The 230686-nt window shown below is 69.4% G+C and carries 202 protein-coding genes and 1 tRNA gene (2 of these 203 only partly in view); 65 read left to right on the forward strand and 138 right to left on the reverse strand.

From position 1 onward, the window contains the following. The 8 genes from DW307_RS10030 to DW307_RS10065 form a co-directional block, all read right to left on the reverse strand. Positions 1–692 carry the 5' portion of a carbohydrate ABC transporter permease gene (locus DW307_RS10030; RefSeq protein ID WP_021201703.1) on the reverse strand. Its footprint begins 196 nt before the window's first position, so only the first 692 of its 888 coding nucleotides appear in the window; its start codon is at positions 690–692; the stop codon falls past the left edge of the window. Next, positions 689–1579, reverse strand: coding sequence for a carbohydrate ABC transporter permease (locus DW307_RS10035; RefSeq protein WP_168441020.1), 891 nt, complete (start codon positions 1577–1579; stop codon positions 689–691). The genes DW307_RS10030 and DW307_RS10035 overlap by 4 nt, the downstream gene beginning before the upstream one ends. A gap of 79 nt (positions 1580–1658) precedes the next feature. Continuing rightward, positions 1659–2975, reverse strand: a complete 1317-nt coding sequence (locus DW307_RS10040; RefSeq protein WP_136024642.1) for an ABC transporter substrate-binding protein — start codon at positions 2973–2975, stop codon at positions 1659–1661. A 280-nt stretch (positions 2976–3255) separates the two neighbouring features. Continuing rightward, positions 3256–3696, reverse strand: a complete 441-nt coding sequence (locus DW307_RS10045) for a DoxX family protein (protein ID WP_136024643.1) — start codon at positions 3694–3696, stop codon at positions 3256–3258. Between the two features lie 119 nt (positions 3697–3815). Then, entirely contained in the window at positions 3816–4685 is an 870-nt protein-coding gene (locus DW307_RS10050) for a dihydrodipicolinate synthase family protein (protein WP_136024644.1), read from the reverse strand. After that, positions 4682–6337: a tripartite tricarboxylate transporter permease gene (locus tag DW307_RS10055; protein WP_136024645.1), complete on the reverse strand. Its 1656-nt coding sequence runs from the start codon at positions 6335–6337 to the stop codon at positions 4682–4684. Before DW307_RS10055 ends, DW307_RS10050 begins: the two co-directional genes overlap by 4 nt. After that, on the reverse strand, positions 6334–6891 hold the full coding sequence (locus tag DW307_RS10060; protein WP_029264776.1) for a tripartite tricarboxylate transporter TctB family protein: 558 nt from the start codon (positions 6889–6891) through the stop codon (positions 6334–6336). Before DW307_RS10060 ends, DW307_RS10055 begins: the two co-directional genes overlap by 4 nt. An 88-nt stretch (positions 6892–6979) precedes the next feature. Next, positions 6980–7948: a tripartite tricarboxylate transporter substrate binding protein gene (locus DW307_RS10065; RefSeq protein WP_021201696.1), complete on the reverse strand. Its 969-nt coding sequence runs from the start codon at positions 7946–7948 to the stop codon at positions 6980–6982. Positions 7949–8104: 156 nt separating this feature from the next. Between DW307_RS10065 and DW307_RS10070 the strand changes: the two genes are divergently transcribed. Genes DW307_RS10070 through DW307_RS10085 form a run of 4 tightly spaced genes read left to right on the forward strand, consistent with a single transcriptional unit; the run spans position 8105 to position 11960 of the window. Further along, positions 8105–9259, forward strand: a complete 1155-nt coding sequence (locus tag DW307_RS10070) for a PP2C family protein-serine/threonine phosphatase (RefSeq protein WP_168441021.1) — start codon at positions 8105–8107, stop codon at positions 9257–9259. After that, positions 9256–11220, forward strand: coding sequence for a glycosyltransferase family 2 protein (locus tag DW307_RS10075; RefSeq protein ID WP_029259350.1), 1965 nt, complete (start codon positions 9256–9258; stop codon positions 11218–11220). Before DW307_RS10070 ends, DW307_RS10075 begins: the two co-directional genes overlap by 4 nt. Next, positions 11204–11536: an STAS domain-containing protein gene (locus DW307_RS10080; protein WP_021201693.1), complete on the forward strand. Its 333-nt coding sequence runs from the start codon at positions 11204–11206 to the stop codon at positions 11534–11536. The genes DW307_RS10075 and DW307_RS10080 overlap by 17 nt, the downstream gene beginning before the upstream one ends. After that, positions 11526–11960 carry an ATP-binding protein gene (locus tag DW307_RS10085; protein WP_136024647.1) on the forward strand — a complete coding sequence of 145 codons (435 nt, stop codon included), beginning with the start codon at positions 11526–11528 and terminating at the stop codon, positions 11958–11960. Before DW307_RS10080 ends, DW307_RS10085 begins: the two co-directional genes overlap by 11 nt. Before the next feature lie 3 nt (positions 11961–11963). Here the strand turns inward: DW307_RS10085 and DW307_RS10090 are convergent, their stop codons facing one another. The 6 genes from DW307_RS10090 to DW307_RS10115 all read right to left on the reverse strand — a co-directional run bounded on the left by DW307_RS10090 (position 11964) and on the right by DW307_RS10115 (position 18126). Continuing rightward, the gene (locus DW307_RS10090) at positions 11964–12623 is read right to left on the reverse strand and encodes a GntR family transcriptional regulator (RefSeq protein WP_021201691.1); all 660 of its coding nucleotides are present in this window, start codon (positions 12621–12623) and stop codon (positions 11964–11966) included. A gap of 52 nt (positions 12624–12675) precedes the next feature. Beyond that, complete coding sequence (locus DW307_RS10095; protein ID WP_167256169.1) at positions 12676–13089, reverse strand: heat shock protein transcriptional repressor HspR; 414 nt, start codon at positions 13087–13089, stop codon at positions 12676–12678. Positions 13090–13129: 40 nt separating this feature from the next. Then, a complete protein-coding gene (locus DW307_RS10100; protein WP_021201689.1) occupies positions 13130–14113 on the reverse strand; it encodes a DnaJ C-terminal domain-containing protein in 984 nt (327 codons plus the stop codon). Between the two features lie 7 nt (positions 14114–14120). Further along, a complete protein-coding gene (locus DW307_RS10105) occupies positions 14121–14777 on the reverse strand; it encodes a nucleotide exchange factor GrpE (protein WP_021201688.1) in 657 nt (218 codons plus the stop codon). A gap of 2 nt (positions 14778–14779) precedes the next feature. After that, positions 14780–16645, reverse strand: a complete 1866-nt coding sequence (dnaK, locus tag DW307_RS10110; protein ID WP_021201687.1) for a molecular chaperone DnaK — start codon at positions 16643–16645, stop codon at positions 14780–14782. A gap of 182 nt (positions 16646–16827) precedes the next feature. After that, a complete protein-coding gene (locus tag DW307_RS10115) occupies positions 16828–18126 on the reverse strand; it encodes an HNH endonuclease signature motif containing protein (protein WP_136024648.1) in 1299 nt (432 codons plus the stop codon). 178 nt (positions 18127–18304) lie between these two features. Here DW307_RS10115 and DW307_RS10120 point away from each other — a divergent pair, with 178 nt between their 5' ends. The 3 genes from DW307_RS10120 (at position 18305) to DW307_RS10130 (ending at position 20925) form a co-directional block, all read left to right on the forward strand. Next, on the forward strand, positions 18305–19105 hold the full coding sequence (locus DW307_RS10120) for a MerR family transcriptional regulator (RefSeq protein WP_029259354.1): 801 nt from the start codon (positions 18305–18307) through the stop codon (positions 19103–19105). A 138-nt stretch (positions 19106–19243) separates the two neighbouring features. Beyond that, positions 19244–20194 (forward strand): NAD(P)/FAD-dependent oxidoreductase, encoded by a 951-nt coding sequence (locus DW307_RS10125; protein WP_136024649.1) that lies wholly within the window; start codon positions 19244–19246, stop codon positions 20192–20194. A gap of 71 nt (positions 20195–20265) precedes the next feature. Then, positions 20266–20925, forward strand: a complete 660-nt coding sequence (locus tag DW307_RS10130) for a hypothetical protein (protein ID WP_029259356.1) — start codon at positions 20266–20268, stop codon at positions 20923–20925. 27 nt (positions 20926–20952) lie between these two features. On the opposite strand, the gene DW307_RS10135 is transcribed toward DW307_RS10130, so the two are convergent. Further along, positions 20953–21414 (reverse strand): DUF3817 domain-containing protein, encoded by a 462-nt coding sequence (locus DW307_RS10135; RefSeq protein ID WP_021201682.1) that lies wholly within the window; start codon positions 21412–21414, stop codon positions 20953–20955. Positions 21415–21531: 117 nt separating this feature from the next. On the opposite strand from DW307_RS10135, the gene DW307_RS10140 reads away from it, so the two are divergent. Next, positions 21532–22449 carry a helix-turn-helix domain-containing protein gene (locus tag DW307_RS10140; RefSeq protein WP_136024650.1) on the forward strand — a complete coding sequence of 306 codons (918 nt, stop codon included), beginning with the start codon at positions 21532–21534 and terminating at the stop codon, positions 22447–22449. Positions 22450–22479: 30 nt separating this feature from the next. Here DW307_RS10140 and DW307_RS10145 read toward each other — a convergent pair whose 3' ends face one another. Continuing rightward, positions 22480–23676 (reverse strand): MFS transporter, encoded by a 1197-nt coding sequence (locus tag DW307_RS10145; RefSeq protein ID WP_136024651.1) that lies wholly within the window; start codon positions 23674–23676, stop codon positions 22480–22482. A gap of 304 nt (positions 23677–23980) precedes the next feature. Between DW307_RS10145 and DW307_RS10150 the strand changes: the two genes are divergently transcribed. Then, the gene (locus DW307_RS10150; protein ID WP_136024652.1) at positions 23981–24916 is read left to right on the forward strand and encodes a serine protein kinase RIO; all 936 of its coding nucleotides are present in this window, start codon (positions 23981–23983) and stop codon (positions 24914–24916) included. Positions 24917–25090: 174 nt separating this feature from the next. Here the strand turns inward: DW307_RS10150 and speB are convergent, their stop codons facing one another. From speB to DW307_RS10170, 4 genes are read right to left on the reverse strand one after another with little or no spacing between them, the layout of a single operon-like run. Then, entirely contained in the window at positions 25091–26038 is a 948-nt protein-coding gene (gene speB, locus DW307_RS10155) for an agmatinase (RefSeq protein ID WP_021201678.1), read from the reverse strand. A gap of 44 nt (positions 26039–26082) precedes the next feature. Then, on the reverse strand, positions 26083–27699 hold the full coding sequence (locus tag DW307_RS10160) for a thiamine pyrophosphate-binding protein (RefSeq protein WP_136024653.1): 1617 nt from the start codon (positions 27697–27699) through the stop codon (positions 26083–26085). A 10-nt stretch (positions 27700–27709) separates the two neighbouring features. After that, positions 27710–29377, reverse strand: a complete 1668-nt coding sequence (locus DW307_RS10165; RefSeq protein WP_136024654.1) for an amidohydrolase — start codon at positions 29375–29377, stop codon at positions 27710–27712. A gap of 59 nt (positions 29378–29436) precedes the next feature. Next, on the reverse strand, positions 29437–30774 hold the full coding sequence (locus DW307_RS10170) for an MFS transporter (RefSeq protein WP_113681436.1): 1338 nt from the start codon (positions 30772–30774) through the stop codon (positions 29437–29439). 210 nt (positions 30775–30984) lie between these two features. Here DW307_RS10170 and DW307_RS10175 point away from each other — a divergent pair, with 210 nt between their 5' ends. The 3 genes from DW307_RS10175 (at position 30985) to DW307_RS10185 (ending at position 34407) form a co-directional block, all read left to right on the forward strand. After that, a complete protein-coding gene (locus DW307_RS10175) occupies positions 30985–31893 on the forward strand; it encodes an Lrp/AsnC family transcriptional regulator (protein ID WP_231479798.1) in 909 nt (302 codons plus the stop codon). Between the two features lie 154 nt (positions 31894–32047). Further along, a complete protein-coding gene (locus DW307_RS10180) occupies positions 32048–33454 on the forward strand; it encodes an MFS transporter (protein ID WP_136024655.1) in 1407 nt (468 codons plus the stop codon). 35 nt (positions 33455–33489) lie between these two features. Next, positions 33490–34407 carry a cation diffusion facilitator family transporter gene (locus tag DW307_RS10185; RefSeq protein ID WP_136024656.1) on the forward strand — a complete coding sequence of 306 codons (918 nt, stop codon included), beginning with the start codon at positions 33490–33492 and terminating at the stop codon, positions 34405–34407. Positions 34408–34439: 32 nt separating this feature from the next. On the opposite strand, the gene DW307_RS18285 is transcribed toward DW307_RS10185, so the two are convergent. After that, positions 34440–35066: a MarR family winged helix-turn-helix transcriptional regulator gene (locus tag DW307_RS18285; RefSeq protein WP_231479799.1), complete on the reverse strand. Its 627-nt coding sequence runs from the start codon at positions 35064–35066 to the stop codon at positions 34440–34442. A gap of 119 nt (positions 35067–35185) precedes the next feature. On the opposite strand from DW307_RS18285, the gene DW307_RS10195 reads away from it, so the two are divergent. Beyond that, entirely contained in the window at positions 35186–35920 is a 735-nt protein-coding gene (locus tag DW307_RS10195; RefSeq protein WP_136024657.1) for a helix-turn-helix domain-containing protein, read from the forward strand. Between the two features lie 61 nt (positions 35921–35981). Here DW307_RS10195 and DW307_RS10200 read toward each other — a convergent pair whose 3' ends face one another. Continuing rightward, entirely contained in the window at positions 35982–36626 is a 645-nt protein-coding gene (locus tag DW307_RS10200) for a TetR/AcrR family transcriptional regulator (protein WP_136024658.1), read from the reverse strand. Positions 36627–36699: 73 nt separating this feature from the next. On the opposite strand from DW307_RS10200, the gene DW307_RS10205 reads away from it, so the two are divergent. Both DW307_RS10205 and DW307_RS10210 read left to right on the forward strand, forming a co-directional pair. Further along, positions 36700–37656, forward strand: a complete 957-nt coding sequence (locus DW307_RS10205) for an alpha/beta fold hydrolase (RefSeq protein ID WP_136024659.1) — start codon at positions 36700–36702, stop codon at positions 37654–37656. Beyond that, a complete protein-coding gene (locus DW307_RS10210) occupies positions 37595–38626 on the forward strand; it encodes an FUSC family protein (RefSeq protein WP_240750601.1) in 1032 nt (343 codons plus the stop codon). The genes DW307_RS10205 and DW307_RS10210 overlap by 62 nt, the downstream gene beginning before the upstream one ends. A gap of 46 nt (positions 38627–38672) precedes the next feature. Here the strand turns inward: DW307_RS10210 and DW307_RS10215 are convergent, their stop codons facing one another. Both DW307_RS10215 and dcd read right to left on the reverse strand, forming a co-directional pair. Further along, complete coding sequence (locus DW307_RS10215; protein WP_136024660.1) at positions 38673–39176, reverse strand: hypothetical protein; 504 nt, start codon at positions 39174–39176, stop codon at positions 38673–38675. 1 nt (position 39177) lies between these two features. Further along, on the reverse strand, positions 39178–39783 hold the full coding sequence (gene dcd, locus DW307_RS10220; protein WP_029264795.1) for a dCTP deaminase: 606 nt from the start codon (positions 39781–39783) through the stop codon (positions 39178–39180). A gap of 102 nt (positions 39784–39885) precedes the next feature. Between dcd and DW307_RS10225 the strand changes: the two genes are divergently transcribed. The 3 genes from DW307_RS10225 (at position 39886) to DW307_RS10230 (ending at position 40561) form a co-directional block, all read left to right on the forward strand. Then, positions 39886–39959 (forward strand) — tRNA-Gly (locus tag DW307_RS10225). Between the two features lie 55 nt (positions 39960–40014). Beyond that, entirely contained in the window at positions 40015–40140 is a 126-nt protein-coding gene (locus DW307_RS18345; RefSeq protein ID WP_275090562.1) for a hypothetical protein, read from the forward strand. Next, complete coding sequence (locus tag DW307_RS10230) at positions 40130–40561, forward strand: RHS repeat-associated core domain-containing protein (RefSeq protein WP_081859626.1); 432 nt, start codon at positions 40130–40132, stop codon at positions 40559–40561. The genes DW307_RS18345 and DW307_RS10230 overlap by 11 nt, the downstream gene beginning before the upstream one ends. An 802-nt stretch (positions 40562–41363) precedes the next feature. Here the strand turns inward: DW307_RS10230 and DW307_RS10235 are convergent. Beyond that, positions 41364–41603: a DUF2283 domain-containing protein gene (locus DW307_RS10235; protein WP_029264797.1), complete on the reverse strand. Its 240-nt coding sequence runs from the start codon at positions 41601–41603 to the stop codon at positions 41364–41366. A gap of 166 nt (positions 41604–41769) precedes the next feature. Between DW307_RS10235 and DW307_RS10240 the strand changes: the two genes are divergently transcribed. Then, positions 41770–43596, forward strand: a complete 1827-nt coding sequence (locus tag DW307_RS10240) for an AMP-dependent synthetase/ligase (protein WP_136024661.1) — start codon at positions 41770–41772, stop codon at positions 43594–43596. Positions 43597–43613: 17 nt separating this feature from the next. After that, a complete protein-coding gene (locus tag DW307_RS10245) occupies positions 43614–44537 on the forward strand; it encodes a DUF1295 domain-containing protein (RefSeq protein ID WP_029264799.1) in 924 nt (307 codons plus the stop codon). Positions 44538–44641: 104 nt separating this feature from the next. Here the strand turns inward: DW307_RS10245 and DW307_RS10250 are convergent, their stop codons facing one another. Next, positions 44642–46162 (reverse strand): FG-GAP-like repeat-containing protein, encoded by a 1521-nt coding sequence (locus DW307_RS10250; RefSeq protein WP_136024662.1) that lies wholly within the window; start codon positions 46160–46162, stop codon positions 44642–44644. 313 nt (positions 46163–46475) lie between these two features. On the opposite strand from DW307_RS10250, the gene DW307_RS10255 reads away from it, so the two are divergent. Beyond that, positions 46476–48032, forward strand: coding sequence for a serine hydrolase domain-containing protein (locus DW307_RS10255; RefSeq protein ID WP_136024663.1), 1557 nt, complete (start codon positions 46476–46478; stop codon positions 48030–48032). Positions 48033–48058: 26 nt separating this feature from the next. Here DW307_RS10255 and DW307_RS10260 read toward each other — a convergent pair whose 3' ends face one another. The 8 genes from DW307_RS10260 to DW307_RS10295 are packed head-to-tail and all read right to left on the reverse strand — an operon-like array spanning position 48059 to position 57802. Then, on the reverse strand, positions 48059–49468 hold the full coding sequence (locus DW307_RS10260) for a rhamnulokinase (protein ID WP_136024664.1): 1410 nt from the start codon (positions 49466–49468) through the stop codon (positions 48059–48061). Continuing rightward, the gene (locus DW307_RS10265; protein WP_136024665.1) at positions 49465–51501 is read right to left on the reverse strand and encodes a bifunctional aldolase/short-chain dehydrogenase; all 2037 of its coding nucleotides are present in this window, start codon (positions 51499–51501) and stop codon (positions 49465–49467) included. Before DW307_RS10265 ends, DW307_RS10260 begins: the two co-directional genes overlap by 4 nt. A 48-nt stretch (positions 51502–51549) precedes the next feature. Continuing rightward, the gene (gene rhaI, locus DW307_RS10270; RefSeq protein WP_021201643.1) at positions 51550–52716 is read right to left on the reverse strand and encodes an L-rhamnose isomerase; all 1167 of its coding nucleotides are present in this window, start codon (positions 52714–52716) and stop codon (positions 51550–51552) included. Then, positions 52713–53075, reverse strand: coding sequence for an L-rhamnose mutarotase (locus tag DW307_RS10275; RefSeq protein ID WP_021201642.1), 363 nt, complete (start codon positions 53073–53075; stop codon positions 52713–52715). The genes rhaI and DW307_RS10275 overlap by 4 nt, the downstream gene beginning before the upstream one ends. Positions 53076–53133: 58 nt before the next feature. Beyond that, positions 53134–54165 (reverse strand): rhamnose ABC transporter substrate-binding protein, encoded by a 1032-nt coding sequence (rhaS, locus tag DW307_RS10280; protein ID WP_029259382.1) that lies wholly within the window; start codon positions 54163–54165, stop codon positions 53134–53136. 45 nt (positions 54166–54210) lie between these two features. Beyond that, complete coding sequence (locus DW307_RS10285) at positions 54211–55263, reverse strand: ABC transporter permease (protein WP_021201640.1); 1053 nt, start codon at positions 55261–55263, stop codon at positions 54211–54213. Beyond that, complete coding sequence (locus tag DW307_RS10290; protein WP_136024779.1) at positions 55260–56252, reverse strand: ABC transporter permease; 993 nt, start codon at positions 56250–56252, stop codon at positions 55260–55262. The genes DW307_RS10285 and DW307_RS10290 overlap by 4 nt, the downstream gene beginning before the upstream one ends. A 23-nt stretch (positions 56253–56275) precedes the next feature. Then, entirely contained in the window at positions 56276–57802 is a 1527-nt protein-coding gene (locus DW307_RS10295) for a sugar ABC transporter ATP-binding protein (protein WP_021201638.1), read from the reverse strand. A 161-nt stretch (positions 57803–57963) separates the two neighbouring features. On the opposite strand from DW307_RS10295, the gene DW307_RS10300 reads away from it, so the two are divergent. Further along, the gene (locus tag DW307_RS10300; protein WP_029259386.1) at positions 57964–58968 is read left to right on the forward strand and encodes a LacI family DNA-binding transcriptional regulator; all 1005 of its coding nucleotides are present in this window, start codon (positions 57964–57966) and stop codon (positions 58966–58968) included. A gap of 21 nt (positions 58969–58989) precedes the next feature. On the opposite strand, the gene DW307_RS10305 is transcribed toward DW307_RS10300, so the two are convergent. From DW307_RS10305 to DW307_RS10345, 9 genes are all read right to left on the reverse strand, one after another. Continuing rightward, the gene (locus DW307_RS10305) at positions 58990–59193 is read right to left on the reverse strand and encodes a hypothetical protein (RefSeq protein WP_136024666.1); all 204 of its coding nucleotides are present in this window, start codon (positions 59191–59193) and stop codon (positions 58990–58992) included. A gap of 13 nt (positions 59194–59206) precedes the next feature. Then, on the reverse strand, positions 59207–59821 hold the full coding sequence (locus tag DW307_RS10310; protein WP_029259388.1) for a hypothetical protein: 615 nt from the start codon (positions 59819–59821) through the stop codon (positions 59207–59209). Beyond that, the gene (locus DW307_RS10315; protein ID WP_136024667.1) at positions 59818–60402 is read right to left on the reverse strand and encodes a DUF6286 domain-containing protein; all 585 of its coding nucleotides are present in this window, start codon (positions 60400–60402) and stop codon (positions 59818–59820) included. The genes DW307_RS10310 and DW307_RS10315 overlap by 4 nt, the downstream gene beginning before the upstream one ends. Beyond that, positions 60399–60791, reverse strand: coding sequence for a hypothetical protein (locus DW307_RS10320; protein ID WP_021201633.1), 393 nt, complete (start codon positions 60789–60791; stop codon positions 60399–60401). The genes DW307_RS10315 and DW307_RS10320 overlap by 4 nt, the downstream gene beginning before the upstream one ends. Further along, a complete protein-coding gene (locus DW307_RS10325) occupies positions 60791–60979 on the reverse strand; it encodes a DUF2273 domain-containing protein (protein WP_017829702.1) in 189 nt (62 codons plus the stop codon). Before DW307_RS10325 ends, DW307_RS10320 begins: the two co-directional genes overlap by 1 nt. Continuing rightward, a complete protein-coding gene (locus DW307_RS10330) occupies positions 60976–61491 on the reverse strand; it encodes an Asp23/Gls24 family envelope stress response protein (RefSeq protein WP_029264815.1) in 516 nt (171 codons plus the stop codon). Before DW307_RS10330 ends, DW307_RS10325 begins: the two co-directional genes overlap by 4 nt. A 152-nt stretch (positions 61492–61643) precedes the next feature. Further along, the gene (locus tag DW307_RS10335) at positions 61644–62279 is read right to left on the reverse strand and encodes a DUF1684 domain-containing protein (RefSeq protein ID WP_029259390.1); all 636 of its coding nucleotides are present in this window, start codon (positions 62277–62279) and stop codon (positions 61644–61646) included. 9 nt (positions 62280–62288) lie between these two features. Next, complete coding sequence (locus tag DW307_RS10340; protein WP_136024668.1) at positions 62289–63107, reverse strand: sugar nucleotide-binding protein; 819 nt, start codon at positions 63105–63107, stop codon at positions 62289–62291. Between the two features lie 9 nt (positions 63108–63116). Then, on the reverse strand, positions 63117–63578 hold the full coding sequence (locus tag DW307_RS10345) for a MarR family winged helix-turn-helix transcriptional regulator (RefSeq protein ID WP_136024669.1): 462 nt from the start codon (positions 63576–63578) through the stop codon (positions 63117–63119). Between the two features lie 115 nt (positions 63579–63693). On the opposite strand from DW307_RS10345, the gene DW307_RS10350 reads away from it, so the two are divergent. Beyond that, positions 63694–64935, forward strand: coding sequence for an MFS transporter (locus tag DW307_RS10350; protein WP_168441022.1), 1242 nt, complete (start codon positions 63694–63696; stop codon positions 64933–64935). Between the two features lie 166 nt (positions 64936–65101). Here the strand turns inward: DW307_RS10350 and DW307_RS10355 are convergent, their stop codons facing one another. Continuing rightward, entirely contained in the window at positions 65102–65752 is a 651-nt protein-coding gene (locus tag DW307_RS10355; protein WP_021201627.1) for an MIP/aquaporin family protein, read from the reverse strand. Positions 65753–65900: 148 nt separating this feature from the next. Then, positions 65901–67514: an acyl-CoA dehydrogenase family protein gene (locus DW307_RS10360; RefSeq protein ID WP_136024670.1), complete on the reverse strand. Its 1614-nt coding sequence runs from the start codon at positions 67512–67514 to the stop codon at positions 65901–65903. A gap of 101 nt (positions 67515–67615) precedes the next feature. Between DW307_RS10360 and DW307_RS10365 the strand changes: the two genes are divergently transcribed. Then, positions 67616–69001, forward strand: coding sequence for an APC family permease (locus DW307_RS10365; protein WP_136024671.1), 1386 nt, complete (start codon positions 67616–67618; stop codon positions 68999–69001). Between the two features lie 229 nt (positions 69002–69230). Here the strand turns inward: DW307_RS10365 and corA are convergent, their stop codons facing one another. Beyond that, a complete protein-coding gene (corA, locus tag DW307_RS10375; protein ID WP_021201623.1) occupies positions 69231–70247 on the reverse strand; it encodes a magnesium/cobalt transporter CorA in 1017 nt (338 codons plus the stop codon). 36 nt (positions 70248–70283) lie between these two features. Next, a complete protein-coding gene (locus tag DW307_RS10380) occupies positions 70284–71576 on the reverse strand; it encodes a serine hydrolase domain-containing protein (protein WP_136024672.1) in 1293 nt (430 codons plus the stop codon). Positions 71577–71672: 96 nt separating this feature from the next. Between DW307_RS10380 and DW307_RS10385 the strand changes: the two genes are divergently transcribed. Together DW307_RS10385 and DW307_RS10390 are read left to right on the forward strand one after the other, a co-directional pair. Continuing rightward, positions 71673–71987: a DUF2470 domain-containing protein gene (locus tag DW307_RS10385; protein ID WP_029264823.1), complete on the forward strand. Its 315-nt coding sequence runs from the start codon at positions 71673–71675 to the stop codon at positions 71985–71987. Positions 71988–72033: 46 nt separating this feature from the next. After that, complete coding sequence (locus DW307_RS10390; RefSeq protein WP_021201620.1) at positions 72034–72681, forward strand: biliverdin-producing heme oxygenase; 648 nt, start codon at positions 72034–72036, stop codon at positions 72679–72681. Positions 72682–72732: 51 nt separating this feature from the next. Here DW307_RS10390 and DW307_RS10395 read toward each other — a convergent pair whose 3' ends face one another. Further along, the gene (locus DW307_RS10395; RefSeq protein ID WP_029264824.1) at positions 72733–74127 is read right to left on the reverse strand and encodes an ATP-dependent DNA helicase; all 1395 of its coding nucleotides are present in this window, start codon (positions 74125–74127) and stop codon (positions 72733–72735) included. A gap of 113 nt (positions 74128–74240) precedes the next feature. Between DW307_RS10395 and DW307_RS10400 the strand changes: the two genes are divergently transcribed. Then, positions 74241–75311 carry a hypothetical protein gene (locus DW307_RS10400; protein ID WP_021201618.1) on the forward strand — a complete coding sequence of 357 codons (1071 nt, stop codon included), beginning with the start codon at positions 74241–74243 and terminating at the stop codon, positions 75309–75311. A gap of 18 nt (positions 75312–75329) precedes the next feature. On the opposite strand, the gene DW307_RS10405 is transcribed toward DW307_RS10400, so the two are convergent. The 18 genes from DW307_RS10405 to DW307_RS10490 form a co-directional block, all read right to left on the reverse strand. Beyond that, the gene (locus tag DW307_RS10405) at positions 75330–77261 is read right to left on the reverse strand and encodes a cytochrome c oxidase assembly protein (protein WP_136024780.1); all 1932 of its coding nucleotides are present in this window, start codon (positions 77259–77261) and stop codon (positions 75330–75332) included. Positions 77262–77427: 166 nt separating this feature from the next. Further along, on the reverse strand, positions 77428–77715 hold the full coding sequence (locus DW307_RS10410; RefSeq protein ID WP_017203554.1) for an HU family DNA-binding protein: 288 nt from the start codon (positions 77713–77715) through the stop codon (positions 77428–77430). 390 nt (positions 77716–78105) lie between these two features. Next, on the reverse strand, positions 78106–78930 hold the full coding sequence (locus DW307_RS10415; protein WP_136024674.1) for an endonuclease domain-containing protein: 825 nt from the start codon (positions 78928–78930) through the stop codon (positions 78106–78108). A gap of 318 nt (positions 78931–79248) precedes the next feature. Then, complete coding sequence (gene rpsN, locus DW307_RS10420; protein ID WP_017829734.1) at positions 79249–79554, reverse strand: 30S ribosomal protein S14; 306 nt, start codon at positions 79552–79554, stop codon at positions 79249–79251. Positions 79555–79557: 3 nt separating this feature from the next. Next, entirely contained in the window at positions 79558–79728 is a 171-nt protein-coding gene (rpmG, locus tag DW307_RS10425; protein ID WP_017203558.1) for a 50S ribosomal protein L33, read from the reverse strand. Then, positions 79728–79964, reverse strand: coding sequence for a 50S ribosomal protein L28 (gene rpmB / locus DW307_RS10430; RefSeq protein ID WP_017203559.1), 237 nt, complete (start codon positions 79962–79964; stop codon positions 79728–79730). Before rpmB ends, rpmG begins: the two co-directional genes overlap by 1 nt. A 139-nt stretch (positions 79965–80103) precedes the next feature. Continuing rightward, entirely contained in the window at positions 80104–80892 is a 789-nt protein-coding gene (locus tag DW307_RS10435) for a DNA-3-methyladenine glycosylase (RefSeq protein WP_136024675.1), read from the reverse strand. Between the two features lies 1 nt (position 80893). Next, on the reverse strand, positions 80894–82798 hold the full coding sequence (locus tag DW307_RS10440; RefSeq protein ID WP_240750603.1) for a hypothetical protein: 1905 nt from the start codon (positions 82796–82798) through the stop codon (positions 80894–80896). Beyond that, a complete protein-coding gene (locus tag DW307_RS10445) occupies positions 82788–83669 on the reverse strand; it encodes a TIGR03943 family putative permease subunit (RefSeq protein ID WP_231924893.1) in 882 nt (293 codons plus the stop codon). Before DW307_RS10445 ends, DW307_RS10440 begins: the two co-directional genes overlap by 11 nt. Then, a complete protein-coding gene (locus tag DW307_RS10450; protein WP_021201612.1) occupies positions 83662–84702 on the reverse strand; it encodes a permease in 1041 nt (346 codons plus the stop codon). The genes DW307_RS10445 and DW307_RS10450 overlap by 8 nt, the downstream gene beginning before the upstream one ends. After that, positions 84699–85115, reverse strand: a complete 417-nt coding sequence (locus DW307_RS10455; protein WP_021201611.1) for a Fur family transcriptional regulator — start codon at positions 85113–85115, stop codon at positions 84699–84701. Before DW307_RS10455 ends, DW307_RS10450 begins: the two co-directional genes overlap by 4 nt. 46 nt (positions 85116–85161) lie before the next feature. After that, on the reverse strand, positions 85162–86040 hold the full coding sequence (locus DW307_RS10460) for a metal ABC transporter permease (RefSeq protein WP_240750605.1): 879 nt from the start codon (positions 86038–86040) through the stop codon (positions 85162–85164). Then, on the reverse strand, positions 86037–86885 hold the full coding sequence (locus tag DW307_RS10465) for a metal ABC transporter ATP-binding protein (protein WP_136024676.1): 849 nt from the start codon (positions 86883–86885) through the stop codon (positions 86037–86039). Before DW307_RS10465 ends, DW307_RS10460 begins: the two co-directional genes overlap by 4 nt. After that, positions 86882–87913 carry a metal ABC transporter solute-binding protein, Zn/Mn family gene (locus tag DW307_RS10470; RefSeq protein WP_136024677.1) on the reverse strand — a complete coding sequence of 344 codons (1032 nt, stop codon included), beginning with the start codon at positions 87911–87913 and terminating at the stop codon, positions 86882–86884. The genes DW307_RS10465 and DW307_RS10470 overlap by 4 nt, the downstream gene beginning before the upstream one ends. A 179-nt stretch (positions 87914–88092) precedes the next feature. Next, a complete protein-coding gene (locus tag DW307_RS10475; RefSeq protein WP_136024678.1) occupies positions 88093–89781 on the reverse strand; it encodes a glycoside hydrolase family 13 protein in 1689 nt (562 codons plus the stop codon). Positions 89782–89874: 93 nt separating this feature from the next. Next, complete coding sequence (locus DW307_RS10480; RefSeq protein ID WP_021201606.1) at positions 89875–90753, reverse strand: carbohydrate ABC transporter permease; 879 nt, start codon at positions 90751–90753, stop codon at positions 89875–89877. Further along, complete coding sequence (locus tag DW307_RS10485; RefSeq protein ID WP_172889164.1) at positions 90753–91700, reverse strand: carbohydrate ABC transporter permease; 948 nt, start codon at positions 91698–91700, stop codon at positions 90753–90755. Before DW307_RS10485 ends, DW307_RS10480 begins: the two co-directional genes overlap by 1 nt. Next, on the reverse strand, positions 91697–93046 hold the full coding sequence (locus tag DW307_RS10490) for an ABC transporter substrate-binding protein (protein WP_136024679.1): 1350 nt from the start codon (positions 93044–93046) through the stop codon (positions 91697–91699). Before DW307_RS10490 ends, DW307_RS10485 begins: the two co-directional genes overlap by 4 nt. 100 nt (positions 93047–93146) lie before the next feature. Here DW307_RS10490 and DW307_RS10495 point away from each other — a divergent pair, with 100 nt between their 5' ends. Then, positions 93147–94367, forward strand: coding sequence for an ROK family protein (locus DW307_RS10495; protein WP_029264834.1), 1221 nt, complete (start codon positions 93147–93149; stop codon positions 94365–94367). A 127-nt stretch (positions 94368–94494) separates the two neighbouring features. On the opposite strand, the gene DW307_RS10500 is transcribed toward DW307_RS10495, so the two are convergent. From DW307_RS10500 to DW307_RS10515, 4 genes are all read right to left on the reverse strand, one after another. Next, the gene (locus DW307_RS10500; protein WP_029260643.1) at positions 94495–95841 is read right to left on the reverse strand and encodes a dihydrolipoamide acetyltransferase family protein; all 1347 of its coding nucleotides are present in this window, start codon (positions 95839–95841) and stop codon (positions 94495–94497) included. Positions 95842–95869: 28 nt separating this feature from the next. After that, complete coding sequence (locus tag DW307_RS10505) at positions 95870–96835, reverse strand: alpha-ketoacid dehydrogenase subunit beta (protein ID WP_029264836.1); 966 nt, start codon at positions 96833–96835, stop codon at positions 95870–95872. Positions 96836–96846: 11 nt separating this feature from the next. After that, a complete protein-coding gene (locus DW307_RS10510) occupies positions 96847–97989 on the reverse strand; it encodes a thiamine pyrophosphate-dependent dehydrogenase E1 component subunit alpha (protein ID WP_136024680.1) in 1143 nt (380 codons plus the stop codon). A gap of 115 nt (positions 97990–98104) precedes the next feature. Continuing rightward, positions 98105–99172 carry a histidinol-phosphate transaminase gene (locus DW307_RS10515; protein WP_136024681.1) on the reverse strand — a complete coding sequence of 356 codons (1068 nt, stop codon included), beginning with the start codon at positions 99170–99172 and terminating at the stop codon, positions 98105–98107. Positions 99173–99256: 84 nt separating this feature from the next. Between DW307_RS10515 and DW307_RS10520 the strand changes: the two genes are divergently transcribed. Genes DW307_RS10520 through DW307_RS10530 form a run of 3 tightly spaced genes read left to right on the forward strand, consistent with a single transcriptional unit; the run spans position 99257 to position 100284 of the window. Further along, the gene (locus DW307_RS10520) at positions 99257–99463 is read left to right on the forward strand and encodes a ribbon-helix-helix protein, CopG family (RefSeq protein ID WP_021201597.1); all 207 of its coding nucleotides are present in this window, start codon (positions 99257–99259) and stop codon (positions 99461–99463) included. Positions 99464–99466: 3 nt separating this feature from the next. Further along, positions 99467–99847, forward strand: coding sequence for a type II toxin-antitoxin system death-on-curing family toxin (locus DW307_RS10525; protein WP_136024682.1), 381 nt, complete (start codon positions 99467–99469; stop codon positions 99845–99847). Between the two features lie 35 nt (positions 99848–99882). Next, positions 99883–100284, forward strand: coding sequence for a phage holin family protein (locus DW307_RS10530; protein ID WP_021201595.1), 402 nt, complete (start codon positions 99883–99885; stop codon positions 100282–100284). Between the two features lie 56 nt (positions 100285–100340). On the opposite strand, the gene DW307_RS10535 is transcribed toward DW307_RS10530, so the two are convergent. Both DW307_RS10535 and DW307_RS10540 read right to left on the reverse strand, forming a co-directional pair. Next, positions 100341–101657, reverse strand: a complete 1317-nt coding sequence (locus DW307_RS10535; protein ID WP_136024683.1) for a hypothetical protein — start codon at positions 101655–101657, stop codon at positions 100341–100343. Between the two features lie 22 nt (positions 101658–101679). Beyond that, positions 101680–101937, reverse strand: a complete 258-nt coding sequence (locus DW307_RS10540) for a hypothetical protein (RefSeq protein WP_168441023.1) — start codon at positions 101935–101937, stop codon at positions 101680–101682. A 208-nt stretch (positions 101938–102145) separates the two neighbouring features. Here DW307_RS10540 and DW307_RS10545 point away from each other — a divergent pair, with 208 nt between their 5' ends. Further along, a complete protein-coding gene (locus tag DW307_RS10545) occupies positions 102146–102595 on the forward strand; it encodes a low molecular weight protein-tyrosine-phosphatase (RefSeq protein WP_231479804.1) in 450 nt (149 codons plus the stop codon). A 23-nt stretch (positions 102596–102618) separates the two neighbouring features. After that, positions 102619–104001, forward strand: a complete 1383-nt coding sequence (purB, locus tag DW307_RS10550; protein ID WP_046399053.1) for an adenylosuccinate lyase — start codon at positions 102619–102621, stop codon at positions 103999–104001. 76 nt (positions 104002–104077) lie between these two features. On the opposite strand, the gene DW307_RS10555 is transcribed toward purB, so the two are convergent. The 4 genes from DW307_RS10555 to DW307_RS10570 form a co-directional block, all read right to left on the reverse strand. Further along, positions 104078–105511, reverse strand: coding sequence for an MFS transporter (locus DW307_RS10555; protein WP_029264843.1), 1434 nt, complete (start codon positions 105509–105511; stop codon positions 104078–104080). Positions 105512–105602: 91 nt separating this feature from the next. Beyond that, positions 105603–108806: a glycosyl hydrolase family 95 catalytic domain-containing protein gene (locus tag DW307_RS10560; RefSeq protein ID WP_205810455.1), complete on the reverse strand. Its 3204-nt coding sequence runs from the start codon at positions 108804–108806 to the stop codon at positions 105603–105605. A gap of 241 nt (positions 108807–109047) precedes the next feature. Next, positions 109048–109404, reverse strand: coding sequence for a hypothetical protein (locus tag DW307_RS10565; protein ID WP_021201588.1), 357 nt, complete (start codon positions 109402–109404; stop codon positions 109048–109050). Next, positions 109401–110051: a hypothetical protein gene (locus DW307_RS10570; RefSeq protein ID WP_021201587.1), complete on the reverse strand. Its 651-nt coding sequence runs from the start codon at positions 110049–110051 to the stop codon at positions 109401–109403. The genes DW307_RS10565 and DW307_RS10570 overlap by 4 nt, the downstream gene beginning before the upstream one ends. A gap of 305 nt (positions 110052–110356) precedes the next feature. Here DW307_RS10570 and DW307_RS10575 point away from each other — a divergent pair, with 305 nt between their 5' ends. After that, positions 110357–111280 carry a hypothetical protein gene (locus DW307_RS10575; protein WP_029260654.1) on the forward strand — a complete coding sequence of 308 codons (924 nt, stop codon included), beginning with the start codon at positions 110357–110359 and terminating at the stop codon, positions 111278–111280. Here the strand turns inward: DW307_RS10575 and DW307_RS10580 are convergent. Further along, complete coding sequence (locus DW307_RS10580; RefSeq protein WP_021201585.1) at positions 111268–112107, reverse strand: sulfurtransferase; 840 nt, start codon at positions 112105–112107, stop codon at positions 111268–111270. The two genes, DW307_RS10575 and DW307_RS10580, sit on opposite strands and share 13 nt — an antisense overlap. A 119-nt stretch (positions 112108–112226) precedes the next feature. On the opposite strand from DW307_RS10580, the gene DW307_RS10585 reads away from it, so the two are divergent. Next, complete coding sequence (locus DW307_RS10585; protein WP_240750607.1) at positions 112227–113219, forward strand: DMT family transporter; 993 nt, start codon at positions 112227–112229, stop codon at positions 113217–113219. Here the strand turns inward: DW307_RS10585 and DW307_RS10590 are convergent. After that, complete coding sequence (locus DW307_RS10590) at positions 113209–114228, reverse strand: zinc-dependent alcohol dehydrogenase family protein (protein ID WP_136024685.1); 1020 nt, start codon at positions 114226–114228, stop codon at positions 113209–113211. The genes DW307_RS10585 and DW307_RS10590 overlap by 11 nt on opposite strands. Before the next feature lie 129 nt (positions 114229–114357). Here DW307_RS10590 and DW307_RS10595 point away from each other — a divergent pair, with 129 nt between their 5' ends. The 4 genes from DW307_RS10595 (at position 114358) to DW307_RS10610 (ending at position 116920) form a co-directional block, all read left to right on the forward strand. After that, positions 114358–115017, forward strand: a complete 660-nt coding sequence (locus tag DW307_RS10595; protein WP_031208311.1) for a GTP cyclohydrolase II — start codon at positions 114358–114360, stop codon at positions 115015–115017. Positions 115018–115055: 38 nt separating this feature from the next. Continuing rightward, complete coding sequence (locus tag DW307_RS10600) at positions 115056–115529, forward strand: MarR family winged helix-turn-helix transcriptional regulator (RefSeq protein WP_136024686.1); 474 nt, start codon at positions 115056–115058, stop codon at positions 115527–115529. Between the two features lie 71 nt (positions 115530–115600). After that, positions 115601–116527, forward strand: a complete 927-nt coding sequence (locus DW307_RS10605; RefSeq protein WP_136024687.1) for a helix-turn-helix transcriptional regulator — start codon at positions 115601–115603, stop codon at positions 116525–116527. Between the two features lie 63 nt (positions 116528–116590). Next, positions 116591–116920: a helix-turn-helix domain-containing protein gene (locus DW307_RS10610; RefSeq protein ID WP_021201579.1), complete on the forward strand. Its 330-nt coding sequence runs from the start codon at positions 116591–116593 to the stop codon at positions 116918–116920. A gap of 111 nt (positions 116921–117031) precedes the next feature. Here the strand turns inward: DW307_RS10610 and DW307_RS10615 are convergent, their stop codons facing one another. The 3 genes from DW307_RS10615 to DW307_RS10625 all read right to left on the reverse strand — a co-directional run bounded on the left by DW307_RS10615 (position 117032) and on the right by DW307_RS10625 (position 119848). After that, positions 117032–117622: a ClpP family protease gene (locus tag DW307_RS10615; protein WP_029260660.1), complete on the reverse strand. Its 591-nt coding sequence runs from the start codon at positions 117620–117622 to the stop codon at positions 117032–117034. Beyond that, a complete protein-coding gene (locus DW307_RS10620; RefSeq protein WP_021201577.1) occupies positions 117619–118233 on the reverse strand; it encodes a ClpP family protease in 615 nt (204 codons plus the stop codon). The genes DW307_RS10615 and DW307_RS10620 overlap by 4 nt, the downstream gene beginning before the upstream one ends. A gap of 187 nt (positions 118234–118420) precedes the next feature. Further along, complete coding sequence (locus tag DW307_RS10625) at positions 118421–119848, reverse strand: hypothetical protein (protein WP_136024688.1); 1428 nt, start codon at positions 119846–119848, stop codon at positions 118421–118423. A 214-nt stretch (positions 119849–120062) separates the two neighbouring features. Between DW307_RS10625 and DW307_RS10630 the strand changes: the two genes are divergently transcribed. Next, the gene (locus tag DW307_RS10630) at positions 120063–120536 is read left to right on the forward strand and encodes an acyl-CoA thioesterase (protein WP_051667797.1); all 474 of its coding nucleotides are present in this window, start codon (positions 120063–120065) and stop codon (positions 120534–120536) included. Between the two features lie 28 nt (positions 120537–120564). On the opposite strand, the gene DW307_RS10635 is transcribed toward DW307_RS10630, so the two are convergent. Next, on the reverse strand, positions 120565–121815 hold the full coding sequence (locus DW307_RS10635) for a trans-sulfuration enzyme family protein (RefSeq protein ID WP_029264856.1): 1251 nt from the start codon (positions 121813–121815) through the stop codon (positions 120565–120567). 113 nt (positions 121816–121928) lie between these two features. Between DW307_RS10635 and DW307_RS10640 the strand changes: the two genes are divergently transcribed. Together DW307_RS10640 and DW307_RS10645 are read left to right on the forward strand one after the other, a co-directional pair. Next, positions 121929–122396 carry an Lrp/AsnC family transcriptional regulator gene (locus DW307_RS10640; protein ID WP_036330917.1) on the forward strand — a complete coding sequence of 156 codons (468 nt, stop codon included), beginning with the start codon at positions 121929–121931 and terminating at the stop codon, positions 122394–122396. 125 nt (positions 122397–122521) lie between these two features. Next, complete coding sequence (locus DW307_RS10645) at positions 122522–124237, forward strand: AMP-binding protein (RefSeq protein ID WP_136024689.1); 1716 nt, start codon at positions 122522–122524, stop codon at positions 124235–124237. Positions 124238–124239: 2 nt separating this feature from the next. On the opposite strand, the gene DW307_RS10650 is transcribed toward DW307_RS10645, so the two are convergent. The 5 genes from DW307_RS10650 to DW307_RS10670 all read right to left on the reverse strand — a co-directional run bounded on the left by DW307_RS10650 (position 124240) and on the right by DW307_RS10670 (position 129368). After that, on the reverse strand, positions 124240–124683 hold the full coding sequence (locus DW307_RS10650) for a hypothetical protein (protein ID WP_136024690.1): 444 nt from the start codon (positions 124681–124683) through the stop codon (positions 124240–124242). Between the two features lie 145 nt (positions 124684–124828). Next, on the reverse strand, positions 124829–126301 hold the full coding sequence (locus tag DW307_RS10655) for an MATE family efflux transporter (protein ID WP_029260665.1): 1473 nt from the start codon (positions 126299–126301) through the stop codon (positions 124829–124831). Positions 126302–126400: 99 nt separating this feature from the next. Further along, on the reverse strand, positions 126401–127291 hold the full coding sequence (locus DW307_RS10660) for an ATP-binding cassette domain-containing protein (protein WP_136024691.1): 891 nt from the start codon (positions 127289–127291) through the stop codon (positions 126401–126403). Continuing rightward, positions 127288–128331 carry an ABC transporter permease gene (locus DW307_RS10665; RefSeq protein WP_136024784.1) on the reverse strand — a complete coding sequence of 348 codons (1044 nt, stop codon included), beginning with the start codon at positions 128329–128331 and terminating at the stop codon, positions 127288–127290. The genes DW307_RS10660 and DW307_RS10665 overlap by 4 nt, the downstream gene beginning before the upstream one ends. 53 nt (positions 128332–128384) lie before the next feature. After that, positions 128385–129368 carry a substrate-binding domain-containing protein gene (locus tag DW307_RS10670; RefSeq protein ID WP_136024692.1) on the reverse strand — a complete coding sequence of 328 codons (984 nt, stop codon included), beginning with the start codon at positions 129366–129368 and terminating at the stop codon, positions 128385–128387. Positions 129369–129526: 158 nt separating this feature from the next. On the opposite strand from DW307_RS10670, the gene DW307_RS10675 reads away from it, so the two are divergent. After that, on the forward strand, positions 129527–130711 hold the full coding sequence (locus tag DW307_RS10675) for a Gfo/Idh/MocA family protein (RefSeq protein ID WP_136024693.1): 1185 nt from the start codon (positions 129527–129529) through the stop codon (positions 130709–130711). A gap of 63 nt (positions 130712–130774) precedes the next feature. On the opposite strand, the gene DW307_RS10680 is transcribed toward DW307_RS10675, so the two are convergent. The 8 genes from DW307_RS10680 to iolC form a co-directional block, all read right to left on the reverse strand. Continuing rightward, positions 130775–131572 (reverse strand): TIM barrel protein, encoded by a 798-nt coding sequence (locus DW307_RS10680; protein WP_136024694.1) that lies wholly within the window; start codon positions 131570–131572, stop codon positions 130775–130777. Continuing rightward, a complete protein-coding gene (gene iolG / locus DW307_RS10685) occupies positions 131569–132579 on the reverse strand; it encodes an inositol 2-dehydrogenase (protein ID WP_136024695.1) in 1011 nt (336 codons plus the stop codon). Before iolG ends, DW307_RS10680 begins: the two co-directional genes overlap by 4 nt. A gap of 61 nt (positions 132580–132640) precedes the next feature. Further along, a complete protein-coding gene (locus DW307_RS10690; protein WP_136024696.1) occupies positions 132641–133558 on the reverse strand; it encodes a sugar phosphate isomerase/epimerase family protein in 918 nt (305 codons plus the stop codon). Then, a complete protein-coding gene (gene iolD / locus DW307_RS10695; RefSeq protein ID WP_136024785.1) occupies positions 133555–135531 on the reverse strand; it encodes a 3D-(3,5/4)-trihydroxycyclohexane-1,2-dione acylhydrolase (decyclizing) in 1977 nt (658 codons plus the stop codon). Before iolD ends, DW307_RS10690 begins: the two co-directional genes overlap by 4 nt. Before the next feature lie 14 nt (positions 135532–135545). Beyond that, positions 135546–136526: a 5-deoxy-glucuronate isomerase gene (gene iolB / locus DW307_RS10700; protein WP_136024697.1), complete on the reverse strand. Its 981-nt coding sequence runs from the start codon at positions 136524–136526 to the stop codon at positions 135546–135548. A gap of 7 nt (positions 136527–136533) precedes the next feature. Then, positions 136534–138087: a CoA-acylating methylmalonate-semialdehyde dehydrogenase gene (locus DW307_RS10705; protein ID WP_136024698.1), complete on the reverse strand. Its 1554-nt coding sequence runs from the start codon at positions 138085–138087 to the stop codon at positions 136534–136536. A gap of 9 nt (positions 138088–138096) precedes the next feature. Continuing rightward, positions 138097–138996, reverse strand: a complete 900-nt coding sequence (locus tag DW307_RS10710) for a Cgl0159 family (beta/alpha)8-fold protein (RefSeq protein ID WP_136024699.1) — start codon at positions 138994–138996, stop codon at positions 138097–138099. Between the two features lies 1 nt (position 138997). Beyond that, on the reverse strand, positions 138998–139954 hold the full coding sequence (gene iolC, locus DW307_RS10715) for a 5-dehydro-2-deoxygluconokinase (protein WP_136024700.1): 957 nt from the start codon (positions 139952–139954) through the stop codon (positions 138998–139000). Positions 139955–140124: 170 nt separating this feature from the next. Between iolC and DW307_RS10720 the strand changes: the two genes are divergently transcribed. Together DW307_RS10720 and cycA are read left to right on the forward strand one after the other, a co-directional pair. Continuing rightward, complete coding sequence (locus DW307_RS10720) at positions 140125–140886, forward strand: GntR family transcriptional regulator (RefSeq protein WP_136024701.1); 762 nt, start codon at positions 140125–140127, stop codon at positions 140884–140886. Positions 140887–141020: 134 nt separating this feature from the next. Beyond that, positions 141021–142490: a D-serine/D-alanine/glycine transporter gene (gene cycA, locus DW307_RS10725; RefSeq protein WP_136024702.1), complete on the forward strand. Its 1470-nt coding sequence runs from the start codon at positions 141021–141023 to the stop codon at positions 142488–142490. 111 nt (positions 142491–142601) lie between these two features. Here the strand turns inward: cycA and DW307_RS10730 are convergent, their stop codons facing one another. The 4 genes from DW307_RS10730 to DW307_RS10745 all read right to left on the reverse strand — a co-directional run bounded on the left by DW307_RS10730 (position 142602) and on the right by DW307_RS10745 (position 147241). Beyond that, positions 142602–143054 carry a DUF2871 domain-containing protein gene (locus tag DW307_RS10730; protein ID WP_136024703.1) on the reverse strand — a complete coding sequence of 151 codons (453 nt, stop codon included), beginning with the start codon at positions 143052–143054 and terminating at the stop codon, positions 142602–142604. Positions 143055–143212: 158 nt separating this feature from the next. Beyond that, positions 143213–143836: a response regulator gene (locus tag DW307_RS10735; protein ID WP_136024704.1), complete on the reverse strand. Its 624-nt coding sequence runs from the start codon at positions 143834–143836 to the stop codon at positions 143213–143215. Next, positions 143833–145140 (reverse strand): sensor histidine kinase, encoded by a 1308-nt coding sequence (locus tag DW307_RS10740; RefSeq protein WP_029260669.1) that lies wholly within the window; start codon positions 145138–145140, stop codon positions 143833–143835. The genes DW307_RS10735 and DW307_RS10740 overlap by 4 nt, the downstream gene beginning before the upstream one ends. Next, complete coding sequence (locus DW307_RS10745; protein ID WP_136024705.1) at positions 145106–147241, reverse strand: MMPL family transporter; 2136 nt, start codon at positions 147239–147241, stop codon at positions 145106–145108. The genes DW307_RS10740 and DW307_RS10745 overlap by 35 nt, the downstream gene beginning before the upstream one ends. Positions 147242–147471: 230 nt before the next feature. Between DW307_RS10745 and DW307_RS10750 the strand changes: the two genes are divergently transcribed. The 9 genes from DW307_RS10750 to DW307_RS10790 all read left to right on the forward strand — a co-directional run bounded on the left by DW307_RS10750 (position 147472) and on the right by DW307_RS10790 (position 157407). Continuing rightward, positions 147472–148458, forward strand: a complete 987-nt coding sequence (locus DW307_RS10750) for an aldo/keto reductase (RefSeq protein WP_136024706.1) — start codon at positions 147472–147474, stop codon at positions 148456–148458. Between the two features lie 30 nt (positions 148459–148488). Beyond that, positions 148489–149142, forward strand: a complete 654-nt coding sequence (locus DW307_RS10755) for an IMPACT family protein (protein WP_136024707.1) — start codon at positions 148489–148491, stop codon at positions 149140–149142. Between the two features lie 70 nt (positions 149143–149212). Next, positions 149213–150145, forward strand: coding sequence for a DnaJ domain-containing protein (locus DW307_RS10760; protein WP_136024708.1), 933 nt, complete (start codon positions 149213–149215; stop codon positions 150143–150145). Between the two features lie 128 nt (positions 150146–150273). Next, positions 150274–151263, forward strand: a complete 990-nt coding sequence (locus DW307_RS10765) for a LacI family DNA-binding transcriptional regulator (RefSeq protein WP_136024709.1) — start codon at positions 150274–150276, stop codon at positions 151261–151263. A gap of 81 nt (positions 151264–151344) precedes the next feature. Next, positions 151345–152610 carry an extracellular solute-binding protein gene (locus DW307_RS10770; protein ID WP_105526080.1) on the forward strand — a complete coding sequence of 422 codons (1266 nt, stop codon included), beginning with the start codon at positions 151345–151347 and terminating at the stop codon, positions 152608–152610. Between the two features lie 16 nt (positions 152611–152626). Further along, positions 152627–153511, forward strand: a complete 885-nt coding sequence (locus tag DW307_RS10775; RefSeq protein WP_029260676.1) for a carbohydrate ABC transporter permease — start codon at positions 152627–152629, stop codon at positions 153509–153511. Beyond that, positions 153508–154350, forward strand: coding sequence for a carbohydrate ABC transporter permease (locus tag DW307_RS10780; RefSeq protein WP_081859796.1), 843 nt, complete (start codon positions 153508–153510; stop codon positions 154348–154350). Before DW307_RS10775 ends, DW307_RS10780 begins: the two co-directional genes overlap by 4 nt. Positions 154351–154379: 29 nt before the next feature. Beyond that, positions 154380–155363 carry a glycoside hydrolase family 130 protein gene (locus DW307_RS10785; RefSeq protein ID WP_029260678.1) on the forward strand — a complete coding sequence of 328 codons (984 nt, stop codon included), beginning with the start codon at positions 154380–154382 and terminating at the stop codon, positions 155361–155363. A 4-nt stretch (positions 155364–155367) separates the two neighbouring features. Further along, positions 155368–157407 (forward strand): hypothetical protein, encoded by a 2040-nt coding sequence (locus tag DW307_RS10790; RefSeq protein ID WP_051671232.1) that lies wholly within the window; start codon positions 155368–155370, stop codon positions 157405–157407. Positions 157408–157487: 80 nt separating this feature from the next. Here the strand turns inward: DW307_RS10790 and DW307_RS10795 are convergent, their stop codons facing one another. Then, a complete protein-coding gene (locus DW307_RS10795; protein WP_136024710.1) occupies positions 157488–161000 on the reverse strand; it encodes a DUF7507 domain-containing protein in 3513 nt (1170 codons plus the stop codon). A gap of 193 nt (positions 161001–161193) precedes the next feature. Between DW307_RS10795 and DW307_RS10800 the strand changes: the two genes are divergently transcribed. Together DW307_RS10800 and DW307_RS10805 are read left to right on the forward strand one after the other, a co-directional pair. Next, positions 161194–161616, forward strand: coding sequence for a Fur family transcriptional regulator (locus tag DW307_RS10800; protein ID WP_029260681.1), 423 nt, complete (start codon positions 161194–161196; stop codon positions 161614–161616). Positions 161617–161682: 66 nt separating this feature from the next. After that, positions 161683–163134 (forward strand): catalase, encoded by a 1452-nt coding sequence (locus tag DW307_RS10805; RefSeq protein WP_029260682.1) that lies wholly within the window; start codon positions 161683–161685, stop codon positions 163132–163134. 87 nt (positions 163135–163221) lie between these two features. Here the strand turns inward: DW307_RS10805 and DW307_RS10810 are convergent, their stop codons facing one another. Next, positions 163222–163881 (reverse strand): TetR/AcrR family transcriptional regulator, encoded by a 660-nt coding sequence (locus DW307_RS10810; protein WP_051668199.1) that lies wholly within the window; start codon positions 163879–163881, stop codon positions 163222–163224. Positions 163882–164007: 126 nt separating this feature from the next. Between DW307_RS10810 and DW307_RS10815 the strand changes: the two genes are divergently transcribed. Genes DW307_RS10815 through DW307_RS10825 form a run of 3 tightly spaced genes read left to right on the forward strand, consistent with a single transcriptional unit; the run spans position 164008 to position 168230 of the window. Beyond that, positions 164008–166029 carry a glycoside hydrolase family 3 N-terminal domain-containing protein gene (locus DW307_RS10815; RefSeq protein WP_240750611.1) on the forward strand — a complete coding sequence of 674 codons (2022 nt, stop codon included), beginning with the start codon at positions 164008–164010 and terminating at the stop codon, positions 166027–166029. 37 nt (positions 166030–166066) lie between these two features. Next, complete coding sequence (locus tag DW307_RS10820; RefSeq protein WP_029267926.1) at positions 166067–167383, forward strand: MFS transporter; 1317 nt, start codon at positions 166067–166069, stop codon at positions 167381–167383. A 46-nt stretch (positions 167384–167429) separates the two neighbouring features. After that, on the forward strand, positions 167430–168230 hold the full coding sequence (locus DW307_RS10825) for an alpha/beta fold hydrolase (RefSeq protein ID WP_136024711.1): 801 nt from the start codon (positions 167430–167432) through the stop codon (positions 168228–168230). Positions 168231–168286: 56 nt separating this feature from the next. Here the strand turns inward: DW307_RS10825 and msrA are convergent, their stop codons facing one another. From msrA to DW307_RS10880, 11 genes are all read right to left on the reverse strand, one after another. Next, complete coding sequence (gene msrA / locus DW307_RS10830; protein WP_136024712.1) at positions 168287–168835, reverse strand: peptide-methionine (S)-S-oxide reductase MsrA; 549 nt, start codon at positions 168833–168835, stop codon at positions 168287–168289. Then, positions 168832–169326 carry a peptide-methionine (R)-S-oxide reductase MsrB gene (gene msrB, locus DW307_RS10835; RefSeq protein WP_029260688.1) on the reverse strand — a complete coding sequence of 165 codons (495 nt, stop codon included), beginning with the start codon at positions 169324–169326 and terminating at the stop codon, positions 168832–168834. Before msrB ends, msrA begins: the two co-directional genes overlap by 4 nt. A 141-nt stretch (positions 169327–169467) precedes the next feature. Beyond that, entirely contained in the window at positions 169468–172407 is a 2940-nt protein-coding gene (locus DW307_RS10840) for an exo-alpha-sialidase (RefSeq protein WP_136024713.1), read from the reverse strand. Between the two features lie 183 nt (positions 172408–172590). Continuing rightward, a complete protein-coding gene (locus DW307_RS10845; protein ID WP_136024714.1) occupies positions 172591–173511 on the reverse strand; it encodes a DUF4862 family protein in 921 nt (306 codons plus the stop codon). Then, entirely contained in the window at positions 173508–174194 is a 687-nt protein-coding gene (locus DW307_RS10850) for an N-acetylmannosamine-6-phosphate 2-epimerase (protein WP_136024715.1), read from the reverse strand. The genes DW307_RS10845 and DW307_RS10850 overlap by 4 nt, the downstream gene beginning before the upstream one ends. Further along, complete coding sequence (locus tag DW307_RS10855; RefSeq protein WP_136024716.1) at positions 174191–175126, reverse strand: ROK family protein; 936 nt, start codon at positions 175124–175126, stop codon at positions 174191–174193. The genes DW307_RS10850 and DW307_RS10855 overlap by 4 nt, the downstream gene beginning before the upstream one ends. Next, positions 175126–176073: a dihydrodipicolinate synthase family protein gene (locus DW307_RS10860; protein ID WP_136024717.1), complete on the reverse strand. Its 948-nt coding sequence runs from the start codon at positions 176071–176073 to the stop codon at positions 175126–175128. Before DW307_RS10860 ends, DW307_RS10855 begins: the two co-directional genes overlap by 1 nt. A gap of 16 nt (positions 176074–176089) precedes the next feature. Continuing rightward, positions 176090–176890: an ABC transporter ATP-binding protein gene (locus DW307_RS10865; RefSeq protein ID WP_021199493.1), complete on the reverse strand. Its 801-nt coding sequence runs from the start codon at positions 176888–176890 to the stop codon at positions 176090–176092. Then, positions 176887–178938 carry a dipeptide/oligopeptide/nickel ABC transporter permease/ATP-binding protein gene (locus tag DW307_RS10870; protein WP_136024718.1) on the reverse strand — a complete coding sequence of 684 codons (2052 nt, stop codon included), beginning with the start codon at positions 178936–178938 and terminating at the stop codon, positions 176887–176889. The genes DW307_RS10865 and DW307_RS10870 overlap by 4 nt, the downstream gene beginning before the upstream one ends. A gap of 1 nt (position 178939) precedes the next feature. Next, positions 178940–179896, reverse strand: a complete 957-nt coding sequence (locus DW307_RS10875; RefSeq protein ID WP_021199491.1) for an ABC transporter permease — start codon at positions 179894–179896, stop codon at positions 178940–178942. A gap of 72 nt (positions 179897–179968) precedes the next feature. Further along, a complete protein-coding gene (locus DW307_RS10880) occupies positions 179969–181567 on the reverse strand; it encodes an ABC transporter substrate-binding protein (protein ID WP_021199490.1) in 1599 nt (532 codons plus the stop codon). Between the two features lie 159 nt (positions 181568–181726). Here DW307_RS10880 and DW307_RS10885 point away from each other — a divergent pair, with 159 nt between their 5' ends. Next, positions 181727–182422 carry a FadR/GntR family transcriptional regulator gene (locus DW307_RS10885; protein WP_021199489.1) on the forward strand — a complete coding sequence of 232 codons (696 nt, stop codon included), beginning with the start codon at positions 181727–181729 and terminating at the stop codon, positions 182420–182422. A gap of 10 nt (positions 182423–182432) precedes the next feature. On the opposite strand, the gene DW307_RS10890 is transcribed toward DW307_RS10885, so the two are convergent. From DW307_RS10890 to DW307_RS10970, 17 genes are all read right to left on the reverse strand, one after another. Next, complete coding sequence (locus DW307_RS10890) at positions 182433–183155, reverse strand: 4'-phosphopantetheinyl transferase family protein (RefSeq protein WP_136024719.1); 723 nt, start codon at positions 183153–183155, stop codon at positions 182433–182435. After that, a complete protein-coding gene (locus DW307_RS10895; protein WP_136024720.1) occupies positions 183155–184918 on the reverse strand; it encodes an ABC transporter ATP-binding protein in 1764 nt (587 codons plus the stop codon). The genes DW307_RS10890 and DW307_RS10895 overlap by 1 nt, the downstream gene beginning before the upstream one ends. Continuing rightward, positions 184915–186522, reverse strand: coding sequence for an ATP-binding cassette domain-containing protein (locus DW307_RS10900; protein WP_136024721.1), 1608 nt, complete (start codon positions 186520–186522; stop codon positions 184915–184917). The genes DW307_RS10895 and DW307_RS10900 overlap by 4 nt, the downstream gene beginning before the upstream one ends. After that, entirely contained in the window at positions 186519–193844 is a 7326-nt protein-coding gene (locus DW307_RS10905; protein WP_136024722.1) for a non-ribosomal peptide synthetase, read from the reverse strand. Before DW307_RS10905 ends, DW307_RS10900 begins: the two co-directional genes overlap by 4 nt. Then, positions 193841–204745, reverse strand: a complete 10905-nt coding sequence (locus tag DW307_RS10910) for a non-ribosomal peptide synthetase (RefSeq protein ID WP_136024723.1) — start codon at positions 204743–204745, stop codon at positions 193841–193843. Before DW307_RS10910 ends, DW307_RS10905 begins: the two co-directional genes overlap by 4 nt. 72 nt (positions 204746–204817) lie before the next feature. Continuing rightward, complete coding sequence (locus tag DW307_RS10915; RefSeq protein WP_136024724.1) at positions 204818–205657, reverse strand: siderophore-interacting protein; 840 nt, start codon at positions 205655–205657, stop codon at positions 204818–204820. Then, the gene (locus DW307_RS10920; RefSeq protein ID WP_136024725.1) at positions 205654–205878 is read right to left on the reverse strand and encodes an MbtH family protein; all 225 of its coding nucleotides are present in this window, start codon (positions 205876–205878) and stop codon (positions 205654–205656) included. Before DW307_RS10920 ends, DW307_RS10915 begins: the two co-directional genes overlap by 4 nt. Next, positions 205878–206141, reverse strand: a complete 264-nt coding sequence (locus DW307_RS10925) for a phosphopantetheine-binding protein (RefSeq protein WP_168441024.1) — start codon at positions 206139–206141, stop codon at positions 205878–205880. Before DW307_RS10925 ends, DW307_RS10920 begins: the two co-directional genes overlap by 1 nt. Continuing rightward, positions 206128–207492 (reverse strand): lysine N(6)-hydroxylase/L-ornithine N(5)-oxygenase family protein, encoded by a 1365-nt coding sequence (locus tag DW307_RS10930; RefSeq protein WP_136024727.1) that lies wholly within the window; start codon positions 207490–207492, stop codon positions 206128–206130. The genes DW307_RS10925 and DW307_RS10930 overlap by 14 nt, the downstream gene beginning before the upstream one ends. After that, the gene (locus DW307_RS10935; RefSeq protein ID WP_136024728.1) at positions 207489–209141 is read right to left on the reverse strand and encodes a (2,3-dihydroxybenzoyl)adenylate synthase; all 1653 of its coding nucleotides are present in this window, start codon (positions 209139–209141) and stop codon (positions 207489–207491) included. The genes DW307_RS10930 and DW307_RS10935 overlap by 4 nt, the downstream gene beginning before the upstream one ends. After that, entirely contained in the window at positions 209138–210307 is a 1170-nt protein-coding gene (locus DW307_RS10940; RefSeq protein WP_136024729.1) for an isochorismate synthase, read from the reverse strand. Before DW307_RS10940 ends, DW307_RS10935 begins: the two co-directional genes overlap by 4 nt. A gap of 61 nt (positions 210308–210368) precedes the next feature. Continuing rightward, positions 210369–211151, reverse strand: coding sequence for an SDR family oxidoreductase (locus DW307_RS10945; RefSeq protein WP_136024730.1), 783 nt, complete (start codon positions 211149–211151; stop codon positions 210369–210371). After that, positions 211148–211804: an isochorismatase family protein gene (locus DW307_RS10950; RefSeq protein ID WP_136024731.1), complete on the reverse strand. Its 657-nt coding sequence runs from the start codon at positions 211802–211804 to the stop codon at positions 211148–211150. The genes DW307_RS10945 and DW307_RS10950 overlap by 4 nt, the downstream gene beginning before the upstream one ends. 1 nt (position 211805) lies before the next feature. Continuing rightward, the gene (locus DW307_RS10955; RefSeq protein WP_136024732.1) at positions 211806–212825 is read right to left on the reverse strand and encodes an ABC transporter substrate-binding protein; all 1020 of its coding nucleotides are present in this window, start codon (positions 212823–212825) and stop codon (positions 211806–211808) included. 70 nt (positions 212826–212895) lie between these two features. Next, positions 212896–213732, reverse strand: coding sequence for an ABC transporter ATP-binding protein (locus DW307_RS10960; protein ID WP_136024733.1), 837 nt, complete (start codon positions 213730–213732; stop codon positions 212896–212898). Continuing rightward, entirely contained in the window at positions 213732–214817 is a 1086-nt protein-coding gene (locus DW307_RS10965; RefSeq protein WP_205810457.1) for a FecCD family ABC transporter permease, read from the reverse strand. The genes DW307_RS10960 and DW307_RS10965 overlap by 1 nt, the downstream gene beginning before the upstream one ends. Further along, on the reverse strand, positions 214814–215920 hold the full coding sequence (locus DW307_RS10970; protein ID WP_205810459.1) for a FecCD family ABC transporter permease: 1107 nt from the start codon (positions 215918–215920) through the stop codon (positions 214814–214816). The genes DW307_RS10965 and DW307_RS10970 overlap by 4 nt, the downstream gene beginning before the upstream one ends. A gap of 96 nt (positions 215921–216016) precedes the next feature. On the opposite strand from DW307_RS10970, the gene DW307_RS10975 reads away from it, so the two are divergent. Together DW307_RS10975 and DW307_RS10980 are read left to right on the forward strand one after the other, a co-directional pair. After that, the gene (locus DW307_RS10975) at positions 216017–216976 is read left to right on the forward strand and encodes an AraC family transcriptional regulator (RefSeq protein ID WP_136024735.1); all 960 of its coding nucleotides are present in this window, start codon (positions 216017–216019) and stop codon (positions 216974–216976) included. A 34-nt stretch (positions 216977–217010) separates the two neighbouring features. Beyond that, positions 217011–217928: a DUF808 domain-containing protein gene (locus DW307_RS10980; protein ID WP_029260696.1), complete on the forward strand. Its 918-nt coding sequence runs from the start codon at positions 217011–217013 to the stop codon at positions 217926–217928. A 54-nt stretch (positions 217929–217982) separates the two neighbouring features. Here DW307_RS10980 and DW307_RS10985 read toward each other — a convergent pair whose 3' ends face one another. Continuing rightward, positions 217983–219332: an HNH endonuclease gene (locus DW307_RS10985; protein ID WP_240750614.1), complete on the reverse strand. Its 1350-nt coding sequence runs from the start codon at positions 219330–219332 to the stop codon at positions 217983–217985. 83 nt (positions 219333–219415) lie between these two features. On the opposite strand from DW307_RS10985, the gene DW307_RS18115 reads away from it, so the two are divergent. Beyond that, the gene (locus tag DW307_RS18115) at positions 219416–220615 is read left to right on the forward strand and encodes a hypothetical protein (protein WP_168441025.1); all 1200 of its coding nucleotides are present in this window, start codon (positions 219416–219418) and stop codon (positions 220613–220615) included. Between the two features lie 51 nt (positions 220616–220666). Here DW307_RS18115 and DW307_RS10995 read toward each other — a convergent pair whose 3' ends face one another. The 4 genes from DW307_RS10995 to DW307_RS11010 form a co-directional block, all read right to left on the reverse strand. Further along, on the reverse strand, positions 220667–222610 hold the full coding sequence (locus DW307_RS10995) for an ABC transporter ATP-binding protein/permease (protein WP_136024736.1): 1944 nt from the start codon (positions 222608–222610) through the stop codon (positions 220667–220669). 1 nt (position 222611) lies between these two features. Further along, positions 222612–223832 carry a peptidoglycan-binding domain-containing protein gene (locus DW307_RS11000; RefSeq protein ID WP_136024737.1) on the reverse strand — a complete coding sequence of 407 codons (1221 nt, stop codon included), beginning with the start codon at positions 223830–223832 and terminating at the stop codon, positions 222612–222614. 63 nt (positions 223833–223895) lie between these two features. After that, positions 223896–224768, reverse strand: coding sequence for a hypothetical protein (locus tag DW307_RS11005; protein WP_136024738.1), 873 nt, complete (start codon positions 224766–224768; stop codon positions 223896–223898). Positions 224769–224797: 29 nt separating this feature from the next. After that, positions 224798–225247 (reverse strand): peptidase inhibitor family I36 protein, encoded by a 450-nt coding sequence (locus DW307_RS11010; protein ID WP_136024739.1) that lies wholly within the window; start codon positions 225245–225247, stop codon positions 224798–224800. Between the two features lie 235 nt (positions 225248–225482). On the opposite strand from DW307_RS11010, the gene DW307_RS11015 reads away from it, so the two are divergent. Then, complete coding sequence (locus DW307_RS11015) at positions 225483–226016, forward strand: GNAT family N-acetyltransferase (RefSeq protein ID WP_029267951.1); 534 nt, start codon at positions 225483–225485, stop codon at positions 226014–226016. Continuing rightward, positions 226013–226726 (forward strand): nicotinamide riboside transporter PnuC, encoded by a 714-nt coding sequence (gene pnuC / locus DW307_RS11020; RefSeq protein WP_029260705.1) that lies wholly within the window; start codon positions 226013–226015, stop codon positions 226724–226726. The genes DW307_RS11015 and pnuC overlap by 4 nt, the downstream gene beginning before the upstream one ends. 64 nt (positions 226727–226790) lie before the next feature. Here pnuC and DW307_RS11025 read toward each other — a convergent pair whose 3' ends face one another. From DW307_RS11025 to DW307_RS11040, 4 genes are all read right to left on the reverse strand, one after another. Further along, entirely contained in the window at positions 226791–228158 is a 1368-nt protein-coding gene (locus DW307_RS11025) for a heparan-alpha-glucosaminide N-acetyltransferase domain-containing protein (protein WP_136024740.1), read from the reverse strand. A gap of 130 nt (positions 228159–228288) precedes the next feature. Then, a complete protein-coding gene (locus tag DW307_RS11030; protein WP_021199478.1) occupies positions 228289–229026 on the reverse strand; it encodes an amino acid ABC transporter ATP-binding protein in 738 nt (245 codons plus the stop codon). Beyond that, the gene (locus tag DW307_RS11035) at positions 229023–229889 is read right to left on the reverse strand and encodes an amino acid ABC transporter permease (RefSeq protein ID WP_029260707.1); all 867 of its coding nucleotides are present in this window, start codon (positions 229887–229889) and stop codon (positions 229023–229025) included. Before DW307_RS11035 ends, DW307_RS11030 begins: the two co-directional genes overlap by 4 nt. Beyond that, a protein-coding gene (locus tag DW307_RS11040; RefSeq protein WP_136024741.1) for an ABC transporter substrate-binding protein crosses the window boundary here: on the reverse strand, positions 229886–230686 show its 3' portion. 51 nt of this gene lie beyond the right edge of the window; only the last 801 of its 852 coding nucleotides appear in the window; its start codon lies off the right edge, out of view — the gene reads right to left on this strand; its stop codon occupies positions 229886–229888. The genes DW307_RS11035 and DW307_RS11040 overlap by 4 nt, the downstream gene beginning before the upstream one ends.

Here is a 230686-nt window from a genome sequence, read left to right on the forward strand (position 1 = left end):
AAGTCGTTCCAGCTCATCATCGTCTGCCACACCGCGACCACGGCGAGGGCGGGCTTGCCGAGCGGCAGGTAGATGCGCCAGAAGATCTGCCAGCTGTTCGCCCCGTCGAGTCGTGCGGCCTCGTAGGTCTCGAGCGGGATCGCGAGGTAGGAGGTGCGGATGATGATGACCGCGAACGGCAGGCCGAGTGCGCTGTACACCAGGACGAGCCCGAGGAGGTTGTTGTACAGCTGCATCGACTGCAGGATGCGGAACGTCGCGACCACGATGCTCGACATCGGCAGGATCAGCGCGAGGATCAGCACCCCGAAGATCAGGGCCTTCAGCGGAACCCGCAGCCGGGCCAGGGCGAAGGCGGTCATCGATCCGAGCAGACAGACCAGCAGCACCGAAGGCACCGTGATGAGGAGGCTGTTGAGCAGGTGCAACAGGATCGGGTTCTGGTCCCAGATCGTGAGGTAGTTCTTGACGCTGAATTCCGCGGGGAACAGCCCGAAGAACTGCGTGCCGGGGTTGTTCGGCGGCATCATCGAGAGCCCGACGACCATGATGATCGGTACGAGCCAGAGCACGGCGAGCGGCACGAGCACGAAGTGCAGCCAGCCGACGCGGCGTCCGGGAGCACCGTGGCGGTGACGGCCGACGGTGTCCTTCGGGACGATCAGGGTGCGGGTCTCGCTCGTCGCGGTCATTTCTCGTCTCCTGTGATGAATCCGGCGCCGAACACCCGCACCATCGAGAGCGAGCTCACGACGGCGACGACGAGCAGCACGACGCTGATGGCCGAGGCGTACCCGACGTTCTGCAGCTGGAACGCCTCCAGGAACGCGAAGGTGGGCAGCATCTCCGACGCGTGGTTGGGTCCGCCCTGCGTGAGCACGTAGACGAGCTCGAAGGTCTTGAGCGAACCGATGATCCCGAGGAGCACGAGCGACAGTGTGGTGGTCTTCAGCAGGGGGAACGTGATCCGCACCATGGTCTGGAAACCGTTGGCGCCGTCGATGCGCGCCGCCTCCACGAGGCTGGGATCGATCAGCTGCAGCCCCGCGAGGTAGAACAGCATCGAGAACCCGGTCCACATCCAGACGTTCACGAAGATCACCGCGAAGATCGCCGTCTGCGGATCGGCCAGGTAGTTGCCGCCGAGGAAGGTGAGCCCTGTGGCCTTGCCGATGGCGGTGAGCACGCCGTTGAAAGGGTCGAGGATGCGCTGCCACACGATCCCGACCACGACCGGCGAGAGGATCGCGGGGATGAAGAAGATCGCCCGGTAGATCGTGCTGCCGCGGAGCCCCTGGTTGAGGGCGACGGCGAGGAGGAAGCCGATCACGCCCTGGGGCACGATCGTCAGCACGATCCAGAACGCCGAGTTGCGCAGCGTGATGAGGAACGTCGGATCCTGGAACAGCTCCAGGTAGTTGCCGATGCCGACTGCCGTGCCGACGTTGACACCGTCCCAGTCGAGCGTGCTCGCCTGCACGTTGTACACGATCGGGTACACGACGAATACGGCGAACAGGATGAGGGTCGGTGCCAGGAAGACGAGGCCGACCAGCCGCTCTCTCGTCAGGATCTTCATGCGCGCTCCTCTCGGCGCAGGGTCCGGGGAAGAGGTCCCGGACCCTGCACGAACTCCACTGCTGCCACAGGTTCCCGAGCTACAGGGTGTCCTGGACGGCCTGGACGGATTCCGCTGCCTCCTGCGGAGTGGCGTCACCGGTCGCGATGGCGGCGAGCGCATCGGCCACGGCCTGGTCGAGCTTGGGCGACTCGAAGTAGCGCGAGTACTTCACCTGCGGGAGCCACTCGTCGACGAACAGGTTCCAGATCTGCTCCTGCTTCTCGCTCGTGAACTTCTCCGGAGCGAGACCGGTGACGGCGGGGACATCGTTCATGGTGTTGACGAGCTTCTGCGCGGCGGAGCCGGCGATGAAGTCGGTGAGCACCTTGCAGGCGAGGTCGGGGTTGGCCGTGTTCTTCGAGATGCCCAGGCTCACGTCGATGCCGCCGACGAACTGCGGCTCGGCGGCACCGCCGGGGATGGTCGGGAACAGGAACGGCTCGTACCCGGACATGCCCTCCGACAGCGGCGGGATGTCGGACTTGGTCGGGTCGGACTGCTGGATCCACCAGGCACCGAGGGGGATCATGGCGGCGTTGCCCGCCTCGAACTGGTTCACCGCCGACGGGTAGGCGTCGAGGCCGATCGCACCGTCCTGGGCGATGCCGTCGGAGAACAGCTTGCCCCAGTACTCGAACGCCTTCACGATGGCCGGGTCTGTCCATTGCACGGAACCGGCCTCTGCCTCATAGACGGTTCCGGGCGAGACGTTGTTGGCGATCTGCAGGAAGACGACGTTGCGCAGCCAGGAGTCCTTCGCGGGCAGGAGGAACGGGGCGGCGTCGCCACCGCTCAGGTCCTTCGTGGTCTGCACGAGCTCGTCCCAGGTCTTCGGCACACTCAGACCGGCGTCGTCGAAGATCTCGGAGTTGGCCCAGAGGTTGACCGTCTGGGTGAGGATGGGGAGCGAGTAGAAGTTGTCGTCGCCCTCGGGGTTGCCCATTCGGGCCTGTTCGATGCCGATCGGGTAGAACTTGCTCTGCCAGTCGTCACCCCAGGTCTCGGCGGCGCAGTCCTGCAGAGGCATCAGGTTCTCGCGGTACTGCTGGGTGAGCGCTCCGGGCTGCAGGCCGAGCACGTCGGGCATCGTGTTCGAGCTGGCACGGCTCTGCAGGTCGACGAGGTACTCCGGGTAGTTGAAGATCGTCGCGTCGATCTTCGATCCGTCGTTCTCCGCTTGGAAGGCCTCGATCATCTGACGGGTCGTCTGCTCGATCGGGCTCCACGAGCGGAACGTGATGGTGTCGCTGGAGGCGTTTCCCGACGCGTCCGGCGCTGCGCCGCCGGCGCAGGCGGTGAATCCGAGGGCGGTGATGACCGTGGCCACTCCCGCCAGGCTCCTCTTGAGCTTCATCTGCAATCCCCTTACTTCGCTGTAAAAGTCCTCGGCGAGATGCCGAATGCGCTCAGTTTAGGTTTATTTGCGTATTTGGCGCCAGGAATACGGGGAACCTCAGTGAAAGTCTTTTCTTTTTTGTGTTTTCGCATACCTTTGTCGTCGAAAACGAAAGCGGAGGTGCGCGTGGAGGCCGCAACGACGCGGAATGCGGGTTTCCCTTCCGCAACACACCCCGCACAGACGACGGATGCCGCGACCCCTCGGGCCGCGGCATCCGTCGTGATGCGGAGGTTCTTCAGCTCAGCCAGGCCGGTGCGCGTCCCCGCAGGAACGCACCGTCCAGGGAGAAACGCCCGGCGCCTGTGAGCGCGAGGGCGAGAGCTGCCGCACCGAGGACGGCGACGAACTCGTAGCCGCCCTCGCCGACCCAGAGGCCCGCGGGAAGGTGCACGGCGATGAGCGCGACGATCATGTCGATGGCCAGCAGGAGACCGACAGGACGGGTGAAGAGGCCGAGGATCAACAGGATGCCGCCGATGAGCTCGACGAAGGCGACGACAGGGCCGGCGATCTCCGGGAGCGGAATCCCCATGCCTGCGAAGCTGCCGATCGTTCCGGGGAGCGTGAACTCGAAGATCTTCTGCGCGCCGTGTGCGGCGAAGATCGCGCCGACGACCACGCGGAGGACCAGGAGTCCCAGCGAGGGTGCGGCGGAGGGGGCTGTGGTGTTCGTCATGAGGAGTTCTTCCTTCGTGGCAGGACACCCGCGCGCCAGGCGCGGAGCAGGGTCGTTCCCTGGTTCCACGCTAGGAAGACGACATTTCCATCTCCTGTGACCGTGTCACCTGTGACGTGTCACCGGTGCGCGGCCACCACCTCGGCGACGGCGGTGCGCTCGGCGGCACTCGGCTCGGCGATCGCCATGCGGCAGTGCGTGTCGACCACGTCGAGCACGCGGTACGCCTCCTTCATGCGGGCCATGTCGCCACCGATGAGCCCGACCACATCGTCGACCGCGGCCTGCGCAGCGACGATGGCCGCCGCGTCCCCGGACCTCCCGGCGTCGGCGAGGGCGCGGAACGGCTTCGGCGTGACGGACGACACCCCGGACACGACGCCCTGCGCCCCCACCTCGACGGCCGCGATCAGGTCGCGGTCGGCGCCGGTGTAGAGGTCGAAGTCGGCGGGCACGACGGCACGGTAGGCGGCGATGTCGTCGAGGGAGAGTTCGCTGATCTTGGCGCCCACGACGTTGGGCAGTCGTGCGAGACGCGCGAGGAGCTCCGGCGACACCGGGTTGCCGCTGCGGGCCGGGTAGATGTACACGTACAGCCGCCCGTCCCCGACGGCCTCCGACACCGCGCGGTAGTACTCGAAGATCGCGTCGTCCGTGGCCTGCAGGTAGTACGGCGTCAGCGCGGCGAACTCGGTCGCGCCCAGTCGGCGGGCGATACGGGTCAGCCGCACGGCCTCGAAGGTGCTGGGGCGACCGACGTGCACGACCACGCGCATGCGCTCCTGCAGCTCGGCCAACGCCGCTTCCACGATGGCCGCGAACTCGTCGGCGTCCACGGCGGGGAACTCCCCCGTAGTGCCGAGCACGAACGCTCCCTCGTTCCCCGAGTCGGCGACGAACCGGAAGATCGCACGCGAGCCCTCGATGTCGAGGGTGCCGTCGCGGTGGAACGCGGTGGGCACGGCGGTCAGGATGTCATAGCGGGTCACTTCTCGGTCTCCTCGGAGTTCTTGCGGGTCTTGCGGGCACGACGCCCTGAGGTGTCGGCGTTGCGGACGGTGGAGGTGAGCAGATCGGGCTGGGCGGCGAGCTCGTCGTGTGCCTTCTCGATCTGCTGGATGCTGTCGTCGTGCAGGATCGAGTCCGCGAGCGAGGCGCGCTCGGCACGGGGCCTCCGGGCGGCGCGGATGGCCGGCATCACGATCGAGAGCACGGCCAGGGCGAGCAGCACGAGCGCGATGGGGCTGACCACCTCGAAGAACGGACGCGTGGGGAGGATCGCCAGCGTGCGGGCGAGGTTCTCCTCGGCGAGCGGTCCGAGCAGGAGGCCGAGCACGACCGGACCGGCCGGCACCTGCATGCGCTTGAGCAGCACGCCGATCACACCGAAGACGAGCATCGTCACGACCGTCGACAGGCTGTTCGAGGTGGCGTAGGTGCCGATGATGCAGAAGATCAGGATGCCGCTCCACAGATACGGCTGTGGCACGTCGAGCAGCTTCACCATGCCCTTCATGCGCACCAGGCTGAGCGCGAGAGAGAGGATCGTCGCGATCAGCATGATGCCCACGATCGAGACGACCAGGTCGGGGCGGTTGGTGAAGAGTGTGGGACCGGGGGTGATGCCCCAGACGATCATCGAGCCGATCATCACGGCCATCACCGAGTCACCGGGGATGCCGAGGGCCATGGTCGTTGTGAGGGAGCCGCCGAGGGTGGCGCTGGAGGCGGTGTCGGAGGCGGCGACACCCTCGATCGATCCCTTGCCGAACATCTCGGGGTGCTTCGACGCCTTGCGTGCCCGCTCCCACCCGATGAGTCCGGCGATGTCCCCACCGGCCGCGGGGATGAGCCCGACACCGAGTCCGACGGCGCCGCCGACCGCGGTCGCGCGCCCGCTCTGCTTCAGTTCGGCGCGGTTCGGCCACCAGCGGCCGAGACTCGAGATCGGGCGCACGGCCGACTTCCGATGCGTGAGCAGCTGGTCGAACAGCTCGGCGATGCCGAAGAGTCCGATGATCACGGCGATGAAGTTGACACCCTCGACGAGTTCGAGCACCCCGAAGGTGAAGCGCTGGTCGGCGGTGGCCGCGTACGTGCCGACGCTGCCGAGCATGAGGCCGAAGAGTCCGGCGAGAATGCCCTTGAGCATCGACTTCGACGAGATGCCGATCATGATCGCGATGCCGAAGACCACGAGCGCGAACAGCTCGGGCGACTTGAAGTAGTCGCGGGCGAAGCTGGCGATCGGCACGGCGGCGACCGCGAAGAGCACGAGTGAGGCGAGGATGCCGACCGCCGAGACGATCGCCGAGACGGTGAGCGCGAGCCCCGCCCTTCCCTGCTTCGCCATCGGATACCCGTCGAGGGTGGTGGCGATGGACGCGGGCGTGCCCGGGGTGTTGATCAGGATGGACGGCACCCGGTCGCCGAAGTTCGCCGCGACGTAGATCGTCAGCAGCACGGCGAGACCCTGCACGGGCTCGAGGGTCATCGTGAAGCCGGCGGCGAGGGCGACGGCCATGGTCGCGGTGATGCCGGGGAACGCTCCGACCATGAACCCGAGCACGAGGCCGACGAGCATGTAGAGCAGGATCGAGATGTCGAGGAGCGAGTTCAGCCCCTCCATGAGCGCGTTCACAGGGGGATCCTCAGGAGCATCCCGAACACGACGTAGACGAACGCCGTGACGGAGGCGGAGTAGATGACGAGGCTCAGCCAGCGGCGGTGGCCGTAGAGAAGCATGAGGGCGGCCATCAGCAGAGCGGCGGCGATCGGGAAGACCTCGATGCGGTAGCCGAACAGGATGACCGAACCCAGCGACCACAGCGCGATGAAGGTGCCGGTGATCGCGAGGGTGGCGATCACGCGCAGGTAGCCTCCTGGCTGGATGCGCTCGAGGTCTTCACGGGTGGGGGCCGGACGGGTGATCGCGACCGCGAGCAGCGCGATGGCGATGACGACGCCGGTGACCCCGATGACGAGGGGCCAGAAGCGGGCGTCGATCTGCCCGGGGGCGGCCTCGCGGCGCAGCGGGATCTGCGTTGCGAGGAAGAGGTAGCCGGCGGTGAACCCGAGGGCGACGACCGCGAACACGATCTCGAGGGGACGCGAGGCGGAGGCGCCCTGGTACCCGTCGTCCGTGGCGGCGACGGAGACGTGCGTTGCAGACCCGTCCGATGCGGAGGTCGACATGGTGCTCCTTTCCTGATCCGAGAAGTGAGGGTGGGTGCTGCGGAGCCGGTGATGAGCCCGGCCCCGCAGCATCGGCGACCCGGTCTTCTCAGCCCAGGAGGTCCTTGAAGAGGTCGAACTGCTCGTCGACGAAGGTGGTCCACTCGGCGGAGTCGCGGTACACGACCAGGTTTCCGGCATCGGCCTGGAACTTCTGGTAGCTGTCGGACTCGACGGCTTCCTTCACGGCGGCTTCGAGCGTGGTCTTGACGTCGTCAGGGAGACCCTTGGGTGCGTAGATGCCGCCCCAGCCACCGAAGATCACGTCTTCGCCGATGGCCTCTTCGACCGTCTCGACGTCTTCCGCGTCGGGGTGGCGCACGTCGTTCATGACAGCCAGGATGCGCACGGCCTCACCCTGCGCCAGGGCTTCGCCGAGGCCGGAGACGGCGGCGACGGTCTCACCCGATGCCGCTGCTGCGACGGCTGTCGCTCCTCCGTCGTACGGCACCGGGGTGAAGTCGGCGTCCGTCGCGTCGCCGAGCCCGATGGTGGCGGCCTCCCAGATGGAGCCGGCGCCGGAGTTGGCGACCGTCACGGCACCCGCCTTCGCCTGAGAGACGAGGTCTTCCAGCGTCTCGATACCGCTGTTCGCGCCGACCGTGACCACGCCGGGAGCGAGCATGATCTGGCCGAGCAGGTCGAAGTCGTCCGGCAGCACGTTCGCACTCTGCGTGGTGTTGAGCATCGCGATCTCGACCGGCGCGAATCCGATGACATACCCGTCGGGATCCTGCGCGCCCACGTACTCCATGGCCAGCGCTCCGGCGGCACCGGGCATGTTCTCCGGGATGACGCTGACGCCGAGGATCTTCTCCAGCTCGGTGGCCAGCGCGCGCGACGAGAGGTCGGACCCTCCGCCGGGGTTGGCCTGGATGATGAGTCGGATGTCGTTCTCGGGGAACGCCGATCCGGCTTCCTCGCCCTCCTCGACCTTGGTGCAGGCCGAGACGATGAGAGCGGTGGCTGCGAGGGCGGCGATCGCGGCGGCCGCCCGGGTGATGCGCTTGCGGGGCATCTTTGCTCCTCTACGTGGGTCGACCCTGTTGTCGACTCCCCGACCGTAGCAGTGTTGACTGTTAACAGTCAACACTGGCAGATGCGCGAATGGCGTCCCGCCGGCGATGCGTTCCTTCTAGGATGGCCGAAGGCGACCGTAGGAGGGGCGGAGCACATGTTCGACGAGCGACGGCGACAGGCAGCGCTCGAGGAACTGGGGATCCTTGACACACCACCGGACGAGCGCGTGGACCGGGTGGCACGGCTGGCGAAGGAGATGTTCGGCGTGCCGATGGTCAGCGTCTCGCTGATCGACCGTGATCGGCAATGGCGCAAGGCGCAGATCGGGCTGGGCGGGAACGAAGCCCCCCGGCAGGACTCCTTCTGCGACTACACGGTGTCGCAGGACGCGACCGTGGTGGTCGAAGATGCCCTCATCACCGATGTCTTCGCCGACAACCCGTTCGTCACCGGGGACCCGCACCTGCGTTTCTATGCCGGCCACCCGCTGCACGCGCCCGGCGGCGAGCCCGTCGGCACCCTGTGCGTGCTCGACACCGAGCCCCACACCTTCACCGAAGCGCAGCGCGACCTGCTGCGCGACCTGGCGTTCTGGGTGCAGACCGAGCTCGCCCAGGACCAGGACATCGACCACGCGGCTGTTCTCCAGCGCGCGCTGCGACCACGCTCGAACCCCGAGCTCGATGGTTACACGATCGCTGCGGGTGCCGCCCCGCGCGGCATGCTCGCGGGCGACTACTACGACTTCTCGACGCACGGAGGGGCGCTGCGCATCACGGTGGCCGACGCGATGGGCAAGGGCACCGGCCCCGCACTCGTCGCCGCGACCGTGCGAGCGTCGTTGCGGACGGCGCCCGAGCGCTCGCTCTCCGTCTCCGTGGCCGACGTCGATCGTCTGCTCGAAGAGGACCTCGCCGACACGGCGATGTTCGTCACCGCCATGGTCGCCGAGCTGCGACCCGAGAGCGGGGATCTGGACGTGATCGACGCCGGGCACAACCTCGCCTTCGTGATCCGGGCCGACGGTTCCTGGACGCACCTGCGCTCCAAGAACCTCCCGCTCGGGATGGGCATGGGCGTCGTCGATGCCCGCGTCCCGATGACCACGAGGCTCGAACCCGGCGACACGTTCATCTGCTGCAGCGACGGACTGCTGGATGTGCTCGACGCCGACGATCCCTTCGCCCATGTGCAGCGCGTGCTCCGAGCGCTCGGCCCGGAGGGTGCGGTGCGCGAGGCGCTGCGACTCGCCGCCGACGATCGTGCGACGGACGACATCACCGTCGTGGTGGTGCGGAGGGACGCATGACCGCCCGGTTCGCGGCGATCCGCATCCTCGCCCTGCTCTCCGTGCTGCTGGGTGTCAACTACGTGGCATGGCGCTGGCTCGAATCGGTCAACTGGTCGGCGTGGTGGATCGCCGTGCCCCTCGTGATCGCCGAGACCTACAGCCTGATCGACACGTTCCTGTTCTGCCTCACGATGTGGCGCGCACGCGAGCGGCCGGCCCCCGTCTCGCCGCCGCAGGGGACAGTCGACGTGTTCATAACGACGTACGACGAACCGGTGGCTCTGGTGATGACCACCGCCCGCGCGGCGAAGAACATCGCCTACCCCCACTCGACCTGGATCCTCGACGACGGCTCGCGCCCCGAGTTGGAGGCCGAAGCCCGAGCGGCGGGGGTCGGCTACCTCACGCGCTCGGAGGAGTGGACGGGAAAGCCGCGGCATGCCAAGGCCGGCAACCTGAACAGCGCACTGTTCCAGACCGACGGCGAGTTCCTCCTCATCCTCGACGCCGATCAGGTTCCCGATCCACTGATCCTCCATCGCACGCTCGGATACTTCGCGGACGACGAGGAGGTCGCCCTCGTGCAGACGCCGCAGTGGTTCGTGAACGTCGATGACGCCGATCCGCTGGGCAGCCAGGCGCCGCTGTTCTACGGTCCGATCCAGCAGGGCAAGGACGGATGGAACGCCGCCTTCTTCTGCGGCTCGAACGCCGTGCTGCGACGCGAAGCCCTGATGCGACTCGGGATCGTGGGGTATGTGCGCGACGTCACCGACTCGGCCTCCCGGGCACTCAAGGCCGCCGAGACCCTGATCGCGCGGGAGGCGCAGACCGCAGCGGATTCCGCCCTGGCGACGGAGCTGTCGGCGCTGCGCATCGCGATCAGCCGCGGACGGAAGGAACTCGCGGCCGGAGAATCGGTCGCCGATGTCGCCGCGCGGGTGCGCGAGTCGGTCGACCATGCCTCACGCATCCTCATCGCGCACGATATGGACGGCATCAGGGCTGACCTGGCGGAGATAGGCGCCCTTCCGCTGCAGCAGGACGCCGAGCTGGGCGCGGTGATCGTCGACGAGGCCGGCCTCGATGCCCTCGCCGCCTCCGACCTCTCCCCGGTCACCGCCGTCGCCGCTGTGCGGGGTCTGCTGGACGCGTTGCGGTTGGACCGTGGCGACGAGGCACAGCCCATCCTCCCCCTCGCGACGATCTCGGTCACCGAGGACATGGCCACGGCCATGCAGCTGCACGCCCTCGGCTGGAAGAGCGTGTACCACCACGAGATCCTGGCGCACGGTCTCGCTCCCGAAGACCTCCGCACGATGCTGACGCAGCGACTGCGCTGGGCGCAGGGCACTCTGCAGGTGATGCTGCGGGACAACCCGCTCGTCAAACGGGGCCTCTCGGCCGGACAGCGGCTGATGTACTTCTCCACGATGTGGACGTACCTGTCGGGATTCGCCGCGATCGTCTATCTCGTGGCCCCGGTCGTCTACCTGGTGTGGGGTGTGCTTCCGGTCACCGCCTGGTCGTTGGATTTCTTCGCCCGCTTCCTGCCGTACTTCCTCGTGAATCAGGCGCTGTTCCTCGTGGTCGCGAAGGGCGTGCGCACCTGGAGGGGGCAGCAGTACTCGCTCGCACTGTTCCCGGTATGGATCCGTGCCTGCTGGACGGCATTCGCCAACGTCGCACTCGGCCGCCCGCTTTCCTTCGCCGTCACGCGGAAGGACGGCCGCGACCCCCGCGGCATCCCCTGGGGGCAGATCTGGCCCCAGCTCACCGCGATGGCGATGCTCGCGCTCGCCCTCATCATCGGCATCACCCGCGTGATCATCGGAACCGCCGACGGCACCGGCACGATCGTGAACACGGCTTGGGTGCTGTACGACCTGGTCGTGCTCAGCGTCATCATCCAGGCCGCCCGCTACCGCGGACCGGCCGCCCGCGCCCTCGAGAAGGAGTCGAATGAACGTCAGCACTGAGAACAGGGATGGCTATGCCGTGATCGCGATCACGGGGCGGCTGACCGCTTCGGGCGCGCCGCTGCTGCGAAACGCGGTGAGCGACCTCGTCACCGCAGGACAGCCCCGCATCGCGATCGATCTGCGTGGCACGGAATTCGTCGATTCCTCCGGACTCGGCGCCCTCGTCGGAGGCCTCAAGAGCGCCCGGGTCGCAGGCGGAGACCTGCGGATCGCCGCCGTGCCCGACGCGGTGAAGACGGTCCTGCACCTCACCAACCTCGATCGCGTGCTTCGCGACTACCCCACGCCGGAATCGGCGTTCGATGGCAGCTGAACCGCCGGGCTTTCACATCGACGGGCGGGCAGAACTCGCCCTCGTCGACCGCGTCCTGGATGAGCTCGACCGGCTCTGGATACGCGCGCCCGGCGTCCCCGCCGAAGACCGCACCCTCTTCACGCTCGCGCTCAGCGAAGTCGCGACCAACATCGCACAGCACAGCCGGGGCATCGACGTGACGATGAGCGTGGATGTGCGCGCTTCCGACGGTGCGCTGCACGCTGAGGTCGTCGACTCGGCGGAACCGGCGACGATCGACTGGGACGGCGTCGTGATGCCCGAGCAGGCGAGCGAGAACGGACGCGGTCTTGCTCTGGCGCAGGCCGCTCTCGACGAGTTCAGCCATTCGGCGACAGCCCGCGGCAACACCTGGGGGCTGGTGCGTCGGCTGCAGGTGCATCCGAACGATCCGTCGATCTGACGGTCAGCGTCCGCCCACCTCGTGCAGCATGCGCTCGCGTGCACCGTCGAGGTGGGCGCTCAACACCTCGGCAGCAGCTTCCTGGGTACCGGTGCGCATGACCTCGAGCAGCTTCACATGATCGTCTGACGACTCATGGAGATCCTCGTCATGATTGATCGTGACCTCGAGCAGCGCCGTGAACGTCGGCAGGTACTGGTTCCACGCCCCCTCGAGGCGCGGGTGATCGGCGAGCGCGTAGATCTGCGAGTGGAACTCGAGGTCGGCGGTGACGAACGCCGCGTGGTCTCCGGCATCGGCGGCTTCGGCCATCCGCGCGACGGCGGCGGATATGGCCTCCCAGCGCTCGTCGTCGTCGACGCGCATCGCTCGAGAGAGGGCGAGCTGTTCGAGAGCGCCCCGCAGGCTGTACAGCTGATCGACGTCGTCGCGGGTGAGTCCGACGATGTAGACCCCACGCGGACGTTGCACCTCGACGAGCTTCTCGAAGCTCAGCTGCGTCAGGGCATCGCGCACCGGTCCCCGACTGACCGAGAACTCCTCGGCGAGCGCTTCTTCGGTGATGCGTGCGCCCGGGGCGAGTTCGCCGCGCACGATGCGCTGGCGGAGCACCCGCGCCACCTGGGCGCCGAGGGATTCTCCGCGCGTGACGGTCTGCGTCATGGTGACCTCCTGTTAACTGTTGACAGGATACACACCGCCCATCGCGAGTGACCTAGGCGCTCCCGCGCGGGTCCCAGAGCACGACCTCGGTCGAGCGCCGAAGGCGGCGACCGGTCGGCATGGGCACGACGCCCGCGGACCCGGCGGCGAACACGCGCACGCCCGGACGGCTCTCGCGCTCGGTGCGCAGCGCGCTCTCGAGCACGGTGATTCGATTACGCAGCGCCCTGTTCTCGTCTTCCAGGTCGAGCAGACGAGCGATCGCGGGAAGGCTCACCCCTTCGGAGGAGAGCTGAGCGACCTCGCGCAACTGCTCGATGTTGCGTGTCGAGTAGCGGCGCGAGCCCCCTGAGGTGCGCCCGGGGACGACGAGGCCGATGCGGTCGTACTGCCGCAGGGTCTGCGGATGGAGGCCGGAGAGTTCGGCGGCGGCGGCGATCGCGAACACCGGGGTGTCGGCATTCATCATGAACGCCTCCGCCCCCGGTGTCCGCTTCGACGACCGGTCATCGCCGCGCCTTCGCCATCAGCTCGGCCCGCGGGTTCTCCGTGGGCTCGAGTTCCTGGAACTTCTCCAGCGCTTCGCGTGCGGCCTCATCGAGGTGCGTGGGCACCGCGACCTGAAGCTCGGCGAGCAGGTCGCCCGTGCCCTTCGAGGTGGTGACACCGCGGCCCTTGACCCGCAGCACCCGCCCGGAGGGGGTGCCGGGTGCGACGCGGAGTTTCACCACGTCGCCGCCGAGGGTGGGCACCTCGATGGTCGCCCCGAGAGTGGCCTCGGTGAACGTCACCGGGACGACGACTCGCAGGTTGAGACCGTCGCGGGTGAAGACCGGATGCGGGCGCACCGCGATCTGCACCACGATGTCGCCGCTCTCTCCGCCATCGGGCGAGGGACGACCGCGCCCGCGCAGACGGATCTTCTGGCCGTCGGCGACACCCGCAGGGATCTTCACCTTGAACGGCTTGCCGTCTTCGCCCTGCAGCGAGATGGTCTCGCCCTGCACGGCGGTGATGAAGTCGAGCGTGGTGCGGGCCGTGACGTCGGCACCGCGCTGCGGACCACCGAAGCCGCGGTAACCGCCACTCGGCTGACCGAAGCGACCGTTGCCGAAGCTCGCGCCCTGCCCCTGGTTGAACATCGCGAAGATGTCCTCGAAGTCGGCGGTCTGCCCGCGGCCCTGCTGTCCGAAACGGCTGAACACGTCTTCGAAGCCGCCTGCGCCCTGGCCGCCCGCCGTGAAGCGAGCGCCGGAGCCCATGGCGCGGATCTCGTCGTATTCCTTGCGCTGTTCGGCGTCGGAGAGCACCGAGTAGGCCTCGCTGATCTCCTTGAACTTCGCCTCGGCCTTGGCATCACCCTGATTGGAGTCCGGGTGATACTTGCGCGCGAGCTTGCGATACGTCTTCTTCAGGTCCGCATCGCTGACGTCCTTGGAGACCCCGAGGGTCTTGTAGAAGTCCTTGTCGAACCAATCCTGGCTGGCCATCGATCACCTACCCTTCCGGGACGGCGACGACGACCTTCGCGGGGCGCAGCTCGACATCACCGAGGCGGTAGCCCACCTCGACGACCTCCAGCACGGTGGTCTTCTCGGCGCCGGGAGTCGGCTGCTGGAAGATGGCCTCGTGACGCTGGGGGTCGAATTCCTCGCCCTTCTCGCCGTACGCGACCACTCCGAGACGCTCCACGACCAGCCGCACCTTGTCGGCGATCACGGCGAAGGGAGTCCCCTCCACGAGATCGCCGTGCTGGGCGGCGCGGTCGAGGTCGTCGAGCACGGGGATGAGACCCTTGGCGGCCTCGCCCTTCGCGCGCTCGCTCTCGACCTGGCGCTGCTCCTCGGTGCGGCGACGATAGTTGGCGTACTCGGCCTGGAGGCGCTTGAGGTCGTTCAGCAGTGTGGATTCGAGGTCGGCGAGCACGGCGTCTTCCGCCGCGGCCTCGCCGGTCTGCGTGGCGCCGAGGATGTCGTCGACCGTGAGGTCGTCCGGCGCACCGTCGACGGGGGTCTCGTCCGACCCCTCGGCGGCTGCCGCTTCACGGGAGTCCTGGTGGTGCGGCGCGGGGCCGGATGCCTGAGCATCCGACCCCTCGCTGCGACCTTCGGCGGACTCAGGAAACTGGTTCTCGTCGAAGTTCTTGTCCGTCATGATTACTTCTTCTCGTCCTCGTCGTCGACGACCTCGGCATCGATGACGTCCTCATCGGAGGAGGGAGCGTCACCGGTCGGGGCCTCGCCGTCAGCCGAAGCGCCGGCAGCGGCATCCGCCTGCGAGGAGGCGTAGATGGCCTCGCCGAGCTTGGACTGCGACTGGTTGAGCTTGTCGAACGCGGTCTTCACAGCCTCGTCGTCTTCGCCGGCCAGCGCCGTCTTGAGCGCGTCGACGTCGGCCTTGACCTCGGTCTTCACGTCTTCGGGCAGCTTGTCGTCGTTCTCGGTGATCAGCTTGTCGATCGAGTACGCGAGGGTCTCGGCCTGGTTGCGGACCTCGGCGGCCTCACGGCGCGCCTTGTCCTCCGCTGCGTGCTCCTCAGCCTCGCGCACCATGCGCTCGATGTCTTCCTTCGACAGCGACGAGCCGCCGGAGATGACGATCGACTTCTCGGTACCGGTGCCCTTGTCCTTGGCGGACACGTGCACGATGCCGTTGGCGTCGATGTCGAAGGTGACCTCGATCTGCGGGATGCCACGGGGCGCCGGTGCGATACCCGTCAGCTCGAACGTGCCGAGCGGCTTGTTGTCGCGCGTGAAGTCACGCTCGCCCTGGAAGACCTGGATCGCGACGGACGGCTGGTTGTCGTCTGCCGTGGTGAAGGTCTCGCTGCGCTTGGTCGGAATGGCCGTGTTGCGCTCGATGAGCTTGGTCATCATGCCGCCCTTGGTCTCGATGCCGAGGCTCAGCGGGGTGACGTCGATGAGGAGAACGTCCTTGCGCTCACCCTTGAGGACACCGGCCTGGAGAGCCGCGCCGACGGCGACGACCTCGTCCGGGTTGACGCCCTTGTTCGCGTCCTTGCCGGTCTCGCGCTTGACGAGCTCGGCGACCGCAGGCATACGCGTCGATCCACCCACGAGCACGATGTGGTCGATCTCGGACACCTTGATGCCGGCTTCGCGGATGACGTCCTCGAACGGCTTCTTGGTGCGGTCGAGCAGGTCCTTCGTGAGGTCCTCGAACTTCGCGCGGGTGATGGTCTCGGACAGCGACACCGGGCCGGAGTCGGTCAGCGACAGGTACGGCAGGTTGATGCTGGTCGACGTGGAGGAGGAGAGTTCCTTCTTCGCCTGCTCCGCGGCCTCCTTGAGGCGCTGCAGGGCGATCTTGTCACCCGAGACGTCGACGCCCGTGGTCTCCTTGAACTGCTTGATCAGGTAGTCGACGAGACGCTGGTCCCAGTCGTCTCCACCGAGGCGGTTGTCGCCGGCGGTGGCGCGCACCTGGATCGTGGAGAAGTCGTCGTCCTTGCCCACTTCGAGCAGCGAGACGTCGAACGTTCCACCACCCAGGTCGAAGACCAGGATGAGCTCGTCTTCCTTGCCCTTGTCGAGGCCGTAGGCCAGCGCGGCCGCGGTCGGCTCGTTGATGATGCGCAGGACGTTGAGGCCCGAGATCTCGCCGGCCTCCTTGGTGGCCTGACGCTCGGCGTCGTTGAAGTACGCGGGGACGGTGATGACCGCGTCGGTCACCGTGTCGCCCAGGTACGCCTCGGCGTCGCGCTTGAGCTTCATGAGGATGCGCGCGGAGATCTCCTGCGGCGTCCACTTCTTGCCGTCGACGTCGAAGCTCCAGTCGGTGCCCATGTGGCGCTTGACGGAAGCGATCGTCCGGTCGACGTTGGTGACGGCCTGGCGCTTCGCGGTCTCACCGACGAGCACCTCCCCGTCCTTGGTGAAGGCCACGACCGAGGGGGTCGTGCGGAAGCCCTCGGCGTTGGCGATGACCTTGGGCTCGCCACCCTCGAGGACGCTGACGACGGAGTTGGTGGTTCCGAGGTCGATACCGACAGCACGTGCCATGTGTTCTCTCCTTTGTTGGAAGTTCGTTGTGGTTCGGAAATCTGCGGCGATCAGGAAAACCTGAGTCGCGATGACTCAAGTGTAACGAGAGGTCGCTCGAGTGTCAAATGAACTTGATATGAACGGGCTCAACTTTTAACCGAGGCCCTCCCGTGCACGTTCCCGCCGGTGGCACCCCTCGCTCAGAACGGCGGCACGACCGGGTCGTCGACGAAGGTGACCGTGTTCTGCGGCGGTGGCCGGTCGATGTAGACCTTGCCGGTCGGGCTCGTCCACGCATAGAGCCCCGCCCCCAGAGACTCGACCGCCCACGGCGAGTGATGTTTGAGCACGTGGTGGCGTCGGCACAGGTGGCCGAGGTTCGACTCGTCAGTGGAGCCCCCGAGCGCGGCATCCTGATGGTGATCGATGTCGCAGTCGACGGCCGCGTACCCACACGCGGGGAATCGACAGCGCTGATCCCTGGCGCTCAGATGCCGTTTCAGGTCGGAACTCGGACGATAACGGTCGACCGCGAGGAGCGCTCCGGAGATCGGGTGCGTGAGGATCCGGTCCCACCCGGATGCCGCACCGGCGAGACGGCGGGCGGTCGCGGGATCGATCGGGGTGCGGCCGTTCAGCTCAGCCGGCGTCGCATCGTCTCCGATCAGCGTCGTGACGGGAACGGTGACCGACACCGATCCGCGGATCGCCGCGAGAAGCCCCTCGTGCGCGTCGTGGCCGGCCGGAGCGCCTGTCAGGAGCAGGTCGAGGGCGAGATCGGCGCGGCGTTGCGCGATAGAGCGCCGGTCCGGCTCCGGAGATTCGGACTCGTGAGCGTCGACCCCCGGGGATTCGAGCTCGCGAACGGCCGTGTCCATCTGCGTCAGCCGCTCGAAGACACCGTGGACCAGCGCGGAGGGACCGAGCAGCCCGAGCTGCGTCATCCCATCCCCGACGTCTTTCACCCACACGGCCCTCTTCTCCCTCGCGTCGAGGTGCCGCTCCGCCATCGATCGCGCCTGGAACCGCTCGGCCACCCGCCGTGCCATCCGGCCCACTCGCGCCGGAGCCTCGGTCTCGGCGAAGGCGATCATCTGCGTCGCGTAGGCATCGCGACTCATCGGGTCGTCGAGGTGCTCGCCGGCCTCGCACACGACCCGGGCGTGCGCAGCACTGATGCGACCGACGCCCTGCGCTTCCCAGACCATCGGGAAGCGCTCCACGACCCACGCCGCATCCGCCATCCGGCGCTGGACGGTCCGATCGCTCACACGCAGCGCCGCGGCGAACTCCGCGGCCACGGTGCGCGCCGTCATCTCCCCATGATCGGGATGCTCCGCCTGCGCGGCGACGTCGAGCGCGAGCCGCGAGCCCACTGCGAGGATGCCGTCGCGCGCGGCCTGCAGACTGCTGATCGTGCGCTCGACCTCGACGAGCATCTCGGTGAGCGCGGCGAGCGCCCCCACCTGCTCGAGAGTCGCATCCGCCAGTGCCGTCATGCCTTCACTGAACCAGGGACCACCGACATTCAAAGGCCCCGATCAGCGCCTGAAAACGATATATCGGAATGCGGTCCGGAGCCGGAGAATGCGGCGTCAGGAGAGACCGCATCCGCGCCCGCCCCTCCCCTGACGTGATACTTGACCCTGACACAGTGGCAGACGGGAGAACTGAGACATGTTGTCCATCGGAGCGTTCGCGCAGGTCGGCCAGGTGACCCATCGGATGCTCCGGCATTGGGACACCGCCGGCCTGCTCGTGCCCGCCCATGTGGACGAGTTCAGCGGCTACCGCTCCTACGATCCCTCGCAGCTGGAACGGCTGCATCGGATCGTCGCCCTGCGCCAGCTGGGTTTCGGGCTCGACGACATCTCGACGATCCTCGAACGGGGTGTCGATGCCGAGCGCATCGCCGCCCTGCTGCGGATCCGTCGCGCAGAGGTCGAGCAGGAGCATCGGATCGCCGCGGAGAGACTCGTCGACGTGGAGAGGCGCCTCCACCTCATCGAAAGAGAGAATCACATGTCTCAGATCGAGATCGTCGACAAGCCCCTCCCCGCCGTCCGCCTCGCGGCCATCCGCACGATCGTCGCCGATCAGCCGGCGGTCGCGAGGGTGGTCGGACCCGCGTTCGACGCGGTGGCGGAGATCATCGGAGACCAGCACTCCCTGTCCACCCCGATCGCCGAGTACGAGACGCTCGACGACGGCCTGCAGGTCATCGCCGGATACGCCTACACCGGCCCCGCACAGGATGGGTTCGAGATCATCGAGCTCCCGGCGGCGGCGGGCGCCGTGTGCGGCATCCACCTCGGCTCGATGGATCGCATCGCCGAGAGCTGGCAGGCGATCCACACCGAGATCTTCGCCCGCGGTCTGGTCCACGACGGCCCCTGCCGCGAGCTGTACGTGCGCGCCGTCTCGGAAGACCAGTCCGACTGGGTCACCGAACTGCAGCAGCCCGTGCGGCGCGGGTAGGTCGGGCCGGAAGGCACCGACCCGGTCAGCCGAACAGTGGCAGGATGAAAGTAAGGCGCGCCTTACCGGCCGCCCGGCGGCGTCGCCTCGGCAGACGCCGAGCGATGGATCCGCCCCTTTCTCGGAAGGACCACGCGGATGACATCACTCACACCGAGAGCGGACGAGCCCGCCGACTACGACGTGCTCGTCGTGGGGGGCGGACCCGCCGGCCTCTCCGCTGCGCTCAACCTCGGCCGCGCCCTCGCGCGCGTGCTCGTGATCGACGCCGATCGTCCCCGCAACGCGGCCACGCTGCGATCGCACGGATTCCTGACCCGCGACGGCATCCCGCCTCAAGAACTGCGTCGCCTCGCCAGGGCAGAGCTCGCGGCCTACCCGAACGTCGAGGTGAGATCACGGACCCGCGTGGCCGCTCTCCGCCCCGCGGCCGGCGGGTTCGCGGCGGACATCGGACGGCGCGAGACCGAGGCGACCGTGACCGCCCGCACGACGCTGCTGGCCACCGGTCTGCGCGAGACGCTCCCGGATGTCCCGAACCTGCGCGGCTACTACGGCATGAGTCTGTTCAGCTGCGCCGCCTGCGATGCGTGGGAGCTGCAGGGACGCCGACTCGCCCTCATCGGCGAGACCGCGGACCTCGCGAATCGCGCGCGACTCATCGGCCGTTGGACCGAGAACCTCGCCGTCTTCACCCACGGCGCAGACTCCGTGACACCGGACGAGGAGGCTGCCCTCGCAGCCGTCGGGATCTCCGTGCATCGGGCTCCCATCGCCGAGCTCGTGGGCGACCGAGGCCAGCTCGAAGCCATCCGCCTCGCCGACGGCACCGCGGTCGGCGTCGACGGCGGTTTCGTGCGCCCCGAGTGGGACACCACGCTGGCTTTCCTCGACGGGATCACCCCGGCGACGGACGATGCCGGGCACCTGCTCACCGACCGCTCCGGTCGCACCGACGTGCCGGGACTCTATGCCGCAGGGGATGCCGCGGCACCGGGTCCGCAGCAGCTCATCGTGGCGGCAGGGGCCGGCGCTCGGGTCGCCGCGGTGATCGTGCACGACTCGATCGGCATCGCCACCGCCCACTGAGCGGGAGTCGAGGACGGCACGGGAGTCGAGGACGGGCGCGGGGCGCGGGGCGCGGGGCTAGGCTGGCCCGCATGACGCGCACCTCCTCCATCCCCCTGCGCCTGGCCGCCACCGCGATCGCTGTCACGGGAGTGCTCTCGCTGAGCGGATGCCTGTACGCGCAGATCCCCGCGACATCGCCGTCCGACGCCACCTCGCCGAGCACGGAGACCGATGCACCCGTCGACGAGGCGCCCGGTTCGACCCTGACCTTCGCCGAAGGCCTCGATCTCGCCGACGACACCTACATCGAATGGGGCGACGGGCTCATGGCCGACGACGGGTGGAAGACGGTCTCACCCGACGACGGCAACGGCGGCTGGACCTACGGCACGGTCGACGGCACCTGCACAGCACGGTTCTGGCAGGGGTACACGACCGACGTGCCCGTGGTCGCCGGGGACGACAGCGCGTCATCCGATGCGATCCTCGGTGTGCTGCTGCAGACTCCGACCAGCGAGGTCACCGCGCTCGCGACCACCGGCGAGTTCAGCTATATGGCCGGCGGGAGCGGGGGCGTCGAGATGCGCCAGGTGGTGGGCGTGGACGGCAGCCGCACCTGGCTCATGGCCGCGCGCGCATTCACTCAGACCGGAGTGGGCTTGTCGGTGATCGTGGACTGCACCGCCGCGGATGCGGAGGCGACGATGGCCGCGATCAACGAGGAGAACGCGGTCGTCGTCACTCCCTGAGCGCAGCGGCGGCGCGACCGCACGGACTCACTTGCCGCCCGGAGGGCCGATCAGCAACAGGATGACGTACAGCGCGACGATGCCGACGACCAGCAACAGCGCGAGCACCCATGGCCGCTGCAGGAACCAGCGCATCAGTCGGTCGTACCAGCGGCGATCCCGCGGGTCGTCCGTCGCATCGAGGCGCCAGTCGCCGGTGAGTCGACCGGTGCGATGCAGCCAGATCTCCATCGGGATCGTCGCGTAGGGGACGATGGCACTGGCCACGGCGAGCACGCCGACGCCGACGTGCCAGCGCTGGTTCAATGCGACCAGGATCGCCGTCGCCGCGTACGACAGGAACACGAACCCGTGGATGCCACCGCCCACGGTCACCACGATCCCCGGAGCGCCGACGGCGCGGGCGATGATCGCGGCGATCAGTATCGTCCAGGTGATCGCCTCCGCGATCGCGAGAACTCGGAACAGACGGTCGGGTGTGCGGAACACGGTACTCCTCGGGTGGGGTCCCTCCACCGTATCCGCCGGACATCTCGTTCGAATCAATCGAACGGTTGACCCCGCCGGCAGTGGAATAGCTCACCGCCTCGCGATGTTGCCGAAGGCATGGTGACAGTGGATGCGGACGCGCTCTCGAACGTGCTCGGCGCCGTCGACCTCCGCGTCGGCATCGGCCGGCGCACCTCTCTCGCTGCGGGAGCGCTGCTGCCGATCCCTACCGGTGCCATCACGCTGGTCTACGTCGTGGAGGGCGGAGTCCTGGGGCACCCTCCGCTCGGCGACGGCTGCCGACTCGACGTCGACCCGGACTCGAAGACGCGCCCCTCCACCCCGGAGAACCGGCATGACGTGCTGGTCGCGGGCGACGCCTTCCTGACCATCGGCCGCTCAGCGTTCGTCCTCGAGGCCGCGAGCACCACGAGCCTCATGATCGCCGATATCGAACTCGCGGATGCGGCGTCGCCGCTGCCCGCACTGCTGCCGCCCTTCCTCACCGTCACCGGGTTCGACACCGTGGAGCCGGCCGCCGCGGCCCTCGCCCTGAACATGGGCGTGATCGACCACACCCTGAAGCCCGCCCGCCAGGGCGATCCCATCATCTGCCGCATGATGGCGACGACGGTGCTGCTGTCGGTCATCCGCGCCTGGGCTGCGAACGGCTGCGCTCCCTCGGGCTGGCCGTCGCTGTCGAACGACCCCTTCCTCGACCGGGTCGTCGACGCCATCCGCGAGGAGCCCGGCCGCGACTGGACGGTCGAGCGCCTCGCCGGCATCGGAGCCATGTCGCGCTCCACGTTCGCCGAGCGGTTCCGCAGCGCCGTCGGTCGCTCGCCCGCCGACTACGTGACCGAAGTTCGCGTCGACGCGGCCAAGCGGATGCTCGACGCCGGACGGAGCGTCTCGGATGTCTCCCGCGAACTCGGCTACGCCTCGGATGAAGGGTTCAGTCGGGCGTTCCGACGCCGCACCGGACAGACCCCCTCCGCCTGGCGGCTCGCGAACCGCACTCCTGTCCCCGCCTGAAAGATCCCGCCGGAAAGATTCCGAACCCTCTCAGCCCCTGCTGCTGACGCGGTTCGAGGCGCCGAAGAGCACCGCGCCCGCGAGCAGCGAGATGGCGCCGATCACGTAGACCAGTTCGACGTTCAGCGTGTCGACGAGCAGTCCGCCGATGCCGGCCGCGAGCGTGATCGCCCCCTGGAAGCCCACCACGACGAGGCTGCCGCCGGCTTCGAGCCGATCGGGCATGCGGTGCCCGACCCAGGTGTTGGCGACGATCAGCCAGGACGAGAAGAAGAAGCCCCACACCAGCACGACGATGCCGACGCCGATGATCGACCCCGAGAACAGGATCATCGAGATGACGGACACCGCGATCACCAGCGGCGCGAACACCGCGAAGAAGGCGAACGTGCGGTCGATGACGAGGCCGATCGTGATGTTGCCGAGCAGGCCGCCGACGCCGAACAGCGCGAGCAGCACGACGATGGTCGAGGCGTCGACCTCCGGGATGCGCTCCAGCGCGAGACGCACGTACGTGTAGGCGAGGAAGTGTCCGAGCACGACGAGCACGTGCCCGACCATGCCGAGACCGATGCCGGGACGGCGCAGGGTGTCGACGAGCAGACGCAGGCTCGATGCCCGTTCCGCCGGCACCGACGGCAGCGCGAACCGCAGGACGACCGCGAGCACGACCATCAGCACACCCGCGATGGCGAAGACCATCCGCCAGTCGACGAGCTCGCTCAGCATGACGCCCAGCGGTACGCCGGCCACGGTCGCCAGCGAGACGCCGGCCGAGGTGAACATCACACCGCGGCCGAGGTTCGCCGGTCCCGCGAGACGTGCGGCGACCGTGATCGACATCGCCCAGAACGCGCTGATCGCCGCCCCGAGCAGGAAGCGCGCCAGCAGCACGATGATCAGATTCGGCGCGATCGCCACGATGAGGTTCGACACCGCGGCGGCGAGCGCCATCCACACCAGCAGCGACCGGCGGTCGAGGCGCGGGAAGATGAGTCCGACCGTCGGTGCGACCACGAGTCCGACCAGCGCGGTCACGGTCACGGTCTGTCCGGCTTGACCCGGGGTGACCCCGAGCCCGTCGGCCATCTCGGTGAGCACGCCGTTGGGCAGGAACTCGGCGGTGACCAGCAGGAAGCCCATCAGCATCAGCACGATGAGCCCGCCGTAGCGGATGCGGGGCGCTGCGGAGGACGGCAGGGTGGGAACGGGGGCGGTCGTGGTCATGGTTCCACGTTCGCAGGATCGGGACGGCGTCGCCCGACCGGTCGTCCGCGGCACCCGACCATTCGTCCGGGCGCGTCGGGCCGAACCCTCGACGGAACTACCGACGGGGCGAACGTCCGCGGGTCTGGACAAGCCCGCCGCGAACGCCCTAGGCTCGACGACGCACCGGGACGAGCCCGGGAAGCCCGAGCGGAAGGAGCCGAGGACATGAACACCGTCGTTGTCGCGCTCTCCGCCGACCATCTTCCCTTCGAGGCCGCCCGCTCCTGATCGTGGTGTGGCCTCCTGCTCCCGGAGCCACATCGTGTCTGATCTCTTCGCTTCCTCGGAAGCCGCGTCCTTCCACGCATCCCCGCTCGATTCCACCGCGTTCGATCCCGCCACGTTCGATCCCACCACGTTCGATCCCGCCGCCTTCGATTCCCTCGAAACCGAGCTCTCCTTCGCCGACGTCGATCCTGGCGAGGGCCAGCGCTGGTCCACGTGGCCGGCGATCACCCCCTCCGAACGCGGCCCCGAGCCGTGGCCCGCGTGGGTCGTGACCTCGGCGGGCGCACTCGACACCGAGCGCGGCATCCTCAAGACCGGCAAGGAGGCCGACGTGTTCCTGCTCGAACGTGCGGTGCCGGGCGATCCCTCGCAGCACACGCTGCTCGCGGCGAAGCGCTACCGCAGCGCAGAACACCGCAGCTTCCACCGGTCATCCGTCTACACCGAGGGTCGCGGCACCCGGAACACGCGCGATGCACGGGCCCTCGCCAAGAAGTCCGACCACGGTCGCGAGGTGGCCGCCGCGCAGTGGTCCTTCGCCGAGTTCGAGGCCCTCTGCCGCATGTGGGAGCTCGGCGCCCCGGTGCCGTACCCCGTGCAGGTGAACGGCACCGAGGTTCTGATGGAGTTCCTCGGCGACGCCGACGGGACCGCCGCGCCCCGCCTGGCCCAGGTGCGCGCCGACCGCGCCGAGCTGCAGGGCTACTACGCGCAGGTCGTCGACCTGATGCGGATCTTCGCCGCAGCCGGCTTCGCCCACGGCGACCTCTCGGCCTACAACCTGCTCGTGCACGACGGGCGGGTGCGCGTGATCGACCTGCCGCAGATCGTCGACATCATCGCGAACCCGCAGGGGCTCGACCTGCTGCACCGCGACTGCGTGAACATCTGCGACTGGTTCACCCGCCGCCGGGTGGAGTGCGACCCCGAGGAGCTGTTCGCCGAGATGCTCGCCGCGTCGTACACGTGAGGTTCCGCATCCGGGAGGTTCCGCATCCGGGAGGTTCCGCATCCGGGAGGTTCCGGTCGCAGTTGTTGCCGCCCGGCGGCGTGCGGCGCGGTAGGAACTGCGACCGGAACCGGCGGGACGCGTGCGGCGCGGCAGGAACCGGCGGGACGGATGCGAGCGGCAGAAGCTGCGACGTCAGGCGGCGAGGCGGGCGGCCAGCAGCGTCACGAGCTCGTAGACGACGTGGCTCGCGGCGATGCCGGTCATCTGCGCATGGTCGTAGGCGGGCGAGACCTCGACCACGTCCGCCCCGACGATGTTCTGCGATTTCAGGGCGCGCAGGATCCGCAGCAGCTCGCGACTGGTGAGCCCACCGGCCTCGGGGGTGCCGGTACCGGGTGCGTGAGCGGGATCGAGCACGTCGATGTCGATCGACACGTACAGCGGCTTGTCGCCGATGCGCTGCAGGATGCGGGCGATGCCGGCCTCGACCCCGTGCTCCTCGATGTACTCGCTCGACACGATCGAGAAGCCCAGGCGCTCGTCGTCCTCGAGGTCCTGCTTCGAGTACAGGGGGCCGCGGGTACCCACGTGGCAGCTCGCGGTGAGGTCGATCAGACCCTCCTCGCTCGCCCGACGGAAGGGGGTGCCGTGCGTGATGGGAGCCCCGAAGTAGGTGTCCCACGTATCGAGGTGGGCATCGAAATGCAGGACCGCGACCGGACCGTGCTTCGCGGCGACCGCCCTCAGCAGCGGCAGCGCCACCGTGTGATCGCCGCCGATCGTGACGATGCGCTGCACCTGCTCGCCGAGGGCCAGCGCCGCACGCTCGACCTCGGTCACGGCCTCGGTCAGATCGAACGGGTTGACCGGGATGTCACCGGCATCCACGACCTGCGCGATGGCGAACGGCGACACATCCTGCGCGGGGTTGTACGGCCGCAGCAGGCGCGACGACTCGCGCACGTGAGACGGACCGAACCGCGTGCCCGGCCGGTAGCTGACGCCGGAGTCGAAGGGGATGCCGACGACCGCGATGTCGGCACGGGGCACGTCTTCGATGCGCGGCAGGCGCGCGAAGGTCGCGATGCCGGAGTAGCGGGGGTTCACGGACGCGTCGATGGGGCCCACGTTCTCGGTCATTGCTCGTTCCTGTTCGTCGGGGTGATCTGGAGGGTCAGTGGGGCTCAGAGGGCGTGCTGCGGGATGTGCACCAGCTGCACGCCCCCGGCGGTGATCGCGGCGCGGATGCTCGACGCGATGTCGTCGCGCCGTTCCACGCGGCGGCCGGTCGCCCCGAAGGCCGTCGCGAGCGCCGCCCAGTCGGGCTGCATCAGGTCGACGCCGATCGGGGCCATGCCGCGATCGACCTCGTTCTGCCGGATCTCGGCATACCCGCCGTTGTCGACGCACACGACCGTGACATCGAGGCGCTGCTCGACCGCGGTGACCAGCTCGTTCACGCAGAACATCAGGGCGCCGTCGCCGATCACGGTCACGACCGGGTGCTCGGTCTGCGCGACCCGTGCGCCGATCGCCGCGGGCAGGCCGTAGCCGAGGGTCGCGTAGGTGGGGGTGTAGAGCAGAGAGTGGGGATGGGCCGCCCGCAGCACGCTGCCCAGCGCCATGTAGACGATCTGGGACGAGTCGCCCGCGACGACCGCGTCGTCGGGCAGGGCGTCGGCGATGATCTCGGCGAGGGCGACCGTCTCGGGTGCGGTCTCCCGCATCTCGACGTCGATCGCCGCACGTTCGGCCGTGAGGTCGCGCGGCGGGCGGGTCTCGGCGGAGAGGGACGGCAGCAGCGCCTCCAGAACGGCTGCCGCATCGCCCGTGATCCCGACGGTCGCGGCGAGGTTCTTGTCGCGCTGCGCCGGCGAGATGTCGACGCGGATCACGGTTCCACGGGCTTCGAGTCGCGGCGCCCACAGCTCGGCCTCGCCGAGCTTCGAGCCGACCACGAGCAGCACGTCGGCGTCTTCCGCGACCGCACGGGCCGCGGCGAGACGCAGGTTCGAACCGAGCGAGAGCGCGTGCCGTTCATCGACCACACCCTTGCCGTTCAGCGTGGTCAGCACCGGGGCACCGAGTCGCTCGGCGAAGGTCGTGACCTCGTGCGCGGCATCCACCGCTCCCCCACCGGCGACGATCACCGGGGTCTTCGCGTCGACGAGCAGACGGGCCGCCTCGGCGAGCGCAGTCGGCTCCCCGGAGACCCGGGTCGGCACCGGGCGCGGTCGCCGCGCCTCGGCGGAGACATCGGCCGGAGCCTCCAGCACGTCGAGCGGGATCTCGATGTGCACGGGACGAGGACGACCGGTGCGGAACAGCGTGAAGGCGTCGTGCACGGCCTCGACGGCCTCGGCCGCGCTCGTCACGCGACGAGACCACTCGGCGATCGCGCCGACCATGGCCGTGGCGTCCTTCGTCTCGTGCAGGGTGCCCACGTCGGCGAACTCCGCCCCGAGGGGCACCCCCGGTGAGAGGACGATGAGCGGCCGTGATTCGCAGAACGCCGTGCCGATCGCACTCATGGCGTTCTGCAGGCCGGGGCCCGAGGTCGTGATGACGACGCCGGGGAGGCCGGTCTGCTGCGCCCAACCGTCGGCCCCGTAGCCCGACCCCTGCTCGTGGCGGTTCGTGACCGCGCGGATGCCGAGGTCGGCGAGCGGCCGGTAGAGCTCGAGGTTGTGGGTGCCGGGGATGCCGAAGATCGCGGTCACGCCGTAGGCGCGGATCGTCTCCAGCACGGCTCGCCCTGCGGTGTCGGCGTACTGCTCCGCCGTCGTGGTGTCGGTGCTCATCGTGTCATCCTCACACCTGGTGACGGCGCGTGCCGTCGACCCAGGTCTCGCGCACCGTGATCGCCGAGATCTCCTCGGCCGGCACGACCAGCGGGTCGCCGGAGAGCACCACGAAGTCGGCGTACTTGCCGACTTCGAGCGAACCCAGGTCGTCTTCGCGGCCGATCGATACGGCACCCTCGATCGTGTGGGCGCGGAGGGCTGCGAGCGCGGAGACGCGCAGGTCGTCCGGCCCGAGCTTGTGTCCGCGGCGGGTGACGCGGGTGACGGCGGTCTGGATGGCTTCGAGCGGGATCGGCTCGGCGACCGGAGCATCCGACGAGATGGTGAACGGCACACCCGCCCGCTCGAACTCTCCGAGCGGGTTGAAGCGCTCGCCCGGGGTGCCGATGGCCTCTTCCACGCCCTCACCCCAGTTGAAGTAGTGCTGGGTCTGGTTGACCGGACGGATTCCGGAGACGGCCATCCGCTCGATCTGCTCGGGCGTGGGCAGGCCGCAGTGCTCGATGCGGTGGCGGGCGTCGGCATCCGGATGCTCGGCGAGCGCGGCCTCGATCGCCGACACGACCATCTCGATCGCGGTAGGCGACTGGGCGTGCGTGGCGGTCTGCAGCCCCGCGGCGTGCGCTCTGCTGATGAGCCCCGCGTACTCGGCGGGCTCGTGGTAGAGCTGCCCGGTACGGCACGGGTCGCCGACGTAACCATCGGGGAAGTACGCGGTCCACCCACCGAGCGTGCCGTCGGCGTAGAACTTGATGCCGGCGAAGCTCAGATGTGCGTTGCCGAACTGCCCGACGAGCCCCATCTCGAGCGCCTCGTCGAGCAGGTGCGAGAGCAGGTACATCGACACCCGCAGCTCCAGGCGCCCGGCCTCGGCGAGGCGCAGGTACATGTCGAACTCGCGGCGCGTGACCTGCGCGTCGCCGATCGAGGTGACCCCGCCGGCGAGGAACCGCTGGGTCGCGGCGTCCAGCTGGCGCAGGTGCTCCTCGGGCTCGTCGGCGAGGTGGAAGTTCGGACCGTGGTGGCCGATCTTCACGCCATGCACTCCGGTGAGGATGTTGCACGCGGCATCCGACAGCTCGCCGGTCAGCTCGCCCTCGGCATCGCGGAAGAACTCACCGCCGTCGGGGTTCGGGGTGTCGCGGTCGACGCCGTTGATCGTGAGGGTGTGCGAGTTCACGACCCCACCGTGGCCGGAGGCGTTCATGAGGTACACCTCGCGGTCGGCGGCGACCTCGTCGAGCTCGAAGCGGGTGGGATGCCGCTTCTCGGCGAGGTTGCGCTGCTCGTAGCCGTAGCCGCGCACCGGGCGCCCCGCGGGCAGGTCGGCAGCCGCGGCCTTCAGCAGGGCCACGATCTCGGGGATGCTGCCGGCCTTCTCGGGCCCGCAGTCGACCCAGCTCATCATCTGCCCGAACATGAGCGGATGCGCGTGGGCGTCGACGAAGCCGGGGACCACGACCCCGTCACCGAGGTCGATGCGCTCCGGAGAGAGCCCACCCCGCTCGGCCGCGGCCTCGCAGTCGGCGAGGGTGCCGATCGCGAGGATCCGCCCGCGATCGGTCAGCATCGCCGTGGCGGTGGTGGCCGCGGCATCCGCCGTGTGGATCGCGTGCGCGGTCAGCAGGACGGGTGCCGTCTGGGCCGAGCGGTCGAAGGGGGTGAGCTTTCTCATGGGGAACCTGTTCGCGGTCGTGGCGTGCGGGAGGGGACGTCGTCGGGGTCGGTACGCCGTCAGGGCAGGCGGTTCGCCGTCGTGTCCGTGCGTGCGGTGAAGGACGCCGTCACGGGTGCCTCGTCGGAGTGCTGCGGCGCGAGCCGCGTGCAGATCCCGGCGATGAGCGCCATGCCGATGAACATCGCGATCACCGACCAGATGCTGCCGGTCCAGGCGATGAGCTGCGTCGCGAACCAGGGCGAGAAGCCAGCCCAGACAGCCGCGCCCACGCCGTACGACAGCGCGATCGAGGTGTAGCGGGCCTGCGGACGGAACATCTGCGAGAGCAGTGCGGCGATCGGCGCATAGGTCGCACTCATCGCGATGCGCACCAACGAGGCGAACAGGAAGATGAGCGGCTCGATGCGTCCGGGCAGGATCAGCAGGAACGGCACGAACGTGAGCACCGAGGTGATCAGGCCGATGTACATGACGTTCTTGCGGCCCCACTTGTCGCCCAGCCAGGCGACGGGGAGGGTAACGACGAACTCCACGAAGGACGCGATCGTCATGGCGTCGAGGATGACCTGCTCACTGATCGCGACCGTGTCGCCGGTGGCGTAGGCCGTGGCGAAGGTGGTGGCCAGGTAGTAGCCGCCGGTCGAGATCGGCAGGATGCCGATGCCGAGCAGGATCGGACGCCAGTTGGTGCGCAGGGCGAAGGCCAGCGGCATCGACTGCTTGCGTCCCTCGACCTTCGCCTCGAAGACCGGCGTCTCCTCGACGCGGTAGCGCACCCAGAAGCCGACGCCGACCAGCACGATCGACAGCAGGAACGGGATGCGCCAGCCTCCGTTGATGATGAAGTCGTCGCCCATGCGGGTCATGATCGCGAAGATGCCCGAGGCGAGAAGGGCACCGGCCGGGTTGCCGAGCTGCGTGAAGCCGCCGTAGAAGGTCTTGGACTTCTCGGGGGCGTGCTCGACGCTCATGAGCACCGCGCCGCCCCACTCGCCGCCGACGGCGAGGCCCTGCACCGCACGGAGCAGGATGAGGAGGATCGGGGCGAGGATGCCGATGTTCTCGTACGTGGGCAGGCAGCCCACGAGCACCGTGGCCGCGCCCATCATCAGCAGCGTGATCACGAGCGACGTGCGCCGGCCGAGCTTGTCGCCGATGTGCCCGAAGATGATGCCACCGAGCGGGCGGACGAGGAAGGCGACAGCGAAGGTCGCGAAGGCTGCTGCGGTCTCGGCCAGTCGGTCGCCGCTCGGGAAGAACAGCGGACCGAAGACGAGCGCCGCGGCGGTCGCGTAGACGTAGAAGTCGTACCACTCGATGGTGGTACCGACGAAGGCGGCGATGCCGGCGCGGCGCGCCCGGCTGTGGGTGCCGCTGGTGGGGGTAGTGGTCATGGGGGTGCCCGCTCCTTTGCGGAAGATGTCGGATAGCGAAGGATGCTACGGACGTGCAGCGCTGCCAGCAAGGGCAGAACTCCAGCGATAACGGGGATTCACTGGATATATGATCGCGCATCCGCACAATGCACGCCTTCCCGATGGCAAGCCTGCCTCCTACACTGAACTTGCGCACGACGAAGCGTGCGATCGCGGGAAACTGACGAAATGAGCGGAACCATGGATTTCGACGCCGAACTCATCCGCGCACTGCAGGAAGACGGCCGCGCCAGCATCCTCTCGCTCGCGCAACGGCTCGGGCAGTCCCGGGCCGCGGTCGCCGCCCGGCTGCGCACGATGCTCGCCGACCGCACCGTGCGGGTCGTGGCCGCCGTCGACCCGGTCTTCCTCGGCCAGCACGTGCTCGCCCACGTGTCGATTCGCACCGACGGGTCGGTCGAACTCGTGGCCGAGCACCTGCGCGACATGAGCGAGACCGTGCTGGTGTCGGCGGTGGGCGGGGCGCACGACGTGGTCACCGAGGTTCGCGTCGGCTCGATGTCGGAGCTGCACGACCTGTTGGCCCTGATCCGCGCGATCGACGGCGTCCTCGACATCAGCACGATCATCTACTCGACCGTGATCAAGGGCTTCTTCGTCTCGGAGTACCACGGCGGGGTCACGCTCGACACGATCGACGAGGCGCTGATCGAGCAGCTGCAGGCCGATGGGCGCAAGAGCTTCCGCGCGCTGGGTGAGGAGGTGCGCCTCTCCCCCTCGGCCGTCGCGACGAGGGTGCAGCGGATGATCGACGCCGGGGTGATCAAGATCAGCGCGGTGGAGGCTCGCGGGCTCGCGCACCGGCAGCTGTCGATGGGCGTCGGCATGACGCTCGGCGACGACGACGAAGCCGTGATCGACGAGCTGCGACGCGGGCGCGGTGTGGATTTCGCCGCGCGCACCCTCGGCCGGTTCGACGCCGTGGCCACGCTCGTCGAGCCATCGGCCGGAGCCCTGTACGCCAGTCTGGAGCGTCTGCGCGCGCTGCCGGGAGTCACGCGCATCGAGGCCTGGCTGCACCTCGCCGTACTCAAGGAGGACTACGCCCGCACGTTGCGCCCTCTCCGCACGGACTGAGTCGCATCCCCCACCGTCCCTCCGTTCCGGTCGCAGTTGCTGCCGCCTCCGGCGCGTTCGCGCGGCGGGAGCTGCGACCGGAACGAGCGTGACCCCGAATATCAGTGCGGCGCGCCGTCACCGGGCGTTCACCGGGGGCCGCCAGACTTCGAGAATGAGCGAAACCGAGGGGCACGGCGCCGTGCCCGAACCCGTGGCGACCGCGAACAGCGGCGCCGTGGCCGTCGTCGGCCTCGACCTGCGCGGCGAGACGCCGGCACCGAAGAAGCAGGTCTACTCCTGGGCGCTGTGGGATTGGGCGACGCAGCCCTTCAACACCGTCATCCTGACGTTCATCTTCACAGCGCTGTACCTGACGACCGACGCATTCCTCCCCGCCGACGTCGCCGCCCTCGACCCGAACAGCCGGGCGCACGAGGCGGCCATCGCCGATCTCACCTCAGGCCTGGGACTCGGCTCCACCATCGCGGCCTTCGCGATCCTGCTCCTCGCACCGGTGCTCGGTCAGCGCGCCGACGCGGCGGGACGGCAGAAGCTCTGGCTCGGCATCGGCACGGGCGCGCTCATCCTCTGCATGTTCGGGCTCTGGTTCGTCGAGCCCACCCCCACGCTCTTCTGGCTCGGCGTGGCGCTGATCTCGGCCGGCTCGGTGTTCGGCGAGATCGCGGCGGTCAACTCGAATGCCATGCTGATCGGCATCGCGAACCCCAAGACCGTGGGGCGCATCTCGGGACTCGGGTGGGGGTTCGGCTACCTCGGCGGCATCATCGCCCTGGTCATCGTGATCGTCTTCTACATGATGGACTGGTTCGGCCTCCCCTCGGACGGCGGGCTGCCGTTCCGCATCATCGCGGTCGGCTGCGCGGTCTGGGCGATCGTGTTCAGCATCCCGATCTTCTTGAACGTGCCGGAGCCCTCGCTCGGCCGCCCCGAGCGCAAGGTCGGCTTCTTCGCCTCCTACGGCCTGCTGGTCAAGGACGTCATCGGCCTCTACCGCTCCCCCGAGACGCGGCCGACGTTCTGGTTCCTGCTCGCGAGCGCCGTGTTCCGCGATGGGTTGGGCGGCGTCTTCGCGTTCGGCGCCGTGATCGGGTCGACGGTCTTCCACTTCGCCTTCCTCGACATCGTGATCTTCGGCATCGCCGCCAACCTCATCGCGGGCATCTCCACGATCATCGCCGGACGCTTCGACGACCGGTTCGGCCCCAAGCGGATCATCCTGCTGTCGCTCGGCTCGATGGTGGTCGCCGGTCTCGGCGTGTTCTTCCTGCGCGACGGCGGGACCATCGTCTTCTGGATCGGCGGACTCATCCTCTGCGCCTTCGTCGGTCCCGCACAGGCCTCCGCCCGCTCCTTCCTCGCGAGGGTCACCCCGGCCGGACGCGAGGGTGAGATCTTCGGGCTGTACGCCACGACCGGTCGGGCCGCGAGCTGGATGGCCTCCGGCGCCTGGACGCTCCTGATCGTGCTCACCGCCCAGACGGCGTTCGGCATCCTGGGCATCGTGATCGTCCTGATCGCGGGCTTCCTGCTCCTGCTGCCGGTGAAGGCGCCGCGCTGACGACCCCTGTCGCGCGGCGGGAGTAGCCTGACCGCGTGACCGTGTTCCTCGCCTTCCTCGCCAACATCCTCGTCGCGGTGGCGAAGACCGTCGCCGCGATCATCACCTCGTCGGCATCGATGGTCGCCGAGGCCGCGCACTCGTGGGCGGATGCCGGGAACGAGGTGTTCCTCCTCATCGCCGACCGCCGTGGGGCGAAGGCGAAGGATGCGCGGCATCCGCTCGGCTACGGGCGCAACGCTTTCGTATGGTCGTTGATCGCCGCGTTCGGGATCTTCACGGCCGGGTCGATCGTGTCGATCATGCACGGCATCCAGGAGCTCTCCGACACCGGTCCGGTGGAGAGCCCGATGGTGGCCTACATCGTGCTGGGGATCTCGTTCGTGCTCGAGGGTGCGTCGTTCACCCAGGCGATGGTGAAGTCCCGCCGACTCGCGAAGGAGCGCGGTTCGTCGACCTGGGACTTCGTGTTGGAGACGAGCGACACCACGCTGCGAGCCGTGTTCTTCGAGGATTCGGCGGCGCTCATCGGCCTGGTCCTGGCAGGAGGCGCCATCCTCCTGCACCAGATCACCGGCGTCGCCGCCTGGGATGCCATCGGCTCGATCCTGGTCGGTGTGCTCCTCGGCGTGGTGGCGATCATCCTCATCCGCCGGAACATCGCGTTCCTCGTGGGCGCGACGGCCGCACCCGAGCTGAGGGCGCGTGTGGGGAAGGCGCTGCTCGGCCTGCCGCAGATCGAGCGGGTGACCTACCTGCACATCGAATACGTGGGGCCGAACCGACTCTTCATCGTCGCCGAGGTCGACCTGGCCGGCGATGCGCGTGAGCACGATGTGGCGCGGCGACTGCGTGATCTGGAACAGCGGATCGAGGAGCACGAAGCCGTCGAGACCGCTGTGCTGTCGCTGTCGGTCGACGACGAGCCGTCGGCGGAGTTCGCTTCGGCTTAGGCAGACCCCGCAGCGCAGGCCGAGCCCTGTGCTCAGCGCTGCCAGTTGTCGGCGAGCTTGTTCAGCAGTCGGGCGAGCTCGATGCGCTCGTCGTCGGTGAACGAGGTGAGCGCGGTCGTCAGCATCTCGCGACGCTCCCCCCGCATGCCGCGAGCGAGGCGTCGGCCCTCGTCGGTCAGGGCGATGCGCGTGCGACGTGCGTCGTCGGGGTCGGCCTCGCGGCGCACGAACCCTCGCTCCACGCCCTGCTGCACCAGGCGGGAAGCGCGCGGCTGGTCGACGCCGATCGCCGCACCGAGGTCGCTCACGCTCAGCGGGGCGGATGCCGCGGCCAGCGCCTCCAGCATGCGCATGCGGGCCGGGCCGCCGAGCCGACCGGACGGGTCGGCCATCCACGGAGGCATCCCCGGGTGGCCGCGGTGATGCGCGAAGTGGTCGTGGGGATCGTCGCCGTCGTGCCCACCGTCACGGTCACCGTGCGGGCCGCCGTGCCAGCCGTGGGGGCCGCCGTGACCGCGACCGCGGCCGTCCACTCCTCTTCCCCCGGGGCCCCGCTCGCCGGGTCGCCGACCACGCAGGCGGGACAACGCCTGCGCGATGGCTTCGGCGGGATCCGGTGCGGCGTCGTTCGATTCGGCGTCGTTCGATTCGGTGGTCACCGTTCGATTTTACATGCGACTTGACATGCATTGAGAGTTCATGTCACACTACATGTACATGCACTGTGACATACACATGCACACTGACATCAAATCGACACCGACAAAAGGGACTTCCCATGAACACCTCTGAATCACAAAACGGGCCCGCACAGGGCCCCGAGAACACCGACCGCCCCTTCGGCTACTGGCTGAAGGCCGCCGACCGCCTCATGGCGGCCGAGTTCGCCACCGCCTTCGACAGCGAGCATGCGAGTCGTCGCGACTGGCGCCTCCTCAACATCGTCGACGGCACCGTCGCATCCGACCGTCCGCTGAGCGGCCACAAGATGCACCGACTCGTCGAGCGCGGCTGGGTCTCCCCCGAGGGAGACGGCTGGACGCTCACCGACGACGGCCGCGCAGCGAAGGAACGCCTCGGCGCCATCGTCGACGAGATCCGCGCGAAGGTCAGCGATGCCGTTTCCCCCGAGGAGATGGCCACCACGCTGGCGTCGCTCGAGAAGATCGCCCGCGCATTCGGATGGGACGAGGAGACCCCTCTCCCCCGCGGACGCCGACACGGCTTCCGCGGCCCGCGCCACGGACGCGGTTTCCCGCGCGGATTCGGACGCCCGTTCGGGCGCGGATTCGGCCCCGGACACGGCTTCGGCGCGGATGCGGATGCCGAGCACGGATGCCGCCACGGCGAGCCCGGCGCCGGTCACCGCGGTCGCGGACACGGACACCCGGGTCACGGCGACCACGGCGACCACGGACACCGCGGACACGGTCCGCACCGTGCGGAGCGCATCGCTCAGCACGCGTTCGAGCGCGGTTTCGACGCGGGCTTCACCCGCGGGCGCGACGCCTGACCGCGAGAAGAACGTCCGCGAAACGCCTCACCCGACCCATCGGGTGGGGCGTTTCGCGTCTTCAGAGCTCGAGCAGAGCGATGGCCGACTCGTCGGCACCCGCTGCGCGCAGCCGGGCACGCATCGCCGCGGCGGCGAGCGCATACGGTCGCGCGTCGTCCAACAGCAGTGAGCGCGAGTTGGCCTCTTCGTTCAGGGCGACCAGCTCGAACGCGAGCACCTCGGGGTCGGCGTCGACCTCTCCCGCGTCCGCCGCGTGACGCAGCTGCGCCTCGACATAGCCGTACCAGTCGACCAGCGCCGCGCGTACGGCATCGCTCACCGGTCCGGATTTCGAGTCGACGTCGGCGGCGGTCGCGGCGAAGAAGCACCCGCCGGTGAAGACACGGTCCTTCGAGTACGTCAGCGAGTTGCGCAGCAGCGCGGCGAGACGGTGCACCCCACGGGGGTATGCGCGCGCCGGCTCGACGATCCGGGCCGTGAAGATTTCGCGGGCAGCGGCGACCGTCGCCAGTTGCAGTCCCTCTTTGCTCTGGAAGAGCGTGGCGATACTGCTCTTGCTCGACCCCGAGGCCTCGGCGAGACGGCCGATCGTCAGCCCGTCGAGGCCCTCGACCGACGCGAGGTCGGTCGCGCTCTGCAACACGATGCGTCGCGACGCATCGCCGCGGGCTCTCCGCCCGTCCACGACCGCACTCTCCACCATCTGCCTAGTATACGAACGATCGTTCGCCTAATATACGTATGATCGTTCGTATTGTTCTGGCGAAGGAGCTCTCATGCCGTCCGTTCCCGCGCTGCTCGCCCGCAGCATCCATATCGCCGCCGCGGTCTCGCCCCGGATCGCGGGCGACATCGCCTACCGCCTGTTCTTCACGACGACTCCGCGGATGGCGGTGCGCGAGGCGGATGCCCCCACCCACGCCGACGCGCGCCGCGGAGGAATCACAGTGCGCGGCGTCGACGTCGCCACGTACGAATGGGGCGCCGGGCCACGAACCCTCCTGCTCCTGCACGGATGGCGCGGGCGGGCCTCGCAGTTCGCACCGCTCGTGCGAGAGCTCGTCGCCGAAGGGTTTCGTGTCATCGCGTTCGACGCCCCGGCCCACGGCGCCTCGCCCGGGCGGGGCACCGACATCCGGGACTGGATCGATGCCGCCGAGCAGCTGCAGACCGACCACGGACCGTTCGACGCGATCATCGGACACTCCTTCGGCGCATTGGCCGCACTGACCATCGCGCGGTCGACCGTTCCCACTCCGGCGGTCGTCGCGATCGCCGGAGCCGCGAGTCCCGACGCCTTCGTCGCCCGGTTCGCCGACGACCTCCGCCTCGACGACGCCACGACGGCACGCCTCTCGGAGCGGTTCCGTCGGAGGCTCGGCATGGATCGGTCCGAGGTGTCAGCGCGCTATGACGCCGCCCGTCATCCGCTCCCTGCCGGCACCGCACTCCTCGTCGTGCACGACCGTGACGACCGGCGCATGCCCGACCACGATTCCCTCCGGTTGCACGATGTCCACGGCGACCGCTCGCGCCTCGTCCGCACCGAGGGTCTCGGCCACACGCGGGTGCTGTCGGCGGATGCCACGCTCGATGCGGTCGTCGCCTTTGTCACGGGCGCATACCCCCTGACCGCGTCGAAGGATTCCGAGGGCGACGTAGGCTGGATCGGTGGCGGATTCCCGGGGAAGAGTGTGGACCGGCGTTCTGCGCGTCGAACCGCACCGCGGTGACCACCGGGTGGCGCTGCGCGCCGCGGTCAGTGTGGCGGTGCCGCTGCTCGTGCTGTGGATGCTGGGACGCCTCGACCTGAGCATCTACGCGAGCTTCGGGGCCTTCGCCGCGCTCTACGGGCGCCACGACGTGTTCCGTGATCGCATCCGGATGCAGGCCAGCGCGGGCGGTGTGATCCTCGCCTCGATGCTCATCGGCACCGCGCTGTCGGTGCTCGCCGCTCCCGCCGCGGTCAGCATCCTCGTCGTCGCGGTCATCGCCTCCGCCGTCACCCTGCTCGCCTACACGATGCGGTGGCATCCGCCGGGGCCGCTGTTCCCGGTGTTCGCGGTCGGGGCGTGCGCCACGATCCCAGCCACCGCCGCCTCGTTCGGCGACGTGCTCGTGGTCGGCGGACCGAGCGTGCTGTTCGGGCTGGCCATCACCGCGCTGGTCGGCATCTTCACGCGCAGCACCGGGGATGTGGCGCCGAAAGTCCGGCAGCCTGTCGGTCCCATCGCCGGGGAGATGGCGGTGTCGGTCGGCATCGCGATCGTGGGTGCGGGCTTCGCCGGTCTGCTGATCATGGATTCGCACTGGTACTGGGCGGCCGTCGGCGCGGTCGCCGCGGTCAGCGGGCCGCAGCTGAATGCCCGGGTGATCCGCGGCATCCAGCGCCTCGTCGGCACCCTGCTCGGCGTCCTAGTCGCAGCAGGCATCCTCGCCATCGACCTGCCGCCGCTCGCCGTCATCGCCCTCGTGGTCGTGCTGCAGGCCGCCGCCGAACTGTTCGTCGGCCGCAACTACGGCATCGCGATGGTGTTCATCACCCCGCTCGCACTGCTCATGGTGCACCTCGCCGCGCCGACACCGGTCGACATGCTGCTGCAGGACCGCGCGATCGAGACCGTGATCGGCGTGGCTGTGGGCACTCTGGTCGCCGTGGCGTCGGCGGCTCTCCGGCGCCGGCAGCTGCCGAGGCGGGCCTGAGCCTCAGCAATCCTGAGACTCAGCCGTCCAGACCCGCAGGCGACGCCTACGTGATCGACGCGAACGAGATCGATGCCGCGAGATCGACACCGGCGACGTCTGCGCCCGCGAACGGGAAGGTCGTGGTGTTCAGCAGGTATACGCCCACGATGATCGCGGCGACGAAGAGCAGGAACAGGAAGGCGAAGATCACGACGGTGAGCACGCGGTAGCCGCCCGATGTCGGAACCTCTGGCGCGACGGAGGGCAGCGCCCAGTCGTCGGCGACCGCGGCGGGCGGCTCCCCCTCGAGGATGGCGGGAGTCGGACGCGGACGGTCGGAACCACGACGCGTCGCGGGCGGAGGCGGCGGGATCACCGCGTCGGACGCGGATACGTCGGAGGGGATGTCCGCGGGTGGCGGGGTCAGCAGACCCTCCGGGATCGGGATCTCGGGTGGGGGCGGCGGGATGACGACGTCGGCGGGCGGGATCAGCGGCTCGTCCGGGAGGGCGCCCGGCTCGTCCGGGACGACCGGCTCTTCGGGCCGCGCGCCGCTGACATCGCTCATCTCAGCCTCCGACTGCTCCGACGTCGGTGGTGCCGACATCCGTCCGATGGAAGTTCTGGAACGACCGGGAGGCCGTCGGTCCGCGCTGACCCTGGTAGCGGTTGCCGTAGGGGCCGGATCCGTAGGGGTTCTCGGCGGGAGAGGTGAGCCGGAAGAAGCACAGCTGACCGATCTTCATGCCCGGCCACAGCTTGATCGGCAGAGTCGCGACGTTCGCGAGTTCGAGCGTGACGTGCCCTGTGAAGCCGGGATCGATGAAACCCGCGGTCGAGTGCGTGATGAGTCCGAGGCGTCCGAGCGACGACTTGCCCTCGAGACGTGCCGCGATGTCGTCGGGCAGCGTGACCTGCTCGAACGTCGCCCCGAGCGCGAACTCGCCGGGGTGCAGGATGAACGGCTCGTCGGGGTCGACCTCGATCAGGCGCGTGAGCTCCGGCTGGTCGACCGACGGATCGATGAACGGATACTTGTGGTTGTCGAACAGCCGGAAGTACCGGTCCAAGCGCACGTCGATGCTCGACGGCTGGATCATCCCGTCTTCGCGCGGTTCGAGGCCGATGCGGCCGGATGCGAGTTCTGCCTTGATGTCGCGGTCGCTGAGAAGCACGGGTTCAGCCTAGTTGCCGGGAGCTTCCGTCGTCGCGCCTGCTTTGGCCAACGGGCACCTGCCAGGTAGGCTGGCGTTCGCCCGCTCCTCGGATGCGGGTACGGGGCTGTAGTTCAATGGTAGAACTTCTGCTTCCCAAGCAGACAGCGCGGGTTCGATTCCCGTCAGCCCCTCCACCTGCCAGTTCGTCGTCGTGTGGTGGCCGGACTACGGCAACCTCCCCTGCCGGACATGCCGGAACTCATCGGGCCTTTCCGCAGCAACATGGCGGCCCTCGCCGTCCGCAACGGTATCCGCCAACAGCAGCGCCGCTCGGAGAAGAAGGCCCACGTCACCGTCATAAGTCCTGGACCGTGAGCAACATCGACGACATCGAACCGGAGGTCTTTCCAGAGGTCGCGCCCGATTCACCTCGACAAACGCTGCAGTCGCAGCGAACAACCTCCGCTACATCGGTGAGCACCAAGACAGCACCGGGGTCTACAAGCTCGGGGCGCGGTTCTATGACCCGGGCCAGGGCCGGTTCACCCAGATGGATCCCAGTGGCCAGGAACGAAGCCCGTACAGCTATGCCGCGTGCGACCCGGTGAACCTGTCCGACAGCACTGGCCTGGACGTCTCTGCAGACTGCTGGCGCCAAGCCGGAGCCCTCATCGGCCCGTGGATCGAGGCAATCGCGAACCCGCTTCCGTGGATGAAGGTGTACCACGTGGTCGAAGGCATCAACAACTTCAACGACGAGCCCAAGGAGGGTGCCTACTTCGTCTGCGACCAGTGAGCAGACGACAAAGAGAGGGCAGCTACGAGACTGTGGCTTCGGACCTGCACCGCACCGCATGGGCCGATTCGACCGCGGTGCAGGTCCGAAGCCCGGGATAGGGTGAGCGAATGACGGACCGTCCGGAGAATCAGCGACAACGACCCGCCGGGGACGAGGCGCAGGATCCTCGCGCCCGGTTGAACGAAGTGACTGCTGAACTCGAGGACATCTCTCGGCGACGGCTGCGGCGTCTACCGAACTCGTGGACTCCCGCTATAGAACGGCGATCCGAGCAGCTTGAAGAAGAGGCTGACCAGCTCCGGAACAGCCTTGGCGAGCCGCCAGCCACTGGACGCCCGCCGAAGAGAGCCTGGGTCGGGTGGGTGATTCTCGTCGGGGCGGTCATCCTCATAGCCGCCGCCGTCGCTGCATTCAACGGACTCTTCTAGGCCGCCGGGCGGACAGTCGCCCATTCAGCCGCTGACCGTGCGCCCGCACCGCGCACAGCCGCCATATGGCAGCCATCGTTACCCATTCCACCGATAGCCCGGGCGACTGTGCACTCAGTCCCAGGCAGCTAAGCAGGACGCGCGGCTCCGTTCTCGAGCAGGGGCGAGATCCAGATCTCCGATCTGATCTGATATTTTCTCTTGAGTTTGTCCGAAGTGGCTATGGAATGCGCACCTCACCAACTCCTCGAGTTCGGCGGAAACATCAGTCCGGAGAACACGTCGAAAGAGCCCCAGTAGTCCGAAATAGCTTTAGAAGTGACATCCATGAAACCCCCGGACTCCCCGGGGGTTTTCTCGTTCCCAGCCGGCTACGGCTCCGTCGTCTCGGTGCGGGTGGAACGATCGAGGTCTTGAGCCCGGAGGATTCTCGATGCGCGAAGGACTTCGATACCGAGGAGATGACCCTTCGCGTCGAAATCGAGGATGATCTCGCCCTCTCCGCGAGGGTCACGGATGCCGGCGACCTGGGCGGCGGCTTCGCCTGGGAGGAGTTCGCGCCCGATCGAGATGTAGGCGGCGTCCGCCTCCGGGTCGTACCTGACGCTCATCAACCGCCTCCTGCCGTTCCGACGACATGCCGTCTTCCACCACCGCGCTGTCCTCCGACGCGAGCCTTCAGATCATCCCATCCGAATCACCATCGGTTCCGAACAACGGTCGATGGGCGATATTCGTGCGCCCTCCGCACCGTATGCACGACCGAGAGAAGGCCCGATGATCGAATCGACGACACCGCCACTCGCCGCGCTCGACGGCTACCGCAACGTCACCGACCTGCTCGTGGCGCGCGCCGCTTCGGCTCCGGATCACGTCGCCTTCGAGGTCGAGGACGCGCGCTCCGGGTCGTGGCGGCCGATCACGACGCGCGCCTTCGAAGCCGAGGTGCGCGCGCTGGCGAAGGGCTTCATGGCCCAGGGCATCCGGGCGGGCGACCCGATCGCGATCATGGCGCCGACGCGCTACGAATGGGCCGTCGCCGACCTCGCCGCCTGGTTCGCCGGCGCCGTCGTCGTGCCGATCTACGACACGTCGTCGCCATCGCAGGTGGATGCCATCGTCGCCGATGCCGGTGTGCGCCTGGCGATCGGCGGTACCGCCGAGCACGCGGCACTCCTGCAGGACGCACTGGCGGTGTCGGACTCCGACACGATCGGGGCCTGGACGATGGATGCCGGGACATCCGCCGCCCTCGCCGCGCTGGTCGCGAGCGGCAGCGGCGTCACCGATGAGGAGCTCGAGGCCCGCAGGACGACCGCCACTCAGGACGACCCCGCGACGATCGTCTACACCTCGGGCACCACGGGCGAGCCCAAGGGCGTGGTCCTCACCCATCGGAACTTCCTCGGTCAGGTGCTGAACATCGCCGCGGCGTACAGCGAGATCGTGAACGAAGACGGCAACACCGTCATCTTCCTCCCGCTCGCCCACGTGCTGGCACGCGGCCTCCAGCTGATCTGCCTGGCCAGCGGCATGCGCATCGCGCACCTCTCCGACCCCTCGACGGTCGTCGCCACCCTCGACACGCTGCGCCCGACGTTCCTGGTCGTCGTGCCGCGAGTGCTGCAGAAGATCCAGGCGGCCGCCGCGGGCAAGGCCGCCGACAAAGGACTGGCGGGAGTCTGGGCGAAGGCCGAGTCGACGTCGATCGCCTGGGGTCGCCGCGCCGAGCGGGTCGATGCCGGCAGACGCGTCGCGAGGGACCGCGGCCTCCACGTGCGTCACCGCCTCTTCGACGCCCTCTTCTATCGGCGTCTGCGTGCCGTGATGGGCGGGCGCGTCGGCTACATCCTCTCGGGCGGAGCAGCCCTCGACACCGACCTCTCGCTCTTCTTCCGCGGCATCGGGGTCCCCGTAATCGAGGGCTACGGGCTCACCGAGACCACTGCACCGCTCACCGGCAACCTGCCGGGGCGTATCGCCTCGGGCAGCGTCGGCGCGCCCCTCCCCGGACTCACGGTGCGCATCAGCGACGAGGGCGAGGTGCTCGCTCGCGGCATCGGCGTGTTCGACGGCTACCGCAACCCGGCTCACGACGACGGCGCCTTCGTCGACGGCTTCTTCCGCACCGGCGACCTCGGTCGTCTCGATGCGCAGGGCCGGCTGATCCTCGAAGGGCGACTCAAAGACGTGATCGTGACCTCGAACGGCAAGACGATCGTGCCGACCCGCTGGGAGAGCGCGGTGGAGGCTCATCCACTCGTCTCGCATGCGGTGATGGTCGGCGAGGGGAAGCCGTACCTCTCGGCGCTGCTCGTGCTCGACCCGGAACAGGCCGCGGAATGGGCCGATTCCGAGGGGGTCAGCGTCAGCTCGAGGACGCCATCCGACATCCGCACGGTGGACGACCCGACGCTGCGCGCTCACCTGCAGCGCGCCGTCGACGCCGCCAACGCACTCGTGGCGCGCAGCGAGCAGGTCCGCCGGTTCAGCGTGGTCTTCGCCGACCTCGACGACCGCGGGCTCGTCACACCCACCATGAAGCTCAAGCGGAGCGTCGTGCTGGATCGCGCGGCCGTCACCGTCGAAGACCTGTACCTCTGAGAAACAGAAAGCACACCATGTCCTCCCCCACGCCCTCCGACGCCAAGTCATCCCGCTCCTCGGTCATCGCGATCCTCGCGGCCCTCGTGATCGGCGCGCTCGTCGCGGTCGCCGGCAGCCAGAACGGCGCGACGATCGGCGGCATCCCGCTGTTCGCCCTGGCCGTCGCGGCCGCGTTCGCGATCCAGGTCATCGCGTTCATCCCGGCGATGCTCCTGCAGACCGAGCGATTCTTCGACCTCACCGGCAGCCTCACCTTCTTCGCGATCTCTGCGGCGCTGGTCCTGCTGACGCCACAGCCCGACGCGCGCAGCTGGATCCTCGCGGGGATGGTGATGCTGTGGGCGGTGCGCCTCGGATCCTTCCTGGCCCTGCGCGTGCACAAGGCCGGCTCGGACGGACGCTTCGACCAGATCAAGGGCTCCCCATTGCGGTTCCTGCAGGTGTGGATCATCCAGGGCGCGTGGGTGTCGCTGACCGCGGCCGCGGCATGGATCGCGATCAGTGCGGACTCCGCCACCCGCGCACCCATCGGATGGCTGACCGTCGTCGGGATCGTCGTGTGGGTTCTCGGCATGGTGGTCGAGATCGTCGCCGACGCGCAGAAGTCGGCATTCCGTGCAGACCCGCGCAACCGGGACGAGTTCATCCGCACGGGACTGTGGTCGCGGTCGCGCCACCCGAACTACTTCGGCGAGATCGTGATCTGGGTGGGTGTGTTCGTCACCGCCGCCCCCGTGCTCGTCGGATGGCAGTGGATCGCGTTGCTCTCGCCGCTGTTCGTGATCCTGCTGCTCACCCGGGTCAGCGGCATCCCGCTGCTGGAAGCGCGCGCCGAGAAGAAGTGGGGCGATCGCGCCGACTACATCGCCTACCGCGAGAACACGCCGGTGTTGATCCCGAAGCTCACGCGGGGCGCGGTGCAGGAGACGGCGGCGTAGGAGCTACGGACGGGCGGGCGGAGGACGCAAGCGACTTGACGTGGGAGCCGAGCGCAGCACGCGAGCCCCTGACCGCAATCCGCGCGGTCAGGGGCTCGCCTGGGTCAGCGAACCACGAGCAGGTTATGGTCAACCGAGGCAGAGTTGATTGCTTGCCACGACGACGCTGCGCCGCTCGACATCCACCACTGTCCGACACCAATGTTGGGCCAGAAGACATCTGCCTTTCCATCACCCGTGAGGTCGGCAAGCTGAAGCTGTTCGCCCGGGACGTTGGCGCTCGTCAGGAGCGACCACGCGGTGGTGCCGCCGTAGGACACCTGCCAGTTTCCGGTGGCCGGATTCGGAAGCAGGACGTCATCCTTACCATCGCCATCGATGTCGCCGAACTTCAGAAGTGCGGCGCTAATGCCGGCAGTGTTGATGATCTGCCAGCTGCTCGCCCCACTCTCGGAGAGCCACCATTGTCCGTTCGGGTGGGCATAGAAGACATCGTCCTTGCCATCGCCGGTGAGATCAGCGATACGCAGGCTCGTTGCCGGAACCGACGTCGCCGTGATCGTCCAGGCGGAGTTTCCCCCGTAGGAGATCCACCATTGGTTCGTTCCCGCGTTCGCCCAGAACACGTCCGCTTTACCGTCGCCGTTGAAGTCACCCAGCTGCAGTTCGTGCCCGGGGATACCGTTTGCGGCCGAGAGGAGCGCCCACGCGGTGGTTCCCCCATAGGAGACATACCAGTTGCCCGTCGCCGGATCCGGCCAGAAGACGTCAGACTTTCCATCACCATCGAAGTCAGCGAACTGCAACACGCCCGGCGCTACCCCTCCCGTATTGATTGCGTTCCACGCGCTCGTTCCGTTCTCCGAGACCCACCACTGTCCGTTCGGGTGCGAGAAGAACACATCGGCGATACCGTCGCCCGTGAAATCGGTGTTGTTCGCAGATCGCGGAATGGGGCAGCCCTCGTAGAAGCTGACCCCCGGCGACGCCGGGCAGACGTCGATCACGTTGGGGATCCCATCGCCATCCGTGTCAACGGGCGGCGCCACCGCACCCCCTAGGCCCGGGAAGGTGCCCGGCATCCAGGTACCTCGCGTGACGTTCGACAGACATGTGAAGCTGTCATTGATCTGACCATAGAGCGCACCGTTCCGATAGACCTCGAAGTGCAGGTGGAGGGCCGGCGAGTTCCCTGTATTTCCCACGACCCCGATCGGAGTTCCTTGAGAGACGGGCGTACCCACCGCGAAGGGCGTCGCGGAAGCCATATGCGCGTAGCGCGTGACATAGCCCCCCGCGTGCTGAACTTCGACGAGGTTGCCGTAACTGCCACCCGAACTCTTGGACTTGATGGTGCCGTCCGCGGCAGCCACGATCGGGGTGCCACCTTGGCCCGAGATATCGATGCCGTCGTGCTTGCGGTAGTTGCCTCGGCAACCATCGCCCACCTTCGACTGAATGTTCCCGGACGCCGGGTAGACCATGGAGTCCGAAGGCGCAGCCGACGCCGCTTCGGGAGCAGCGGCCTGCGGATAGACGAGCGCGACCGCGACGACGAGCGCAACGAATCCGGCGCGCACCTTCCGCCCTCCTGCGATACGAGCCATTGACGATTTTGAGTTCATGCGTAAACCATAGGGAACTCATACCTTGGCCCGCTGTCCCCTCTTCGGCCTACAGACGCGCGCCCGGATGCATCGATAGTGTGAGAGACCCTCCTTTCGTGAGGACGAGCGCCTACTCATCGCGGCCGCTCGGACCCACCTATCGGACCGAAAAGTCGTCCGCGCGTCGACTTCGTCTGCCCGCACACATCGGGCCCCGACACTCGGTGCCCGCGGACATGACTTCGCCCGCCCGGCACGAGAGTGTGGAGACGAACCGGCGTTCTGCTTGAGAGCACCCGCCGCGAGAGCACGCCCGAACAAAGGAGTCTCCATGTCCAGCGAAACCCTGGTCGTGCCGCTCGTCGACCAGCTCGACGCATTCTTCGGTCAGTACACGGCTGCGGGTCAGTCGCCGGGGCTCGTGTACGGACTCGTCGGCACCGACGGACTGGAGCACACCCGGGGGTTCGGGACCGCCGACGACGACGGCACCGCCCCTGACGCCGACACGGTCTTCCCGATCGCCTCGATGACCAAGAGCTTCGTCGCACTCGGCGCCCTGCTCGCCCGAGACCGCGGGCTCCTCGACCTGGAAGCCCCCATCACCGACTTCTATCCGGAGTGGCACGGCACGGTGGGTGACGAACCGGCTGCCGCCCCGACGCTGCGGCAGCTGCTCAGCATGGGCGGCGGACTCACCGAGGACAACTCGTGGGTCGACCCGTTCCTGGGCCTCTCCGAGGCGGAGCTGGTCGAACGGATCAGACCCGGCTTCAACTACAGCACCCATCCGGGAAGCGCCTTCGAGTACTCGAACATCGGCTTCACGATGGCCGGTCTCGCCGTAGGCAAAGCCGTGAGCCGACGCGTGGAGGACTGGGTCACCGACGAGATCCTGCATCCGCTCGGGATGAACAGCACCTGGTTCGACAACCGCGCACCGGAAGAGGGATTCCGCCGAGCGGTCGGCTACTCGCTGAACACCGACGGCGACTGGGTGGGGTTCCCTCCCGCCGTGTCCGATGCCATGGCCGCCGCCGGCGGCATGGAGTCGACGATCAACGACCTCAGCATCTGGGTGCGCTTCCTCGCCGCCGCCACACAGCCCGCGTCGACACCCGCGAGCAGTGACGATGCCGTCGTCAGCCGGGCGTCACGGCGCGAACTGCAGCGCATCCATCAGGTCGACATCCCGTCGCTCCAGGCACGCCCCGAAGGCACCTGGAAGTTCGTCACCGGGGGCTACGCGCTCGGACTCTTCGTGCGCGAAGACCTGCACCGCGGACGCATCGTCACGCACAGCGGCGGCCTTCCGGGATTCATCCTGAACATGGTGTGGCACGCAGGATCCGGGAAGGGCGTCGTCGTGTTCACCAACAGCCACCGGAGCAACCCGGTCGCCCTGTCGGAGGACGCCCTGTTCCGCGCCCTCGCCTTCCACGACACCCCCGCCCGCACCGTGCAGCCGTGGCCGGAGACGCATCGGCTGATGTCCGCCGCCGACGAGCTGATCCGCTCCTGGGACGACGGTACGGCCGCCGCGATCTTCGCCGACAACATCGACTTCGACCGCCCGCTCCCCCAGCGCCGAGCTGCGATCGACGAGCTCATCGCCCAGGTGGGCCCGCTGCTCCGCGACCGCGGCGCGCCCGAGGTCGTCTCCGCGGCGACCCCGGCAGACATCACCTGGTCGATCCCCGCCGAACGCGGCGAGCTGATCTGCATGATCCACCTCACCCCGGTGCGCCCCGCACAGATCCAGGAGTTCGAGGTGATCGCCGTGGAGCGGAGCGTTCCGCGTGCCGCACGACCGACCGACATCTCCGCCCGGCGCCGCGCCTACGCCCGACCGACCGTGAGCTCGCTGCCGAACACGCGCGTGCTCTGAGCCGCGGCCGCGTTCCCGACGTCGCGTCAGCCTCGCGGATCGAATCGGCGCACCGGGTGTGTCGCCGCGACGAGCGCGCGCAGCCCCTCCAGGTCGGCGGCAGCAGCGCCCAGGGCACGCGCCTGCACGAGCACGTTGCCGAGAGCGGTCGCCTCGACGGGACCGGCCAGCACCGGGAGCCCGGAGCGATCGGCGGTGGCCTGGCAGAGGAGCGCGTTGAGCGAGCCGCCCCCGACGAGGTGGATCACGTCGACGTCGCGGCCCGAGAGGGCGGACGCCGTCCGCACGGTCGCGGCGAAGGCCGCCGCGATGCTCTCCACGATGCTGCGCGCGAACGCCGCACGGCTCGTCGGAACAGAGGCCCCGTCCGCCTGGATCAGCGCGGCGATGCGGGCGGGCATGTCGCCGGGCGCGCTGAGCGAAGGATCGTTCGCATCGAACAGCGGCACCCCATCCGAGACCGCGGCTGCCGCAGCGAGCAGCTCCGCCAGATCGATCGACGCGCCGTCCTCCCCCTCCCACGCCCGCACGCTCTCGCTCAGCAGCCACAGACCGGTGACGTTGTGCAGAAAGCGGTATCGACCATCGACGCCGAGCTCATGGGTGAAGTTCGCCTCGCGCGCGGCGTCCGTCAGCACGGGTTCGGTCAGCTCCAGTCCGACGAGACCCCACGTGCCGCACGAGATGTACGCGGCGGAAGGCGACGTCATCGGCACGGCGACCACTGCCGAGGCGGTGTCGTGCGAACCGACTGCGATCACCGGGAGGTCGGCGCCGATCCGGGCGGCGAGATCCGGACGCAGCGACCCGATCACCGCGCCGGGGTCGATGAGCGGAGGGAGGATGCGCGACGGGATGCCGATGCGCGATGCGAGCTCGGTGTCCCACTCCCCGTCGTCCACTCCGAGCAACCCCGTCGTGGAGGCATTCGTCCGCTCCGCCGCGCTGACGCCCGTGAGCAGGAACGCGATCAGGTCGGGGATGAGCAGCGCCACGTCCGCGTCCGCGATCCGCTCGTCGACCCGGTACTGGTACAGGGTGTTGAAAGGCAGGAACTGCAGTCCGTCGCGGGCGTAGAGATCGGCGAACGGAACGATGTCGTGCACCTCTGCGACGCCCCGGGCGGTGCGGGAATCGCGGTAGTGGAACGGCTCGGCGAGAAGAGCGCCGTCCGCGAGCAGCCCGTAGTCGACGGCCCAGGAATCGATCCCGATGCTCTCGATCGCCGGTTCGCGCCGTACCGCCTCAGTCAGACCCGCCACGACGTGCTCGTACAGGGCCGAGAAGTCCCAGTGCAGACCGTCGTCGCGCTCCACAGGGCCATTGGGGAAGCGCGACACGAGCTCGAGCTCGAGCCTCCCCTCCCCGATCCGCCCGATCATCACACGGCCGCTGGTCGCCCCGAGATCGACGGCCGCGACCGCGCGCACGCTCATCGCAGGAACGCCGCGGCGACGCCGGAGTCGACGGGGATGTGCAGACCCGTGGTGCGGCTGAGCTCGGGACCGGTCAGCACGTAGACGGCGTCGGCCACGTTCTCGGGCACGACCTCGCGCTTGAGGATCGTGCGGTTCGCGTAGTACTGACCGAGGTCTTCTTCGGCGACGCCGTAGGTCGCGGCACGGTTCGCGCCCCAGCCCGAGGCGAAGATGCCGGAGCCGCGGACCACGCCGTCGGGGTTGATGCCGTTCACACGGATACCGTACTCGCCGAGCTCGACCGCGAGCAGTCGCACCTGGTGCGCCTGGTCGGCCTTGGTGGCGGAGTAGGCGATGTTGTTGGGGCCGGCGAAGACCGAGTTCTTGGACGAGATGTAGATGATGTCACCCCCGAGCTTCTGGTCGATGAGAACGCGGGCGGCGGCCTTGGACACGAGGAACGATCCCTTGGCCATCACGTCGTGCTGCAGATCCCAGTCCTTCTCGGTGGTCTCGAGCAGCGGCTTCGAGAGCGAGAGCCCGGCGTTGTTGACCACGAGGTCGACACCGCCGAACGCGAGCACCGCCTCGTTCAGGGCGGCCTGCACGGCCTCGGCGTCGGCGACGTTTGCCGCGATGCCGATCGCGACATCGGTGTTGCCGAGCTCGGCGGCCGCGGCCTGCGCCTTCGAGGCGTCGAGGTCGGCGACGACGACACAGGCGCCCTCGGCCGCGAGGCGGGTCGCGATGGCCTTGCCGATGCCGGATGCGGCGCCGGTGACGAAGGCGATACGGCCCTGGTGCGACTTCGGCTTCGGCATGCGCTGCAGCTTGGCCTCCTCCAGCGCCCAGTACTCGATGTCGAACTTCTCGGCGTCGGAGATCGGCGAATAGGTCGACAGGGCCTCGGCGCCACGCATCACGTTGATCGCGTTGACGTAGAACTCGCCGGCGACGCGGGCGGTCTGCTTGTTCGCACCGTAGGAGAACATGCCGACACCGGGGATCAGCACGATGAGCGGGTCGGCACCGCGGATGGCAGGAGACGTGGCCGTCGCGTGCGCGTCGTAGTACGCCTGGTAGTCGGTGCGGTACTGCTCGTGCAGCTCGTGCAGGCGCGCGATCTGCTCCTCGGCGGACGCCGTGGCCGGCAGGTCGAGGATCAGCGGCTTCACCTTGGTGCGCAGGAAGTGGTCGGGGCAGCTGGTGCCGAGCGCGGCGAGGGCGGGCGCCTGTTCCGACGCCAGGAAGTCGAGGACGACGTCGGCGTCGGTGAAGTGTCCGACCATCGGCTTGTCGGTCGAGGCGATGCCCCGGATGGTGCCGGCGAGGGCCGCAGCGCGCTCACGGCGCTCGGGCGCGGGGAGGGCCTCGAAGCCCGAGCGGACGCCGCCGAACGGGTCGGCCTTGCCGTGCTCGGCGATGTAGGCGGCGGCGGTGTCGATGATCCAGAGGGAGTTCGCCTCGGCCTCCTCCGACGTGTCGGCCCAGGCGGTGATGCCGTGCCCGCCGAGGATGCAACCGATCGCCTGAGGGTGCTGCTTCTTGATCTCGGCGATGTCGAGTCCGAGCTGGAAGCCGGGACGACGCCACGGCACCCAGACCACCTTGTCGCCGAAGATCTTCGTCGTCAGCGCTTCGCCGTCGGCCGCGGTGGCGATCGCGATGCCCGAATCGGGATGCAGGTGGTCGACGTGCGCGGCGTCGACCAGACCGTGCATGGCGGTGTCGATCGACGGGGCGGCACCCCCCTTGCCGTGCAGGCAGTAGTCGAAGGCGGCGACCATCTCGTCTTCGCGGTCGAGTCCGGGGTACACGTCGACGAGCGCGCGCATGCGGTCGAGGCGCAGCACGGCGAGACCGCTCTCGGTCAGGGTGCCGAGGTCGCCGCCAGAGCCCTTGACCCACATCAGCTCGACCGGCTGGCCCGTGACGGGATCGGTCTCGGTGCCCTTGGCCGAGGTGTTTCCTCCGGCGTAGTTGGTGTTCTTCGGGTCGGCGCCGAGGCGGTTCGACCGGGCGATCAGAGCGGCGGCGGTGGCGTTGGTCATCTCAATGTCTTTCGAAGGGATCACGGGAGGGGAACAGAGGACCTGCGGTCAGGCACCCCAGCCGGCCTGCACTCCGCCCACCCGCTCGGCGGCGATCCGCTCCTGGTAGCCGGAGGCGAGATAGGCGGCCATCGGATCGGCGGCGAGACCGCGCGACTCCCGCCATTCGGCCAGGGCGGGCCGCACGTCGGTGTAGAAGGCATCCATGAAGAGGGCGTTCGCGGCGAGCACGTCGCCCGACCTCTGGGCAACGGCGAGCGCGTCACGGTCGACGAGCAGCGCACGCGCCGTCATCTCCTGCACGTTGAGCACCGAGCGGATCTGGCCGGGGATCTTGTCCTCGACGTTGTGGCACTGGTCGAGCATGAACGCCACGTCGGGGTTGTTCAGGCCGCCCCCGCGGATCACCTCGAACAGGATGCGGAACAGCTGGAACGGGTCGGCCGCGCCCACGATCAGGTCGTCGTCGGCGTAGAAGCGCGAGTTGAAGTCGAACGAGCCGAGCTTGCCGAGGCGCAGCAGCTGCATCACGATGAACTCGATGTTCGTGCCCGGGGCGTGGTGGCCCGTGTCGAGGCACACCATCGCCTTGTCGCCGAGCGCGCTGACCTGCGCGTACGAAGTGCCCCAGTCCGGGACGTCGGTGTGATAGAACGCCGGCTCGAAGAACTTGTACTCGAGCACGAGGCGCTGGTCGTCGCCGAGGCGGTCGTAAATCTTCTGCAGCGAGTCCTGCAGGCGGTCCTGGCGCCCGCGCATGTCGGCCTGGCCGGGATAGTTCGACCCCTCGGCCAGCCAGATCTTGAGGTCGCGGCTGCCGGTCGCATCCATCACGTCGATGCAGGCCAGGTGGTGGTCGATCGCCTTCCGCCGGATCGCGGCGTCCTCGTGCGTGAGGGCGCCGAACTTGTAGTCATCGTCCTGGAACGTGTTGGAGTTGACCGTGCCGAGGGTGACTCCGTGATCCTCGGCGTGCGTGCGCAGATCGGAGTACGAGTCCACCACGTCCCACGGGATGTGCAGCGCCACCGCGGGAGCGAGTGCCGTGTAGCGGTTGACCTGGGCGGCGTCGGCGATCTTCTCCCACGGATCCCGCGGCGTGCCGGGGGTGCCGAACACCTTGAAACGCGTGCCGGAGTTGCCGAAGGCCCAGCTGGGGAGCTCGATGCCCTGCTTCTCGAGGATGGCGAGGTTCGAGGGGGTGAGGATGCTCACGATGCACTGCTTTCGTTCTGGAGACCGGAGGAGGAGAGCTGGTCTTCGAGGTGGAACACCTCGGGAAGTGTGGGGGCGGCCTGGTCCGGTCGGCCGTCGAGGCCGACGAAGAAGCGACTCATCTCGGCCTCCCAGCGCGCGGCGACGGGCGACGCGGCGAGATACGCCTGGGCCGCGGCGTCGTCATCGGTCTCGTAGTAGCCGATGAGCTCACCGTCGGGAGCGAGGAACAGCGAGTAGTTGCGGCGTCCGGCCGCCGCGATCTCGGCGAGCATCTCCGGCCACACGGGCGCGTGACGCTCGCGGTACTCGTCCAGGAGCTCCGGTCGCACCTGGAGCTTGACGCATACGCGGGTCATGAGGGCCTTTCTGCGAGCGCCCGGCCGACCACTGTGCCGGCCGGGCGCCCGGTGTCCATCAGAAGTCGAACTCGCCGATGTTGTCGGCGTTGAACACGAACGGGTCGCCGAGCAGCACGACGCCGTCGTCTCCGACCGTGTACTCGCCGAGGTCACCGGCGGTGAAGCTGTCGCCCTTCTTGCCCGTGATGTCGCCCTCGATGAGCGCCTGCGCCGCGAAGGCCGCGAGGTAGCCGAGGTCTTCCGGGTTCCACAGCGCGAACGACGTGACGGTGCCGTCCTCGACGTATTCGCGCATCTGGTTCGGGGTGCCGAGACCGGTGAGGGCGACCTTGCCCTTGTAGTCGGAGGTGGACAGGTAGCGGGCGGCTGCCGCGATGCCGACCGTCGTGGGCGAGATGATGCCCTTGAGGTCAGGGTGGGTCTGCAGCAGGGCCGCGGTCTTGTCGAACGACGTCTGGTCGTCGTCGTCGCCGTAGACGGTCTCGACGAGCGTGATGTCGGGGTAATCGCTGGCGAGGTACTCCTTCATCAGGTCGATCCAGGCGTTCTGGTTGGTCGCGTTGGCCGAGGCCGAGAGGATGGCGATCTCTCCGGCGCCGCCGATCTGCTCGGCGATCTGGTCGACCTGGACCTTCGCGATGCCCTCGGAGTCCGCCTGGTTGATGAAGACGTCGCGGCATTCCGGGTTGGTGTCAGAGTCGAAGGTGACGACCTTCACGCCGGCGTCGCGCGCTTCGTTCAGCGCGTCGCAGATCGCCTTCGGATCGTTCGCCGAGACGACGAGTGCTCCGACACCCTGCTGCGTGGCCGTGTTGATGTAGCTGACCTGCGCATCGGGGGTGGCTTCGGCCGGCCCGACCTCGGCGAACGTGCCGCCGAACTCCTCGACGGCCGCCTTGCCGCCCTTGCTCGACGTGTCGAAGTAGGGGTTTCCGAGGTTCTTGGGCAGGAAGGTGATGGCGAGGTTGCCGTCTCCGCCGCCGTCGCCGCCGTCTCCGCTGCCGGTGCTCGCGCATCCGGACAGGGCGACCGCTGCGGCCACCGCGATGGCGGCGAACGCGGTCACACGCTTGCGTGCAAACATCATTGTTCTGTTCCTTTCGTGAGGGGTGCCGCTATTGCGGCGTCGGCGTCATGAAGCTGTGGGTGCGGCGCCGGTGGTCGAACGTCCTGGTCTGCGCCGAGCCTTCTGCAGCCAGGCGAGGAAGCTGGCGGCGACCACCGAGACGATCAGCAGGGCGCCGGTGATGATGTTGATCACGTCGGAGGTCACGTTCATCAGTCGCAGCGCGCTGGCGAGTGAGCCGATGAGCAGGGCCGCGGCGACGACGCCGTAGAGCTTTCCCCGCCCGCCGAACACCGAGACCCCGCCGAGGACGACAGCGGCGATCACCTGCAGCTCGAGGCCGGTGGCGTTGTCACCTCGCGCGCTGCCGTAGCGGAGCGTGTAGAACACCCCGGCGAACGCGGCGACCACTCCGGAGAGCACGAAGAGGATGAACTTCGTCCGCTCCACGTGCACGCCCGAGAACCTGGCGGCGTCCTTCGACAGTCCGATCGCGTACACACCACGCCCGAACGGGGTGTAGTGCAGCAGGAGGATGAAGCCCACCAGCAGGAGTAGGAAGGGGATCATGACCACGGGGATCGTCGTGCCGGCGAGCTTCGCCTTGGCGAGGTCGGTCCAGAACTCGGGGAACTCCGTGACCGCCGCGGTGCCGAGCAGGCCGACCGCGAGGCCGCGGAACAGCGCGAGGGTTCCGATGGTCACCGCGAGCGAGGGCAGGCCGACGACGGTCACGAGGAACCCGTTGAAGGCACCGCCGACCAGACCGACGAGCAGCGCGGCGAGCGCGGCGACCTCGAAGGGGATCCCGCCCTGCACGAGCGCTCCGGTGACGACGCTGGAGAGCCCCACCATGCTGCCGACCGACAGGTCGATCTCGCCGGTGATCATGACGAGCGTCATCGGCAGGGCGATCAGGAGGATCGGGGCGATGTCGAGGAGCAGGTAGGTGAGCGTGATCGGCTGACCGAAGCCGCGCACCGTGCTCGCGGAGGCGATGACGACGAGGACGAGCAGGGCGACGATCGCCATCTCCCTCGTGAGGAGCACACGCCGCCAGAGCGGCTTGTCGAAGTCGCGGATCACCCGGGTGGTCGCGGTCGCGGTCGCGGCGGTCATGACTTGTCCCTCGCTTCGATGAGCCGTCGTTTCTGGCGGACGGCGAGGACACGGTCGAGCACGATCGCGCCGATGATCAGGAGGCCGACGACGGCGCGCTGCCAGAAGTCGGGGATGCCGAGGATGGGAAGGGCCCGGTTGATCGTGAGCAGCAGCACCGCACCGATCGCCGCCCCCCAGACCGAGCCGATGCCGCCGGTGATCGCGACGCCGCCGATCACGGCCGCGCCCACCGCGTCGAGCTCCCACCCGGCTCCGGCCTGCGAGTTGATGGTGCCGTAGCGGGCGGCGTAGAACACCCCGGCGAGACCGGCGAGCGCACCGGAGACGACGAAGGCGGTCAGCACGCGGCGCGTGACGCGGAGGCCGTAGAGCTCCGCGGCCGCGGGATCGGATCCGATCGCGTAGTACTCGCGGCCGCCACGGGTGTTCTTCATGTACCAGGCGGCTGCGGCGAGCACGATGAGTGCGACGATCGTGAGGATCGGGATGCCGATGAGCTGCCCGGTGCCGAGGGCGAGGAAGTCCTTCGGCATGTCGGAGGCGTTCACCCGGTCGCTGCCGGTCCACAGCACGTTGATGCCGCGGTAGGCGTAGAGCGTGCCGAGGGTGATCACCATGGCGGGCACTTTGGCGAAGGCGACCAGCGCCCCGTTGATGAGTCCGAGGAGGGCTCCGAACACGACGGCGGCCACCACCACGATCATGATCGGGATGCCGGGGACGTCGATGAACAGGCGACCGGTGAGGTAGGCGGTGAGCCCCATGACCGAGCCGACCGAGAGGTCGACGTTGCGGGTGATGAGGACGATGGCCTGTCCGACGGCGACGAGCACGAGGATCGAGGGCGTGAGGAGCAGGTCGCGCCAGCCGTCGGGGCTGAACAGGAAGTTGGAGTTGTTCGTCGTGGCGGCGATGATCACGAGCGCCAGGGCGAGGAGGATGCCGAACTCTCGCGCCCTGCCGAGGGCTGCGAACCTCTTCGTCATCGAGGAGACGGGGATGGCGGTGGTCACGAGGAGAGCTCCGATGCGTGCGTCGCGGCGTACATGACGTTCTCGGAAGTGGCCTCCGAGCGGGCGATCTCTGCGGTGATCCGCCCCTCGCGCATGACGAGGACGCGGTCGGCCATGCCGAGCACCTCCGGCAGTTCGGACGAGATCATGAGGATTCCCATGCCCTGCCCGGCGAGCTCGGAGAGCAGGCGGTGCACCTCGGACTTGGTGCCGACGTCGATGCCTCGGGTCGGCTCGTCGATGATGAGGACCTTCGGCTGCGTGGCGAGCCACTTGGCGAGGACGACCTTCTGCTGGTTGCCGCCGGAGAGCGTCGCGGCGACCGTGTCGAGGGCGTGCGTCTTGACCTCGAGCCGGGTGGCCCATTCCCGGGCGGCGCGGTTCTCGATCCCGGTGGTGAGGAAGCCCAGCTTCGCGAGCTGGCGGCGGATCGAGAGGGTGATGTTGCCGCCGACGCCCGATTCGATCACGAGTCCCTGCTTGCGGCGGTCTTCGGGAACGAGCGCGAGACCGGCCCGCATGGCATCGGTGGGGCGGTTGCGCGGGATGCGCGCGCCCTGCATCGTGACGGCGCCCTCGCGATAGGGGTCGACCCCGAACACGGCACGCGCGACTTCGCTGCGGCCGGCTCCGACGAGACCGGCAAGGCCCACGATCTCGCCCGCGCGCACGGTGAACGAGATGTCGTGGAAGACACCGGGGCTGGTGAGGTTCTCCACCTCGAGCAGCGGAGCGCCGACCGTGGTCTCCTGCTTGGGGAACAGCTCGGTCACCTCTCGACCGACCATCTGGTGCACGATCTCCTCGACCGAGGTGTCGGCGATCGCACTGGTGGCGATGTAGGCGCCGTCGCGCATGACGGTGACGGTGTCGCAGAGGGCGAAGACCTCGTCGAAGCGGTGCGAGATGAAGATGAGCGCGCGGCCCTCGTCGCGGAGGCTGCGGGCGATCGTGAACAGGCGCTCGACCTCGACGCCGGACAGAGCGGCGGTGGGCTCGTCCATGACGAGAAGGCTCGCGTCGAGCGAGACGGCCTTCGCGATCTCGATGACCTGCTGATCGGCGATCGAGAGGCCCTCCGCCGGACGGTCGGGGTCGATGGTCACGCCGAGCCGGGTGAACAGGCGCTCGACCTCGTGCCGCATGGCCTTGCGATCGATCCGTCCGAAGCGCCCCGTGGGCTGGCGGCCCATGAAGATGTTCTCGGTGACCGAGAGGTCGGGGAAGAGCGTCGGCTCCTGGTAGATCACGGCGACGCCCGCGCTCTTGGACTGTGCGGTCGAGGTGAAGTCCACGTCTTCGCCGTGGAACCGGAAAATCCCTTCGTCGCGCTGGTACAGGCCGGCGACGATCTTCACGAGGGTCGACTTGCCCGCCCCGTTCTCGCCGACCAGAGCGTGGATGGAACCGCCGTCGACCGACAGCGTCCCGGAACGGAGAGCGACCACCGCACCGAACGACTTTCGGATGTCGCGGAGCTCGAGCGCCGGTGGAGCACCGGGAGCCCCAGAGGGAATCGTCATTGATCGGACCTAAACTGCAGGATCATCCCTGCGGATTGAATCGTTTTAAAGAGTGGAGCATCTGTAAATTACGACCCTGGGTGGGCTGCTGTCAAGTCACGGAATGAGCAGTGGTACGTTTCAGGGAGAGGTTTCGCGGATCCCGCGGAAAGGAATACGTCGTGGTCGTCAGTGTTCGAGATGTCGCTCTCGCCGCATCCGTGTCTGTCGGGACCGTCTCGAACGTCCTGAACCATCCGGACAAGGTCTCTCCCGCCACGGTGGAACGTGTCACGGCCGCCATCGAGAAGCTCGGGTTCGTGCGCAACGATGCGGCCCGGCAGCTCCGGGCCGGCCAGAGCCGCTCGATCGGCCTCGTGGTGCTCGATGTGCGCAACCCGTTCTTCACCGATATCGCCCGCGGCGCGGAGGAACGCGCCGCCGAGGCCCGGATGACGGTGACCCTCGGCAACAGCGACGAGAAGGTCGAACGCGAACGCGCCTACATCGACCTGTTCGAGGAGCAGCGCATCGCCGGGCTGCTCATCTCCCCTCTCGCCGACGACCTCCCGCGTCTCCGCCGTCTCCGCGACCGCGGGACGACCGTGGTGCTCGTCGACCGTGAGGTCGCCGATGAGAGCTTCTCCTCGGTCTCGGTCGACGACGTGGGCGGCGGCTACCTCGCCGTGCAGCACCTCGCTGCCCAGGGGCGGCGCCGCATCGCTTTCGTCGGCGGGCCGATGGGCATCCGTCAGGTGGTCGACCGTCTCGAGGGTGCCAGCAAGGCGGCGAACGAGGCGGAGGTCTCCCTCGAGGTCATCCTGACCGACTCGCTGAGCGTGCTCGCCGGCCGCGCCGCCGGAGAGACCCTCAGCGCGCGGGCCCCGGAGGACCGGCCCGACGCCATCTTCGCCGCGAACGACCTGCTCGCCATGGGGGTTCTGCAGGCGCTCATGATGCGGGGCAGCATCCGGGTGCCGGACGAGATCGCGCTCATCGGCTACGACGACATCGACTTCGCCGCCGCGGCCGTCGTCCCGCTCTCGTCGATCCGTCAGCCCGCGGAACTCATCGGATACACGGCCGTCGATCTGATGCTGCGAGAGGCCGGCGGGCGGTCCGAGCGCGAGCGGGTGGTGTTCCAGCCGGAGCTCGTCGTGCGGGATTCGACGGCCCGCCCGGTCTGAGCGACGCCGACCAGCCGCACGTCAGCGGCGGAGGGCCTTGCGTACCTTCCTCGACGCCTTCTCGGCGGCCTTCTTGCGCCGCTTCCGCGCCCGGGGGTCGTTCCACAACCGCACCAGCTGGTGCCGGACCGACTCGCCCTTGTCGATCTGCACCGTCGCCGCACGACTGCCGAAGATGTAGGCGACGAAGGCGACGCCGACGATGAGGAGGATCTTGTTGCGCATGATGCCTGCTTTCTCAGGAGAGACGGCGCTGGTCGTGCGCGAGCCGGGCCCGGAGGCTCGTGTGGATCGAGACGAACGTCGCGGTGTCGCGTCCGGTGAGGACAGCGAGGTTGGCGAGCAGACGGTCGACATGGTCGACGAGCTCCCGCGGGTCGGTGTTCTGACGCGGCGTCACGGAGACGTGCAGCACCGGGCTGCGACGCACATCGTTGGCCGTCACCTGCGCCGAGAGGACCTCGTCGCGCGTCGTGAGGGAGTTCTTCACCGCGTCCGAGACGAACGACTCGTTGACCGTCACACGCCCCAGCGGGTTCTGCGCTCCCGTCGAGCGGAGCACGGTCTTCGAACGCCGTCCGGCGATGCTCGTGAGCGCGAGGATCAGCAGCACGATCACGACCACGATCGCGACGACCGCGCCGATGCCGATCCACGACAGTGCTCCTCCCGCGATGGCGGTCGCGGCGATCGCCTGGTCCAGCCAGGACCGCGCATCCCTGCCGCCTGCTGTCCAGATGTCGGACAGCGTCGGCCAGCTCATGATGGCGATGCCGAGGGCGCCGAGCGCGAGGAACAGCAGCCCGATGATCAGGAGCAGGGTGCGATTCAGCGCACGGTTGGTGTTGTTCACAGCTCGTCTTCCTTCTCGGTGGGGCGCTCGATGCGCACCCGCGTGCGAACCCTGTCGGTCAGCCGATACGACTGCAGCTCCGCCTCGGCGGCTGCCCGCACGTCGGATGCGTCGAGAGGCACGCCGATTCCCGGGCGCACGGTCACGTCGACGGTGCGGTGTCCGACACCGACGGTGATGCTGTCGCGGGTGAGACCCGTCTCCTCCGCGACATGCTGAGCCAACGCACTGGCGATCACGCCGTTGTCGACGACCACCGCGCGTCCGCCGGCATCCAGCACGTGCTTGGACAGTCGCCCCGGCGTGATGGCCAGCACCACGAAGGTCAGCCCGATGAGGGCGAGCACCACACTGCCGGCGATCACGAGCCCGGCGGGCTGTGCGGTGGGCAACCCGATGAGCCAGCCTCCCGCCGCGGCGGGACCGACCAGGAGTGCGGGCTGCGCGGCGAGGCTCAGCACGATCTCGAGCCCGATGTACGCGAGGGCGAGGATGAGCAGGATGACCGCGACGAACATCGCGACGGTGCGCGGCGAGTGCGTCTCGCGTCGGATGACACGGCGCAGAACCGGGGTGCTCATTGCACTCGTCTCCTTTCCGGGATGGTGGCACCGGTGACGGTGAGATTGATGCGGATGACGTTGCGTCCGAGGATCGTGCTCAGGCTCTGCTGCAGCTGCTCCTGCAGATCCCGCGCACGTTCGAGGACGGGCACGGTCTGCGCGATCGCGGCCGTGTCGTCCAGGCGGGGAACGGGAAGAGGCGTGGCGATCCGCACGCTGATCCCCCGCGGGTGCTCGGCGACATCGACCTTCACGTCGCTGCGAGGCACCCCGATCAACGTCGCAGACGCCTTCTCGGTGACGGTGCGGTAGACGCGATCCTTCACCTCGACGCGTCCGCGGACGGCGGCCCCGCCGGCGGCGGCTCCCGAGGGAGCGCCGCCGGCGATGTGCTGGTCGGCGCGCATCAGGAGGTGCGCCGCCCGGTGAAGACGTCCGCGAGACCGCGGACGTCGAGCTTGCCGGACGCGATCCGACCCACGAGCGCGCCGATGCCCGCGAAGACGGCCATGAGGAGGAATCCCCAGAAGCCGAACAGCAGAGCCGCGAGAGCGAGGAGAGCGCCGATCAGGGCGCCGACCGTTGTGGCACTCATGAGACTCGCGACTCTTCGCTCTCGTCGCTGTCGTCGCCGGGCACGTGCACGTCGTTGACCTCGACGTTGACCTCGACGACCTCGAGGCCGACCAGGCGGCTGATCGCGCCCGCGACAGCGGCACGGACGTTGTTCGCGACGTCCTGGATCGGCGCCGGGTACTCGACCACGATGGTCAGGTCGGCGGCGGCCTGCGTGTCGCCCACCTCGACCTTGACGCCCTGGGCGAGGTCGGTGGCGTTGATCACGTCGCGGATCGCACCGAAGGCACGTGCGCCGCCGCCGCCGAGCGCGTAGACGCCGGCGACCTCACGTGCGGCGATGCCGGCGACCTTGGCGACCACGCCGTCGGCGATGGTGGTCTTGCCCGCGGCATTGGCGTCCGTGGGGACGCGCGATGCGGAGAATCCGCTCGACCGGTCGACGCGCGATGCGCCGGTGGCGGCCTTCGGTGCGGCCTGGGCGAGCTCCTTCTCTGCCGGAGCGGGGGTGGTCTGGTCCTGGTTTGCCATGAGGTGTCCCATCTCGATCTGAAGACCGGTCGCGGGTCCCGTATGAGACTCCCGCCGGGAGCGAAACGCTCGCTCGGAGATAGGACGTGCGGAAGGGCCGAAACGTCACAAAGAAGTGCGGATCCCGCGCAGCGGCCCGCGGAACGGGACGTTCAGGAGGACGGAGTTCCGTACATCTCGCCCACCGGGACCGGCACCGGGAGCACGTTGCCCGGCTGCGCGAGCGGGCAGGCCCACGCCGGGTCGTACGCGCACGAAGGGTTGTAGGCGAAGTTGAAGTCGAGCACGATCGTGCCGCCGTCCGCATCCGACCCCAGGTCGGCACCCTTGATCGTGTCGATCAGGTAGCGCCCGCCGCCGTAGGTTCCGCCGGGACGACCGGCGAGCGCGTCGCGCAGCGGGATGAAGAGACCGCCGCCGTAGGACTTCAGCCGCCAGACGTCGAGCGACCCGGCGTCGGGGATCTCGACCCGACCGACGCGCTCGAACGGAACGATGCCGTCGGTGCCGGTCGCGAACTCGAAGCCTCCCTCATCGGCGGCGAGGACAGGCAGTTCGAATCGCCACTGCGGATCGTACGAGGCGATCGGGAGTCCTTCGAAGAGCGCCCGATCCTCCGACAGCAGCGGGGTGGCGGGATGGCGGAGCATCAGTTCGTCCCGTTCGATCCGCCAGAGCTCGTGCGCCTCCTCCGGGGAGTCGGCGATCCGAACGGCGTCGTACAGGGCGAAGACCCGACGCCGCCAGTCGACGACGTCGATGGCGGTGCGTGCGGCTGTGTTCGTCATGGCCCCAGGCTACGCGGCCGAGCCGGCGATCATCGCGACGTAACCCTCTCGATAGGTGGGGTAGTCGAGGCGGCCGAGCATGGACCGCAGGAGGGTGCCGTCATAGACGAACCCGCCCGGTTCCGCCGAGGCGATATCCGGCGGCACCTCGACCCCCAGCTCGCGTGCGATGAACGTGACGACGTCGCCGAGCGGAGCAGGGCTCTCGTCCACGGCGTGCAGGAGTCGTGGCGGCTCCGGCATCCGCAGCAGCATCTCGAGCGTGCGGACGAGGTCGGTCTCGTGGATGCGGTTGGTACGTCGCGCATGTTCCACCGCCACCCCCGCGCGCACCGTGCGCAGAAGGTACTCGCGTCCGGGTCCGTAGATTCCCGCCGGCCGCACGATCGTCGCGTCGAAGATCTCGACCGCTGCCCGCTCCCCGTCGAGAAGCCCTCGCGAGCGCATGCTCGTGGGCCCGGGCTGATCCCGCTCGGTGATCGGCCGCGCCGACCCCGAACCGTCGAAGACCCCGGTCGACGACACGAACACCGTGCGCGCGGGGATCGCCGGCAGGGCGGCGGCGAGATGCGTCAGCGCGGTGCGATAGGCGGCGGGGGTGTCACCGGGTGGGAGCGTGACGAGCATGCGGTCGACCGTGGGAAGCCGCGCGGCGAGCGGCGCCGCCAGGTCGGCGCGGATCCCGATCGCACCCGCAGGAGGAGGACTGTCGCTTCGACGCAGCGCGTACACCTCGCCGTTTTCGAGGAACTGTGGCGCCAGGCGCGCGGCGATCTTGCCGGAGCCGACGAGGAGGGTGCGGGAGGAGGGCGCAGCGGAGCCGTGCATGCGTCTCGATCAGCCCGCGGCGAGCGCCGGCAGCGCGACGCCGTGCAGCGCGTCGACGACGGGGGCGAGTTCCGGCTGCGCCGCGGCATCTTCGAGCACCTGCGCGAGGGCGGCGTCGTGGATGGGTCGAGCCCGCTCGTAGAGCTCACGCCCTGCGGGGGTGAGCTCGGTGTAGATGCCCCGACGATCGTCGGCGCAGAGGATCCGGGTGAGGAGTCCGCGGTCTTCCAGACGGTTGACCAGGCGTGTCGTGGCGCTGGGACTCAGGGCCGCGGCTCGGGCGAGCTGCTGCATGCGCATATGCCATCCGTCTTGACGGTCGAGCGCATCCAGCACCGTGTACTCGACCACCGAGAGCGAGGCGGCGTCGGCCAGGCTGCGCTCCAGGGCCGTCTCGATCAGGCCGTGCAGGGCGGCGAGCGTCCGCCACCCCTGCGCGCGCACCTCCACCGCGTCGTCACCGATACCCATGGCCATCCTCCGAGATAGTTGCTTGCGCCGGATACTTGCGTGTGCAATCATTGTCCTTCGATGCGCAATATGCCGCGTCTGCAAGTATCCCCACCAATGTACCAGGAGAATCGTCATGCCTCTAGGACTGATCGCCCTCGCCATCGGGGCGTTCGGCATCGGACTCACCGAGTTCGTCATCATGGGCCTGCTGCCCGAGGTCGCGCACGACTTCGGCGTCACCGAGTCCGCCGCCGGCTGGCTCATCTCCGGCTACGCGCTGGCCGTCGTGGTCGGTGCCCTCGTGCTCACCGCCGCGGCGACCCGACTGCCCAAGAAGCCCGTGCTGCTCGGCCTCATCGTGCTGTTCATCATCGGGAACGTTCTCACCGCACTCGCCGACGACTACGGCATCGCCATGCTCGGCCGCATCATCGCCGCCCTCTGCCACGGCGCGTTCTTCGGCATCGGCTCCGTCGTCGCGGCCGGCCTCGTCGCCCCCGAGAAGAAGGCGGGCGCCATCGCCATCATGTTCACCGGCCTCACCGCCGCGAACGTCTTCGGCGTGCCGTTCGGCACCTTCCTCGGCCAGGAGCTGGGCTGGCGCTCGACGTTCTGGGCGATCTCCGGCATCGGCGTGCTGGCCTTCGTCGGCATCGCGCTGCTGGTCCCCCGTCTCCCGCGGCCGACCGCACACGTCAGCCTGCGCAGCGAACTGTCCGCCTTCCGCTCCGGTCAGGTGTGGTTCTCGCTCGTCGTCACGATCCTCGCGTTCGGCGGGATGTTCGGAGCCTTCACCTACATCGCCTACACGCTCACCGAGGTGAGCGGCTTCGCGACCTCGACCGTGCCGTGGCTGCTCGTGCTCTTCGGCGCCGGCCTCGTGCTCGGCAACTGGCTGGGCGGACGACTCGCCGACCGTGCGATCGACCGCACCCTGGTCATCTTCATCGCCGCCCTCGTGATGGTGCTCGCCCTGTTCTCGGTCGCCGCGCAGTCGGGCATCGCCACGATCATCGCCCTGTTCCTGATGGGCGGGTTCGGGTTCGGCACGGTCCCCGGGCTGCAGAGCCGCGTCATGCAGTACGCCGGCGGAGCGCCCACCCTCGCCTCCGGCGCCAACATCGGCGCCTTCAACATCGGCAACGCGCTCGGTGCGTGGGCGGGCGGAATGGGCATCTCGGCAGGGCTCGGCTACACCTCGCCGATCTGGATGGGAGCGATCCTCACCGGCATCGCGCTCGTCGTGATGGTCGTGGCGGCGGCCCGTGCCCGCAGCGCTCTGTCTCGTGATGCACTGTCTCGCGATGCACTATCGCGCGATGCGGTGTCGTCGGGCACGGGTCCGACCGCCGTCGCCTCGGTCCCGGCCGGCTGACCCGACACTCGGTCACCCGTCGGACGGATTCACGGATGCAGGACGATTCGACACTCTTCTTGTCGACCTCCGTGCGTTCTCCCGACATGTGCACCCGGCGACGATCGCCGCACGCAGAAGCGCCGCACCCTCCGACGAGGATGCGGCGCTTCGTTCCCGCTGCGGGTTACTCCGCGGCGGCGATCTTCTTGGCGTCGTCCGTGTTGAGCACGCGGAACAGGATCGCGGCGATCACGGCGCCGACGACAGGGGCGACGATGTACAGCCACAGCGAGCTCCACGCGAAGTGACCGCTGACCGAGAGGCCGAGCGCGACGGCCGGGTTGAAGCCGCCGCCCGAGATCGATCCGACCGTGGCCGCACCGACGAAGACGGTCGCACCGATCGCGAGACCGTAGAAGGAGTTGCCCGCGGTGTCCTTCGAGGTGGCGGTGTTGAGCACGACCCACACCAGGATCAGCGTGAAGAGGGCCTCGACGAGGAACGCCGGCCCGACCTCGATGACCATGGCCTTGTCCCCGGCGGGCCACACGGCGAGCGCGACGAGCGCTGCCACGGCACCACCGACGAACTGGGCGATGAGGTAGGCGATGAAGTCGACGACGCTGAGGCCGCCGCGCAGGAACACACCGACCGAGACGGCCGGGTTCAGGTGTGCACCCGAGATGTGACCCGTCGAGTACACGAGCACCATCAGGGTGAAGCCGATCGCGAGCGGGGTCAGCGGGCTGCCGCTGTTGACCGCCGCGATGATCGCGAGGACGAAGAGGAAGGTGGCGATCGCTTCTGCGAGCGCCTTGCGTGCCGTACCAGTCATGAGAGAGCCCTTTGTCTTGGGGATTCGTGGGAGAGGAGGCTCGTTTGGCCGCTCACTCCGGTCGACGCCCCCCTCTTGCGGCACTGACGCTATCGCTGCGCCGACCGGAATATCGGGAGCCGCGCGGGCTTTCTGTGAATTCGCTGAACTACGCGCGAGCGGCGATCGCGGCGCTGTCCACGCCTCGGGGCAGCGCACCGAACAGGCCGGAACCGCCGTCGATGCGGGTGGCGATGAACCCGTCGGCGACCACGGCGGGCGCCGCGCGCAGCAGCTGTGCCGCCGACAGGGTCAGCGCGAGGGCCTCGACGAGCCTGCGCGCCGAGGCGTCCGGCATCGGATCCGCCGCCGCCTCTGCCACCAGACGCCTCGTGCGGTCCAGATGGGCGTCGAACCGGGAGTCCACACCCCGCACCGCCGACACCTCGGCGTCGAAGGCCTCGAGCGATTCGGGTTCTCGGGCGAGCGCCCGCAGCACGTCGAGCGCGATCACGTTGCCCGAGCCCTCCCAGATCGCCATCACCGGCTGCTCGCGGTACCGCATCTCGAGGGGCCAGTCCGTCGTGATGCCGTTGCCCCCGAGGCACTCCAGCGCCTCGGCGGCGTGGCCGGGCGCGCGCTTGCACACCCAGTACTTCATGACCGCCGTCGCCAGCCGGCGGAACGCCCGATCCTGTGCCGAGGCGTCATCGTCGTACGCACGGGCGAGCCGCATCGCGACCGCCGTCCCCGCCTCGACCTCGAGCTGCAGGTCGGCGATCACGGCCGTCATCGCGGGCTGATCGATGAGGGTGCGCCCGAACGCCGATCGATGCCGCACATGCCAGGCGGCCTCGGCGACCCCCTGGCGCATGCCGGCCAGCGAGCCGAGCATCGAGTCGAGCCGTGTGCGGGTGACCATGTCGATGATGGTGCGCACGCCGCGCCCCTCCTCCCCCACGAGGGTCGCCTCGGCCTGCTCGTACTCCACCTCGCTCGAGGCGTTCGACCGGTTGCCCAGCTTGTCCTTGAGTCTCTGGAAACGCAGCCGATTGCGCGTGCCGTCGTCGAGCAGCCGCGGCAGCAGGAAGCACGACAGCCCACCCGGCGCCTGCGCGAGCACCAGGAAGGCGTCCGACATCGGTGCGGAGCAGAACCACTTGTGGCCGGTCAGCGCATAGCGCCCGTCGCCCTGCGGCACGGCGGACGTGGTGTTCGCCCGCACATCGGACCCGCCCTGCTTCTCGGTCATGGCCATGCCGAACAGGGCGCCGGGCTTTCCGAGGCGCAGTCCGGGCTCGTACGAACGCGACAGCAGCCGGGGCATCCACTCCTCCGCGAGGCGCGGATGCGAGGCGATCACGGGAACGGCCGAATGCGTCATCGACACCGGACACGCATGACCGGGCTCGACCTGCGCGTAGAGCATGAACGTGGCGGCGCGAGCGGCGCCGGCCCCCGGACGGGGATCGGCGAATGCGGCGGTGTGCGCCCCGTCGGCGACGGCTGCGCCGATGACCCGGTGATAGGCGGGGTCGTACTCGACCTCGTCGATGCGCTCGCCCCAGCGGTCGTGCGTGCGCAGCACGGGCTCGTTCCGGTTCGCCCGCCGGGCGTCGTCCTGGAAGCCCGCCGACCCGACGCGACGACCGATGCCCCGCAACGCCTCGTCCGCCCACTCCGCGCCGTGCAGCCGCACCGCCTCGGTCAGCGCGATGTTCGCCGCGTACTCGTCGACATCGACGCGCGGCGGGGCCTGATTGAAGACGCTGTGTGTGCTCACGATGCCCCGATGGAATCACGGATACCGATCTCGGGGCAATGGCGGGGGCGAGCGATGTCAACCCCATGGCCGCTCTTCGCCCTTCCCCGTACCGTTCGAGGATGACCACGGAGACCGCGCCCGCCGCCGAGACCTCGACCCGGCTGCGGAGGGCGATCACCGGCCCCCTCCTGTTCGCGTTCATCCTCGGGGACGTGCTGGGCGCAGGCATCTACGCCCTGATGGGGGTGCTCTCCGAGAAGGTGGGCGGGATGCTGTGGGCGCCCCTGCTCCTGTCACTGCTGCTCGCCATGCTCACCGCGGGTTCCTATGCGGAACTCGTCACGAAGTATCCGCGCGCCGGAGGAGCCGCCGTCTTCGCGGAGCGGGCATTCCACAGTCCGCTGGTGTCGTTCCTGGTGGGATTCAGCATGCTCGCCGCAGGAGTCACGAGTGCGGCCGGCCTCGCCATCGCGTTCGCGGGCGACTACCTGGGCACGTTCCTCGATCTGCCGACGATCCCGGTCGCGATCGCCTTCCTCGCCCTGGTCGGCCTCCTGAACGCCCGCGGCATCCGCGAGTCCATGGGCGCGAACCTCGTGATGACCGCGATCGAGCTGAGCGGCCTGGTCATCGTGATCGCCGTGGTCGCGGTCTTCGTGGGCGGCGGAGGCGGCGACGTCTCCCGTGTCGCGGAGGCGCCGGAAGGGACGAGCGTCGCCGTCGCAGTGCTGTCCGGTGCCGTCATCGCCTACTACTCGTTCGTCGGGTTCGAGACGTCCGCGAACATGATCGAAGAGGTGAAGGATCCGCGCCGGACGTACCCTCGTGCCCTCTTCGGCGCCCTGTTCACGGCCGGAGCGGTCTACGTGCTCGTCGGTCTGGCGAGCTCGATCGCCCTCCCACCTGCCGAACTGCAGGATTCGAGCGGTCCCCTGCTCGCCGTGGTCGAGGCCACCGGCGTCAGCATCCCCTCCTGGCTGTTCAGCCTCATCGCGCTCGTCGCGGTCGCCAACGGCGCACTGCTGACGATGATCATGGTCAGCCGTCTCACCTACGGCATGGCCGAGCAGGGCCTGCTGCCCGCCGCCCTCGGCCGCGTGCTCCCGAAGCGGAAGACCCCCTGGGTCGCGATCCTCACCACCACCCTCGTGGCGATGGGGCTGACGCTCGTCGGCGATCTGGCGACGCTCGCCGAGACGGTGGTCCTGCTCCTCCTCGTCGTCTTCCTCAGCGTCAACGTGTCCGTGCTGGTGCTGCGCCGAGACCGCGTCGACAACGATCACTTCCGCGTGTGGACCTTCGTCCCCGTGCTCGGCGTCGGCTCCTGCATCCTGCTCCTCACCCAGCAGCGACCGGCCGTCTGGCTGTTCGGCGCGATACTGCTCGCCGTCGGAGGCGTGCTGTACGCGCTGGCGCGCTGGGGCAGGAAGCACTCCGAGAAGAAGAACGCCCGCCCCGACGGCGAGCCCGTCCACGACCAGAAGGAGAACCATGAGCACGCCTGAGCACACGTCCGCCGACGAGATGACGAGCGCGGAGAAGCGGCACGATCAGCTGACGTCCGCACCGGACGCCACCGAGGCCGACGCCGCCCCCCCGCGTCGAGGTCAGCGAGCACGAAGGCAACACCCGCATCGACATCGCCCCGGGGGCACCGGTGCGTCCGGGGCCCGGTCCCGGAATGCCCGAGGCCGATTCCGAGGCCGATTCCGAGGACTGACGCGCGGCCCGGCTCTAGAGCCAGCCCTTGCGCTTGAAGGCCGCGTAGAGCCCGAAGCCCAGCGCGATCATCATCCCGACCGCCATCGGGTAACCGAGGAGCCAGTGCAGCTCGGGCATGTGATCGAAGTTCATGCCGTAGATCGTGCCGACGAGCGTCGGGGCGAACAGGATCGCCGCCCATCCCGAGATCTTCTTGACCTCGTCGTTCTGACGGATGCTGAGCTCCGTCATCCGCCGCATCTCCTCGTTCTGGCGACGCGCGACGATCGTCGACTCGACGGTGAGCGCGTTGTCGAGGACGGTGCGGAACGTCGTGGCGCGGTCACTGACGCGCAGGGTGTGATCCAGCACGTCGCGGAGATACCGCTGCAGCTCTTCGGTCACCTGGTACTTGTCCGACCCGCGCAGCAGGGCCTCCAGCATGCCCGACAGCGGCTGCGTGGCCCGCTGGAAGTCGATGACCTCCCGCCCCAGGTCGTAGATGCGCTGGGTGGCGTCGGTGTTCTCCTCGAACAGCTGGCTCTCGATCTCGTCGATGTCGTTCTCGAGCCCGGCGAGGACGGGCGTGTACTCGTCGACGACCTCATCGAGGATCGCGTACATCACGGCCTCGGGACCACGGGCGAGGAGGGCGGGGTCGGCCTCCAGCCGTCGGCGGACGCGCGCGAGGTCCGGTGACTCCGCATGCCTGATCGTCACGACGAAGTCGGGGCCGACGAGCACGTGCACCTCGCCGAACTCGACCTCCTCGACGTCGTCGAGATAACGCGCCGGCCTCAGCACCATGAACAGCACCTCGCCGTAGCGTTCGAGCTTGGCGCGCTGGTGACCGGAGAGGGCGTCCTCCACGACGAGCGCATGGATGCCGAACTCGTCCGCGACCGCGCGGATCTCCTCCTCGCTCGGCCGATAGAGGCCGATCCACCCCATGCCGCCACGCTCCCGCATGCGCTCGAAGGTCTCGCTGAGGGTCACCGGATTCTCGGTGCGGACGCCATCCACGTAGATCGCATTGTCGATGATCGCCATCGTCGCCCCTTCGCGTTCCTGTCGGTCAGAGCGGGATCACTCCGCAGCGGGCGGGGCCACGCAGGGGATCGCGGTATCGGCGATCGCCTGGTGGTACTGCTCGGCCGTGAACGGAAGGCCGAACTCGGGCGCGGTCTGCCCCGCAGCGGCCGGGGCTTTGGAGGCGATGGCGGCGAGTTCCCACGAGAGCTGCTGGGCGAACTGCGCCCCGGCCGTCGAGTCGTTGAGCACGACGGCCACGGTGAACCCGGTGGCAGGGTCGGAGTACGCCGCCGTGGCGTATCCGGGCGTCCAGCCGTGCTGACCGATCATCGATCCCACGAGGTAGGCACCACCCGTGGCCTGGAACCAGGAGTCGGCTCCGTCGGCAGCCGGGAGCGGCTCACCGAAGCGGTCCGGCTTCTCCTTGGTGCGCAGCGCCTGCTGCGCCTCCGCCTGTGCGTAGCGACCCAGGTCGGTGATGGTCGACACGACACCGGAGTCGGTGAAGCCCGAGCTGGAAGACAGCTTCGTGATGTCGACGGGGGCGGCGCAGTCGAACCCGCCTTCGACGGCGTTGAGGAAATGACCGTTCAGTACCGCTCCGGTTCCCGGCGGCGCAGGGGTCGGGCTCGGCAGCGAAGTGTCCGGGAGCCCGAGGGGCTCGGTGACGTATTCGGCGATCAGCTCGGAGGCGGTCATCCCCGAGGCGCGTTCGAGGGCTAGCCCCAGCAGGAGGTAGCCGGCATCCGAGTCGCGGAAGGTGGTGTGCGGGGCGACGCGCTCACGCGCCAGGCCGAAACCGGCCAGCTCCAGAGGAGACCAGACCCGGTCGGGGGTGTTCAGCCACGCCGACTTGACGGTTCCCTCGGAGGATCCCGCCCCACTGGTGCCGTTGCAGAGGTCGAGGAGGGTGATGCCCTCGTCTCGCATGTCGGCGACACCCGAGACGTAGTCCGCGACGTTCGCATCGAGTTCGACCACATCGCGGTCGGCGAGGGCATAGAGCACGTCGCAGGTCATCAGACGGGTCACGTCGGCGATGCGGAAAGACATGTCGGTCGACACCTCGGCTCCGCCCTCGCGGTCCTGCGTGCCGATGCCGGCCACCCAGCTCCCGCTCCACGGCGCCCAGACACCGACGATCGCGCCCGTCGCACCGGACGCGACGAGGGCGTTGTCGACGGCGGCCTGCATCGCGGCGACCGTGTCATCGGGGAGCGCCCCGTCGACCTGAGCGGGGGGCGTGTACGAGAAGGACTCCTCGGAAGAGCATCCGGTGAGAGCGAGAGCGAGCACAGCCGCCGTGGCCGTTGCGGCGCGCCACCGGCGCGACGAGAGAAGCTGCATGGAAAGAACCCCCGAAGACGTGTCTCCCGAGTCTAGAGCGCCGATGCTGAAAGTCGGCCCCGGAGCAGACGTCGAGCCCCGCATAAGGTTGTCGTCATGCCCCACACCTTCGATGCCGACGTGATCACCGCCGTCCTCCGCCACATGAACGGCGACCACACCGATGACAACATCCTCATCGCCCGGGCGTTCGCGGAGCCGTCGGATGCGGAGATCACCGCATCGATCATGACCGGCTTCGACGGGGACGGCGGGCTGTGGGAGATCACACACGACGGCGCCGTCACCGAGTTGCGCGTGCCGTGGCCCGGCGGCCCGATCGACGACCGCCCCTCGGTGCGCCGTGAGGTCGTGGCGCTGTACGACGCCGCCTGCGCCCGGCTCGGCGTCGAACCTCGCCCGCACGCCTGACGGATCCGGCTTCCCTCCGGGGTTAGGTAACCCTTACACTGGCCTCATGCCCGAGATCCTCTCCTTCTCCGCCGCCCTGCGCGAGCGTTCGTCCGGATCGCACTCCCGCAGCGAAACCGCCGGCTTCATGTCCGACCTCCTGAAGGGCGAGGGATCGCGCGAGGACTACATCTCCCTCGTCGCACAGCACTACTTCATCTACGAGGCCCTCGAGGGCGCCGGCGAGCGCATGCGCCAGGATCCGGTCGCCTCGGTCTTCATCACCGACAAACTCACGCGTCTACCCGCGCTCGAAGCCGACCTCGAGTTCCTGCTCGGTGCCGACTGGCGTGAGCGGATCGTCGCGCTGCCCACCACGCAGCGTTACGTCGACCGCATCCGTCAGGTGGGCGCCACGTGGGCCGGCGGTTTCGTCGCCCACCACTACACCCGCTACCTCGGCGACCTCTCCGGAGGCATCTTCATCGGACGCGTGATGGCACGCCGCTTCGGCTTCGAGACCAACGGCATCGGCTTCTACCTGTTCGACGACATCGCGGATCCGGCCGCCTTCAAGGACGTGTACCGCGAGCAGCTCGACGCCGCTCCCTGGGACGATGCCGAGCGCGAGCGCGTGATCGACGAGGTGCTCCTCGCCTACCGTTTCAACACCGAGCTGTTCGAAGACCTCGACCGCGCGCGCGCCGCTGCCTGAACCGCTGCGAGAGCCGGAGCCGCTGCCGGAGCCTGAGCCAGGGTCGGGCCTTCAGCTCTTCGGCAGCTCCGGGGTCGATGCCGCGAGCCAGGCGTCGCGCATGAACCGGCGCACGTCTTCGTCGACCCGGATGTCACGGGGTCGCAGCGCACGCGACAGGTAGAGCCCGTCGAGCGAGGTCAGCCGGCTGAGCGCGACGTAGGTCTGCCCCGGTGCGAACGCCCCGGAGCCGAGGTCGATGATCGCCCGCTCGTAGGTCTTGCCCTGCGACTTGTGGATCGTGACCGCCCACGCCAAGCGCAACGGGAACTGGGTGAACTCCGCGACCACGTCACGGGAGAGCTTCTTGGTGTTCTGGTCGTACGCGTAGCGGAACCGTTCCCACACGGCCGGTTCGACGTCGACCTCCTCGCCGTCGATGTCGACACGCACAGCGCTGCCGAGGATGCGTACGACCGTGCCGATGGTGCCGTTGACCCACCGCGGCGGCTCCCCCGACATCGCGGTGTCGTTGCGCAGGAACATGACCTGCGCTCCGACCTTCAGCTTCAGCTCCGACTCGGCGGGGAGCGCGGCCTCGCCCCGCCCGAAGTCTCCGCTCACCTCGGCACGTGCGGTCTGCTCCTTGCCCGGCAATGCGGCCAGGTGACGACTGTTGATGCTGTTCACGATGTCGTTGCGGGTCGCGAGCGTGATCATCGGCACCTCCCCCGGCTCCGGGTCCGGTGGGGTCCGCGCTCCCTGGGCGTTCAGCACCCCGGCGATCTCGGCGGTGACCCGTCCGTAGCGCACGGCGTTCAGCATGGCCTTGAACCCGTCGTCGGACTGGCGGTGGATCTGCACGAGTTCGCGTACGTGCAGTTCGGCCCGCGAGTCGACCGCGAAGAGTCCGTCCTGATCGGACTCGCCGGTACCGCCGCCGGTCCCTGCCCACACCTTCGCATCGAAGAACCAGAACGAGCGGTAGTGGTCCTGCACGTAGCGGGCCTCATCACCGCGGGGCGGCACGGGCGCCAGCTGGTACGGGTCTCCGAACATGACGACCTGCACGCCGCCGAACGGCTCGCCCCTGCGCCCCCGCGCCTGGCGCAGGGAGCGGTCGATCGCATCCATAAGATCCGCGTTGACCATCGAGATCTCATCGATCACGAGCGTCTCGATGGCGTTCAGGATGCGACGGGTCGCGTCGTTCTGATCGATGTCGGCGTCCCCGATCAGACCGATCGGCAGGCGGAACAGCGAGTGGATCGTCTGCCCCTCGACGTTGAGCGCCGCCACGCCCGTGGGCGCGCAGATGGCGATCTGCTTCTTCGTGTTCCACGCGAAATGCTGCAGGAGGGTCGACTTGCCGGTCCCGGCTCGACCGGTGATGAAGACGTGCTCGCCGGTGTCCTCGATGAGGCGGAACAGCTCTTGCTGCTCCTCGGACAGGGCGGGAAGGGACACGGTTCTCACAGGGGCAGCGGGCGGACAGGGCGCTCGTCCATGCTACGGCCCGGCATCCGCGCACGCCCGCCGACGCTCGGCGTCCCCCCAGGACACCCTCCTAGACTGACGCCATGGACCGGGCACGTGCGAGCGCGCCCCGGCGCGCGCGCCTGGGGGTCGACCTGGCGATGCTCGCTGTCGTCGGCATGATGCTCGTCGCCGCACTCGGAGCCGGCGGCGTCACGCTGTATCAGCAGTTCTACGGACCGTCGGCGTTCGTGGTCCGCTACCTCGACCTGCTCTCCTCCGGTCGCGCCGCTGACGCGCTGCGTGTTCCCGGGGTCGCGATCGACCGCGAGACACTCGATGCCGCGGGCATCGACCCCGCGGCATCCGAGGCGATGCTCCGCCGCGCCGCGCTCGCGCCTCTGACCGACGTGACGGTGACGTCGGAGAAACCCGCAGACGGCGGCACCGCCGTCACCGTCAGCTACCAGGCGAGCGGCCACCCCGGGACCAGTACGTTCCTGATCGAACAGGACGGATGGGCGGGAGTCACCCCCCATTGGCGTTTCACGACGAGCCCCCTGGCCGTCGTGGATCTCACGGTTCGCGGTGCGGACAAGTTCGCCGTGAACGGGTTCGAGGTCGATCGGCGTCAGGTGTCGATCGACGGCGCCGATGCCGTCCCCCTCGACCCGCTGCCGCTGCTGGTGTTCACCCCCGGACTGTATGCGATCACGGTGGACACCCCCATATCGACGGCCTCCGGCCACGGAGTGCTCGCCGACACCCCCCTCGCCGTCACGCCGCTCGATGTGCAGACCGAGCCGACCGACGAGTTCATCGACGTGGTGCAGGAGCGCGTCGAGGCTTTCCTCACCGAGTGCACGACGCAGGAGGTGCTGCAGCCGACGGCCTGCCCGTTCGGCCTGCGGGTCACGAACCGCCTCGCCTCGGCCCCGAAGTGGTCGATCGCGACCCAGCCACGGGTCACGGTCACCCCCGACGGCGGGCAGTGGCAGATCCCGACGACGGATGCGGTCGCTCACGTCGACGTCGACATCAAGTCGCTGTTCGACGGCAAGACCCAGCCGCTGTCGGAAGACGTCCCCTTCCAGCTCACGGGAACGATCGCGATCCTTCCCGACGGCACCGCGTCGATCAGGATCGGCTCCCCCGGAGAGCAGCCCGTCGGCTGACGCCCGAGCGAGCCGGCCTCAGCGGCCTGCGCGCTGCTCCCGCTCGTCGCGCTCGGCGAGGGCAGCCAGCTTGGCGTTGTACTCCTCGAGCTCGGCGTCTCCCGTGCGATCGGCGTGCCGGTCCGCGCGGCGCTGCAGCTTGGTGTCGCTGCGACTCCACTGGATCGCGACCGTGATCGCGAGGATGAGCGTGGGGATCTCGCCGATCGACCAGGCGATGCCGCCACCCACGTACTGATCCTGCAGCGGGTCCACGCCCCAGTCACGGCCCATCGACCCGAACCAGTCGGCCACCATGAGGCCCTCCTGCATCATGATCGCGATGCCGAAGAAGGCGTGCATCGCCATCACCGCGATCAGGGTGATCAGACGACCGGGGTAGGGCAGACGGTAGGGCACCGGGTCGGCGCCGATCAGGCTCATCACGAAGAGGTAGCCCGAGATCAGGAAGTGGATGACCATCCACTCATGGCCGAGGTGCTCGTACATCGACCAGCGCACGAGGTCGGTGAAGTAGAACGCCCAGAGCGACAGGATGAAGATCGCCGCCGCCACGAACGGGTGCGTCACGACGCGGGCGAAGGGCGAGTGCACGGCCCACATGATCCACTCGCGACCGCCTCGGGTGCCGTCGTCGCGTTTGTGGATCGCACGCAGAGCGAGGGTGATGGGGGCACCGGACACCATCAGCAGCGGGATCGCCATCGACAGCATCATGTGGCCCATCATGTGGATGCTGAAGAGGTATTCCTGGTAGGCGTTGAGCGGTCCGCTGGTCACCCAGACGAGCATCAGCATGCCGAGCACCCAGAACACGGTGCGATGGATCGGCCAGCGGTCGCCGCGCAGTCGCAGCCGCCGCACTCCTGCCAGGTAGAGGAACAGTCCGAAGCCGGCGGCGACGAGCCAGAGCACGTCGAAGTCCCAGGCGGTGAACCAGCGCTCGATCGTCAGTTCCGGCGGCAGCGTCGAGCCGGTGAGGATCTGCGCGGGGGTCTGGGCGAACGCGGCGACCTCCCCGGTGGGGGGAGGTGTGCGTGCGAGTGCGGCGGCAGCACCCGAGGCGAGACCCATCAGCGCGACCTCGCACAGCACGAGGAGCCAGAACCAGCCGGCCGCGCGCTGACCGGAGAGCTTGGGGATCAGGCGGGCGCGGTACCAGGCCCCCAGCAGCCCCATTCCTCCCAGAAGTGCGACCTTGGCCAGCACGATCCAGCCGTAGGGCGTCGCCCACAGCGCATCCCAGCTGCCGACGGCGACGATGGACCGGGTGACGCCCGACACGGCGACCACGGCGAAAGCGGCGATCGCGAGCGACGAGTAGCGCCCGACGAGTTGCGCGGTGTCGACATCGGCTCGTCCGCGCAGCAGGACCAGGAGCAGGAGACCGCCGAGCCAGACGGCGGCGCCGATCGTGTGCAACAGGATCGAGTTGACGGCCATGTTGTGCCCGGCGAGGTCGCCGGCATGGCCCTGAGTCGCGAGCGGGAGGAAGGATGCGGCGGCGAGGAGGGCCGTGATCAGTGTGGGTGTCCACGAACGCCACGCGAACGCCAGCACCGTGATGATCGCACCGAAGATGGTGGTGATGAGCCAGGACTGCCCCAGCGGCAGCTCCAGCAGGAATCGACCGAGCTGCGTGCCGAACTCGCGCTCGATGCTGAGCTTCGGGTTGAAGGCGGCCATGAAGGCGAGGAAGCCGGCGAGACCCGCGGAGACCGTGAACACGGCCGCTCCCACCGAGGCGATGTTCAGGGCGGCATCGAATGATCGGTCCCCCGCGCGCAGTCCGAACAGCGCGAGCACGAGCGAGCCGAGCATGACCGCGCCCGAGATGTTCATGACGAGCTTGGCGATCGGCGTGCCCCAGAGCACGAACGGCCCCGGATCCTGCAGGAGCGGCGGCTTGGCGCCTCCGCCGACGAGCAGCGCCAGCACGAGGGCTGCCATCGCGGCGAGCAGGAGGATGACGATTCCCGCGATTCGATACGCCGAAATCCGACTCGTCGACTCGCTGCGGGAACTCACCCCTCCAGCCTAGGCGCGACCGGCGGTGAGAAAGCACGAAGGCCGCTCCCGTCGGAACGGGAGCGGCCTTCGAAGAGGTGCGGTCGAATTACTTGACGGCAGCCTTGAGCTTGGAACCAGCGGTCACCTTGACGCGCTTGCCGGCCGGGATCTTGATCTCGGCGCCGGTCTGCGGGTTGCGGCCCGTGCGAGCAGCGGTGTCGACCTGCTCGAAGGAGATCCAGCCCGGGATGGAGACCTTGCTGCCCTTGGCAACAGCGTCGGAGACCGTGGCGAACAGCGAGTCGAGGACACCGGAGACGGTGGCCTGGCTCTGGCCCGTGGCGCTTGCGATGCTCGCGACGAGCTCGGTCTTGGTGATGGACTTGTCAGCCATGTCATCCTCCAGCGACGAGATCCCGTCGCATCGTTGTGGGTATCGGAGCGGGTGCTCCTGGTCTAGCGACCGCCTCGAATGTACCAACCACCACCCTCATTTCCGCGTCATTTCGCGGGTTTTGGGCAATTACTGGGCGTGTCGCGTCACTTTTGTCACTCCAGTCACAGAAACCAAGGCCCTCAACGGGGCCAGTGCGCCTTGATCACGGCGCTGGACGTGCGCGCGAAAGCCGGCGCGACGCGGTCCTCCCCGTCCCCCACACCCCCACCCCCCACACCTCCACACCCCGTGTGGGGAGGAGTTCTCGCCGATGGGCGGAGGATGTTCCCGAGAGGCTCCGCCCGACGGGGAGTTCTCCGCCCGTCGCGGAGTGCAGAGGTGCGGGGATCAGCGCGCAAGATGGAGGCGCTGAGCGATCGCAGCCAGGATCAGGCTCTGCACGTCCGCCCAGTGGTTCATGAGCTGGTCGTAGCCGATGCGGATCACGTGATAGCCGCGGAGCATCAGCTCGGCGTCGTGCGCGATATCGCTCGTGCGTTGGGTTCCGACATGATGCCCACCGTCGATCTGCACGACGAGTCGTTCGCCGATCAAGAAGTCCACTCGGTGCCCGATGATCCAGACCTGCGGCGTGATCGGCAGGTCCAGCCATGCCATCCGCGTGCGGAAGATGGTCTCCGTCCCCGCGTCGGCGAAGGGACGGGCGTCGCCCAGGAGCCGTCTCGCCGCCGGCGGCGGGGGTGCCCGTTCGAGCACGTCGGGGTCCACGGCCCCTGCCCGCATCGCGGACTCCCAGGTCGCGAGCGCATCTTCATATGGCTGACAGCGCGCCACGAGCACGAGCGCGTTCTCGATCGAGTCCTCGAGCAGATCCGGATCTCGAGGGAAGATCGGCCGGCTCCAGTGCACGACCCCACGAGCATCCTTCGCGTGACCGGACTTCGGGGGTGCCGCCAGGTGCGGTCGCGATACGGCCGTCACCCACAGATCCTTCCGCGCGGCAACGGTGACGCAACTGAGCACGACTCCTCGCTTCGCCGCCGCGACGAGCATCGGGTCCGCACCGGGGAGCCCCACCCACCCCCGGCACACCGAGACCACCGCCCCTGCGCGCACCGCTTGGCGCAGCGCGTGCTCGGTGACCCCCGCTCGGCGCATGGTGACGACCCGCGCGATCCCGTTCCTGGCTGTGAGGGCGCGCACGACATCCATGCCTCGAGCCTGCCGCGCCTCGACGGCCCCGCAGCGCCACAGATCCGCCCTCTGTTCACTCCTTAGCAGTGGCTACTCGCTGTGCAGGGGCAGTCTTCGGGCGGACTTCCTCGTGATGGGCGGCGAACCCCATCACCGAAGTCCGCCTATCAGCGAGAAGTCCGCCCTTCGCGTGGCGCTTCAGGAGACAGAGACAGGAGACAGGAGACAGGAGACAGGAGACAGAGGAGACAGAGGCGCGGAGCGAACGTGAGGGTGGGGACGCGAAAAGGGGCGAGGATCCGAAGATCCTCGCCCCATTCGACTGTCTGCTGAGACTTACCAGCTCGACTTGGTCACGCCGGGCAGCTCGCCACGGTGTGCCATGTCACGGAAGCGGACACGCGAGATGCCGAACTTCGTGAGGACACCGCGGGGGCGGCCGTCGATGACGTCGCGCGAACGCACGCGAGCCGGCGACGCGTTGCGCGGCAGCTTCTGCAGGCCGACGCGAGCGGCCTCGCGGGCCTCGTCGGTGGCGTTCGGGTCGACCAGGGTCTTCTTCAGCTCGGCGCGACGCTCGGCGTAACGCTCGACGATGACCTTGCGCTGCTCGTTGCGAGCGATCTTGCTCTTCTTAGCCATTGATCAACGCTCCTCTCGGAATTCGACGTGCTGACGGATGACCGGGTCGTACTTCTTGAGCACGAGGCGGTCGGGGGTGTTGCGGCGGTTCTTCTTGGTCACGTACGTGTATCCCGTACCTGCCGTCGAACGCAGCTTGATGATCGGACGTACGTCCTGAGCCTTCTTGGCCATTAGAGCTTCACACCCTTCGCCTGGAGGTCCTTGACCACGTTCTCGATGCCACGGACGTCGATCACCTTGATGCCCTTGGCGGACACGTTGAGCGTGATCTTACGACCGAGCGAGGGAACGAAATACGTCTTCTTCTGCACGTTCGGGTCGAAGCGGCGCTTCGTCCGGCGGTGCGAGTGCGAGACATTGTGTCCGAAGCCGGGAACAGCTCCGGTCACCTGGCACACTGCTGCCATGATGTGACTCCTTCTATACCGTGAGGCCGGACGGCCCCACCCAAGATCCCTTGTCTGCACGCAACCACGACCCGCCGATCTCTCGGCCGCAGAAGGGGAAGCACGCGAACTGCGCACAGGAGTGTGCGCAGACAAAGAGTCAGTTTAGCACGGGTGCCGACGCGGTCGATCCCGGCTCCCCCGAAGCGAGTTCGGCAGCAGCCTCGGCCGCGCCCCTGCCCCATCGGAACGGCGACACCGTCGGGTCCGCGTCGATCCAGAAGCGCCACGGGAAAGCCGCGGTCCCGGCGACGCCGGCGACACCGACGCGCGGACCGCTGGCCACGTCGTCCCGCTGCGGACCCAGCCACAGCTCGGCTCGTGCTCCGCGACGCTCCCCACCCGTGATCGCGTCGATCCCGTCGTGCACGGGATGCCGCAATCCCACCGCCTGTCCGAGACGACCCGGCCCGCGGGCGAGGTCCCGCAGCGTCGTGCGCCGAAGGGGAAGCGCGACGCCACGTCGGAGGGCCGCCGCCTCCGTGCCGCTCACGATCTCGCCCGCCCGGAGCAGCACGCCGTCGCCCTGCCCTTCAGGGCCGCACACGACGTTCACGCACGAGTGGATGCCGTGGCTCAGGTACACGTACAGGTGGCCCGGCTCGCCCCACATCGTGGAGTTGCGGGCCGTGCGCCCCATGCGCGCATGAGAACCCGGATCGGGGATCTCGCCCGTGCCCTGCCCGTGGTATGCCTCGACCTCCGTGATGCGCAACCGCACCTCGACGGGAACGGAGTCGTTCCCGATCGTGACGACCGTGCGCAGCTCGCCTCCGAGCAGGCGCGGTGCGACGTCGACCGCAGAGGCGCTCAGGTCTGCACGGACGGCACGGCGCAGGCTTTCGTGCGGCAGGTCGACGCCGCGGAGGAGGTCGGGACCGTCCGTCATCTCAGAAGCGCGGAGCCGTCTGGCACCACGAGGCGTCGAAGCCGGTGAGGGCGACGATCTCCTTGCCGGAAGCCATGTCGATCAGGTGGGTCTCGACGTTCTCGGGCAGCGGCAGCAGCATCCCGTCGTAGGCGTTGTTCGCCAGGTCGGGAGCGACGACGACGGCGGCGTACTGGCCGCTCGGCGACGCGCAGGCCTGCAGGATCGAGTCCGTGGATCCGACCTCGACCAGCGGGGTCGCCGCGCCGTCGTCGTCGACGCGCACGACCACCTGTCCGATCGGCAGCCCCTCGTCGTCGCGAGCGATCACGTGGCGCAACGTGCCACCGGGATACGGCGTGATCGAGCTCGCCGTCCCGTAGTCGGGATCGGATGCCGCGAGCGGCTGCTCCGACCCGTCTGCGAGATTGAGTTCGACCACGGCCCCGTCGAGCCGTTCGACGATCGCCGTGTAGGTGCCGCGGGAGATCCCCTGGATGGTGGCCGCGAGGCCGAGGGACTGCACACCCGTGTCGGTCGAACGGTCGACGAGCGAGAGGGCTCCGTCGAAGTCGATGAACAGCACGGCTGCGCTGTCGGGCACGAACTGCCAGACGAAGACGCTCGCCTCGGCGCCGGCGACCTCGATGATCTGCGGGTCGTCATCGCCGCTCAGCGACTGGGTGACCAGCACGCTCGCACGCCCCTCGGTGTCGCTGAGCTCCTTGTCGGAGTAGCTGTAGCCGACGAGGCCGCCGCGTTCGGAGACCTGGATCGCGCCCACGTATCCCTCACCGGGAAGAGTGAGCTCGCGCTGGTTCTTGCCGTCGCGGTCCATCACGAGCAGGCGGGACCCGTCGTCCTCCTCGACCGACACCACGAGCTGCGTGGAGGTCGCGCGGAAGTCGTTGATCTTGTCGTGCTCGAAGACCGGGACGGCCTTCTCGCCGCTGAGGTCGGTGAGGAAGATCTTGTCCTTGCCCGCGACATCGCGACGCAGCAGGAAGATGTTCGACGGCGGCGTCGTGAAGCTCGTGGTCAGCGTCGTCTTCGGGCCACCGCCGGCACCGACCACATCGGCGACACGGACCGTGTACTCGGTCGAGTCGTCGAGCGGGACCGTGAATCGCACGCCCACGCCGCGCCCCGAGGCATCCACCGTGAAGGGCACCTCCGGCTCGACCGTGACCTGCGCCGGGTCGATGTCGGCGAGTGCCTGGTTCGCAGTGAGGATCACGCGGCTGCCGGACGATTCGATCGCCTGTGCCGCATCGACCTGCACATCGCTGATGCGCGGGCCCTGAAGGAGGCTGGCGATGCCCAACCCCGTCCCGACGACGACGAGCACCCCGAGGACCGCGGCAACCGTGAGCACGAACCGGCGTCGGCTCCCCGGCGGGGGCGGGACCCGGCGCTCGGCGGCGGCGCGGGGGATCGGCGGCGCATACGGGTCCGCTGTCGCGTCCTGTGCCGCCGCACCGGCCGCTGCACCGGCCACCGCGCTCTCGACGACGGGTTCCGGTGCGGCGCCGACGAACACGGGTTCGGTCGCGAGGGGGACGGGCGGAAGAGCGGTCGCCTCCGCATCCTCGCGCGCCGCAGCCTCGAAGGCGGCCATCTTGCGGGCGGCGGCCTCCTGCTCCGCGACCTCACGGTCACCTGCCTCACGGACCGCGGCTTCACGAGCAGCGGCTTCACGCGCAGCCGCCTCGCGCGCAGCCGCTTCGTCTGCACCGGCAGGTTGCTGATCGCCCGGCCGATCGGCCGGGGTGGGCTGGTCGGCGGGCGGTGCGACATGGTCGGCAGACGCCACCGCGCGGTCGATCCGCTCGGCCTCCGCCGCTTCGGCAGCTTCTCGCGCTGCACGCATCTCCGCGCGGGTGCGCGGGACGGCGGGCACCTCTGGGCGCTCATCGTCAGTACTCATAGGGGTCTCCCGGCTCATCGATCGCGACGACATCGGTCGGCTCGATGCGGAGCTTGCCGTCGGCATCCGCGCGCACGGTGCCGGTGATCTCGACCCATTGGCCGGTCGCGTACTCGTCGGGCTTCACATCGACGGGCAGAACGGCGGTCTGCGCATCGATCACGCAATGCGTGATGACCAGACGGGTCAGGTTCACACCGTCGTCTCCCGACGCGCCCGGCGTCACGAAGCCCGTGAGCTTCACCGCGGCGCCGTCGTAGGCGGCCGTGTTCGTCGCCGCCGTGAAGACACTCGCCCAGTCGCCGACGCCGAACGTCGACGTGTCGGCCACGCCGAGAGCGACCGAGTCCGCGCCGGCGAACAATGCGCTCTGCTCTCCCGCGCGCGACATCGCGAGCTCGACCGACAGGGAGGCCGGCGGCAGGACGAGACCCGCCACGACGACACCCGAGGCGATGACTCCGCCGGCGACGGCCGCGACTCCGGCGAGCGCGCGGCGAGAGGAGGCCGGGGCACCATCGTGATCAGCACCGTCGTGATCCGCACCGTCGTGATCCGCACCGTCGTGATCCGCACCGTCGTGATCACCGTGGACTGCGGGAGCGGGCACAGGCCCGTGGTCGTGGCCGTGGTCGCTCTCCTCCCCCAACGGGAGGGTGCACGACCAGATCGCTCCGGCCAGGGTCACGACCGCGGCGGTGCAGGCGAACCACACCGACTCCGGGCTGATGTAGAGGTTGAGACGCCCCGTGAGACCGAGGCCGAGGGTGACGACCGAGATGACGGTCGCGAGCCCCACACCCAGCCAGCGGGTGCCGAGTGCACGTATGCGGGTGGCGGTCTGCTCGGACCGCGCCGTCTGCTCAGACAAGGACGTTCACCCCGATACCGATCGCGAAAGCCGAGGCGAGCACGATGCCGACGATCCCGACGAGCGTGCGCGCGGTGAACGTGGTGCGCATGAGCGCCAGCATCTTGATGTCGACGAGTGGACCGACGAGCAGGAAGGCGACGAGGGCGCCGGACGAGAACGTCGAGGCGAACGAGAGCGCGAAGAACGCATCGACGTTCGAGCAGATGGCCACCGTCATCGCGAGCGCCATCATGGCGACGATCGACAGCACCGGGTTCGACCCGATCGCGAGCAGCCACTCGCGCGGGATCAGTACCTGCACGGCCCCGGCGAGCGCCGAGCCGATCACGAGTGCAGGCATGACGGCGCGCAGCTCGATCAGGAACTGGGTGAGACTGCGGCGCACCGGCGTGCCCGGTTCGTGGGTGACCAGCTCGCAGGTGTCGACGAAGCGCTGGGTGAGCATGCCGTCCGGGTCGGGGTGGCGGCTGTAGATCCAGCCGATGAGGTTCGCGATGAGGTAGCCGCCCACGAGCCGGGCGACGAGGATCCCACCGTCCCAGCCGAAAGCGGCGTGCGTGGTGAGGATCACGATCGGGTTCACGATCGGCGCGGCGATGAGGAACGTCATCGCTTCGGCCGGCGCGAGGCCGCGCATCATGAGGCCACGGGCGAAGGGCACGTTGCCGCACTCGCACACCGGGATCAGCATGCCCAGCAGTGACAGCACCGCACGGCGGGCCCACGCGCGCTTCGGCAGCCAGCGGTGGATCGCATCGGCCGGGAGCCACACCTGCACCACGATCGAGAGCAGCACGCCGAGGATCACGAACGGCAGGGCTTCGATGAGCACACTCAGCGCGAGGGTGAGCCCGTCCTGCGCGCGGGTGGGCAGCGAGGCGGGGAACAGCGTCGGCAGGAAGGCATCGATCAGGAAGAGCGCGGCGATGATGGCAGCGCCCAGGCCGACGCCGATCCATGCCGATCGCGGCGAGGGCGCCGGGCGATGGGAGTGGCCGTGACGGGTCGCCGTTGCTGCCGAGGAGCTCACGCGGACGCGGCCCTCTCGGCGTCGCGCTTGTTCGCACACGGGGTGCACAGCCCGAAGATGTCGACCACGTGGGCGGCCTCGGTGAAGCCGTGCAGTGCCGCGGTGCGGTGCGCCCACTGCTCGACGTCCTTGGCCTCGATCTCGACGGTCAGACCGCAGGATCGGCAGATGAGGTGGTGATGGTGGCCCTGCGTGGTGCAGGCGCGGTACAGCGCCTCGCCCTCGGGACTCTGCAGCGAATCGGCGTCTCCGGAGGCGGCGAGTCCGGCCAGCGCACGGTAGACGGTGGCGAGGCCGATGCCGGTGTTGTCGTCGCGCAGCGCGGCGTGCAGGCTCTGCGCGCTCACGAATCCGCGCGCGTCGGCGAGTGCTTCGCGCACACGTTCGCGCTGCCAGGTGTTCCGCTGAGCCATATGAAGAGTCTAGGCCGCGGGGGTTGGCGAGGGCTGGGAGAGGATCTCAGGCCCGCACACGGCGCACTCGGGCCCGCGCCTTCTGCACGATCCAGCACACCACGTAGATCGTGAACGACAGGGTTGTGATGTACGGGCTCACCGGGAGCGTGCCGGCGAGGGCCAGCAGGATGCCGCCGACCGCGGACACGAAGCCGAACAGCGCGGCCAGCAACGGCACGGCGATGGGGCCTGCGGTGACGCGCATCGCGGCGGCCGCGGGGGTGACCAGCAACGCCATCACCAGGAGCGCACCGATGATGTGCACGCTCACCGCGACGATCAGGCCGAGCAGCACCATGAACAGCAGGCTGACGGCACGGGTCGGCACGCCGCGGGCCGCGGCCGATTCCGGGTCGAGCGAGTCGAACCGCAGCGGGTTCCACATCACCAGCAGCGCGATCAGCACGACCATGCTGATGCCGATGAGCCAGCCGAGGTCGGGGCTCGAGACCGACACGATCTGGCCGGTGAGCAGGCTGAAGCGGTTGGCGCTGCGGCCGTCGTAGAGCGAGAGGAACAGGATGCCGAGGCCCAGGCCGAACGGCATGAGCACACCCACGATGGAGTTGCGGTCCCTGGCCTTGGCCCCGAGGACCCCGATCAGGATGGCGGCGACGAGCGCTCCGCCGAGAGACCCGGCCACCACGCTTCCGCCGAAGAGCAGGGCGGCAGCCGCTCCCGCGAATGACAGCTCGCTCACGCCGTGCACCGCGAAAGCCAGGTCGCGCTGCATCACGAAGACGCCGATGAGTCCGCCGACGATGCCGAGCACCGCGCCGGCGATGATCGAGTTCGCGAGCAGGGTGACGAGCTCGCCGTAGTCCTGGAACGAGAAGACGTCGCTCCAATCGACCAGCGGCACGATGCCCAGCGCGACGCTCATGCCGCTCCTCCGTGCTCGTGGTGTCCGTGCTCGTGGTCGCCGTGGTCGTGGTGGGGCTCGGCGTCCGGCACGCCCACGACCACCAGCCGGTCGCCCGCGCGGAGCACGAACACTGGAGTGCCGTAGAGGTCGGTGAGCACGCGCGTCTGCAGCACCTCGTCGGGAGTTCCGAGCAGGAACCGTCCGCCGGCGATGTAGAGGATGCGGTCGACCCGGCCGAGGATCGGATTGATGTCATGGGTGACGAACAGCACCGCCGCCTCGCGCTCACGGCGCTGACGATCGATGATGTCCGTCACGGCGACCTGGTTCGCGAGGTCGAGATTCGACAGCGGCTCGTCGCACAGCAGCAGGGCCGGCTCATCGGCGAGGGCCTGACCGACCCGCAGTCGCTGCTGCTCGCCGCCGGAGAGCAGTCCGACCCGGCGATCGGCGAAGTGCGAGGCGCCGACCGCCTCGAGCAGGTGGTCGACCTTGGCGCGGTCGCCACGGTGCGGGATCGGGAAGCCGAAGCGGCTCCCCTGCACGCCGAGGGCGACGAGGTCGCGGGCTCGCATGCTCGTGTCGGGGGCGAGCGAGCGCTGCTGCGGGATGTACCCGATACGGGAGTTACCGCGGTGCACGGGCTCACCCGCGACGCGGATCGTGCCCGAAGACAGCGGTTGCAAGCCCAGGATGCTCCGCAGCAGGGTGGTCTTGCCCGACCCGGAGGGGCCGAGCACCGCGATGAACTCCCCCGGCTCGACCGTGAGGTCGAGGCCCGTCCAGAGTTCGCGATCACCGCGCTGCAGCGACGCGTCGGAGATCTCGAGGACCGGATTCCCGCGCTGTGCGGCGCCGCTCACGACTTGACGGCGGCGGCGAGGCTCTGGATCGCGTCACTCATCCACTCAGAGTACGACGATCCGTCCTCGAGCAGCTCCGTGAAGGCGACGACGGGGATGCCGGCGTCCTTCGCCGCGGTTTCGACGCGCTGGGTCTCGGACCCGCCGGTCTGCGCGTTGGTCAGCAGTGCCGTCACCTGACCGCTGCCGATCACGTCGAGCGCCTGCAGCAGCACGGCCGGGGCGACGTCGGTGCCTTCTTCGACCGACTCGGCGAATCCGTCGGGGGTGACATCGGTGAATCCGGCGGCTGCGGCGAGGTAGCCGGGCAGCGGCTCGGTGATGAAGACGTCGACGTCGGGCGCCTCCGTCTTGAGGGTCGCCAGCTCGGTCTCGAAGCCTTCGAGGTCGGCGGTGAGGGTGGCCGCGTTCGCGGCGAACTCCTTCGCACCGTCGGGGTCGAGCTCGGTCAGCTCATCGGCGATGGCCTCGACGACGTGGATCATGGTGTGCGGGTCGAACCAGACGTGCTCGTTGAAGCCCTCGATGTGGTCGTGGCCCTCGTGCCCGGCCTCGTCGTCGGCGTGATCGTGCGCCTCGTCCTCGGGCGCGTCGCTCTCCTCGGGGGCAGCGCTCGCCGACTCGTCGGCGTGGTCGTGGCCCGCCTCGTCGTGACCCTCGTTCCCGGGGAAGTCGTGCGAGTACTCGACGGCTGTGACCACATGCGGGTCCTTCGCGTCCTGCAGCAGCGTGTCGATGAAGGCGTCGTAGCCGCCGCCGTTCTCGATCACGAGGTCGGCCTTCTGCACCGTGAGCCGGTCGCGGGCGCTCGCCTCGTAGGAGTGCGGGTCCTGCGAGGCGGAGGTGATGATCGACTGCACGTCGACGCGATCGCCGCCGATCGTCGCGGCGATGTCGCCGTAGACGTTGGTGCTCGCGACGACCGTGATGGTGCCGTCGTCGCCCTCCCCCGCCGAGGGGGTGGAGCATCCGGCCAGCGTGAGAGCGGCGACGGATGCGAGGGCGAGGGCGACGACGGGCTTCTTCATGCCTTCACTCTAAACGCTAATGAGAACCATTATCAAATCCTTCGCCCTGCCTGCCCGCCCCGCTGCCTGCCTGCCTGCCCGCCCGCCAAAACGGAGACGATTGGACGTTCACGCGGGGTGTCTGTGATCAACACCCCGCGCGTGACGCGGATCGTCTCTTTTTTCGCAGCTGCGGGAGCTCAGGCGCGCAGCTCGGCCGGCGCGATCCAGACCGTGGCCTCGCCGGGAAGCGTCGAGCCCTCGAGCAGAGCACTCGCGAGCACGACGTCGGCGGCATCCGCACCGAGGTCGACGGGCGCGGCGCCGAAGTTCGACACCACCTGCCAGCCGTTCGGGCGGGCGAAGCGCAGCACATCGTCGCGGCCGGTCTCGATCCACTCCAGGGTCTCGCCGGTCTGCAGCAGGTGCCGCAGGCGCAGGGCCTCCCGGTACAGCGAGAGCGTCGACGACGGGTCCGCCGCCTCGACGTCGACCGCATACTGCGCGAACCACTCCGGCTGCGGAAGGTGCGCGCCTGCGGCCCCGAATCCGTACGAGGACCCCGCAGCGGTCCACGGCAGCGGCACGCGGCATCCGTCCCGACCGAGGCCGTCGAACTCGGCACCACGGAAGAAGCCCGGATCCTGACGCTGCTCCGGCGTGATCTGCGCGACCTCGTGGAGACCGAGCTCCTCCCCCTGATAGAGATAGGTGCTGCCAGGCAGGCCGAGCAGCAGCAGGGTAGCCGCGTGCGCCCGGCGGAGCCCGCCCTCACGGTCGAGTGCGTCCGCCGGACCGCCGGCCTTCACCCACTCGGTGCCCTGCTTGACCGGACGGCCGTTCAGTGCCGGGAGCCCATAGCGGGTGGCATGGCGGGTGACGTCATGGTTCGACAGCACCCAGGTGGTCGACGATCCGGTCGCCGCCGCCTGCTGCAGGTTGTCGGCGATGATGCTGCGGAACTGCGCGGCGTCGAAGTCGGCGACCAGCAGATCGAAGTTGAACGCCTGCCCGAGCCCCTCGGCCGACGCATACTTCGCCCGGCGCTCCGGCGTCTCCACCCAGGCCTCGGCGACGGCGGTGCGCGGCGGGTCGTACTCGTCGAACACCGCACGCCAATCGGCGTAGATCTCGTGCACGTCGTCACGGTCGACCATCGGGTGCGTGCCCGAGGTGCGGTCCATCGCGTCGAGCTCGGCACGCGAGGGCAGCGGTTCGCTGAGGTCCTTCGTGAGCATGTGGGCGACGTCGATGCGGAATCCGTCGACACCGCGGTCCGACCAGAAGCGCAGCGTCTTCAGGAAGTCGGCGCGCACCTCGGGGTGGTCCCAGTTCAGGTCGGGCTGCTCCACGGCGAAGTTGTGCAGATACCACTGCCCGTCTTCCACGCGCTCCCAGGCACTGCCGCCGAACACCGAGTCCCAGTCGGTCGGCGGCTCGGAGCCGTCGGGTCCGGTGCCCTCGCGGAAGATGTAGCGGTCGCGCGCCGCCGAGCCGCGCCCCGCAGCGAGCGCCTCCTGGAACCACTCGTGCTGGTCGGACGAGTGGTTCGGGACGATGTCGACGATCACGCGGATGCCACGGGAGTGCAGCGCCTCGACCATGTCGTCGAAGTCGGCGAGGGAGCCCAGCCGCGGGTCGACGTCACGGTAGTCGGCGACGTCGTATCCGCCGTCGGCGAGCGCGGACGGATAGAACGGGCTGAGCCAGACCGCATCGATACCGAGGCCCTGCAGGTAGTCGGCCCGGGAGACGATGCCCGGGATATCACCGATGCCGTCGCCGTTCGCGTCGGCGAAGCTGCGCGGGTAGATCTGGTAGACGGCGGCCTGACGCCACCACGCGGCGTCTTCGGCGGTGCGGGTCTCGGCGAGAAGCGCGTCGGTCATGAGGGGAGGACTCCTTCTGTGTTTCCGGTGATTCGGTGGCTTCGAGTGATTCGGGTTCTTCGGTGGCTTCGAGCGGTTCGAGCGGTGCGGCGGTCAGCCCTTGACGGCGCCCTGGGTGACGCCCTCCATGACCCACCGCTGCGTGAACAGGTAGGCCACGATCGCGGGCGCCATCGCCATGAGGTACGAGGCGAAGGCGACGTTGTAGTTGTTGCTGAACTGGTTCTGGAACAGGTTCTGCCGCACCGGCAGCGTCTGCAGCGCCGGATCGGCGATGATGAGCGACGGCATCATGAAGTCGTTCCAGGCGTAGAGGAAGGCGAAGATGCCGACCGTCGCACTCATCGGGGCGAGCAGCGGGAAGATGAGCTTCCAGAACGTCTGCCAGGTCGTGGCTCCGTCGATGCGCGCGCTCTCCTCGAGCTCGATCGGTATCGAGCGCAGGAACGCGGTGAACAGCAGCACGCTGAAGCTCAGCTGGAACATGGTCGCGAGGATGATCACACCGAACGGGTTGTCGAGCCCGACGCGTCCGGTGAGCTGGATCTGCGGCAGAGCCACGACCGGGAACGGGATGAACATCGCCGCGAGCAGGTAGAAGAACGAGTAGCGGAACAGCCGACGGTCCCAGTTGCGCACGATGGCGTAAGAGGCGAAGGCCGCCAGCACGATCGTCGCGATCACGGTGCCGGCGGTGACCAGCAGCGAGATGCCCGCACCGACGGGGAACTTCGTCAGCGTCCACGCCTCGACGAAACCGTCGACGCTGAACGGGGCCGGCAGCGAGAAGGCATTGCCGTCGACCGCCTGACCCGTGGTCTTGAGCGCCATCGAGATGGTCACGTACAGCGGCAGGAGCACGGTCACGGCGCACAGGATCAGGATGATCGTGCCCGACCAGTTGACGCGCTCCATGCGCACGCGCGGCTTCTTGCCCGAGGTGGGGACAGTGGTGAGTGTCTGCGTCGACATCAGAGTGCGTTCCTTCCGCGCGTCAGCGACAGCTGGAGGAGGGAGATGAGCACGGCGACGATGAAGAAGATGGTCGCGTTGGCCATCTGATAGGCGTAGTCGCCGCCGTTGAAGCCCGCGATGATCGTCATCGCGACGCTGCGGGTGGAGGTTCCGGGGCCTCCGTTGGTGAGGCCGACGATGATGTCGTAGGCGTTCAGGAACCCCTTGAATCCGAGGATCACGTTGATCACCACATAGCCCGCGACGAGCGGGAGCGTGATGCGGGTGAGCTGCTGCGCCTTGCTGGCGCCATCGATGCTCGCCGCCTCGTACACCTCGCCGGGAACCGAGAGAAGGCCGGCGATGTAGATCAGCAGGGTGCCGGGCACGGCCTGCCAGGCGGTGACGATGACGATGGCGATCCAGGCGAGGTCGGGGTTGGCGAGCAGGCTCGTCTCGAGCCACGGGATGCCGGCCGCCGCGCCAGCCGCGGGGATCGAGTTCGAGAACAGGAAGTTGAAGACGTAGGCGATGATGATGCCCGAGATCACCATCGGGATCACGAAGATCGTGCGCAGGCCCGTCTTGAAGCGGATGCGCGAGGTGAGCCCGACCGCCAGCAGGAACGCGACCACGTTGACGACGATCACCGTAGCGATCGAGAACCCGAAGGTGAACAGGTAGCTCTGCAGGATCGACGGATCGCTGAACAGCGCGATGTAGTTCGTCAGTCCGTTGAAGCTCCACTCCCCGATGCCGATCGAGTCGGTGAAGCTGAAGAAGATGCCGATGACTCCCGGAACCGTGATCGCGAGCGTGAAGAGCACCAGCGTCGGCAGCAGGAACAGGTAGTAGATCGGCTCGACGCGACGCGTGTGCCGCCGGAGCTTCCGGTCGCCGCCGGTGACGATGAGGGTCGTGCTGTCACCGGGCGCGGTGGGCGTGGTGGGGGTGGTGGTGCTCATGGCGCGGACTCCTCTGTCTCGCCGGAAGCGGATGGGGCGCCGGAAGCGGACGCGGCGTCCTTCGTCGACGGGATCGGCGCGCGGAAGGCGATGCGGGCCCAGTCCGCGTCCATCGTGCGCAGGATGGAGGTCGGAGAGGCGCCGAGCACCATCGCCTGCGCGTAGTTCATGATCGGAAGCGTCTTGGGCACGAGCACCGACGGGCCCTGGTAGATCTGCCCGTTGTCGTAGTACTCGACCATTCCCTCGATGCGGGGGTCGTCGGGGGCGGGAGCACCCTTCGTCGGGGTGAAGCCGAGCTGCGAGGCGTTGTACTCCTCGATGTTCTGCGGCTCGTAGAGGAACTCGAGGAAGTCGCGGGCGGCCTCCTGATGGCGAGAACCCTCGGGGATCATCGCGGCCAGGTCCATGTTGACGCGCACGCCGAGGTCGGCCGGGTCGTCGGTCATCGGCAGCGGGAAGGTGCCCAGCTGCAGGTCGGGTGCGGTCTTCGCGATCTCGCTGAAGGCCCACGGGCCCTGCAGGTACATCGCGGCCTCGCCCTTGCCGAAAGCGAGGTTGCCGTCGCCGTAGCCGCGGCTCGGCGCATCCGCGTTGGTGTAGTCGTTCGCGAGCTGCATCATCTTGTCCATCGGCTCGGCGAAGTCCTTCGAGAACGAGACCGCGGAGTCGGGACCGACGTCCGCGCCCTCATCGGCGAGGGCATCGAAGAAATCGATCACGTCCACCGAGCCGCCGTCGGTGTAGTCGTACCACCCCTGGCCCACGGTCCAGTCGTCCTTGAACGTGCCGTAGAACGGATCGATGCCGGCGGCCTTGAGCTGGTCGCACACCGCGAGCAGCTCGTCCCAGGTCTGCGGGACCTCGAGGCCCTGCGCCTGGAAGATCTCCTTGTTGTAGATGACGGACGCGGCCATCACCGAGTACGGGAGGGCGCTGGTGCGGCCCTCGCAGGACCCGTACTGGTCCATCAGCGGCTGCAGATCGTCGCGGATGCCCGCGGCGGCGTCGGTGCCTGCGAGATCGGTGAGCGCGCAGCGCTGCACGAACCGGGCGATCTCGTAGTTGTAGTTGGCGAGCATGATGTCGGGCGGGTTGCCCCGCACGAAACTCGCCGAGACGACATCGACGCCCGAGGTGTCGATCTCGACCTTCACGTCGCTCTGCGAGGAGTTGTACTCGGCGACGAGGGCGGTCATGAACTCGATCGCCTCGCGCTTGCTGAAGGTGAAGCGGATGGTCTCCGCTCCCGTGTCGGCGGCGCAACCCGCGAGGGCTGTGCCGACCAGGGTGACCCCCAGGGCCGCGGCCGCCGCTCGCACCGCGCGTGTTCGTCTCTCAGACACCGTCGTCCTTCCGTCATATAAATTCATACACTAAATCTAGTGAGCGAATTTACTCTATCGAACGGTACTCTCTCATTGGAGGACAGGGAGGTCAAGGGCCATGACAGAAGTCTCCGCAGACCTGGGAACCGGACGCGCGAGCGTCGGTGCCGTCCTCGACTTCGCCTGGACCGCCGGCGAGTTCACCGCGACCGAGGCGATGGCCGGCACCTCCCTGACCCGTTCCACCGCGATCGACGCCATCGACACGCTGGTCGGGGCCGAGGTGCTGCGCGAGCTGCCGAACGCCCGCGCCGCGGGCACCTACCGCTCCGGCCGCCCCTCGCGTCGCTTCGTCCTCGCCCCCGATCTCGGGGTCGTGATCGGTGTCGACGCGGGAGACACCCACCTCGCCGTGACCGTGGCCGACCCCCTCGATCGGACCCTCGTGCATCACCGCGTGGAGTTCGAGCCGGGGCAGTCGGCGCCCGAGCGGCGCACGGCGATACTGGAGCGCCTGGACGATGCGCTCGCCGAGGCCGAGGTGACGCGCGACCAGGTGCTCGCGCTGTGCGTCGGCGTCGCGGCGCCCGTGAACCGCGACGGCATCTCCCCACCTCACCCGGACGGCTTCTGGGAACGGACCAACCCTGGACTCGCCGAGGCACTGAGCGACTGGGCCCCGGTCGTGCAGATCAAGAACGACGCGCAACTCGCCGCCATCGCCGAGGGCGCTGAGGGCGCGGCGATCGGATGCCGCGACTACGTGGCGCTGCTCGCGAGCGAACGGTTCGGCGGCGGCGTGGTGGTCGACGGCCATGTGCTGCACGGTGCGCACGGCGGTGTCGGCGAGGGCGTCGTCTTCGACCACATCGTGGGTGTGGGTTCGGCGTTCGGGCTCCGCTACGCCGTGCAGGATCAGGTGCGTGCAGCTGTGGATTCCGGGGAGATCGCCGGCGACAGCACCGTCGGCCGGCTCGTCGAGGCCGACCGCATCGACCCCCGGCTCGTCCTGACCCTCGCGGCCTCAGGCGACCCGGACGCCGTGCTGGTCACCTCGCGCGTCGGGGCCACCGTCGCCCGCATCGTCGGCGTGCTCGGCAGCATGTACGACCCGGCGCGCGTCATCGTGTGCGGAGCGGTCGCCGAGAGCATCGAACCCGTGCTGACCGCCGCCCGTCGCATCCTGCCCGAGGAACTGCACCTGCCGGCACCGGAGATCCTGGCGTCGACGCTGGGGGCCGAGGTCGTGTCACGGGGTGCCGTGGCGACCGCCCGGAAGGCGGCAAGGGAACACGCGGTGCCGCGTCTGGCGGAGGAGCGCCTCCGCGCGAGCGCCTGACGCGGGATCCGGCGCCGCCCTGCGCGCCCCAGCCTCGACATCAGGCCATCTTGCGAGAACCGGCAACTTGCCGCCGGATCGGCATGATCCGGCGCGTTCGCCTGATCTGACGCTGACCGACGCGGGGTCAGTCCACGAGCAGCGCGGGCTCCTCGAGCACGGAGGCGACGTCGGCGATGAAGCGGCTCATGCCGTCGCCGTCGATCACGCGGTGGTCGAAGGAGCCTGCGACCGTGGTCACCCAACGAGGACGCACCTCGCCGTCGACGACCCACGGTTTCTGACTGATGGTGCCCATCGCCACGATGCCCGCCTCGCCGGGGTTGATGATCGGCGTCCCGGCATCCATCCCGAACACACCGATGTTCGTGATCGTGATCGTGCCGCCCTGCTGATCGGCCGGTGGAGTCTTGCCCTCGCGCGCCGTGAGCGTCAGACGGTTCAGAGCCCGCGCCAGGTCCTTCATGCCGAGGTCCTGCGCGTCCTTGATGTTCGGCACCAGCAGGCCGCGCGGGGTGGCGGCGGCGATCCCGAGGTTCACGTAGTGGCGCACGGCGATCTCCGCACCGGCTTCGGTCTCTATCCAGGCCGCGTTCACCATCGGCGTGCGACGGGCGGCCCAGATCACGGCGCGAGCCATGATCAGCAGCGGCGAGACGCGGATATCGGCGTAGTCGGGCGAGGCCTTCAGACGCTTCACGAGCTCCATCGTGCGGCTGGCGTCGATCTCCTTCCACACCGTCACATGCGGGGCCGAGTATGCGCTCTGCACCATCGCCGAAGACGTGGCCTTGCGCACACCCTTGACCGGGATCGACTCGGTGCGGTCGTCGCCGGCGGCCGAAGGCTGGGTCGGAGTGAGTCCGCGTGCGAGCCCTGCCGGTGCAGCCTGCGGTGCGGGCACGGTCTCCTCGCGCACGGCTCCCCACTCGGGAGTCTCGATGTTGCGGAAGACGCTCGCCTGCGACGCGTGCTTCATGACGTCGTCTCGGGTGACCTCGCCGTCGGCGCCGGTCGCTGCGACCGTGGTGAGGTCGACGCCGAGGTCGCGCGCGAGCTTGCGGATCGGCGGCTTCGCGATCACGCCCACCGACGAGCGCACCAGACGCTCGGCCGGGCGCTTGCGACGCGAAGTGGCGCCGCCTCCCGTGCCGTAGCCGACCAGCACCGATCCGCCGCCCTCTTCTGCGGCGGGAGCCACGGCAACGGGAGCGGCCGTTGCACCCGCAGCAGGCTCGGTCACGAAGGTGATGATGGGCGTGCCGACCTCGACCGTCGTTCCCTCCTCGACCAGCAGCTCGCCCACCACACCCGCGTGCGGCGACGGCAGCTCGACGAGCGACTTGGCCGTCTCGATCTCGCAGAGCACGTCGTTGATCGCGACCGTGTCGCCGGGGGCGACCTTCCAGGCCACGATCTCGGCCTCGGTCAGGCCTTCCCCGACGTCGGGGAGGGTGAAGTTCTGCGTGCTCATGACGAGTCCTTTCGGCCGAGCGGGGATGTCAGTAGGCGAGTGAGCGATCGACGGCCTCGAGGATGCGGTCGGCATCCGGGAGGTACGCGCCTTCGAGCTTCGCGGGCGGGAACGGGGTGTCGTAGCCGGAGACGCGCAGCACTGGAGCTTCGAGCGCATAGAACGCGCGCTCCATCACGGTCGCCGCGATCTCCCCGCCGATGCTTCCGAAGCCCTGGGCCTCCTGCGCGTAGACCATGCGTCCGGTCTTGCGCACCGAGTCGAGGATGGGCTCGTAGTCGACCGGCGACAGCGAGCGCACGTCGACGACCTCGCAGCTCGTGCCCTCGGCTTCGGCGAGCGCCGCGGCCTGCAGGAGGGTGGTGACCATCGCGCCGTGGCCGACGAGGGTCACGTCACTGCCCGTGCGCACGACACGTGAGGAGTGCAGCGGCACGGCGGAGGAATCGAGCTCGACCTCGCCCTTCTGCCAGTAGCGGCTCTTCGGCTCCATGAAGATCACCGGGTCGTTCGAGGCGATCGCCTCCTGGATCATCCAGTACGCGTCGTTCGGCGTCGACGGCGAGACCACCCGCAGACCCGGGGTGTGCGCGAAATACGCCTCGGGGCTCTCCTGGTGGTGTTCGACCGCGCCGATGTGCCCGCCGTAGGGAATCCGGATCACGATCGGCATGCTGATGGCGCCCTCGTGCCGGTTGGTGAGCTTCGCGAGCTGGGTGGTGATCTGGTCGAACGCGGGGAACACGAAGCCGTCGAACTGGATCTCGATGACCGGACGGAAACCGACCATCGCCATGCCGATCGCGGTCCCGACGATGCCCGACTCGGCCAGCGGGGTGTCCAGCACCCGGCGGTCGCCGAAGTCGCGCTGCAGGTGCTCCGTCACACGGAAGACGCCGCCGAGCTTGCCGATGTCCTCGCCCATGAGCAGGACCTTCGGGTCGTTCTCCATCGCCTTGCGCATACCCGCGTTCAGCGCCTTGCTGAGCGGCATCGTCTCGAGAGTCACCGGGCTCCTCCTTCGAGCGACGCGTCTTCGAACGACGCCTCGTACTGCGCGCGCCAGGCCTTCTGCTGGTCGATCAGCGGATGCGGCTCGCTGTACACGTGGTCGAACATCTTGTCCGGGCTGGGCGGCCCCAGCTCGACCGTGCGGGCGCGCAGATCCTCCGCGGCATCCGCCGCCTCGGCCTCGACGTCGGCGAAGAGCTGCGCCGAGGCACCGCGTCCTTCGAGGAACGCGCGCATCCGGACGATGGGGTCGCGACCGGCCCAGTACTGCTCCTCGTCGCTGCCGCGGTACTTCGTCGGGTCGTCGCTGGTGGTGTGCGCGCCGAGCCGGTAGGTGACGGCCTCGATCGCCTGCGGGCCGTTGCCGGCACGGGCCTCGTCGAGAGCCGTGCGCGAGACCGCATAGCTGGCGAGCACGTCGTTGCCGTCGACCCGGACGCTCGGGATGCCGTAGCCGGCGCTGCGCTGCACCAGCGGCACACGCGACTGCGTGGAGACGGGCACGGAGATCGCCCAGTGGTTGTTCTGGAGGAAGAAGACGGTCGGCGCCTGGTAGCTCGCGGCGAAGACCATCGCCTCGTGCACGTCTCCCTGGCTGGACGCGCCGTCGCCGTAGTAGACGATGACCGCTTCGTCGCGGTCCGGGTCGCCTGTACCGGTGCGGCCGTCGAACGCGAGACCCATCCCGTAGCCGGCCGCGTGCAGCACCTGCGACCCGAGCACCAGGGTGTACAGCCGGGTGTTGCCGTTCTTGGGGTCGGTGGGGTCCCACCCGCCGTGCGAGACACCGCGCATCAGCTTGATGATGTCGACCGGGTCGACGCCGCGGATGCGGGTCACCGCGTGCTCGCGGTACGAAGGGAAGATCGTGTCCTGCGCACGGGCCGCACGACCGGAGCCGACCTGCGCCGCCTCCTGCCCCCGGCTCGGCGGCCACAGCGCGAGCTGCCCCTGCCTCTGCAGGTTCGTCGCCTGGGTGTCGATCGCGCGGATGACGACCATGTCCCGGTAGAACTGCTCGAGTTCGGCGTCGCCGATCGCTTCGATCAGGGGAAGGTACCGTTCTGCGGCGGCGGACGGGGCGTACCGTCCGGTCTCGTCCAGAACGCTCACAAGGGGTGTCTCGGAGGTGGTCACGCTCTCACGCTACCCGCGCCCGCATGCGTCATCACGCATACCTAGGACGCCCTTGTAACTGCCCGGAACCCGGAGAAAACCGCGGAAAACCGCCCCGGGCCGGTGCGGCGACGGCTCAGCGGACCGAAGCCGCCACCTCGAGCACGCGGTCGATGGAGCCCTCCTCGCCCACCGAGATGCGGATGCCGTCCCCCGAGAACGGCCGGACGATGAGGTCGTTCTCGACGAAGGCCGCAGCGACCTCGTCGGTGCGCTCTCCTGCGGGCAGCCAGACGAAGTTGGACTGGGAGTCGGGGACGTCCCAGCCCTGTGCGCGGAGGCCCTCGACCAGGCGGGCGCGTCGCTCGACGATCACGGCGACACGCTCCAGCAGCTCGGGCTCGGCGTCGAGGCTCGCGATCGCGGCGTTCTCGGCGGCGGACGTGACCGAGAGGGGGATGCCGGTGGTGCGCGCGGCGTCGAGCACCTTCTCGTGACCGATCGCGTAGCCGACGCGGAGGCCGGCGAGGCCGTAGGCCTTCGAGAAGGTGCGCAGCACCACGACGTTCGGGTGCTGCTCGAACACGCGCTCGGCGAGACCGTCGACCGCGTCGGGTGCCGTGACGAACTCGGCGTACGCCTCGTCGAGGATGATCAGGACATCGTTCGGGACGCGCTCGACGAAGGCGGTGAACTCGGCCGACGTGATGATCGGACCGGTCGGGTTGTTGGGCGTGCACAGGATGATCGCACGGGTGCGGTCGGTCACGGCGTCCGCCATCGCGTCGAGGTCGTGGCGGGAGTCGGCGGTGAGCGGAACCTGCACCCCGGTCGCGCCCGCCACGAGCGGCAGGCTCGGGTAGGCCTCGAAGGAACGCCAGGCGTAGATGACCTCATCGCCGACCGATGCGGTCGCGAGGATCAGCTGGTGCAGGATCGACACGCTGCCGGAAGCGACGTGCACCTGGTCGGGCTCGACCCCGTAACGGGCTCCGAGACGCGCGCGCAGGCGGCCGGCGGTGGCATCCGGGTAGCGGTTGATCGGCGTCGTGCTCTGCAGGGCTTCGAGCACCGAGGGCAGCGGATCGAAGGGGTTCTCGTTGCTCGACAGCTTGAACGCGTCGGGCCCTGCCTGCTTGCCCTGACGGTACGGCGCGAGAGCGGCGATGGCGGGACGGATGCGGGGCAGGATCGGCTCGGTCACGAGGTCGAGTCTACGAGGGCAGCAGGCTCTTCCCCGGCGGCTTCTCCCCTGTCGACGACCGATTCGCGGTGGTACCATTCTGGTATGGCGATGACGGTGCGACTTCCGGAAGAACTCGATGCGCAGCTCGAGGCGATCGCACGTGCCCGGCACACCTCGAAGCACGCGGTGATCATCGAGGCGGCGACGCGCTTCGCGAACAGCGAGTCGAAGACTGATCGCGTGCTCTCCATCGCGGACGAGATCACCGAGCGCTACGCCGACACGCTCAAGCGCCTCGAAGATGCCTGAGCGATGGCGATCGAGTACGTCGAGCCGGAACAGGCCCTCGCCCTGATCGCGAAGCTCGGCCTGCACGTCCGCGACGAAGGACTGCTCTTCTCCGCGCTCGCTCGACCATCCGCAGGGATGTTCGGCGCCGACGCGTACCCGACGTTCGAAGAGAAGGCCGCCGCGCTGATCAGTTCGGTAGCTCAGAACCACGCGCTGTTCGATGGCAACAAGCGCATCTCGCTCTACCTCACCTTCATCTTCATCCGACTCAACGGCTACGAGCCGACGTTCACGAACGACGAGGCATTCGACCTCGTCCTCGACGTCGCACAGAGTCAGTTGGACTTGAAGCAGATCGCGCAGGTCATTGCCGCCCATATCCGGGAAGACACGGCGCGCTGACATCTCGCGGGCGTCCGTGGGACACTGGTCGGACTATGCGCTTCATCATCCGCGTCGTCGTCAACGCCTTCGCCCTCTGGGTCGTCACGCTCATCCCCGCCCTGCAGGTCGTGATCACCGCCTTCCCACCCGGCGAGACGCTGCAGCTGGTGCTGACCCTGCTCGCGGTGGCCGCGATCTTCGCCCTCGTGAACACGATCATCGGCACCGTGGTGAAGATCGTCGCGTTCCCGCTCTACATCATCACGTTCGGGCTGATCGGGTTCCTGATCAACGGCTTCCTGCTGTGGCTGACGGCCTGGATCACGAGTGGCTTCGGCTGGGGCCTGACGGTCGGCGACTTCTGGTGGGGCGTGGTGGCCGCGCTCATCATCTCGATCATCAACGGCATCTTCGGCTTCATCCTGCGCCCGCAGAGCAAGAGCCGCCGCGACTGAGAAAGCGCGCTCCTCCCGCCGCTCGAAAAGCAGCCGGCTGATCTCGAAGTCGGTCATCACCCCTTTCGCTCGGCGTGGTACTCGGTCCGCTCGACCTCGACCGCCTGGCCGAGCTCGTCCCAGTAGTCGTCGAGAGCCTCGGCGCGGGGATCGCCCGACGCATCCACCATCTCCGCTGTCTCGATGTAGGTCTCGAGATGGTGGGTCTGCAACTGCAGATCCTGCATCCCGTCGTGCGGATCCCCTTCGCGCGAGGCCGTGAAGCTGTCGGGGGATCCCGTGCCGGCCGCGGAGCCCCCGGCGGCGAGCGCCGAGACGACGTCGTCGGTGTGGCGGAGCTGGACCAGGGTCTGATCCTCTCCGAGCGTCGGTTCGGTCGGGCTCCCCGCGGTCAGCTGCATCGACACCTCGAAATCGCTCTCCATCGCGAGATGGGCGGCGATCATCCCGCCCTGCGAATGCGCGACCACGTCGACCTGATCCCCCGGCCTCGCCCCCGCCGCGCCCAACGCGTCGACCGTGGCCTGATACGACGCCGATGCGCGGCCCTGATAGAGCTCGATGTTCGACTTCATGTCCCACGGCTCGGACTTCCCCGACCGCCACGGCAGGGACTCCTGAGTCCCGGCGACGTAGGCCACATACCGGGTCGCCCCACCGACCATCGTGTATTTCTCGACCGCGACCTGCGAGGCCGCTCCCGGTATGCGACGGAATGCCGCAGCGAGGCCGGCAGGCGCATTCGGAGCCGACGTCTTCACGGGCATCACCTGCACGGGATCGGCCTTCCCCGCCAGCGTCATCCCCGGCCGGACCGTGCCGAGCCCGGATGCGACGCCCACCATCGCCCCGGCGAGGAACAGCGGCGGGAGCGCCCCCGCCAGGTCGTACTGCTCGCCCAGTCCCTCGAATCGCCGCTCCTTCCAGCCGGCCACCAGCCACTCGGCCATGGTCCCGATCCGTTCGTCATCGGCGACGAGCCGGTCGGCGCGCGCCTGCACGGCGCTCGCCGCCGCGGCATCGGTGAGGGCGAGCGCCTCCGCCTGCGCGCGCAGCTCGACCACCTCGAACGCGTCAGCCATCACCAGGGTTCCCGTGCAGGCGTTCTCGATCTCGACGCACAGTTCATCGATCCGCTCGACACTCCGTTGCAGTGCACCGACATCGACTCCCGAACCGGTCTCCGGCGCCGAGGAGATGAGCGCGTGTGCCCGGCGGACCGCGGCGCGTGCGTGTTCGTACTCCGACGCCACCGATCGCATCCGTGCCCCGAGATCGCGCAGCTGCTCGGTGTCGACGGCGATCGCCCCGCCGTGATCGATGCTCAATCCCCCGCCATCCGCCGACGGTTCCCTGCCTGCGACCATGCTCATTCCGCCGCCCTCATTCCGCCGCTCATACCGCCCCGCCGAGTTCCCATCTCCGCACCGTGAGGTGTCCGATCTCGACTCCGGTGTCGTCGCGCAGCCGTTCGAGCAAAGCGTTCAGCGCGCGGAACCCCTCGGACTGCCAGTCGGAGCGATCGGTGAGCACGACCAGAGTCGCCCCGGCCTCTTCGAGCGTGGAGATCGCCTCTCCGATCTCCTGGGAGGCGAGAAGCAGGTCGCCGAGGTGCACGGAGCCGACATCGAGGATGTTGACGAACGAGTACATGGCCCCAGCTTCCGGGATCACGGGCTTCTCGCCCTGCCCGATCGCCGCGAACGGTGGAGAGATGGATGCCCGGTCAGGGTGTGCAGAGGATCGCGCGAGGCGGTGCGCGCTGTGCAGGAGGCCCGCGACCGGGCAGAATGTAGGTGTGACATCCCCGGATCCCTTCCGCGTGATCTTCGTCTGCACGGGGAACATCTGCCGCTCTCCCATGGCCGAGGTCGTCTTCCGCGACCTCGCCGAGCGGCAGGGACTCGGCCCGCGCATCGTCTCGCGCAGCGCCGGAACAGGCGACTGGCATCTCGGCGAGCGCGCCGACCACCGCACGATCGATTCCCTGGCCCGTCGCGGTTACGACGGCTCCCAGCACCGCGCCCGCCAGTTCACCGCCGCGGCCTTCGCGGACAACGACCTCGTCGTGGCCCTCGATCGCACGCACGAGCGCATCCTGCGGGAATGGGCGCACGACGAGGACGAGGAGGGGAAGGTCACCCTGCTTCTCGCCTTCGACCCGAACGCCACGACCCATGACGTGCCCGACCCCTACTACGCGGGCGCGGAGATGTTCGATTCCGTGCTCGGTATGATTGAGGCGGCGACTCGGGGCCTGTTCCGCCAGCTCGAACCCGCTCTGCGTCTCCCCCGCACGCCCCGCATCTGAGGGGCCCGATCAGGAGGACTCCCCTGACTTTCCAGCCTTCGCTCCCGCCGCAGCCCCTGAGCCCGCTCGACGGTCGCTACCGCGGCGCCGTCACCGGTCTCGCCGACTTCCTGTCCGAGGCCGGCCTGAACCGGGCGCGCGTCGAGGTCGAGGTCGAGTGGCTGATCGCCCTCACCGACCGCTCGCTGTTCGAGACCTCGCCGCTGCCGGAGTCGGACAAGGAGCGCTTGCGCGCCCTCTACCGCGACTTCGGTCAGGCCGAGATCGACTGGCTCGCCGAGAAGGAAGCCGTCACCCAGCACGACGTGAAGGCGATCGAGTACCTCGTGCGCGATCGACTCTCGACGCTCGGACTCGACGGCATCGCCGAACTCACGCACTTCGCGGCCACGAGTGAAGACATCAACTCCGCCTCCTACGCCCTCACCGTGAAGCGCGCTGTCGAGGAGGTCTGGCTCCCGGCCCTCGACACCGTGATCGCGAAGCTCCGCGAGCTCGCCGTCGAGCACGCCGACGCCGCGATGCTCTCGCGCACGCACGGCCAGCCCGCGACGCCCTCGACGATGGGCAAGGAGCTCGCGGTGTTCGCCTGGCGCCTCGAACGGGTGCGCGGTCAGATCGCCGCCTCCGACTACCTGGCCAAGTTCTCCGGCGCGACCGGCACCTGGTCTGCGCACCTGGCCGCAGACCCCGACGCCGACTGGCCGACCATCGCCCGCGAGTACATCGAGGGCCTGGGGCTCGGCTTCAACATCCTCACCACCCAGATCGAGTCGCACGACTGGCAGGTCGAGCTGTACGACCGCGTGCGTCACGCCGGCGGCATCCTGCACAACCTCGCCACCGACATCTGGACCTACATCTCGCTCGGCTATTTCGCGCAGATCCCGGTCGCCGGGGCCACCGGTTCGTCGACGATGCCGCACAAGATCAACCCGATCCGCTTCGAGAACGCCGAGGCGAACCTCGAGATCTCGGGCGCCCTGCTCGCATCGCTCGGCCAGACGCTGGTCACCAGCCGCCTGCAGCGCGACCTGACCGACTCGACCACGCAGCGCAACATCGGCGTGGCTTTCGGGCACTCGCTGCTCGCGCTCGACAACCTGCGCCGCGGCCTGAACGCGATCTCGCTCTCGCGTGACGTGCTGCTCGCCGACCTCGACGTGAACTGGGAGGTGCTGGCCGAGGCCATCCAGACCGTCATCCGCGCCGAGGTCGTCGCCGGACGCTCCACGATCACCGACCCGTACGCACTCCTCAAGGAGCTGACGCGCGGCCACAGGGTGGGCGCGGCCGACCTCGCCGAGTTCGTGCAGGGTCTCGAGATCGGCGACGCCGCCAAGCAGCGCCTGCTCGCGCTGACCCCGGCGACGTACACGGGTATCGCAGAGAAGCTCGCGCAGTAGCCGCGAGGCTGAGCCCGACTCCTCCCCCAGTCGCCGTCACGATCGACGAGTGCACGCGCGCAGGAAGGCACGCGGGCTAGGGGGCCGACTCTCCGGAGTGCTCCTCGACACTGTCCTTCGGCATGAAGACGGCGGCGAGCAGGGTGAGCACCGCGGTCACGGCGACCGCGACGAACACCCACACCGACGCATGGATGATCGTGCCGGGATCGTCGGGACCGACGCCCTGCGCGATCACGGCATTGGAGATCGCCCCGAACACGGCCACGCCGACGGCGCTCCCGGCCGAACGCGCGAACGCGTTCATACCCGTCACCGCCCCGCGCTCGCCCCAGCCGACCGAGGCCTGCGCGGCGATCAGCGTCGGCGCCGCACTCCATCCGAGCCCGAAGCCGAAGAGGAACGCGATGCCGGCGATCACGAACGGATTCGGCCACGAGGCGACGGAGGCCAGGGCGATGGCGGCGACCGTCGTGATGCTCATGCCGATCAACGTGGTGCGGCGGAAGCCGATGCGCAGGTACAGGCGTCCCGCGTTCGCGGCGGCGAGCGGCCAGCCGAGGGTCAGAGCGGCGACCGCGAGACCGGAGAGCAACGGGGCGATGCCGGTGGACCCTTCGAGGTAGGCCGGAGCGAAGCTGGTGACACCGAGCATCAGTGCGCCGACACCGAGCGACACGATCGTGGTGGTGAGGATGAGCCGTCGACCCGCGAGGCGCAGGTCGACGATCGGCTCTGCGACGCGGCGCTCGACGAACCCGAAGGCGATCAGCGCGATCACTCCCAGACCGAAGCAGAGGGCGCTCTGCACCGACAGCCACGCCCAGGCGTTCCCGCCCTCGAGCATGCCGAGGATGAGCGCGGTCAGCCCGATCGTGAGCAGCACCGCTCCCCCGTAATCGATGCTGTGCTTCTGGGTCTGTTTCTGCTCCTTGTAGTTGCGCAGCAGCATCCATCCGGCGATCAGACAGAGCGGGATGTTGATCCAGAAGATCCACCGCCAGGCGTCGAACTGCGCGAAGATCCCCCCGAGCGCCGGGCCGACGACCGACGAGATCGCCCAGACGCTCGCGACGTATCCCTGCACCTTGGCACGTTCGGCGACGGTGTAGATGTCGCCGACGATGGTCATCGACATCGGTGCCACGGCACCGGCGCCGATGCCCTGGATGATGCGGAACACGATCAGCGCGGGCATGCTCCACGCGAATCCGCAGAGGATGGAGCCGAGCAGGAACAGGGCGATGCCGAGCAGGATGATCGGCTTGCGTCCGACGGTGTCCGCGAAGCGGGAGTAGATGGGGACGCTCACGGCCTGTGCCAGGAGGTACACCGAGAACAGCCACGGGAACTGCTGGTAACTGCCGAGGTCGCGGACGATGCTGGGCACGGCGGTCGCGAGGATCGTGGCGTCGATCGCGATCAGGCCGGTGGCCAGCATGAGCGCACCGAGAATGGGGCCCCGCTCCGACCGGAGTCCGATGGAGGCGCGGTCGACGGAGGCAGTCACTACAGGAACAAGCCGATCCACCGCAGCGGTATTCCGGATTCATGCGGGATGGCGGCACCGACGTCGCCCTCCGACGTCGGTGCCGCCGGGGTCAGTGCGCCGGGCCGAGGTCGCGCATGGGCTTGCCGTTCTTCGGGTTGCCCGGCTTCACCTTGCGACGTTCTCCGTTCACGACCACGATCACGTTGCTCATGTTCGGTGCCCGATCGGCGACGACGTCGTAGGCGACGACCTTCCCGTCCCGCCACGTGCAGTCCACCCGGTATCCGCCCCGTGCGCGGAGCCCGGCGAACGATCCGCTCACCGCCCAGTCCGCGGGGACGGCGGGCAGCAGCCGGATGACGTCGCCATGACTCTGCACGAGCATCTCCGCGATCGCGCCGACGATGCCGTAGTTGCCGTCGAGCTGGAACGGCGGGTGGTTCGCCCACAGGTTCTGCAGGATGTTGTACGTGAGCAGGCCGCGGACCATGATGCCTGCCCGCTCGGCGTCGCCCAGGCGCGCGAAGAGTCCCGCGCGCCACGGCCAGGTCCAGGAACGGCGACTGTCGCCCGAGACTGTGGCAGCGGTGAACGGCACGCCCTCCTTCTCTCCGCAACGCGCCTTGAGTGAGACCAGTGCCGCCGCCGAGAGCTCCGGAGTATCCGGGGTGATCTGGCGTCCCGGGTACACGGCGAACAGGTGCGAGGTGTGCCGATGGATGTCGTTCGGGTCGTCGCGGTCGGTCTGCCACTCCTGGAGCTGCCCCCAGCGGCCGATCTTGTTCGGGGCCAGGCGCTGCTGCATGTCGGCGATCGTCCCCTGGTACTTCTTGTCGACGCCGAGGGCCTTCGCGCATTCGAGGTAGTTCTGGAAGAGGTCCCAGATGATCTGCTGATCGTGCATCACCCCGTCTTCGCGCGGGCCGTGCTCGGGAGACCAGCCCATCGGCGCGACCAGGGTGCCGTCGGGGAGCTCTTTGAGCTGGTCCTCCCAGAACTGGCAGATCTCCTTGATCAGCGGGTAGGCCAGATCGCGCAGGTACTTCTTGTCCTGCGTGAACGCCCAGTGCTCGTAGAGGTGCTGCGCATACCAGGCGCTGGCGATCGTGTTCCACTCCCACGCGTTGCCGCCGAAGATGCTCTGCGAGGTGCGGGCGGTCCACCCGCGCACGTCGGCGCCGAACGCGTTCCGCGTGGCGATTCTGCTGGGCACGGCCACCTCACGGATGAAGGTCGCGAGGGCCTCGTGCGACTCCGGGAGGTCGGCGGTCTCGGCCCCCCAGTAGTTCATCTGGATGTTGATGTTCGTGTGGTAGTCGCTGGCCCACGCCGGCTGATTGCTGTTGTTCCACAGTCCCTGGAGGTTGGCGGGCAGCCCGCCGGGCTTCGACGAGCTGAGCAGCAGATAGCGCCCGTAGGCGTAGAGCGTCTGCTCCAGCGTCGGGTCGGCCTCGCCCGTGCCGTAACGGAGCAGTCGACGGTCGGTGGGCATCGCCATCACGGCGCCCTCGGTGACCCCCCATTCGACCTTCGCGCGCTGCATGAGCTCGGAGACCTGCGCGGTGTGCGCCGAGCGGAGGCTCTTCCACGAACGGGAGGCCGCCGTGTTCAGGGCCTTCTCTATCGCCGGCTGCGGCGCCGCACCGCGCCATCCGTGTGCGGCGCTCAGGCGGTAGTCGGTGCGGGCGTCGAGCAGCAGGGTGATGCTCGCGGCGCCGGAGACGCGCAGTCCGCCCTCGGCGGCGACCACCTCTCCGTCGGTCTCCGCGATGCGCACCGCGGCCGCGTGCGTGAGGTTGTTGGCCATGGTTCCGGCGAAGCCCATTCGGCGGCCGCCCGCGTCGACTGTCGTCGCGACGCCGTCCTGCTTCGAGACCAGGGTGATGAGAGCGGTGAGCGCACCGGGGCGGTCGGCGGTGAACCGCACCGCGATCACGTCGGCATCCCGACTGGCGAACGCCTCACGCAGCACCGTGCCCTGTGCGGTGGCGAAGTGGGTGCTGTGGGTGCCGTCCGCGATGTCGAGCGCACGTCGGTAATCGACGACGGCGCGGGCTCCGGCGGTGCTGAAGCCACCGCCGGTGAAGGCGATGCCGCCGAGACGGAGCGCGCCGGGTGCGGAGAACGAGATGCGGTACATCGTGTAGGCGGTGGTGTTCGCGAACGAGAAGACCCGCCCGGGGCCGCGCTCCGGGAACGTCTCCCCGGTGCGCGTGTCGAGCGTCTTCCAGCCGAGCCCGTCGTCCGAGCCGGAGACCGTCCAGTCCCGCGGATCCTGTTCCGGCGCGTCGGGAGCACTCGTGAGCACGTAGCCGTTCAGGGCGAGCTTGGCGCTGAGCTCGACCTGCCAGACCGCCCCTGACCCGGTCGACGGAACCGCCCAGACGGTCGCGGGGTCGGCGTCCACGGTGCCGACGAGGGAGTCGGCGTGGCCGCTGGGCGACGACACGTAGACGGCGCTCCCCTGTGCGAGGTCGACCCCACCGAGCGCGACCTCGGCGACCTGGAAGTGACTGACCCCCGCCTTCGGCGTGAAGACGAAGCGGTAGTGCGCGTACGCCGTCGTGTTCGCGAACGAGAAGCTCCTGGTCTGGAGCCGCTGCGGGAACGGCGCTTCAGCCCGCGTGTCGAGCGCGACCCAGGCCGCTCCATCGGCAGACCCTTCGAACCGCCAGTCCTGCGGATCGCGGGCGGGGACGTCGTTCGCGCTCGTGAGCGTGTAGGAGGAGACGGCGACCGGCTCCGCGAGATCGGCCTGCCAGATCACCTCGGCGGGCGGCGCGATCAGACACCACTTCGTGGCCGGATTCCCGTCGAAGGTCTTCTCGACGCTCTCGCCACCCGATACCTCGTACGGGCCTCCCGGCGAGCTCACGACGGTGCGTGCGCCGAACGCGACGGTCACCTCGCCGAAGTCGCGGAACGAACCGAAACCGGTGACGCTGGTGTCGTACGCTCCGTCGGGCTGGCCGGCGAGCGCGTTGTCATAGTCGTTGACGCCGCCCCACAGGCTCTGCTCGCTGAACTGGATCACTTCGGCGTCCGGGTTCCCGAACAACTTCGCGCCGAGGCGCGCGTTGCCGATGGGGAGCGCCTGCGTCTCCCAGCTCGTCGCCGGGGTCGCGTACCAGAGGGCGTACGGCGAGAGCTGCGGACGCGGGATCGCACCGGCGGGGACGGCGCGCAGAGCGGCGTCCACCGAGAATGCGTTCGCAGCCGCAGGCCGAGCGGCCAGGAATTGAGGGACGAGCGGGGCGAGGAGGGCGAGGCCGCCCACCTGCAGCGCCTGTCGGCGGGAAATGGGGTCCATCATCACAGCAAACCTCCGGAGCATCGTTGATCATCTGGGGCCGTGCGGTCTCGCAACCGGTCGTGGATGCGGGGCGCGTCAGAAGTCAGTGTCCGACACGAGACATCGGATGTCTAGAGACGATTGTCCAGAGGGTACGCCGAAAGTACCGGAGATCCGCGCGATTCAGAACGCCTGACGCGCTCTTTAATCGGATGTTAGATGGTCCCGTCGACGAGCAGATCTGCCGCTCCTGCGGAGCGCGTCAGGAGGACGCCGGGCGGCCGGAAGCCTCGGAGTCAGGGCTCTCCCCGTCGGGCTCCGGGTCGTACAGCACCGGACGATCGATCGTCTTGGTGACGTCGGAGGGATCGACGGCGAGGATGAGCATCGCCAGGATCAGCAGCGTCACGATGAACGCCCCACCGCCGACGACGAGCCCCAGCGCGATCGGGGTCAGCCCGTCGTAGGTGCCGTCGGCGATCGACGCGTTCACGCGTGCGGTGAAGGCTCCGGTCGAGACCAGGGTGACGACCATGGCGAAGACGCCGCAGCCGAGCGCGATGAGGAGCAGGTGCAGGGGCCGCAGAATGTCCCGGCGGGTGGGCTTCTCGTCGCTCATCGCTCTCCTCCATGCTCCGCGGGGGCGGCGCTGTCGTTCGATTCGGACACCGTGGCGACGGCATCGACCTGCTTCGGCGTGAGGCCGGCGATGCCGAGGAAGACCGCGACGATCGCCGCATAGCCGCCGAACATGCCGACGCCGAGGATGATCCCGGAGAGGACGAACGTGCCGGCCTTGTCGATCGTGTACTCCTGCAGGAACCCGGCCGGGATCAGCAGCAGGGCCACGCCGAGCAGAACACCCAGGCCCCCGACGGTGATCGCATCGCGCGACAGCATGCCGCCGGTGCGCCGGGAGCGGATGCCGGCGAGCAGCTCGATGCCGCCGCTGACGATGGCCCAGGAGGAGACGATGATGAAGAACAGGTCGTCGGAACGCCACACCGGGATTCCGCTCACCATGCCGGCGACGACGCCGACCGCGGCGAGCAGGACGTACGACCAGCGTGAGCCGGCGGGGAGCACCAGCCAGGCGGCGAGCACCTGGACGAGAGCGGTGATGAAGACGAAGCCGCTGAACACGGACAGGCCGACGGCGGCGGAGTGATCAGACGAGAACGTGATCATCAGTGCAGCGACTGCGGCGAACAGGGCGCGCAGCAATTGCACGTGGCGCATGGTGAATGCGCGAGCAGGGGCAGACATGACGGTCCAGAGTCCTCCGGGGTGTTGCTCCCAGTCTACGCGGGGCGGCGGAGCCGCAACGCCGGGGGCCCTGCGGAGGGAGGATTCGTGAAGCCCGGCTGATCTCCCCAGATCGATTGCCGGGCTTCACGACATACGCAGCAAGGGGGGCATCACTGCGTCAGGCCGGTGATCGCAGGGTCGGGCACCCTGCCTGCGAAGACGGCCAAGTGACCCCACATGCCCACCCGGTCCCCTGAGGTACGCGCGTGCGGTCGTATGCTCACTCTAAGGCGCTGATCTTCACATACCGGAGGGGATCTGTGATGAGTTTCGAAGATGACGCGCGCAGAGCCGAACCCGATGACTTCGCGAACGCCCTGCGCGACGCGATAAACGCGAAGCCGGTGACGCTGTCGTGGCTGCAGCGTCAGCTCAAGGCGCGCGGGAACCGCGTGTCCATGGCCACGCTGAGCTACTGGCGATCCGGCGCGCGACGGCCGGAGGGGGCGCAGTCGCTCGCCGCGCTCAGCGACATCGAGGAACTCCTCGGACTCGACACGGGGGCGCTGAGCAGACTGCTCCGATCGACGAACCGCACAGGTCCGCTCGGACCCAACCAGTTCCCGATCGACGAGGAAGAGCTCGAGTTGGCGGTGATCGACGCCTTCCGCGCGCTCGGCGCCTCCTACCCCGACACCTCCCGCGAGCTCACGACGCATTCGGTGACCGATGTCGGCGCGGACGGCAACGTCGCATTCAGCATCACGCGCAGCATCGTGCAGTCCACGGTCGGCACGATCACGGCGATCCCCTTCCTCGAGATCACCCCCGGGGTGCGCACCCCCGCACCTCTGCTGAAGGCGGTGGCAGGGGGCCGGATCGCCGCGCGCTACTCCCACCCCGACGGCGAGGTGCACGGGGTGCTGTTCGAGCTCGATGTGCCGCTGACCGCGCCGGAGACGGCGATGGTGGAGTGGTCGGTGGAGTACCCGCCCGACTACCCCGCGACGCGCGACACCGGCCACGCCCTGGCGCAGAAGGCCAGAGAGCTGCTGGTGTGGACACGCTTCCATCCGGACGCGATCCCTGACTGGTGCGAGGAGCACCTCGAGACACCGGACGGCGTCATCATGACGCCGCTGCCGCCGCCCCGGGGAACGTCGGTGCATCTGGTGCGCCGGGCTTTCGGCCCCGGCGCCCTCGGACTGCACTGGGGCTATGGCCCCCGGGAGGATCAGCCAGGCTGATCTCCGGTCGCGACCGGTCGGCCGGGGGTGTTCGACCACTGGCTCCACGACCCGGGGAAGACCTTCGCCTCGATGCCGACCTCATGCAGGACCAGGGCGGTGTGCGCGGCCGTCACGCCGGAACCGCAGTATGCCGCGACGGCCGTGCCCGGCGTGACGCCGATCTCGGCGAAGTTCGCCAGCACGGTCTCCCGGTCGAGGATGCGGCCTGTGGCGTCCAGATGCAGCAGGGTGGGCAGGTTGCGTGCGCCGGGGATGTGTCCTGCCGCGGGATCGAGCGGCTCGGTCTCGCCGCGGTAGCGTTCGGGGGCCCGCACATCCACCAGGACACCGGATGCCGGGAACGCGGCGGCCTCGTCGATCGTCAGCGCATCCGCACCGATCTCCGTGAGGACGACATCGCCACGATCCGGCGCCACATCATCGGTCGCGACGGCGAAGCCCTCATCCTTCCACCCGCGGATGCCGCCGGCGAGCACCCGCACATCGACGCCGGCCTGACGCAGCAGCCACCAGGCACGGGCGGCCGCGATCCCCTTGAAGTCGTCGTAGGCGACCACCGTGTCGCCCGCACGCACGCCCCACCGACGCGCCGCGTCCTGGAGGGTGGCCGTCGACGGCAACGGGTGCCGTCCCTCCGACGGCTCGCCATGGGTGGAGAGCTCGGTGTCGAGCGCGGCGAACACGGCGCCCGGGATGTGCCCGGTGAGGTAGTCGTCGTGCCCGGCCTCCGGACGATCCAGGCGCCACCGCACGTCGATCACGCGCACCGGTGCACCCCGGGTCAGCAGGTCGTTCAGTTCGACGGCACTCACGAAGTCGCTCATGCTGCGAGGCTACCGAGTCGGCGGCGGCGTCCGGTGCGCCATCGTCTTCTTCCGTCACGATCCGGGCGACGGGTCCGGCGCACTAGGCTCGATCCGGCAACGTCGAGAAAGGGCCAACGATGCCCTCTCGTCTCCGCTGGATGCGGTTCCGACCGCAGGAAGCCGCGCTCATCGCGATCACCGCCGTCTGGGGCGGCACGTTCCTGCTCGTGCATTGGGCGATGGAGCACTCCGGACCCTGGTTCTTCGTCGGCATCCGGTTCCTCATCGCGGGACTGATCAGCGTCGTGATCTTCCGACGCGTGCTGCGCGGCATCCGCTGGCGCGATGTCGGCGCGGGCGTCGCGATCGGGGTGATGATCTACCTCGGCTACGGCCTCCAGACGCTGGGGCTGCAGACCATCGACAGCAGCACCTCGGCCTTCATCACCGCGATGTACGTGCCGCTGGTGCCGCTGGCGCAGTGGGCCGTGTTCCGCAAGCGCCCGCCCGCCATGGCGTTCGTCGGGGCGGGTCTGGCCTTCGTCGGGCTGCTGTTCATCGCCGGCCCCGATGCCTTCGCGCTGACTCTCGGCGCGGGCGAGATCGCGACCATGATCAGCACGCTGCCGATCGCCGCCGAGATCATCCTGATCAGCCTCTTCGCCGGGAAGATCGACCTCGGACGCATCACCGTGGTGCAGCTGCTCACCGCGGGAGTGCTGGGACTGCTCACGATGCCGGTGGTCGGCGAGGGCGTGCCGGAGTTCTCGTGGATCTGGGTCGGCTGTGCGGTCGGCCTGGGAGCGGCGAGCTGCCTGATCCAGTTGACGATGAACTGGGCCCAGAAGTCGGTCTCCCCCACCCGCGCGACGATCATCTACGCCGGGGAACCGGTGTGGGCAGGAGTCATCGGACGCATCGCCGGTGAACGCCTGCCCGCGACCGCGCTCGTGGGCGGAGCGCTCGTCGTGCTCGGCATCCTCGCGAGCGAGTTGAGGATCGTGCGGCGCAGGGCACAGCCACAAACATCGCCGCAGGCTCGGGAGGAGAACCACGCCATGGGCGGAGAATCTCCTGTCGAATCTCCGCCCGACACGGAGATCTCCGCCCGCCGCGAGGTCACACCGTGAGCAGCACCTTCGTGGCGCGGCGCTCGTCCATGGCCCGATAGCCCTCGGCGGCTTCTTCGAGCGGAAGGGTGAGGTCGAACACCTTGCCCGGGTCGATCTTCCGGTCCCAGATGAGCTGGATCAGCTCGGGGAGGAAGCGCCGCACGGGCGCAGGTCCGCCGTGCAGGTGCACGCCGGAGTAGAACAGCTCCTCGCCGGGCAGCGCCACGTCGTGAGAGACGCCGACGAAGCCGACGTGGCCTCCGGGGCGGGTGGAGCGGATCGCCTGCATCATCGACTCCTGGGTGCCGACGGCCTCGATCACCGAATGCGCACCGAGACCGTTCGTGAGTTCCTTGATGCGGGCCACTCCCTCATCCCCGCGTTCGGAGACGATGTCGGTCGCGCCGAACTCGCGCGCCAGCGCCTGCCGATCGGCGTGCCGGCTCATCGCGATGATGCGCTCGGCACCGAGCTCCCGTGCGGCGAGGATCCCGAGGAGCCCGACCGCGCCGTCGCCGACCACGGCGACGGTCTTCCCCGGTCCGACCTCGGCGGCCACGGCTGCGAACCATCCCGTGCCGAGGACGTCGGACGCGGCGAGCAGTGAGGGGATCAGATCGGCGTCGGGCCGGCCGGGCGTGACGACCAGCGTGCCGTCGGCGTGCGGGACGAGCGAGTACTCGGCCTGCGTGCCGTAGCGCCCCATCGGCACCACGTGCACGCAGCGGGACTGGTACCCCGCCTGACAGATCTCGCACGTGTTGTCCGACGCCATGAAGGATCCGACGACGAAGTCGCCGACCCGCAGCGTCTGCACCTCGGCGCCGATCTCCTCGACCACGCCGACGTACTCGTGCCCCATCGGCGCGTGGTCGACGTCGTTGGCACCGCGGTAGGGCCACAGGTCCGAGCCGCAGATGCAGGTTGCGGCGATGCGGATCACCGCATCGGTCGGCCGGGAGATGGTGGGCTTCTCGCGCTCTTCGACCCTGACGTCTCCGGGGGCGTGCATGACTACTCCGCGCATTCGTGTTGCTCCTTCTGTCGCGTGGACTCCAGTCCACACCGAATCCCTCGCGGATGGGAGGTTCTGACGGAACCCCTCCGAAATCCTGGGATCCGGGAATAGTCCGCCGAGCGCCGCGTTGCACCCGACATGATTGAAACTTCAACCGTCGCTCCGGTCGCCACGGAACGCACTCGCGTCCGCGTGCCGCTGCGCTTCGGCGACGGCTTCTCCACGACCGCCGACGTGGTCACCTTCGACGGCCTCGTCGACGGCCGCGAGCACCTGCTGCTCGGGCTCGGCGACTGGCGCGCCGCACTCGAACGCGCGATAGACGGCGGGGACGCGCCGCTCGTCCGTCCGCACAGCGAATGCCTCACCGGCGACGTGTTCGGGTCCGAGCGCTGCGACTGCGGCCCCCAGCTGCGCGAAGCCGTCGAGCGCATCGCCGACGAGGGCGGGTTTTTGCTCTACCTCCGCCAGGAGGGCCGCGGCATCGGCCTGTACGCCAAGCTCGATGCCTACGCGCTGCAGGACGCGGGCCTCGACACGTACGAGGCGAACGTCGCCCTGGGCCACGGCGAAGATGAGCGCGACTACACGGTGGCCGCCCAGATGCTGAACGCGCTGGGCGTCGACGGCATCCGCCTGCTGAGCAACAACCCCGACAAGGCCGTGCAGCTCGAAGCGCTCGGCATCCGCGTCACCGAGCGCGTGCGCACCGAGGTGCACCTGTCTGAAGCGAACACCCGCTACCTGCAGGCGAAGCGCGACCACACGGCGCACACGCTCGACCTGTCGGCAGCGTGACACCCGCGGGATACCCGAGTGACACCCAGGAGGACAGCATGACGGCGGAGCAGCAGCATCCGCGTCGCCTCGACGACACCGAGATGGAGACCTGGCTCCCCGTCATCCGGTTCGTCCAGCTGCTGCCGCAGGTGCTCGATCGCACGCTGAAGGAAGAGGTCGGGCTCAACCACGCCCGATACGCGATCCTCGTCACCCTGGCAGGTCAGGGTGAGAGCGCCGTCACCATGACCGAGCTCGCCCGCATCGCCGGCCTCAGCCGTTCCCGCCTGAGCCACGCTCTGGATTCTCTCGAGGAACGCGGCTGGGTCACCCGCACCTCGTGCGGGTCCGACAAGCGCACCCTCTCGGCCGCACTGACTCCGGCCGGACGGGAGATGCTGCGCACGGCCGCCCCCGTGCACGTCGAGCAGGTGCGGGAGCTCGTGCTCGATCCGCTCACCGTACAGGAGCGCGAACAGTTGGGGGCGATCCTCGGCAAGCTGCTGCCCGGGGTGACCGCGGCACTGTGAGGCGTCGCGGATCGGTCACCGGTACCGCCAGTACCTCCCTCCACGGTCGCTGAGCGCGTACCGTCGAAGGCATGGACACCCGCAGCGAGGTGCGCGAGTTCCTCTCCACGAGGCGCGCACGCATCACCCCCGATCAGGCAGGCCTCCCCGCATTCGGGGGCAACCGCCGCGTACCGGGCCTGCGCCGCGAGGAGGTCTCGCTCCTCGCGGGTGTCAGCGTGGACTACTACACGCGGCTCGAGCGCGGCGACCTGTCCGGCGCGTCCGACAGCGTGCTCGACGCCCTCGCCCGCGCGCTCCAGCTGGACGAGGCCGAGACCGCGCACCTGTTCGACCTCGCCCGCACCGCGAACGCCTCGCCGGTCGCACGCACGCCGCGGAAGAAGGCCACGGAGCTGCGTGCGAGCATCCTCCGCCTGCTCGATGCCATGACCGAGGCGCCGGCGATCGTGCGCAACAACTACTTCGACTACCTGGCCGGGAACGCCCTGGGCCGTGCCCTCTACGCGCCGGTGTTCGCGCAGCCGCAGCCCAACAGCGCCCGCTTCGCGTTCCTCGATCCGGCGGCGCAGGAGTTCTACCCGGAGTGGGACCGCAACACGCAGGAGCTCGTCGCGGCGATGCGCGGTGAGGCCGGCCGCAATCCGTTCGATCGGAAGCTCACCGATCTCGTCGGCGAACTCTCGACGCGGAGCGAGCGGTTCCGCACCCTGTGGGCCGCCCACAACGTGCGCTTCCACCGCACGGGCGTGAAGCGCATCGCGCATCCGATCGTCGGAGAGATGGAGCTGACCTACGAGGCGTTCGAGCTGCCGGCCGATCCGGGACTCCACCTGTCGACCTATACCGCGGAGCCGGGCACGGCGTCGGCGGACAAGCTGCGGATGCTCGCCAGCTGGGCGGCGACGGATGCGGCCGCATCTGTCGCCGCGGAGCCCGAGCCCGCTCCCGATCGCACTCCCACTCCCGATCACACCTCGGGGCGCGCAGACTGCTGAACCACGGTTCTGCTCTGAGCAGAACCGCTCGAAGCCGCCGGATGCCGCGGATTATCGTGAGGCATGGCCGACATCCTCGCATTCCCGCGCACCCCTCGCTCCGAACGCCCCCGCCCGAGCGATCCCGAGCCCCTGTGGAGACACCTGCTGGGTGACCAGCTGCGCCGCCGACGTCACGACCGCGAGGAGACCCTCTCCGAGACCGCCGACAAGGCCGGTGTCTCGCCGCAGTACCTCTCCGAGGTCGAGCGTGGATTGAAGGAGCCGTCGAGCGAGATGATCGCCGCGATCGCCGGAGCCCTCGACACGAGCCTCGTCGAGCTGACGAGCGACGTTGCCGACAGTCTGCGATCGACGGCCCCTTCGCGTGGCGCGTTCGCCCTCGCCGCGTGATCCCGGAGCCGTCATCTGCATGATCGACGGACGGATGCATGACCACAGGCATCGCACCGGTCATGCAGTCGTCCGCCGCTCATGCATCCGTCCGCGAGCCCGGACTGCAGATCAGCTCCGCGCTCCCAGCACCGTGTCGACCAGCCCGTAGTCGAGGGCGGCGGCGGCGGTGAACACCCGGTCGCGATCGGTGTCGACCCGGAGCTCCGCGACCGTCCGGCCGCTGTGCCTGGCCAGGATCTCCTCCATGTCGGAGCGCACCCGCACCACCTCGTCGGCCGCGAGGATCAGGTCGGGGATCGCACCCCGGGACTGTCCGGCCGGCTGGTGCAGCACGATGCGCGCATGGGCGAGGGCGGCCCGCGCACCCGGATCTCCGGCAGCGACGAGGAGTGCTGCCGGTCCGATGGCCTGCCCGACGCAGGTGGTCGCGACGCCGGGACGGATGTGCTGCATGGTGTCGTAGATCGCGAGCGCTGCGCCCGGATCGCCGCCCTCGCTGTTGATGTAGAACTGGATGCCGGATTCGGGGCTGTCCGCGTCGAGATGCAGCAGCTGCGCGATGAGGGCGTTCGCGACCCCCGCATCGATGCCCGTGCCGAGGTAGATGACCCGCTCCGCGAGCAGGTGCGAATAGACGTCCATGATGCGCTCGCCTCGGGGATGCTGCGCGATGACGTTCGGGATCGTGTAGCCGCTCATGCGTCCGCCCCCAGTCCGACGCGCGCGCGACGTCGCGGCATCACCTCGGCGATCGAGGCCACGATGCCGTCGATGAAGCCGTAGTCCTGCGCCTGCACCGCGGTGTACCAGCGGTCGTGAAGGGAATCCTCGAAGATGCGCGCGATGGGCTGGCCCGTGTCGTCGGAGATGAGGCCGAGCACGGTGTCGCGCATATGCCGCAGGTCGTCGGCCTGCGTCTCGAGCTCGCCCGCGGATCCGCCGATGCCCGCGGAACCCTGATGCATCAGGATGCGTGCGTGCGGCAGCGCCCGTCTCTTGCCGGGGGTGCCGGCGGAGAGCAGGAACTGTCCGGCGCTGCAGGCGAGTCCGAGGGCGAGGGTGGCGACGTCGTTGGGGATCAGCCGCATGATGTCTCGGATGGCCAGCATCGACGGCACGGAGCCGCCGGGCGAGTGGATCCACAGCGCGATGTCGGCGACGGGGTCCTCGGCCGACAGCGCGAGCAGCTGGGTCATCAGCAGCGTGCCGTTGTCGTCGTCGAGAGCGCCGTCGAGCACGAGCACCCGCTCGTGGAACAGTGCGCGGCGGGCTTCGGGACCGAACTGCGGGATGGGGTTGTCTTCGCTCATGCCCCCAGCCTCTGTCGCCCCGCAGGCGTGCGGAGCGGATTCTGCCCTGGGCGGCTCTGCCGTCAGCGGATGCGGGCAGATGCGAGCGGATGCGGGCAGATGCGAGTTCCTGGGCGGATGCCGGTGGGGAGGCATCCGCCCAGGCCCTCGGGTGGGGATGGAGGCGGGTGGGGTGAGCGGACGCGGATCAGGCGGCGAGGGCCAGTGAGCGCCGATGGGAGATGCGGTGACCGACCCAGAAGCCGATCGCGATCAGCCCGGCCAGGGCGATGCCGAGGATCCACGGCAGCATCGAGGGCGCGGCCCCCGCGGTGGCGGTGGCGAGGGTGTCGGAGCCGTCGGCGATCAACCCGTTCCCCGCGGCGAGGTCGGCGGCCCCGGCCTCGAGCTTGTCGCCGCCGTCCGCGAGATCGCCGGAGCCGTCCGCGACCGTCGCCGCGCCGGCGGAGAGCTTCTCGATGCCGATGTTGAGGTCGCCGGCCCCGGCCTGCAGCGCACCGACGCCGGTGGCGAGCGTGCTGGCGCCGTCGTTCAGGCGGGTTGCGCCCGCGCTGAGGTTCGCCGTGCCGGAGGAGAGGGAGGAGGCCCCGGTGGAGAGCGTCTGCAGCCCGGCGGCCAGCGTGGCGGCGCCGGCCGAGAGCTGCGACGTGCCGGAGTGCAGGGACTGCGCGCCCGCGACGAGGGCCGGCGCCCCCTGGGGAGCGACCAGCGCCACGGTGCCCGGCCACTTGTTCGCGACGTCGCCGTTGATGAGGCCGTTGACCCCGGCCGTGACCTTCGCCGACCCGCCGGCGGCGGCGACGAGCCCCTGGGCGAGGTCGGACCCCTTGGCCGCCACGGGAGCCATCGCGTCGACCTCCTGATCGACGCCGGCAGCCAGGCCGGCGAGCGCCTGGAGCTGCGGGTTCTTCGGGTCGGCGGCGAGCATCCCGGCGAGAGCATCGGCGAGCTGCTGCGAATGCCCTGGCGCCGTAGCGGCCACTCCCTGCAGGAGGCTCTTCGCTTCGGGCTGCGCGAGAGCGATCACGTTCGCGTCGACCTTCGTGCCGAGCGTGCCGCTGAGCGCGCTCGCACCCGCCAGTACCTGCCCGGCGTACGCGTGCGCTCCGTTGACTCCGGCGGCCAGGGTCGACACTCCCGCTGCCAGCGTCTGCGCCCCGGCATCCGCCTGCGCCATCTTCGTCGAGAGCTCCTGAGCCCCGGCGAGCGCGCTCTGGGCTCCCCCGCTGACCTTGCCGGCACCGGCTGCCGCGGTCGATGCGCCGGCGGCGAGGCTGCTCGCGCCGTCGGCCAGGCTCATGGCACCGCTCGCCGCCGTCGTGGCCCCGTCGCTCAACTTCTGGGAGCCCTCCTGCGCGCTGGCCGCGCCCGCGGAGAGGACACCTGTCCCCGTGGCGAGCTGCGACGCACCGGCCGAGAGGTCTGCGGCACCGGCAGCGAGGTCGGCCGATCCGTCTTTCGCGGACGTCGTTCCGTCGGCGAGCTCGGAGGCACCGGCGGCGATCTTGCTCGTCGTCGCGAAGAACAGGATCACCATCGCGGCCAGCAGCAGGCTGAGCACGATCACGGCGATGCGCATGCCGATTCCGTGCGAGTGGGGCGTGGTACTCGTCATTGAGGACTCCCGGGGTCAGTGGCGTCGTTGCCACCGGCGACTGTATGGGCACCCCGACTCGCGACCCCCGGATTTGCCGCTCGAAACCAAGTCTCAGCACCGATGAAACTCAGTTTCTTGTGGCTAGTGCACAAACGGGGGTGCCAGGCCCCTGTGCCCTGCGCGAAAAGGGGCCGTAACATCGCGGACTCACGACCCGCCTAGCCTCGTGCCCATGGCGAAGCAGAAGGCACCGGCGTGGCAGTGGTCGGAGGACGGACTCAATTTCCGCACGCGCAAGTGGGTGCGTCCGGAGGACCTCAACGCGAACGGCTCATTGTTCGGCGGCAGCCTGCTGAAGTGGATCGATGAAGAAGCGGCGATCTATGCGATCGTCCAGCTCGGCAACTACCGTGCCGTCACCAAGCACATCTCGGAGATCAACTTCGAGGCCTCGGCCGTGCAGGGCGATCTGATCGAGATCGGCCTGCAGGCCACGCACTTCGGCACGACGTCGCTCACCATGCGCGCGGTGGCCAGGAACATGATCACGCGCAAGCGCATCCTCACGATCGAGAGGATCGTGTTCGTCAGCCTCGACGACGATGGGGTGCCGACCCCGCACGGCTACACGGAGATCACCTACGACCGCGACCGGATGCCGACCGAGCGCATCGCCACCGGCACGATCCGGCTCCCCTCCCTCTGATCCGCCACAGGAGCGCCGAGCCACCTCCTCAGGCGCGAACTGCCCCCCGGTGTGCCGCGTGCGAGGAGGTGACCCGGTCGGAGAGGGGCGCGTCGACCTCGAAGGCCGGAACGCCGGCGAACGCCTGGGCGAGGTCGGCGATGAGGTCGTCGACATCCTCCAAACCGATCGACAGACGCAGCACGTCGGCTGCCGGACGCGCTTCGGGAGGGACAGGCCGATGCGTGAGCGCCGCCGGATGCTGGATCAGCGAGTCCACTCCGCCGAGCGACACCGCGTGCGTGAACAGTGCGGTCGCGGTGGTGACCGCAGAGGCCGCGGCGAATCCGCCGCGCATGCGCATCGCGATCATCGCGCCGGTACCGCGCATCTGCCGTTCCAGGATGCCGCGCGGGTCGCCGTCGAGTCCCGGGTAGAACACCTCGGCGACCTCGGGGCGATCGATGAGCCACTGCACGATCCGCCGCGCACTCTCCTGCTGGTGCCGCACCCGCACGGGGAGGGTCGTGAGACCGCGGTGCAGCAGATAGGCCCCGAGGGGATGCAGCAGCCCTCCCGTCACCGCCCGCACGCGGCGCAGAGCCTCCGCCGTCTCCTCGCTGCACGCGACGACGCCGGCGATCACATCGCCGTGCCCGCCCAGGTACTTGGTGGCGCTGTGCAGAGACATCGCCGCCCCGAGGTCGATCGGATTCTGCAGCACCGGGGTCGCGAACGTGTTGTCGACGACGACCGGCACCGTGCCGGCCTGGCGCACGACGTCGGCGATGTCGGCGATGTCGAGGGTGGGGTTCGCCGGGGTCTCGACCACGACGAGGCCGGTGTCGGGGCGCACGGCCGCAGCGACCTCGTCGGGGTGACAGTAGGTGGTCTCGACGCCGAGCAGGCCGGAGCCGAGCAGATGGTCGGTCCCCCCGTAGAGCGGACGCACCGCAACGACGTGGCGCGCCCCGGTCGCTCCCGTGTGCGCCAGGATCACGGCCGTCATCGCGGCCATGCCCGAGGCGAAGGCGACCGCGGCCTCGGCGTGCTCGAGCTCGGCGAGTGCCTCCTCGAAGCGGGCGACCGTGGGGTTCCACAGTCGTGCGTAGACCATGCTGCCGTCCGCCGGAGGACGCCCTCCCGTCGCCATGGCCTCGTACGAGTCGCCGCCGCGCTCGATGTCCGGGAGCGGGTTCGTGGTCGACAGATCGATCGGCAGCGCGTGGACCCCGAGCCCCTCGAGGTCGGAGCGGCCGCCGTGGACGGCGACGGTGTCGGGATGCAGCGGTGCAGTCATGACTCCACGTTGCCGGAATCACGATGAAACCGCAGGAACTCGACAGAAGCCGCCAGAAATTCGACGCTGAACGCTATTCTGTGCAGGATCCGAAGGGCAAGGAGGCCCCCCGTTTGGCGAAAGCACAACTCGACGAGACCGACCTCGAGCTGCTCGCGGTGCTCAGCCGCGACGCCGAGACGACGAACAAGGCGCTCGCACATCGCCTCGGCCTCGCCGAGTCGACCTGCGCACATCGGGTGCGGGCGCTGCGCGAGCGCGGAGTGATCCGCGACACGCGCATCCGCGTCGACAGGGCCGCTCTGGGTTTCCCGCTGCAGGCGATCATCAAGGTGCGCCTGGCGAACCACACAGGAGACAAGGTGACGGCCCTCTTCGATGCCCTGGTCGACATCCCGCGCGTCCTCCAGGTGTTCCACGTCGCCGGCGTCGACGACTTCCTCGTGCATGTGGCCGTGCAGGATGCGACGGCCCTGCGCGACATCGTTCTCGAGCACATCACGGTGCACCCCGTCGTGCGCGGCACCGAGACCCAGCTCGTGTTCGAACTGCGCGACGGACCGGGAGTGCTCTCCACCTGACCCTTCCGGTCGCACTTCGTGCCGTCCGATTCCGTTTCAGACGGCACGAAGTGCGACCGGAACGAGCGGAGCGTCGGTGCGTGCGCGAGGATGGAAGGCACGCCAGCCAGGAGCAAGGGAGCACCATGAGCCGCAGCGCCACCGCCGCCACGCACACCGTCCGCGAGATGCGGGACTTCCTCTTCGCGAACGCCACCGACTATGCGGCGGCCCGCGACGGATTCGTCTGGCCGGAGGTCGACGAGTTCAACTTCGCGTTGGAGTGGTTCGACGTGGTCGCGAGCGAGAACCCCGACCGCCCGGCGGTGCAGATCGTCGAGGCCGACCTGAGCCTGCGCTCGTGGACCTACGGGCAGCTCTCGGCGCGATCCGACCAGGTCGCCTCCTGGCTCCGCACGCTCGGCATCGGTCGCGGCGACCACGTGATCGTGATGTTGAACAACACGATCGAGCTGTGGGAGGTGATGCTGGCGATCACGAAGATCGGCGCCGTGTCGATCCCGACCTCGACCCTGTTGTCGGCTTCGGACCTCGCCTACCGCGTCGAGCACGGACGCGCGCGGGCGGTCATCACTCTCGGCGCGCTCGCCGATCGCCTCGACGACATCGATCCCGGCATCCTGCGCATCGGCGTCGGCGACGACATCTCCTCCGGCTGGGCACGCTTCGCCGATTCCACCGCCGCTCCGGCGGGTTTCGAGCCCGACGGTCCGACCCCCTCGTCCGACACCGCGCTGCTCTACTTCACCTCGGGCACGACGAACCGCCCGAAGCTCGTGCAGCACACCCACGCCTCCTACCCGATCGGGCACCTGTCGACCATGTGGTGGCTCGGGGTGCGCCCCGACGACGTGCACCTCAACATCTCCTCCCCCGGCTGGGCCAAGCACGCGTGGTCCAGCTTCTACTCGCCGTTCCTGGCCGAGGCCACCGTCTTCGTCTACAACTACGCCCGCTTCGACGCGAACACGCTCATGCAGGTCATGGACACCCACCACGTGTCGACGTTCTGTGCGCCGCCGACGGTGTGGCGCATGCTGATCCAGGCCGATCTCGCCCGGCTCACCCGCCCTCCGCGCGAACTGGTGGGCGCGGGCGAGCCGCTGAACCCCGAGGTCATCGACCGGGTGCGTGACGCCTGGGGCGGGACGATCCGCGACGGGTTCGGTCAGACCGAGATGACCGCGTGCATCGGCAACTCCCCCGGCCAGGCGGTCAAGGTCGGCTCGATGGGACGCCCGTTGCCCGGTTATCCGGTGGTGCTGCTCGACCCGGTCACCGGCGCAGTCACCGAGGGGCAGGGCGAGGGTGAGATCGCGCTCGATCTGTCGCAGCCGCCGCTCGGGCTCATGGCGGGCTACTACGACGACCCGGAGAAGACCGCGGAGTCACGGACGGGCGGCTACCACCACACGGGCGACATCGCCGTGCGCGACGACGACGGCTATCTCACCTATGTCGGCCGCTCCGACGACGTTTTCAAGGCTTCCGACTACAAGATCTCGCCCTTCGAGCTCGAGTCCGTGCTGCTCGAGCACGACCTCGTGATCGAGGCAGCGGTGATCCCGAGTCCCGATCCGACGCGCCTGGCGGTGCCGAAGGCCTACATCTGCCTGACCCCGGAAGCTCCGGCCGTCGGTTCGGATGCGGCGCGTGCGATCTTCGCCCACGCGCACGAACGGTTGTCATCGCATCTGTGGGTGCGGATCATCGAGTTCGTCCCCGACCTCCCCAAGACGATCTCCGGCAAGATCCGACGCGTCGAGCTGCGGGCACGCGAAGCCGCGCGGGTGCAGTCCGGCGACGAGGCCGGGCAGCACCGTGACCGTGACTACCGCTGAGGTCAGCGCACGACGGCGATCGTCGCCGTCGCCGGCCCGGTCTTCGTGAGCGCAACCTTCGACGTCGCTGCGACGGGCGTCTTCGACGTCGCTGCGACGGGCGTCTTCGACGCGGGAACCGCCTTCGGCAGCTCCTCGACCGTGCGGTCGGTACGTTCCACCCCGGCCGCATTCACGATCGCGCGCACGACGCTCCCGACGATCAGCATCGCCGCCAGCGCCGCGCATGCCACGATCAGCGGCGTCCACTCGCGCGCGAAGGACGCCGCGAAGCTCATCAGCGCGCCCACGATCCACAGACCCACCGCGCCCCCGGCGAGCCCACCGGAACCCCGGACGATCGCGACCGCCGCGACGATCGCGAAGATGACGGCGAGCGCCGCACCCACGTAACCGATCGGCACCATCACCGCAGCCAGATCACTGGCCATTCTCAATGTCGTCATGACGACCCCCCGTCAGTGGTTACTCCACTCATTCGACATTAGAAGTGTCCCCCGGAATGGGCATCCGCCTCAAGTGCGACTCGCATCATCCTGAAGGCGGATATCTGTACGGACCGGCACAGTCGGAAAGACAGCGGCGCGGCTGTCAGCGACGACGTGGCCACCGCAGGCGGCGCGCCCGCACGACCCGCACCGGCTGGGTGACGACCGCGTCCACGACCATCGACCCGTCGGTCGGTCCGACGATCGCGATGGCCGAGGTCTCCGTCGCCTCCGCGGGGTCGATGGGCAGCCGTCCGAGAGCGCGGTGGGCGCGGATGTACGCGGGGACGAGCAGCACGATCGCTCCGAGCCAGGCGAGCGGGTTGCTCAACGCGACACCGTCGAATCCGATCCATGCCCCCAGCACGATCGCCGCGCCCACGCGCATCACGAGCTCGATCACGCCGGTCACGGTGGGCACGAGCGTGTGACCGAGTCCCTGAAGAGCGCCGCGCAGCACGAACAGCATGCCGAGCGCCCAGTACCCGCAGCCGTTGATGATGAGCATCCGATGCGCGTCGTCGACGACGACGTCGGATCCTTCGCCGATGAACAGGCGCACCATCGGGGCGCCGAATGCGACCAGCAGGGCACCGAGGACCACACCGGCGGCGACCGCCATCCAGGTCGCCTCGACCACACCGCGACGGATGCGGTCGGGCCGACGACCGCCGTGGTTCTGCGCCGCGTACATCGAGACGGCGAGGCCGAGAGAAGACAGCAGCGCGACCGCGAGGCTGTCGACGCGCGAGCCCGTGGTGTAGGCCGCGACCGCGTCGGCGCCGAGGGTGTTCAACGCGACCTGCACCGTGAGCGTGCCGATCGCGATGATCGACGCCTGGAACCCCATCGGCAGGCCGAGTCGCAGGTGCTCGGCGATGTCGTCACGGGTGATGCGCCAGTCGGCTCGGCGCAGGTGCAGCATCGGCAGGCGCCGACGCACGAACTCCAGGCACAGCGCCACCGAGACGGCCTGAGCGACGACCGTGGCGAGCGCAGCTCCCCCCACTCCCCATTCGAGGGGCCCGACCATCAGCACGACGAGGCCGACGTTGAGCGCACACGACACGGTCAGGAACACCAGCGGCGTCTTCGAGTCGCCGATCGCACGGATGATCGCGGACAGGTAGTTGAAGAACATCGTCGCGCTCGCGCCGAGGAAGCTGATCTGCGTGAAGATCGTCGCCTCGGCCATCAGCTCGGGCGGCGTCTGCAGCAGCGACAGGATCGGGCCGGCGAGGAGGGGCGCGCCCACGGTCAGGATGACGCTCGTGATGGCGCTGAGCAGTACGCCGGTCGCGACCGATCGGCGCACGGCCGCGTCGTTCCTCGCGCCGAATGCCTGGGCGATCGGGATCGCGAAACCGCTCGTCAGCCCCCAGGCGAACCCGAGCAGCAGGAACAGCAGGCTGCCGGTCGCTCCGACGGCGGCGAGCGAGGTGACGCCGAGATGCCGGCCGACGACGATGGCGTCGGCGAACTGGTACAGCTGCTGCACCACGTTGCCGAGCAGGAGCGGGATGGAGAAGGCAAGGATGACGCGCCACGGACGGCCCGTGGTGAGGGAGGTGGCCATGAAGGAGCGGCTCGCAGAACTGAGGGGATGATCGGGGGTGCCACCAGCTTATCGAATCGATTCGGCGGGCCGGAAGACCGGATCGACTGCACCTCGCTCTCACTCCCGTGGCGCAGCCGCCCCCGGGTTCGCCACGTCGAGCGCGTCCGCTTCCTCCGCTTCCCGAAGCACCTCCCGCACGACCGGTGAATCCTCGCCGATCACGCGTTCCAGCTCGTGTGCGAGAGAATCCAGTTCCGCGCCACCGGCCATCATGCTGGTGAGCTGCGCGAGCGAGATCTCGTTCTTCTCGAAGTTGCCGATGCTCGTGCCTCGATTGAGGAGGAGGAACCGATCGCCGACGGGATACGCATGATGCGGGTTGTGCGTGATGAACACGACGCCCAGCCCACGGTCGCGAGCGCGGGCGATGTACTTCAGCACGACGCCGGACTGCTTCACCCCGAGCGCGGCGGTGGGCTCATCGAGGATGAGCACCCTGGCTCCGAAGTACACCGCACGGGCGATCGCGACGCACTGGCGCTCCCCGCCGGAGAGCGTGCCGATCGGCTGGTTCACATCGCGCAGATCGATCCCCATGTTGGCCAGCTCGGTGTAGGTGACCTGCTTCATACGCTTCACGTCGAGCCGTCGCAGCGGGCCCCTCCCCTTCGTCAGTTCCGAGCCGAGGAAGAAGTTGCGCCAGACGGGCATGAGCGGCACGACGGCGAGGTCTTGGTAGACCGTCGCGATACCGGCGTCCAGAGCCGCCCGCGGCGACGAGAACCTCACCGGCTCGCCGTCGACGAGCAGTTCGCCGGAGGAAGGGGAATGCGCCCCCGCCAGCATCTTGATGAAGGTCGACTTCCCCGCGCCGTTGTCGCCGAGGACGCACGTGACCTGTCCTGCGTTCACCGTGGTGCTCACGCCGGACAGCGCGTTCACCGGCCCGTAGCTCTTGCCGACGTCGCGCACCTCGACGACGGGCACGATCGTGGTGACCCCGCTCATTTCACTCCTCCTGCTCTGAGTCGCACCCAATGGTTCAGGAACACCGCCAGCAGGAGCATCGCCCCGAGGAACGTGCGCAGCCAGTTCGTGTCCCACTGGGCGAAGGTGATCCCCTGGAAGACCATGCCGTAGATCAGGGCCCCCAGCGCCGCCCCGATCGCCGAACCGAAGCCTCCCGTCATCAGGCAGCCGCCCACGACCGCGCAGATGATGTAGATGAACTCCTGGCCGACACCCGTGTTCGCCTGCACCGTCGAGGTGCGGAACAGCGAGATCATCCCGACCAGCCAGGCCGCACCTGCGGTCACCATGAAGAGGCCGATCTTGGTCTTGAGGACGGGGACGCCCACCTGGCGCGATGCGGTCGCCGCTCCGCCGACCGCGAAGATCCAGTTGCCCGGACGCGTGCGCAGCAGAATCCATGTGGCGACAGCCGTGACCACGAACCACCAGAGCACCGAGATGTAGAAGGTGCCTCCGCCGATCGAGATCGACGAGCCGAACAGGGGCTGGATGGTGTCGTAGTAAGGCACCTTCGTCATGCCCTGGATGGCCACCTGACCGGTGAGGAGCTTCGTGACCGCGAGGTCGACACCCGCGAGCACGAAGAATGTGCCCAGGGTGATGATGAAGCTCGGCAGGCCGGTCTTCATGACCAGGATGCCGTTGAGTGCGCCGATCGAGAGGGCGAGGACGAGCGAGACCAGGACCGCGACCCAGATGTTGAGGCCGTATCGGGTGGTGAGGACACCGACGACGAGAGCGGTGAAGCCCGTGAGCACGCCCGCCGACAGATCGAACTCTCCGCCGATCATCAGGAGGGCAACCGCGACCGCCATGATGCCGAAGGTCGAAGCCGACTCCAGCCACACGCCCGCACCGGCGGCCGTCATGAAGCTCTGGGTGTACACCGAGAAGAAGATCATCACCGCGAGTGCCGCGACGAGAGCGCCCATCTCCGGTCGCACGAGCAGATTGCGCAGAGGTCGTCGCTCGAGACGGGGCCTGTTCCCCACCGCGACGATGTCGGTCGTTGTCATCATCAGTCCTTTCGCCGAGAGGGGGCGGCCGACGGCCGCCCCCTGCCGGATGCCTAGCGCGTGCCCTTCTTGGCGAACTCGGCGACCTGCGCCGCGTTGTCCTTCGTGACGAACGCCGGCCCGGAGTACACCGGCTGTCCCCCTCCGATGTCGTTGCCGTTGATGCTCTTGAGGTACAGCGCCGTCACGCCGAGGAATCCCTGCACATACGGCTGCTGGTCGACCGCGAACGAGATCTTGCCGTCGGCTACGGCGGCCACGACGTCTTCCGAGAGGTCGAAGGTCGCGACCTTCGCCGCGCTCCCCGATTCCTCGACAGCACCGACCGCATCGATCGCGTACTGTCCGCCGAGCGTCAGCACCGCGTCGATCGAGGGGTCGGCCTGCAGCTTCGACTTGATGGTGGCCTTGACCTCGGCATCGTTCGTGCCGTCGACCTGCAGGTTTACCATCGAGCCACTGAAGGCACCGGCGGCTGCGGCGCAGCGCTCCTCGAGTCCGACGTTGCCGGCCTCCTGGATGACGCAGAGCGCATTGGTCGCTCCTTCTTCACCCAGACGCGTGCCCACGGCCGCGCCTGCGATCGACTCGCTCTGGCCGATGTGCGTGATCGCACCGAACTCGGCGAACTTCTCGAGGCCGGAGTTGATGGTCACGACGGGGATGCCCGCCGCGACGGCTCGCTCCACGCTGGCCTGGACGCCATCCGGGTTGGCCATCGAGACCACGATTCCGTCCACGCCCTGTGCGATCGCGTTGTCGATGAGCTGCGACTGCTTGGCCGGGTCGGGATCCGAGTTGTAGGTGATCTCCGCGCCATAGTCGCCGCCGGCCTTCTCCGCGCCCGACTTGACGCGGTCCCAGAACGCGTCGCCCGGTGCGGCGTGCGTGACGACGGCGTAGCTCAGGTCGGACGACTTCGTGTCGCCACCCCCCTGAGTGTCGGTCGTCGGGTCCTGCCCGGTCCCGGAGCATGCCGACAACAGCAGAGCGGCTGTGGCGGCGATCCCCAGAACGCCGATGAGGCGCTTCTTCATTTCGGTTTCCCTTCGATGCGGATGCTGTCGACGTCGACACGTCCCACATAGATGACGTCGGTGTCAGGGCGAGTCTGACACCGCGGAAATTAAATGTCAATACATTCTGTCAACATCTCCACTCGGGTGTATTCTGTGCCAAACGGAAGGAGCCGCTCGTGGTGGCGAAGAAGCACATCGGCGTCGGTCTGGTCTCGGTCGGATGGATGGGGCGACTGCATTCGCGCGCTTACCTGGAGGCGCGCAGGCACTACCCCGAGCTCCCCGTCGTTACCGACCTGGCGGTGGCCGCCGACCCGGATGCCGGAGGTCGGGAGCACGCATCGAGCGCGCTCGGCTTCCGCGAGACGACGGCGGACTACCGGGAGCTGATCGCGCATCCCGACGTCGAGGTGGTCTCGATCTGCTCGCCGAACTTCCTCCACCACGAGATCGCGCAGGCCGCGATCTCCGCCGGCAAGCCCTTCTGGATCGAGAAGCCCATGGGCCGGGGCGCCCGCGAGTCGCGGGAGATCGCACAGGCCGCGGCGGAGGCCGGACTCGTCACCTCGGTGGGCTTCAACTACCGCCATGCGCCTGCGATCGCGCATGCCAGGCGCCTGGTGCGCGATGGCGCTCTCGGCACCGTCACGAACGTCCGCGTCGCCCTGCTGGCCGACTATTCGGCCGACCCCGAGGGCGCGCTCACCTGGCGTTTCCGCCGGGAGCGCGCCGGAACGGGCGTGCTCGGAGATCTGCTCTCGCACGGCGCAGACCTGGCCCAGTACGTGGTCGGCCGGATCAGCGAGGTCAGCGGGCTCACCGAGACCTTCATCCGCACCAGGCCGCTTCCCGGCGACGGCGCGACCAGCCACTTCAGTCGTGGCGCCAGCGGCGGGCCCACCGGTGAGGTCGAGAACGAGGACTACGCCGCGATCCTCGCGCGGTTCGCCTCGGGAGCCGTCGCGGTGCTGGAGTCGAGCCGCGTCGCGATCGGCCCGCACGCGGAGTACCGCATCGAGGTGTACGGCACGAAGGGCTCGCTGCGTTGGGACTTCCAACGGCTGAACGAGCTGCAGCTCGCCGACGATGCATCGGGCTACCGAACCGTGATGGTCGGGCCCGGCTACGGCGACTTCGCCCGCTTCCAACCCGGGGCAGGCACGTCGATGGGCTTCGACGACCTCAAGACCATCGAGGCATCGCTGTTCCTGCGCTCCGTCGCGGAAGACAGGCAGCTCGCCCCATCGGCGTCCGACGCGTGGTCGGCCGCCGAGATCGTGGATGCGGCGCTGCGCAGCTCCACCTCCGGGTCCTGGGAATCCGTGCCCGCGGTGACGGGGCCGACGACGTACGACTCGTGAGCCGGAGGGCCGGTGGATCGCTCACCGGCCTCCTCTCCCCAACCGCGCCTCAGACCCTGCGCCTCAGACCCCGAAGGCGTTCCGAAACGCATCCAGGGCGGCATCCGTGTCGCTCCGAGCCCAGCCCTCGAGACCGATCACGCCCGCATAGCCGAGTTCGCGCAGCGCCGCGGCGATCGCGTCGTAGCGGATCTCCCCCGTACCCGGCTCGCATCGCCCCGGAACATCGGCGACCTGGATCTCGCCGACCCACGGCAACGCCTCCCCCACCAGCGCGATCAGGTTCCCCTCGCCGATCTGCGCGTGATAGAGGTCGAGGTTGAGCCGCAGCGCAGGCGCATCGACGGCGCGCACGAGCCGGAGCGTATCGGCGGCGCGCGCGAAGGGAGTGCCGGGATGATCGACAGCCGTGTTGAGGTTCTCCAGCGTGAAGACACGGCCTTCCCGCGCACCGAGCTCTGCCAGTCGCCCCAGTGTCTCGGTCGCCGTCGCCCACTCGCGTTCGGAGACCTCTTCTCGGGGGCGCACCGGCAGCCCGTCCGAGTCGAGGCCCGTGCCATGCAGGTTCAGCCGGGGCGCATCGATCAGCTCGGCCATGCGCAACGACTCCTCCGCCGTGGCGATGAGTTCGGCGATGCCGTCGGGCGTCGTGAGATCGCCGCGCAGGTATCCCGTCATCGAGGAGAATACGGCTCCGGTCGCGGCGAGGGCCGGAAGGTCCTTCGTGCTCCAGTCCCAGATCTCGACCTCGAAGCCCCGCTCGTGCAGCCGCCGGACGCGCTCCACGAACTCGAGCTCGGTGTAGAGCATCTCCGCCGAGGCGGCCAGTCGGTAGCGGGCGCGCGGCGACGGCGTGCTCATCGCAGATCCACCGCCACGACGACATGATCGGTGGCCGAGCGCTGCGCGGCATCCGCCAGAATCAGGGCGGCACGGCCGTCTTCGAAAGTCGGGCTGGTGGACGCCTCACCGCGGACGAGGCGGATGAACTCATGCAGCTCCGCGGCATACGCCGCCGCGTAGCGCTCCAGGAAGAACGGCTCGTACGGCGGCTTCGCCTCGACGGCTGCGGCGGTCGACAGGCTCACGAGACTGCTCGGAGCGTTGGCGACCTGCAGCATTCCCGCACCTCCGAACGCCTCGATGCGCTGGTCGTAGCCGACCGCACTGTGCCGCGAGTTCACGATCGTGACGAGTGCTCCGGATGCCGCGCGCAGGGTGGTGACCGCGGTGTCGAAGTCGCCGTGCTGAGCGGCCCCGGCATCGAACGTCGTCGACCCGAAGGCCGACACCTCGACGATTTCCGGCAGGAAGAAGCGCGCCATGTCGAAATCGTGGATCGTCATGTCGCGGAAGATCCCCCCGGACACCCCGACATAGTCGGCGGGGGGCGCCGACGGGTCGCGGCTGATGATCGTCAGCTGTTCGAGAGCACCGATCTCGCCCGCGGCGACGCGAGCCCTGGCAGCGGCGAACGCGGGGTCGAAGCGGCGGTTGAAACCGAGCGCGACCGGCACACCGGACGACACGACCCGCGGGCGCAGCGCCTCGACCCTGGCGATGTCGAGGTCGATCGGCTTCTCGCACAGCACCGGGATGCCGGCCTCGATGGCCTGCGCGATCAGATCGACGTGCGTCGGGGTCGGCGAGGCGATCAGGATCGCGTCGATGTCGCCGGCGGTGAACACGTCGTCCGGCGTATCGGTCGCCGTGCCGCCGTAAGCGGCCGCGACGCGGAGGGCGCCGTCGACGAACGGGTCGGCGACGCGGGTGAGCTGCGCGTCGGGGTCGGCGGCGATGCTCGCGGCGTGCACCTGGCCGATGCGTCCGGTACCGATCAGGCCGAAGCGGAGAGGAGCGTGTGACATCGTGCGGTCCTTTGCGGAAGGGAGGTGTGGAGAGGAGAGGAGAAGCGATGAGGAGAAGAGGTCACGCCCAGGGGCGCAGAGCCTCGCGGTTGCGGATCTGGTCCGTCCCGCGTGCGGCTCGGAAGTCGGAGAGGGAGACGTCCGGGCCGTTGAGCACATCCTGCTCGACGACGATCCAGCCGTCGAAGCCGCGGGCATCGACGGCGTCCATCACCGCACCGAGGTCGATGTCGCCCTCGCCGAAGGCGACGAATGCTCCGGACGACCAGACCTCTCGCATCCCTCCCCCGGCCGCGAGCACGCGCGTGAGCTCGCCGAGATCGACGTCTTTGAGGTGAAGGTGGTTGATGCGGTCCCCCCAGCGCTGCACCGCATCGAGCGGATCGCCACCGGCGATGAACAGGTGCCCTGTGTCGAGCGTCAGGTCGACGTCGACGTTCGCGAGGAACCGGTCGATCTCTTCCGGGGACTCCACGAACGTGCCCGCGTGGTGGTGAAAGGTCGGCTCGAACCCGGCCGCCCTCACGAGGGCGGCGGCGCGCTCGGTGTTCGCGAGCAGGCGTCCCCAGGCTGCCTCCGCGAGCGGGTCGACCTCGGCACCGCGGCCAGGGGCGCCTTGACGAATCGCCGAACCGCCGTCGGCGAGCGTCGGCAGCGGCAGTCGGTCAGGACCGTCCTGCGCGGCGTCGGAGAAGGCCCGAAGTGCATCGTGCAGCTCCGGCAACGCGGCGTCGAACGCCTCGTCATCAGAGAACGGCAGCTGCACCCAGCCGCCTGCGAGCTCCAGCCCATGACTTCGCAGCCGCTCCCGCAGCCGTCTCCCCTGCCCGAAGAATCCCGAAGGACCGAGGTCGACACCGCGGTAGTCGGACTCGGCGAGGGCCGCGAGCAGATCGTCGGGCGCGATCGTCTCCGCGCCCTCCGGCGTCAGCTCGAACACACCGAAGCTCACGGGCGCACCCGCCACCGTCGCCTTCACTTCCCGCTCCCGTCGTCCGCGCCCGGTGATCCTCCAGCGCCCAGAGACCCTTCGCCCCCCAGAAGGGGCCGCTGCGCCGTCCGGCGCTGCTCGTACTCGCGTCGCGCCCGACGCGTCGACGGCAGCGACGATTCCTCGGGCACCGGCACGTCCCACCATCCCTCGCCGTCGGGGGCGTAGAGCAGCGGATCGCTCTCGATGTGGATCACCGTCGAACGCGGCGAGGCCTTCGCTGCGGCGAGCGCGGCCGACAGGTCGTCGATCGCGGAGGCCGTGGGCGCGATCTCCACGACGTCGAGGCCGTAGCTGCGGGCGTTCATCGCGAGGTCGATCGGCAGCAGCCGCTCACCCTGCCCGGAGCCATCCCATGCCTGATCGCCCTGCATCCGGTACCTGGTGCCGAAGCGCTCGGACCCCACCGTCTCGGACAGGTGCCCGATCGACGCGTAGCCGTGGTTCTGCACGATCACGATGATGAGCTTGATCCCCTCGGCGACGACGGTCGCGAGCTCGGAGCTCAGCATCAGATACGAGCCGTCGCCGACCATCACGACCACGTCGCGGTCGGACCCGTCGGCGAGCGCGCCGCGCTTGGCACCGAGCCCTCCGGCGATCTCGTACCCCATGCACGAGAAGGCGTATTCGACGTGGTAGCCGAGCGGATCCCGAACGCGCCAGAGCTTGTGCAGGTCCCCTGGCAGCGAGCCCGCCGCCTGCACGATGACGTCTTCCGGGTCGGTGGCCGCCTGCACGGTGCCGACGATCTCCGGCTGGCCTGGTCTCTCGCGCCCCGAAGGCACGAAGGCAGTGTCGACCGTGGCATCCCACTCGCGCTTCTCCCCGGCGACGCTCGCGGCATACTCGTCGCTCACGAGCCGGTCGGGCAGCGCCGCCGCGAGTGCGTTGAGCGTCTCGCGTGCATCGGCGATCACCGGCAACGACGTACCGTGCTTGTAGGCGTCGAACGCCGCGACGTTGATGTTCACGAACTCGACGCTGGGATGCTGGAACGCGGTGCGCGAGCCGGTGGTGAAGTCGCTGTAGCGCGTGCCGATGCCGATGACGAGGTCGGCTTCTGCGGCGAGCCTGTTCGCCGCGGACGATCCGGTCGCGCCCACGCCGCCGAGGTACTGCGCGTGGTCCCAATCCAGGCTGCCGCCACCCGCCTGCGTGCTCCCCACGGGGATGCCGGTGCTCTCGACGAAGGCCCGCAGCTGCCCCTCCGCCCCGGAATAGATCACCCCGCCACCGGCGACGATGAACGGGCGTTTCGCGGCGCGGATCGCCCGCACCGCCCGCTCGAGAGCGCCGCGCTCCGGCAGCGGGCGCCGAAGGTGCCACTCGCGCTCGGCGAGGAACGACAGCGGCACGTCGATGCTCTCGACCTGCACGTCTTCCGGCAGGGCGATCGTGACGGCGCCCGTCTCCGCAGGATCCACGAGCACGCGGAGCGCGTTCACGGCGATCGAGAACAGCTGCTCCGGACGCTGCACACGGTCGAAGAAGCGCGAGAGCGGACGGAACGCATCGTTCACGGAGAGACCGATGTCCCACGGCTGCTCGAGCTGCTGCAGCACGGGGTCGGCGACGCGGGTGGCGAAGGTGTCGCTCGGGAGCAGGAGCGCGGGCAGGCGGTTCGTCGTGGCCAAGGCCGCGCCGGTGAGCATGTTGGTCGCGCCGGGGCCGACGGATGCCGCGGAGGCGAAGGTCGCCCGGCGACGGTGCATCCGCGCGTACCCCACGGACTGGTGGACCATCGCCTGCTCGTTGCGTGCCTGGTGATACGGCATCACGCCGGGACGCTCGACGTCGAGCTGCCGCAGCGCCTGCCCGATGCCCGCGACGTTCCCGTGCCCGAAGATCCCGAACACGCCGGGGATCGTCCGCTCGCGGATTTCACCGTCGACCGTCCACTGATTCGCAAGGAACTCGACCAGCGCCTGGCTGACCGACATCCTCCTGGTCGGTGTCATCCTTCTCGCCGGTGTCATCGTTGACCTCCTCCATCTGACTCGTCATCGTGCAGAGCCGCACCTTCCGGGAAGGGCAGCCGCGGATCGATCGGCTGTACCGACCAGGAATCGCGCACCCACGCGTGGTCCGGATCATCGGAGATCAGCCATTGCCGCTGCGGATCCGGCCCCGCCATCACGTTCAGGTAGTACAGGTCGTAGCCGGGGGCTGCGACGGCAGGGCCGTGGTAGCCGTACGGCACCAGGGCGATGTCACCGGAGTGCACCCTCGCATCGATCTCGATCTCCCCCGCCGGCGAGGAGTAGGTGCTGAAGAGTCCGAAGGCGGCGTCCGCCCCCTGCAGCGATCCGTGCACCGACCGATCGGTGCGTGCCGCCTCGAAATAGTAGATCTCCTCGAGTCGGGATTCATGCCCCGGCACGTGCTCGTCGTGCTTGTGGGGAGGATAGGACGACCAATTGCCGGCGGGAGTGATGACCTCGCACACGATCAGCCGTGCCGCATCGAGCGCCTCCGGTGTGCCGAAGTTGTGCACCTGCCTGCTGGACGATCCGGCACCTCGAAGCTCGACCGGAGTCTCGCTCGCCGCGATCCGGCGCGAGGGCCGTCGTTCGATCGTGGGCGACGAAGCGACGGCGAACCGGCCGATTCCACGCACCGTGGCCGCGGCGAACGAGGAGAGGTAGAGGACATCCGTCGGACCATCGAACACCGAGCGTCGCCCCACGAGCTCGATCGTCGACGCCGCACCTTCCTCGATCACCTCCACCGAGAAGCGGCCGGCGAGCGGAACCACGATGCGCTCCTGCCCGGCCTCCGGCACGGCGAGAGACTCCCCGACTGCCACTACGCCGATGCGGAGGCCCGTGTGCTGCCAGCCCGGGAGGCCGTCGTCGACGACGCTCTCCCACTCCCCGGCGGCCAGTGCGCCACGACGGTGGAACCACCGCGCTTCCCTGGCCGCGCCGTCATCCGCATGCCTCTCGACGTTCATGCGCACCTCAGCGGTTCTGCGGGAATCCGAGGTTGATGCCCTCGTGCGTCGCCGGGTCGAGCCAGCGGCTGGTGACCGCCTTCTCCCGCGTGAAGAACTCGAACCCGTGCACACCGTACGCCTTCGCATCGCCGAACAGCGACGCCTTCCATCCCCCGAAGGAGTGGTAGGCGACCGGAACCGGGATCGGGACATTGATGCCGATCATGCCGACCTGCACCTCGCTCTGGAAGCGCCTGGCCGCACCGCCGTCGTTCGTGAAGATCGCCGTGCCGTTGCCGAACTCGCCGGAGTTGATCAGGTCGAGCCCCTCCTGGAACGTCTCCACGCGGACGATCGAGAGCACCGGCCCGAAGATCTCCTCCCGGTACGCCCTCGATGTGAGCGGGATCTCGTCGATCAGCGTGGGCCCGAAGAAGAAGCCGTCCTCATGCCCGTCCACGACGAGTCCTCGGCCGTCGACCACGATGCGCGCGCCGTCGGCCGCGGCGATGTCGACGTAGCCGGACACCTTCTCGCGGTGCGCACCGCTGATCAGGGGTCCGAGGTCGGGCTCTCCGTCGGGACCGCCTGCTCCGTCGCCGACGCGCAGCCGGGAGATCCGCTCGGTGATCTTCTCGATGAGCCTGTCAGCCACAGGCTCGACGGCGATCAGCACCGAGATCGCCATGCATCGCTCGCCCGCCGCACCGTACCCCGCATTGATCGCCTGATCGGCGACGAGATCGAGGTCGGCGTCGGGGAGCACGAGCATGTGGTTCTTCGCCCCGCCGAGTGCCTGCACGCGCTTGCCATGACGCGATGCGGTCTCGTAGATGTACTGGGCGATCGGCGTCGACCCCACGAACGAGATCGACTGTACGAGCGGGCTCGTGAGCAGTCCGTCGACGGCGAGCTTGTCGCCCTGCAGCACGGTGAAGACCCCGTCGGGCAGCCCTGCCTCTCGCCACAGCTCCGCCATCCAGAGTGCCGCGGACGGATCCTTCTCACTCGGCTTGAGCACCACGGCATTGCCGGCTGCGATCGCGATCGGGAAGAACCACATCGGCACCATGACCGGGAAGTTGAACGGGCTCACGATGCCGACCACACCCAGCGGCTGCTTGATCGAGTAGACGTCGATGCCGGTGGAGACGTTCTCGGAGTACGCACCCTTGATCAGGTGCGGGAACCCGGTGGCGAGCTCGACCACCTCCTGACCGCGGAGGATCTCGCCCATCGCGTCGGAGAGCACCTTGCCGTGCTCGCGCGTGACGATCTCGGCGAGCTCGCCCTTCTTCGCGTTGAGCAGCTCGCGGAAGGCGAACAGCACTGCCTGGCGCTTGGCGATCGACGTGCTCCCCCAGGCACGCTGTGCGCGGTCCGCGGAAGCGATCGCCTCCGCGATCTCGGATTCGTCGGCCAGGGCGACCTGCCCGATCACCGCTCCCGTCGCCGGGTTGAAGACGTCGGCTGTGCGACCGCTCGTCGACGAACGCGGCGCTCCGTCGATCCAGTGGCCGATCTGCGGCACACCCCCCACGGGAGGGGTCGCCGCTGTGCTGGTCGTCTCGATGGTCATGTGTGCTCCTCAGATCAACGTGGGGTGGACGAGCCGTGCCGCGATGTCGACGGCCGCAGCGACATCGCCGTCCGGAGGGTAGAGCAGCGTGCGACCGGCGGTCAGCCCCCGCACGCCGGAGAGCGACAGGGCGTCCTCCCAGGCGGCGAAGGTCTCGTCCGGTCCCTCAGGCGAATCACCGCCGAGGAGCACGGTCGGCATGGTCGTCGCCGCCATCACCCGCTCCATCTCGGGGACGACCGGCAGTTTCATCCAGGTGTATGCGCTGCTTCCGCCGAGCCCGGCGGCGATCGCGATCGAGCGGATGACAGCATCCGAGGTGAGGTCGTTCACGACGTGGCCGTCCTTCCATTCGCTCACGAACGGCTCGAGCATGATGGGCAGTCGGGCGGCGGCCGCCTGGGTCACGGCATGTGCCGTCGCCTCGAGGGTCGCCGAGGTGCCTTCGTCATCGAAGTTGATGCGGATCAGGGTCTTCGCGAAGTCGAGCCGGGACTCGATGATGCTCGGCACGTCGTAGGCGGTGAAGCGATCATCCATCTCGAAGGTCGCGGAGCGCAGGCCGCCGCGGTTCATGGAGCCGACGACGACTTTGCCCTCGAGCAGACCGAGGGCCGCGAGATCGTCGATGATGTCGGGCGTGCCGAGCACCCCGTCCACACCGGGACGGGCGAGAGCCGTGGCCAGCCGGTCGAGCAGGTCATACCTGTCCGCCATCGCGGTGGCATCCGCCCCGACCGCCAGCGCACCCCGCGCCGGGTGGTCAGCGGCGACGATGAACATCCGGTCGTCGGAGCTCAGGACCTCCCGCCGGGTGCGGGTGCGCAGGGCGTCCGCGATCTCGTAGGGTCGCCGGGAACGCACCTCCCGCAGGCGTGCGAAGTCGGATGCCGTCAGCATGCCGCTCATGTCACTTCCCCCCTGCCATCGCCGCGTCGACCTCGACGGTCGTCGGCATGGCCGTCGAGCACTCCAGCCGCGAAGCGACGATCGCCCCCGCTGCATTCGCGAATCGGATGATCTGCTCGAGCCCCCACCCGCTCAGCAATCCGTGGCACAGCGCTCCGCCGAAGGCATCGCCCGCACCGAGCCCGTTCACGACATCGATGCGCAACGGCGGTACCTCGACCGACTCGTCCCGCGTCTTGGCCAGAACGCCGCGCGGTCCCTGCTTCACGATCGCGAGTTCGATGCCGCGCTCCAGCAGCGCGTCGGCGGCTCGATGCGGATCGGTCTCCCCGACCGCGACCTCGCATTCCTCGCGGTTGCCCACGGCCACGGTCACCCCGTCGAGCGCGGCGCCGACCTGCGCCGACGCCTCGGACGGATCGCTCCAGAACATCGGACGGTAGTCGAGATCGAGGACCGTGAACCGTGCGCGCCGCCTCGCCTCGAGCGCGGCGAAGTGCGCCGAGCGGCTCGGCTCCTGGCTGAGTCCGGTGACGGTCAGCCAGAGGAGATCGGTGGCGCGCACGGCGTCCAGGTCGATCTGGGCGATGTCGATGTTGAGGTCCGGCGCCTTCGGGTCGCGGTAGAAGTACAGCGGGAAGTCGTCGGGCGGGAAGATCTCGCAGAACGTTAACGGCGTCTTCAGGCGAGGATCCACGACGACCCGGGAACGATCGACGCCGAGACGATCGAGCTCCCGATGCAGGTAGCGCCCGAAGGGATCATCGCCGACGCGGGAGACCAGAGCCACCTGGTGACCGTGCCGAGCCGCCGCGACCGACACGTTGGCCGCGCTGCCGCCGAGATACTTGCCGAAACTCGTGACGTCTTCGAGGACCACACCGCTCTGCAACGGGTAGAGATCGACCCCGAGACGTCCGAAGGCGATGATCTCGGGTGCGTTCTGCGTAGCGGTCATGCGCGCGAACACCTCTCTGTACGGCTCTCTGTACGAGCATCGGCCTTGATGCTTGAATGTCCTAACAATAACACATGGATGGATCTGTGCAAGGGACCAGGGGCAACGCCGACACGGACGTAAGATTGTCGGAACATGGCCCCGCGAGCGCGTGGGCCGGGGAGGGAACGATGGCCGGCGACGAGCCCCATTGGCCGGCCGAACTGTTCGCCGACCTCGACCGCACCGGCCCCGTGCCGCTGTACTACCAGGTGTCCAGCCGCCTCGAATCGGCGATCCACTCCGGAGCGATCCCCGCCGGTGCCCGCCTCGAGAACGAGATCGCGATCGCCCAGCGCCTGGGCCTCTCACGCCCCACTGTGCGCCGCGCGATCCAGGAGGTCGTCGACAAGGGCCTTCTCGTGCGTCGCCGAGGCATCGGCACCCAGGTCGTCCAGGGCCAGGTCACCCGCCAGGTCGAACTGACCAGTCTCTATGAGGATCTGCAGGGCTCGCATCACGAGCCGGGCACCCGTGTCCTCGCCCACGAGGTGGTTCCCGCCTCCGATGTGGTCGCGAGCGGCCTCGGTGTCGCCCCGGGGGATGAGGTCGTCTACATCCGCCGTCAGCGAAGCACCGATGGGACACCGGTGGCCGTGCTGGAGAACTACCTCCCTCCGGAGTTCCGCGACATCACGACAGATGACCTCGGCACCCGAGGCCTCTACCAGATCCTCCGCGCACGAGGCGTCACGATCCGCATCGCGAAGCAGAAGATCGGCGCGCGTCGCGCCGAGGGGGACGAGAGTGGGCTGCTCGACATCGACGACGGCGGGCCCGTCCTCACCATGGAACGCATCGCCTTCGATGACTCCGGGCGAGCGATCGAGTATGGAAACCACTGCTACCGACCCGACATGTACAGCTTCGAGACGACCCTCGTCGCGAAGTAGCGCACGTCCCGGGCGCTTCGAATCGGAGACGCTCACTCGGGGGAAACGGCGGCATGCCGGTACTCGATTCTGGACTCGGCCCCTCCTCCAGGTACCGTCGGACGGCAACCGTCGACGAGGACCGGAGGAAGAAAATGACGAAGCAGCACACGGGGGGAACCGGACGCGAGCGCGACACCGCCGCGGACGGAGAGGAACAGCATCTGCGGCGAGCGCTGAGCAACCGCCACATCCAACTGCTCGCGATCGGCGGGGCCATCGGCACCGGGCTGTTCATGGGCAGCGGCAAGACCATCTCGGTCGCGGGCCCCTCGGTGATCTTCGTCTACATGATCATCGGCTTCATGCTGTTCTTCGTCATGAGGGCGATGGGCGAGCTGCTGCTGTCGAACCTGAAGTACAAGTCGTTCAGCGACTTCGCGAGCGACCTGCTCGGCGCGTGGGCGGGCTTCTTCACGGGGTGGACCTACTGGTTCTGCTGGGTGGTCACCGGCGTCGCCGACGTGATCGCGATCGCGGGATACACGGATGCGCTCATCCCCGGAATCCCCCTGTGGATCCCCGGCGTGCTGGTGATCGTCATCCTGCTCGCCCTGAATCTCCCGACCGTCGCCGCGTTCGGCGAGATGGAGTTCTGGTTCGCGCTGATCAAGATCGTCGCGATCGTGGCGCTCATCATCACCGGACTCGTGATGATCTTCACCGGATTCCAACACGACGCCGGCACCGCGAGCTTCTCGAACCTGTGGGACAAGGGCGGCATGTTCCCGCACGGATTCATGGGTTTCGTCGCGGGCTTCCAGATCGCGGTGTTCGCGTTCGTCGGCATCGAGCTCGTGGGCACCGCAGCGGCGGAGACCAAGGACCCGAAGCGCAACCTGCCCAAGGCCATCAATGCGATCCCGATCCGTGTGCTGCTGTTCTACGTGGGCGCGCTCATCGTGCTGATGGCGGTCACCCCGTGGACCGAGTACGTCGCCGGCGAGAGCCCCTTCATCGCGATGTTCGCCCTCGCCGGACTCGGCATCGCCGCGACGGTGGTGAACCTCGTGGTGCTGACCTCCGCCATGTCGAGCGCGAACTCCGGCATCTACTCGACCTCGCGCATGGTGTTCGGTCTCGCACAGGACGGCGACGCCCCGCGCATGTTCGCCCGCCTCTCGCGCCGCCGGGTGCCGCAGAACGCCCTGTTCCTGTCGTGCATCCTGCTGTTCTCCGGCGTCGTGCTGCTCTACGCGGGCAAGGACATCGGTACCGCGTTCGACATGGTGACCACGGTCTCGGCCCTGTGCTTCATGTTCGTCTGGACGATCTTCCTGTGCAGCTACCTCGTGTACCGCCGCACCCGCAAGGACAAGGTCGCCGCGTCGACCTTCCGGCTGCCCGGCGGTGTGTTCATGGTCTACGTGGTGCTGGCGTTCTTCGTGTTCATCCTGTGGGCGCTCACGACCCAGCCCGACACGCTGACCGCGCTGCTCGTGACGCCGATCTGGTTCGTCGTGCTGCTCGTGGCCTGGCTGTTCGTGCGCCGCTCCCCGAACCACCTGGCCCGGCACGCGGCGCACATCGCGCACCTCCGCGACGACTCGGTCGAGGCGGACTAACTCCGGCCTCGGGCGGTCTCTCTGTTCACAACTCAGGAACTTCGTCGGGCACCGGACCGGATCACGGGGACACGGCTGTCCGGCCCTGAAGTTCCTGAGTTGTGAACGCCGTCAGGCCGAGACGGCCGGGGCGGCCGCAGCCGGGGCGGCGGGCTTCGTCGCGAACAGACGCTTCCGCAAGGCGAGGAACAGCAGCAGCATACCGGCGCTGAGCAGGATGTGGCCCAGCCCCGCGATGCCCGCGATCATGCTCGACGACTCCTGCCCGAGCACCGTGAGGCAGCCGTGCCAGATCATCATGGCCGACGTGAGCACCAGGCCCGCGTTGTACAGCCAGAAGAACCAGCCGAACAGGCGGCTCTCGGAGAGCGCGAACGCCTTCTCGAGGAGCAGGACGATCAACAGCACGATGAAGCCCAGCACGAGCAGGTGCGTGTGCACGAGCCCGAGCTGCGTCGCCTCCCCCTCGGGGAAGCCGTTGATCTTGGTGAACTCTCGGTAGAAGAGTCCGGAGGCGACGCCCGCGATCATGGAGGCGAACGCGGCGGTGAAGAGTCTGCGCATCGGGAATCCTTTCGGTCTGATTCCAGCCTCGGCGTCGCGGCCGTTCCGGGGATCCATCGAACGGTTGACAGGGTCGAGCCCCGCGCACGCGGCCCGCGCCAGGGGGCGACTCGGAGCAGACCGGACTCAGAGCAGACCGGACTCAGAGCAGACCGGACTCAGAGCAGACCGGACTCGCGTGCGATGGCGATGGCACGCGCCCGGTTGTCGGCGCCGAGCTTCTCGAACACGTGCACGAGGTGGGTCTTGACGGTGGCCTCCGTCACGAACAGCGTCTTGGCGATCTCGCGGTTCGACGCCCCCGTGTCGAGCAGCCGGAGCACCTCCAGTTCACGGCCCGTCAGCCGCACCCGCGGCGCGCGCATGACCTGCACCACCCGCTCACTGAGCTCCGGGCTGAGCACGAGTCCGCCGGATGCGGCCTGCCGGATCGCACGCACGATCTCGTCGGGGGCGACATCCTTGAGCAGGTACCCCGCCGCTCCCGCCTCGATCGCACCGAGGATCTCGGCGTCGCGATCAAATGTCGTGAGGATCAGGACGGCCGGGGCCGGATCCTGCGTGCGCAGGGCGGCGGTCGTCTGCACGCCGTCCATGCCCTCACCGAGCCGCAGGTCGCACAGTACGACATCGGGATGCAGGTGCCGAGAGAGAGCGAGCGCCTCTTCTCCGGACGCCGCCTCACCGACCACCTCGACGTCGTCACGGTGGTCGAACAGCGAGCGCACACCGGCGCGGACGATGGGATGGTCATCGACGAGCAGCACGCGCACCGGGGTCATCCCTGTTCTCCGTTCCGTCGCCCCTGAGCGGCGCGGCCCAGAGGGATGTGCGCCGAGAGCGCGGTGCCGTCGCCAGGGGCGCTCTCCACGTCGAGCCCTCCGCCGAGCTCCCGCAGGCGCGCACGCATCGAGCGCAGTCCGTAGCCGCCGCCGCGGCTGCCGACGCCGCCCTGGGCGTCCCAGTGCCGGGCGTCGAACCCGATCCCGTCGTCGACGATGTCGAGGCGCACCGCATCGCCGGCATCGGCCAGGGTGACCACGACACGGGAGGCCGATGCGTGGGAGCGGACGTTCGCGAGGGCCGACTGCGCCGTCCGCAGCAGGGCCACCTCGGCGTCGATGCCGAGCGACGGCAGGTCGTCGTCGGCGTGCAGAGCGGCCTCGATCCCGGTCTCCTCGGTGAGGCGCTCCAGCATCCGGGCGAGGGCGTCGCCGAGCGCCGTCGACTCCAGCTCCGCCGGCGCCAGGGCGTTCACGATGCGCCGAGCATCCGCCATCCCCTCCGCAGCCAGGGCGCCGATCTGCTCGAGAGCGCGCGTGCGCTGCGACGGATCGTCGACCTCCAGGGCCGAACGCGCGAGCATCCCGATCGACGACACGCTCTGCGCGACGGTGTCGTGGATGTCGCGCGACACCCGGGTGCGCTCGGCCGTCGCCCCCGACTCGCGCTGGGTGCGGGCGAGCTCGTCCTGCAAAGCTGCCATCTCCTCCTGGGTCGCAACCAGCGAGGCGATCAGCCGACGGCGCTCGCGCCCGTCGCGGACGAGCTCGAGGTACCCGCGCGAGATCCCCAGCGCGAAGACGCCGCCCACGAGGGGACCGATCACGTTCGCATAGGTCGTGGTGCCGGTGTGCAGCAGCGGAGCGGTCACCACCACGGCGAGGACCACGACGCTGAGCAGCAGCGCCCACCGCAGGCGCATCACGAATCCGGCGAGCAGCCACAGCGGGAAGGCGAGCCACACGAACTCCGGCGAGACCACGACCGCGCCGAGCCAGATGAGAGTCAGCCCGAGCAGCCACCAGGTCGCGAGGCGACGGTCGGCGGTGCGTTCGCCGAGCAGCAGACCGCCGCCGTACCAGCCGAGGAAGACGAGCGAGAGGGCGAGGACCCACGGCAGCGGCACACCGTCCGCCGCGGCGCGCCACGCACCGACCACGAGCAGCACGACCGTGATGACGGCCTGACCGATCCGGATGGAACCGACCAGGCTCGCCCACGTGCGCGGCGCGCGGATCCCGGCCGCGGAATCGACGCGGCCGGAACGCTCAGTCCGCGTCTGCGGAGATGGCGACTGCGGCATCTTCGTATTCTCCCCCGTGCGGCCGGTGTCCGTGTCGATCCGCGTGTCGATCCCCGCGGGATCCCGCACCCCCGGCCTTCCGCGGCCACCACATCCGCTCGCCGACGATCGCGAAGATCGCCGGGACCACCAGGGTGCGCACGACGAAGGTGTCGACGAGCACGCCGATCCCGACGATGAGGCCGATCTGCCCGAGCGTGACCAGGGGCAGCAAGCCCAGCGCGGCGAACACGGCCGCGAGCACGACACCGGCGCTCGTGATCACGCCGCCCGTCGCGGTGAGGGCGCGCACCATCCCCTGCCGCGTGCCGACCGTCCGTGCCTCCGTGCGCGCGCGATGGACGAGGAAGATCGTGTAGTCGATCCCGAGCGCCACCAGGAACAGGAACGACAACAGGGGCACCTGGAGGTCGAGCGCGTCCCACCCGAACACGACCCTGCTCAGCCAGGTGCCGGCGCCGATGGCCGCGACCGCGCTGAGGATGTTCACCGCGAGCAGCAGCACCGGCGCCACCAGGGAGCGCAGCAGCACGATCAGCACGAGCAGACTGACGGCGAGGACGAGCGGGACGACCAGCAGCAGGTCGCGCCGATTGCCCTCCCGCGCATCGAGATCCGCCGCCACCGGACCACCCACCACGGCGTCGGCATCCGGCACTGTCTGCACGGCCCCTCGAACCGCGCTCACCAGGTCGAGGCTCGCGGGCGTTCCGGGCGCCGGCTCACCGACGACGAGCAGACGGGTGAGCGCTCCGTCGCTGCTCTCCCCCGTCGCCGATACCCGGAGCACACCCGGCACGTCGTCGATCGCGGCGACCAGCGCATCGGCCTCCGCCGTATCGCCGATCACGATCATCGGCTGTGCCTCCCCGGCCGGGAAGTGATCGCCGAGCACCGTGAGACCTGCGGCCGACTCGGACACGACACGGAACTTCTCGACCTGGGTGAGCCCGACGGACGCTCCGGCGAGCCCACCGGCGAGAACGCCGAGCAGCGCGAGTCCGCCGACCAGCGGCACCCACGGGCGCCGGGAGACGCGTTGAGCCACCGCACCCCACACGCGGCCCGTGGCCGCGATATCCCCCACGCGCGGCGCGAACGGCCAGAACAGTCGACGGCCGCACACGGCGAGCGCCGGTGGCAGCACCAGGAGCACGGCGGCGAGCGCGATCAGCAGGCCCACGGCAGAGGCGATGCCGAGCCCGCGCGTTCCCGGGATCACCGCGAGGGCGAGAGTCGACAGCGCCAGGACCACGGTGACGTTCGAGGCGACGATCGCGGGGGCGGTGGCACGCCAGGCAGCGACCAGGGCGCGGCGATGATCGGTCTCGCGGGCGAGTTCTTCGCGGTAGCGCGAGATGAGCAGGAGGGCGTAGTTCGTTCCGGCACCGAAGACGAGCACGCTCACGATCCCGGAGTCGAACTGCAGCCCGAGCCCGGCGCCGACCGCCGCGGTCGCCTTGTTGGCCAGCTGATCGGCGAGGGCGACCACGATGAGGGGGATCATCCACAGCACGGGCGAGCGGTACGTGACGATGAGCAGCAGGGCCACGATCCCGAGGGTCACCATCAACAGCGTGAAGTCCGCGCCGTCGAACGCGGAGGCGACGTCCACACCGAACGCGGGCCCGCCCGTGACCTGCACGTGCATCCCGGTGAGGGGATGCTCCGCCACGGTGTCGCGCAGACCGTGCACGGCGTCAGCGGCGTCGTCGTCGTCCAGGGTCAGCGTCGCCTGGATCACCGCGGCCTCGCCGTCGTCGCTGACGATCGGACCGTGGGGGGCGTGCCCGGTCTCCGCTTCGACATCGCCCGAGAGCGCACCGAGGGCGGCGAGGTCGGCATCGCTGAGCTGCGCGTCGTCGTCACGGGAGGCGACCAGCAGTACCGTGTGCTCGTCCGCGTCGGGGAACTGCTCGGCGAGGAGCGCGGCCTGCGCGGATTCGGAATCCGGCGGAGCCACGTCGTTGCCTGCCGGGACCGATGCCCGTCCGAACGCGCCGAGGAGGGCGGTGAACGCGACCGCCGCGATCAGCAGGGAGATCCATCCCCCACGACGAGAGGTGAGCCACAGCGGAAGGGAGCGGAGGGTGCGGAGCATGACTCCAGTCCAGCCGCCCTCACCCTCGACCGGATCGCGCAGGGGGCGGAGACGGGTCTCCACCCTTCGATGGATCCGCGCGGCGCGCAGGAGGGTCCGGCAGCAGCCTCCTGCCGAGAGAGGGGCCCCCGTCAACGGGGTTCCACCAGACCCTCCCCCGTCGCCGCACGTGCGCGTAGCGTCGGGTCCAGGCCGCCGATCCGTCCGCGGCCGCGACGAAAGGACCACTCATGCACACGCGCACTCTCGGACAGGGCCTTCAGGTCTCGGCGGTCGGACTCGGCTGCATGGGCATGTCACAGAGCTACGGCCCCAATCCGGGTACCCGCGACGACATGATCGCGGTGCTGCGCTCGGCGGTCGATCACGGCGTCGACTTCTTCGACACCGCCGAGGTGTACGGACCGTATGTGAACGAGGAGCTCGTGGGCGAGGCACTCGAGCCCATCCGCGACCGGGTCGTGCTCGCGACGAAGTTCGGGTGGGATATCCAGGACGGCAAGAGCGTCGGCCTGAACAGTCGACCCGAGCAGATCCGCCGGGTGGCCGAGGCATCGCTGCGGAGTCTGCGCTCCGACGTGATCGACCTCTTCTACCAGCACCGTGTCGATCCCGATGTGCCGATCGAGGACGTCGCCGGCACGGTCGGCGAGCTGATCGCCGAGGGGAAGGTGCGCCACTTCGGGCTCTCCGAGGCGTCGGCCGAGACGATCCGCCGCGCGCACGCCGTACATCCCGTCACCGCGCTGCAGAGCGAATACTCCCTGTGGACCCGCGACCCCGAGGCTGAGATCCTGCCGGTGCTCGCCGAACTCGGCATCGGATTCGTGCCGTTCAGCCCGCTCGGCAAAGGTTTCCTGACCGGCACCGTCGACACCGCGTCCGACTTCGCGGCCGGCGACATCCGCGCCACGATTCCGCGCTTCACGGCAGAGAACCGGGCCGCGAACCAGGCGCTCGTGGCGCATGTCGCGCAGTTGGCCGCCGCCAAGGACGCCACGGCCGGCCAGATCGCGCTGGCCTGGCTGCTCGCCCAGCAGCCGTGGATCGTGCCGATCCCCGGCACCCGGCGCACCACCCGCATCGCGGAGAACGCCGCGAGCACGGCCGTCGCACTCTCGGCCGACGAGGTCGCCGACCTCACTGCCCTCGCGACACGCATCGGCGTGAGCGGTGACCGCTACAACCCGCAGCAGATGGCGTTCGTCGATCGTTGAGCCTCCCGCGGCATCGGTATCGTGAGGCGGGTGACCGCCGCCCGCAGCTACCCCGCGACCATCGCGGCTGCCGTCGAGCATGAGACCGTGATCCGTAAGTCACGCTTCCTCACGCGGATCGAGCCCGTCACCTCGGTCGAGCAGGCAGAGGGCGTGATCGCCGGCATCCGCAAGAAGGCGTGGGATGCCAACCACAACTGCACGGCGATGGTGACGGGTCTGCTCGGCGATCAGGCGCGGTCGTCGGATGACGGCGAGCCCTCCGGCACCGCGGGCATCCCGATGCTCGAGGTGCTGCGCCGGCGCGAACTGACCGACGTGGTCGCGGTCGTGACGCGGTACTTCGGCGGGGTGAAGCTCGGAGCGGGTGGCCTGGTGCGTGCCTACTCGTCAGCGGTGTCGGAAGCACTCGACCTAGCGGCGCTCGTGCGGCGGGCGGCGTTGCGCCAGGTGACGCTCGAGGTGCCGCACGCCGACGCCGGCCGCTACGACAACCTGCTGCGCGAATGGGCGGCGCATCACGGCGCGACGCTCGGCGAGCCGACCTACGCGGCGACAGCCACGCTCGAGCTGTGGGCACCGGAGCCGGAGCTCGCGCACCTCGCGGACGACCTCGCCGCCGCATCGGGCGGCGGGATCGCACCCGTCCTCGGCGTGGAGCGCATCGTCGACGTGCCCGCCTGACGCCCCCGGCATCGGGAGAACCACAACGGCCGCCGGATATCCTGGATGCCGCGGTCGCGGAGGGAGAGCGATGTTCGACAGTCCGCTCTCGGCTTCGGCCTACGAGATCCTCGACGTCGACCCCACGGTCGACGACGTCGAGTTGCGCCGCGCCTATCGCCTCCGCCTCCGGCAGACGCACCCCGATACCGGTGGAGATGCGGCGATGTTCATCCAGGTGCAGCGCGCGTGGGAGCTGGTCGGCACCGTCGAGAGCCGCGCCGCCTACGACCGCCGCTCCGGTGTGGCAGGAGCGACGGCCGCCGAGCCCGGGACCGAGTGGAGCGGATGGCGCCCGCCCGCCGCCCGCACCGACACCCGTCCCCGCGCCCGGTCCTACGGGCACCCCGGCGGCTGGCGCCGTGAACGCTACCTCGTGCTCATCCGCGAATGGGCCGGCCGCGGCGTCGAGGTCCCCGATCCGTATGACCCCGCGCTCGTGCGCTCGGCTCCGCGTGACCTGCGGCGGATGCTCGCCGACGCGCTGGCGGAGGAGGCCACGGCCCGCACGGTCTCCGACCTCGGCATGGGCTTCACGGTGTGGCACGACGTCGCGGTGGGAGCGGATGCCGACGACAAACTCGACCATGTGGTGCTCGGCCCGTCCGGACTGTACGGCGTGATGTCGGAAGACTTCGGGGGTGTCGTGGGCTTCCGCCGCGGCGAGATCACCGGCCCGAGTCTGGGCACCCGCGCGCCGGTCACCGCTGCTCTGCGTCGGATGCGCACCGTCGCGAAGGCCGCGCGCGTGCGCTTCGGCGGGGCGATCATCGTGCTGCCCGACGACGACCTCGCCCAAGCCGTCACGCCGCTCGGCACGAGCCGCGGAGTTCCGGTCGTCGTGGTGCGACGCAGCGCTCTCGCGATGGTGCTGCGTCAGGGTGTGCCGCAGGCGCGGGCGATCGGGGGCAACGAGCTCTTCGACGTGCGCACCCGCCTGCAGCAGACCGTCCGCTTCGTCTGAGCCCGCGCTCGCCGAGCGTCGTCGCACCGCGGTCGTACCGTTGACTTCCGAAATCAAACCGGTTTACACTCATCAAACCGGTTCACCGATGAGCGCATCGGAGCGTCCGGAATCCACGAGGAGGTGGCATGAGCCGCACGACCATCGCCGATGTCGCTCGCGAAGCAGGCGTCACGAAGGCCACGGTCTCGCACGCCCTGAGCGGCAACCGCCCGATCTCCGACGAGACGAAGGCGAAGGTCCTCGCAGCGGCCGAGAAGCTGAACTGGGCGCCGAGCCAGAGCGCACGGGCACTCGCCACCCGTCGAGCCAACGCGGTCGCCGTGGTGCTGGCCCGCGACCCCCAGGTCATCGCGAACGACTCCTTCTTCCCGGCCTTCATCGCCGGCGTCGAGTCGGTGCTCGCCGAGACCGAGACGGCACTCCTGCTCCAGGTCGTCCCCGACCGCGACGCCGAGGAACGGGCCTACCGCACGCTCACCCACGGCCGCGCCGACGGCGCCCTCCTGCTCGACCTGCGCACCGACGACTGGCGTGTGCCCTTCCTAGACGACCTCGGACTGCCCACCGTGCTGGTGGGCGCCTATGACCAGCCGACCGGGTTCTCTTGTGTGCGAACCGACGACACCGCCCCCGTCCGCGAGATCATCGCGCACCTCCGGGCCGCCGGGCACGAGCGCATCGCCCACATCTCCGGGCCGCTCGAATACGTGCACTCGAAAGCGCGTGCAGACGCCTATGTCGCGGCGATCGGCGACGACGAGCTGCTCCGCGAGGGCGACTTCACCGCCGCGAGCGGGCGCACCCGCACCGCCGAGCTCCTCGCCCTGCCCGACCGCCCGACTGCGATCCTCTACTCGAACGACACCATGGCCATCGCCGGGCTCTCCTACGCCCGTTCCCAGGGCCTCTCGATCCCGCAGGACCTCGCGATCTCGGGCTTCGACGACGACCACCTCTCCGCCCACCTGTCTCCGGCGCTGACCAGCGTCTCATCCGACCCCGCGGCCCGAGGCCGCGCCGCCGCCCGCCTCCTGCGGGCAGACATCCTTGGGGCGCAGCCGCGCACCGAGATCGTCGACTGCAACGTCGTGCACTTCCGGGAGAGCACCAGCTAGTAGACATCCGTATCACCGCAGCATCACCACCGCAGCATCACCACCCGCAGCGTCACCACCCGCAGTGTCAAGGAGGACACCATGAAGAAGCTCCGCGCAATCGCCTTGATCGGCGCCACCGCTCTCATCGCCACCGGATGCTCGGCCGGAGGAGGCGGCGGCGAAAGCTCAGCCGACGGCACCGGCCCCATCAGCATCTGGCTCTCCAACAACGAACAGGAACTCGCCTGGGGCACCGCCGTGGTCAAGGCCTGGAACGACGAGCACCCCGACGAGAAGGTCAAGGCGCAGGAGATCCCCGCCGGCTCCTCTTCGGAAGAGGCGATCACCGCCGCGATCACCGCGGGCACGGCTCCCTGCCTGGTCTACAACGTGGCCCCGGCCGCGGTCTCGGGCTGGGTCAAGCAGGGCGGACTCGTCGACCTCAGCAAGATCGACGGCGGCAGCGACTACATCACCGAGCGCGGTGGAGAGGTCGACGCCTACGCGAGCGACGGCAGCTTCTACCAGCTCCCGTGGAAGTCGAACCCCGTGATGGTCATGTACAACAAGGCGCTCTTCCAGGCCGCAGGGATCGACCCAGAAGACCCGCAGATGAACACGTACGACGCGTTCCTCGAGGGGTCGCGCGCGATCGTCGCCTCCGGCGTGCAGAGTGCGATCTGGCCGGCGCCGACGAGCGAGTTCTACCAGCCGTGGTTCGACTTCTATCCGCTGTACCTGGCCGAGACCGACGGCACGATGCTCGTCGAAGACGGCAAGTCCACGTTCGACTCGGATGCCGGGCGCACCGTCTCGGAGTTCTGGAAGACCTTCTACGACGAGAAGCTGTCGCCGAACGAGGCGTCGACCGACGACGCGATGTCGGCAGGTACCACTGCCATGCAGCTCGCCGGCCCCTGGGCGATCCCCTCCTACGCCGACACCGTCGACGTAGGCTTCATGCCGGTGCCCACCAGCGACGGCCGAGAGACTCCGACGACCTTCGCCGACTCGAAGAGCGTGTCGATGTTCACGGCCTGCAAGAACCAGGGCACCGCGTGGGAGTTCCTGAAGTTCTCCACCAGCGAGGACAGCGACGGCCAGCTGCTCGAGGCCACGGGGCAGATGCCGATGCGCACCGGACTCACCGACACCTACGGCGACTACTTCGCTGCGAACCCGAACTACGTGGCCTTCGCCGAGCAGGCTGAGAAGACCGCCGACGTGCCCAGCATCCCCAACTCCGTCGAGGCGTGGCAGGCGTTCCGCGACGAGTACTCCTCCGCCGTGATCTTCGACAAGGAGTCGATCGACGACTTCCTCGGGAACGCGGCGAAGAAGATCGACGCGCTCGTCGCCGAGTGACACCGTGACCGATGAGATGCGGCCCCGCACCCGCTGGCTGGGTGCGCAACCGATCGGCGGGCTGTTCGCGCTCCCGTACTTCGTGTTCGTGATCGCGATCTTCGCGTATCCCCTTGCGTTCGCGGTCTACATCGCCTTCCACGACTACTTCTTCACGGCTCCGGGCACCGAGGTCGATCGCCCGTTCGTGGGCTTCGACAACTTCGTCACGGTGCTCACCGACCCGCGGGTGCTCGGGTCCTTCCGCAACACCCTGATCTTCCTGGTCATCAACGTGCCCCTCACGGCCGTGCTCTCCCTCGTGCTCGCGGCGGCCCTGAACACCGGCATCCGGTGGGTCGCGGCGTACCGGGTCGCGTTCTATGTGCCGTATCTGACCGCGAGCGTCTCGCTCGTGGGCGTGTGGATGCTGCTGTTCTCGGGCAACGGGCTGATCAACACGATCCTCGGCCCGCTCGCCCCCGATCCGTCGTGGCTCGTGAACAGCGGACTCGCGATGCCGATGATCGCGTTCTACGTGACCTGGAAGCAGCTCGGGTTCTACATCCTGCTGTATCTGGCCGCGCTGCAGAACGTGCCGAAGGAGCTGTACGAGTCGGCCGAGACCGACGGTGCCGGAGTGCTCTCGCGCTTCCGACACGTCACGATCCCCGGCGTGCGAAGCGCCACGACCCTCGTGCTGATCCTGTCGATCATCACCGGCGCGAACCTCTTCACCGAGCCGTACCTGCTCACCAACGGCGGCGGCCCTGACGGCGCCTCGACCACCCCGGTCCTGCTGATCTACCAACTGGGCATCCAGCAGCAGAACCCCGACACCGCAGCGGCCATCGGCATGATCCTCGTGATCCTCGTCGGCATGCTCTCGCTGGCGGCCAACCGCGCGACCAGGGAGCGATGATGCGAAAGAAGCGTTCACTGCCCCGCATCCTGAGCATCATCCTGCTCACGATCGCGGCCATCGGATTCGCCTTCCCCTTCTACTTCATGATCGTGGGGGCGTTCCAGGAGAGTCCGACGAACTCCCCGAGCGAACTGTTCCCGACGAGCGGGTGGACTGTCGACAACTTCGTCGCGATCGACTCGCGCATCGACCTGGTCGGCTCGCTGCTGAACTCGCTGATCTTCACGGCGGGCGTGCTGCTGGGAACCGTCGTGTTCGGGCTGCTCGCCGGCTACGCGATCGCCCGCCTCGACTTCCGCGGCCGAGGCGTGATCTGGGTGCTGATGCTGCTCGTGCAGATGGTGCCGTTCCAGCTGCTGATGATCCCCCTCTACGTGCAGATCACCCGCAACTACGGCCTCGGCGACTCGTACATGGGCATGATCCTGCCGTTCCTGATCAACACCACGGCAGTGTTCATCTTCGTACAGTTCTTCAAGGCGCTGCCGGTGGAGATCTTCGAAGCGGCGCGGATCGACGGTGCGGGCGAGATCCGCCTGCTGACATCCGTCGCGATCCCGCTCATCCGCCCCGTGCTGGTGACGGTCGTGCTGGTCACCTTCATCGGCCCCTGGAACGAATTCCTCTGGCCCTTCCTCATCACGAAGGATGCGAGTCTGCAGCCTCTGGCCGTCTCACTCGCGAACTACATCTCCAACGTGGCGCAGTCCACGGCCAACCCGAACGGCGCGATCCTCGCCGGCGCCACGGCGCTCGCGTTCCCCGTCGTCATCCTGTTCGTCGTCTTCCAGCGCTTCTTCAAGGCCACCGACCTCGGCGCGGCCGTCAAAGGCTAGCCCCCATCCCCCAGTCAGAAAGGGCCCCCATGTTCTCCGGAGCCTCCTTCCCCCTCGGTCCGTTCACGCCCTTTGAAGGCAACCCCATCCTGCGTCCGCGCGGCGACAGCTGGGAGTCGGCCAACCTCTACAACCCGGCGGCCATCGTCGACGGCGATGAGGTCGTGCTGCTCTACCGGGCGCACGCCGACGACATCATCTCCCACATCGGCATCGCCCGCTCCCGGGACGGGGTGACCTTCACCCGCGAGGACGCGCCGATCCTCTCCCCCTCCGAGGACTACGAGACCTACGGATGCGAAGACCCGCGCATCGCGCTGATCGACGGCACCTACTACCTCACCTATACGGGCTGGGACCGCCGCAGCGCGCAGCTGTGCCTGGCGACCTCGACCGACCTGCGCACCTGGACCAAGCACGGTCCGCTGTTCGACGACTTCGACACGTTCAAGACCATGGACCCGCGCGGGTTCAACTGGTCGAAGGCCGGGGTCATCGTTCCGCAGCGGATGCACGGGAAATGGTGGATGTACTTCGGCGAGGGCGCGATCTACTGGGCGACCAGCGACGACCTCATCCACTGGAGGCCGGGCACGCCCGACACCGAGCCGATGTACTCTCCGACCCCCGGCACCTGGGACGAGGCGCTCGTCGAGATCGGCGCCTCCCCTGTGGTCACCGACAACGGATTGCTCCTGTTCCTCACGAACGGCGCCACCCGCACCGTGCACGACGACGGCACCGTCGACGTCGACTACCGCTGCGGGCAGATCGCGATCGACCCGGACGAGCCGACGAAGGTCATCGCCCGCCTGCAGGAGCCGTGGCTGCGCCCGCAGACCTTCGAGGACATGCACGGACTCGTCTCTAACGTGACCTTCGTGGAGGGGCTCGTGAAGTTCCACGGGAAGTGGTTCGCGTACTACGGGCAGTCCGACACGACGCTGGCGGTCGCGATCCACGATCCGGCCGAGCCGTGGGGTCGCGCACTGCGCGACGGCGGAGAGGCGTGATGACGTGGACGCCTCCCGACGCACGTTCCTGACGTTCACGGCAGCAGCCTCCGCGCTCGCCCTCCTCCCCGTCGACGCCGCCATGGGCACGACGAACACTGCGACCGGCACGGCGACGCCGCCGCCGCTCGAGACCGCGCGCCGGCCACGGCTGACGAACCTCGCCCACCTGCGATTCCTCCTCGCCGATGTTCCCGTCGTCGCGAGCGCGACCCACACGACGTTCGGGATCGAGACGAAACCAGCGGTCCGTGCGCCCTGGACCTACGCCGACACCGACGGTTCCGGCGGCTATCGACCCGTGGGCGGCGGCACCCGCGATGCGCTGACCGGATACTGGTCGCAGGGCGCGTACAACGCCGACGACATCGCCCGCGCCGCCGTCGTGTTCGTCCGCGAGTGGAAGGCCACGGGCGACGCGCAGAGCCGCGACGAGGCCAGAGACGTGCTTCGTTCGCTCGCCTTCCTGCAGACGACTTCCGGGCCGAATGCCGGACGCGTGGTGCTGTGGCAGCAGGAGGACGGCACCCTGACCCCCAGCGCCGTCCCTGTCGAGCTGCCCGACCCCTCGGACTCGGCGGAGTCGTACTGGCTCGCCCGCTCGGTCTGGGCCTTCGGCGAGGGCTATGCGGCCTTCCGTCGCGATGACCCGGAGTTCGCGGCGTTCCTCCTCGCAAGGCTGCACCTGTGCCTCGATGCGCTGGGTCTCGAGTCGCTCTCCCGCGCCGGCCAGTGGGTGAGAAGCGATGGGCAGAGGCTCCCCGCCTGGCTGATCGCCGGAGGAGCGGATGCGACGGCCGAGGCCATGCTCGGTCTCGCTGCCGCCACCGAGGCCGGGGACTCCCGCAGCAGGACAGCTCTGCAGTCGTACGGCGAGGGCGTGGCCGCGATGTCGACCGACCCCGCGCGGGGCTGGCCGTTCGGCGCCGTGCTGCCGTGGACGGGTTCGCTCGGGTTCTGGCACGCATGGGGTGCGGCGGCGCCGGAGGCACTGGCCAGAGCCGGAGCGCTGCTACGGCGTCGGGACTGGTCGGCCGCGGCGCTCTCGGACGCCGGACGCTTCACGCCGCAGGTGCTGGCTTCGGGCGGGCCCCACAACGCGTGGGCGCCGCTTCCCGCCGAGGCGCAGATCGCGTACGGCGCGCACGGCCGCGTGGCCGGCGCACTCCAGGCATCCACGGTCGGAGGGGAAGGCCTCCGCGTACTCGCCGGACTCGCCGCAGGATGGTTCTTCGGCGCGAACACGGCCGGCATCCCGGTGTACGACGCAACGACCGGGGTCACGTTCGATGGGGTCGAGACTGACGGACGGGTGAACCGCAACTCGGGCGCAGAGTCGACGATCCATGGCCTGTTGACGATGCAGCTGCTCGACGCGAACCGCGACGTGGCCGACCTGGCAACCTCGATCACCGGCCTCACGGCGAACACCGGTCTGCGCGTCATCGAGGCCGAGACCGCGCGACTCTCCCCCGGATGTGTGGTCGAGCGACCGGACGGCGGGGCATGGACGGGCGAGGGGAATCTGTCCGGCGGCGCATACGTGCGCATCCCCCGCGGTGAGTGGGTCGAGTTCGACGTCACCGAGTCCGGCGGCATCCTGCACGGTGTCGTGTGGCGACAGGCGGCAGATGCGGGCGAGGCCGAGTGGGAGGTCCTCCGCGGACGCCGCCGACTGTGGAAGACCCGCACCGCGGCCGGTTCGACCGGAGACCGCGGCCTCACCGAGGCCGACGGGATGCTCGTGCCTGAGCTCCTCGGTGGCGATCTGCCGGAGGCGGCGGTGACGGTGCGCTGCACGAGTCGCGGCGATGTGCGCCTCGATGCCCTGCTGATCCAGCCGCGGATCGCGAGCGCGGTGTATTCGACGCGCTCGGGCTCTGCCGTGCTCTACGCCAACGGCACGCGCCAGGATCAGCGGGTCCCACCGCTCGCGCCGGGCACCGGGCGCGCCTACGACGCAGACGGCTCGCCGCGCGGCGACGCGGCGCAGAGCGGGAAGGTGCGGGTGCGGGGTACCGGCTTCACCGTGACGCGCAGCTGACGCGCACGCTCGGCCGATCTACGCCGACCATGACAGTGCCCCGACGAGCATAAGAGCTCGTCGGGGCACTGTCGGTTGCGCTACTCCTGCGGCTGTCGACGACGGCGGATGGCGGGGAGGAGCATCCCTCCAGCGAAGAGCATCAGTCCCCCCAGCAGCAGACCGGCCGAAAGCACTCCACCGGTCACCGCCAGTGTGGGCGGCGGCGGCGGGAACACTCGCGTGGTCGTCTCAGACGGAGGCGGAACGATCGTCCCTCCCCCGGGCGGGACGCCTGTGGCGGTGGCCACGTTCCGCACCTGACCCCTCTCGACGTCGGCGGCGGTGACGGTGTGCGGCGGCACCGTGCAGGTCATCTGCACCCCGGAGCCCAGACTCGTCGACGGACACGTGACCGGCCCCGCGGTGGGGTCGGTCACGACGATGTCGTCGATGGTCTGTGCACCGGTATTGGTCACGAGGATCGTCCACTCGATGCGGTCACCGGGATCGATGACGCCGTTGCCGTTCACATCGACCGGATTCGCGCGCTTCTCGAGGGTCAGCGCGTTGGGCCCGTCGAAGGGGACCTCGACCGTCGACGGCGGCGAGACCGGAGGCTGCCCCGAGGGCGGAGTTCCGGTCGCGACGGCCGTGTTCGCGAGCAGGCCCGAGTCCACGTCGGCCTGCGTCGTCTGGTACTGCGCGGTGCAGGTGATGATCTGGCCCGGCAACATGCTCGCTGCACCCACAGGGCATTCGATGGCGGACAGCGATCCCGACCCGGAGAAGGCGGTCTCATCGACCGTCACGTCTTCGAGCGTGACGTTTCCGGTGTTCGTGACCACGAAGGAGTATGCGATGGTCTGCCCCACCGCCGTCATGGTCGCCGGCGTGGCCGACTTCACGATGCTGATGCCCGGGGCGGGATCGATGGGAACCTCGGTCTCCGAGGGCGGCGAGACCGGCGGGACGAGCGTCCCCGGGGGCGTTCCGGTCGCGGTGGCGCTGTTCGTCACCCGGCCCGCGTTCACATCGGCTTGGGTCAGCACATACGTGGCGGTGCAGACGATCTGCACGCTCGGGGCGAGCGACGCCGCGCCGGCCGGGCACACGACGGGCGACAGTGTGCCGGTCCCGGAGAAGCTCTCCTCATTCACCGTCACGTTCGCGAGGGTGACGTTTCCGGTGTTCGTGACCACGAAGGAATAGGTGATCTCCTGGCCCACCTGGTAGGCGTCCGGCGTGTTCGGGCTCGCCGATTTCACGACCGTGATCCCGGGCACCGGGTCCGGCGGGACGACGACGGTCGACGGGGGCGACACCGGAGGCTCTCCGGTCGGCGGCGTGCCCGTACCGGTCGCGGTGTTCGTGACGCCTCCGGCATCGATGTCGGCCTGGGTCACGACGTACGAGGCCGTGCAGGTGACGGTCGCGCCCGCGGCGAGCGATGCCGCGCCCGCGGGGCACGTGACCACGGGGGGTGTCCCCGTTCCGGTGAATGCCGTCTCCGTCACCGTCACACCCGTGAGTGTGACGTTTCCGGTGTTCGTCACCAGGAACGAGTAGTTGATCGTCTCGCCCGCTGCCGTGATCCGCGTGCGGTCGGCGGTCTTTGACACGGTCAGCGCCGGTGCCGAGACGACGGGGATCTCGACGGTCGACGGCGCAGACACCGGCGGAGTGCCCGAGGGCGGGGTTCCCGTCGCTGTGGCGGTGTTGTCGAGGGAATCGGAGATGTAGTCCGCAGCGGTCGTCGTGTACGACGCGGTGCACGTGATCTGTGCACCCGGGATCATCGACCCGGCACCCGCGGGGCACGTGATCGCCGGAGAGGTACCGGTTCCGGAGAACGCCGTCTCATCGACCGCGACGTTCGTGAGGGTCACGTTGCCGGTGTTGGTGACCACGAAGGAGTAGCCGACCGCCTGACCCGCTGCCGTGATCTCGGAGGTGTCGGCGCTCTTCACGAGGGTGATCGCGGATGTCGCCGTCGACGGCACGTTGACGGTGGAGGGCGGGGAGACGGGAGGCACGAGGATGCCCGGCGGGACACCCGTCGCGGTGGCCGTGTTGGTGAGGGTCCCGCTGTCGATGTCGGCCTGGGTGAGGGTGTAGCTCGCGGTGCAGGTCGCCTGCGCCCCGGGAGCCAGCGGTGTCGTCGGACACACCGGGGTGGTCATGCTCCCCGAGCCGGTGAAGGCGGTCTCGTCGACGCTGATGTCGGCGAGGGGCACGTCACCGGTGTTGGTGACCACGAAGGAGTAGTCGATGACCTGTCCGACCGTGAAGTCATCGGGCCCCGACGGCGATGCGGACTTGAACAGCGAGATCCCCGGGTTCGCCGCGGCGATGGTGAGGGCATAGTCCTCCACCTCGCCCACCCCTCCCGCGCCCGTGGGCATGGAGGTGGTCAGGGCGGTGCCGCTGGAGATCCGGAACCGCGCGAAGGTCGGTCCCGCGACGGTCTGTGCGATGATGCCCGGCCAGGTGAGCGTGACCGAGGATCCGTCGGGCGTTCCCGCCGGGACCACCGCGGATGCCCCCTCGTTCGCGTCGAAGACGCCGTCGCGGTTGAAGTCGACCCAGCCGACCAGCGTCGCCGGCTGACCCGGCACCTTGTTCGACGCCAGCACCGACACCGAGTAGCTGCTGGTGATCCCTGCGGTGATCGGCCCGAACGTCGCGACGCCGTTCTCGTCGTCGATGAACTGGTTCGGCGCGGTGCCGCCGACCTGATCGTCTCCGGTCGCGTTCGCGCTGTACTGCATCGCCGCCTCGGTGTCGGCTGACCACCCGAGGTAGGTGGCGGCATTCAGCTCGTGGGACACGACCCCGTAGCCGGCCGGGGCATCGCCGTAGTCGTCGGGGATGGTGGCGCAGGAGGGCGTGAAGCCGTCGATGCCCTCGCCGCCTCCCTGCGCACGGTAGCCGCGCACGAGGATGTCGCTGGTCCCGGTGGTGGCCGCAGGCCCGCAACGTGGCGTCGGGGTGTCCAAGCCGCCGGTCGTGTTGAAGTTCTCACCGATGGTGAGGACGGTGGGCGTGGCGGCGAGATCGATCCGCAGCTCGCCCGCCGCGCTGAAGGTCATCGGCCGGCAGGTGATCTGCACCGATGAGGGCCAGCGGTTCGTGCCGTCGCCGACGAAGGTGGTCCCGGTGATGCGGTGCACGAAGGTGTTGGCGGGGCACACGCCGGTCTGCACGTTGCCACGGCTCTCGTTGTAGACGGGACCGGTGATCCACGCGGGGTTCACGGTTCCCGTGACGGTCCCGGCGTTGCTCACGGTGATCGTGGAGCACTGGATGCTGAAACGCACGAGGATCGAGTTGGCGTTGGACGGAGAGTCGGCCGTGCGGTTCTCCGTCTGCACGCCGGTGAGCACCGAGTTCGACGGACACTCCGTCGGCGCGACGAGGTCTTTGTCGGATCCGACCGTGGCCGCTTCCGTGGAGGGTCCGAGATACAGCTGGGCGGCATCGCCCGGAGCCGCCGTGGCGGGCGACGCGGGCACGATCAGCGCGGTGAGCACGAGCGTCAGCAGTGCGGCGACGGCCCAGGGCTTGCGACGGTCACGGCTCGTACGACCATGATGAGTGGCTGGATTCCGCATGGGGTCGCCCTCCGTTTTCTCAGCGTCACCAGAAGCTGAGACTTTGCTCACAGTAACCGACGAATCCCCTGGGTCCAACCCCTTTTTTTATGCTGCGACCTCGGTGAAATCACCTCGACCCCACCTCGATCCCTCCGCGGCATGCCGGAATACTTTCTTTTGAGTTATTCAAATGAAGAGGTATGCTTGATGGATGGAGACAGAACTCGACTCGGCGCTTCGCGTTGCCGGGTTGCGCGCGACCGCGGGCCGCGTCGCCGTTCTCGAGGCTCTCGACTCCATGGCCCATTCAGACGCGGAGCGGCTCTACCGTGCCGTGTCTGAGGTGCTGCCGACCACGTCGATCCAGTCGGTGCACAACATCCTCGCGGACCTGACGACGGCGGGCCTCATCCGCCGGATCGAACCGGCAGGCTCCGCGGCGCTCTACGAGCGGCGCATCAACGACAACCACCACCACGTCGTCTGCACCTCCTGCGGTGCCATCGGCGATGTGGACTGCGTCGTCGGCGAAGCGCCGTGTCTCACCCCGTCCTCGACGGGGGGATTCACCGTCCAGACAGCCGAAGTCACCTTCTGGGGCCTCTGCCCCAGTTGCCAGAACGCCGCGCAATAGCAGTCCGCCGATCACCCGTCCCCGGATGGGGGTAATCGTTGCGCCTGCGCGGAGAAGGAGAACACCATGACGAAACCTGCCACCACCACGCAGGCCGGAGCCCCGATCGCGAGCGACACGCATTCGCTCACGGTCGGCGCCGACGGCCCCACCGTCCTGCACGATCACTACCTGGTCGAGAAGATCGCGGCCTTCAACCGCGAGCGGGTGCCGGAGCGCAACCCGCACGCGAAGGGCGGCGGCGCGTTCGGCGAGTTCGTCGTCACCGAAGACGTGTCGGCCTACACGCGCGCGGCCGTCTTCCAGCCGGGTGCGGCCAGCGAGACCCTCATCCGCTTCTCCTCCGTCGCCGGGGAGCAGGGCTCGCCCGACACCTGGCGTGACGTGCGCGGGTTCTCGCTCCGCATGTACTCCGACGAGGGCAACCTCGACATCGTCGGCAACAACACCCCGACGTTCTTCCTTCGCGACGCGATCAAGTTCCCGGACTTCATCCACTCGCAGAAGCGCCTCGGCGACTCGGGTCTGCGCGATCCCGACATGCAGTGGGACTTCTGGACGCTGTCGCCGGAGAGCGCCCACCAGGTCACGTATCTGATGGGAGACCGCGGCCTGCCCCTCAGCTGGCGGCACATGAACGGCTACGGCTCGCACACCTACTCGTGGGTCAACGCCGCAGGCGAGGTCTTCTGGGTGAAGTACCACTTCATCTCGCAGCAGGGCGTCGAGGCGATGAGCAACGAAGAGGCCGAGCAGCTCGCCGGGTCGGACGCCGACCACTACCGGCGCGACCTCTTCCGGTCGATCGCCGACGGTGAGTTCCCGAAGTGGGACCTGTACGTGCAGATCATGCCCTACGACGAGGCCAAGGCGTACCGGTTCAACCCGTTCGACCTCACCAAGACCATCTCGAAGAAGGACTACCCGCGCATCAAGGTCGGCACGCTGACCCTGAACCGCAACCCGGAGAACTTCTTCGCACAGATCGAGCAGGCCGCCTTCTCGCCGGGGAACCAGGTGCCGGGCACCGGCATCTCCCCGGACAAGATGCTGATGGGGCGCATCTTCGCCTACCCGGACGCGCAGCGCCACCGCATCGGCCCGAACTACAACCAGCTGCCGGTGAACCAGCCGCACGCGAGCGAGGCGCGCAACTACCAGCACGAGGGCTCGATGCGCTACCAGTTCAACGACGCCGCGCACCGCACCTACCAGCCGAACTCCTATGGAGCGGCAGGAGGCCCGGAGGCCGACCCGTCGAAGGGCATCGAGGTGAACTGGGAGGCCGACGGCGAGATCCAGCGCTCCGCCGCGACCCTGCACCCCGAGGACGACGACTTCGGGCAGCCCGGCACGCTCTACCGCGAGGTGTTCGACGCCGAGCAGCGGGCACGTTTCCTGGAGACGCTCACCGGCCAGGGGCGTTCGATCACCGTCGACGCCATCCGCGAGCGCTTCTTCCAGTACTGGACGAACGTCGACGCCGCACTCGGCGCCGCGCTGCGCGACCGCGTCTGATCCTCGCGATCACCGGAACGGAAACGGCCTCCCCGAGACTTCGGTCTCCGGGAGGCCGTTTCGTCGTCCCCGGCACTGCCGGGCGCGTCAGGCGCCGACCGGCTCCGGTTCGGGGACGATCGCCTCGAACGCCACCTCGCCCGCCGGGGTCATCCACGCCCGCAGCATCGCGCGGATGGCGCCGGCCATGTCGATCGACCGGTCGAACAGCCACTGGGTCTGCAGACCGTCCATGGTCGCGGTCAGGCGCAAAGCCGCGTCGTGCGGATCGATGTCGGGTCGCAGCTGACCGGACGCGATGGCGAGCGCGATCGCCTGTCCGGTGCTCGAACGGATCCTCTCGTAACGGCGCCGGAAGTACTCGTGCGCCGGGTGATCGGCAGCCGACGCCTCGGACGACAACCGCACGAAAAGCTCGATCAGACCCGGCACGAGACGGTTGTGGTCGGCGAGGTCGACCATTCCGCGCAGCACGCCCATACCGCCGTAGCCGCGGGCGTAGGGACGGAAGCGGTCGCGATCCTCGATGTCACGGGCTTCGAGCACGGCTTCGAGCAGGGCTTCCTTGTCGGCGAAGTGGTGCAGCAGTCCCGCGCGTGAGATGCCGCACACCGCGGCGATCTCGAGGATCGTCGCCGAGAGGAAGCCGCGTTCGGCGAAGTGGTCCGAGGCCACGCGGATGATCTCCTCGCGGCGCGCTCGGCCGTTCGCGTATCCGCGCCCTCGCAGCGTCGTCGCATCAGCCATGGGGGAAACCGTAGCACCGCTCTTGACAAAACCGACACAAGTGTAGATATTTAACCGAACCACCCGCCGCACCCGCACCGCCCGCCGTACCCGAAAGACCCGCCGTACCCGAACGAAGGAGTTCCCGTGAGCGCGATCGCGCACCCGTACCAGGACCGCACCCTGACCGTGGATCAGCGTGTCGAGGACCTGCTCACCCGAATGACGCTCGAGGACAAGGCGGGACAGATGTTCCAGCCGATGGCGACCCTCGGCGACGACCTCGACGCCCCCGGCCTGTTCGGCTCTCCGTCGATGCGCACCATCATCGACCGTGGCATCACGCACGTGAACATCCTGCAGGCCCCGTCGGCGCGGGAGATCGCCGCATGGCACAACGCCCTGCAGGAGGAGGCCCGGCGACGCGGCCTCGGCATCCCGTTCTCTCTGTCGAGCGATCCGCGCCATTCGTTCTCGAACAACCCGGCCGCCGCGCTCATCGCCGGCCCCTTCTCGCAGTGGCCGGAGTTCCTCGGTTTCGGCGCCATCGACGACCCCGAGCTCACCCGCCGCTTCGCCGAGGTCGTGCGTCGCGAGTACCTGGCCGTCGGCATCCGCACCGCCCTGCACCCGCAGATCGACCTCGCCACCGAGCCGCGCTGGGCGCGGGCTTCCGGCACGTTCGGCCAGAGCGCGGAGGTGACCGGGCGTCTCGGCGTCGCCTACACGCTCGGGTTGCAGGGCGACGAGCTCGGAGCCGAATCGGTCTCGGCCATGGCCAAGCACTTCCCCGGGGGCGGCCCCCAGCTCGACGGCGAGGATCCGCACTTCTCATACGGCCGCGAGCAGGTGTACCCGGGCGGACGATTCGACCTGCACCTGCAACCGTTCCGCGACCTGCTGGCCGCCGGCGTCTCGCAGATCATGCCCTACTACGGCATGCCGATCGGCACCGAGTACGAAGAGGTCGGCTTCGGCTTCAACAAGCAGATCATCCAAGGCCTGCTGCGTGACGAGCTGGGCTTCGACGGGATCGTGTGCACCGACTGGGGCATCCTGTCCCGCACCTTCTGGGGTGTGGAGTCGCTCACCTACGACGAGCGGATGATGAAGTCGCTCGATGCCGGTGTGGACCAGTTCGGCGGTGAGTTCAACCCGAAGGCTCTGATCGGGCTCGTGCGGGCGGGCTCGGTGCCCGAGTCCCGGCTCGACATCTCGGTGCGCCGGCTGCTGCGTGAGAAGTTCCGTCTCGGGCTGTTCGACGACGCACGGTTCGTCGATGTCGAAGCTGCGGATGCGATCGTCGGTCGGGAAGACGCCCGCGCCGCCGGACTCGAGGCCCAGGCACGTTCACTCACGTTGCTCACGAACGGCGGCGGGGCGGCGCATCTGCCGCTGCAGGGGCGCCCGACCGTCTACGTCGAAGGCCTCGACCCCGTCGAGCTCGCCGGCTGGGCCGATGTGGTCACCGACCCCGACCGCGCCGACGTCGCGATCGTGCGCACCGACGCCCCGTGGGAGCCGCGCGGCAACGGGGCCGACATCGAATCGTTCTTCCGCGCCGGATCCCTCGAGTTCCACGACGACGAACTCGCGCACCTGCGCGATCTGGCCGCCCGCGTGCCGCTCGTGCTCGACGTCTACCTCGATCGTCCGGCGATCCTCGCCCCGCTTCTCGACGTCGCCTCGACGATCATCGCGAACTACGGCGCCTCCGACACCGCGCTCGTCAATGTGCTGTTCGGCGCGGTGGAGCCCCAGGGGTCGCTGCCCTTCGAGGTGCCGTCGTCGATGGAAGCCGTGGCGGTGAGCCGCCCCGACGTGCCGTCGGACACGGTCGACCCGTCGTTCGCGTTCGGCCACGGCCTCCGGTACCTCGACTGGTCGCCTGCCGCACGGCCCGACCCCGCGTCCACGACGATCGAGATGGCGGATGTCGCCGCACCCGGCGGACGCTTCGACCTCACCAGCGCGACCGTCGCCCAGGTGCTCGCCGACGCCGAGGCGCTCGCGATCATCACCGAGCTCGTCCCGGAACTGCCGGGCAACCCCATGCTCGCCGCGGCGCAGAACATGCCGCTCGACACCGTCCTCGGCTTCGCCGGCGCCACCCTGCCGGCCGAGACGATCGACACGCTGCGCTCCCGCCTGGTGGCGCTCCCCGCCTGACCCCCGTTCTGCCCGACCCGAGAGGACCACGACGACGATGTCTGGAACGCCCGCAACCCCCGAGAGCACCGTCCCCGAGAGCACCGTCCCGATCACGGAGACGACGTTCATCCGCACCGCCGCCGGCAACGACGACCCGCCCCCGCCCCTCAAGGGGATCCGGCGCCTGCTCGGCTGGATCATCCCCGCCAACCTCGGCATCTTCCTGATCTGGGGCGCGGTCCCCGGCATCCTCCTCCCCCAGCAGGTCACGGTCGCGCTCGGCGAGGAGAACAAGGTCGCCAACCTCGCGATCATCGCGACGATCGGTGCGTTCGCGGCGATGATCGCGCAGCCGATCGCCGGGCAGATCTCCGACCGGACGCGTTCCCGCTTCGGTCGGCGTGCACCGTGGATGATCGTCGGCGTCCTCGCCGGAGGGCTGGCCCTGGTCGGCCTCGCCTTCGCGGACTCCCTGGTCGGCATCGCCATCGCGTGGACTCTGGTGCAGATCGCGTACAACTTCGCCCAGGGCCCGCTCTCCGCCGTGATGCCCGACCGCGTGCCCCTCAAGCGCCGGGGAACCTTCGCCGCCCTCTCCGGCATCGGCCTCATGGTCGGCTCGCTCGGCGGTCAGATCGTCGGCTCCCTGTTCTTCAACAGCATCGCCGCGGGCTACGTGGTCTTCGCGGTCTTCGCCCTCGTCGTCATCACACTGTTCGTCGTGTTCAACCCGGACTACTCGAGCGAACGGATCACGCCCGAGCCGTTCGACCTCAGCGCGTTCCTGCGCACCTTCTGGGTCAGCCCGATCAAGCACCCCGACTTCTTCTGGGCGTTCCTCGGCCGCCTGCTGCTGTTCACGGGCTACTTCTCCGTGACCGGATATCAGCTCTACATCATGACCGACTATCTGCACATCGAGAAGCCCGAGACGGTCATCCCGCTGGTCGGGCTCCTCAGCCTCGCCGGCATCCTGATCTCCACGATCATCTCCGGTCCGCTCTCCGACAGGGTCGGGCGACGCAAGCCGTTCGTGTTCGCCTCGTCGGTGGTCACCGGTCTTGCGCTGCTGCTGCCGTGGATCTCGCCGACGATCGAGGCGTGGATGATCATGTCGTTCATCGCCGGGCTCGGGTTCGGCATGTTCCAGGCCGTCGACACCGCACTGATGAGCGAGGTGCTCCCCTCGGCGCAGTCGTTCGCGAAAGACCTCGGGGTCGTGAACATCGCGGCCACCCTGCCCCAGACGCTGGCCCCCGGAGTCTCGGGTCTGATCGTGATCGCATTCGGCTTCGCCGGGCTCTTCCCCGTGGGCATAGTCCTGTCGGTGCTCGGCGCGTTCGCGGTGTGGCCGATCAGGTCGACGCGCTGATCCCGCACCTGACGCCGCCGTCCAGGAACAGGGCCAAGATGGAGAGGTGGCCGTCCCTCTCTCCGACCTGACCAGCATGCCCGAACCCCAGCAGGTGTACGCCGCCGACGGCACACGACTGGCGACCTACACCTGGGGCGAGTTCGACGCCCCCGTCGTGGTGATCGTGCACGGCTTCGCGTCGAGCGCGCGCGACAACTGGGTGCTCACCGGATGGGTACGCGAGCTGACGCGCGCGGGTTATCGCGTGCTGGCACTGGATCAGCGCGGCCACGGCCTCAGCGAGAAGCCGCATGACCCGGACGGTTACCGGATCCGCACACTCGTGACCGATGTCGAGACCGTGATGGACACGTACCTCGTCGACGACGCCCTCTACGTCGGCTACTCGCTCGGCGCACGCGTGGGCTGGGAGGTCGTTCGCGAGCTTCCGCACCGCATCGGGCGTGCAGTGCTGGGAGGGGTGCCGGACGGCATCCCCCTGGCGCGACTCGATCTCGAACAGGTCCGGAAGTACATCGCCGACGGCACCCCGGTGGCCGATCGGACCACGCAGAACTACATCGCGCTGACCGAACGGGTGCCGGGAAACGATCTGCAGGCACTCGTCGCGCTCGCGGAGGGCATGCGGGCGTCGGGCATGATCGACCCCGATCCCTCGGATGCGCCGACGCGGCCGATCCTCTTCGCCACCGGCTCGAAGGACGCGATCATCGAGGGTTCGCGGGCGCTGGCCGCAGCCGCCCCCGACGGACGGTTCTTCGAGATCCCGAACCGGAACCACTTCAACGCCCCGGGCTCGCGCGACTTCAAGGACGCGGCCGTGGCGTTCCTCGGCGAGGCGTAGCCCGCTCACGGGGAATGGCCCGGTCGGATGCGACCGGGCCATTCTCGGGTTCCGCGTCAGACGGTGGCGGCGGCCTCGTCGCGCTTCGGCAGCACCCAACCCGCACGCGGGAAGTGGCACGTGTAGCCGTTCGGGTACTTGATCAGGTAGTCCTGGTGCTCTTCCTCGGCCTGCCAGAACGGCCCTGCCGGCTCGATCGTGGTGACGGCCTTCGCCGGCCACAGGCCCGAAGCGTCGACATCGGCGATGGTGTCGCGCGCGATCGCCTCCTGCTCGGGGGTGAGCGGGAAGATCGCCGAGCGGTAGCTCGAACCGATGTCGTTGCCCTGACGGTTCAGCGTCGACGGGTCGTGGATCTGGAAGAAGAACGCCAGGATGTCGCGGTAGGTCGTCTTCGTCGGGTCGAACACGATCTCCACGGCCTCGGCATGGCCGGGGTGGTTGCGGTAGGTCGCGTGCTCGTTCGAGCCGCCGGTGTAGCCGACCCGGGTGTCGAGCACACCGGGCTGGCGGCGGATCAGGTCGTCCATCCCCCAGAAACAGCCGCCGGCGAGAACGGCCGTCTCGGTCCCGGGCGTGCGGGTGATGGTTCCGGTGTCGGTCATGACTGCTCCTCGGTGGTGTCGGAAGGTGCGGGGGTGTCGGTGGTGGGGCGTGCGAAGAGGGCGCTGTAGCGACCGTACCCCTCTTCCTCCAGGCTTTCGGCCGGGATGAAGCGGAGAGCCGCCGAGTTCATGCAGTAGCGCAGGCCGCCCTCGGCGCGCGGGCCGTCGTCGAACACGTGACCGAGGTGGCTGTCGGCGACGGCCGAGCGCGCCTCGGTGCGCTTCATCCACAGCGAGCGGTCGGTGCGCGTGGTCACGGCATCCGCGTCGATGGGCTTCGTGAAGCTCGGCCATCCGGTGCCGCTGTCGAACTTGTCGGTCGACGAGAACAGAGGCTCGCCCGAGACGACGTCGACGTAGATGCCGTCGTCGTGGTTGTCCCAGTACGCGTTGCGGAAGGGCGGCTCGGTCGCGTCCTGCTGGGTCACCTGATACTGCAGAGGGGTGAGGCCGCTGACGGCCTCGGGGGTCGTGCCGTAGTCGTTCGACATGATCTGACTCCTTGTCCGACGTCGCTGGCTGCGCCGTCATAGAGGAGAACCGACGAGCGGCCCGTTTTGGTCCCGCGGCCCTGAGAACGGGCTGTGAGTTTCTGCGGGCCGCTCGTCGGCGGGACAGAAGACGACGAGGGGTCAGCGGACCTTCTGCCAGGGGCCGCCGGTCGCCGCGGCATCGGGCTGCTGGTTGCGCGTCCACCACTTCGCCTCGAAGCGCGTGCCGGCATGTACGACGACGTCTCCTGCGGTGAAGACGCGGGTGGGCGTCCACAGGACTGCCCCGTCGATGTCCGTCGCGAACTCCTGCCACGGACCCACGGGGTCGCCGGGGCGCTGGTCACGCGTCCACCACGACGCCTGCCACAGCCGCCCGTCGAGCGACACGAGCTCGCCGCCGGCATAGACGGTCTGCGCGCTCCACCCCGCAGCGGTGGGCAGGGACAGCGTCGCCGGCTCGACGGAGTCCGACACCGAGCGGACTCCGTTGACCCCCGTCACCTCGAAGGATGCCGCGGCGATCGAGCCCCGCGCGACGTCTTCTGTCGTGAGCCGGACGACGATCGCCTCGAGGGGTGCCGCCTCACCGGGGACGAGCGAGCCGACATCCGCTCCGGCAGCGGTCACGGCATCGAGCACGACGTTGCCCGTGTTCTCGACGGTGCGCGTCCAGGTCACGGTGTCGGAGGCATCCGCCACGCCGTTCCCGTTCTCGTCGGCCCAGTCTCCGACCGTCGCACCGGACAACGCGGGGGTGCGCGCGATCACGTCGATCTCGCCGCCCGCCACCGTCACGCGCTTCGTGGTCTGCCCTGCCGCCTCGACGGTCCAGGTGGTGTCGGCCACGAAGAAGCCGCGGTCGATGTCGGCCTGGGTCACGGTGTGGCGCGCCGACCCGCAGTCGTACCCCGCACCGACCGCGAGATCCCGGTAGCGGCAGTTGCCGGCCGCCGGCGGGAGGAAGGGCGAGAAGTCACCGGTCGCGGGAACGACGGTGACCACCATCGGGCTGCGGTTGTCGACCCGGAACGTATACGGCACCTGCGTGCCCACCGCGTACGGGTTCGCCGCCAGGTCGCGCCCGGCATCCGCCCGCGCGCCCGTGATCGTGGCCGCGAGCACGCCGTCGCGCAGCACCACGGGGGCAGCCGCGTGGGTCACGGTGACCGCGGGTGCCGAGCCGTCGACGGGAGCCACGGTGAACGCGAACTCCGGCGTGTACCAGCCACGATCGATGTCGGCCTGCGTGAGCGTGCGTCGAGGAGTGCTGCAGTTGTAGGCGTCGTAGGCCGGGAGATTCAGCCATCGGCACGCGGTGGGAGCGAAGCCGGCGGTGAAGGTGTTCGTCGCCGGAGTGACGACCGTCGTGACGCCCGCCGTGCTCACGACCCGCACTCGGAAGCTCAGCTGCTCCCCCACCGTGTACGGATTCGTCGCGACGTCGCGCGGGGCCGAGGTGTTCGTCGCCGTGAGGGTCGCTCCGAGCGCGGAGGACTGCGGAAGGGTGAGCGTCGCGGTGGTCTGACTGAGGCGTCCGTCGGCGGCGGTGAAGGCGGCCTGGAGACGCTGCTCACCAGAGACGCCCTGCGGGGCGGTGACCTGCACATTCACGGTGGCGCTCGCTCCCGGTGCGAGGCCGGTGATCTGCGCGGTGGTCGCGGTCCATCCGGCGGCGGTGTGGAAGGTCACGGTGCCGCTGAGCGCGGCCGCCTCCTGATTCGTGATCGTGACCGGGACCGTGGTGGCGACTCCGGCGGTCAGAGCGGTCTTCGGCACCGACAGTGGCGCACACGCCGCGTTCAGCCACGCGTCGTCGAACGAGGAGAACTGCATCGTGTTCGTGTAGCCCGCCTCCCACAGCACCCCGACCCTGCCGTCATCGATCGCCGTCGCGCTGGAGTAGGCGAAGGTCCCCGTCTCGAGCGTGCGCAGACCGGGCCAGGTCTCGCCGTCGTCGCAGGAGAGGCGCACCGCTCCGTTCACACGGTTGCTGTTCGCCCCGTTGGCGGCATTCGTGAAGATCAGCTTCTTCGCGTCGGCGCTGCCCGCGGCGGCGTCCGGATGCAGGCGGGTGATCGAGGCGTTGTTCGTGGGGTCGGGCAGCTCGGCGTCGCGGGTGACCGGACCATAGCTGTGACCGCCGTCGGTCGAGATCGCGACCTTGCGAAGACGCCCGTCGGAGCTGTCTCGCGAGTTGAGCATGACGCGTCCGTCGGAGAGCTCGACGACCTTGTTCTCGTCCATGCCGGTGCCGACGTATTCGCCACGCTGCCAGGTGTCGCCGCCGTCGTCGGAATACACCGAGTACGCCTGGATCGCGGTGGATCCGTCGGCCTGACGCACGGTGCCAGCGTACTGCTGGATGAGCCGCCCGGCATGCGCGCCGTAGCGCAGCTGGATCCCCTCGCCCGAAGTGGCGAACGTGCCCTTCACATCGCCCGCGACGGGCGTGTACACGCCCCCGCTGGTCGTGCCGTTGGAGGTCTTGGCGACGTCGGTGATGAGCCGCGGCACACTCCAGGTCGCGCCGCCATCGTCGGAATGGATCACGGCCGCTCCCAGAACCTGCCGGTTCGCGTCGTCGTCGCCGTAGGCACTCCCCTGGAACCCCTGGTCCTGGGAGCGCACGAAGAACGCGAAGACCCGACCGCTCTCCCGGTCGACGACGTAGCTCGGGTCGGAGTAGCCGTACTGGCCGCTCCCGGTCTTCCCCGCGGCGATGATCTGCAGCGGACCCCAGGTACGACCGTTGTCCGTCGAGCGGCGCTGGATGATCGAGTTGGGGTTGGGGGCGTCAGCGGCGCTTCCCGGCCGGGCATCCCACGCCGAGAGGACCACGCCGTCGCCGAGGTGGGTGAGCGCGGGGATCCGGTAGAAGTAGTTCGAGGCCGTGCGGTCGGCGCCGATGTTCAGTTCGAGGTAGTCGCCGGGGTCGGCGTTCGGATCGGTCAGATACCCGGGCGCCGGGGCCGCCGAGGCAGCGGCGGCGGGGAGGCTGAGCGCGAGGACCAGCGCTCCGATCGTGCCGCATCGCAGCAGGCGGCGGCTCCGGGAAGGGGGCGAGGGAGGAACGTGCATGGACAGACCTTTCTGTTCGTGCGGAAATATGACGTCTGATGTCAGATTTCAAGTCACTCTAGCGAGGGGTCTCCCCACGGACAAGGCCGGATCTCGTCGTCCCGCGAGCGGCGTTCGACTCCCCGGGCTCACGCGGCGAGCCGTCGACGACACCGCGCCGACGGCTGCCGCCGTTCCCTCCGGTCAGCCTGCGGCGCGCACCACCTCGAGGTTCCGCGCGACCGTGCGCAGGGCATCCGCCGCGGTGGTGTCGTCGGGGCGGCGGGCCGTCTTCAGCCCCAACCACTCGACGTCGCCCGCAGCGGCGAGCGCTGCGGCGACGTGCGCGTCGTCGAGGAGCGAAGCGGATTCCGGGTGGGTCGAGGCGATCGGCAGGTGCGCATCGCTCCACGGGTGGCCATACGGGCTCTGCACCGGGGCGGCCCCTGAGAACGCCAGGCCGACGAGGAGGCCGGACGCCGCCGCCGCCGCGATCTGCGCGGTGACGGCATCCGCATCGCGCAGCTCGATCGCGGAACGCCCCCAGTTGAGCCACACTCCGATCGGCAGTCCCGACGAGCGGATCGCGGCGATCTCGGCGTCCAAGGGCAGGAAACCCTTCTCAGGGACCCGGCCGGGCACGAACGCATCGCAGTGTTCGATGACCAGGCGCGCGCCGGACCAGTCGAGCGCGGCGACCTCCCCCAGCGAGCGCACGAGCGGCTCCATGGCGGCCGTCGCTCGCGGCGCGGAGTGCACCGTCACCACCGCGACGGATGCGGCGCTCTCGCCGTCGATGCGCGCGACGTCGGCGGCGACCCTCCGAAGATCGGCGACCGCCGCCGCGCGCCCCTCCTCATCGGCCGAGGCGAGGCCATACCCGGGGTGTGCCCCGACACGCCCCATGACGAACGGGATCGGGGTGACGGCGAGCGGCACGGCCGGCACGTTCGCGAGGAACCAGGCCTCGTCGTGCGGATGCAGGCCACCCGTCCACGGCACCTCGAGTCCGGCGACCCCGGGAAGCGCGCACAATGCGGGCAGCAGCGCGCCTTCGAGCACCGGATCCCAGTGCGCGTGGGCGGGAGAGGCCGGGTAGGCGCTGACGAGGATGGGCGCGGTCATGCGCGTGCTCCCGCGACGGCATCGGCGAACCAGGTGGTGATCGTGGACGGATGCGTGATGGCGGTGCCGACGCACACCGAGAACGCCCCGGCGGCGATCGCGGCCGCGGCGTGCTCGGGTGTGTGGACGCGCCCCTCGGCGACGATCGGGCGGCGGCAACGGGCGGCGATCAGCGCGATGAGCTCCAGGTCGGGCCCGGTGGTCTTCGGGCGCTCTCCGGTGTATCCCGACAGGGTGGTGCCGAGGATATCGGCGCCGGCGGCCTCGGCGGCGATCGCGTCGTCGAGGGAGCCGCAGTCGGCCATGATCAGCGCGTCGGTGTGCGCGCGAAGGCCCGCGATCGTCTCCGCGAGCGTCAGCCCGTCCGGGCGCGGGCGCCGCGTCCCGTCGATCGCGACGATGTCGGCGCCCGCGTCGGCCACGGCCCGAGCGTGCCGGAGCGTCGGCGTGATGAAGACCTCGGCGTCGCCGTCCTTCCACAGCCCCACGATCGGAACAGGGAGGTGTGCCGTCGCGCGGATGTCATCGAGCCCCTGCACGCGGATTCCGGCTGCTCCTCCGGCCAGGGCGGACGCCGCGACCTGCGCCATCGTGCGGGGGTCGCGCATGGCCTCACCCGGGTAGGCCTGGCACGAGACGATCAGTCCTCCCCGCAGTCGTTCGAGGGTGTCGGTGAATCTCATGGTCGCCTCCAGGCGGATGCCGCGGCTCCGCGCAGCGGTGCGTCGTCGCCGAGCGTGCCCGGCAGGATGGGGGTGTTCTGCAGCGCATCGATCGCCTCGGCGTGGAAGGCGGCGCGCATCGGAAGCCACCAGGACTCACCGATGTTCGGCACGCCCCCGGTGACCACGATGCGCTCAGGGTCGAGAAGCGTCGCCGCCCCCGCGAGGGCCCGCCCCACCGCCGCGGCCGACTCGTCGAGGGCCCGGCGGGCGATGGGGTCCGCGGCCGCAGCTGCCAGCGCGACCCCCCGCGCATCGGTGATGCCGGGATCGCCTCCGAGAGACCGGAAGTGCCGATGCATCCCGATGCCGGAGCCGATGGCCTCGAGGTGCCCGAAGCGCCCGCAGGGGCAGCGCAGGTGTGCGGCTCCCGGCACGGGCAGGTGCGCGATCTCCCCCGCGACGTGATGCGCACCCCGCACGGCCCTGCCGTCGAGCACGACTCCTGCACCGACACCGGTGCCGACCGCGACGACGAGCGCACTCGCCGCCCCGGCCGCGGCACCGTGTCGATGCTCTCCTGCCGCGTGCGCGTCGACGTCGTTCTGCACGGCGACGGGAGCGTCGGGGAGCAGATGCGCGCCGAGTCCCGAGCGCACGAGTGCGGCCAGCGGTGTACCCGGCCAGTCCGCGAACGTATCCGTGGCGGAAACGATCGTCCCGGTTCCGGCATCCACGACCCCGGCCGTGCCGATGCCGACGCCCGAAAGGCGCAGCCCGCTGCCGGCGAGGAGACGTCCGGCGAGCGCGACCACGGTGGCGACGACCGCCACCGGTCCCTGGGCCGCCGGCGTCGCGGCCACCTCGGTCCGCAGGAGTGCATCGTCGCGGTCGGCGAGGGCCGCGGCCGTCTTGGTGCCGCCGATGTCGACGGCGAGGACGACCTCGCCCATCAGCCGACGGCGACCGGGAGCAGATGCAGCTCGTCGAGGATGTCGCGGATGCGGGCGACCGCGTCGACGTCGAGCGCCTGCACGGTGTTCGCCATCGTGGCGTGATCGATGATGCCACGGGCGTGCATGGCCGCCTTGAACGCGCCGACACCGGTCGCATCGCCCGAGAGGCCCTTCGGCTGGAACACGATGTCGAACAGGCGGTTGATGCGCTCCTGCTCGGCCCGAGCCGTCTCCCAGTCGCCGCTCTTCGCGGCCTCCCACAGTCGCACGTACCCCGCGGCCTCCACGTTCGCGAGCCCGGGAACCACGCCGTCGGCACCGGCGAGGGCCATGGCGTCGACGACGACCTCATGTCCGGTGAGCAGCTGCAGCGGACCCCCTGCGGCATCGTTCGCCGCGATCAGGCGCCGGAACGAGACGTCGTCACCCGAGGAATCCTTCACGCCGTGGATGACCCCTTCGGTGCCCAGCTGCACGAGCAGGTCGATGCCGAGCTTGGAGTGCACGCGCACCGGCACGTCGTAGGCCCACAGCGGGGCGTGGATGGCCGCCGCGATGGTGCGGAAGTGGTCGGCGACCTCGGCTGCCGAGTTCAGCGTGTACAGCGGAGCCGTCGTGACGATCGCCTGGGCGCCGGCCTCGATCAGACGACGGGCGGTCCCGATGATGCGCGGCGCCGTGAGCTCGATCGCGCCGGCGATGACCGGCACCCGACCGGCGTTCGCGGCGACGATCGTGCGGAGCAGCTCGACGCGCTGGTCGTCGGTGAAGTACGCGGTCTCGCCGGTGGAGCCGAGCGCGAACAGTCCTGACACCCCCTCGGCGACCAGACGGTCGACGAGGCGGGAGAGGGAGACGTGGTCGATCGATCCGTCCTCGAGCAGCGGGGTGGCGACGGGCGGGACGACGCCCGCGAAGACGGGGGCGGGAGAGGCAGCAGACATGTGTGTTCCGGTCGTTTCAGTGGTGGGGTTCGAGCAGCGAGGGCGCAGCGCCCAGCAGCGTTCTGGTGTACTCGTCGGAGGGCGCGTCGAACACGCGGGCCGCATCGCCGAACTCGACGACGCGCCCCTTGTTCATCACGGCGATCTCGTCGGAGAGATAGCGGACGGTCTGGATGTCGTGGGAGATGAACACCATCCCGAGGCCGAGTTGATCCTTCAGATCGGTCAGCAGATTGAGGATCTGGGCGCGCACCGAGACGTCGAGCGCCGAGGTGGGCTCGTCGGCGACGATCACCTGCGGGTCGAGCACGAGCGCCCTGGCGATCGCCACACGCTGGCGCTGGCCACCCGAGAGCTGGCTGGGCAGGGCGTCCAGGGCCGATGCCGGCAGTCCGACGAGACCGATCAGGTCGCGCACCTTTCGGCTCCGGGTCGACGGGCTGCCGAGGCGGTGCACCTGCATCGGGTCGAGCAGCGCATCGCGCACCGTCATCCGCGCGTTCAGGGCGGTCGCCGGATCCTGGAACACCACGGAGAGGATGCGGCCGAGTCGTCTGCGCACGGCGGGCGTGAAGGATCGCACCGGCTCTCCCCCGAACACGACCTGCCCGCTCGTGGGCTTCTCGAGGCCGATGAGCACCTTGGCCGAGGTCGACTTGCCCGACCCCGACTCGCCGACGATGCCGAGCGTCTGCCCGCGCTTCACGGTGAGCGAGACCCCCGCCAGCGCGTCCACGTACTGCGGCCGGAAGAGCGAGGAGGCACGGGTCTTGTAGCGGACGTGCACGTCCTTGAGCTCGATGACGGGTTCGCTCATCGTCCTGCTCCGATCGGCTCGACGGGCGCATCGTCGGGATGCGCGGAGTAGTAGTGCTCGGTTCCTGCGATGTGCCGCCGCACCGGGGCGACGCCCGCGTACCGGGCGGGGTCGCTGGAGCGCGGCGCGAAGCGGTCGCCCGTCGGGAAGTCTCGCGGCGACGGCACGACGCCCGAGACCTGATGAAGACGATCGGAACCGGCCTCGATCGAGAGCACCGCGCCGAGGAGCCCCTGCGTGTACTCGTGCACCGGCTGGGTCAGCACCTCTCTGGTCGTGCCCTGCTCGACGACCTGGCCCGCGTACATCACCGTGATCCGGTGCGTGAGCTCGGCGACGAGCGCGAGGTCGTGCGAGACGAACAGGAGCGCGAATCCGAGCTCCTTCTGCAACCGCATGAGCAGGTCGACGACCTGCGCCTGCACCGTGACGTCGAGGGCCGTGGTCGGCTCATCGGCGATCACCAGTCGCGGGTTCCGGGTGAGCGCCATGGCGATGAGCACGCGCTGCCGTTGGCCTCCCGAGAGCTCGTGCGGGTACGAGGCGAGGGTGCGTTCGGGGTCGAGACCCACGAGCTCCAGCAGCTCCCTGGCGGTGCGGGTGCCGCCGCGCGACGTGAGCTGCTTCATCTGGGAGCGGATGAGCATGGCCGGATTGAGGGAGCTCAGCGCGTCCTGGTAGACCATCGCGATGTCGTGGCCGCGCAGCGCGTTGCGCTCCTTGGGTGCCATCTGCAGCAGGTCCTCGCCGTCGAACAGGATGCGCCCGCGGATGTCGGCTTTCGGATCGAGCAGGCCCATGATCGCGAGCGAGGTGATCGACTTGCCGCAGCCCGACTCCCCCACCAGCGACATCGTCTCGCCGGGGCGCACCGTGAAGCTGACGTGGTCGACCACGTCCACGTCGCCATGACGGGGGAACGAGATGCACAGATCCTGCACGTCGAGCAGAGGCTTCTCCTCCGCCGTGTACACCAGGCGGTCGGTGCGCGAGAGCTCGCGCTGACGGAGCTCGGCCAGTCGCTCGGCGAGAGGAACGGCCTCGGCGCGCGGCACCAGGGTGTCGGGCACCCCGCTCGGAACGGAGAGGTTCACCGCCGTGTCGACGGTGGGGATCACGTGGGTGTCGTCGGGGATCGCTGCGACCTCGAGCTCGTGCGTGGACTCCTCGGTGCCCGCGGCATCCGCGGTGATCTTGCGTGCCCGCGGCGACACCATCGCATCGGTCATCCCCTCCGAGAGGATGTTGAGGCACAGCACCGTGAGCATGATGAGGATGCCGGGGAAGAAGGTCGCCCACCACGCGCCGCTCATCAGCAGATTGCGGCCGGCGGCGATCACGTTGCCCCACGACGGCTCGGGGTCGGGAACCCCGGCCTGCAGGAACGACAGCGAAGCCTCGAACACGATCGCGTCGGCGACGAGCACGGTCGCGAACACCAGCACGGGGGCCATGGCGTTGCGCGCCACGTGGCGGACGATGATGCGCGGGGTGCCCGCGCCCATCACGCGCACGGCCGAGACGTAGTCCTCGCCGTACTGGTCGAGGATGTTGGCGCGGACGATGCGGGTGAGCTGCGGCACATAGAGGAACGCGATCGTGAGCACGAGCACGGGGAGCGACTTGCCGAACACCGCCACGAAGACGGCGGCGAGCGCGATGCCGGGGAACGACATCACGACGTCCATGACGCGCATGAGCGTCTCGGAGATCCACCTCGGGGCCGTGGCGGCGATCGTCCCGAGCACGCAGGCAGCCAGCAGCGCGACGAGTGTCGCGCCGATGCCGATCACGAGCGAGTAGCGGGCACCGAAGACGAGACGGGAGAAGATGTCGCGGCCCTGACGGTCGGTGCCGAACCAGTGCTCCGCGCTCGGCGGCTGCACCGGAGTCCCGGACGCCAGCGGGTCGAAGGGCGCGATGAGCGGTGCGAAGATCGCCGCCAGCCCGATGATCGCCAGCACGGCGATGCAGATGATCGATCCGAGGGACAGCCGGCCCCAGCGGAGACCGGGAACGGAGAGACGTTCCGTGAGTTTGCGTCGCATGTCACACCGCCCGGATTCGAGGATTGATGAGCACGTACAGGAGGTCGACGATGATGTTGATCACGACGAAGGCGAGCGCCACGGCGAGCGTCACACCCTGCACGAGGTTGGGTTCGTTGTTGGTGACGCCGTTGAGGATGAGCGTTCCCATTCCCGGGATGGCGAAGATGATCTCGATCACGACCGCACCGCCGAGCAGGTAGCCGATGCGGAGTCCGAGCACGGTGACCGGGGTGATCAGGGCGTTGCGCAGCACATTGCGACCGACGACGATCACTCGCGGGATGCCGGCGCCCAGGGCGGTGCGCACGTAGTCGCGGTCGAGCTCCTCGACCATCGAGGTGCGCACGACGCGGGAGAGCTGACCGATCACCGGCACGGCGAGCGCGATGGCGGGGAGGGTCATGCGGGCGAGCCATCCGGCGGGGTCGCTCCAGAAATCCGGGAGCGGCCCGGAGGCGGGCAGCAGGTTCAGGCCGAGGGTGAAGACCTGGATGAGCAGGATGGCGAGCCAGAACGACGGCGTGGAGAGCGCCGCGACGCCGAACACGCGGATCACCTGATCGGGCCAGCGGTCGCGGTAGACGGCGGCGAGGACGCCGATCACGAAGGCGACGATCACCGCGATGAGGAGCCCGAGGAAGGTGAGGGCCAGGGTCACCGGGAAGGCGCGGGCGACCTCGTCGATCACCGGGAGACTGCGTGCGGAGTAGGTGCCGAGGTCGCCCTGCACGAGTCCGAGCAGGAAGTTCACGTAGCGGACGAACAGCGGGAGGTCGAGGCCGTGGTCCTCGCGGTACGCCTCGAGGGCTTCGGGCGACGCCGTCTCGCCGAGCGCGGTGCGCGCCGGGTCTACGGGGGAGAACGACATCACGAAGAACACGAGGAACGTGATGCCGAGGATCATCAGCGGCAGCTGCAGCAGTCGCCGGCCGATGAGGCGGAGCGTGTGGGACACGTGCCGCTCCTTCCGGGGGTATGGGAGAGACAGGGGGCGCACTCGTCGGGTGAGCGCGCCCCCTGGTGCGGGCTACTTCGCCGCCACGCCGACGTCGAGGAACGACAGTCCGGTGGTGGGGACGGGCTGGAATCCGACCAGCTCCTGGCTGCTCCATGCGGTCGGCAGCTTGCGGTGGAACAGCGGGTAGAGCACGGCCTGGTCGGAGAGCAGGTCGTAGGCCTCGTCCCAGGTCTTCTGCTGCTCCTCGCCCTCCTGCTGGACGGCGGTGTCGAGGAGCGTGCGCAGCTGGGCGTACTCGGGAGAGTCGGCCCAGTTGGTGCGGGTCTGGGTCCAGACGTTCTCGCCGTACCACCAGTTCATGAGCAGGTCGGGGTCGACGCCGAAGACCGAGGGGTCACCGGGGGCCACGGCCACCGTGTAGTCGCCGGAGTCGACCTTCTCGTACATCGACGCGGACTGCCCGATGTCGAGCGTCGTGTCGATGCCGATCGCGTCGAGGGACTCCTTGATCAGCGGGGCGACCTCCTTGACCCATCCGGTGTCGGTGGTGAGCAGGGTGATGGACAGGTCGGAGACGCCCGCGTCGGCGAGCAGTTCCTTCGCCTTCTCGGGGTCGTAGGTGTAGACCGTGGAGGCCTCGTGGTAGTTCGGGTAGGTCTCGGGCAGGAACGAGGTCGCGGGCGTGGCGTTGCCGAGCATGCCGGTGCCGATGATCTTGTCCATGTCGAGGGCGTAGTGCAGGGCCTGGCGCACGCGGACGTCGTCGAACGGCGCCGCCTTGGTGTTGAACATCATGAACAGCAGGCCGAACGACTGCACGCTGTCGACGTCGGCCGAGGAGGCGAGCGCGTCGACGTCGATGTACGGCACGTCCTCGATCGCCTGCACGGTGCCCGTGGACATCGCGGTGACGCGAGCGGAGGCGTCGGAGAGCAGGTTCCAGTTCATGCCGGCGGCGAGCGCGGGGCGCGGCCCGTTGTAGTCGTCGTAGCGCTCGAAGACGAGCTTGTCCTCGGGAACGGCCGACACCAGCGAGTACGGACCGGAACCGACGGGGTTGGTGGCGAAGCCCTCGGGGTCGGCTTCGACGACCGACTTCGGGACGATCTTGACGACACCGAGGCGGTCGTTGATCAGCGAGAACGGGTAGTCGGTGGTGATCCGCACGGTGTCGTCGTCGACCGCGGTGACGGTGTCGATGAAGTCGACGAACGACAGGAAGAGCGAGTTGTTGTTCGGGTCGAGCACGCGGTCGTAGCTGAAGACCACGTCGTCGGCGGTGACCGGATCGCCGTTCTGGAAGGTGGCGCCTTCGCGGAGGTCGATCTCGTAGGTCGTGTCGTCGATCTTCGTCGGGAGGTCGGCGGCGAGGGCGGGGGCAGATTTCTGGGTGACGGGGTCGAGGTCGACCAGCCCCTCGAAGATGTGCCAGTTCGCCGAGACCGTGACGGCGCCCGACGCGACCATCGGGTCGAAGCTGCCGTTCAGCGTGTACGAGATGCCCGCTTCGATGATGCCGTCGGGGTCGATCTCGCTCGCGGCTGCGCTCTCGTCGGGAGTGCTGGTGGTGCCCGCGCCGCAGCCGGCGAGGGCGACGGACGCGGCGACTGTGCCGGCGACCGCCATCGCGAATCGACCCGCGCGGCGGCGGGTGATGTGTCGGTTCATGTGTGCTCCAGGGTGGTGGGGGGAACATCTTGAGGACATCTGATGTCTGATGTACTCTAAACACAGGTTCGATCAGATCACAAGAGTGAGATGATCGGAGCGTTTCTGCCAGGCACGAGAGGGAGCCCCATGAAGTCCACCACGAGTAGGGCGTCACGCATGCGGCGCTCGACCACGGCGGATCAGATCAAGCAGCTCATCCTGACCCGGGGGCTCACGCCGGGCGACCCGCTGCCGACCGAGGCGGAGCTCTGCGAGGAGCTCGACGTCTCGCGATCCTCCGTGCGCGAGGCGATCCGCACGCTCTCGACCCTCGACATCGTCGATGTGCGTCACGGCCACGGCACGTATGTCGGACCGATGTCGCTGGACCCGATGGTGGAAGCCCTCGTGTTCCGCGGGGTGCTGTCGCCGGAGGGATCCCTGCAGGCGCTGCGGGAGGTCGTCGAAGTGCGCCTGGCGCTGGATCTGTCGATGGCCGAACGCGTGGTGGCCGCCGCTCAGGACGACCCCGACCCCGAGCTCGACGCCCTGGTGGCCGACATGGTCGCCAAGGCTGAGCGCGGGGAGCACTTCCTCGACGAGGACCGCGCGTTCCACACCCGCCTCTTCGGCGCGATCGGCAACCGCCTGGTCGGTCAGCTGGTCGGCGCCTTCTGGGATGTGCACACGGCCGTGCTCCCCCAGCTGGGCATCCCTCAGCCCGACGACATCCACAAGACGGCGAAGGCGCACGGCGACATGCTCGACGCCGCACGTTCGGGTGATGTCGAACGCTATCGGCAGGCCGTCATCGAGCACTATCAGCCGCTGCAGCGTGTGCTCGCGAGCGCGGCGGAGGAATCCCAGGGCTGAGGTCGCCGCCTCAGACGGCGAAGACCCTCGGAGCGATCGCGACCGTCGCCGAGACGAGAGCGGAGGCGGGAACCGGCGCCAGCGCCACGGGACGACGCTCGACGTGATCGAAGCACCGGACCGCACCATCGAGGATCTCCACCCGGAGGGGATCGATCGCGAGACCGAAGCCCACGGCCTTGAGCACGGCCTCCTTCGCCGTGAAGGCGCGTGCCGCATCGGCGATCGACGACACGCGCGCCCGCTCCGCCGGGGTGAGGGCGAGGGCGAGCATGTCCTCCGCGTCGACGAAGGACGAGTGCTGCTCGATGTCGATCCCCACCTCCGCCTCCTCGCAGAAGGCGACGGCGACGAACGTCCCACTGTGCGAGATGGACACGTCCGGCCACGCCGCGCCCGCCCATCCTCGCCCCGGCTCCGCCGACAGGATCGGCTTCCACTCCCCCGCCGCGGTGAATCGCCGTGCGAACCGGGCGCCCCCGAGCGGAACACCCCGCTCCTCATGCAGCCGGCGGTGCACGAGGATCCGTCCCGTGAGAAAACGGCGGGCGTCCGCCTCCCGCCGGAACGCGGCGAGGCGCGCACGGTCGTCGTCGGTGAGCGGAAGCCACGACGGCGGCTCCGCATCCACCAGCCGATCCGCGATCTCGACCCGCGCCTCGATGGTGCGGATCGGGCCGGAGCCCCCCACCTCGGCGGGAAAGGAGACGGGAACGCCGACGACGGGCGACATCAGCCCGTGACCGTGCCCTCGTGCACCTCGAGGACGCGATCGAGACGCGCGAGGGTCGACTCCCGGTGGGCGACCACGACGACGGTCCGCCCCTGCGCGAGACGATCGAGGGCCGCCTCGACGAGGCCGGCGGTCTCCGGATCCACATCCGACGTCGCCTCGTCGAGCACGATCACCCGGCTTTCGAGCAGTGCGATGCGGGCGAGGCCCACCAGCTGCCGCTGACCGGCCGAGAGCGGCGAGTCCGCTCCGACGGGTGTCGCCAGTCCCTCCGGCAGCCCGTCGAGCCACGACGTCAGGCCGAGAGCGGCGAACGCCGCGCGCAGATCTCCCTCGTCAGCGGAAGCATCGGTGAGACGCAACTCGTCGGCGATCGTCCCCGTCCCGAGCTGGACCTCCTGCGGCACGAAGGCGACGCGGAGCGCGCGCTCGGCAGGCGTGAGCGCGTCGAGGTCGACGCCCTCACACCGAACCGTGCCCCTGGTCGGGGCGTACAGTCCCGCGAGGATGAGAGCGAGCGTGGACTTCCCTGCTCCGGAGCGTCCCGCGAGGCCGTGGCGCACTCCGCTCGCCAGGCGCAGGCTCACCCCGCGCAGCACGGGGTCGCCGCCGTAGTCGAACCAGACGTCGTCGACCTCGATCCCCACGCCCGGCACCTCCCCGCTGTCCTTCGCGGACTCATCGGACAGGCTCTCCCCGGGGGCGCTTTCGATGGGACGATCCGACGCCGTGGCACGAAGCAGGTCGTTCGCGCGTGCGGCACCCGTCGCCGCCTCCTCCACCGCACCCACGAGAGCGACCAGGTCGGAGAAGCCGGAGAAGAGGGTCACGCTCGCCAGCAGGAAGGTCACGACCACCCCGACCGAGACCGTGCCCGCACCCACCAGCGGCACGCCGACCACGATCAGCGCCGCGAGGGTCACCCCCTCGATGAGCGACATGGCACTGATCCACCGCCCGAGGACGACAGTGCGCATCTGCGCCTCGACCGCGTGCGCGTTGATCTCCGCCGAGCGGTCGTCCAGTCGGCGACGCGTCACCGCCGGGGCGCCTGCGATGAGGGAGCGCGCCCGGACGCTCTCCGCGAGCTCCGCCACGACATCCGCTTCTGCCGCCGCCTCCGCACCGTAGGCGTCCGCAGCCCGCGAACGGAACCGATGCATCACGAAGAGCGCCGGAGGTAAGAAGACGAGCACGAGCACGAGGGCCAGCACCCAGGACTGGAGCGCGAGCACGGTCACCAGCAGGAGGACGGTCGACCCCGTCACGAGGAGGGCCGTCGAGGACTCGCGCACGAAGGCGGAGAGTGCCGCGATCTCCGCCGTGCCGCGCTGCAGCAGTTCGCCGTGTCGGTGTCGCTCGACGAAGCGCAGGGGCACGGTCGTCAGCTGCGCCGCGATCCGATCCCGCACATCCCGCACGAGGAACTCGCCACCGCGCGCCAGACGGCTCCTCCCGACCGCCGAGAGCACCAGTTGAAGCAGGGCGAGACCCACCCCGACCCCTGCGAGGAGCAGTGCGGTCTCCCGCTCTCCCCTCAGCAGCGCATCGGTCACCCGCCCCACGACCACCGGCGCCAGCGTCGCCGCGAGACTCGCTCCGACGCCGAAGACGATCGCGCTCATGAGCAGGAAGCTGTGCGGACGTGCGAACCGCAGGGCGGCGCGCACCACTCCGCGCCGCGAGGGTGCGGCGAGGAGCCGATCCGAGTACGCCGCCCGCACGGTGACCCCCTCGGCTGCGGCATCCGCCACGGGGCTCATGCCGACACCTCCGTGCGCACCGAGAGATGCAGAACCGTGTCGGCGGCGTCGATGATCGCCCCGTGCCCGGCCACCACCACGATGCGCTCCGCCGCCACCTCCCTGATCGCGGCGATGATGCGGGCCCCCGTCGCCGGATCCACCGCAGAGGTGACGTCATCGAGGAGCAGCACCGCGGGCTCGACGACCAGCGCCCTGGCGAGTGCGAGCCGCTGCACCTGTCCCCCTGAGAGCTCCCCGCCTCCTTCCCCGACCGGTGCGTCGAGGGGATCGACCGACCGCGGTGCGAGCTCCGCATCGAGACCGACGACGGCGAGCGCACGACGGTAGCGCGCATCGTCGTCCTCGCCGTCTCCCGTGGCCGCGCCGAGGGCGAGGTTCTCACGCACGGTTCCGTTCAGCACGAGCGGACGCTGGGGAACGAGATGCACCCCGCCGACCGCTCCCGTGGCCGCTGCACCGTCGACGAGCACGCGACCTGCATGCGGCGCCTCGATCCCGGCGATCATCCGCAGCAGTGTCGACTTGCCACTCCCTGTCGGACCGCTGAGCCCGATCAGACGACCGGGGGCGAGGGTGAGCGCGATCGGCTCCGCGCCGGGAAACGCCCGCACGCCGTCCAAGACGATCTCCCGCGCCGGAGCCTGCTCACCCGTCGTGTGCGGGACGCGGAGAACCGGCTGCAGCCGGGCCGCGCCCACCCGGGCATCCGCGCTCTGCGTCCACCGCTGGAGCCCCACCTGCACGGCGATCCCGACCGTCGCCATCCACCCGCTGAATGTCACGAGCCCACCGACCGTGAGACGCCCGTCGAGAACGGCGAAGACGGCGACGACCACGCCGACCGCCGTGGCGACGGCGGGGATCCCCTCGCCCAGGGCCGTCCATCGGGCGAGGATCCCTCCCGCGCGCACGGTGCGATCGGTGAGGTCGGCCGACATACGTTCATGGCGCTCGACGACCGCGCGCCCCATCCCGGCTCCGCGCACGGTGACGGCGCTGCGGAGCAGATGATCGACCGCGTCAGCCCGTCGGCCGTGCGCCTCGGCCGCGTGCATGGACGCCCGCTCGAAGCGCCGAGGGTAGACGACCGCGAGCACGATCAGACAGGGCACCGTCGCCCCGGCGACGAGCAGCAGCCACGGATCCAGCGAGGCGAGCCCCGGCACGAGGACACCGACCGTGACTGCGATCACGATCCAGGTGGGGAGACCGTGCACCCAGACCCGGACGAGGTCGACGTCCCGCCCGGCCCGGATCAGCAAATCACCGGTCCCGCCGGAAGACGGCCCCGCGCCGGCGATCGCACACGTACGAAGACGCTCGCGCAGGAACACACCGGTACGCGCATCGGCGAGGTTGGCGAAGTGGTCCCACACGCACATCCCGAAGAACTGCGCGATCCCCGCCACGAGGACGACTCCGCCCCACCACGCCGCCGCCCCCAGGTCGCCCCCGATCACGCCGTCGTCGATCGCGAACTGCAGGATGAAGGGCGCCGCGAGGAACCCGCCCTGGCGCACCACGGCGCCGGCCATGGAGAGAGCCAGTGGTGCGCGCACCCTCCACGCCGTCTCACGGAGCAGCCGACCGCGTCCGTTCATCGCCCCTTCTCCAGACGGCGCGAGATCGCCGGACCTATCTGCTCCCACGCTGAGGGGGCGACGATCCCGGAGTGATCGGCATCGAGCACGGTGGTCACCGCGTCGTCGCCGAGGCGCACCCCCCACCCCGACGCTGCGGGATCTTCGCGCCCCGCGACGAACAGGGCAGTGGGAACAGCGGTGACCGGAGACGCGGATGCGGCCATGAGGCCGGAGGCCCAGGCGTGACTCGCCACGATCGCCTCGACCGCGGCGCGGTCGTCGAGCCCCAGCACACCCCGTGAAGCACGGATCGCCGCGCGGAGATCCGGATCGTCTCCGCCCTCATCCCGGAGCTCGGCGAAGAACGCCGTCTGCTCCGCGCGCACCGCCTCCTCCTCCTCGGGACCGAAAGCCGCGGTCCGAGAGGCGTCTCGTCGACCCGAGAGCGGTGCCGGATCGAGGAGGGCGAGCAGTTCGATCTCCTCGCCTTCCTCCACCAGCCGCGCGGCGATCGCATGGGCGACGTTGCCGCCGAAGGAGTACCCCGCCAGTCGATAAGGGCCCCGCGGCGCGATGGCCCTGATCCGTTCGAGGTACTCGAGCGCGAGCTCATCCACATCCATGGCCGCGCTCTCGCCACCGGAGAGCAGCGGCGCCTGGAGCCCGACCACGCCCACGCCCGCAGGGAGGAAGCGCACGAGCGGGGCGAACTGCCAGGCGAAACCGCCGGCGGGATGCACGCAGAACAGGGGCGACTCCTCCGATGCCGACTCCCCGAGCACGAGAACGGGAGCGAGTCCGGCATCCCGCGCGGGATCGCCGATCGCCGCAGCGAGAGCGCGCACGGTCGGCGCGGCCATCACGGTCCCGACCGGCACCCGCACCCCGAGCTCCTCCCCCAGCTGCGCCACGACGCGCATCGCCAGCAGGGAGTGGCCGCCGAGGTCGAAGAACCCCTCGTCCCGATGCTGCACCACCACGCCCAGCACCTGCTCGAAGACCTCCGCGACGAGCCGCTCGGCCCGTCCCTGCGGCGGCTCACCAGTGCCGGAGCCGCGGGGAACGGGGAGCGCCTCGCGGTCGACCTTGCCGTTGACCGTGAGCGGGATCACGGGGACCACCGCGAACAGCGAAGGGATCGCATAGGGAGGAAGGATGCGGGCGAGGTGCGATCGCACATCGTCGAGGAATGCATCGTCGAGGAGCACATCGTCGAGGCCCGGCCTCACGACCACGTGCAACCGGAGGACACCGCCGGCGGCGCCCCCCACGGAGGCTGCGGCCTGCGCCACCCGGGGGTGACTCTCCGCCGCCTTCTCGATCTCGGCGAGCTCGATGCGGTATCCGCGGACCTTCACCTGCCCGTCGTCGCGCCCGCGATACTCGATCCCGCCGTCCGGCAGACGGTGCACGCGGTCGCCCGTTCGATAGAGGCGTTCACCCGGGCCGCCGAAGGGGTCGGCGACGAAGCGCGCGGCGGTCTGCGCGGTCTGACCGTCGTACCCACGGGCGAGGCCGTCACCGGCGAGGTAGAGCTCGCCGGTTCCCCCCGGCGGCACCTCGCGCAGCCCCGAGTCGAGTACGTACGCCCGCGCGCCGAGGATCGGTCGTCCGAGGCACGGGGTGGTCCCCGACGCCAGGTCGACGCCGAGCGCGTTGATCGTGAACTCGGTGGGGCCGTACAGGTCGTATCCCGCCGTGTGCGGATGGTCGTGGAGCGTCGTCCACAGCTCCGCCGGCACGGCCTCTCCGCCGAGAAGGACGAGCGCCGGCGGCCGGTGGTCGAGGAGGCCGGCACGCAGCAGCTCCCGCGCGAAGGACGGCGTCACGTTCACGACGTCGATGCCCACCTGCGCGTAGTGCGCGACGAGGGCTTCGACGTCGAGTCGGCTCTCCTCGTCGACGATGTGCACCTCGTGCCCGTCCAACAGCCAGAACAACTCCTCCCACGACATGTCGAACGAGAACGACACCGTGTGCGCGATGCGCAGCGGCGAGCGACCGGCCCGCGCGATGGTGGGCCGGAAGATCGCCTCGAGGTGGTTGTCGTACATCGTCAGGAGCCCGCGGTGCGGCACGACCACGCCCTTCGGCTCTCCCGTGGATCCCGAGGTGAAGATCGTGTACGCCGCGTGGGCCGGGGTGAGTTGCGGCAGGGTGACGTCGGAGCGTCCCTCGCCCGGCGCGGCGTCGGACGCGCGCGGGAGCTCGAGTCGGGGGATGCCGCCCGACATGTCCTCGGCGACTCCGGGCGTTCCCGGCGGGACGATCACGAGCTCCGCTCCCGCCCGGTCGGCGAGACGGCGGCGACGCTCGGTCGGATGCGCGAGATCCAATGGCAGGTACGCCCGCCCGGAGCGGAGGACGCCGAAGATCGCGGCGACGTGCTCGATCGTGCGGGGCAGCTCGAGGGCGACCACCGAGCCCGGTCCGCGCGTGCGCGCCGCGGCGAGGGCGGCGATGCGGTCGATCTCGTGCTGCAGGCGCGCGAACGTCCAGGACGCTGCGGCCCCCTCGACGTCGCGCCCGACGAGCGCCGTGCGCTCCGGGTGACGTGCGGCCGCATCGGCGAGGAGGTCGGCAACCGTGCCGTCGTCCGCGTCGTGGCGGGATTCCGGCGCCACCTCGGTCGCCTCGGCATTGACCCTGTCGATCGCCGGACGATCCTCCGCCACTGCGACGGGGATCCGTGAGACCGGCGCACCGGTGTCTTCCGCGAGATGAGCGAGGACGGCGAGATACCGATCGAGGTAGCGCTCCGCCCGACCGGCGTCCACCACATCGGGACGGTAGGCGAGCGCCACCTCGAGGCGCTCGCCGGGATTGACCGTCATCGCGAGGCTGTAGTGCGTGCCGTCGTGGGCCTCCGCCTCGGAGATCCCGTGCCGGAGGAAGGTCTCCGACTGGGAGGCCTCATCGACGGGGAGGTTCCGGAAGACGTAGAGCGTGTCGAAGAGGACGGCCTGACCCGACGCCTGTTGCACATAGCTCAGACCGACATGGTGGGCGTGCATCACCTCCGACTGCGCGGTCATGTGCGTTCGGAGTTCGTCCCCCAGCACGCGTCCGGGGTGGATGCGCACCCGGACGGGCACCGTGTTCATGAGCAGCCCGACCATCCGGTCGACGTGCGCGACCTCCGCCGGCCTTCCGGAGACGGTCGTGCCGAACACCACGTCGTCCTGTCCCGTGATCCCCCGGAGCACGTGTGCCCAGGCGTAGCCGAGCACGGTGGACAGTGTCACGGATGAGCGCCGGGCGAGTGCGGCGAGTCCACTCGACAGCGAAGCGTCCAGCTCGGCATGGACCGACTCGGAGAGCACGGGCGGGGCGGCGATGGACCGGGGCTCGACGAGAGTGGGACCGGGGAGCCCGGCGAGAGCCGACCTCCAGGTGTCGACGCCGGCCGCGTGGTCCTGGGCACCGACCCAGGCGAGATACTCCGCGTAATCCGCGGTCGGCGGAAGCCCGTCGTCCGACACCGGCCCGGGCACCGCGAGAGCACGGTCGTAGAGCTCGAACAGGTCTTCCAGAAGCAGGGTCTGCGACCAGCCGTCGGTGAGGATGTGGTGATGCACGAGGCTGACCATCGCGCGGGCGGGAGCGAGTCGCACGAGCACGAGACGGATGAGCGGGGGCGCAGCCAGATCGAAGCCCTCATCGACCTGCGCCACCGTGAGGTTCTCCAGCTCTGCCTCCTGCTCGGCCTCCGACAGGCCCTGCAGATCGACCTCGGCGAAGGGCAGGGGGATGGGAGGCACGATCACCGAGAGGGGGCGCCCGCGTCCGTCGTCCACGAAGCCCGCCCGCAGGCTCGCGTGCCGGCGGAGCAGAGCGTCACCGGCACGGCGCAACGCATCGGCGTCGACCTCCGAGTCGAGCGTGATCTTGTGCTGGACCACGTACACGTCGACGTCGTCCGCCGCCGCGCCGAGGCGCGTATGCACGTAGAGGCCCTCCTGCAGCGGCCCGAGGGGCAGCACGGCCTCCCATCCGGGGAAACGACGGTCGAGGTCGCTCCGTTCGTGCGCGTCGAGCACGATCCGGTCGGTGCCGGCGACCGTGCTCCCGGCGTCCGCCGGTGCCGCCTCTTCTTCCACGGGTCCGGCATCGATCGCGCGTCCGACGAGTGCCGAGACGGTACGGGCGTCGAAGACGGTGCCGAGCGTGACGACCGCGCCCGCGCGACGGGCGCGCGCGACGAAGCGGATCGCCGAGATGCTGTCGAGGCCCGCGGCGAAGAGATCGTCGTCCGCGCGCACGTGCGCTCCGAGGATCTCGCGCGCCGTGGCGAGCAGTCGGGTGCGGAGCCCCGTCGGATCGGCCTCGTGCGCGCCGGTCGTCTCGGCGGCGTTCGCATCGGTGCCGGTCGTCTCGGTGTCACCCGTCTCGGTGCCGGTCCCCGACACCGTCCGCGTCGCCCGGATCCGACGGAGAGCCTCACGACGATCGAGCTTGCCGTTGGCCGTGGTGGGAACCGCCTCCGCGAATGCGACGGCGACGGGGCGCTGCGCCTCCGGGAGGAGGGCGCCCGCGGCGTCGAGGACGTCCTGAGCGCGCAGCGGCGTTCCGTCATTGCGCTCGGGTACGACGAGGGCGACGAGCGCGGGAGTCGGATCCTCGTCCACGAGGACGACGGCCGCCGACACCCCGGGAAGCCGCGTGAGCACGGCCTGGGTCTCACCGGGTTCCACGCGCATGCCGCGGATCTTCACCTGATCATCGACGCGACCGCGGTGGACGAGTCCGGCAGATGTCCGCTCGACGAGGTCTCCCGTCCGATATAGCCGGGCGCCGGACCCGCCGGGGTCGGCGACGAAGCGCTCCGCCGTCAGCGCCGTGCGACCGGCGTAACCGTGCGCGAGCTGCGCACCGTCGAGGTACAGCTCGCCGATCCCACCGGCTCCCACCGGGCGGAGGAACCGATCCAGCACGCGCAGCGCCGTACCCGGCGTCGCACCGCCGATGGGAGCGCTGGCTCCCGTCGCCCGCTCCGCATGATCCCCGGCGGTGACGTCGATCGCGGCCTCCGCGGGACCGTAGAGATTGTGCACGGGGGCACTCGCGAGCGTCGCCGCCCGCTCGGCGACCGTCGTCGGCAGGGACTCCCCGCTGCAGAGGATACGCGCGACGCTCGACCACGCGGGATCGGGGACGAGGTCGAGGTAGGCGGAGAGCATCGACGGCACGAAGTGCAGGGTCGTGATCCGCTCCGCGGCGATCAGCGCGTCGAGGGCTTCGGGATCGCGGTGCGCACCGGGAGGCGCGAGGACGAGTCGTGCACCCGTGACGAGAGGGAGGACCAGCTCCCAGACCGAGACGTCGAACGAGAGCGGCGTCTTGTGCAGGATCACATCGTCGGCATCGATCCGATAGCGATCCCGCATCCAGCTGAGGCGGATCGCGAGTCCGCCACGGGTGTTCACGCACGCCTTCGGACGCCCGGTGGTGCCGGAGGTGAAGACGAGGTACGCGGGTGAATCGGAACGACGGCGCGGGTCCGCATCCGACGGATCGGAGAGCGGGACCAGCGTCCGGTCCCGCAGCTCGCGCACCCTGCCGACGCCGAGCGCGACGTCGGTGACCGGCGCGGAGGAGGGTCCTGTGCTCCCGAGCTCCGCGGCGAGGGCCTCGCACTCCGGCGCGAAGTACAGCGTCGTCGCCCCGGAATCGGCGAGGGCATCGCGCGTGCGCTCCGTCGGAAGGTCGGGATCGAGCGCGACGAACGGGCGGGCGGCGCGAAGAGCCGCGAGCACGCCGATGACGAGGGCTGCCGACCGCGGCGCGAGGAGGGCTACCGGCCCCGACCCTTCGGCGAAGACGCCCGCGAGCTGGTCCGCCGCCGCATGCAGCGCGGAGGTGGTGATGCGCCGATCGCCCGCGATGACCGCGATCTGAGCGCCCCGCGACTCCCGCACCGCGTCGAGGAGAGCATCGAGGTCGGCCTCAGGAGCAGGCCCGCCGTCGAGCAGGCCCCCGGCGTCGTCCGGCGTCGTCCCGTCCCGCAGCGGGAGCCTCGCGACACGGACGTCGGGATCCCCGATGATCCCGTCGAGCACCGTTTCGACGAGGGCGAGCACGGCGTCGGCCCCGTACCGTGACCCCGAGCGCGCGACGACCTCCAGGCGGATCGTGTCGCCGACCTCGACCAGAAGGGCGAGCGGATAGTGCACCTCGTCGCGCGCCCACGTGCCGACGACGCGGAGGCCGCCGTCGGCACTCGTCCAGTCCGCCACCGCGTCCGGGTAGTTCTCGACGACGAGCAGGCTGTCGAAGAGCGGAGCGATCCCCAGCGACGACTGCGCCGCGCGGAGATCGGCGCTCGGCGCGGCAGCGAGCGCGCCCTGCGTCCGGTGCGCCTGCCGGATCACGTGGGACACCGCGTCGCCGGCGTTCGCACGCACGCGGAACGGCAGGGTGTTGCCGAGAAGGCCGATGATCCGATCCGCTCCGGGGATTCCGACGCCACGACCGGACACCGTGAAGCCGAAGACCACATCCTCCCGGTCGACGATGTGGCCGAGCACGATCCCCCAGGCCGCGCTCACGACGGCAGCGGGCGACACTCCGAGGGCACGGGCCCTGGCGCGCAGTGCCGCACCGTCCTGCCGATGCCGCACTCTCCGGTCGGCCGTGAAGTGCCCATCCTCGTCGGGCGCGGCATCGTGTGCTGCCACGATCGTCGCCTCGGTCACGCCGCGCAGGAGGTCGACGACGACCTCACCATCTGTCGGGTCGTGCTCCTCGGGGACGACGACGTCGAGGTAGTCGATGAACTGCGCCTCAGGCTCAGGAGGCGTCGCTCCAGTCACTCGGTCGAGGATCTCCTCCAGCAGCAGCGGTATCGACCAGCCGTCGAGAAGCAGGTGGTGCGCGGTCACCAGCAGCACCGCCCTGGTCTCCGAGACGCGCAGCAGCGCGACGCGGATCAGCGGAGGCCGCTGCGGATCGAACCCCCTGGCCCATTCGGCCGCCGCGACCGACTGGACCTGTGCGGCGGTGGGGGCCTCTCCGCGCGCGGCGCCTCGGGCCTCGGCGAGGTCGACGACCGTCACCTCGGGTTCGACGCGATCGGGGACGAACTGCACCGGGTCGCTGTCCGTTCCCGCGAAGAAGCCGACCCGCAGGTTCTCGTGCGTGACGAGGACATCCGCGACCGCCGCGCGCAGGGCATCCTCGGACAGATCGCCCTCCACCTCGACCGCCGCCTGGAGCAGATAGGTCGGAGAGGTTCCGGTCTCCCGCTCCCACAGCGAGTGGAAGAGCAGCCCGTGCTGCAGCGGGGTGAGCGGCCAGACGTCGAGGACGGCGGCGGTCGAGGGGGAAGCGGTCGTGCTCACGGGGTCTCCTCCAGGAGTCGTTCGATGCTGCTGAGATCGCGCGGGGCGAGGCGGGCGCGGGTCCGTCTCGCCCCGTGGGGTGCCGTCGGTCCGGGCACCCCTACGGGGACGGCGGCGGCGGCGAGACCGGCGAGCCGCTCGTGTGCGAACACCTGCCCTGGGGTGATCGTGAAGCCCCGCGCGCGCACGAGCGCCACCAGGCGGATCGAGGAGATGCTGTCGCCGCCGAGCTCGAAGAAGGCCTCCTCCGGCGAGACGCGCGAGCGCTCGAGGATCTCGGCCACCGCCTCGACGACCGCACGCTCCGCGTCGTTCTCCGGTCCGCGGCCCGACGCGACGACCGCGACCGGATCCGGGAGCGCTCCACGGTCGATCTTCCCGTTGAGGGTGAGCGGGATCGCATCCAGCACGGTGACGATGCGCGGCACGGAGGCCGGAGGCGCCGTCGCCGCGACGGCATCCCGCACCGCAGCGCCATCCAGGGTGACGCCCTCCTCCGGGGTCACATATCCGAGCAGCCGCGCACGACCGCTCGAATCCGTGCGGACGACGGCCGCAGCCCGGTGCACTCCCTCGACGCCGCGCAACGCGGACTCGATCTCACCGAGTTCGAGTCGATGGCCGTCGACCTTCACCTGGTCGTCGATCCGCCGGAGGAAGCGCAGCGTGCCCGAGGCCTCTCGGCGAACCAGGTCGCCCGTGCGGTACATCCTGGCCCCCGGCTCTCCGGTCGGGTCTGCCACGAAACGGCCGGCTGTGAGGTCAGGACGATCCCGATATCCGCGGGCGAGTTGGGGGCCGGCGAGGTAGAGCTCCCCCGCGACGCCGTGCGGCACGGGGCGCAGGGCATCGTCGAGGACGACGGCTCCCACTCCCGCGAAGGGACGGCCGATCGGGACGCTCGCGTCATGTGCGTCGTCGTCCAGCATCGCGCCCATCGCCCAGACGGTCGCCTCCGTGGGACCGTAGACGACGCGGGCGGCACGGCAGGCGGAACGCAGTCCACGCGCCAGATCCGCGGGAACCGCCTCACCGCCCACGAGAGCGGTCACCGCACCCCACGCCTCCGGCTGCTCCTCCAGCAGCGGCCGCCACAGCGACGGCGTCGCCTGCAGCACGGTGCACGCCTCACGCCGGGCGAGCGCGGCGAGACGATCCGGGTCGCGGACCTCCTCCCGACTCGCGATCACGACCGCCGCGCCGCTGATGAGCGGGACGAACAGCTCCAGTGCGGCGATGTCGAACGAGACCGTGGTGACCGCGAGCAGACGGTCCGCAGCCGTCAGCGCGAGCACGGACCGCTCATGCGAGAGGAACGCATCGAGCGCCGAGCGCGAGACGACCACCCCCTTGGGCCGACCGGTCGATCCCGAGGTGTAGATCACATACGCCGCACTCTCCGCGGGGGCGGGAGCGCCGCGCACCACCCCAGCCGCGGCGTAGACGCCACCCGAGACGGGAGCGACGGCGTGCACGGAGAGCTCGGACCGACCTCGCCCCGCGCCGTGCGTGCTCTCGTCGACGAGCACGAGGACCGGATCGGCGTCGTCCAGCATCAGTCGCAGGCGGGCGTCGGGGTAGTCCACGTCCAGCGGCACGTACGCGGCGCCCGCCGCGAGCACACCGATGAGCGCGGCGAGGAGCACGGGCGTGCGACCGACGGCGACCGCCACGCGATCCTCCGGACCGATACCGCGCGCGCGGAGTGCTCCGGCGATCCCGGCGGCGCGGCCGAGGAGCGTGGCGTAGTCCCAGGTCTCTCCGTCTCCTCGCACGGCGACCGCCGATGGCGTCTCGAGGGCGCGAGCGGTGAGCGCGTCGAGCACAGGGGTCACGCGGTACCGCTCGTCCTCCTCCGGGATGCGCGCCGGTTCATCGGGCAGCCGGGCGTCGAGCGCGCAGACGGGGGCCGTCGGGTCGGCGAGCAGCCGGTCGATCCAGGTGACCAGACGCAGTGCGAGCCGCTCCGCCGTCGCCCGGTCGAAGAGCTCGGCCGCGGCGACGATCGTGAGCGCACCGTCCGCGTCGCCGGAGTCGCGCGGGTGCTCGGGGTCCCGATAGCGGATCGCCAGGTCGAATCGTGCGGCGTCGACGAGCCCGGGGCGTTCGACGGCCGGTCCGGCCGGGAGATCGAGAGCACCTGCCGCCTGCTCTTCGACCGTGACCATGGTCTGGAACAGCGGATGCCGGGCCAGCGACCGCCGAGGTGCACAGGCGTCGACGATCTCCTCGAAGGGCACTCCGACGTCGTCGAGCGCGTCGAGCAGGGCATCGCGGGCGCGCTCGACGAGTGCGGAGAACGTCGCATCGCCGGCGACGTCGATGCGCAGCGGCAGCGTGTTGACGAGATAGCCGACGGTCCGCTCGAACCGCGCGTCGCGGGTCGTGGCAGGGGTGCCGAGGACGATGTCGGTCCCCGCCCCCAGGGCGCGGAAGAGACTCGCGACGGCGGCCTGCAGCACCATGAGCCGGGTCGCTCCCTGTGCGGCCGCGAAGGCATCGAGCGCCGCCACCGTCTTCGGGGCGACGGCGACGGCGACGGTCTCCGCCCGATATCCGGCCTTTTCCGGACGGGGACGGTCCGTCGGCAGGTCGAGCTCGACGGGGATGTCCCGCAGGCGCTCCCGCCAACGCTCCACCGCGACCGCCTCGGAAGTCGCCTCGGCGGCGGCGAAGGCGCCGAAGGGCACCGTGGCCGCAGGTGCGCGACCGGCGAGGAGTGCGGAGAGGTCCTCGCGGATCACCCGGAACGAGGTCTCGTCCACCGCGATGTGGTGCGCGGCGATCACGAGCACGTCCCCCTCGGAGCTGCGCAGGAGGGCGGCGCGGACCGGCGGAGCGGCGAACACGTCGAAGACGTGTTCTTCCTCACGCGCGACGGAGACCTCGAGTCCGCCGTCGACGTCGATCACGGCGAATGACATCGGCGGATGAGCGAGCACCTCGGCGTCGAAGCCGCCGTCGGTGCGGCGATAGACCGTGCGAAGCACCGCATGGTGGGCGATGAGCGCCTCCCAGGCCCGCTGCAGGTCCGCCGCTCTCACGCCGGTCGGCAGGTCGTACGACACCGGAACCGTGTAGGTCGCCGTCGGCCCCTCCAGCTCGGCGAGGAACAGCAGTCGTCGCTGGGCGGCCGAGACCGGGATCGCACCCGTCTCCGGGGTCTCTGCCGGCGTCGCGTCCGCGGGGGCGGTCGTCGACGCCTTCGCGCGAGCGGCGATGCGATGCAGGACGCGTTCCTGCAGGATGTCGCGCACACTGAGTGCGTATCCCGCACGACGCATGGCCCCGAGAACGCGCAGCGCGGTGAGCGAATGCCCGCCGAGCGCGAAGAAGTCGTCATCCATCGACACGTCGGCGCCGCCGATCACCGCACCGACCGCGGCGACGAGGGCCTGCTCCTCGGCCGTCGTCGGCGCGACGATCCTCCTGGTCGGATCTTCGCCGGGTGACGCGAGAGCGAGCGCGCGGACCGCCGCGCGGTCGACCTTTCCGCTCACGGTTACCGGAATCGCATCGGTCACCGCGATGCGGGCGGGCACGGCGGCCGCCGGAAGCAATGCGGCCAGCTCCTCCCGCAGGCGAGTGCTCGTGATCGTCACGCCATCGGAGACGGTGACCACGGCGAGGAGGCGCGCCCCGACGGGGCCCTCCGCGTCGAGTGCCGCGGACGCCTGCGAGACCCCGCCCAGGCTGCGGAGCGCGGCCTCGACCTCGCCGAGCTCGATCCGATTGCCGGCGACCTTCACCTGATCGTCGAGCCGCCCGTGGTACTCGACGCGCCCCGCCCCGTCCACGCGGACGAGATCGCCCGTCCGGTACCGTCGGGCACCGCCGGGAGCGGCGACGAAGCGCGATGCCGTGAGACCGGGGCGACCCAGATACCCGCGGGCGAGCTGTCCGCCCTGCAGGTAGAGCTCCCCGCGCGTGCCGACGGCCACCGGACGCAGCCACGCGTCGAGGACCACCGCGGACGCGCCGGGCACCGGTGTTCCGATCAGCGGCTCCGCGCTCTCCGCCACGATCGCGCCGAGGGCATCGACCGTCGCCTCGGTGGGGCCGTAGAGGTTGAGCGTCCGCGTCGCAGCGGACCTCTCGCGCAGGGCGGACCAGAGCGCCGTGCTGACCGCTTCGCCGCCGAGCAGCACCTCGGGGAGCGGACGGTCGCCGTCGAAGAGCCCCTCCTCGACCAGCTGCTCCGCCAGCACGGGGGCGACGTCGATGACATCCGCTCCCCGCGCCCTGTCCGTGAAGAGTGCGGGATCGCGACGCTCATCATCGTCGAGGAGGATCAGCTCGTGACCGGCGAACAGCCAGTGGAGCTGGATGAGCGAGGTGTCGAAGGCGAACGATGCGGAGTGCACCGCGACGATCCGGTCCCGCCCTTCCGCCGCCGTCAGCCGGGCGACGAGTTCGGCGTGACGCCCCGAGCGCAGACCGTCGAAGTGGGTGTCGAGCGCATCTCTGGTGAGCACGACGCCCTTCGGGCGGCCGGTCGATCCGGAGGTGAAGATGACGTAGGCGGCTGCCGAACCGTGAACGGCTCGCGGCTGGAGCGCCGCCGGTGGGATCTCCGCCGGGTCGAGGACCACGATTCCCGCATCGGCCGCCAGCGCTGCCGCCACGCTCGCCCGCGGGGCGATCATGAGAGCCGGTCGCGCCTCGGCGAGAACCTCGCGCAGCCGCTCACGCGGGGAGGAGACGTCGATGGGAAGGTAGGCGGCGCCGGCAGACAGCGTCGCGATGATGGCCGCGACGGCCTCGACGCTCCGGGGCACCGCGAGGGCGACGATGTGCTCCGGTCCGGCACCGGCGCGCTCCAGAGCCGCTTGGATCCCCCCGGCGATGTCGGCGAGGTCCGCCGCCCGGAGCGCCCGATCGCGGAAGCGCAGAGCGACGGCGTCCGGTTCGCTCGCCACGGCGGCGCGGAAGGCGGCCAGGACGGCGGAGGCTCCGCTGTCGTCCCGCGGCGTGCGCGCCGGCTCGGGTCCGACGAGTGCCTGCTCGCCGTCCATGACGGGCAGGGTGGCCGGGGTGGCATCGAGGTCGTCCGAGAGCCGCTCGAGGACCAGGGCGAACTCCGCGGCGAGCGCGACCGCTCGTTCCTCGGGGAGGCGTGCGACGTCGTGCTCGAGCGCGATGCGGAGCCCCTCTCCCGGGAGCACGGTGATCCCGACCGCGTAGTGCGTGCCACCGGCCGCCTGCACCTCGCCGACCCGGAGCCGTCCCTCGCCGGCGGCCACTGGAGAGGGGTAGTTCTCGACCACCACGAGCGTGTCGAAGAGGGTTCCCACGCCCACGAGGGATTCGATGTCGGAGAGCGGGAGCGCCTCGTGATCGTGGAGCCCGGCACGCTGCTGCTGCAGGTCGGCGAGGTGGGCCGAGAACGGGACCTCCGGACGCATCCGGAGCCGCACGGGGACCGTCACCGAGAGGAGGCCGACCACGCGGTCCACGCCCTCGACGGCGGTGGCGCGTCCAGCGGTCGTCATGCCGACGACCACGTCTGTGCGTCCGGCGGCGCGTCCGGCCACGTGCGCCCAGGCACCGACCACGACCACGCCTGCGGTGAGCCCCGCGTTCCGTGCCGCGACCAGCAGCCGCTCCCCTGCCCGGGGATCCAGGGGCACCTCGATGGTCCGCGTGCCGTTCGCTCGAACCGCTTCGTCGTCGTCTCCCGCCGAGTCGGATTGCGCCGCGGGTGCGAGGAAGGTGGGGCCGTCGAGGCCGGCGAGGTGGGCGGACCACGCATCGCGTGCAGGGGTCTGATCGACGGCCTCCTGCGCGACGAGGGTGCGGCGCAGGTCTGCCCAGCCGTCCGCGACGGTCTCCCCGGCTGCTGCGGCCACGACGCGCTCGATGAGCAGCGGTGTGGACCAGCCGTCGATCACGAGATGGTGCGCGGCGAGCACGAGGACGGCGGCGGAGCGACCGCTGCGCACCACGTGGGCGTGCACGAGCGGCGGGCGGGAGACATCGCTCGTGCGGGCGAGTTCCGCGTCGACGAGCGCCGCGACCCTCTTCTCGGCTCGGGCGGCGAGCGCGGTGCCCTTCCCCTCACGGTCGTCCTCCTCCGGATCGTCCTCGTGGAGGGTCACGTCGACGTCGGCCCGGCGAGGCACGAGCTGCACGGGGCGCTCGGCGAGGTCGACCACGAAGGCGGCTCCGAGCTGCGGGTGCGCCCGCACCACGGTACGCACGGCCTGTGCGATCCGCTCCAGCTCCAACGGCTCCGCGTCGTCGCCTCGGGGATCCTCGAGGGGGATCGTGGTGACGGTCGCATAGACGTCTTCGGCGCCGTCGCGGAGAGCATGGAACAGCAGCCCCTCCTGCAGCGCGGTGAGCGGTGCGATGTCGCGGAGCGCTCCCCTCTCCGCCTCGACCCGTTCGATCATTCGGAGATCGAGGCCGGGCAGCGCCGCCTCGGCCGGGATGAGGGTGGCGGCTGGCGCGGCCTCCGGTGCGCTGAGCCGATCAGCGAGGTCGGCGAACCCCTCGAGGGCGCGGTCCCATGCCTCGAGCAGTGTCGGAAGCGTCTCGGCGAGTGCCGGAGCCACCGTCCATTCGACCTCCAGGCCCCGGTCCCCGGGCGCGACGAACACCGCGACCTCGATCGCGTGACCGAGCCGGAGCCGATCCGGATGGTGCACGGTGAACGGACGCTCCCTGCGCAGCGCTACCCCCGAGGTCTTCTGGTCGGTCACGGGGGTGGTGTCTCCGAAGCGACCGAGATAGTTCAACAGCACTCCGGGCACTGCCCTGTCCGCGACCGCGTCCGCCCCGTAGCCGTCGTGCGGCACGTCGGCCCTGGCCTGGCGCACGGCGCGGACGGCACGGGTCAGACGCTCGGCCTCGGCGGCGCCGCGTAGGGGGAGATCGACCGCCACCGGGAACTCGGTCGTGAACCAGCCGATGCCGTCGGCCAGCTCCTCGCCGTCGTCCAGCGGCTCGCGGCCGTGGGTCTCCCACTCCACGAGCAGCGTGCCCTCGACCCCCGCCCAGTCCTGCAGCGCCACGGCGAGGGCGCCGACGAGGATCGCATCCGGCCGCGCATCCAGCACCAGCGGGATCCGATCGAGCACTGCCGCGGCGACCCGAGGATCGGTGCCACGCCAGACGCGAACCGCCGTCGAGGCCTCCGGGCCCGGGACCGGGTGCGGGAACACCGCGCAGGATCGCGCGGCGATACCGCGCCAATGGTTCTCTTCGGCGGCATCGAGACGGAGTTCCTCGAGCGCTTGAGCTCGGTGACGCCAGACGGACTCCGGCCCTGCAGGGAGCGGACGTCCGTCGAGGAGTCGTCCCAGCTCGTCGATGAGGATGCGCCAGGAGACGCCGTCGACGACGAGGTGGTGCGCCACGAGGACGAGCACCCCGTCCGCGGGGACGAGCCCGGCGGCCACCATGCGCCCCGAGGTCGGATCCAGCGCGTCCCGCAGCCGGGAATGGAGCTCCTCCGCATCGGCGCCCTCCAGGAGCGGGATCGGTGCGGACGCGGCGGGGATCTCGGCATGCCAGGTCCCGTCCGGCTGCTCCCGCACGACGAGGGAGAGCACCGGGTGTCGGGAGAGCAGGCCGGCGAGCGCGGCCGTCACCCCGGCGGCGTCAGCCCCCGGCACACGGAGTTCGACGCTCTGCGCGTAGTCCCGCACGGCCTCGAGAGAGGGGGCGAGCGCCCTCAGTGCCCTCGCCACCGGAGGCAACGGCACCGGGCCCGTCGCCGCCGTGGCCGGTCTGACCGGTGCTCCGCCCGGCGCGTCGAGGGGACGCAGGAGCGGCGCGAGACCCTGAGCCGTGCGTGCGGCGAACAGCTCGCGCGGTCGGGTGACCCACCCGGCCTGCCGCAGCTTCGCCGTGATCGCGATCACCGAGATGCTGTCTCCGCCCAGCACGATGACGTCGGCGTCGGCGGGGACCGTGTCGAGGCCGAGCACGTCGCCGATCGCCCGGCACACCGCGCGCTCACGGTCGTTCGCGGGCGCGACTCCCGCAGACCGGGTGCGCACCGGATCCGGCAGGGCGGCGACGTCGAGTTTGCCGTGCGCCGTCTGGGGCAGCTCGGGCAGCACGACGACGCCGTGCGGGACGAGGTGGTCGGGCAGCATGCTCCGCAGCGCGGAGAGCAGGTCTTCCGCGTCGAGGATGCCACCGGTCGCGGTGGGATCGGTGGCATCGGCGGGGACGGCGTACGCGAACAGGCGGGCCGATGCCCCGACTCCGCGCACGATGGCCTCGGCGCGGGCCACATGCGGCAGGGAGGCGAGCGCGCTGCGCACTTCGCCGAGCTCGACCCGGTATCCGCGGACCTTGACCTGGTCGTCGCGGCGGCCGCGGGTGGACAGCAGCCCATCCTCCTCCACGCGCACGATATCGCCGGTGAGGTAGATCCGGCCTCCGCCACCGCGTGGATCCGCGACGAAGCGGGCGGCGGTGAGACCCGCCATCCCCAGGTAGCCGCGGGCGAGGTGGGGCCCGGCGAGCGCGAGCTCCCCCGCGACACCGACAGGTACGGGGTGCAGCGCGGCGTCGAGCACCAGTGCGTCGGTACCCGCGAGCGCCCGGCCGATGCGCGGCTCGAGGCCTTCCACGACGGCGCCGAGCGCATCGACCGTGGCCTCGGTCGGGCCGTAGAAGTTGTAGGCGGCAAGGGGCGCGGCGGCCAGTCGTCGCCACAGCTCGGGCGATGCGGCCTCTCCGCCGATGAGCAGAAGCGCCGGCGTGTGCGCGGTCTCCAGCAGACCGGCATCCACGAGGGCGGAGGCGAACGTCGGAGTCACATCGAGGGTGTCGATGTGCAGGCGATCCACGGCCTCGACGATCTCGCGCGCGTCACGACGGTCGTCCTCGTCGAACACGAGGAGCTCGTGGCCGAGCAGGAGCCACAGCAGCTGCTCCCACGAGGAGTCGAAGGCGAAGGATGCCGTGTGCGCCGCCCGGAGCCGCCGTCCGGCCCGCGCCGCGACCGGCCGGAAGAGGGTCTGGGCATGGTGCGCGAGGAAGAAGGAGAGCGACCCGCGGCTGACGCCGACGCCCTTCGGCGTGCCGGTCGATCCAGAGGTGTAGATCACCGAGGCGAGCGCGTCGGGCGCGGGCGACGGGAACGCCGTGTCCGCCGACGCCGCAGGCAGACCGGCCGTCCCGTCCCCGTCGAGCACGAGCGCACGCGGATGCGCGGCGGCCGGCGATCCTTCGATCGTGACCACGAGTCGTGGATCCGCATGCCGGAGCACGAAGGCGATCCGCTCCTCCGGGTAGGCGAGATCGATCGGCGCGACGGCTCCGCCGGCCTCGAGCACCGCGAAGATCGCGACGATCAGGTCGATGCCGCGCGGCATCGCGAGGGCCACGACGTCGTCGCTGCCGATGCCCCGCGAGACGAGCACCGCCGCGAGCGCTCGCACCCGCGCGTGCAGGTGGGCGAAGGTCACCTCGTCGTCGGATGCGCGGATCGCGATCGCCTCCGGAGCGGCCGCGACCGCACGGGCGAGCGCCGCCGAGATGTCGACGATCGGATATCCGCCCTCCGGCAGGGGCTCGGAGCCGGAGGCGCCGCCGTCACCGATGGCGAGCGCGGCCGACCGACCGAGCGGCTGCGCGGGCTCGGCGGCGATCCGGGAGAGGAAGCCGGCGTATCTTCTCGCGATCGCGTCCGCGTCCGCCGCGGAGTGCACATCGGGGTTCACCTCGAGTCGGAGATGCACTCCGCCATCCACCGTCGGCGTGATCGTGAGGTCGATGTCATCGACGGGGCCTGCGGCCACCGTGGCGATCGTGCCCTCGGCACCTGCGAAATCGAGCATCGGGGTGTAGGGCTTGATGTTCACCCCGGGCCCCCGGAGCAGCGACGGGATGCCGCGCTCCTGTGCGAGCGCCTCCCCGCGGATCCGCTGGGCGCGCCGGAGCACGCCGAGGTCACGGCAGACGCGCAGGGCGACGGTGCAGAGGGCGTCTGCGAGATCGACCCGCACCGGAAGGGGGAGCACGGTCACGGACATCGACGGGGTCCGCGCCGCACCCGTCGTCGCTCGCGCCGCGAAGGGCACACCGAGCACGAGACGGCGGACGCCGGCGGCTCTCCCGGCGAAGGCCGCGAAGGCGGCGACGTTCACGTCCGCCCAGGTGAGGCGCCGGTCCGCGGCCACGACGGCAGCGAGGGCGTCCGCGGTCTCCGCGGGAAGGGGCACCTCGACCGCGTGGGCCCGACGCACTCCCGGCGCGGAGATTCCCGACACCGTCGGGACGTCCGCGGCATCCGCCACACCCGCCTCGTCGAGCAGCGTACGCACGGACGCCCGATCGGCCTCCGCAGCGGCCGACTCCGCGTACGCCCGCTCCTCGGCGCGCAGCGACGCGGCCCGGCCGAAGTCGGGTCCCAGGCCCCCGGCTCCCACCAGCACCCGATAGCGCTCGGCCACCCGATGCGCCACGAGGGATATCGAGTAGCCGTCGAGAAGGGCGTGGTGCGAACGGAAGAGCCACACCACGTGATCCGCAGCGGTTCGCACCACCACCTGCCCGGTCATCGACTCCGCGTCCAGTCCCCCGCGTCCGCGTGCCAGCTCCTGTGCGAACAGCTCGTCCGCTGCGGCCGTCGGGTCGGGGCGGTCCGAGACGTCGTGCACGTCGATCCGCACCGGGGCATCGACCTGCACCCGACGGGGGTGCCCCTCCGCATCGCGCACGATCAGGTCCCTCAGTGCGTCCGTCTCCGCGATGGCGGCGCGGATCGCCTCCGCCAGCAGCGCCGTCGACACGTCACCGACGATGTCCACCCGATCGGCGACCACGAACACGTCGGAGTCCGGATCCAGGAGCTGTGCGTCGACGATGCTGCGTGCGGCGGCACTCAGCACGTCGCCGTCGTCGCCGTCGAACGGGGAAACAGGGGAGGTCGTGATCATCGCGGTCTTCTCTTCCTCGGGGCGCCCTCGTCATGGGCGGTCCCCGGACGGGGTCGGGCGTGCGGACGGAGGTCAGTCCTCGTCGTCCTCGGTGTCGTCCTCGTCGTCCTCGTCGAGGTGCTCGTGCGTATCGGCGATACCGCGCTTCCAATACCCGGTGATCGACGAATGGTGCTTGGTGAGGCCCAGCTCGTCACGCACCCAGCGTCGGAGGGGCTTGATGGCCCCGGCCTCTCCCGCGAGCCAGACGAAGACCCGCGAACCCTCGGGGATCTCCACGGCGAGCGCACCGCGGATCAGGTTGTCGGTCGCGGCACCGCCCCCGTGCAGCCAGGTCACCGAGACGCCCTCCGGTGCATCGAGCGGCTGCTCCGACCTGGACCCCTCGACCTCGACGACGACCGCACCCGATCGGGAGCGCGGGCTCTCCTCCAGCCAGCGGGCGACGGCGGGCAGTGCCGTCTCGTCGGCGACGAGCACGTAGAAGTCGTAGTCGTCGCTCACCCGGTATCCCCCGGGAGGGCCGGCGATGTGCACCCTGTCTCCCGGCTGCGCGTCTCGCGCCCAGTCCGAGGCGAGTCCGCTCGCGTGCACGACGAAGTCGATGTCGATCTCCCGTGCGTCCGGTCGGTGGGCACGCACCGTGTACTCGCGGCTCGTGGGGATCGGTCGGGGCCAGATGAGGTCGTCGCCGTCGGGCAGGGGCAGTCGCAGCTCCCCCGTGTCGGGCTCGGGGAAGATGAGCTTCACGTGCTCGTCGAAGATCGCGCTCTCGAACCCCGCCGCTCCCTCGCCGCCGAACGTGAGCCGGATCATCGTGTCGGACAGGCGGGTCGTGCGCACGACCTCGACCTCGCGGATCCGCACCGGGAAGTCGACGTACTCGACCGGGGCAGGTGCGATCGCGGTCATCGTGCCGTCTCCGCTGCCATCGCCTCGCGCAGCGAGCGCGGTCGCAGGTCGGTCCACGTGGTCTCGATGAACTCGAGGGTGGCCGACCGATCGGCCGGGCCGAAGACGATCCGCCAGCCGGAGGGGACCGCGGCGAACTCGGGCCACAGGGAGTACTGCTCCTCGTCGTTCACGAGTGCGAGGAAGACTCCGTCTTCGTCGTCGAAAGGGTTGGTGCTCATCATTCGCCTTCCTGGTGTGCGGGGTATGGGGGGTGTGCCGAGGCGAGTGCCGCGGCGAGGATGTCGAGGGTGGTTCCGCCGACGACGTCGGCGTACTCGATCGCGCCGCCGGCGTCGCGCACGGCGGTGAGGAGTCCGATCACGCGGACCGAGTCGAGCCCGTAGTCACGGAGGTCCTCGTCTCCCGCGACGTCGGTGAGATCGTCCGGGACGACGGCGGCGGCGAGCGCGCGGGCGCGCTCGAGGGCTTCAGACGGCGACATGTGTTCCTTTCCTGTCGTCGGCGGTCTCTCCCGCCGACGTGTCGTGGGGGTGGTGGTTTCCTCCGACGGCGGCCACCAGGGCATCCGCGATCTCCCCCGCGCGCACGGCCGTCGTCGACAGGAGCGTCGAGGTCAGACCGTGCTGGTGCTCGCCCTGACCCACGAGCACCAGGCGCGCCGTGCCGGGTTCGGTGAGGGCGGCCGAGTGATCGCGGCGGAGGACAGGGCGGCCCGCGTCATCGCGACGGAGGAGACCGGCGTCGTCCTGCAGCAGCTCTGCGGTGTCGAAGGGGCGGTAGCCGGTGCCGAACACCACCGCATCGACGTCGAGCAGAGTTCGGGAGCCGTCGAGTTCCGAGTGGATCGTCGCCTGCACTCCCGACGGCTCCTCCTGCAGGGCGACGAGTCGACTGACTCGATGCAGCACCAGACGCTCCCGGCCGAGCCACGCATCGCCGTACATCCGGTCGAAGAACGCGCGGATCACCGCGGTGCTGGCGACGCCGTTGTTGGCGTTCCGGTGCAGGGCATCGAGACGGGTGCGCACAGCGTCCGGGGCATCGAAGAGCAGGTCGACCGAGTCCGGGTCGAAGATCCGGTTCACCAGCGGCCCCTGGTCGCTCGGCGCGACGCCGAACTGCGAGGAGACGAGGTGCACGGCGGCCTCGGGGAACCGGTCGGACAGGTCGAGCGCGACTTCCATCGCGCTCTGCCCCGTTCCGATGACGGCGAGCCGTCGCGGAACGCGCAGCTCCCCCACCCGGTGCACGTGGTCGGCCGAGTGCCATACCCGTCGTCCGGGGAGGATGCCTGCCGGGAACCGCGGCCGGAGTCCCGCGGCGACGATGACGCTGCGGGCGCGGACGGTGTGCACGCCGTCGGCCGAGGTCACGAGCACGTCGAAGGCCTCGACCTCGCCGTCGATCCGGATCGGTGTCACGCGCTCGACGCGGGATCCGTAGCGGACGACATCGGAGAAGGCTTCCGCCACCCAGCGCAGGTACGCGGCGAACTCGATCCTCAGGGGCTCGGCGCACCCGCGGTTCGTGAAGTCGACCAGACGCTGCCGCTCGTGTAGGAAGGCGACGAACGAGTAGGGCGAGACCGGATTGCGGAACGTGACCAGGTCCTTCAGGAAGGAGATCTGCATGCTCGCGTCTTCGAGGAGCATTCCCGGATGCCAGGTCGGCTCCTCCTGCGCCTCGAAGAACACCGCGTCGAGCGGCCTGCCCTCCTGCGCGTGCTCCCGGAGCGCGATCGCGATCGCCAGGTTCGCCGGACCGAATCCGATGCCGACGACATCCACCGTCTCGGGGATGTTCTCGGCGCCCTCCGTCATCGCGGCGTTCACGAATGGCTCCTCTCCTGCGCGGCGACCCCTCGACGGTCGACCTTGCCGACGCCGGTGGCCGGGAGCTCATCGACGAGGGCGATCACGTCGGGGACCTTGTACACCGCGAGCCCCACCGCCGCGAGGTGCCGACGCAGATCGACCGGGCGCAGCGGGATCGGGGTGCCGTCCGGTCGCGCACGCCGCACGACGGACGCGTGGACCCTCTCCCCCATCGCCTCGTCGGAGATGCCGACGACGGACGCGTCGTGCACGTCGGGATGCGTGAGGAGGGCGTTCTCGATCTCCTCGGGCGCGATCTTCTCGCCGCCGCGATTGATCTGGTCCTTCGATCGGCCGACGACCGTGAGGTACCCGTCCTCCCGTTCGACCACGATGTCGCCGGTGCGGTAGAAGCCATCGGCGGTGAAGGATCGCGCATCGTGCTCCGGCGCACGGAAGTAGCCGCGGATCGTGTACGGGCCGCGCGTCAGGAGCGCCCCCGGCGTGCCCGGCGGCACCGGCCGGTCCGTCTCGTCCACGACCCGCACCTCGTCGTCGGCGCTGATGCGCAGGCCCTGGGTCGAGAGCACGGTCTCGATGTCGTCGTCCAACCGGGTGTAGTTCACGAGTCCCTCCGCCATGCCGAAGACCTGCTGCAGGCGGCATCCGAACGCGGGCTCGATCCGCTCGGCGACACTGCGGCTGAGCTTCGCCCCGCCGACCTGCACCACCTCCAGGCTGCGCAGATCGTGCTCCGCCCGCTGCGGCGCATTGAGCCAGGAGAGGATGAGCGGCGGCACCGCAGGGACGATGGTCACACCGTGACGTTCGATGAGCGCCAGCACGGCATCGGGGCCGGGGTCGGTGGTGAGCACGATGGCACCGCGCGCGGCGATGATGCCGAGGATGCCCGGCGAGGACATCGTGAAGTTGTGGGCGACGGGCATCGCCACGAGCAGGCGGCTGCCCGCGTGCAACCTGCAGATGCGGGCGCTCTCGCGGACCGAGTAGAGGTAGTCGTCGTGCGTGCGGGCGATGAGCTTGGGCGTGCCGGTCGTGCCGCCGGACAGCTGGAGGAAGGCGAGATCTCCGGGCGCGACCGCAACGGTCTCGGCTTCGGGACGCCCTTCCGATGCGGGGTCGACGTCGCTCGCGAGCAGAACCCCGCGCACACTCGGCACGAGCCCTTCGACCTCGGCGGCGAGCGCCGCGTGGTCGAATCCGCCGATCCGCTCCGCTGTCACGATCAGGACCGCTTCCGCCTCCCGGCAGAAGTGCAGCAGTTCCGAGCGGCGATGTGCGGGCAGGGCGAACAGGGGAACCGCACCGACCCGGAACAGGGCGAACACGACGACGACGAACTCGGCGATGTTGGGAAGCTGCACGACCACCCGGTCTCCGCGGCGCACACCGTGGTCGGCGATCAGCACCGTGGCGAGCCGCCCGACGCGTGCATCGAGGTCGCGGTAGGTCCAGGAGCGTTCGCCGTCCACCACCGCGAGGCTGTTCGGCGCCGCGGCGACGGCATCGCGCAGCAGCTCGTCGAACGTCGCGCCGATCCAGTGCCCCGCCTGCCGGTACCGCGCCGCGAACTCCGCAGGGTAGGGCACCACGCCCTCCACGGTCAGCGGCTGTACGGTCAGCGGATCCGTGGCGACGGGATTCATGCGACACCCGCCAGGGAGCGACGACGCACCGGCGTGACGGCGGCGAGAGCACGGAGGGCGGAGCCGAGCTTCGCCGCGGTCTCGCGGTGTTCCGCGACCGGATCGGACCCGGCGACGATTCCGGCCCCGGCATGCAGGCGGGCGGTCGTTCCGGAGACATGGATACCCCGCAGCGCCAGCGCCCACTCCCCGTCGCCGGACGAGTCCATCCACCCCACGAGGCCGGCGTACAGTCCGCGGTCCTCCGGCTCGAGGATGCGGATGAGGTCGCGCGCGGCGGCCGTCGGCGTTCCGCACACGGCGGGGGTCGGATGCACGGCTGCGGCCACCTCGAGCACGGTGGTCTCCGGGAGGAGCTCGCCCTCGATCGGCGTGCCCAGGTGCCACAGACGCGGTGTCTCGACGATCACCGGTTCCGCGGGGACGGCGAGCGCCGGCGCGAAGGCGCGCAGTCGCTCGGCGAGGGCCGAGACCAGAACCGCGTGTTCGTGCCGATCCTTCGCGGAAGACGTGAGCGCCGCACGCGCGGCGTCGTCGGCGCGCGGATCGTCGTGGCGGGCGGCGGTCCCCGCCAGAGGGAGGGAGCGCAATCGCGTGCCCTCGACCGCGGCGATGAGTTCGGGCGAGGCTCCGACGAGCACACCGCCCTCGTCGTCCGGCACGTGATACGCGTACGCGGCCGGGTTCTGCCCGGCGAAGGCCCGGAAAAGCGCAGGCGTGTCGATCGGATCACCGGCCTCGAGGTGCATCGTGCGGGCGAGGACCACCTTCGTCACGATGCCGGCCTCGATGGCGCGCAACGCAGCTCCCACCGCGACCCGGTAGCCGGGGTCGTCCGGCGGGATCACGGCAGCGGCCCTCTGGGCGGGTTCGGACGATGCGCCGACGATCGGCCCCACCGGGGATCCGTCGGTCTCCCCCGCCTCCGGGAAGACCTCGACCACGTGTTCCGGCACGATGATGTGCGCCGGCTGCGAGGGGTCGAACGGGATCGCGCCCAGAGCGATCCGACGCACGCCGTCTTCCGCCTCCGTCTGGCGCAGCATCGAGAGAACCGCGTCAGCGAGGCCGGGTCCGGCCGCCTGCTCCCGCGCCAGCACCGCGCGACGGCCGGTACCGTGCCACCGCCGACGACCATGGAAGATGACCTCATCCGATCCGTACATGTTCTCTCTCCTCACACTGCCTGCGGGTTCGTCCGGGATCCCGGGACATCCGGGATCCCGCTCAGCACGCCGTCGCCCCGCCGTCGACGGTCAGCGTCTGCATCGTGATGTGGCGGGCGTCCTCCGACACGAGGAAGGCCACGGCGGCGGCGATGTCCTCGGGGTCGGCGACGCGTCCGAGCGGGATGCCGTTCCGGAAGCGCGCGGCGTCGCCCGTGATCGCGGCCGCCACGGCCTGCGCCGTGCGATCATCGCTCCCGGGGATCCCCTCTGCTGCGGCCGCCGCCGCGGGGGTTGCGGACGCCCGCCGCTGCCCGGCCGCGACGAGCATGGCCGTGCGTGTGCTCCCCGGAGCCACGACGTTGCATCGCACCCCGTCCGCGGCGAGCTCGAGCCCCAATCCGATCGTGTACTGCGCGACGGCCGCCTTGGAGGCGCCATAGCCGACCATGCCCGCTCGTGCGGTCGCGGCGGCGTTCGAGGAGACGGTCACGATCGACCCTTGTCCTCGCTTGGCCATCCGCGCCCCCACTGCTCTGGATACCGTGGCCACGCCGAGCACGTTCACGGCGAGCATGTCGGTGAGATCCTCCGGGTCTCCTTCCAGGGCGGATCCCGTCCGCAGGATGCCTGCGGCGTTGACGAGCACGTCGATGTCCGCCTGCGTCTTCTCGATCTCGGCGACGACGCCCTCGATCGCGGCGCGGTCGGTGACATCGATCATGAAGTCCGCACCCGGATCACGGTCCAATCCGACGACCGCCAGTCCGTCTCGGCGGAGTCGGGCCACCACCGCGGCGCCGATGCCTCCCGCCGCCCCGGTCACCAGTGCGACCGTGCTCATCTTCCGACTCCTGTAGCGCCCGGGGCGAGAGCGGCGAGAGCCGTGTCGGTGTCGAGCACGCGCGCGCACCGATTGGCCGCGTAGTCCAGCGCGAAGAGGTGATCCTCGCGAGAGAAGTCCGCGACGGCGTCGGCGACGAGAAACGGGCGGATGTCGTTCATGAACGCGTCGGCAGCGGTGAGCAGGCATCCGATGTGCGCGTAGACGCCGACGATCACGAGCTGATCCCGATCCTGGGCCGCGAGGGTCTCGCGCAGGGGCGTCCGGATGAACGCGTTGTAACGCCATTTCGTGAGGATCGTGTCGCCCGCGACCGGACGCAGCTCGTCGACGATCGCGGCGCTCTCCTCGTCCTGCAGACCCGGACCCCAGAACTCGGACAGGAGCCCGCGATCGACGGGGTCCTGTCCGGCCGGCTGCGCGGTGTAGATCACCGGCACGCCGGCTGCCCGCGCCGCGTCGAGAAGACGGGCGATGTGGCCGATCGCCAGACCGACGGGGCCGTCTGCGTCCGCGAAGGCGTCGACGAAGTACTGCTGCATGTCGTGCACGAGGATCGCGCTGCGGGTCGGATCGAGCGTCCAGTCGACACGGCCTTCCGGGTACTCGTCGACACCCGGAACGTCGTAGGTCGCGATGCGGGGAAGCCCCATGTCACTTCTCCCCGTTGCCGGCCGCGGCATCGGCGAGCACCGGGACGAGCCGCTCCAGCAGCCACGGCTCCGTGAGCGGTGTCGGGTAGGCGAGCGGCGAAGCGAACGCGTCGTCGATCACGGCGTAGCGTCCGGCGGCGACCGCGGGGATCTGGCGGAACAGCGCGTCCTTCTCCAGGTCGGAGCGGGTCAGCAGCCCCTCGTCGCCGAACGGATATCCCATGAGCAGGATGTCGGCATCGAGCAGGTCGAGGTTCTCGCGGCTCACCGCGGCGGAGGTGGCGCCGAAGTCGGAAGCGCGCTCCGGAAGGGTGAGGCCGAGCTTGGTGAAGAACGTGACATCGCTGCCCTCGTACGAGATGTAGGTGATCTGCTCGGGGTGGATGACGGCGTAGGTGAAGGTCGTCCCGGCGAGCTCGGGGTTCGCGGCCGCCGCGGTGGCGAAGTCGGCGGCGATACCGTCGATGACCTCCTTCGCCTGGTCGCTGCGCCCCAGAGCGGCGGCAGCGGATTCCGTGCGCTGCTCCCAGGTCATCGCGCTCAGTCCGTCCTCTCCCGTGTACGAGACGATCGGGGCGATCTTCGACAACTGCTCGTAGTCGGCATCGAGGGTCCAGCCGCTGGTGGCGAGGATGACGTCGGGCTCGGCCACGGCGATCGCCTCGTAGTCGACGCCGTCGGTGGAGTCGTAGGTCTTCAGCGTCGTCTCGCCCAGTTCCTTCAGAGCGTCGGTCTCCCAGGGATCGAGCTCGGCGTCGCCGTACTGCGGGCTGATCACCGGGACCACACCGAGAGCGAGGGCGATGTCGAGATCGACGGAGGACACCACGGCGACGCGCTCCGGCTTGTCCTCGAGCGTCGTCTCTCCATAGGGGCTCGTGAGCGTCATCGGATAGCCGGCCGCGGCCCCGGTCGATGAGGACGGAGTGTCGGCGGAGGCGCCGCATCCGGCGAGCAGCGAAGTGCTGACGACGAGGGCGGCGGCCGCCGCGGTCAGACGGCGGAGCACGGAGCGGGTCATGTGTCTCTACTTTCTTCAGGGTGAGAGAGGCTTGAGGGTGAAAGAGGCTTCGGGCGGGCGAGGCTTCGGGTCACATCCCGTGTCGCCCTCGTGGCAGCACCAGCGGTGCTCCGGTGTCGGGGTCGGCGATGATGCGGGCCTGCACCCCGAACACCTCCGCGACGAGGTCGGCGGTGATGACGTCGGCGGGTGGACCGGAGGCGACGACGGCGCCGTCGCGCAGAGCGACGACGGTCGACGCGTAGCGGGCGGCGTGCGCGAGGTCGTGCAGCACCACGACGACGGTCGTCCCCTCCGCGACGAGGTCGACCAGCAGATCGAGCACCTCCACCTGGTGGGCGATGTCGAGCGCACTGGTCGGCTCGTCGAGCAGGAGGAGCGGTGTCTCCTGCGCGAGCGCCATCGCGATCCACGCCCGCTGCCGCTGCCCGCCAGACAGCGTGTCCACCGGACGGTCGACGAGGTCGGCCACTCCGGTGCGCAGGAGCGCCCTGGCGACGATCAGGTCGTCGGAGGCCCGGGTGCTCGCGAAACGTCGGTGCGGGTGGCGTCCGCGTCGCACGAGCTCGGCGACGGTGATGCCCTCGGGCGCCACCGGGCTCTGCGGCAGGATTCCCAGTCGCCGCGCCACCTCGCGGGTGGGCATCGCGTGGATGTCGGCGCCGTCGAGGAGCACCGATCCGGCCTGCAGCGGCACGAGGCGGGAGAGGGCGCCGAGCAGCGTCGACTTGCCCGATGCGTTCGGCCCGATCAGTGCGGTGATCCCGCCGCGTGCGACGAGGAGGTCGAGGTCGCTGACGATCGTCTTCGCGGCATAGCCGGCGCGAACGCCCTGTGCGGCGAGGATCGGCTCCTCCGCACGACCTGCGTGCGAGGGAGCGGAGGGCGTCTCGTCGAGTACGGTCATCAGGCGTCCGCCTTCCGGGTGAGGAGCAGGAAGATGAGCACGGGTGCGCCGATGAGTCCGGTCACGACGCCGGTCGGAACGGGGCTCACGAACGGTGCGGACTGCGCCACCACGTCGGCGAGCAGGAGCAGTGCGGCGCCGACGAGCGCCGCGGGGAACGGACCGCCCTGTCGGACGAGGCGTGCGGCGATGGGTCCGGAGACGAGCGCCAGGAACGCGATCGGTCCGACGACGCTCGTCGCGAGCGCGGCCAGCAATGCCCCCAGGAGAAGCGCGGCGACGCGGATGAAGCCGACGCGCGTCCCCAGTCCCCTGGCGAGCGGATCACCGAGCCGGATCGCGTCGAGCGAGGGGTCGATGACGGCGACGGCGACGACCCCGAGCGCGACGGCGGCGAACAGGAGCGCGACGTCGGACCACTGGGTACCGGCGAGCGAGCCGATCATCCAGCGCATCGCGCGCGTCGAGGTCATGCTGTCGGCGAAGGTGAGCAGGTAGCTCGTCACGGCCGCGAAGCACGCCCCCACGCCGATGCCGACGAGCACCAGGCGATAGGTGGAGGATTCGCGTTTCCAGCTGAGCCCGAAGATCACCAGCACGGCGAAGACGGCACCGACGATGGCGCCTCCCTGCACCGCGATGCCCGTTCCGCCCAGCCCCACCAGGACCGCGACCGCCCCGGCGCTCGCTCCGCTGGAGACGCCGATGATGTCGGGGGTCGCCAGCACGTTGCCGATGAGGCGCTGGTACACGACACCCGCCATGCCGAAGAGCGCGCCGACGAGCACGGCGGTGAGCGCGCGGGGAAGGCGGGACTCCCACACCACGAGTCGTGAGACGACGGTCCCCTCGCCGAAGAGCGCCTCGAAGACGGCGTCGGGCGAGAGCTCTGCACTCCCGCCGATCAGGATCTCGATCGAGAAGGCGGCCAGTCCGACGGCGACAAGGGACGCGAAGACAGCGGTCAGACGAATCCGGGCCCGCCGTCGAGCATCTCTCAGGCTCGTGACGACGGTTCCCTCGGAGGTGACGTCCCGGTCGGGGAGCGCCCCGGCGGTGAGACCCATGACGCCCGCCCCGCTCATGCTTCGACCAGCTTCCTGGTGCGGGCCAGGACGACGAAGACGGGCGTTCCGACCACGGCGGTCATGATGCCGACCGCGATCTCCCCGTTTCCCGGAGTGATGCGTCCGGCCACGTCGGCGGCCAGCAGCACGGCGGCACCGCAGACCATTCCGAAGGGGACGAGCAGCCGCTGATCGGCGCCCACGATGAGCCGGCCGAGGTGTGCGCCGATCAGACCGATGAAGCCGATGGGTCCTGCGGCGGCGACGGCCGCGGCGCAGAGCAGGACCGCGACGAACGCGACCCCCAGCTGGGCACGGCGCACGCGGACGCCGAGAGCGGCGGCGGTCGACTCGCCCAGGGAGAGCGCGTTCAACGTGGCGCCGCACAGGAGTGCGAGGACGATCCCGGTCACAGCGAAGGGCCAGAGTTCGGGGATGGTCTCCCCGCGTCCCGCGAGCTGCCCGATCGACCAGAACCGGTAGCGGGAGAATGAGGTGTTGTCGCGCACGATGAGGAGGTTGATGACGGCGGCGAGCATCGCAGCCGTCGCCGCCCCCGCCACCACCAGGCTCATGGCGGTGGACGCCGCCCGTGAGAGGCGCGAGATGGAGAAGACGAGTGCGGCGGCGATGCCGGCGCCGGCGAGGGCGAGGGCGAACCAGAACGTCGCACCGACCCCGGCGAGCCCCATGAGCACGATCCCCGCCACGACCGCGCAGGCCGCTCCCATCTCGACGCCGAGGATGCCGCCGTCGACCAGCGGATTGCGGGTCAGTCCCTGCATGAGCACGCCGGCCCCGCCGAGGCAGGCGCCGACCAGGAGGCCGAGAACGGTCCGAGGCAGTCGCTCGGTGATCACGACCGTCGCCTCGAAGTCGCCGTCCGGGGCGCCGCTGAGAGCGGCCGACAGCGCGCGGACGACGACGTCGGGCGCGATGTCACGCGCCCCGATCGCGAGCGAGAGCAGTGCGGCCACCGCGAGGAGAACGAGGAGCGCGACGAGCCCGAGCAACCGTCGTCGCGTGCTCGAGCGCACGGGGCCGAGGACGGCACGAGGGTCCGTGGCGATCTCCTCAGCGACCTTCCGCTCAGAGGCATCCGCCGTCTGGGTCGTACTCACCTCGTGCCCTGCTCCCGTCATCCGCGGTCATGACCTCACGCGAAGTCCGAGGTTAGGCTAACCTAACTATTTCCAACTCAGCGTTCCAGGAGTCCCATGTTCCGTCCACTTCCATCCGTCGCTCCAGAGCCGCGTTCCGAGGCGGGAGAGGATGTCGACGCCGAGACAGAGGAGCGGTCGGAGGAGGATGGATTCGGCCCATGGGGACACGGCACGCATCGCCACGACGACGATCAGTTCATCGTCGCGTTGAGCGGCAGCGCCGTGATCGATGTGGACGGCGAGCGGTTCGCGGTCGACCAGAGCCAGGGGGTGTGGATTCCCGCGGGATTCCCGCATTCCGCGCGCTTCCATCCGGGATTCGCGCCGTTCGTGCACCGCACGGGTTCGCCGACCGACGTGGTTCCGACGCCCTGTGCGGTCAGCGTGACCGGAGAGCTGCGCAACCGCCTGCTGGCGACCTCGATCTCCCGCACGGACGCCTCCCCGATCCTGTGCGCCGCGTTGCGGAAGGGCGGGTTCCACCGCCCGGTCCGCGAAGGAGGGACTCCGGTCGCCGCGGGCGGAGATCCGGTCGCCGCTGGCACGCCTGTGGAGGCCGCGGGCGGAGATCCGGACGCCGCCGGGAGCGGGTGTCCTGCCACAGAGCACACGCGGATGCGGGCGGAGATCGCACGACTCGCTCGAGCGGAGCTGCACGGCCCCCTCACGGTCGCGATCAGTGCCGCCCTCCATGCCGACCCCTCGGATGACCGCACTCTGGACGGATGGGCCCGACGGCTGCACACGAGCACGACGAGCATCCGCCGCGCGTTCGTGGCGGAGCTCGGAACGAGCTACACGACGTGGCGTACGGCGGTCCGCCTCGAGGCAGCGGTCGCTCTTCTGCACCGGGGCTATCCGGTCGCGAACGCCGCGCGAGCCGTGGGGCTCACCCACAACGGTCTGCTCGCCGCTTTTCATCGTGGTTACGGCTGCCGGCCGAGTGCGATGCGACTCTCGCAGACGCGCGATGCGTCGCCGTCGAGCGGGAGTGCGGCGTCGCGAAGTCGGTAGTGTGAGCATCCGGCACTTCACGAGGGGAACACCCATGTCCGTTGGACTTCTGGCCGTCGTCGACGACATCCTGAGCGCAGCGATGAAGGCGTCGGCCAAGGCGGCCGGCGTCGTGATCGACGACGCCGCGGTGACTCCGCAGTACGTGCAGGGCCTCACGCCCGCGAGGGAGCTGCCCGTCGTCGGCAAGATCGCCCTCGGGTCGCTGGCGAACAAGTTCGTGATCATCATCCCGGCGGCGCTGCTGCTGACCGCGTTCGCGCCGTGGGTGCTGCCGTATCTGCTGATCCTGGGCGGGGCGTACCTGTGCTTCGAGGGCGCCGAGAAGGTGCTCGAGTGGTTCGGCGTGCAGCACGGTCACGCCGACGAGGGAGCGCGCGATGAGAGGAAGCTCGTGCTCGGTGCGGTGCGCACCGACCTGATCCTCTCGACCGAGATCATGCTCATCTCGCTCGCGAGCCTTGAGAAGGGGCTCGACATCTGGGCGACGCTGGCGATCCTCGCCGTGATCGCCCTCCTCATGACGGGTGTCGTCTACGGCGCTGTCGCACTGCTGGTGAAGATCGACGACATCGGTCTGAAGATGGCGAAGAACCCGGTGCAGCGTGTGCGGCACACCGGCACCAGGATCGTGCGCTCGATGCCCGGGGTGTTCCGCTTCATCAGCATCCTCGGCACGGTCGCCATGCTCTGGGTCGGCGGCCATCTCGTGCTGGTGAACCTCGGCGAGGTGGGGTGGCACTTCCCGGTCGATGTGCTGCACGCGGTGGAGCAGGCGCTCCATGGCCTCGGTCCGGTCGTGGTCTGGATCGTGGACACCATCATCTCCGCGATCGCCGGTCTCATCCTGGGGCTGCTCGTCGTCGGGATCGTGCTCGGCATCGCCCGCCTGTTCGGCAAGACCCCCAGCTTCCACGAGGGCGAGGCATCCCCCGCCGACGTGCACGTCTGAACATCGAGACACGACTGTCCGCACAGGCCAGAACACGAATCCACGCCGGCGCACTCACGCCGCGATGTCGTACCGGGCTTGGCCGCCGAGCCTCGGCCTGCGCTCGGGGTCGACGTGCAGCGGCGGAATGAGCCACACCCGCGCCGCGAACCCCCGTCCCTCGATCCTGATCTCCCAGTCGTTGTCGTGGATGCGATGATGGCAGCTCTCGCAGAGCAGCACTCCGTTGTCGAGATCGGTCGGTCCGGCATCCCGCTGCCACCAGCGCAGGTGATGCGCCCTGGTGAGTTGCGGGGGCAGCCCGCACATCACGCAACCGCCGTCGCGTTCTACGAGCGCGAGCCTCTGGGCGCGGGTGAACAGCCGCTTCTCACGCCCCCAGTCGAGGATCTCGCCCTCACCGCCGAGCACGACGGGGATGATGCCCCCACCCGCCGCCATCCGACGACATGAGGCGATGCTGACCGGCCCATCGAGGCCGTCGACCGTCGCGAATCCGGTGCCGGCGGTCAGGTCGTCGAGCCCCACGCGGACAACGACGGTCGCACCGGATACCGGAAGCCCGCCGTTGTCGCATCCGCTCGCATGCGCGCAGATCTCGACGAGCGCATCGGCCTGGATCATCGCGACCGTACGACGGTCGGCATCGGGCGCTTCGGGGTCGAGCACGTGCGCCCGCGCCTGGAACGTGGCCGTCACGTATGCCTGGATCGCCGCCTTCACGGGAGTGCCGGACGCGATGTCGGTCTGCAGGGTCAGGTGCAGCGATCCGTCGCGCTCGAACATCGTCAGCGAGCGCCGCGACCGGGCCTCACCTTCGCGCGGAGCCACGCCGTCGGGGTCGAGCCAGGCCTCGGCGTGCACGACGAGCTTGCGCACGTCATCGAGCGACAGCCCTGCCGCACGTTCGACGAGCAGTCGCTCGGCATCGACGATCCGCTCGATCCCGGCCTTCACGCGCGCCCGGTCGAGCAGGGCCACGATCAGCGCCACGGCCGCCGCACTGAGCTCGCCGGCACCGATCGCCCGCTGCACCTCGGGGTACCGCGGGGGCAGCTTCTCGCCGATGATGTTCACCCGCGGCGCGGTCGCCTCCCCCACCTTGACGAGCCGCACCGCATCGCCCGTCGATCCGCCGGTCGTGGCGGCGATCATGGTCGCCGGGTTGCGGAATCCCTGCTGCTTCGCGAGACCCGCAGACCCCAGTTCCGGACGCGATTCCCGCGCGATGCCCGCCGCGATCTCGGCATGGATGCCGTCGAGCCGACGCTGTACCAGTCCCATCGCCCGGTGCGCATCGAGCAGCTGCGCGCGGCTCAGATCGGCCGCGTTCGTCGCATCGCCCCACGCGTCTTCGAGGTACGTCATCGCCTCGAGGAGCGGGTTCAGATGCGGGTTCGCCATACCTCGATCTTAGAAGATATGTTCGAATATCAGGAAAGCCTGTGGATAACTCCGCGCCTCGTCATTGCCGTAGTCTCATCGCCATGTCCGCGTCCCCGAAGCTGCGCAGCACGAAGCGCGATGCCGACCGCTGGTTCCGTGAGCAGGGCCTTCCGACGTTCGTTCCGCTGCGCCGCTGGTTCACCGACCTCCCCCGCCGTGTCGCGCCACTGATCGCGTGGGTCGCGGTGGCCGCGTACCTCTTCCAGGACGGGCTCGAGGTCGTCTTCGACTTCGCCCTCGACGACGACTCCACGGAGTGGGAGATCCTGCTCGTCCTCTTCGCCGTCGTGATCTTCCTGCTCGCGATCGGGCTCGCGTGGGCCGCCTACTACCTCGTGCGCACCCTGCTGCGTCGCCTCCCGGTGGGCATCGGCACCGCGGTCGCGCTCGTCCTGATCGCCTCGTGCCTCGCCTTCACGATCGTCTACGGCTACATCGCCCAGCCCGACGCGACCGTCCGCCCGGTCCTCCGCACGATCCTGGTGCTCGCCCTCTGCATCCTGGTGACCGGCATGGGCGGAGGGGCCATGATCTCCTGGGCCTCGCGCCTCGCGGTGCGCAACGCCTCGGCGATCGGCCACATGGCGTCGATCGCCCTCCCGGTCATCCTCATGCTCGTCGTGTTCTCGTTCTTCTCTGCCGAGGTCTGGCAGATGGCATCCGCCCTCTCCTGGGGATCCATCGCCCTGCTCGGCCTCGTCGTCGCGGTGCTTGCGGGCATCGTCGTGCTGCGGGTCAGTGCCTCCGAGATCGACGATGACGCTCAGGCGTCGAGCGCCGAACAGCGCGCCACCCTGCTCATCGGCACGCCCGCCGAAGGCCGCCCCGCCACCCCCGGCACTCCGGGACGGCTGCGCGCACCGCAGCGCATCAACATCCTGCTCGCGATGACCGTGGCGCAGCTGGTGCAGGCCCTGTTCTTCGCCGGGCTCCTCGCGGCGCTGCTGATCGTGATCGGAGGCATCGCCGTCCCCACGGGCGTCGTCGGCATCTGGCTCGGACCCGGCAGCACCGCACAGCCCCTCGCGGTGCAGCCGCTGGAGTTCTTCGGGGCGAAGCTGCCGCTCACCGTCAACCTGCTCAAGGCGGCCACCCTGCTCTCGGTGATCGCCGCCCTCCCCTTCGTGTTCTCCGCCGTGAGCGAGGCCCGCTACCGGGAGCGCTTCTTCGACCCGATCATGGCCGACATGCGGCGTGCGATCCTCGTGCGCGAAGCCGTGAGCACGACGACGGCAGGCTGAGCTCTGTGACTGTTCGGTCGCAGCACGCCCGGACGGCGTCCAGCGAGGATGTCAGCTGCGGAGGTTCTCCGCGGGGCGCAGACGCGCGGCGCGGATCGAGGCCAGTCCGCCTCCCCCGGCACCGACGATCAGGCCGACAGCGATGGCGATCGGAAGCAGCACGATGTCGAACACGGGGGCCCATCGTTGGCTCACGGTGACGACGAGGATTGCCGCCATACCGAGTACCAGGCCCGCGGCCCCTCCGACGACACCGACGATTGCGGATTCCAGAGTGATGAGTTCTCCGATCTGCCGGTCTCGTGCTCCGAGCGCTTTGCGCATGCCGATCTCGCCGCGGCGCGCATTGACAGCGAGGAGCGTGGCGTTCATGAGTGCGGCGATCGCGACGATCAGCGCCAGCAGCGTGAACGCGGTGAGGGTGGCTTGCACGCCCTGTTCGACCTGCCCCCTCAGCTGTGCGGAATCGGTCGGCGCAACGACGACGATCCGCTCCGGCTCGAACGGGTTCAACGCCGAAGGCAATTGCTTGGCGACCTGCTGCGCTGCGCCGGAGGACGTCACGGCCAGCATCGTCACGTCTACGGCCCCCTTTGCTGTGAGGCCGTCGCGGGGTCCCACGACCACCTCGCCGCGGAGCAGGGGGAGGCGCGCGGACTTGGTGATGATGCCAGCGACGACATATGTGACGCCATCAACCGAGATCGTGGGAGCGCCATCAATGCTGCTGAGCCGCATGTCCTTCGCGAGAAGATCTCCGATGTAGGCCTCGCCGCCCGCTAGGGGTCCCGCATGCCACGGTGCCTCGTCGACCGTGAGACGCGCAGCACCGACGATATCTCCGATGGCGACGTGCGGCCGGATCTGGCGTGCCTCCGCGAACGTCGAGACCGTGCTGACGTTGAGATCGATGACGACCGCAGCCGCATCCACTCCGCTGAGTCGCTCGATCGCCTGCGGAACCTCCTCGGGCGGAAGCGAGTTCTTGGCCCCCGTCGACCACGTCGCCGAGACCTCACGATTCAGGTGGGCATCGAATGTGGCGGATACCTGCGCTCGCGCCGATGCCGCAAGCCCGAGAGTGGTGATCGTCAATGCCACGGCGATGGCGACGGCGAGCCCCTGTCCGATCGATTGATACCTTCTCGACGTCACGGATGCCCAGGCGTCGCGAAGCATGTCGGCGAACCGGATGCGCCCGGTGAGCCGCGCCCGCTCATCTTCTCTCGTGCGGGACGTGCGGGCATCATTCGAAGGAGAAGCCGGCGGCCCGTCCGCAGGGGCTTTCGATGCCGTACTCGCTCCGCTGCCGGACTGTCGCTCGTCGGACACGATCGCACCGTCGGCGATGTGGACCACACGACGCGCCCGTGCCGCGACCTCGGCCGAATGAGTGACGACGACGACCGTCGCCCCATCGCGATTGATACGTTCGAGCTCATCGAGAACCCGAGCGGCGTTGACCGAGTCGAGGTTGCCGGTCGGCTCGTCGGCGAGAATCAGCTTCGCATCCCCGGCGATCGCACGGGCGATGGCGATGCGTTGACGCTGCCCGCCCGACAGTGTCGAGGTGCTTTGGAAGGCGCGGTCTGCGAGGCCGACAGAGTCGATGGCGCCGAGAACGCTCTCACGCCGCTGCACACGGGGCACGCCCCGGTAGAGCAGGTTCAACTCGACACTGTCGACGGCCGGCCTGGCCTCGAGAAGGTGGAAGGCCTGGAACACGAATCCGATCTTCCGTGCGCGCACGCTCGCCGCGCGGCGACCGTCGCCGGCACGAGCTTCCTCGCCGTCGAGAACATAACTACCCGCCGTCGGGTCGTCGAGAAGCCCCAGGATGTTCATCAGCGTCGTCTTGCCACCGCCCGATGGGCCGACGATCGCAACGAACTCCCCCTGGTCGATTTCCAGGTCGATGCCGCGAAGCGCATCGACCTCGGGCCGACCCGCCGAGGAGTACGTCCGACGCACTCCCCGCAACTGAATCAGCGACACGTCAACCGACTCGAACCAGTTCGCCGGCCTTCAGGGCACCTTCGTCGCGCGGCTCGACGGCTACCTCGCCCTGCAGTGTGCCCAGGACTGTGACCGGCACCTCGAGGAGCGTTCCGTCGGCCTGCTGCTTCGTCAGAACGTTCTTGTCAGGCCCCCGGTCCGACACGGCGAGAACCGGGACGATCAGCGCGTCCTCGGCCACGATCTGCTTGATCACCGCCACCCGCGCCCGCCCCGACGACCCCGGCAGCGCTGTTTTCGGAACCACGGCGAAAGTGACCTCGGGTGCGGCCTGTTCCGCATCACCGTTCGAGCCCGATCCCTCTGAGTCTTCGGCCGAGTCAGAGGGGCGGATGTCTCCCACGATGCCCTCGACCTCAGTGCCACCGATCGAGATCACAGCCGCGTCTCCTGCGACCACATCCCCGAGATCGGTGACGGGAACCGTGATCGTGACCACCAGATCCGCCGACCCGAGGATGAAGTCCGGCACACCCTCCGCCGCCAAACGCTGCCCGACCTGAACACCTTTCACGACCTGCGCGGACGCAGAAGGCATCGCCAGAATTTCGGCGACAGGAACATACCCCTCGGCAGCCGGCGCCTTCTCGCTCGGATCCGCCGCCTTCTCGCCCCCCTCCGAGCTCGTCTTCTCCGCCGCGGCACTGCGAGTGGGGGCCTCATAGCCATTGTCCTGATACCAGCGCTTCACCGCCGCAGCCGTCTCGCCTCCGAACCGCCCATCGGCGTTGAGCTGGTACGACCGCGCCACGAGTGCAGCCTGTAATGCCTCGACATCCGGGCCACGATCCCCGACGCCCATGTCGCGGTAGAAGGAGAAGGCCGACTGCACACCGAAGAGAGGGCGCCCGTTGACCTCGGTGAGAACCTGCCCCGAAGAAGCGGTCGCACCCGTCGCCAGTGGGCGTCCGGTGACGACGGTGAGCGACGCTTCCGCGACAGGGAGCACCGTCACCGGAGTCTGCGTCGACGGCCCCGCCTGCCCGGTGAAGCCGACCTCGCCAGCCAGCGCCCCCTGCGTGACCTCTGCGAAGACCGGCCCGGGGGCGGGCGCCTTGGCGTTGGCCTCCTGCTGCGCCGACGACTGGAACTGCGCCGCAAACCAAAACCCGGCACCGATCAGCGCCACAATCAGCACCACAGCGATCACGACGATCCAGCGTGACCGTCTCGCCGTCTCCGGCACACCTACTTCATCCATCGGACTCTCATCACTCACTGATCGGCCAAGGCTCGTTACCGAGCCAACTCTCGCGCCGCCTCTCTAGGGCGCGGCTGGCGCGTTCTCCGCCACGATCGTCAACAGCTTCTTCTTCCGTTCGATCGCGTCCGCACGGATCCGATCGAGCTTGTCCCTGTTCTCCGCGACGAGCTTCTCCTGCTCCTCCCAATTCCGCTCATACCAGAGCGAGGCCCACCCACTCGACTCCTGGCACTCCGCATCAGCAACAGCCGCAGCAAGCTCCTCCGCCGAAGGCGCGGACGACGACCCGGTCACCGCACCCCACACCTCTGCCACCTCATAAGGAGCTCCTTCCCAAGGTTGCTCTTGAGTCACCGCGTAATCCACCCGTGGGGTCAGACACTCCCGCCAGGCTTTCACCGCCTTGACCACATCCGGATCCTGCTCCACGATGTCCCAAGCCTGGGCGGATAGCTCAGCGTTGTAGTTCAGCCCGTCGGCGGTGGATGCGAAGTCCTTGTCTTTCGCGCGGATCTTGTCAGTGCAGGCCACGAGCACGTCATCCAGTTCCTGATTCGGAAAGTACGAATCCACTGTCTCTGTGTATGTCAACCACAGCTCAGCGCTCTCCGGATCATCCAGCCGCGCGAAATGGTAACCCCACTTCTTTGCCAGTTCCAGATTGAACAGCCGCAGACCTACCCGGTTGAAGTCTTCCGCACGGGGGAAGTCGGTATCCTGCCACGGCACCGGCCACTCATACCCCTGCGCACCCAGACAATCCGAGATCAACAACTGCTCCGCATAGTTGTCCAGGTCCGGGGAATACACGACGAACTCATCAAGAGGCATCTTCCAAGCCGCTTGATTCCTCACCCCCGCATCCGTCTCACTGTCGGACGCGGTACACCCCACCAGACCCCCGGCAACCGTGACCGCAAGGACGGTCGCCATGACCAGGCGGCCACCTACGCGCGGAGAAGTCACCGGCATAGAGCCGAACCAACGCTACTGAGGGTGCCGCTGAAGTATCCCGACTCGATCTCGTCGTTGTAGCTACCCACATTGCCGAAGCCCTGCCCCCGGAGGATAAGGAGGCCCTTCCCTCCTGTCTGGTTCTGTCCTTTGTAGAGGTAGGAGTTCTGGGAGCGCCCGTTGTTGAAGGTGGAGGAGATGACGTCTCCGTAGGACCTCCAGCCGATGGTCATGACGTCCACGCAGTTCGCGAACTTGTGCGTAGACGGCTGCTGCCAAGCATCATTCCCATAGTTGTAACCCGAGTAACTGCACGTGTAACCGGATGGGCAATCACCCGGCGCGGCTGCGGCAGGGCCCGCCAAGGCGAGAACTCCCGCAGCGGACAGGACGAGTGCCATCAGCGCGCTGGCTGCTCTTCTGCGCCGGGTTGGGGGACGCGCGAGTTCCAAAGACATGAGATCCTCCGATGCACCCGCCTACTAAAACAATACCTTCTACACAGTAGACATGGTTCGTGTGCGCGTATGTAGGCCGTTCGGGGGACAAGCGCGGTGCCCGCACGTCGCCCCCGTAACTGTTCGGCCGCAGCACGCCCAGCGCCCGTTCCTCCTGCTAGCGTCGGCGATGCGCACCCGAAGCGCCGAAGAAGGATGCGCACCCGAAGCGCAGAAGAAGAGAGAACGCCCGCCGATGACAGCCGTGCGAATCAGGGACGCCGAGACCGCCGATCTCGAGACCATCACCGCGATCCACAACCATGCCGTGCTGCACACCACCGCGATCTGGAACGAAGAGGCGGTCGACCTCGCCGACCGCGTCGCCTGGCTCGCCGATCGCACCGCCCGCGGCTACCCGGTCATCGTCGCCGTCGACGACACGGGGGTGCTGGGCTACGCGTCGTACGCGCAATGGCGTCCGCACAGCGGCTATCGCCACACGGTCGAGCACTCGGTCTACGTCCTCGACGGCCAGCACGGTCGCGGCATCGGCACCGCCCTCATGTCGGCGCTCGTCGATCGTGCGCGGGACGCGGGGATGCACGTGATGATCGCCGGGATCGAAAGCGGGAACGCCGCCTCCATCGCCCTGCACGAGCGCCTGGGCTTCGTCGAGGTCGGACGCATGCCGCAGGTCGGTGCCAAGTTCGGACGCTGGCTCGACCTGAGCATGCTGCAGCGGGTGCTCGACGACCGCCCCGAACCCGACGCCGGATCCCGACCATGAACCTGCTGCAGTGGTTCGTCGACGCCTTCAACTCGCAGTGGATGCTGCCCGGCGGGCAGACACTCCTGGTGCGGGAGGTCGTGGGCAACGCGTTCGGTCTCGCCAGCGCGCTCGGCGGCATGCGACGCAAGGTGTGGGCATGGCCGGTCGGCATCATCGGCAACCTGCTGCTGCTCACCGTCTTCCTCGGCTCCGCTCTCAGCCCCGATCCGTCACTGCCGCACCTGCTCGGCCAGGCCGGGCGGCAGATCATGTTCATCGCGGTCGCCATCTACGGATGGGTGCGCTGGCGGAACCTCGACGGCGGACGCGTGGTCCCGCGCTGGGCGCCGACGAGCGCCCGCATCGGCATGGTGCTGGTGATGGTCGTCGGCACGGTCGCCCTGACCCCGCTGTTCCGCCTGCTGGGATCGTGGGAGCCGGTGTGGGCCGACGCCTGGACGTTCGTCGGCTCGCTGCTGGCCACCTACGGCATGGCGAAGGGCTGGACCGAGTTCTGGCTGGTCTGGATCGCTGTCGACGTCGTCGGGGTGCCGCTGCTGTTCAGCTCCGGCTACTACGCCACCGGCTTCATGTACGTCTTCTACGGCGTCTTCACCGCGATCGGCTTCGTGATCTGGTGGCGGGCACAGCGCACCGCCGCGCATCCGATCGAGATCCTGCCGCCCGACCCGAGCCCGCGACGGCCGGAGGAGGAAGAGCTCGCCTGAGCTCCCCTCCCCCCGGGCATCCCCCTCAGCCTCGATGTCGCCCCTCCTCGACACGAGGCCGTCTTCAGCGCCGGCGCTTCGCCGTGCGCGTCGTCTTCGCTGTCAGCGCCATGGCGTCGGCTGCCCACGCTGTGAGTCGTTCGAGCGGGCCCTTGCCGACCGTGCGCGTCCAGATGAGCGCGCCGGCCATCATGAGCAGTGAGAGCGCGATCCACGGCAGCACCGGGTTGGGCAGCCAGGTCGCCGCCCCCGCCAGGATGAGGATCGCCTGGACGACGTAGCCGGTGAGCGGAACCGCGCCATAGGCCGCCAGCGGGAGAACGGCCCACCGCGCATACCGGGTCACCAGCAGGCACAGGCCGAGGACGGCCACCGCGAAGCCGCCGGATGCCAGCACCTCCAGCACGCCGCCGGAGTGCGCCGAGACGCTGATGACCGCTTCGAGCATCTTCGCGGGCGGGTCCTCCGAAGCCACGCGATCGATGTACGACTGCCCCTCTTCGATGCCGCCGCCGTCGTCCGTGAACAGCGAGGCCTTCTCGGGCGAGAAGCAGACGACGACGCCGTCGCTGGTCTGGCATGTCAGTCCGGAGACGTCGACCTCGTCCCCGGGGATCATGCTCATCGAACCCGAACCCGAACCCGAACCGGACGTGGAGCTCGACGACGCGACTTCCTGCGGCGGCGACGTGAGGAGCGCACCCAGCGCGTAACCGCCGATCGCGATCAGTCCTCCGCAGACGAGCATGACGACTGCCGTCTTCACCCGGGTCAGGTCGAGGCGTCCGATCACGAGACCAGCGCAGAGCAGCGCAGCCCAGACCGTGATCGGGTAGGTGCCGAACAGCACCAGCGACAGCCCCGGGCCGCCCAGATCCGGCGAGAGCGTGCCGATCAGGGCGAGCAGCGGCGGACCGAGGATGCCGAGTGCCGCCCCCGCGATCACCAGCACTCTGGTGCGCAGGTGCACCGTGAACGCCGCCAGGATGTACAGCACGCCGTAGAGCGTGAGGATCACGGCGATTCCCGAGCCCAGCAGCTCGACCACGAGCCCGATCACGAAGATCGCCGCCCCGCGACCGACCAGGCGCAACCGGATCTTCCGGAGCTCGTCCGGTGACGCGGTACGGGCACCGCCCGTCATCAGCGCGAGCGAGACCCCGGCCAGCAGGGCGAACAGGATCGAGGAGCGACCGTTGACGATGTCCAGCCATGTCGACGGGTCGGTCAGGGTCAGGTCGGGACCGCTCGCGACCATCAGATGTGCGCCGAACATCCCCACCAGGGCGAGTCCGCGCGCGACGTCGACGCCGACGATGCGGCGCCGACGTGTGGAGGCGCCTCCGCCGCGGCGTGGGCCGTCGCCGGAGTCGGCCGCGGAGGCGTCGGCCGTCGGCGCGGCGGAAGACGGGATGATGTGGGGCGTGCTCACGTGGGACCTCTCGAGGAATCGGCGGAGACCTCAAGCTCAGCACGCGCCTCCGAGGGCGCGCATCCACCCTCAGTACCGCTTCGATCCGTCGAGCGGATGAGCGTCGACGCCGCGCGCTTCCCGCCGGGCGTCAGTGCTGCACGCGCGCCAGGAACTCCGCGGTGGCCGCCTGCTGCGGGGCATCGAACACCTGGGAGGGCGGTCCCTGCTCGACGACGACACCGTGCTCGAGGAACACGATGCGGTCGGCGACCTCACGCGCGAACGACATCTCGTGGGTCGCCATCACGATCGTGGCGCCCTGCTGCTTCAGCTGTCGCACCAGATCGAGCACCTCGCCCACCAGCTGCGGGTCGAGGGCGCTGGTGATCTCGTCGAGCAGCAGCACCTCGGGCTGCGTGAGCACCGCGCGCACGATCGCCACGCGCTGCTGCTGCCCGCCGGAGAGCCGGTCGGGGTACTCGTCGGCCTTGGCGCCGAGGCCGAGCGTGTCGAGCAACGCGCGTGCCTGGGCGCGCGCCTCCGTCTTGCGCATGCCGTGCACGCGCACGGCGGCGAGCGTGACGTTGTCGAGCACGGTCAGGTGCGGGAACAGGTTGAAGTGCTGGAACACGACCCCGATCCGGGCCCGCACCGCGTCGGCGTCCACCCGCGGGTCGGTGATGTCCTCGCCGGAGAGGAAGATCTGCCCGTCGTCGATGCCCTCGATGAGGTTCATGGTCTTGAGGAGGGTCGACTTGCCCGAGCCGGACGCGCCGATCAGCACGACCACCTCGTGCGTGCCGACCGCGAGGTCGATGCCGCGCAGCACGTCATGATCGCCGAAGCGCTTGCGCACACCCCTGGCCTCGATCACGGGCACGCTCATACGACTCCTCCGGCCTGCTCGCGCTTGTTCAGACGCGCGGTGACGACATCGGTCAGGCGGATCATCGGCCAGCTGAGCACGATGAACATGAGGCCGGCGACGACGTACGGTGTGAAGTTGTAGGTCTCGGCGACCATCAGCTGTGCCGCACGGACCGCATCGACGGCGCCGAGCACCGAGATCAGCCCCACGTCCTTCTGCATCGAGACGAAGTCGTTCATGAGGGCGGGGACGACCTTGCGCACGCCCTGCGGGATCACGACGATCCGGAGCGTCTGCCCGTGGGTCAGCCCGAGCGACCGCGCGGCGATGCGCTGCGAGGGATGCACGGCCTCCATGCCTGCACGGAGCACCTCGGCGACATAGGCGGAGTAGGTGAGGACCAGCGCGATCGTGCCCCAGAACATCGGGGGCATGCGCGGGAAGATCATCAGTGCGGGGATGCCGAACCCCACGAGGTACAGCACGATCAGCAGCGGGATGCCACGGAAGAAGTCGGTGTAGGCCGCGGCGATCGCGCGCAGAGGGAAGAACACCGGGCCGCGCAGCGAGCGCATGGTAGCCAGGAGCGTGCCGAGGATCGCGACGCACACCACGGCGATGACGAGCACCAGGAGGTTGACGAGCAGTCCCTGGAAGATCGGACCGATGCTCTCCAGCGCGACCTGCGGATCGAAGAACGTCTGGCTGACGATCGCCCAGCCGGGGGTGTTGACGACGACGACGACGAGCACCGCCAACAGGGCGATGCTGCTGCCGAACGCGATCAGGATGGATCGGGTGGTCGCCCGACGCCGCAGAGCGCGGCGTGACAGCTCGAGTTCGCTCGGCTGCCACTCCGCGTCGACGGAGGTCGACGTCATTTCAGGACGGGGACGTCGACCGCGTCGCTGAGCCACTTCTGCTGCAGCTCGTCGAGCGTGCCATCGTCACGCAGGGCGTCGACGGCCTTGGTGACGTCGGCCGTGAGCGCGGAGCCCTTGGGAAGGACGATGCCGAAGTCGTCGCCGCCGTTCGCGTCGGCGAACTGACCGGTCACCACGCCGTCGTCGAGCTGGGCACCGACGACGTAGAAGGCGCCGGGGAGGTCGGTGATCATGGCGTCGATCTGTCCGCCCTTGAGCGCGAGCACCACGTCGTCGACCGAGTTGAAGACGTTGAGGTTCGCTTCGCCGAGCTGGGCCTTGGCGACCGTGTAGCTGGTGGTCCCGCTGGCCACGCCGACCTTGGTGGCCTTGAGCTCGTCGATCGTGGTCGCCGATGCCGCGGGCGAGCCGCCGACCGCGACGACGGCCTGCGTGGTCGTGTAGTACGGCGACGAGAAGTCGACGGCCTTCTTGCGGTCATCCGTGATGGAGAACTGCTGCAGGTTGATGTCCCAGTCCTTGGGGCCCGGTGCGATGGCGCCGTCGAAGGTGGTGCGCACCCAGACGATGTCGTCGGCCGTGTAGCCGAGTTGCTCGGCGACGGCGTTGGCGACCGCGCCCTCGAAGCCCTCACCGTTGGAGGGGTCGTCGTCGACGAACCACGGCTCGTAGTTGGGCTCGCCGGTCGCGATCGTGAGCTTGCCCTCGGTCACGGTCGGAAGGCCCGAGCCGTCTCCGCTGCCGGAGCCCGTGGACGGCGAGCTGCAGGCGGAGAGGGTGAGGGCGATGGCGGC

The organism is Microbacterium sp. K27 (genome assembly GCF_004794435.1).
GTDB classification, from domain to species: domain Bacteria; phylum Actinomycetota; class Actinomycetes; order Actinomycetales; family Microbacteriaceae; genus Microbacterium; species Microbacterium maritypicum_A.

Bases quoted from the DNA above. Each gene is read 5' to 3' on its own strand.
- DW307_RS10035 (WP_168441020.1), bottom strand. From the start codon at position 1,579: ATGAAGATCCTGACGAGAGAGCGGCTGGTCGGCCTCGTCTTCCTGGCA.
- DW307_RS10040 (WP_136024642.1), bottom strand. From the start codon at position 2,975: ATGAAGCTCAAGAGGAGCCTGGCGGGAGTGGCCACGGTCATCACCGCC.
- DW307_RS10045 (WP_136024643.1), bottom strand. From the start codon at position 3,696: ATGACGAACACCACAGCCCCCTCCGCCGCACCCTCGCTGGGACTCCTG.
- DW307_RS10060 (WP_029264776.1), bottom strand. From the start codon at position 6,891: ATGTCGACCTCCGCATCGGACGGGTCTGCAACGCACGTCTCCGTCGCC.
- DW307_RS10065 (WP_021201696.1), bottom strand. From the start codon at position 7,948: ATGCCCCGCAAGCGCATCACCCGGGCGGCCGCCGCGATCGCCGCCCTC.
- DW307_RS10070 (WP_168441021.1), top strand. From the start codon at position 8,105: ATGTTCGACGAGCGACGGCGACAGGCAGCGCTCGAGGAACTGGGGATC.
- DW307_RS10075 (WP_029259350.1), top strand. From the start codon at position 9,256: ATGACCGCCCGGTTCGCGGCGATCCGCATCCTCGCCCTGCTCTCCGTG.
- DW307_RS10080 (WP_021201693.1), top strand. From the start codon at position 11,204: ATGAACGTCAGCACTGAGAACAGGGATGGCTATGCCGTGATCGCGATC.
- DW307_RS10085 (WP_136024647.1), top strand. From the start codon at position 11,526: ATGGCAGCTGAACCGCCGGGCTTTCACATCGACGGGCGGGCAGAACTC.
- DW307_RS10090 (WP_021201691.1), bottom strand. From the start codon at position 12,623: ATGACGCAGACCGTCACGCGCGGAGAATCCCTCGGCGCCCAGGTGGCG.
- DW307_RS10095 (WP_167256169.1), bottom strand. From the start codon at position 13,089: ATGAATGCCGACACCCCGGTGTTCGCGATCGCCGCCGCCGCCGAACTC.
- DW307_RS10100 (WP_021201689.1), bottom strand. From the start codon at position 14,113: ATGGCCAGCCAGGATTGGTTCGACAAGGACTTCTACAAGACCCTCGGG.
- DW307_RS10105 (WP_021201688.1), bottom strand. From the start codon at position 14,777: ATGACGGACAAGAACTTCGACGAGAACCAGTTTCCTGAGTCCGCCGAA.
- dnaK (WP_021201687.1), bottom strand. From the start codon at position 16,645: ATGGCACGTGCTGTCGGTATCGACCTCGGAACCACCAACTCCGTCGTC.
- DW307_RS10115 (WP_136024648.1), bottom strand. From the start codon at position 18,126: ATGACGGCACTGGCGGATGCGACTCTCGAGCAGGTGGGGGCGCTCGCC.
- DW307_RS10120 (WP_029259354.1), top strand. From the start codon at position 18,305: ATGTTGTCCATCGGAGCGTTCGCGCAGGTCGGCCAGGTGACCCATCGG.
- DW307_RS10125 (WP_136024649.1), top strand. From the start codon at position 19,244: ATGACATCACTCACACCGAGAGCGGACGAGCCCGCCGACTACGACGTG.
- DW307_RS10130 (WP_029259356.1), top strand. From the start codon at position 20,266: ATGACGCGCACCTCCTCCATCCCCCTGCGCCTGGCCGCCACCGCGATC.
- DW307_RS10140 (WP_136024650.1), top strand. From the start codon at position 21,532: ATGGTGACAGTGGATGCGGACGCGCTCTCGAACGTGCTCGGCGCCGTC.
- DW307_RS10145 (WP_136024651.1), bottom strand. From the start codon at position 23,676: ATGACCACGACCGCCCCCGTTCCCACCCTGCCGTCCTCCGCAGCGCCC.
- speB (WP_021201678.1), bottom strand. From the start codon at position 26,038: ATGACCGAGAACGTGGGCCCCATCGACGCGTCCGTGAACCCCCGCTAC.
- DW307_RS10160 (WP_136024653.1), bottom strand. From the start codon at position 27,699: ATGAGCACCGACACCACGACGGCGGAGCAGTACGCCGACACCGCAGGG.
- DW307_RS10165 (WP_136024654.1), bottom strand. From the start codon at position 29,377: ATGAGAAAGCTCACCCCCTTCGACCGCTCGGCCCAGACGGCACCCGTC.
- DW307_RS10170 (WP_113681436.1), bottom strand. From the start codon at position 30,774: ATGACCACTACCCCCACCAGCGGCACCCACAGCCGGGCGCGCCGCGCC.
- DW307_RS10175 (WP_231479798.1), top strand. From the start codon at position 30,985: ATGAGCGGAACCATGGATTTCGACGCCGAACTCATCCGCGCACTGCAG.
- DW307_RS10180 (WP_136024655.1), top strand. From the start codon at position 32,048: ATGAGCGAAACCGAGGGGCACGGCGCCGTGCCCGAACCCGTGGCGACC.
- DW307_RS10195 (WP_136024657.1), top strand. From the start codon at position 35,186: ATGAACACCTCTGAATCACAAAACGGGCCCGCACAGGGCCCCGAGAAC.
- DW307_RS10200 (WP_136024658.1), bottom strand. From the start codon at position 36,626: ATGGTGGAGAGTGCGGTCGTGGACGGGCGGAGAGCCCGCGGCGATGCG.
- DW307_RS10205 (WP_136024659.1), top strand. From the start codon at position 36,700: ATGCCGTCCGTTCCCGCGCTGCTCGCCCGCAGCATCCATATCGCCGCC.
- DW307_RS10215 (WP_136024660.1), bottom strand. From the start codon at position 39,176: ATGAGCGATGTCAGCGGCGCGCGGCCCGAAGAGCCGGTCGTCCCGGAC.
- DW307_RS18345 (WP_275090562.1), top strand. From the start codon at position 40,015: ATGCCGGAACTCATCGGGCCTTTCCGCAGCAACATGGCGGCCCTCGCC.
- DW307_RS10235 (WP_029264797.1), bottom strand. From the start codon at position 41,603: ATGAGCGTCAGGTACGACCCGGAGGCGGACGCCGCCTACATCTCGATC.
- DW307_RS10240 (WP_136024661.1), top strand. From the start codon at position 41,770: ATGATCGAATCGACGACACCGCCACTCGCCGCGCTCGACGGCTACCGC.
- DW307_RS10245 (WP_029264799.1), top strand. From the start codon at position 43,614: ATGTCCTCCCCCACGCCCTCCGACGCCAAGTCATCCCGCTCCTCGGTC.
- DW307_RS10250 (WP_136024662.1), bottom strand. From the start codon at position 46,162: ATGAACTCAAAATCGTCAATGGCTCGTATCGCAGGAGGGCGGAAGGTG.
- DW307_RS10255 (WP_136024663.1), top strand. From the start codon at position 46,476: ATGTCCAGCGAAACCCTGGTCGTGCCGCTCGTCGACCAGCTCGACGCA.
- DW307_RS10260 (WP_136024664.1), bottom strand. From the start codon at position 49,468: ATGAGCGTGCGCGCGGTCGCGGCCGTCGATCTCGGGGCGACCAGCGGC.
- DW307_RS10265 (WP_136024665.1), bottom strand. From the start codon at position 51,501: ATGACCAACGCCACCGCCGCCGCTCTGATCGCCCGGTCGAACCGCCTC.
- DW307_RS10275 (WP_021201642.1), bottom strand. From the start codon at position 53,075: ATGACCCGCGTATGCGTCAAGCTCCAGGTGCGACCGGAGCTCCTGGAC.
- rhaS (WP_029259382.1), bottom strand. From the start codon at position 54,165: ATGATGTTTGCACGCAAGCGTGTGACCGCGTTCGCCGCCATCGCGGTG.
- DW307_RS10285 (WP_021201640.1), bottom strand. From the start codon at position 55,263: ATGACCGCCGCGACCGCGACCGCGACCACCCGGGTGATCCGCGACTTC.
- DW307_RS10290 (WP_136024779.1), bottom strand. From the start codon at position 56,252: ATGACGAAGAGGTTCGCAGCCCTCGGCAGGGCGCGAGAGTTCGGCATC.
- DW307_RS10295 (WP_021201638.1), bottom strand. From the start codon at position 57,802: ATGACGATTCCCTCTGGGGCTCCCGGTGCTCCACCGGCGCTCGAGCTC.
- DW307_RS10305 (WP_136024666.1), bottom strand. From the start codon at position 59,193: ATGCGCAACAAGATCCTCCTCATCGTCGGCGTCGCCTTCGTCGCCTAC.
- DW307_RS10315 (WP_136024667.1), bottom strand. From the start codon at position 60,402: ATGAGCACCCCGGTTCTGCGCCGTGTCATCCGACGCGAGACGCACTCG.
- DW307_RS10320 (WP_021201633.1), bottom strand. From the start codon at position 60,791: ATGCGCGCCGACCAGCACATCGCCGGCGGCGCTCCCTCGGGAGCCGCC.
- DW307_RS10325 (WP_017829702.1), bottom strand. From the start codon at position 60,979: ATGAGTGCCACAACGGTCGGCGCCCTGATCGGCGCTCTCCTCGCTCTC.
- DW307_RS10330 (WP_029264815.1), bottom strand. From the start codon at position 61,491: ATGGCAAACCAGGACCAGACCACCCCCGCTCCGGCAGAGAAGGAGCTC.
- DW307_RS10335 (WP_029259390.1), bottom strand. From the start codon at position 62,279: ATGACGAACACAGCCGCACGCACCGCCATCGACGTCGTCGACTGGCGG.
- DW307_RS10340 (WP_136024668.1), bottom strand. From the start codon at position 63,107: ATGCACGGCTCCGCTGCGCCCTCCTCCCGCACCCTCCTCGTCGGCTCC.
- DW307_RS10345 (WP_136024669.1), bottom strand. From the start codon at position 63,578: ATGGGTATCGGTGACGACGCGGTGGAGGTGCGCGCGCAGGGGTGGCGG.
- DW307_RS10350 (WP_168441022.1), top strand. From the start codon at position 63,694: ATGCCTCTAGGACTGATCGCCCTCGCCATCGGGGCGTTCGGCATCGGA.
- DW307_RS10355 (WP_021201627.1), bottom strand. From the start codon at position 65,752: ATGACTGGTACGGCACGCAAGGCGCTCGCAGAAGCGATCGCCACCTTC.
- DW307_RS10365 (WP_136024671.1), top strand. From the start codon at position 67,616: ATGACCACGGAGACCGCGCCCGCCGCCGAGACCTCGACCCGGCTGCGG.
- corA (WP_021201623.1), bottom strand. From the start codon at position 70,247: ATGGCGATCATCGACAATGCGATCTACGTGGATGGCGTCCGCACCGAG.
- DW307_RS10380 (WP_136024672.1), bottom strand. From the start codon at position 71,576: ATGCAGCTTCTCTCGTCGCGCCGGTGGCGCGCCGCAACGGCCACGGCG.
- DW307_RS10385 (WP_029264823.1), top strand. From the start codon at position 71,673: ATGCCCCACACCTTCGATGCCGACGTGATCACCGCCGTCCTCCGCCAC.
- DW307_RS10390 (WP_021201620.1), top strand. From the start codon at position 72,034: ATGCCCGAGATCCTCTCCTTCTCCGCCGCCCTGCGCGAGCGTTCGTCC.
- DW307_RS10400 (WP_021201618.1), top strand. From the start codon at position 74,241: ATGGACCGGGCACGTGCGAGCGCGCCCCGGCGCGCGCGCCTGGGGGTC.
- DW307_RS10405 (WP_136024780.1), bottom strand. From the start codon at position 77,261: ATGGCAGCCCTCGTGCTGGCGCTGCTCGTCGGCGGAGGCGCCAAGCCG.
- DW307_RS10410 (WP_017203554.1), bottom strand. From the start codon at position 77,715: ATGGCTGACAAGTCCATCACCAAGACCGAGCTCGTCGCGAGCATCGCA.
- DW307_RS10415 (WP_136024674.1), bottom strand. From the start codon at position 78,930: ATGGATGTCGTGCGCGCCCTCACAGCCAGGAACGGGATCGCGCGGGTC.
- rpsN (WP_017829734.1), bottom strand. From the start codon at position 79,554: ATGGCTAAGAAGAGCAAGATCGCTCGCAACGAGCAGCGCAAGGTCATC.
- rpmG (WP_017203558.1), bottom strand. From the start codon at position 79,728: ATGGCCAAGAAGGCTCAGGACGTACGTCCGATCATCAAGCTGCGTTCG.
- rpmB (WP_017203559.1), bottom strand. From the start codon at position 79,964: ATGGCAGCAGTGTGCCAGGTGACCGGAGCTGTTCCCGGCTTCGGACAC.
- DW307_RS10435 (WP_136024675.1), bottom strand. From the start codon at position 80,892: ATGACGGACGGTCCCGACCTCCTCCGCGGCGTCGACCTGCCGCACGAA.
- DW307_RS10440 (WP_240750603.1), bottom strand. From the start codon at position 82,798: ATGAGTACTGACGATGAGCGCCCAGAGGTGCCCGCCGTCCCGCGCACC.
- DW307_RS10455 (WP_021201611.1), bottom strand. From the start codon at position 85,115: ATGGCTCAGCGGAACACCTGGCAGCGCGAACGTGTGCGCGAAGCACTC.
- DW307_RS10460 (WP_240750605.1), bottom strand. From the start codon at position 86,040: ATGAGCGTCGCGCTGGGCATCGTGCCGCTGGTCGATTGGAGCGACGTC.
- DW307_RS10470 (WP_136024677.1), bottom strand. From the start codon at position 87,913: ATGAAGAAGCCCGTCGTCGCCCTCGCCCTCGCATCCGTCGCCGCTCTC.
- DW307_RS10475 (WP_136024678.1), bottom strand. From the start codon at position 89,781: ATGACCGACGCGCTTCTCGCCGAGACCCGCACCGCCGAAGACGCCGCG.
- DW307_RS10480 (WP_021201606.1), bottom strand. From the start codon at position 90,753: ATGTCGACGCAGACACTCACCACTGTCCCCACCTCGGGCAAGAAGCCG.
- DW307_RS10485 (WP_172889164.1), bottom strand. From the start codon at position 91,700: ATGAGCACCACCACCCCCACCACGCCCACCGCGCCCGGTGACAGCACG.
- DW307_RS10495 (WP_029264834.1), top strand. From the start codon at position 93,147: ATGACAGAAGTCTCCGCAGACCTGGGAACCGGACGCGCGAGCGTCGGT.
- DW307_RS10500 (WP_029260643.1), bottom strand. From the start codon at position 95,841: ATGAGCACGCAGAACTTCACCCTCCCCGACGTCGGGGAAGGCCTGACC.
- DW307_RS10505 (WP_029264836.1), bottom strand. From the start codon at position 96,835: ATGCCGCTCAGCAAGGCGCTGAACGCGGGTATGCGCAAGGCGATGGAG.
- DW307_RS10520 (WP_021201597.1), top strand. From the start codon at position 99,257: ATGGCGATGACGGTGCGACTTCCGGAAGAACTCGATGCGCAGCTCGAG.
- DW307_RS10525 (WP_136024682.1), top strand. From the start codon at position 99,467: ATGGCGATCGAGTACGTCGAGCCGGAACAGGCCCTCGCCCTGATCGCG.
- DW307_RS10530 (WP_021201595.1), top strand. From the start codon at position 99,883: ATGCGCTTCATCATCCGCGTCGTCGTCAACGCCTTCGCCCTCTGGGTC.
- DW307_RS10535 (WP_136024683.1), bottom strand. From the start codon at position 101,657: ATGAGCATGGTCGCAGGCAGGGAACCGTCGGCGGATGGCGGGGGATTG.
- DW307_RS10540 (WP_168441023.1), bottom strand. From the start codon at position 101,937: ATGTACTCGTTCGTCAACATCCTCGATGTCGGCTCCGTGCACCTCGGC.
- DW307_RS10545 (WP_231479804.1), top strand. From the start codon at position 102,146: ATGGCCGAGGTCGTCTTCCGCGACCTCGCCGAGCGGCAGGGACTCGGC.
- DW307_RS10560 (WP_205810455.1), bottom strand. From the start codon at position 108,806: ATGATGGACCCCATTTCCCGCCGACAGGCGCTGCAGGTGGGCGGCCTC.
- DW307_RS10565 (WP_021201588.1), bottom strand. From the start codon at position 109,404: ATGAGCGACGAGAAGCCCACCCGCCGGGACATTCTGCGGCCCCTGCAC.
- DW307_RS10570 (WP_021201587.1), bottom strand. From the start codon at position 110,051: ATGTCTGCCCCTGCTCGCGCATTCACCATGCGCCACGTGCAATTGCTG.
- DW307_RS10575 (WP_029260654.1), top strand. From the start codon at position 110,357: ATGAGTTTCGAAGATGACGCGCGCAGAGCCGAACCCGATGACTTCGCG.
- DW307_RS10580 (WP_021201585.1), bottom strand. From the start codon at position 112,107: ATGAGCGACTTCGTGAGTGCCGTCGAACTGAACGACCTGCTGACCCGG.
- DW307_RS10585 (WP_240750607.1), top strand. From the start codon at position 112,227: ATGCCCTCTCGTCTCCGCTGGATGCGGTTCCGACCGCAGGAAGCCGCG.
- DW307_RS10590 (WP_136024685.1), bottom strand. From the start codon at position 114,228: ATGCGCGGAGTAGTCATGCACGCCCCCGGAGACGTCAGGGTCGAAGAG.
- DW307_RS10595 (WP_031208311.1), top strand. From the start codon at position 114,358: ATGATTGAAACTTCAACCGTCGCTCCGGTCGCCACGGAACGCACTCGC.
- DW307_RS10600 (WP_136024686.1), top strand. From the start codon at position 115,056: ATGACGGCGGAGCAGCAGCATCCGCGTCGCCTCGACGACACCGAGATG.
- DW307_RS10605 (WP_136024687.1), top strand. From the start codon at position 115,601: ATGGACACCCGCAGCGAGGTGCGCGAGTTCCTCTCCACGAGGCGCGCA.
- DW307_RS10610 (WP_021201579.1), top strand. From the start codon at position 116,591: ATGGCCGACATCCTCGCATTCCCGCGCACCCCTCGCTCCGAACGCCCC.
- DW307_RS10615 (WP_029260660.1), bottom strand. From the start codon at position 117,622: ATGAGCGGCTACACGATCCCGAACGTCATCGCGCAGCATCCCCGAGGC.
- DW307_RS10620 (WP_021201577.1), bottom strand. From the start codon at position 118,233: ATGAGCGAAGACAACCCCATCCCGCAGTTCGGTCCCGAAGCCCGCCGC.
- DW307_RS10625 (WP_136024688.1), bottom strand. From the start codon at position 119,848: ATGACGAGTACCACGCCCCACTCGCACGGAATCGGCATGCGCATCGCC.
- DW307_RS10630 (WP_051667797.1), top strand. From the start codon at position 120,063: ATGGCGAAGCAGAAGGCACCGGCGTGGCAGTGGTCGGAGGACGGACTC.
- DW307_RS10635 (WP_029264856.1), bottom strand. From the start codon at position 121,815: ATGACTGCACCGCTGCATCCCGACACCGTCGCCGTCCACGGCGGCCGC.
- DW307_RS10645 (WP_136024689.1), top strand. From the start codon at position 122,522: ATGAGCCGCAGCGCCACCGCCGCCACGCACACCGTCCGCGAGATGCGG.
- DW307_RS10650 (WP_136024690.1), bottom strand. From the start codon at position 124,683: ATGACGACATTGAGAATGGCCAGTGATCTGGCTGCGGTGATGGTGCCG.
- DW307_RS10655 (WP_029260665.1), bottom strand. From the start codon at position 126,301: ATGGCCACCTCCCTCACCACGGGCCGTCCGTGGCGCGTCATCCTTGCC.
- DW307_RS10660 (WP_136024691.1), bottom strand. From the start codon at position 127,291: ATGAGCGGGGTCACCACGATCGTGCCCGTCGTCGAGGTGCGCGACGTC.
- DW307_RS10665 (WP_136024784.1), bottom strand. From the start codon at position 128,331: ATGACAACGACCGACATCGTCGCGGTGGGGAACAGGCCCCGTCTCGAG.
- DW307_RS10670 (WP_136024692.1), bottom strand. From the start codon at position 129,368: ATGAAGAAGCGCCTCATCGGCGTTCTGGGGATCGCCGCCACAGCCGCT.
- DW307_RS10680 (WP_136024694.1), bottom strand. From the start codon at position 131,572: ATGAGCACGCCGTCGCCGCGCGCCCGCTACCGACTGGCCGCCTCGGCG.
- iolG (WP_136024695.1), bottom strand. From the start codon at position 132,579: ATGTCACACGCTCCTCTCCGCTTCGGCCTGATCGGTACCGGACGCATC.
- iolD (WP_136024785.1), bottom strand. From the start codon at position 135,531: ATGACACCGACCAGGAGGATGTCGGTCAGCCAGGCGCTGGTCGAGTTC.
- iolB (WP_136024697.1), bottom strand. From the start codon at position 136,526: ATGAACGTCGAGAGGCATGCGGATGACGGCGCGGCCAGGGAAGCGCGG.
- DW307_RS10705 (WP_136024698.1), bottom strand. From the start codon at position 138,087: ATGACCATCGAGACGACCAGCACAGCGGCGACCCCTCCCGTGGGGGGT.
- DW307_RS10710 (WP_136024699.1), bottom strand. From the start codon at position 138,996: ATGAGCGGCATGCTGACGGCATCCGACTTCGCACGCCTGCGGGAGGTG.
- iolC (WP_136024700.1), bottom strand. From the start codon at position 139,954: ATGACCGCTACGCAGAACGCACCCGAGATCATCGCCTTCGGACGTCTC.
- DW307_RS10720 (WP_136024701.1), top strand. From the start codon at position 140,125: ATGGCCGGCGACGAGCCCCATTGGCCGGCCGAACTGTTCGCCGACCTC.
- cycA (WP_136024702.1), top strand. From the start codon at position 141,021: ATGACGAAGCAGCACACGGGGGGAACCGGACGCGAGCGCGACACCGCC.
- DW307_RS10730 (WP_136024703.1), bottom strand. From the start codon at position 143,054: ATGCGCAGACTCTTCACCGCCGCGTTCGCCTCCATGATCGCGGGCGTC.
- DW307_RS10735 (WP_136024704.1), bottom strand. From the start codon at position 143,836: ATGACCCCGGTGCGCGTGCTGCTCGTCGATGACCATCCCATCGTCCGC.
- DW307_RS10740 (WP_029260669.1), bottom strand. From the start codon at position 145,140: ATGCCGCAGTCGCCATCTCCGCAGACGCGGACTGAGCGTTCCGGCCGC.
- DW307_RS10745 (WP_136024705.1), bottom strand. From the start codon at position 147,241: ATGCTCCGCACCCTCCGCTCCCTTCCGCTGTGGCTCACCTCTCGTCGT.
- DW307_RS10750 (WP_136024706.1), top strand. From the start codon at position 147,472: ATGCACACGCGCACTCTCGGACAGGGCCTTCAGGTCTCGGCGGTCGGA.
- DW307_RS10760 (WP_136024708.1), top strand. From the start codon at position 149,213: ATGTTCGACAGTCCGCTCTCGGCTTCGGCCTACGAGATCCTCGACGTC.
- DW307_RS10765 (WP_136024709.1), top strand. From the start codon at position 150,274: ATGAGCCGCACGACCATCGCCGATGTCGCTCGCGAAGCAGGCGTCACG.
- DW307_RS10770 (WP_105526080.1), top strand. From the start codon at position 151,345: ATGAAGAAGCTCCGCGCAATCGCCTTGATCGGCGCCACCGCTCTCATC.
- DW307_RS10775 (WP_029260676.1), top strand. From the start codon at position 152,627: ATGCGGCCCCGCACCCGCTGGCTGGGTGCGCAACCGATCGGCGGGCTG.
- DW307_RS10780 (WP_081859796.1), top strand. From the start codon at position 153,508: ATGATGCGAAAGAAGCGTTCACTGCCCCGCATCCTGAGCATCATCCTG.
- DW307_RS10785 (WP_029260678.1), top strand. From the start codon at position 154,380: ATGTTCTCCGGAGCCTCCTTCCCCCTCGGTCCGTTCACGCCCTTTGAA.
- DW307_RS10795 (WP_136024710.1), bottom strand. From the start codon at position 161,000: ATGCGGAATCCAGCCACTCATCATGGTCGTACGAGCCGTGACCGTCGC.
- DW307_RS10800 (WP_029260681.1), top strand. From the start codon at position 161,194: ATGGAGACAGAACTCGACTCGGCGCTTCGCGTTGCCGGGTTGCGCGCG.
- DW307_RS10805 (WP_029260682.1), top strand. From the start codon at position 161,683: ATGACGAAACCTGCCACCACCACGCAGGCCGGAGCCCCGATCGCGAGC.
- DW307_RS10810 (WP_051668199.1), bottom strand. From the start codon at position 163,881: ATGGCTGATGCGACGACGCTGCGAGGGCGCGGATACGCGAACGGCCGA.
- DW307_RS10820 (WP_029267926.1), top strand. From the start codon at position 166,067: ATGTCTGGAACGCCCGCAACCCCCGAGAGCACCGTCCCCGAGAGCACC.
- msrA (WP_136024712.1), bottom strand. From the start codon at position 168,835: ATGACCGACACCGGAACCATCACCCGCACGCCCGGGACCGAGACGGCC.
- msrB (WP_029260688.1), bottom strand. From the start codon at position 169,326: ATGTCGAACGACTACGGCACGACCCCCGAGGCCGTCAGCGGCCTCACC.
- DW307_RS10840 (WP_136024713.1), bottom strand. From the start codon at position 172,407: ATGCACGTTCCTCCCTCGCCCCCTTCCCGGAGCCGCCGCCTGCTGCGA.
- DW307_RS10845 (WP_136024714.1), bottom strand. From the start codon at position 173,511: ATGACCGCGCCCATCCTCGTCAGCGCCTACCCGGCCTCTCCCGCCCAC.
- DW307_RS10850 (WP_136024715.1), bottom strand. From the start codon at position 174,194: ATGAGATTCACCGACACCCTCGAACGACTGCGGGGAGGACTGATCGTC.
- DW307_RS10855 (WP_136024716.1), bottom strand. From the start codon at position 175,126: ATGGGCGAGGTCGTCCTCGCCGTCGACATCGGCGGCACCAAGACGGCC.
- DW307_RS10860 (WP_136024717.1), bottom strand. From the start codon at position 176,073: ATGTCTGCTGCCTCTCCCGCCCCCGTCTTCGCGGGCGTCGTCCCGCCC.
- DW307_RS10865 (WP_021199493.1), bottom strand. From the start codon at position 176,890: ATGAGCGAACCCGTCATCGAGCTCAAGGACGTGCACGTCCGCTACAAG.
- DW307_RS10870 (WP_136024718.1), bottom strand. From the start codon at position 178,938: ATGCGACGCAAACTCACGGAACGTCTCTCCGTTCCCGGTCTCCGCTGG.
- DW307_RS10880 (WP_021199490.1), bottom strand. From the start codon at position 181,567: ATGAACCGACACATCACCCGCCGCCGCGCGGGTCGATTCGCGATGGCG.
- DW307_RS10885 (WP_021199489.1), top strand. From the start codon at position 181,727: ATGCGGCGCTCGACCACGGCGGATCAGATCAAGCAGCTCATCCTGACC.
- DW307_RS10890 (WP_136024719.1), bottom strand. From the start codon at position 183,155: ATGTCGCCCGTCGTCGGCGTTCCCGTCTCCTTTCCCGCCGAGGTGGGG.
- DW307_RS10895 (WP_136024720.1), bottom strand. From the start codon at position 184,918: ATGAGCCCCGTGGCGGATGCCGCAGCCGAGGGGGTCACCGTGCGGGCG.
- DW307_RS10900 (WP_136024721.1), bottom strand. From the start codon at position 186,522: ATGAACGGACGCGGTCGGCTGCTCCGTGAGACGGCGTGGAGGGTGCGC.
- DW307_RS10910 (WP_136024723.1), bottom strand. From the start codon at position 204,745: ATGATCACGACCTCCCCTGTTTCCCCGTTCGACGGCGACGACGGCGAC.
- DW307_RS10915 (WP_136024724.1), bottom strand. From the start codon at position 205,657: ATGACCGCGATCGCACCTGCCCCGGTCGAGTACGTCGACTTCCCGGTG.
- DW307_RS10920 (WP_136024725.1), bottom strand. From the start codon at position 205,878: ATGAGCACCAACCCTTTCGACGACGAAGACGGAGTCTTCCTCGCACTC.
- DW307_RS10925 (WP_168441024.1), bottom strand. From the start codon at position 206,141: ATGTCGCCGTCTGAAGCCCTCGAGCGCGCCCGCGCGCTCGCCGCCGCC.
- DW307_RS10935 (WP_136024728.1), bottom strand. From the start codon at position 209,141: ATGAATCCCGTCGCCACGGATCCGCTGACCGTACAGCCGCTGACCGTG.
- DW307_RS10940 (WP_136024729.1), bottom strand. From the start codon at position 210,307: ATGTACGGATCGGATGAGGTCATCTTCCATGGTCGTCGGCGGTGGCAC.
- DW307_RS10945 (WP_136024730.1), bottom strand. From the start codon at position 211,151: ATGAGCACGGTCGCACTGGTGACCGGGGCGGCGGGAGGCATCGGCGCC.
- DW307_RS10950 (WP_136024731.1), bottom strand. From the start codon at position 211,804: ATGGGGCTTCCCCGCATCGCGACCTACGACGTTCCGGGTGTCGACGAG.
- DW307_RS10955 (WP_136024732.1), bottom strand. From the start codon at position 212,825: ATGACCCGCTCCGTGCTCCGCCGTCTGACCGCGGCGGCCGCCGCCCTC.
- DW307_RS10960 (WP_136024733.1), bottom strand. From the start codon at position 213,732: ATGACCGTACTCGACGAGACGCCCTCCGCTCCCTCGCACGCAGGTCGT.
- DW307_RS10965 (WP_205810457.1), bottom strand. From the start codon at position 214,817: ATGAGCGGGGCGGGCGTCATGGGTCTCACCGCCGGGGCGCTCCCCGAC.
- DW307_RS10975 (WP_136024735.1), top strand. From the start codon at position 216,017: ATGTTCCGTCCACTTCCATCCGTCGCTCCAGAGCCGCGTTCCGAGGCG.
- DW307_RS10980 (WP_029260696.1), top strand. From the start codon at position 217,011: ATGTCCGTTGGACTTCTGGCCGTCGTCGACGACATCCTGAGCGCAGCG.
- DW307_RS10985 (WP_240750614.1), bottom strand. From the start codon at position 219,332: ATGGCGAACCCGCATCTGAACCCGCTCCTCGAGGCGATGACGTACCTC.
- DW307_RS18115 (WP_168441025.1), top strand. From the start codon at position 219,416: ATGTCCGCGTCCCCGAAGCTGCGCAGCACGAAGCGCGATGCCGACCGC.
- DW307_RS11000 (WP_136024737.1), bottom strand. From the start codon at position 223,832: ATGGATGAAGTAGGTGTGCCGGAGACGGCGAGACGGTCACGCTGGATC.
- DW307_RS11005 (WP_136024738.1), bottom strand. From the start codon at position 224,768: ATGGCGACCGTCCTTGCGGTCACGGTTGCCGGGGGTCTGGTGGGGTGT.
- DW307_RS11010 (WP_136024739.1), bottom strand. From the start codon at position 225,247: ATGTCTTTGGAACTCGCGCGTCCCCCAACCCGGCGCAGAAGAGCAGCC.
- DW307_RS11015 (WP_029267951.1), top strand. From the start codon at position 225,483: ATGACAGCCGTGCGAATCAGGGACGCCGAGACCGCCGATCTCGAGACC.
- pnuC (WP_029260705.1), top strand. From the start codon at position 226,013: ATGAACCTGCTGCAGTGGTTCGTCGACGCCTTCAACTCGCAGTGGATG.
- DW307_RS11030 (WP_021199478.1), bottom strand. From the start codon at position 229,026: ATGAGCGTGCCCGTGATCGAGGCCAGGGGTGTGCGCAAGCGCTTCGGC.
- DW307_RS11035 (WP_029260707.1), bottom strand. From the start codon at position 229,889: ATGACGTCGACCTCCGTCGACGCGGAGTGGCAGCCGAGCGAACTCGAG.